232 protein-coding genes, 1 tRNA gene, 1 other RNA gene and 2 pseudogenes (2 of these 236 running past the window's edge) are annotated in these 223,235 nt (G+C 70.3%); 62 read left to right on the top strand and 174 right to left on the bottom strand.

The window, feature by feature from the left end; translation table 11 throughout:
* Both ACFMQL_RS20625 and ACFMQL_RS20620 read left to right on the top strand, forming a co-directional pair.
* Positions 1-256, top strand: a pseudogene (locus ACFMQL_RS20625) (serine hydrolase domain-containing protein) (its annotated part extends 422 nt beyond the left edge of the window); the annotation flags it as partial.
* A 218-nt stretch (positions 257-474) separates the two neighbouring features.
* Positions 475-597, top strand: coding sequence for a hypothetical protein (locus ACFMQL_RS20620; RefSeq protein WP_378790283.1), 123 nt, complete (start codon positions 475-477; stop codon positions 595-597).
* A gap of 77 nt (positions 598-674) precedes the next feature.
* Here the strand turns inward: ACFMQL_RS20620 and ACFMQL_RS20615 are convergent, their stop codons facing one another.
* The 32 genes from ACFMQL_RS20615 to ACFMQL_RS20460 all read right to left on the bottom strand — a co-directional run bounded on the left by ACFMQL_RS20615 (position 675) and on the right by ACFMQL_RS20460 (position 27,644).
* Positions 675-1,304, bottom strand: coding sequence for a hypothetical protein (locus tag ACFMQL_RS20615; protein ID WP_378786623.1), 630 nt, complete (start codon positions 1,302-1,304; stop codon positions 675-677).
* A 37-nt stretch (positions 1,305-1,341) separates the two neighbouring features.
* Positions 1,342-1,602 (bottom strand): hypothetical protein, encoded by a 261-nt coding sequence (locus ACFMQL_RS20610; RefSeq protein ID WP_378786622.1) that lies wholly within the window; start codon positions 1,600-1,602, stop codon positions 1,342-1,344.
* A gap of 68 nt (positions 1,603-1,670) precedes the next feature.
* Positions 1,671-2,408: a CHAP domain-containing protein gene (locus tag ACFMQL_RS20605; RefSeq protein ID WP_378786620.1), complete on the bottom strand. Its 738-nt coding sequence runs from the start codon at positions 2,406-2,408 to the stop codon at positions 1,671-1,673.
* A complete protein-coding gene (locus ACFMQL_RS20600) occupies positions 2,389-2,673 on the bottom strand; it encodes a hypothetical protein (protein ID WP_378786619.1) in 285 nt (94 codons plus the stop codon). The genes ACFMQL_RS20605 and ACFMQL_RS20600 overlap by 20 nt, the downstream gene beginning before the upstream one ends.
* 4 nt (positions 2,674-2,677) lie before the next feature.
* Complete coding sequence (locus tag ACFMQL_RS20595) at positions 2,678-3,016, bottom strand: hypothetical protein (protein ID WP_378786617.1); 339 nt, start codon at positions 3,014-3,016, stop codon at positions 2,678-2,680.
* Positions 3,013-3,693, bottom strand: a complete 681-nt coding sequence (locus ACFMQL_RS20590; protein ID WP_378786615.1) for a hypothetical protein — start codon at positions 3,691-3,693, stop codon at positions 3,013-3,015. Before ACFMQL_RS20590 ends, ACFMQL_RS20595 begins: the two co-directional genes overlap by 4 nt.
* 14 nt (positions 3,694-3,707) lie before the next feature.
* Entirely contained in the window at positions 3,708-6,455 is a 2,748-nt protein-coding gene (locus ACFMQL_RS20585; protein WP_378786613.1) for a hypothetical protein, read from the bottom strand.
* 19 nt (positions 6,456-6,474) lie between these two features.
* Positions 6,475-7,620, bottom strand: coding sequence for a hypothetical protein (locus ACFMQL_RS20580; protein ID WP_378786611.1), 1,146 nt, complete (start codon positions 7,618-7,620; stop codon positions 6,475-6,477).
* A 1,113-nt stretch (positions 7,621-8,733) separates the two neighbouring features.
* Positions 8,734-9,513, bottom strand: a complete 780-nt coding sequence (locus ACFMQL_RS20575) for a hypothetical protein (protein ID WP_378786609.1) — start codon at positions 9,511-9,513, stop codon at positions 8,734-8,736.
* A gap of 103 nt (positions 9,514-9,616) precedes the next feature.
* Positions 9,617-11,983: a hypothetical protein gene (locus ACFMQL_RS20570; RefSeq protein WP_378786607.1), complete on the bottom strand. Its 2,367-nt coding sequence runs from the start codon at positions 11,981-11,983 to the stop codon at positions 9,617-9,619.
* A gap of 267 nt (positions 11,984-12,250) precedes the next feature.
* Positions 12,251-12,751, bottom strand: a complete 501-nt coding sequence (locus tag ACFMQL_RS20565) for a hypothetical protein (protein WP_378786605.1) — start codon at positions 12,749-12,751, stop codon at positions 12,251-12,253.
* Positions 12,751-13,224: a phage tail tube protein gene (locus ACFMQL_RS20560; protein WP_378786604.1), complete on the bottom strand. Its 474-nt coding sequence runs from the start codon at positions 13,222-13,224 to the stop codon at positions 12,751-12,753. Before ACFMQL_RS20560 ends, ACFMQL_RS20565 begins: the two co-directional genes overlap by 1 nt.
* A 77-nt stretch (positions 13,225-13,301) precedes the next feature.
* Entirely contained in the window at positions 13,302-13,751 is a 450-nt protein-coding gene (locus ACFMQL_RS20555; protein ID WP_378786602.1) for a minor capsid protein, read from the bottom strand.
* Positions 13,748-14,149, bottom strand: a complete 402-nt coding sequence (locus ACFMQL_RS20550; RefSeq protein WP_378786601.1) for a hypothetical protein — start codon at positions 14,147-14,149, stop codon at positions 13,748-13,750. Before ACFMQL_RS20550 ends, ACFMQL_RS20555 begins: the two co-directional genes overlap by 4 nt.
* Positions 14,149-14,457, bottom strand: coding sequence for a hypothetical protein (locus ACFMQL_RS20545; protein WP_378786600.1), 309 nt, complete (start codon positions 14,455-14,457; stop codon positions 14,149-14,151). Before ACFMQL_RS20545 ends, ACFMQL_RS20550 begins: the two co-directional genes overlap by 1 nt.
* A gap of 4 nt (positions 14,458-14,461) precedes the next feature.
* On the bottom strand, positions 14,462-14,854 hold the full coding sequence (locus ACFMQL_RS20540) for a hypothetical protein (protein WP_378786598.1): 393 nt from the start codon (positions 14,852-14,854) through the stop codon (positions 14,462-14,464).
* A gap of 19 nt (positions 14,855-14,873) precedes the next feature.
* On the bottom strand, positions 14,874-15,185 hold the full coding sequence (locus ACFMQL_RS20535; RefSeq protein ID WP_378786596.1) for a hypothetical protein: 312 nt from the start codon (positions 15,183-15,185) through the stop codon (positions 14,874-14,876).
* A 22-nt stretch (positions 15,186-15,207) separates the two neighbouring features.
* Entirely contained in the window at positions 15,208-15,546 is a 339-nt protein-coding gene (locus ACFMQL_RS20530; protein WP_378786594.1) for a hypothetical protein, read from the bottom strand.
* A gap of 10 nt (positions 15,547-15,556) precedes the next feature.
* A complete protein-coding gene (locus ACFMQL_RS20525) occupies positions 15,557-16,501 on the bottom strand; it encodes a P22 phage major capsid protein family protein (RefSeq protein WP_378786592.1) in 945 nt (314 codons plus the stop codon).
* The gene (locus tag ACFMQL_RS20520; protein WP_378786591.1) at positions 16,483-17,409 is read right to left on the bottom strand and encodes a hypothetical protein; all 927 of its coding nucleotides are present in this window, start codon (positions 17,407-17,409) and stop codon (positions 16,483-16,485) included. The genes ACFMQL_RS20525 and ACFMQL_RS20520 overlap by 19 nt, the downstream gene beginning before the upstream one ends.
* 68 nt (positions 17,410-17,477) lie before the next feature.
* A complete protein-coding gene (locus tag ACFMQL_RS20515; protein ID WP_378786589.1) occupies positions 17,478-17,651 on the bottom strand; it encodes a hypothetical protein in 174 nt (57 codons plus the stop codon).
* The gene (locus ACFMQL_RS20510) at positions 17,648-19,522 is read right to left on the bottom strand and encodes a phage minor capsid protein (protein WP_378786588.1); all 1,875 of its coding nucleotides are present in this window, start codon (positions 19,520-19,522) and stop codon (positions 17,648-17,650) included. The genes ACFMQL_RS20515 and ACFMQL_RS20510 overlap by 4 nt, the downstream gene beginning before the upstream one ends.
* Before the next feature lies 1 nt (position 19,523).
* Positions 19,524-21,095: a phage portal protein gene (locus ACFMQL_RS20505; RefSeq protein WP_378786586.1), complete on the bottom strand. Its 1,572-nt coding sequence runs from the start codon at positions 21,093-21,095 to the stop codon at positions 19,524-19,526.
* 43 nt (positions 21,096-21,138) lie between these two features.
* A complete protein-coding gene (locus ACFMQL_RS20500) occupies positions 21,139-21,393 on the bottom strand; it encodes a hypothetical protein (RefSeq protein WP_378786585.1) in 255 nt (84 codons plus the stop codon).
* 9 nt (positions 21,394-21,402) lie between these two features.
* The gene (locus ACFMQL_RS20495; protein ID WP_378786584.1) at positions 21,403-21,693 is read right to left on the bottom strand and encodes a hypothetical protein; all 291 of its coding nucleotides are present in this window, start codon (positions 21,691-21,693) and stop codon (positions 21,403-21,405) included.
* A 14-nt stretch (positions 21,694-21,707) separates the two neighbouring features.
* A complete protein-coding gene (locus tag ACFMQL_RS20490) occupies positions 21,708-23,690 on the bottom strand; it encodes a hypothetical protein (RefSeq protein WP_378786582.1) in 1,983 nt (660 codons plus the stop codon).
* 31 nt (positions 23,691-23,721) lie between these two features.
* A complete protein-coding gene (locus ACFMQL_RS20485) occupies positions 23,722-24,264 on the bottom strand; it encodes a hypothetical protein (protein ID WP_378786580.1) in 543 nt (180 codons plus the stop codon).
* A 208-nt stretch (positions 24,265-24,472) separates the two neighbouring features.
* Positions 24,473-25,759 (bottom strand): PBSX family phage terminase large subunit, encoded by a 1,287-nt coding sequence (locus tag ACFMQL_RS20480; RefSeq protein WP_378786578.1) that lies wholly within the window; start codon positions 25,757-25,759, stop codon positions 24,473-24,475.
* Positions 25,756-26,253 (bottom strand): hypothetical protein, encoded by a 498-nt coding sequence (locus ACFMQL_RS20475; RefSeq protein WP_378786576.1) that lies wholly within the window; start codon positions 26,251-26,253, stop codon positions 25,756-25,758. The genes ACFMQL_RS20480 and ACFMQL_RS20475 overlap by 4 nt, the downstream gene beginning before the upstream one ends.
* A gap of 24 nt (positions 26,254-26,277) precedes the next feature.
* Complete coding sequence (locus ACFMQL_RS20470; protein ID WP_378786574.1) at positions 26,278-27,018, bottom strand: ParB N-terminal domain-containing protein; 741 nt, start codon at positions 27,016-27,018, stop codon at positions 26,278-26,280.
* A gap of 18 nt (positions 27,019-27,036) precedes the next feature.
* Positions 27,037-27,276: a hypothetical protein gene (locus ACFMQL_RS20465; RefSeq protein WP_378786573.1), complete on the bottom strand. Its 240-nt coding sequence runs from the start codon at positions 27,274-27,276 to the stop codon at positions 27,037-27,039.
* Complete coding sequence (locus tag ACFMQL_RS20460; protein ID WP_378786571.1) at positions 27,276-27,644, bottom strand: hypothetical protein; 369 nt, start codon at positions 27,642-27,644, stop codon at positions 27,276-27,278. Before ACFMQL_RS20460 ends, ACFMQL_RS20465 begins: the two co-directional genes overlap by 1 nt.
* 54 nt (positions 27,645-27,698) lie before the next feature.
* Between ACFMQL_RS20460 and ACFMQL_RS20455 the strand changes: the two genes are divergently transcribed.
* A complete protein-coding gene (locus ACFMQL_RS20455) occupies positions 27,699-28,064 on the top strand; it encodes a PadR family transcriptional regulator (RefSeq protein WP_378786569.1) in 366 nt (121 codons plus the stop codon).
* Positions 28,061-28,573: a hypothetical protein gene (locus ACFMQL_RS20450; RefSeq protein WP_378786567.1), complete on the top strand. Its 513-nt coding sequence runs from the start codon at positions 28,061-28,063 to the stop codon at positions 28,571-28,573. Before ACFMQL_RS20455 ends, ACFMQL_RS20450 begins: the two co-directional genes overlap by 4 nt.
* A gap of 34 nt (positions 28,574-28,607) precedes the next feature.
* On the opposite strand, the gene ACFMQL_RS20445 is transcribed toward ACFMQL_RS20450, so the two are convergent.
* Complete coding sequence (locus ACFMQL_RS20445) at positions 28,608-29,393, bottom strand: DNA adenine methylase (protein ID WP_378786566.1); 786 nt, start codon at positions 29,391-29,393, stop codon at positions 28,608-28,610.
* Positions 29,394-29,702: 309 nt separating this feature from the next.
* Between ACFMQL_RS20445 and ACFMQL_RS20440 the strand changes: the two genes are divergently transcribed.
* Positions 29,703-30,575 (top strand): DUF6292 family protein, encoded by an 873-nt coding sequence (locus ACFMQL_RS20440; RefSeq protein WP_378786564.1) that lies wholly within the window; start codon positions 29,703-29,705, stop codon positions 30,573-30,575.
* A gap of 200 nt (positions 30,576-30,775) precedes the next feature.
* Here the strand turns inward: ACFMQL_RS20440 and ACFMQL_RS20435 are convergent, their stop codons facing one another.
* From ACFMQL_RS20435 to ACFMQL_RS20420, 4 genes are read right to left on the bottom strand one after another with little or no spacing between them, the layout of a single operon-like run.
* Positions 30,776-30,937 carry a hypothetical protein gene (locus ACFMQL_RS20435; protein ID WP_378786562.1) on the bottom strand — a complete coding sequence of 54 codons (162 nt, stop codon included), beginning with the start codon at positions 30,935-30,937 and terminating at the stop codon, positions 30,776-30,778.
* A 10-nt stretch (positions 30,938-30,947) separates the two neighbouring features.
* Positions 30,948-31,934 (bottom strand): tyrosine-type recombinase/integrase, encoded by a 987-nt coding sequence (locus tag ACFMQL_RS20430; RefSeq protein WP_378786560.1) that lies wholly within the window; start codon positions 31,932-31,934, stop codon positions 30,948-30,950.
* Positions 31,931-32,149: a helix-turn-helix domain-containing protein gene (locus tag ACFMQL_RS20425; protein ID WP_378786558.1), complete on the bottom strand. Its 219-nt coding sequence runs from the start codon at positions 32,147-32,149 to the stop codon at positions 31,931-31,933. Before ACFMQL_RS20425 ends, ACFMQL_RS20430 begins: the two co-directional genes overlap by 4 nt.
* A 37-nt stretch (positions 32,150-32,186) precedes the next feature.
* Positions 32,187-32,423 (bottom strand): hypothetical protein, encoded by a 237-nt coding sequence (locus ACFMQL_RS20420; protein WP_378786556.1) that lies wholly within the window; start codon positions 32,421-32,423, stop codon positions 32,187-32,189.
* A 168-nt stretch (positions 32,424-32,591) separates the two neighbouring features.
* Here ACFMQL_RS20420 and ACFMQL_RS20415 point away from each other — a divergent pair, with 168 nt between their 5' ends.
* Positions 32,592-33,131, top strand: a complete 540-nt coding sequence (locus ACFMQL_RS20415; protein WP_378786554.1) for a hypothetical protein — start codon at positions 32,592-32,594, stop codon at positions 33,129-33,131.
* Between the two features lie 597 nt (positions 33,132-33,728).
* Positions 33,729-33,917: a hypothetical protein gene (locus ACFMQL_RS20410; protein WP_378786552.1), complete on the top strand. Its 189-nt coding sequence runs from the start codon at positions 33,729-33,731 to the stop codon at positions 33,915-33,917.
* Between the two features lie 548 nt (positions 33,918-34,465).
* Here the strand turns inward: ACFMQL_RS20410 and ACFMQL_RS20405 are convergent.
* From ACFMQL_RS20405 to ACFMQL_RS20255, 31 genes are all read right to left on the bottom strand, one after another.
* On the bottom strand, positions 34,466-34,687 hold the full coding sequence (locus ACFMQL_RS20405; RefSeq protein ID WP_378786551.1) for a helix-turn-helix domain-containing protein: 222 nt from the start codon (positions 34,685-34,687) through the stop codon (positions 34,466-34,468).
* 23 nt (positions 34,688-34,710) lie between these two features.
* Positions 34,711-34,950, bottom strand: coding sequence for a hypothetical protein (locus ACFMQL_RS20400; protein ID WP_378786549.1), 240 nt, complete (start codon positions 34,948-34,950; stop codon positions 34,711-34,713).
* A gap of 304 nt (positions 34,951-35,254) precedes the next feature.
* Positions 35,255-35,656 carry a hypothetical protein gene (locus ACFMQL_RS20395; RefSeq protein ID WP_378786548.1) on the bottom strand — a complete coding sequence of 134 codons (402 nt, stop codon included), beginning with the start codon at positions 35,654-35,656 and terminating at the stop codon, positions 35,255-35,257.
* A 64-nt stretch (positions 35,657-35,720) separates the two neighbouring features.
* Positions 35,721-36,014, bottom strand: a complete 294-nt coding sequence (locus ACFMQL_RS20390) for a hypothetical protein (RefSeq protein WP_378786546.1) — start codon at positions 36,012-36,014, stop codon at positions 35,721-35,723.
* A gap of 626 nt (positions 36,015-36,640) precedes the next feature.
* Positions 36,641-37,360 (bottom strand): hypothetical protein, encoded by a 720-nt coding sequence (locus tag ACFMQL_RS20385; RefSeq protein WP_378786545.1) that lies wholly within the window; start codon positions 37,358-37,360, stop codon positions 36,641-36,643.
* Positions 37,361-37,423: 63 nt separating this feature from the next.
* The gene (locus ACFMQL_RS20380) at positions 37,424-38,113 is read right to left on the bottom strand and encodes a hypothetical protein (protein ID WP_378786543.1); all 690 of its coding nucleotides are present in this window, start codon (positions 38,111-38,113) and stop codon (positions 37,424-37,426) included.
* Between the two features lie 59 nt (positions 38,114-38,172).
* On the bottom strand, positions 38,173-38,427 hold the full coding sequence (locus tag ACFMQL_RS20375; RefSeq protein ID WP_378786542.1) for a hypothetical protein: 255 nt from the start codon (positions 38,425-38,427) through the stop codon (positions 38,173-38,175).
* A gap of 872 nt (positions 38,428-39,299) precedes the next feature.
* On the bottom strand, positions 39,300-40,148 hold the full coding sequence (locus tag ACFMQL_RS20370) for a hypothetical protein (protein ID WP_378786540.1): 849 nt from the start codon (positions 40,146-40,148) through the stop codon (positions 39,300-39,302).
* Positions 40,149-40,242: 94 nt separating this feature from the next.
* Positions 40,243-40,734 (bottom strand): J domain-containing protein, encoded by a 492-nt coding sequence (locus ACFMQL_RS20365; protein WP_378786539.1) that lies wholly within the window; start codon positions 40,732-40,734, stop codon positions 40,243-40,245.
* Positions 40,735-40,791: 57 nt separating this feature from the next.
* Entirely contained in the window at positions 40,792-41,190 is a 399-nt protein-coding gene (locus ACFMQL_RS20360; protein WP_378786537.1) for a hypothetical protein, read from the bottom strand.
* Positions 41,190-41,594 (bottom strand): hypothetical protein, encoded by a 405-nt coding sequence (locus ACFMQL_RS20355; protein WP_378786536.1) that lies wholly within the window; start codon positions 41,592-41,594, stop codon positions 41,190-41,192. The genes ACFMQL_RS20360 and ACFMQL_RS20355 overlap by 1 nt, the downstream gene beginning before the upstream one ends.
* Entirely contained in the window at positions 41,587-42,066 is a 480-nt protein-coding gene (locus tag ACFMQL_RS20350) for an XF1762 family protein (RefSeq protein ID WP_378786534.1), read from the bottom strand. Before ACFMQL_RS20350 ends, ACFMQL_RS20355 begins: the two co-directional genes overlap by 8 nt.
* On the bottom strand, positions 42,063-42,521 hold the full coding sequence (locus ACFMQL_RS20345) for a hypothetical protein (protein ID WP_378786533.1): 459 nt from the start codon (positions 42,519-42,521) through the stop codon (positions 42,063-42,065). Before ACFMQL_RS20345 ends, ACFMQL_RS20350 begins: the two co-directional genes overlap by 4 nt.
* Positions 42,518-42,829, bottom strand: coding sequence for a hypothetical protein (locus ACFMQL_RS20340; protein ID WP_378786531.1), 312 nt, complete (start codon positions 42,827-42,829; stop codon positions 42,518-42,520). The genes ACFMQL_RS20345 and ACFMQL_RS20340 overlap by 4 nt, the downstream gene beginning before the upstream one ends.
* A complete protein-coding gene (locus ACFMQL_RS20335; protein WP_378786530.1) occupies positions 42,826-43,218 on the bottom strand; it encodes a hypothetical protein in 393 nt (130 codons plus the stop codon). The genes ACFMQL_RS20340 and ACFMQL_RS20335 overlap by 4 nt, the downstream gene beginning before the upstream one ends.
* Positions 43,202-43,513, bottom strand: a complete 312-nt coding sequence (locus ACFMQL_RS20330; protein WP_378786529.1) for a hypothetical protein — start codon at positions 43,511-43,513, stop codon at positions 43,202-43,204. The genes ACFMQL_RS20335 and ACFMQL_RS20330 overlap by 17 nt, the downstream gene beginning before the upstream one ends.
* Positions 43,510-43,836, bottom strand: coding sequence for a hypothetical protein (locus ACFMQL_RS20325; RefSeq protein ID WP_378786527.1), 327 nt, complete (start codon positions 43,834-43,836; stop codon positions 43,510-43,512). Before ACFMQL_RS20325 ends, ACFMQL_RS20330 begins: the two co-directional genes overlap by 4 nt.
* A gap of 164 nt (positions 43,837-44,000) precedes the next feature.
* On the bottom strand, positions 44,001-44,195 hold the full coding sequence (locus ACFMQL_RS20320; protein WP_378786526.1) for a hypothetical protein: 195 nt from the start codon (positions 44,193-44,195) through the stop codon (positions 44,001-44,003).
* Positions 44,192-44,743: a hypothetical protein gene (locus ACFMQL_RS20315; protein WP_378786524.1), complete on the bottom strand. Its 552-nt coding sequence runs from the start codon at positions 44,741-44,743 to the stop codon at positions 44,192-44,194. The genes ACFMQL_RS20320 and ACFMQL_RS20315 overlap by 4 nt, the downstream gene beginning before the upstream one ends.
* The gene (locus ACFMQL_RS20310) at positions 44,740-44,985 is read right to left on the bottom strand and encodes a hypothetical protein (RefSeq protein WP_378786523.1); all 246 of its coding nucleotides are present in this window, start codon (positions 44,983-44,985) and stop codon (positions 44,740-44,742) included. The genes ACFMQL_RS20315 and ACFMQL_RS20310 overlap by 4 nt, the downstream gene beginning before the upstream one ends.
* Positions 44,982-45,401, bottom strand: a complete 420-nt coding sequence (locus ACFMQL_RS20305) for a hypothetical protein (RefSeq protein ID WP_378786521.1) — start codon at positions 45,399-45,401, stop codon at positions 44,982-44,984. Before ACFMQL_RS20305 ends, ACFMQL_RS20310 begins: the two co-directional genes overlap by 4 nt.
* Positions 45,401-45,775 (bottom strand): hypothetical protein, encoded by a 375-nt coding sequence (locus tag ACFMQL_RS20300; protein WP_378786520.1) that lies wholly within the window; start codon positions 45,773-45,775, stop codon positions 45,401-45,403. The genes ACFMQL_RS20305 and ACFMQL_RS20300 overlap by 1 nt, the downstream gene beginning before the upstream one ends.
* Entirely contained in the window at positions 45,772-45,894 is a 123-nt protein-coding gene (locus tag ACFMQL_RS20295) for a hypothetical protein (protein ID WP_378786518.1), read from the bottom strand. Before ACFMQL_RS20295 ends, ACFMQL_RS20300 begins: the two co-directional genes overlap by 4 nt.
* Complete coding sequence (locus tag ACFMQL_RS20290) at positions 45,891-46,103, bottom strand: hypothetical protein (protein ID WP_378786517.1); 213 nt, start codon at positions 46,101-46,103, stop codon at positions 45,891-45,893. Before ACFMQL_RS20290 ends, ACFMQL_RS20295 begins: the two co-directional genes overlap by 4 nt.
* On the bottom strand, positions 46,100-46,501 hold the full coding sequence (locus ACFMQL_RS20285) for a hypothetical protein (RefSeq protein WP_378786516.1): 402 nt from the start codon (positions 46,499-46,501) through the stop codon (positions 46,100-46,102). Before ACFMQL_RS20285 ends, ACFMQL_RS20290 begins: the two co-directional genes overlap by 4 nt.
* Positions 46,502-46,574: 73 nt before the next feature.
* Entirely contained in the window at positions 46,575-46,976 is a 402-nt protein-coding gene (locus ACFMQL_RS20280) for a hypothetical protein (RefSeq protein WP_378786514.1), read from the bottom strand.
* Entirely contained in the window at positions 46,976-48,427 is a 1,452-nt protein-coding gene (locus tag ACFMQL_RS20275; RefSeq protein ID WP_378786513.1) for a hypothetical protein, read from the bottom strand. The genes ACFMQL_RS20280 and ACFMQL_RS20275 overlap by 1 nt, the downstream gene beginning before the upstream one ends.
* On the bottom strand, positions 48,424-49,368 hold the full coding sequence (locus ACFMQL_RS20270; protein ID WP_378786511.1) for a YqaJ viral recombinase family protein: 945 nt from the start codon (positions 49,366-49,368) through the stop codon (positions 48,424-48,426). The genes ACFMQL_RS20275 and ACFMQL_RS20270 overlap by 4 nt, the downstream gene beginning before the upstream one ends.
* A complete protein-coding gene (locus ACFMQL_RS20265) occupies positions 49,368-49,772 on the bottom strand; it encodes a hypothetical protein (RefSeq protein WP_378786509.1) in 405 nt (134 codons plus the stop codon). Before ACFMQL_RS20265 ends, ACFMQL_RS20270 begins: the two co-directional genes overlap by 1 nt.
* Positions 49,769-49,954, bottom strand: coding sequence for a hypothetical protein (locus ACFMQL_RS20260; RefSeq protein ID WP_378786507.1), 186 nt, complete (start codon positions 49,952-49,954; stop codon positions 49,769-49,771). The genes ACFMQL_RS20265 and ACFMQL_RS20260 overlap by 4 nt, the downstream gene beginning before the upstream one ends.
* Positions 49,951-50,913: a hypothetical protein gene (locus ACFMQL_RS20255; RefSeq protein ID WP_378786505.1), complete on the bottom strand. Its 963-nt coding sequence runs from the start codon at positions 50,911-50,913 to the stop codon at positions 49,951-49,953. Before ACFMQL_RS20255 ends, ACFMQL_RS20260 begins: the two co-directional genes overlap by 4 nt.
* Positions 50,914-51,223: 310 nt before the next feature.
* On the opposite strand from ACFMQL_RS20255, the gene ACFMQL_RS20250 reads away from it, so the two are divergent.
* Positions 51,224-51,742: a hypothetical protein gene (locus tag ACFMQL_RS20250; RefSeq protein ID WP_378786504.1), complete on the top strand. Its 519-nt coding sequence runs from the start codon at positions 51,224-51,226 to the stop codon at positions 51,740-51,742.
* Between the two features lie 6 nt (positions 51,743-51,748).
* Here the strand turns inward: ACFMQL_RS20250 and ACFMQL_RS20245 are convergent, their stop codons facing one another.
* Genes ACFMQL_RS20245 through ACFMQL_RS20235 form a run of 3 tightly spaced genes read right to left on the bottom strand, consistent with a single transcriptional unit; the run spans position 51,749 to position 53,391 of the window.
* A complete protein-coding gene (locus ACFMQL_RS20245) occupies positions 51,749-52,708 on the bottom strand; it encodes a hypothetical protein (protein ID WP_378786503.1) in 960 nt (319 codons plus the stop codon).
* Between the two features lie 30 nt (positions 52,709-52,738).
* Entirely contained in the window at positions 52,739-53,002 is a 264-nt protein-coding gene (locus tag ACFMQL_RS20240; protein ID WP_378786502.1) for a hypothetical protein, read from the bottom strand.
* Between the two features lie 2 nt (positions 53,003-53,004).
* Positions 53,005-53,391, bottom strand: a complete 387-nt coding sequence (locus ACFMQL_RS20235; RefSeq protein WP_378786501.1) for a hypothetical protein — start codon at positions 53,389-53,391, stop codon at positions 53,005-53,007.
* A 322-nt stretch (positions 53,392-53,713) separates the two neighbouring features.
* Here ACFMQL_RS20235 and ACFMQL_RS20230 point away from each other — a divergent pair, with 322 nt between their 5' ends.
* A complete protein-coding gene (locus ACFMQL_RS20230; protein WP_378786500.1) occupies positions 53,714-53,920 on the top strand; it encodes a hypothetical protein in 207 nt (68 codons plus the stop codon).
* Here ACFMQL_RS20230 and ACFMQL_RS20225 read toward each other — a convergent pair.
* The 5 genes from ACFMQL_RS20225 to ACFMQL_RS20205 all read right to left on the bottom strand — a co-directional run bounded on the left by ACFMQL_RS20225 (position 53,917) and on the right by ACFMQL_RS20205 (position 57,371).
* Positions 53,917-54,603, bottom strand: coding sequence for a GntR family transcriptional regulator (locus ACFMQL_RS20225; RefSeq protein WP_378786499.1), 687 nt, complete (start codon positions 54,601-54,603; stop codon positions 53,917-53,919). The two genes, ACFMQL_RS20230 and ACFMQL_RS20225, sit on opposite strands and share 4 nt — an antisense overlap.
* Positions 54,604-54,706: 103 nt before the next feature.
* On the bottom strand, positions 54,707-55,366 hold the full coding sequence (locus ACFMQL_RS20220) for a hypothetical protein (protein WP_378786497.1): 660 nt from the start codon (positions 55,364-55,366) through the stop codon (positions 54,707-54,709).
* Positions 55,367-55,781: 415 nt separating this feature from the next.
* A complete protein-coding gene (locus tag ACFMQL_RS20215; protein WP_378786496.1) occupies positions 55,782-56,645 on the bottom strand; it encodes a helix-turn-helix domain-containing protein in 864 nt (287 codons plus the stop codon).
* The gene (locus tag ACFMQL_RS20210) at positions 56,620-57,177 is read right to left on the bottom strand and encodes a DUF6879 family protein (protein WP_378786495.1); all 558 of its coding nucleotides are present in this window, start codon (positions 57,175-57,177) and stop codon (positions 56,620-56,622) included. Before ACFMQL_RS20210 ends, ACFMQL_RS20215 begins: the two co-directional genes overlap by 26 nt.
* Positions 57,174-57,371, bottom strand: a complete 198-nt coding sequence (locus tag ACFMQL_RS20205) for a hypothetical protein (protein ID WP_378786493.1) — start codon at positions 57,369-57,371, stop codon at positions 57,174-57,176. Before ACFMQL_RS20205 ends, ACFMQL_RS20210 begins: the two co-directional genes overlap by 4 nt.
* 215 nt (positions 57,372-57,586) lie before the next feature.
* Between ACFMQL_RS20205 and ACFMQL_RS20200 the strand changes: the two genes are divergently transcribed.
* The 4 genes from ACFMQL_RS20200 (at position 57,587) to ACFMQL_RS20185 (ending at position 60,457) form a co-directional block, all read left to right on the top strand.
* On the top strand, positions 57,587-58,027 hold the full coding sequence (locus ACFMQL_RS20200) for a lamin tail domain-containing protein (RefSeq protein ID WP_378786492.1): 441 nt from the start codon (positions 57,587-57,589) through the stop codon (positions 58,025-58,027).
* Positions 58,027-58,581: a hypothetical protein gene (locus ACFMQL_RS20195; protein WP_378786491.1), complete on the top strand. Its 555-nt coding sequence runs from the start codon at positions 58,027-58,029 to the stop codon at positions 58,579-58,581. Before ACFMQL_RS20200 ends, ACFMQL_RS20195 begins: the two co-directional genes overlap by 1 nt.
* 207 nt (positions 58,582-58,788) lie before the next feature.
* Positions 58,789-59,418 carry a DUF1524 domain-containing protein gene (locus ACFMQL_RS20190; RefSeq protein WP_378786490.1) on the top strand — a complete coding sequence of 210 codons (630 nt, stop codon included), beginning with the start codon at positions 58,789-58,791 and terminating at the stop codon, positions 59,416-59,418.
* A 193-nt stretch (positions 59,419-59,611) separates the two neighbouring features.
* On the top strand, positions 59,612-60,457 hold the full coding sequence (locus ACFMQL_RS20185) for a hypothetical protein (protein WP_378786488.1): 846 nt from the start codon (positions 59,612-59,614) through the stop codon (positions 60,455-60,457).
* Between the two features lie 553 nt (positions 60,458-61,010).
* On the opposite strand, the gene ACFMQL_RS20180 is transcribed toward ACFMQL_RS20185, so the two are convergent.
* From ACFMQL_RS20180 to ACFMQL_RS20120, 13 genes are all read right to left on the bottom strand, one after another.
* Complete coding sequence (locus ACFMQL_RS20180) at positions 61,011-61,259, bottom strand: HU family DNA-binding protein (protein ID WP_378786487.1); 249 nt, start codon at positions 61,257-61,259, stop codon at positions 61,011-61,013.
* 97 nt (positions 61,260-61,356) lie between these two features.
* Positions 61,357-61,887, bottom strand: coding sequence for a DUF6349 family protein (locus ACFMQL_RS20175; RefSeq protein ID WP_378786485.1), 531 nt, complete (start codon positions 61,885-61,887; stop codon positions 61,357-61,359).
* Entirely contained in the window at positions 61,884-62,147 is a 264-nt protein-coding gene (locus ACFMQL_RS20170) for a hypothetical protein (RefSeq protein WP_378786484.1), read from the bottom strand. The genes ACFMQL_RS20175 and ACFMQL_RS20170 overlap by 4 nt, the downstream gene beginning before the upstream one ends.
* 7 nt (positions 62,148-62,154) lie before the next feature.
* Positions 62,155-62,592 carry a helix-turn-helix domain-containing protein gene (locus tag ACFMQL_RS20165; RefSeq protein ID WP_378786482.1) on the bottom strand — a complete coding sequence of 146 codons (438 nt, stop codon included), beginning with the start codon at positions 62,590-62,592 and terminating at the stop codon, positions 62,155-62,157.
* Entirely contained in the window at positions 62,589-62,867 is a 279-nt protein-coding gene (locus tag ACFMQL_RS20160; protein WP_378786481.1) for a hypothetical protein, read from the bottom strand. The genes ACFMQL_RS20165 and ACFMQL_RS20160 overlap by 4 nt, the downstream gene beginning before the upstream one ends.
* A gap of 134 nt (positions 62,868-63,001) precedes the next feature.
* The gene (locus tag ACFMQL_RS20155; protein WP_378786479.1) at positions 63,002-63,961 is read right to left on the bottom strand and encodes a DNA cytosine methyltransferase; all 960 of its coding nucleotides are present in this window, start codon (positions 63,959-63,961) and stop codon (positions 63,002-63,004) included.
* Positions 63,962-64,309: 348 nt separating this feature from the next.
* A complete protein-coding gene (locus tag ACFMQL_RS20150) occupies positions 64,310-65,347 on the bottom strand; it encodes an N-6 DNA methylase (RefSeq protein WP_378786478.1) in 1,038 nt (345 codons plus the stop codon).
* The gene (locus tag ACFMQL_RS20145) at positions 65,340-65,969 is read right to left on the bottom strand and encodes a hypothetical protein (protein ID WP_378786476.1); all 630 of its coding nucleotides are present in this window, start codon (positions 65,967-65,969) and stop codon (positions 65,340-65,342) included. The genes ACFMQL_RS20150 and ACFMQL_RS20145 overlap by 8 nt, the downstream gene beginning before the upstream one ends.
* A 97-nt stretch (positions 65,970-66,066) precedes the next feature.
* Entirely contained in the window at positions 66,067-66,444 is a 378-nt protein-coding gene (locus tag ACFMQL_RS20140; RefSeq protein WP_378786474.1) for a hypothetical protein, read from the bottom strand.
* On the bottom strand, positions 66,441-66,866 hold the full coding sequence (locus ACFMQL_RS20135; RefSeq protein WP_378786473.1) for a hypothetical protein: 426 nt from the start codon (positions 66,864-66,866) through the stop codon (positions 66,441-66,443). The genes ACFMQL_RS20140 and ACFMQL_RS20135 overlap by 4 nt, the downstream gene beginning before the upstream one ends.
* On the bottom strand, positions 66,863-67,498 hold the full coding sequence (locus ACFMQL_RS20130; RefSeq protein WP_378786471.1) for a hypothetical protein: 636 nt from the start codon (positions 67,496-67,498) through the stop codon (positions 66,863-66,865). Before ACFMQL_RS20130 ends, ACFMQL_RS20135 begins: the two co-directional genes overlap by 4 nt.
* A 59-nt stretch (positions 67,499-67,557) precedes the next feature.
* Positions 67,558-67,704 (bottom strand): hypothetical protein, encoded by a 147-nt coding sequence (locus tag ACFMQL_RS20125; RefSeq protein ID WP_378786470.1) that lies wholly within the window; start codon positions 67,702-67,704, stop codon positions 67,558-67,560.
* A 221-nt stretch (positions 67,705-67,925) separates the two neighbouring features.
* Positions 67,926-68,564 carry a hypothetical protein gene (locus tag ACFMQL_RS20120; RefSeq protein WP_378786468.1) on the bottom strand — a complete coding sequence of 213 codons (639 nt, stop codon included), beginning with the start codon at positions 68,562-68,564 and terminating at the stop codon, positions 67,926-67,928.
* Positions 68,565-69,010: 446 nt separating this feature from the next.
* Here ACFMQL_RS20120 and ACFMQL_RS20115 point away from each other — a divergent pair, with 446 nt between their 5' ends.
* Positions 69,011-70,261, top strand: a complete 1,251-nt coding sequence (locus tag ACFMQL_RS20115; RefSeq protein ID WP_378786466.1) for a helix-turn-helix domain-containing protein — start codon at positions 69,011-69,013, stop codon at positions 70,259-70,261.
* On the opposite strand, the gene ACFMQL_RS20110 is transcribed toward ACFMQL_RS20115, so the two are convergent.
* From ACFMQL_RS20110 to ACFMQL_RS20100, 3 genes are all read right to left on the bottom strand, one after another.
* The gene (locus ACFMQL_RS20110) at positions 70,219-70,713 is read right to left on the bottom strand and encodes a hypothetical protein (protein ID WP_378786464.1); all 495 of its coding nucleotides are present in this window, start codon (positions 70,711-70,713) and stop codon (positions 70,219-70,221) included. The two genes, ACFMQL_RS20115 and ACFMQL_RS20110, sit on opposite strands and share 43 nt — an antisense overlap.
* A gap of 163 nt (positions 70,714-70,876) precedes the next feature.
* The gene (locus tag ACFMQL_RS20105; protein ID WP_378786462.1) at positions 70,877-71,419 is read right to left on the bottom strand and encodes a hypothetical protein; all 543 of its coding nucleotides are present in this window, start codon (positions 71,417-71,419) and stop codon (positions 70,877-70,879) included.
* Positions 71,420-71,588: 169 nt separating this feature from the next.
* Positions 71,589-71,660: transfer RNA gene (locus ACFMQL_RS20100), tRNA-Arg, on the bottom strand.
* A gap of 83 nt (positions 71,661-71,743) precedes the next feature.
* On the opposite strand from ACFMQL_RS20100, the gene ACFMQL_RS20095 reads away from it, so the two are divergent.
* Complete coding sequence (locus ACFMQL_RS20095) at positions 71,744-72,166, top strand: response regulator (protein WP_364060531.1); 423 nt, start codon at positions 71,744-71,746, stop codon at positions 72,164-72,166.
* A gap of 149 nt (positions 72,167-72,315) precedes the next feature.
* On the opposite strand, the gene sigJ is transcribed toward ACFMQL_RS20095, so the two are convergent.
* On the bottom strand, positions 72,316-73,221 hold the full coding sequence (sigJ, locus tag ACFMQL_RS20090) for an RNA polymerase sigma factor SigJ (protein WP_364060528.1): 906 nt from the start codon (positions 73,219-73,221) through the stop codon (positions 72,316-72,318).
* Between the two features lie 129 nt (positions 73,222-73,350).
* Here sigJ and ACFMQL_RS20085 point away from each other — a divergent pair, with 129 nt between their 5' ends.
* The 3 genes from ACFMQL_RS20085 to dnaE all read left to right on the top strand — a co-directional run bounded on the left by ACFMQL_RS20085 (position 73,351) and on the right by dnaE (position 78,586).
* The gene (locus tag ACFMQL_RS20085) at positions 73,351-73,842 is read left to right on the top strand and encodes a carboxymuconolactone decarboxylase family protein (protein WP_378786460.1); all 492 of its coding nucleotides are present in this window, start codon (positions 73,351-73,353) and stop codon (positions 73,840-73,842) included.
* Between the two features lie 28 nt (positions 73,843-73,870).
* Positions 73,871-74,800, top strand: a complete 930-nt coding sequence (locus ACFMQL_RS20080; RefSeq protein ID WP_378786458.1) for an aminoglycoside phosphotransferase family protein — start codon at positions 73,871-73,873, stop codon at positions 74,798-74,800.
* A gap of 231 nt (positions 74,801-75,031) precedes the next feature.
* On the top strand, positions 75,032-78,586 hold the full coding sequence (gene dnaE / locus ACFMQL_RS20075; RefSeq protein ID WP_378786456.1) for a DNA polymerase III subunit alpha: 3,555 nt from the start codon (positions 75,032-75,034) through the stop codon (positions 78,584-78,586).
* A 134-nt stretch (positions 78,587-78,720) separates the two neighbouring features.
* Here dnaE and ACFMQL_RS20070 read toward each other — a convergent pair whose 3' ends face one another.
* The 6 genes from ACFMQL_RS20070 to ACFMQL_RS20045 all read right to left on the bottom strand — a co-directional run bounded on the left by ACFMQL_RS20070 (position 78,721) and on the right by ACFMQL_RS20045 (position 86,052).
* Positions 78,721-79,125 (bottom strand): hypothetical protein, encoded by a 405-nt coding sequence (locus ACFMQL_RS20070; protein WP_378786454.1) that lies wholly within the window; start codon positions 79,123-79,125, stop codon positions 78,721-78,723.
* Positions 79,126-79,130: 5 nt separating this feature from the next.
* Positions 79,131-80,558, bottom strand: coding sequence for a hypothetical protein (locus tag ACFMQL_RS20065; protein WP_378786453.1), 1,428 nt, complete (start codon positions 80,556-80,558; stop codon positions 79,131-79,133).
* The gene (locus tag ACFMQL_RS20060; RefSeq protein ID WP_378786451.1) at positions 80,558-81,157 is read right to left on the bottom strand and encodes a hypothetical protein; all 600 of its coding nucleotides are present in this window, start codon (positions 81,155-81,157) and stop codon (positions 80,558-80,560) included. The genes ACFMQL_RS20065 and ACFMQL_RS20060 overlap by 1 nt, the downstream gene beginning before the upstream one ends.
* Positions 81,158-81,431: 274 nt before the next feature.
* Positions 81,432-82,547 carry a hypothetical protein gene (locus ACFMQL_RS20055; protein ID WP_378786449.1) on the bottom strand — a complete coding sequence of 372 codons (1,116 nt, stop codon included), beginning with the start codon at positions 82,545-82,547 and terminating at the stop codon, positions 81,432-81,434.
* A 125-nt stretch (positions 82,548-82,672) separates the two neighbouring features.
* On the bottom strand, positions 82,673-84,982 hold the full coding sequence (locus ACFMQL_RS20050; RefSeq protein WP_378786447.1) for a hypothetical protein: 2,310 nt from the start codon (positions 84,980-84,982) through the stop codon (positions 82,673-82,675).
* Positions 84,979-86,052: a BTAD domain-containing putative transcriptional regulator gene (locus ACFMQL_RS20045; RefSeq protein WP_378786445.1), complete on the bottom strand. Its 1,074-nt coding sequence runs from the start codon at positions 86,050-86,052 to the stop codon at positions 84,979-84,981. Before ACFMQL_RS20045 ends, ACFMQL_RS20050 begins: the two co-directional genes overlap by 4 nt.
* A gap of 163 nt (positions 86,053-86,215) precedes the next feature.
* Here ACFMQL_RS20045 and ACFMQL_RS20040 point away from each other — a divergent pair, with 163 nt between their 5' ends.
* On the top strand, positions 86,216-86,428 hold the full coding sequence (locus ACFMQL_RS20040; protein ID WP_378786443.1) for a DUF397 domain-containing protein: 213 nt from the start codon (positions 86,216-86,218) through the stop codon (positions 86,426-86,428).
* A 70-nt stretch (positions 86,429-86,498) separates the two neighbouring features.
* Here the strand turns inward: ACFMQL_RS20040 and ACFMQL_RS20035 are convergent, their stop codons facing one another.
* Entirely contained in the window at positions 86,499-87,434 is a 936-nt protein-coding gene (locus ACFMQL_RS20035) for a helix-turn-helix domain-containing protein (protein ID WP_378786441.1), read from the bottom strand.
* Between the two features lie 447 nt (positions 87,435-87,881).
* Positions 87,882-88,748: an alpha/beta hydrolase gene (locus ACFMQL_RS20030; protein WP_364060510.1), complete on the bottom strand. Its 867-nt coding sequence runs from the start codon at positions 88,746-88,748 to the stop codon at positions 87,882-87,884.
* Positions 88,749-88,836: 88 nt separating this feature from the next.
* On the opposite strand from ACFMQL_RS20030, the gene ACFMQL_RS20025 reads away from it, so the two are divergent.
* Positions 88,837-89,694, top strand: coding sequence for an SAM-dependent methyltransferase (locus ACFMQL_RS20025; RefSeq protein ID WP_378786439.1), 858 nt, complete (start codon positions 88,837-88,839; stop codon positions 89,692-89,694).
* Positions 89,695-89,975: 281 nt separating this feature from the next.
* Here ACFMQL_RS20025 and ACFMQL_RS20020 read toward each other — a convergent pair whose 3' ends face one another.
* Positions 89,976-90,533, bottom strand: coding sequence for an NAD(P)H-dependent oxidoreductase (locus tag ACFMQL_RS20020; protein ID WP_364060504.1), 558 nt, complete (start codon positions 90,531-90,533; stop codon positions 89,976-89,978).
* A 121-nt stretch (positions 90,534-90,654) separates the two neighbouring features.
* On the opposite strand from ACFMQL_RS20020, the gene ACFMQL_RS20015 reads away from it, so the two are divergent.
* From ACFMQL_RS20015 to otnC, 4 genes are all read left to right on the top strand, one after another.
* Positions 90,655-91,617 (top strand): AraC family transcriptional regulator, encoded by a 963-nt coding sequence (locus ACFMQL_RS20015; protein ID WP_378786437.1) that lies wholly within the window; start codon positions 90,655-90,657, stop codon positions 91,615-91,617.
* Positions 91,618-91,670: 53 nt separating this feature from the next.
* Positions 91,671-92,561, top strand: a complete 891-nt coding sequence (locus ACFMQL_RS20010) for a hypothetical protein (RefSeq protein ID WP_364060498.1) — start codon at positions 91,671-91,673, stop codon at positions 92,559-92,561.
* Between the two features lie 113 nt (positions 92,562-92,674).
* Entirely contained in the window at positions 92,675-93,907 is a 1,233-nt protein-coding gene (gene otnK / locus ACFMQL_RS20005) for a 3-oxo-tetronate kinase (protein ID WP_378786434.1), read from the top strand.
* Positions 93,904-94,542 (top strand): 3-oxo-tetronate 4-phosphate decarboxylase, encoded by a 639-nt coding sequence (gene otnC / locus ACFMQL_RS20000; protein WP_364060492.1) that lies wholly within the window; start codon positions 93,904-93,906, stop codon positions 94,540-94,542. The genes otnK and otnC overlap by 4 nt, the downstream gene beginning before the upstream one ends.
* An 88-nt stretch (positions 94,543-94,630) precedes the next feature.
* On the opposite strand, the gene ACFMQL_RS19995 is transcribed toward otnC, so the two are convergent.
* A complete protein-coding gene (locus tag ACFMQL_RS19995; protein ID WP_364060489.1) occupies positions 94,631-97,420 on the bottom strand; it encodes an AAA family ATPase in 2,790 nt (929 codons plus the stop codon).
* 102 nt (positions 97,421-97,522) lie between these two features.
* Between ACFMQL_RS19995 and ACFMQL_RS19990 the strand changes: the two genes are divergently transcribed.
* Both ACFMQL_RS19990 and ACFMQL_RS19985 read left to right on the top strand, forming a co-directional pair.
* Complete coding sequence (locus ACFMQL_RS19990; protein ID WP_364060486.1) at positions 97,523-98,137, top strand: LysE family translocator; 615 nt, start codon at positions 97,523-97,525, stop codon at positions 98,135-98,137.
* Positions 98,138-98,142: 5 nt separating this feature from the next.
* On the top strand, positions 98,143-98,703 hold the full coding sequence (locus ACFMQL_RS19985) for a TetR/AcrR family transcriptional regulator (protein WP_364060483.1): 561 nt from the start codon (positions 98,143-98,145) through the stop codon (positions 98,701-98,703).
* 97 nt (positions 98,704-98,800) lie between these two features.
* On the opposite strand, the gene ACFMQL_RS19980 is transcribed toward ACFMQL_RS19985, so the two are convergent.
* The 7 genes from ACFMQL_RS19980 to ACFMQL_RS19950 all read right to left on the bottom strand — a co-directional run bounded on the left by ACFMQL_RS19980 (position 98,801) and on the right by ACFMQL_RS19950 (position 107,281).
* Complete coding sequence (locus ACFMQL_RS19980) at positions 98,801-99,997, bottom strand: hypothetical protein (RefSeq protein WP_378786431.1); 1,197 nt, start codon at positions 99,995-99,997, stop codon at positions 98,801-98,803.
* Between the two features lie 9 nt (positions 99,998-100,006).
* Entirely contained in the window at positions 100,007-100,387 is a 381-nt protein-coding gene (locus tag ACFMQL_RS19975; RefSeq protein ID WP_364060477.1) for a Rid family detoxifying hydrolase, read from the bottom strand.
* A 9-nt stretch (positions 100,388-100,396) separates the two neighbouring features.
* Positions 100,397-101,473 (bottom strand): alanine racemase, encoded by a 1,077-nt coding sequence (locus ACFMQL_RS19970; protein ID WP_364060474.1) that lies wholly within the window; start codon positions 101,471-101,473, stop codon positions 100,397-100,399.
* Between the two features lie 95 nt (positions 101,474-101,568).
* Complete coding sequence (locus ACFMQL_RS19965) at positions 101,569-103,095, bottom strand: D-aminoacylase (RefSeq protein WP_364060471.1); 1,527 nt, start codon at positions 103,093-103,095, stop codon at positions 101,569-101,571.
* 12 nt (positions 103,096-103,107) lie between these two features.
* Positions 103,108-104,475, bottom strand: a complete 1,368-nt coding sequence (locus ACFMQL_RS19960) for a DUF4153 domain-containing protein (RefSeq protein ID WP_378786428.1) — start codon at positions 104,473-104,475, stop codon at positions 103,108-103,110.
* Positions 104,382-106,601 carry an ATP-binding protein gene (locus ACFMQL_RS19955; protein WP_378786426.1) on the bottom strand — a complete coding sequence of 740 codons (2,220 nt, stop codon included), beginning with the start codon at positions 106,599-106,601 and terminating at the stop codon, positions 104,382-104,384. Before ACFMQL_RS19955 ends, ACFMQL_RS19960 begins: the two co-directional genes overlap by 94 nt.
* A complete protein-coding gene (locus tag ACFMQL_RS19950) occupies positions 106,598-107,281 on the bottom strand; it encodes a response regulator transcription factor (protein WP_378786425.1) in 684 nt (227 codons plus the stop codon). Before ACFMQL_RS19950 ends, ACFMQL_RS19955 begins: the two co-directional genes overlap by 4 nt.
* Before the next feature lie 72 nt (positions 107,282-107,353).
* On the opposite strand from ACFMQL_RS19950, the gene ACFMQL_RS19945 reads away from it, so the two are divergent.
* From ACFMQL_RS19945 to ACFMQL_RS19935, 3 genes are all read left to right on the top strand, one after another.
* Positions 107,354-108,208 carry an arylamine N-acetyltransferase gene (locus ACFMQL_RS19945; RefSeq protein WP_364060462.1) on the top strand — a complete coding sequence of 285 codons (855 nt, stop codon included), beginning with the start codon at positions 107,354-107,356 and terminating at the stop codon, positions 108,206-108,208.
* A 39-nt stretch (positions 108,209-108,247) separates the two neighbouring features.
* Positions 108,248-109,315, top strand: a complete 1,068-nt coding sequence (locus tag ACFMQL_RS19940) for a protein kinase (RefSeq protein ID WP_364060459.1) — start codon at positions 108,248-108,250, stop codon at positions 109,313-109,315.
* Positions 109,316-109,442: 127 nt separating this feature from the next.
* Positions 109,443-109,634 carry a hypothetical protein gene (locus ACFMQL_RS19935; RefSeq protein WP_364060456.1) on the top strand — a complete coding sequence of 64 codons (192 nt, stop codon included), beginning with the start codon at positions 109,443-109,445 and terminating at the stop codon, positions 109,632-109,634.
* Between the two features lie 42 nt (positions 109,635-109,676).
* On the opposite strand, the gene ACFMQL_RS19930 is transcribed toward ACFMQL_RS19935, so the two are convergent.
* A complete protein-coding gene (locus ACFMQL_RS19930) occupies positions 109,677-109,991 on the bottom strand; it encodes a DUF3817 domain-containing protein (RefSeq protein ID WP_364060453.1) in 315 nt (104 codons plus the stop codon).
* Between the two features lie 2 nt (positions 109,992-109,993).
* Complete coding sequence (locus tag ACFMQL_RS19925) at positions 109,994-110,779, bottom strand: SURF1 family protein (protein ID WP_364060451.1); 786 nt, start codon at positions 110,777-110,779, stop codon at positions 109,994-109,996.
* 105 nt (positions 110,780-110,884) lie between these two features.
* On the opposite strand from ACFMQL_RS19925, the gene ACFMQL_RS19920 reads away from it, so the two are divergent.
* Both ACFMQL_RS19920 and ACFMQL_RS19915 read left to right on the top strand, forming a co-directional pair.
* Complete coding sequence (locus ACFMQL_RS19920) at positions 110,885-111,058, top strand: hypothetical protein (RefSeq protein WP_364060449.1); 174 nt, start codon at positions 110,885-110,887, stop codon at positions 111,056-111,058.
* Positions 111,059-111,150: 92 nt separating this feature from the next.
* Positions 111,151-111,348, top strand: a pseudogene (locus ACFMQL_RS19915) (NAD(P)-binding protein); the annotation flags it as partial.
* On the opposite strand, the gene ACFMQL_RS19910 reads toward ACFMQL_RS19915, so the two are convergent.
* The gene (locus ACFMQL_RS19910; RefSeq protein ID WP_378790282.1) at positions 111,327-111,581 is read right to left on the bottom strand and encodes a hypothetical protein; all 255 of its coding nucleotides are present in this window, start codon (positions 111,579-111,581) and stop codon (positions 111,327-111,329) included. The pseudogene ACFMQL_RS19915 and the gene ACFMQL_RS19910 overlap by 22 nt on opposite strands.
* A 219-nt stretch (positions 111,582-111,800) precedes the next feature.
* Positions 111,801-113,573: a gamma-glutamyltransferase gene (gene ggt, locus ACFMQL_RS19905; protein WP_378786422.1), complete on the bottom strand. Its 1,773-nt coding sequence runs from the start codon at positions 113,571-113,573 to the stop codon at positions 111,801-111,803.
* Positions 113,574-113,667: 94 nt separating this feature from the next.
* Here ggt and ACFMQL_RS19900 point away from each other — a divergent pair, with 94 nt between their 5' ends.
* The 3 genes from ACFMQL_RS19900 to ACFMQL_RS19890 are packed head-to-tail and all read left to right on the top strand — an operon-like array spanning position 113,668 to position 115,417.
* The gene (locus ACFMQL_RS19900; protein WP_378786421.1) at positions 113,668-113,817 is read left to right on the top strand and encodes a hypothetical protein; all 150 of its coding nucleotides are present in this window, start codon (positions 113,668-113,670) and stop codon (positions 113,815-113,817) included.
* Entirely contained in the window at positions 113,817-114,773 is a 957-nt protein-coding gene (locus ACFMQL_RS19895; protein WP_378790184.1) for a sensor histidine kinase, read from the top strand. The genes ACFMQL_RS19900 and ACFMQL_RS19895 overlap by 1 nt, the downstream gene beginning before the upstream one ends.
* Positions 114,770-115,417 (top strand): response regulator transcription factor, encoded by a 648-nt coding sequence (locus ACFMQL_RS19890; RefSeq protein ID WP_364060440.1) that lies wholly within the window; start codon positions 114,770-114,772, stop codon positions 115,415-115,417. Before ACFMQL_RS19895 ends, ACFMQL_RS19890 begins: the two co-directional genes overlap by 4 nt.
* Positions 115,418-115,435: 18 nt before the next feature.
* Here ACFMQL_RS19890 and ACFMQL_RS19885 read toward each other — a convergent pair whose 3' ends face one another.
* Positions 115,436-115,546, bottom strand: coding sequence for a hypothetical protein (locus ACFMQL_RS19885; protein WP_364060437.1), 111 nt, complete (start codon positions 115,544-115,546; stop codon positions 115,436-115,438).
* Positions 115,534-115,884, bottom strand: a complete 351-nt coding sequence (locus ACFMQL_RS19880; RefSeq protein ID WP_364060434.1) for an FAD-dependent monooxygenase — start codon at positions 115,882-115,884, stop codon at positions 115,534-115,536. Before ACFMQL_RS19880 ends, ACFMQL_RS19885 begins: the two co-directional genes overlap by 13 nt.
* Positions 115,885-116,066: 182 nt before the next feature.
* On the opposite strand from ACFMQL_RS19880, the gene ACFMQL_RS19875 reads away from it, so the two are divergent.
* The 4 genes from ACFMQL_RS19875 to ACFMQL_RS19860 all read left to right on the top strand — a co-directional run bounded on the left by ACFMQL_RS19875 (position 116,067) and on the right by ACFMQL_RS19860 (position 119,085).
* Complete coding sequence (locus ACFMQL_RS19875) at positions 116,067-116,357, top strand: SHOCT domain-containing protein (protein WP_364060431.1); 291 nt, start codon at positions 116,067-116,069, stop codon at positions 116,355-116,357.
* 90 nt (positions 116,358-116,447) lie between these two features.
* Positions 116,448-116,648 carry a hypothetical protein gene (locus ACFMQL_RS19870; RefSeq protein WP_364060428.1) on the top strand — a complete coding sequence of 67 codons (201 nt, stop codon included), beginning with the start codon at positions 116,448-116,450 and terminating at the stop codon, positions 116,646-116,648.
* Positions 116,645-117,655 carry a sulfite exporter TauE/SafE family protein gene (locus tag ACFMQL_RS19865; protein WP_364061367.1) on the top strand — a complete coding sequence of 337 codons (1,011 nt, stop codon included), beginning with the start codon at positions 116,645-116,647 and terminating at the stop codon, positions 117,653-117,655. Before ACFMQL_RS19870 ends, ACFMQL_RS19865 begins: the two co-directional genes overlap by 4 nt.
* Before the next feature lie 77 nt (positions 117,656-117,732).
* Positions 117,733-119,085: a tetratricopeptide repeat protein gene (locus ACFMQL_RS19860; protein WP_364060425.1), complete on the top strand. Its 1,353-nt coding sequence runs from the start codon at positions 117,733-117,735 to the stop codon at positions 119,083-119,085.
* Between the two features lie 4 nt (positions 119,086-119,089).
* Here the strand turns inward: ACFMQL_RS19860 and ald are convergent, their stop codons facing one another.
* Both ald and ACFMQL_RS19850 read right to left on the bottom strand, forming a co-directional pair.
* A complete protein-coding gene (gene ald / locus ACFMQL_RS19855; protein WP_364060422.1) occupies positions 119,090-120,199 on the bottom strand; it encodes an alanine dehydrogenase in 1,110 nt (369 codons plus the stop codon).
* Positions 120,200-120,251: 52 nt separating this feature from the next.
* Complete coding sequence (locus tag ACFMQL_RS19850) at positions 120,252-121,634, bottom strand: aspartate aminotransferase family protein (RefSeq protein WP_378786417.1); 1,383 nt, start codon at positions 121,632-121,634, stop codon at positions 120,252-120,254.
* A gap of 274 nt (positions 121,635-121,908) precedes the next feature.
* Between ACFMQL_RS19850 and ACFMQL_RS19845 the strand changes: the two genes are divergently transcribed.
* Positions 121,909-123,264, top strand: a complete 1,356-nt coding sequence (locus tag ACFMQL_RS19845; RefSeq protein ID WP_378786416.1) for a dipeptidase — start codon at positions 121,909-121,911, stop codon at positions 123,262-123,264.
* Positions 123,265-123,267: 3 nt separating this feature from the next.
* Here ACFMQL_RS19845 and ACFMQL_RS19840 read toward each other — a convergent pair whose 3' ends face one another.
* Complete coding sequence (locus ACFMQL_RS19840) at positions 123,268-123,795, bottom strand: cysteine dioxygenase (protein ID WP_378786414.1); 528 nt, start codon at positions 123,793-123,795, stop codon at positions 123,268-123,270.
* 109 nt (positions 123,796-123,904) lie between these two features.
* Here ACFMQL_RS19840 and ACFMQL_RS19835 point away from each other — a divergent pair, with 109 nt between their 5' ends.
* The 4 genes from ACFMQL_RS19835 (at position 123,905) to ACFMQL_RS19820 (ending at position 132,236) form a co-directional block, all read left to right on the top strand.
* Entirely contained in the window at positions 123,905-124,786 is an 882-nt protein-coding gene (locus ACFMQL_RS19835) for a LysR family transcriptional regulator (protein WP_364060410.1), read from the top strand.
* A 21-nt stretch (positions 124,787-124,807) separates the two neighbouring features.
* Positions 124,808-125,434 carry a LysE family translocator gene (locus ACFMQL_RS19830; RefSeq protein WP_378786412.1) on the top strand — a complete coding sequence of 209 codons (627 nt, stop codon included), beginning with the start codon at positions 124,808-124,810 and terminating at the stop codon, positions 125,432-125,434.
* A gap of 95 nt (positions 125,435-125,529) precedes the next feature.
* On the top strand, positions 125,530-131,385 hold the full coding sequence (locus ACFMQL_RS19825) for a hypothetical protein (RefSeq protein ID WP_378786411.1): 5,856 nt from the start codon (positions 125,530-125,532) through the stop codon (positions 131,383-131,385).
* Positions 131,283-132,236, top strand: a complete 954-nt coding sequence (locus ACFMQL_RS19820; RefSeq protein ID WP_378790183.1) for a hypothetical protein — start codon at positions 131,283-131,285, stop codon at positions 132,234-132,236. Before ACFMQL_RS19825 ends, ACFMQL_RS19820 begins: the two co-directional genes overlap by 103 nt.
* 105 nt (positions 132,237-132,341) lie before the next feature.
* Here ACFMQL_RS19820 and ACFMQL_RS19815 read toward each other — a convergent pair whose 3' ends face one another.
* Genes ACFMQL_RS19815 through ACFMQL_RS19795 form a run of 5 tightly spaced genes read right to left on the bottom strand, consistent with a single transcriptional unit; the run spans position 132,342 to position 138,570 of the window.
* Positions 132,342-133,922 carry an acyl-CoA synthetase gene (locus tag ACFMQL_RS19815; protein WP_378786409.1) on the bottom strand — a complete coding sequence of 527 codons (1,581 nt, stop codon included), beginning with the start codon at positions 133,920-133,922 and terminating at the stop codon, positions 132,342-132,344.
* The gene (locus ACFMQL_RS19810) at positions 133,922-135,067 is read right to left on the bottom strand and encodes a thiolase domain-containing protein (protein WP_364060395.1); all 1,146 of its coding nucleotides are present in this window, start codon (positions 135,065-135,067) and stop codon (positions 133,922-133,924) included. Before ACFMQL_RS19810 ends, ACFMQL_RS19815 begins: the two co-directional genes overlap by 1 nt.
* Complete coding sequence (locus ACFMQL_RS19805; protein WP_378786408.1) at positions 135,064-136,113, bottom strand: lipid-transfer protein; 1,050 nt, start codon at positions 136,111-136,113, stop codon at positions 135,064-135,066. Before ACFMQL_RS19805 ends, ACFMQL_RS19810 begins: the two co-directional genes overlap by 4 nt.
* The gene (locus tag ACFMQL_RS19800) at positions 136,110-137,033 is read right to left on the bottom strand and encodes a Zn-ribbon domain-containing OB-fold protein (RefSeq protein ID WP_378786406.1); all 924 of its coding nucleotides are present in this window, start codon (positions 137,031-137,033) and stop codon (positions 136,110-136,112) included. The genes ACFMQL_RS19805 and ACFMQL_RS19800 overlap by 4 nt, the downstream gene beginning before the upstream one ends.
* Complete coding sequence (locus ACFMQL_RS19795; RefSeq protein WP_378786405.1) at positions 137,023-138,570, bottom strand: acyl-CoA synthetase; 1,548 nt, start codon at positions 138,568-138,570, stop codon at positions 137,023-137,025. The genes ACFMQL_RS19800 and ACFMQL_RS19795 overlap by 11 nt, the downstream gene beginning before the upstream one ends.
* Before the next feature lie 115 nt (positions 138,571-138,685).
* On the opposite strand from ACFMQL_RS19795, the gene ACFMQL_RS19790 reads away from it, so the two are divergent.
* Positions 138,686-139,495, top strand: coding sequence for a crotonase/enoyl-CoA hydratase family protein (locus ACFMQL_RS19790; RefSeq protein WP_378786403.1), 810 nt, complete (start codon positions 138,686-138,688; stop codon positions 139,493-139,495).
* A 155-nt stretch (positions 139,496-139,650) separates the two neighbouring features.
* Here ACFMQL_RS19790 and ACFMQL_RS19785 read toward each other — a convergent pair whose 3' ends face one another.
* Together ACFMQL_RS19785 and ACFMQL_RS19780 are read right to left on the bottom strand one after the other, a co-directional pair.
* Entirely contained in the window at positions 139,651-140,757 is a 1,107-nt protein-coding gene (locus ACFMQL_RS19785; protein WP_378786402.1) for an NAD(P)H-dependent flavin oxidoreductase, read from the bottom strand.
* A 162-nt stretch (positions 140,758-140,919) separates the two neighbouring features.
* Positions 140,920-141,843 carry a DUF3068 domain-containing protein gene (locus ACFMQL_RS19780; RefSeq protein WP_378786400.1) on the bottom strand — a complete coding sequence of 308 codons (924 nt, stop codon included), beginning with the start codon at positions 141,841-141,843 and terminating at the stop codon, positions 140,920-140,922.
* Positions 141,844-142,009: 166 nt separating this feature from the next.
* Between ACFMQL_RS19780 and ACFMQL_RS19775 the strand changes: the two genes are divergently transcribed.
* On the top strand, positions 142,010-143,155 hold the full coding sequence (locus tag ACFMQL_RS19775) for an acyltransferase (protein ID WP_364060374.1): 1,146 nt from the start codon (positions 142,010-142,012) through the stop codon (positions 143,153-143,155).
* Here the strand turns inward: ACFMQL_RS19775 and ACFMQL_RS19770 are convergent.
* The 5 genes from ACFMQL_RS19770 to ACFMQL_RS19750 all read right to left on the bottom strand — a co-directional run bounded on the left by ACFMQL_RS19770 (position 143,082) and on the right by ACFMQL_RS19750 (position 151,134).
* Positions 143,082-147,245, bottom strand: a complete 4,164-nt coding sequence (locus ACFMQL_RS19770) for an alpha-(1->3)-arabinofuranosyltransferase family protein (protein WP_378786398.1) — start codon at positions 147,243-147,245, stop codon at positions 143,082-143,084. The two genes, ACFMQL_RS19775 and ACFMQL_RS19770, sit on opposite strands and share 74 nt — an antisense overlap.
* Complete coding sequence (locus ACFMQL_RS19765) at positions 147,242-148,492, bottom strand: glycosyltransferase family 4 protein (RefSeq protein WP_378786396.1); 1,251 nt, start codon at positions 148,490-148,492, stop codon at positions 147,242-147,244. Before ACFMQL_RS19765 ends, ACFMQL_RS19770 begins: the two co-directional genes overlap by 4 nt.
* Positions 148,489-149,292, bottom strand: coding sequence for a glycosyltransferase (locus ACFMQL_RS19760; RefSeq protein WP_364060365.1), 804 nt, complete (start codon positions 149,290-149,292; stop codon positions 148,489-148,491). Before ACFMQL_RS19760 ends, ACFMQL_RS19765 begins: the two co-directional genes overlap by 4 nt.
* 11 nt (positions 149,293-149,303) lie before the next feature.
* Entirely contained in the window at positions 149,304-149,438 is a 135-nt protein-coding gene (locus ACFMQL_RS19755; RefSeq protein ID WP_329584535.1) for a hypothetical protein, read from the bottom strand.
* A 121-nt stretch (positions 149,439-149,559) separates the two neighbouring features.
* Positions 149,560-151,134, bottom strand: a complete 1,575-nt coding sequence (locus ACFMQL_RS19750; RefSeq protein WP_378786394.1) for a hypothetical protein — start codon at positions 151,132-151,134, stop codon at positions 149,560-149,562.
* An 80-nt stretch (positions 151,135-151,214) separates the two neighbouring features.
* Here ACFMQL_RS19750 and ACFMQL_RS19745 point away from each other — a divergent pair, with 80 nt between their 5' ends.
* Positions 151,215-153,041, top strand: a complete 1,827-nt coding sequence (locus ACFMQL_RS19745; protein WP_364060359.1) for a hypothetical protein — start codon at positions 151,215-151,217, stop codon at positions 153,039-153,041.
* A 105-nt stretch (positions 153,042-153,146) separates the two neighbouring features.
* Here the strand turns inward: ACFMQL_RS19745 and ACFMQL_RS19740 are convergent, their stop codons facing one another.
* Complete coding sequence (locus ACFMQL_RS19740) at positions 153,147-155,324, bottom strand: acyl-CoA dehydrogenase (protein WP_378786391.1); 2,178 nt, start codon at positions 155,322-155,324, stop codon at positions 153,147-153,149.
* Between the two features lie 74 nt (positions 155,325-155,398).
* Positions 155,399-156,181 (bottom strand): hypothetical protein, encoded by a 783-nt coding sequence (locus ACFMQL_RS19735; RefSeq protein ID WP_378786390.1) that lies wholly within the window; start codon positions 156,179-156,181, stop codon positions 155,399-155,401.
* Between the two features lie 2,534 nt (positions 156,182-158,715).
* Here ACFMQL_RS19735 and ACFMQL_RS19730 point away from each other — a divergent pair.
* Positions 158,716-160,170: an AMP-binding protein gene (locus ACFMQL_RS19730; RefSeq protein WP_364060350.1), complete on the top strand. Its 1,455-nt coding sequence runs from the start codon at positions 158,716-158,718 to the stop codon at positions 160,168-160,170.
* Positions 160,171-160,175: 5 nt separating this feature from the next.
* On the top strand, positions 160,176-161,270 hold the full coding sequence (locus tag ACFMQL_RS19725) for a trypsin-like peptidase domain-containing protein (RefSeq protein WP_364060347.1): 1,095 nt from the start codon (positions 160,176-160,178) through the stop codon (positions 161,268-161,270).
* A gap of 187 nt (positions 161,271-161,457) precedes the next feature.
* Here ACFMQL_RS19725 and ACFMQL_RS19720 read toward each other — a convergent pair whose 3' ends face one another.
* The 14 genes from ACFMQL_RS19720 to ftsE all read right to left on the bottom strand — a co-directional run bounded on the left by ACFMQL_RS19720 (position 161,458) and on the right by ftsE (position 173,446).
* Entirely contained in the window at positions 161,458-162,159 is a 702-nt protein-coding gene (locus ACFMQL_RS19720) for an OmpA family protein (RefSeq protein ID WP_364060344.1), read from the bottom strand.
* Positions 162,143-162,724 carry a hypothetical protein gene (locus ACFMQL_RS19715; protein ID WP_364060341.1) on the bottom strand — a complete coding sequence of 194 codons (582 nt, stop codon included), beginning with the start codon at positions 162,722-162,724 and terminating at the stop codon, positions 162,143-162,145. The genes ACFMQL_RS19720 and ACFMQL_RS19715 overlap by 17 nt, the downstream gene beginning before the upstream one ends.
* A gap of 222 nt (positions 162,725-162,946) precedes the next feature.
* Positions 162,947-163,738, bottom strand: coding sequence for a GlxA family transcriptional regulator (locus tag ACFMQL_RS19710; protein WP_378790182.1), 792 nt, complete (start codon positions 163,736-163,738; stop codon positions 162,947-162,949).
* Positions 163,684-163,908 carry a hypothetical protein gene (locus ACFMQL_RS19705; RefSeq protein WP_378790281.1) on the bottom strand — a complete coding sequence of 75 codons (225 nt, stop codon included), beginning with the start codon at positions 163,906-163,908 and terminating at the stop codon, positions 163,684-163,686. The genes ACFMQL_RS19710 and ACFMQL_RS19705 overlap by 55 nt, the downstream gene beginning before the upstream one ends.
* Positions 163,842-165,326: a hypothetical protein gene (locus ACFMQL_RS19700; RefSeq protein WP_378786386.1), complete on the bottom strand. Its 1,485-nt coding sequence runs from the start codon at positions 165,324-165,326 to the stop codon at positions 163,842-163,844. The genes ACFMQL_RS19705 and ACFMQL_RS19700 overlap by 67 nt, the downstream gene beginning before the upstream one ends.
* A complete protein-coding gene (locus tag ACFMQL_RS19695) occupies positions 165,323-166,138 on the bottom strand; it encodes a hypothetical protein (protein ID WP_378786384.1) in 816 nt (271 codons plus the stop codon). Before ACFMQL_RS19695 ends, ACFMQL_RS19700 begins: the two co-directional genes overlap by 4 nt.
* Positions 166,139-166,192: 54 nt before the next feature.
* Entirely contained in the window at positions 166,193-166,726 is a 534-nt protein-coding gene (locus ACFMQL_RS19690) for a hypothetical protein (RefSeq protein ID WP_378786383.1), read from the bottom strand.
* Positions 166,727-166,847: 121 nt separating this feature from the next.
* Positions 166,848-167,444: a hypothetical protein gene (locus tag ACFMQL_RS19685; protein WP_364060323.1), complete on the bottom strand. Its 597-nt coding sequence runs from the start codon at positions 167,442-167,444 to the stop codon at positions 166,848-166,850.
* A 130-nt stretch (positions 167,445-167,574) separates the two neighbouring features.
* Complete coding sequence (locus ACFMQL_RS19680) at positions 167,575-168,324, bottom strand: hypothetical protein (RefSeq protein WP_378786381.1); 750 nt, start codon at positions 168,322-168,324, stop codon at positions 167,575-167,577.
* Positions 168,325-168,689: 365 nt separating this feature from the next.
* Positions 168,690-169,073, bottom strand: a transfer-messenger RNA (tmRNA) gene (ssrA, locus tag ACFMQL_RS19675).
* 339 nt (positions 169,074-169,412) lie between these two features.
* Positions 169,413-171,290 (bottom strand): penicillin-binding transpeptidase domain-containing protein, encoded by a 1,878-nt coding sequence (locus ACFMQL_RS19670; protein ID WP_364060318.1) that lies wholly within the window; start codon positions 171,288-171,290, stop codon positions 169,413-169,415.
* A gap of 19 nt (positions 171,291-171,309) precedes the next feature.
* Entirely contained in the window at positions 171,310-171,777 is a 468-nt protein-coding gene (gene smpB, locus ACFMQL_RS19665; protein WP_364060315.1) for an SsrA-binding protein SmpB, read from the bottom strand.
* 47 nt (positions 171,778-171,824) lie between these two features.
* Positions 171,825-172,736, bottom strand: coding sequence for a permease-like cell division protein FtsX (gene ftsX, locus ACFMQL_RS19660; protein WP_364060313.1), 912 nt, complete (start codon positions 172,734-172,736; stop codon positions 171,825-171,827).
* 20 nt (positions 172,737-172,756) lie between these two features.
* Positions 172,757-173,446 (bottom strand): cell division ATP-binding protein FtsE, encoded by a 690-nt coding sequence (gene ftsE / locus ACFMQL_RS19655; RefSeq protein WP_127939948.1) that lies wholly within the window; start codon positions 173,444-173,446, stop codon positions 172,757-172,759.
* Between the two features lie 202 nt (positions 173,447-173,648).
* Here ftsE and ACFMQL_RS19650 point away from each other — a divergent pair, with 202 nt between their 5' ends.
* Complete coding sequence (locus ACFMQL_RS19650; protein ID WP_364060310.1) at positions 173,649-173,843, top strand: hypothetical protein; 195 nt, start codon at positions 173,649-173,651, stop codon at positions 173,841-173,843.
* On the opposite strand, the gene prfB is transcribed toward ACFMQL_RS19650, so the two are convergent.
* Positions 173,826-174,944, bottom strand: coding sequence for a peptide chain release factor 2 (gene prfB, locus ACFMQL_RS19645; RefSeq protein WP_364060307.1), 1,119 nt, complete (start codon positions 174,942-174,944; stop codon positions 173,826-173,828). The two genes, ACFMQL_RS19650 and prfB, sit on opposite strands and share 18 nt — an antisense overlap.
* Before the next feature lie 47 nt (positions 174,945-174,991).
* Here prfB and ACFMQL_RS19640 point away from each other — a divergent pair, with 47 nt between their 5' ends.
* The gene (locus ACFMQL_RS19640) at positions 174,992-176,008 is read left to right on the top strand and encodes a hypothetical protein (RefSeq protein ID WP_364060304.1); all 1,017 of its coding nucleotides are present in this window, start codon (positions 174,992-174,994) and stop codon (positions 176,006-176,008) included.
* A 179-nt stretch (positions 176,009-176,187) separates the two neighbouring features.
* Here the strand turns inward: ACFMQL_RS19640 and ACFMQL_RS19635 are convergent, their stop codons facing one another.
* The 4 genes from ACFMQL_RS19635 to ACFMQL_RS19620 all read right to left on the bottom strand — a co-directional run bounded on the left by ACFMQL_RS19635 (position 176,188) and on the right by ACFMQL_RS19620 (position 182,747).
* Entirely contained in the window at positions 176,188-181,062 is a 4,875-nt protein-coding gene (locus ACFMQL_RS19635; RefSeq protein WP_364060301.1) for an NAD-glutamate dehydrogenase, read from the bottom strand.
* A gap of 38 nt (positions 181,063-181,100) precedes the next feature.
* On the bottom strand, positions 181,101-181,904 hold the full coding sequence (locus ACFMQL_RS19630) for a tryptophan 2,3-dioxygenase family protein (RefSeq protein WP_364060298.1): 804 nt from the start codon (positions 181,902-181,904) through the stop codon (positions 181,101-181,103).
* Between the two features lie 85 nt (positions 181,905-181,989).
* Positions 181,990-182,193 (bottom strand): zf-HC2 domain-containing protein, encoded by a 204-nt coding sequence (locus ACFMQL_RS19625; RefSeq protein ID WP_364060295.1) that lies wholly within the window; start codon positions 182,191-182,193, stop codon positions 181,990-181,992.
* A complete protein-coding gene (locus ACFMQL_RS19620; protein ID WP_345396666.1) occupies positions 182,193-182,747 on the bottom strand; it encodes a sigma-70 family RNA polymerase sigma factor in 555 nt (184 codons plus the stop codon). The genes ACFMQL_RS19625 and ACFMQL_RS19620 overlap by 1 nt, the downstream gene beginning before the upstream one ends.
* 108 nt (positions 182,748-182,855) lie before the next feature.
* On the opposite strand from ACFMQL_RS19620, the gene ACFMQL_RS19615 reads away from it, so the two are divergent.
* The 4 genes from ACFMQL_RS19615 (at position 182,856) to ACFMQL_RS19600 (ending at position 187,721) form a co-directional block, all read left to right on the top strand.
* On the top strand, positions 182,856-183,482 hold the full coding sequence (locus tag ACFMQL_RS19615) for a DUF4142 domain-containing protein (RefSeq protein WP_378786376.1): 627 nt from the start codon (positions 182,856-182,858) through the stop codon (positions 183,480-183,482).
* A 15-nt stretch (positions 183,483-183,497) separates the two neighbouring features.
* Positions 183,498-185,153: a DUF1996 domain-containing protein gene (locus tag ACFMQL_RS19610; protein ID WP_378786374.1), complete on the top strand. Its 1,656-nt coding sequence runs from the start codon at positions 183,498-183,500 to the stop codon at positions 185,151-185,153.
* Between the two features lie 71 nt (positions 185,154-185,224).
* Entirely contained in the window at positions 185,225-186,076 is an 852-nt protein-coding gene (locus ACFMQL_RS19605) for a ferric reductase-like transmembrane domain-containing protein (RefSeq protein WP_364060285.1), read from the top strand.
* 28 nt (positions 186,077-186,104) lie between these two features.
* Positions 186,105-187,721: an NADH-ubiquinone oxidoreductase-F iron-sulfur binding region domain-containing protein gene (locus ACFMQL_RS19600; RefSeq protein ID WP_378786373.1), complete on the top strand. Its 1,617-nt coding sequence runs from the start codon at positions 186,105-186,107 to the stop codon at positions 187,719-187,721.
* 868 nt (positions 187,722-188,589) lie between these two features.
* Here the strand turns inward: ACFMQL_RS19600 and ACFMQL_RS19595 are convergent.
* On the bottom strand, positions 188,590-189,384 hold the full coding sequence (locus ACFMQL_RS19595) for a L,D-transpeptidase family protein (protein ID WP_364060282.1): 795 nt from the start codon (positions 189,382-189,384) through the stop codon (positions 188,590-188,592).
* A gap of 168 nt (positions 189,385-189,552) precedes the next feature.
* On the opposite strand from ACFMQL_RS19595, the gene ACFMQL_RS19590 reads away from it, so the two are divergent.
* On the top strand, positions 189,553-190,188 hold the full coding sequence (locus ACFMQL_RS19590; RefSeq protein ID WP_364060279.1) for a GNAT family protein: 636 nt from the start codon (positions 189,553-189,555) through the stop codon (positions 190,186-190,188).
* A gap of 89 nt (positions 190,189-190,277) precedes the next feature.
* Here ACFMQL_RS19590 and ACFMQL_RS19585 read toward each other — a convergent pair whose 3' ends face one another.
* Genes ACFMQL_RS19585 through ACFMQL_RS19575 form a run of 3 tightly spaced genes read right to left on the bottom strand, consistent with a single transcriptional unit; the run spans position 190,278 to position 194,069 of the window.
* Positions 190,278-192,239: an acetoacetate--CoA ligase gene (locus tag ACFMQL_RS19585; protein WP_378786370.1), complete on the bottom strand. Its 1,962-nt coding sequence runs from the start codon at positions 192,237-192,239 to the stop codon at positions 190,278-190,280.
* 58 nt (positions 192,240-192,297) lie between these two features.
* Positions 192,298-193,155: a serine hydrolase gene (locus ACFMQL_RS19580; RefSeq protein WP_364060273.1), complete on the bottom strand. Its 858-nt coding sequence runs from the start codon at positions 193,153-193,155 to the stop codon at positions 192,298-192,300.
* Complete coding sequence (locus ACFMQL_RS19575; RefSeq protein WP_364060270.1) at positions 193,152-194,069, bottom strand: LysR substrate-binding domain-containing protein; 918 nt, start codon at positions 194,067-194,069, stop codon at positions 193,152-193,154. The genes ACFMQL_RS19580 and ACFMQL_RS19575 overlap by 4 nt, the downstream gene beginning before the upstream one ends.
* Before the next feature lie 87 nt (positions 194,070-194,156).
* Here ACFMQL_RS19575 and ACFMQL_RS19570 point away from each other — a divergent pair, with 87 nt between their 5' ends.
* Positions 194,157-195,728, top strand: coding sequence for a penicillin-binding transpeptidase domain-containing protein (locus ACFMQL_RS19570; RefSeq protein ID WP_364060267.1), 1,572 nt, complete (start codon positions 194,157-194,159; stop codon positions 195,726-195,728).
* 67 nt (positions 195,729-195,795) lie between these two features.
* Here ACFMQL_RS19570 and ACFMQL_RS19565 read toward each other — a convergent pair whose 3' ends face one another.
* From ACFMQL_RS19565 to ACFMQL_RS19515, 11 genes are all read right to left on the bottom strand, one after another.
* Positions 195,796-196,536, bottom strand: a complete 741-nt coding sequence (locus tag ACFMQL_RS19565) for a haloacid dehalogenase-like hydrolase (RefSeq protein WP_364060265.1) — start codon at positions 196,534-196,536, stop codon at positions 195,796-195,798.
* 97 nt (positions 196,537-196,633) lie between these two features.
* Positions 196,634-197,260: an HAD family hydrolase gene (locus tag ACFMQL_RS19560; RefSeq protein WP_364060262.1), complete on the bottom strand. Its 627-nt coding sequence runs from the start codon at positions 197,258-197,260 to the stop codon at positions 196,634-196,636.
* 555 nt (positions 197,261-197,815) lie between these two features.
* Positions 197,816-198,259, bottom strand: coding sequence for a DUF2690 domain-containing protein (locus tag ACFMQL_RS19555; protein WP_364060259.1), 444 nt, complete (start codon positions 198,257-198,259; stop codon positions 197,816-197,818).
* A gap of 104 nt (positions 198,260-198,363) precedes the next feature.
* Positions 198,364-198,870: a DUF6912 family protein gene (locus ACFMQL_RS19550; RefSeq protein ID WP_364060256.1), complete on the bottom strand. Its 507-nt coding sequence runs from the start codon at positions 198,868-198,870 to the stop codon at positions 198,364-198,366.
* A 90-nt stretch (positions 198,871-198,960) separates the two neighbouring features.
* Complete coding sequence (locus tag ACFMQL_RS19545; protein ID WP_364060253.1) at positions 198,961-199,605, bottom strand: HAD family phosphatase; 645 nt, start codon at positions 199,603-199,605, stop codon at positions 198,961-198,963.
* A 63-nt stretch (positions 199,606-199,668) separates the two neighbouring features.
* A complete protein-coding gene (gene nagZ / locus ACFMQL_RS19540; protein ID WP_378786367.1) occupies positions 199,669-200,964 on the bottom strand; it encodes a beta-N-acetylhexosaminidase in 1,296 nt (431 codons plus the stop codon).
* Positions 200,965-201,183: 219 nt separating this feature from the next.
* Positions 201,184-202,851: a phosphoenolpyruvate--protein phosphotransferase gene (gene ptsP / locus ACFMQL_RS19535; protein WP_364060247.1), complete on the bottom strand. Its 1,668-nt coding sequence runs from the start codon at positions 202,849-202,851 to the stop codon at positions 201,184-201,186.
* Positions 202,848-203,108 (bottom strand): HPr family phosphocarrier protein, encoded by a 261-nt coding sequence (locus ACFMQL_RS19530; protein ID WP_364060243.1) that lies wholly within the window; start codon positions 203,106-203,108, stop codon positions 202,848-202,850. Before ACFMQL_RS19530 ends, ptsP begins: the two co-directional genes overlap by 4 nt.
* A gap of 182 nt (positions 203,109-203,290) precedes the next feature.
* Positions 203,291-203,737, bottom strand: coding sequence for a PTS glucose transporter subunit IIA (locus ACFMQL_RS19525; RefSeq protein WP_364060240.1), 447 nt, complete (start codon positions 203,735-203,737; stop codon positions 203,291-203,293).
* Positions 203,738-203,747: 10 nt separating this feature from the next.
* The gene (locus ACFMQL_RS19520; RefSeq protein ID WP_364060237.1) at positions 203,748-203,984 is read right to left on the bottom strand and encodes a PTS glucose/sucrose transporter subunit IIB; all 237 of its coding nucleotides are present in this window, start codon (positions 203,982-203,984) and stop codon (positions 203,748-203,750) included.
* Positions 203,985-204,022: 38 nt separating this feature from the next.
* Entirely contained in the window at positions 204,023-205,057 is a 1,035-nt protein-coding gene (locus tag ACFMQL_RS19515) for an SIS domain-containing protein (protein WP_364060234.1), read from the bottom strand.
* Positions 205,058-205,184: 127 nt separating this feature from the next.
* Between ACFMQL_RS19515 and ACFMQL_RS19510 the strand changes: the two genes are divergently transcribed.
* The 4 genes from ACFMQL_RS19510 to ACFMQL_RS19495 all read left to right on the top strand — a co-directional run bounded on the left by ACFMQL_RS19510 (position 205,185) and on the right by ACFMQL_RS19495 (position 209,488).
* On the top strand, positions 205,185-205,925 hold the full coding sequence (locus ACFMQL_RS19510; RefSeq protein ID WP_364060231.1) for a GntR family transcriptional regulator: 741 nt from the start codon (positions 205,185-205,187) through the stop codon (positions 205,923-205,925).
* A 93-nt stretch (positions 205,926-206,018) separates the two neighbouring features.
* Positions 206,019-207,332, top strand: a complete 1,314-nt coding sequence (locus ACFMQL_RS19505; RefSeq protein WP_364060228.1) for a PTS transporter subunit EIIC — start codon at positions 206,019-206,021, stop codon at positions 207,330-207,332.
* Positions 207,333-207,632: 300 nt separating this feature from the next.
* Positions 207,633-208,868: a PTS transporter subunit EIIC gene (locus tag ACFMQL_RS19500; RefSeq protein WP_378790181.1), complete on the top strand. Its 1,236-nt coding sequence runs from the start codon at positions 207,633-207,635 to the stop codon at positions 208,866-208,868.
* Between the two features lie 191 nt (positions 208,869-209,059).
* On the top strand, positions 209,060-209,488 hold the full coding sequence (locus ACFMQL_RS19495) for an Rv3235 family protein (protein WP_378786364.1): 429 nt from the start codon (positions 209,060-209,062) through the stop codon (positions 209,486-209,488).
* A 287-nt stretch (positions 209,489-209,775) separates the two neighbouring features.
* On the opposite strand, the gene secA is transcribed toward ACFMQL_RS19495, so the two are convergent.
* Complete coding sequence (secA, locus tag ACFMQL_RS19490; RefSeq protein WP_378786362.1) at positions 209,776-212,556, bottom strand: preprotein translocase subunit SecA; 2,781 nt, start codon at positions 212,554-212,556, stop codon at positions 209,776-209,778.
* A 224-nt stretch (positions 212,557-212,780) separates the two neighbouring features.
* Between secA and ACFMQL_RS19485 the strand changes: the two genes are divergently transcribed.
* Complete coding sequence (locus ACFMQL_RS19485) at positions 212,781-213,041, top strand: HGxxPAAW family protein (RefSeq protein WP_364060218.1); 261 nt, start codon at positions 212,781-212,783, stop codon at positions 213,039-213,041.
* 747 nt (positions 213,042-213,788) lie between these two features.
* On the top strand, positions 213,789-214,988 hold the full coding sequence (locus ACFMQL_RS19480) for a winged helix-turn-helix domain-containing protein (RefSeq protein WP_378786360.1): 1,200 nt from the start codon (positions 213,789-213,791) through the stop codon (positions 214,986-214,988).
* A gap of 963 nt (positions 214,989-215,951) precedes the next feature.
* Here the strand turns inward: ACFMQL_RS19480 and ACFMQL_RS19475 are convergent.
* The 6 genes from ACFMQL_RS19475 to mtrA all read right to left on the bottom strand — a co-directional run.
* Entirely contained in the window at positions 215,952-216,650 is a 699-nt protein-coding gene (locus ACFMQL_RS19475; RefSeq protein ID WP_364060212.1) for a response regulator transcription factor, read from the bottom strand.
* 172 nt (positions 216,651-216,822) lie between these two features.
* Entirely contained in the window at positions 216,823-217,491 is a 669-nt protein-coding gene (gene hpf, locus ACFMQL_RS19470) for a ribosome hibernation-promoting factor, HPF/YfiA family (RefSeq protein WP_364060209.1), read from the bottom strand.
* Between the two features lie 626 nt (positions 217,492-218,117).
* The gene (locus tag ACFMQL_RS19465; protein ID WP_364060206.1) at positions 218,118-218,918 is read right to left on the bottom strand and encodes a ComF family protein; all 801 of its coding nucleotides are present in this window, start codon (positions 218,916-218,918) and stop codon (positions 218,118-218,120) included.
* Between the two features lie 477 nt (positions 218,919-219,395).
* Entirely contained in the window at positions 219,396-221,111 is a 1,716-nt protein-coding gene (locus tag ACFMQL_RS19460) for an LpqB family beta-propeller domain-containing protein (protein WP_378786358.1), read from the bottom strand.
* 10 nt (positions 221,112-221,121) lie between these two features.
* On the bottom strand, positions 221,122-222,867 hold the full coding sequence (gene mtrB, locus ACFMQL_RS19455) for an MtrAB system histidine kinase MtrB (RefSeq protein WP_378786356.1): 1,746 nt from the start codon (positions 222,865-222,867) through the stop codon (positions 221,122-221,124).
* Positions 222,868-222,885: 18 nt separating this feature from the next.
* On the bottom strand, positions 222,886-223,235 hold the 3' portion of the coding sequence (gene mtrA, locus ACFMQL_RS19450) for an MtrAB system response regulator MtrA (protein WP_090763607.1). Its footprint extends 328 nt past the window's final position; only the last 350 of its 678 coding nucleotides appear in the window; the start codon falls outside the window, past its right edge; it ends in the stop codon at positions 222,886-222,888.

Genomic DNA, 223,235 nt, shown 5'->3' with positions numbered 1-223,235 from the left:
CCACCGGCCGCCCGGCGAGGCCGTCGAGTACACCGACCGCGCCGCCCTCATCCTCGGCTACCTCGCCGAATACCTCGCCGGCGCCCCGCTCGACCGGCTCGCCGCGAGCCTGATCTGGCGGCCGCTGGGCATGACCGGCACGAGGTTCGGGCCGCTGCCGGAGACCGAGCGGGCGCGGTGCGCTCCGACTGAGCTCGACCCCGATACCGACACCCACCTGCGGGGTGTGGCGCACGATTTCTCGGCCCGCCTGCTCGGCGGCGTCTGCGGTATCGCCGGTGTCTTCTCCACCCTGAACGACCTGGCGCGATTCCAGCAGCATCTCCTGCATCCCGTCCCTGGGCCGGCTTCGGGGACGCCTGGGTCACGGAGTCGCTGCAGATCCAGACCGGTGACCTCGCGCCCAGGCGCGGCCTGTTCTGGCACCCCGCCAGCGACGACGTCTACGTCCACTACGGCTTCACCGGCACCGCGTTGTGGATCTCCCCCAAGCAGGCCCGGTGGGCCGTCCTGCTCACGAACAAGCTCTTCTTCAGCCGCGCCCGCGAGCCCATCGCGACCGTCCGCAACGCCTTCTGCACGCTCGCCTTCACCTGAACACGGCGAGAGCCCCCGCCCGCCTCAGAAGAGGCGGGCGGGGCTCTCTCTTATATCCAGCGGCAGGCCCGCTCGGATCAAGTGCCGTCTTCCGACCGATCGACACCAACGATGGGCACCAGCACGGTCATGTTCAGCTGCTCACCAGCGATGCTGGCGGGCAGCTGCAGAGCGTCGGGCTGGGTGATAGCGCGAGCGCCGTTCGGGTTGTAGATGTCCGGTTCGTCATAGATGGGGTTCTCCACCATGATGAAGCCGGGCTGCGAGGTGGCGAACGACGGCACGAGAACGGCCAGCCAGATCATCCGGTCCTCCGCCGCAGCCGCCACCGGAGAATCCAGAGGCGCGTACACCCACCCTTCCGCCGTAGTGAACAGGGTGGGGTCGTTGGCCGTCGCGGCGACGAGGTCACCCGCGTCGCTGTAGACCGCCAGCCGCGACTCACCACCCTCCCGGTTGCCTCGCGCCGGGCTGGACAGCAGCACCCCCAGGTGGGTGATCGCCCTGCCCGCAGGCAGAACAGCCTTCGCGCACGCCAGCTGCCGATACAGCGGATCCGCACCGTTGCCGTGCTCCGGCAGCACGGTCGCGCACGACAGCCCGTACATGTCCTCCGGCCGCAGCACGGCAGCGGCCGGAGGCGGCGGACTGGAACAACAGCAGTTCACGGTCGCGTCGTCGCTCGTGATGGTGATTGTCGTCGTCATTGCCCCTCCAGGCAGGTCGAAGCGAGTCCGGGCGGGGCTACCGCTGATCCATCGGCAGGTCCGGCCGCGCAGTGTGCTTCGCCTTGTAGCCGGACACCCACGTGATCAAGCCCGGCAGCAGCGGCACCGCCAGCGACTCCAGCCAGTCCGGCAAGAAGCTGATCAGGTCGAGGTCGGCGTTGACCGCCTGAAGGACGGCCAGCACCGCGACCAGGCCCAGGTACGAGCCGGCCGTCGCGGCCTTCACCTTCGCCTCCACGGGCGCTCTGCCGTAGGTCACGGGCTCGGCGTGCATCATGATCCTCCTCAGGGCATGAAAAAGGGCCGACCCGGACGGGCCAGCCTTCACGATCCGGTCGGGGGCGGTCAGCCCACGCGCAGCAGCTTCGGCCAGGTCTTCGGGCCGCACTGGCCATCCGCCGTCAGCCCGGCCGCCTTTTGGAACGCCTTCAGCGCGTCCTCCAGGGGCGCGTCGAACACCGTGTCGTCGATGATCGCGCTGTTGACGCCGTAGCCCCTCGCGTGGAGCAGGTAGAACAGCGTCTTGACGTCATAGCCCTTGCTGCCGCGCTTGAGCAGCGGGAGCGTCTTCACCATCTCCTCCGTCCAGGACGTCGCCGCGGTGGGTGTTGTGCTCTTGCCTCCGTAGGCGGGGTAGCCGAAGCCGGCGATCACGTTCATCGACCGGACACGGCGCTTGACCTGGTTGCCGGTGTTGCCCTCGATCGTCACCACCGTGCCGTCCTTGCGGACGGACTCCACCACGCCGACGTGGTCGATCGCGGGGATGTCCCGCGAGCCCGCCCAGTCGAAGAAGACCACGGCCCCCTTGCGGGGCTTGTGCCCCCACTGGCCTCGGTCCTTGAACCACTGCGCGTGCCCCGGCGTCCACGCCGAGTCCCCCACCACCGCCAGCAGGCCCGCCTTATTCGCCGCCCACGACACGAACATGTCGCACCACGGCTCGCTCGCCCACCAGTCCGGCTTCTTGTGGCGCTTCGCCCACCACGACCCGAACACCGTCCACCCAGACGGGCCCTCCGTGTAGCCGAGCTGGCTCCGCATCACGTCCAGCAGACGATCCTCAGGCGACTTCGCCACCATCCACCTCCGGATCTTCGTCCTCGACGACCGACCCCGGCGTCTGCGGCAGCCACGACTGATCCGGGTCGTCCTCGGTCACATCCGCGTCCATCCACGGCGCCACCGGCCGCGGCTCGTCGTCCTCAGGCACGGTCACGATCTCCTCCTTGCGGTTGAGTGCCAGCCAGTCGGCCACGGTCAACTTCAGGTCCGCCTCGGTCAGGCGGAAAGGCAGGACAGCGGGCACGACGAGCGCCCCGCCATCTGCGACGGGGAACACGTTCACGCGATCAGCCGTCGTTCCGCCGCTGGTCGGCGCGGTGCTGCTCCAGGTGCGCGGCCAGGCCGTCCTCCACGCGCATCAGGCCGCGCTCCAGTCGGTCGGCCACATCCCGAAGGCTGCTGCCGTGGTTGGGCCTGAGCTCGGCCTCGATCAGGGCGATCCGCTCGAAGATCCCCGGCCGCGCAGGCACGCCCGGCCGGGCAGGCTCACCCAGGCAGTCATCCACCAGATGCGTCAGGCGGCGCAGCTTGCGCAGCAGCAGCGAGATCCCCTTCCAGATCAGCGCGACACCGCCGCCGACGATCGTCACGATCGCGAACACATCCACCCAGACGATCCCGGTCACGCGACAGCCCCCTCCTCGTGCTGGGCGGCGGACAGGAAGGTGGACGGCGGCTTACGCGCGAAGGTCGGCATCACCGACCGGTGGGAGGTCTCGCGCCCCCAGTCCAGAGCCATCCGCTTGGCCTCCACCCGCACCGGATCGAGCCGCATGGTCGATCGGATCGGCTCCAACGGATCGGGCGGAGCCACACGCGAAGACCCCACGAACTCGAGGGCGCCCTGCCGGTCGGCCCTGGGCGCAGGCCCCATGCGGAACAGGTGCTCCTTGACCAGCCGAATACGCTCCAGGTGCGCGGCCAGCCGATCACGATCCGGCACACCGGGCGTCCAGCAAGTCGGTAGGTCCCGAGTCGCCTCCATGATCGCCGTGTGGGCCGGGTCGGGTTCCAGCGGCGGGTTGGCCGGATCGGGGATGCCGATTTCGTGCAGCACCACGTCGAGCAGGGTTTCGTGGTCCTCGGGGTCGATACCGTACGCGGCGCTGCGCCACTCGAAGATCGAGTGCGGCATGATCATCACGCCGGTGCCGCCAGCCGGGTTGGTCATCCAGACGCCCCACATCGGCTCCCCGCCCGGCGTGGCCGGATCGATCGTGATCGGGCCGCCGTCCGGTCGGCGCTCGATCGCGGCGCGGGAGTAGCCGAGCTCGGCGTCCCACACCTGCATCACGGACGACATGCACGTCCTCCTCGTTAGTGACGGTGAGCCCAGAAGTAGACGGCGAAGCTGGTGCCGTTGGCCAAGTTGACCTGGAAGCCCTCAGTACTGGAGGCGGTGATGGCCCACGCCTTCGGCACGTAGTTGTTGTTCCAGGCGGTGGGGCCACCGGAGCCGCCGTCCCGCAACGTGACGACCGGCCCCATGTTGGTGGCCATCGGGGTGGTCGAGCCCGGCGGCCCGTACCGGTAGATCACCCAGTTCGGCGACGACGCACCCCCGATGCTGAACGAGCCCGCCGCGAACGCGTCGTACGGGCTGACCTCTCCGCTGTCCCACACCCGGCCTCGGATGTAGAAGCGGCCGGTGGCGTTGAGATAGATGTACGACTGGAAGTTGACCGAGCCGTCGTCATACCCGAACAGGGCGTAGTCCTCGGCCACGTCCAGGCCGCCGCCGATCCGCGTATGGTTGTTCGGGTTACGGATACCGAGCCGGATCAGCCCGGCCGCGACCTGAAGCTCAGCGCGGGCCGAGCCGAACTGGTTCTGTCCCGACGTGATGAAAGTCGTCGTCTCGCCCGGATACCAGCCGTCCTCGGCGTAGAGCCTGGTGTAGTTGCTGTTGTTGGCCGGGTAAAACCGCAGGTCAAGGGTGGAGCTGTCGAGGACGAACCTGCGGCCGGTCGCCGAGCTTCGCACGACGGAACCGGTGATCGTCTTACCGTTGACCGCATCGGCGGTGAGCGCCGCGGCGGTCACCGATCCGGCCGCGATCTGGTCCGCTGTCACGCTGTTGGCGCGCAGGTGCCCCGTGTCGATCGCGCCTGCCTGGATCAGGGCACCGGTGATCGTGTTCGCGATCACCGCATCAGCGGCGTTCAGCGTGCCGGGCTGGATGTTGGCACCGGAGATCACCTGGCCGATGATGTCGGTGTCCACCAGCGGCACCGTGGAGATCGACGCGGACGCGGATGGCTCGGACTCGTTCCCGCGCCGGTCCACGGCGGTGAACCTGATCCAGCGCGGCGTGTTGTACGGCTGGCCCGTGATGAGCACGTGCCCGGCAGCTCTCAGGTGATCCACGACCTCGTACGGGCCGTCCTCGGCGGCCGCCATGTAGACGCGCAGCAGATCGAAGTCCGAAGGCATCTCGGCTCCGGTGTGCGCGAGCCCGTCCCAGGCCGCCTCGATCACGCCGAGCCGCGTGGACAGCGTCGGCGCGGACGGCGCCGGCGGCGGCGGCACGTCGTCGGGGATCAGCGCGACGACCGCGTCCGAGAACTCGCCGGGGGTGCCCTGGCAGATCGCGCGCACCTTGAACCCGTACGTCTGGTTGATCACGAGCGGGCTGTAGGTGGCAGTGGTGGTGTCGGAGGTGGCGATCAGCCGCCACTCCTCCTCGACCTCGTTGACGCGGGCGTGCAGCTCGTACCGGTCCGGCTCGATGGCCACACCGTTCACGTCGGCGGTGACCGGCGACCACGTCGCGGTGATCTGACCACGCGCCCACCCGTACTCGTCGACGTACGCGGCCGGCTCCACGATGAGTCCTTGCGGCGGCGCTGCGACCCGGCCGCCAGGCAGCTCCGGCGCGGGCTCACCACCGGTACCACCGGAAGAGACGCCGCCAGCGAGGATGCCCGCAGCCTGCCGGGCCAACCGGATCTCCCACTCCAGGAAACGATCATTCAACACCAAGTTGCCGGACAGCTCGCCCTCACCCGACACGGTGAGCGTGATCTGCCGCAACCGCAACGGCTCCATCTCGCCCTGGTCGCCCGGCGCGAGCACGACGTCGCCCGGCCGGTAGTGCTCGAACGGCAACCACCGCGCCGCCTCGAACCGGATACCGCGCGTCAGCTGCGCCCGCTCCCGGCCGGCCCGCTCCAGCGCGTTGGTCCCGAGCAGGATCGCCGTGCCCTCATCCGACACGCCTCCCTGAGACTGCGATGTCTCCCAGCGGCCCCACGGCGCGACCGCCGAAGGGTTGGTGACCACCACGCTCAGGCCCGCCTCGCCCCGGACCAGGATCGCGGTGGCCAAGTCCTCCAGCGTCGCAGAGTCCGGGGCCTCGTCGATGTCGCGCGTCAACCGCAGGTCCACCGGCGCTACACCACCGGCCAGATCCCGGCCCAGCTCGGTGCCCTCGTTGAACACGCGCAGCGTGCGGCCGCGCATCGTCCAGTCGAGCACGCCCTGCTCGGACAGGTTGATCAGCAGCGTCAGCAGATCAACGCCGGGCTCCAGCTCCAAGGTCAGTGTCTTGTCCCAGGGCTGGCCTGCGCTGTCGCGCGTCGTCGAGAAGTCGGTGTCCAGGCCGGGGCAGGTGCCACGCGCCTGCGCCTCATCAATGAGGGTCCGCAGGATCGCCCCCGCCGACACGGCCGAGAACGGGCGCTTGCCGTCGGCCATGACCGGCCCCGCGTACATGATCAGCTTGCGGAGCTGCCACGACCAGCCGGGGCACTCGAACGTCATCGTGCGCGACAGATCCATGTTGTCGCTGCCGCGCTTGATCCGTAGGAACCGCCCTCCATCCGGCTCCACCCACTGGCCGCCGTCCACCGCGTACTCGACCGCGATCTCGCACGGCTGCGCCAGCAGGCCGGCGCCGACGCCTGCGGCTGGGTAGGTGAGCTTCAGCGATGAGGTGTCGTTGAGCGGCATACCGACCTCGAACCCGAGGTGATGAGGCAGGGAGCCGAGGCGATCGCCGTTCGGCTCGTATACCGCCAGCCGCAGCGCGAACCGCTCCGCCCGGCCTGGCCGGATGACCTGCACGAGTCCTCCTCGATGTCCCCTAAGGGCGCGCGGCGAGCGCGGCGAGCTGCCGCGCTACCCGCACCTGGTAGTCCTCGCGCCGATCGGCCAGCACGAGGTTCCCGGCGACGACACCGCCCTGTGACCGGGTGAGCGTGATCTGCCGGACCCGCATCCGTTCCAGCGCCCCGCCAGCGCCCGGCGCGAGGATCACGTCACCGGGCACGTAGTCGCGCAGGGGCAGCCACCGCGCCTGGTACATGGTGATCTCGCGGGTCCGCTGCGTGCTCGGCTGAGCACCGCGCAGCACGAGGGCCGTGCCGATGGTGTTGGCCGACGCCGTGGCGGTGATTCCGACCTCCCGTGCGCTGGTTTCCCACCGCCCCCACGGCAGGCTGGCGTTGACGTTGACGACCTCCTGGCGGATGTTGTTGTCGCCGACGACGTACGCCGCGTTGGCGAGGTCTTCCAGGGTGGCCACGTCCGGAGCGGCGGTCACGTCGCGGCCGGCCCGCAGTTCGACCGGCGCTGTGCCCGACGCCAGGTCCCGCATCAGCGTCGTGTCGGGCACGTACGCCGACAGTTGTCTGGGCCCGGTCATGCGGAAGTCGCACATCCCGTACGAGACGAGCCGCAGCAGCACCGCGAGCAGGTCCGTGCCGAGCGGGATACCGAGCGCCATCGGGTTCTGCCACGCCGCCGCCGACGAGTCGGCCGAGGCGGTGAACGTCCACCCGAGCCCGGTCAGCGCTCCCCTCGCCTGAGCTTCGGTCAGGAGCGTGTGCAAGATCACGCCCGCCTGGCTGGTGAAGTTGAACATACGGTTGCCGTTGGTCGGCTCCACACCCGACGCCGCGTACGTGACCGCCTTCTGCAGCGTCCACAGGTAGGACGGGCAGTCGAACGTCCACACCTCCGACTGATCGAGCTGCTCTCCCTCGCGCCGGATGAGCAGGAACTGCCCCTCCGGGTAGTCCGTCCACACCTCGCAGTCCGCCGACCACTGCAGCCCGATCTCGCACGGAGTCGCGATCAGATCGGCGCCGGGCGCACGCATGCTGTACGAGAACCGCAGCGACGGCAGGTCGTTCAGCGGGAACGCGGCCTGGATCTGGAGCGGGTGGGCGAGCATGCCGCGCCGACCCCCATTGGGGTTGTAGACCATGAGCCGCAGGTCGAAAGGCATTGCGCCACCTCGACAAGTGAATAAGTCCACACGTCGCTGCGACGTAATTACGCAGTGATTACCGTGCGTGACGGTGATGTATTTCGCAATGAAAATTACGCATGCCGAGAATGGCTTGCGATCGCACAGGAAGCGCTAGACTGACTCACCGGAACTCGCGGCAACGCAAGCCCCTGCCGCACGACAGTTTCTTGCGAAGCGTCCAAATCGGGACAAAAAGTCCCATTTGGACGCTTTGACGAAACTATCTAGCGGATCTCCCAATGGGAACGATCCGGGGAAGGGGAACCATGCATGCCATGGGCTCCATGGGTCCGGACAACGAGCTGCTCTTGCAGCTCCTGCAGCTAGCGATCCTCTCGCTGGAGCTGGTCCTGACCCTGAGGGGGCTCAGCTAAGCGCCAGACGCCTAGCTGAGCCCGATCACGAGGACCCCGCTCACGGTTCGGAGCCAGCGGCGGGGTCTTTCGTTGCCCGCCGGAGTGTCCGATTAATACCGACATGTCCCGGCTGAGGCTTCGTCGAAGAGTCTAGCAAGTCTGCAAGTTCGTTGTAGCAATCATCGCGGAAACCCCGTCAATATTTACGACGACGTTTCTTGTGAACCGCACCACTAGGCTTCAGCCATATCTGGCAGGAGAAAATTGCGAGCTCCGTCCAGCACCCGTACTATGTGCACCCCGCTGCGACATCAAAAATCGTCGTGATCAGCTTCCCTCTAGACTAGTTAGCCGGAGCATCAGGGGATCGAAATCCCGGTCTAGCGGGGACACCAGAGTTCAGCGTAACCGCTGGTCAGAAAAAGGTAGCGGGCTTTCCTGGGCGACCTACGACGCCCCTGCACGACCGATGTTAGGCCGTAGCAACCTGCATCAGGCTCGCGAGTCGTTGGTCCCTCCTGAAGCCCTTGCCCCTGGGTTCATAGACCTCAACTAACCAACGTGTTCGACAGTCTGGATCGCCGTGCTGGAACGTCACAGCACGAGGATTGACGACGAGGCTAAACACGATCCAAATCCGTCAGAACCAGATCAGTAGTGAGATGCCGCGTGACCTGCAAGCTTTCAAGCTCAGCAGTAACGGCTGCTCCGTATCCCTACAGGTAGGCGATCCCTATAGGTAGGCACGGCGAGCCCGGATCTCCACGGCGGACTCCGAGGTTGTGGCGGTCGCCGAGCACGACACGATCACCGCCCGCGAGAAGGGGTCACCGAGCGCGATCGCGGGCGTTAGGTGGATCCACCGGGTGGCCGAACCCGGCCCGGACACCACCATCGCGCCCGTCCGGTCCGTGCCTCCGTCCAGATCCCACGTGTCGGTGCCAACGAGCGCGGCCCGCTGCGCTGCGGCGTCGATGAGAAGCCGCTGCCCCTCGGGGATGACGTTCGCCAAGAACACGGTCATCCCGATCGAGCCGCCGGAGGCCATGTCGGTCAGGGTGAAGTTGGTGGCCGGCCCGGTAACGCGGATCAGCGCGTCGGTGATAGGCGCGGTGCTTCCGGCGAGCGTGGTCACCACCTGGTCGGGGGCGGTCACCGACCCCTGCCAGGTGGCTTCCGCCTCGTCTCTCCAGTACACTCCGGGCACCTCGACGACAACGCTGAAGCGGGCGCGGGCCGCGCCGACCCAAATTTCCGGCTCCGACGCGGCTGTGATCGTCACGTCCGCGATCCGGACGATGCTCCCGGCCTGGTAGCGCAGGCTCATCAGTCGGTTGCGGGTGCCGAGCAGCGCCGACAGGGCCTCCAGGTTGGCCTCCATCTGCTGGAACCCGCCGTCCGTCCCTGCCGGGGTCGCGCCGGTCACCACGAACGTCAGCGAGAACGATGTCGCTTCGTGGTCGAGGCCGACGATCGGAAGCTCGCCTGGCCGGCCCGTGACCGACACGCGCACCGCGCGGGCTCCAGGAAGGGGCCTGCGCTGAGTGCCCTTCTTCAGCCGCCAGCAGCCCGCAGGATGATCCAGCGGAACACCGTCCAGCGTGTACGACGGCACGTCAGATCACCCCCAGGGCACCCGCCAGCTGCAACCCACGGTTGACGCTCACGCTCGTGGGTTCGGCCTGCGGGTAGTAGTTGGTCTGGTTGATCACCGTCCGCCCGACCGCGCCGCTTCCGACTCCGGACGGCACGTCGATCCCCGGCGACAGCGTCGGCATCGTCGTGGAGGCCGCCATCGCGGCGACCTTCCGCAGCGACGACACCACCATGCCCGAGCCCGCCATGATGCCCTTGGCCATGCCTGCGGGCACCATGCGGCCGATCCACGCGAAGACCTTGGACGGCGAGTGGATGCCGAGGGCGCTCTTGGCCGAGTTGACGATGTTGGCGAAGAAGTTCCGGATGTTGTTGTAGAGGTAGTTCCTCAGCGACTGGATCTTGTTCCAGAACGAGTTGATCAGGTTCGCCCCGATGCTCTCCATGACCGGGCCAAGGTTCGCCACGGCCCGCTGGATGTTGCTCGGCATCTCGCGGAAGAAGCCGATCAGCTTGGTGCCGATCCACGTGCCGATTCCCTGCACCAGGTCAGGGATGATGCTGTGGCCGATCAGCACGTTGTAGAGCCACTGGAAGACCGCGACACCCTTCTCGATCGCGGGACGCAGCTGGGCGACGATCTCCGCCACCTTGGCTCCGAACTGCGCGAACCCGACACCCAGCTTCGTCAGCATGGGCAGCAGGGGCAGCAGGGCAGGCAGCACCTGCTGAACGGTCATCACCGCCAAATCGGTCATGATCGGAATGACCGGCTGAGTGGCCCGGAGCAGCTCGGCGAAGGCAGGCACCAGCCCGTTGAGCAGGGACGGGATGAGCTGAAGCACCGGCGGAAGCAGCTGCTGCACGATCGCGCCCAAGATCTGCCCGAACGCGGCGTAGACGGGCTGCATGGCCGGTCCTAGCTGGGCGAACGCGGCCGAGATGGACTGAAGGGCGGGGTCCAGGGCGCTGGCCAGGGTGCTGATCAGCGGCCCTAGGGCGGCTGAGAGGTTCGTCAGCGCGACGCCGAGGACCTGACCCAAGATCCCCGCCAGCTGCGCCACAACCGGCAGCAGAGGCGCCACAGCCGCGAGCGCCGCCGACAGCCCCTGACCGAGCGCGAGCAGCCCGGCCTGCAGCTCGGGGTTGGAGAAGGCCCGCGTCAGCATCTGCGCGACCGTGGTCAGCCCAGGCCCGAGCGCCGCCAGAGCCGGGCCGAGCGCCGAGACCGCAGCGGCGAGCCCCGGCCCCAAGGCGGTCGCGATGTTGGCGATATGCGGCGCGACCTGCGCCAACGCGCCACCCAACGCCTGGAAAATCGGCTGGAGCGCCGAGCCGACCTGCGACAGACTCTGGAAGATCGTGACCAAGATCCGCTGGCCCTCGGCCGACGCGAGGAACGCGTTCAGCTGGGCGGCAAGCTGCCCGATCACGCCGAGCGCGGACGACCCGCCGGTCTTCATCGCCTGGAAGACCGACCGGAAGATCCCGACCACGCTCCCGGCGATCGTGCCGAGCTGCCGGAAGACCTCCAGCGCGCCCTCCATCCAGCTGAGCGCCCGGCCGCTGGAGGCCGCCTGCGACAGGAACTCGCCGAAGCGGGCGGCCGCGGCCGCGATCCCCGGCGCCAACCCAGACGCGAACCGGGCGCCCACGGCCGACAGGTCACGGAACCCGGCCAGCAGCGGCTCAACGGCCGGCCGCAGCGCTGCGATCGTCTGCCGCAACGACCCGAAGATCGACGAGACGGCCGACGCGGTGGCCGACGACGCCGCGAACCGCGCCACGGCCGCACCGGCCAGACCGAACTCGCGCGCGACGCCGGACATACCAGCCGTCAGCGGCCCGGACAGCGCCGACGCCGCGGCGGTGATGTGGCCGGCGAGCGGCTGGAAGAAGGCGTCCTGAACCGACGACTTCAGCGAGTCGATGGCGGGCTTGGCCGCCCGGAGTTCCATCGCGGCCGACCGCGCCGCAGGCGACAGCTCTGCGATCGCCTCAGCGAACTTCTTCGGGTCGTCATCCAGCGCGGCCGAGAACGCCTCGGACACCCCGAGCAGCGCGACTCGGAGCGTGGCCGTGGCCGTCCTGGCCATCACCATCGCGCCCGGCAGCGCTGCGAGGATGCCCGCCGCGGGCGCGAGCGCGGCCACCAGCGCGACACCGCCCTGTGCGGCGGTCGCGAGCCCGCCGGCGGCGATCGACCCGGCCGCCGCCATGGTGGTCAGGCGCGTGGCCATCGACGCCGCGTTCGAGGCGATCGATCCCAGGCTGATCCGGGACTGCTTGGACGCCTCTTCGAGGTCGTTGTTGAACTGCCGGATCGGTCCCCGCGACTGGTTGCGCACGCGGATGGTGGCGAACAGATCACCGACATTGAGCGCCATGGGGTCGCCACCTCTCGAAAATCAACAAGGGGGGCGAGGGGAGGAGTGGCTAAAAAAGACAGCGGTAGCGCTGTCGCTAGTGCCGCTTGCGGCGGCTCACGGTATCGTCGCCCGGGTCGAGCGCCCGCGCGATCCTGGTGTCAGCGGTCAGCAGGCCCACGACGCGGGCCTGCAACCACCGCCACGACCTGGCGCGCAGCAGGCCGGGCTCGTCCAGGTCGATCCCGTACTCGCTGTGCAGATCAGCCTCGACGAGCCCCCACCTGGTCAGGAGGTCTTGCCAGGTGACGCGGCGGCCTGTCGTCGAGAGGCCGTCGTCCGGGTCGTACCACTCGCGGAGCCCCGTGCTCGGGTCGATTTCGCCGCCGCGGCTGCCGTCCGAGTCGGGGCCGCCGCTTCCCCCACCGGGCCGGCCTCCCAGTGCTGAGCTGCGGCCTCCATACCTGCCGCGACCCAGACCAGCGCGGTCTGCCCGATGTGCTGGATCTTCGGCCACACCACACCATCGGCGAGCAGCTCGTCCCAGACCGGGCCGAGGATCGTGCGGTACAGGTCCTTCTCCTGCTCGTCGTCGAACACGAGCTCGGCGAGCTGGTTCAGGCCCTCCTCGTCTACCTGCTGCCCGGACTGGGCGGTCAGGCTGGCGTGCATGAGCCGCTGGCACAGCAGACCCACCTCGGCCGAGGGCGGCGGAATGACATACGTCTTTCCGCCGACCGGCAGCTTCAGGGTGGGGTCGAAGAACTCGTCGAGATCCTTGAACGGCATCAGGGACCCGCCACCGGGTTAGTGATCGCAGTCGGGGCGCCCTGGCCGATCAGCGTGAACGAGAACGGCTCCAGGTCCGTGGTCTCGCCACCCTCGGTGTAGTCGATCACGTTGCAGACGCCCTCGTAGGCGTCGGGCGCGCCGTCACGCCGGTACCAGCGCACCCTGATGGTGGCGGCGAACCCGACGATCTGCGCGGCCCGCCGGATCGCCTCCTGGCCAGGGTCCGGCGTGAACACCGGGTCGTCGGTCCGCTTGCGGCGGCCCTCCACCTCGATCTGCCAGGTCCGGCCGGTGACGACCGAGGAGCCGTAGCCCACCTCGTCGTCGAAGTCGCCGTCCTCTTCCGTGTTGTCGTCCGAGCTGCGCTCGAACTTCGTCAGTCCCTTGACAGGGGTCCAGATCGGCTCGGTGGCCCCCGGCGTGGACGTGTCCACGTCCAGCTTCCAGTCACGCGCCAGCAGGCTTCGCATGATCGTTACTCCTTCAGTGCATGCGAAAGCGCCGCCCCGCTGCTGCGGGACGGCGCGAAGGAAACCAGGTGTGGGAGCTAGTCGCGGTACGGCGTCGGCCAGACCACCATCAGCTCATAGCTGTCCGGCCGCTCCCATCGGCCGGATGAGTCACGCGACAGCGCGGCCACGATGGTCCGCTGGATTAGCAGCACCACCACGCCCGTGGACAAGGTGAGGTTCGACCGGCCGTGCAAGGCCGCGAATACCTGATCGGCGTAGTCGCCGACGACTCGGGGGTCTGATGCAGTGCGCATCCGGGCCTGCACCAGCACCGTCGAGTCCGACTGCTCCGGGTCGTCGCCGCCGGCACCGGTGCCGTAGATCGACAACGAGATCGCTTCATCGGGTTTGGTGGGCAGGCCTCCGAGCGTGATGGCCCGCTGGGTAGGCCCGTACGCTCCGACAGGGTCCCAATCGCCGACGCCGGCGTCGGCGAGCAGCACCGCCAGGCCGGTGAGCAGGTCACGGGAGAACGTGTCGCTCATCCGCGTAGCGCCCTTTCGATCTGCGTGCCGATGATCTTGTGGATCGTGTCGGCCTCGGCGTGCAGCGTCTTCTCCAGCCACTTGGGCTCGCCTCGGATGCGGTGCTGCCACTCCAGCTCTTCGTGCTGCCTCGCGGCGTACACGATGTCGTAGCCGAGAGCGGCGCGGAGCTTCCCGCTGTCCACGGCAACCGCGCCCGGCCGCTCAGCCGGGTCGCCCGACCGTTCCAGGTCGCCCGTACGCCACGGCGTACGCGGCCCCGCCTCGGTCAGGACATGCTCGGCGGCCAGGTACAGGCCGCGCGAGGCGGCCTCGTTCAGCTCGGTCTCGATGATGTCCGGCCCGAGCTTCAGGTCGAGCCGCACGTCCACGTCGAACGTCACGCTGGCCTTAGCCATCAGCGGCACACCACCTCTACATGGTCGGGCGTCGGCAGTCCGCCGCCGTTGCGCGAGAACGACGCGATCACCGTGGTGACGCGGCCGTTGACCGTGACGCGGCTGCCCTCCGGGCAGTGCACGCCAGGCCGGAAGAAGATCGTCGTATCGGACACTGTTTCGGCGCCCTGAGCGTCGCGGACGAGTCGCCGCTCATCATCGACGAGACACCGCTCCGTCACGGGAGGACCGTAGATGACGCCGTAGGCGCCCTCACCCTGGAACGGCTCGATCACCGCGACATGCCTGAGCAGCCAGTCAGGAAGCATGCGATCACCACGCCGCCGTGTCGAACGCGTACCCTGGCAGCAGACCGGCGACGTGCAGAATCCGGGCAGCGTCCGGCGCGTGCCTCGGCGACCCGCCCTCGGTGTTCCGTCCGCCCAGCCGCACCGACCCGATCGAGATGTCCTTGAACGCCGCGGCCACCCCGTACGGATCGCCCAGCGCCAGCGACCACGCGGCCTGAGCGCACGTCGCGCGCGTGATCGCCTCCCGCTTGACCGGGTCGGTCGGCATCTCCTGCTCATCGACGTCGTACACCGCGCCGATCAGCAGCTCGTCGATCCGCTCCGACGCACGAGCGAGCGCCGCGTCGATGCCCTCGGGGGCCGGTTGGCCCGTGAAGGCCGCGTAGTCGTCCGAGGTCGCGTACACCACAGCCATCGCGGGCCTCCTCTCCGCCCTAGGCGGGCAGTTCGTACACCGCCACCGACACACCGTCCGGGTTGTCGTAGTTGATCCACACCATGCCGTCGCTCTGCCGGTAGATCGGCGGGCACGGAGGGACCAGCAGATCAGCGCCAGGCGCCAGCACGTACGGTCGGTCGGGCAACTCCTGGTCGTCCACCCTGCCGGGCATGACCACCGTCACCGTCCGCGCCTCGGATGCGGCGTTGACCAGCCGTACCTGACGCCGCGACGAGTAGCCGTAGGCGTGCCCGTCCGCCACGGCGGCCGTGAGCGTGGCCGTCAGATCGACGCCGGCGCGGCTCATGTCGGTGACGGTAAGGTTCTCCCTAGCCATCGTCGTCGTCCTCTCGGCCGAACTCCTCGATCAAGGCCGCCTTGCGCAGGGCGTTGGCGTCCCTCTCCGCCATGCCGCGCGAGACCGCGTACGCGACCCACACCGCCTTGCTCGCGCTCTCGGGCGGAGGACCGGAAGGAACATCGGGCGTCGGGCCGACCGGAGCCTGCGCTGCGGCGGGCTCCGGCGCGGGTGTGGCCGCCGCAGCGTCCGGTTCATCGGGCCGCGAGACGATCGTCCACTGCGGCCAGCACTCGATGATTTGGTTACGCTTCGGCAGCTCCACCGTCTCCCCGGTGTTCCGGTTGTGATACACCCACATGCCGGGCATCCGGACCCCTTTACGCCTTGGTCTTGGTGTTGCCGGTCGTGATCAGCACGGCGCGCTGCGGGTCCAGCGTCTTGACGCCGTACAGGGTGTCGATGGAGACGATGTCCTGCTTGTGGGTGATGTCGTAGTCCATCACCACCCTGATCCCGAAGCCGCGGTAGCTCTCCACGTGCGCGTTGGCCGCGCCCTGCGGCAACACCAACGGGCGCGTGACCAGGGCAAACGCGGTCCGGTGGAACGCGACGCCGATCTCGTGGTCCGGCAGCTGCGTCCCGGCCGGGTCCGACGCCTGGAACTCCGGCTCCTTGATGTTCTGGGTCTGATAGCTATCGAACCCGAACACCCGCCTGCCCAGGTTCGCCTCACGCAGACCCTCAGTGTCGCCACGCGCATCGGCGCGGTTGAACAGGTCGTCCGACAGCCACAGCGCCTCCTGCTCGGGACCGACCACGATGTAGCGGTCCGTCGCGGGCACGTTGCGCTGGTTCAGGACCCTCCGCGCCGCGATCGCCACGCGCGGGTTGGCGTACCTGAACGCCTCGTTCGTCTCCTCGTCGAGGCCGACCTGCTGGGTGATGTCGGAACGCAGGCTCAGCAGGTCCCGGTCGATCTTCTGGGCGATCGCCTCGCACGCGGGCGCGAGAAGCTGCGCATTGAAGTCGACGATGTCCAGCGTGAGCTCTTCGGCGGTGACAGCGAAGCTCACGTCCGCAAACCGATCAAGGGTGATCGGGATGCTGCCCTCGACCGCGTTCTGGATCTCGATGCCCGCGCTCCTGTCGAAGTCCTTCGCGTCGAAGACGGCGGGCTTGCGGATGGTGATTGTGTCACCGATCCTGGACACGAATTCTTCCTCGTAGTCGCGGTAGACGAGCTGGGACATCACAGTCGTCTCGTACAGGTTCGCGAGCGCCTGCCGAGCGATCACGGACGGCGTCAGGAAGTTGTTAGCCATATCGGGCCTTCGCCTTTCTCACATCGCCAGCGGTACCGCTGGCGGTCACTGCGGCCTCCGTGCAGCACGCTGCTTGCGGAAGTCGTCGATGGACGGCTCGGACGAAGGGCTGCGCCCGCCAGGCCCGCCGGCGAACTCCCCTCCCGAGCGAGGCGGCGGCCCCGCCAGGAGCCGGCCTTGAACTTGGGGTTCTCGTTGACGGCGAGTTCGATGGCCTCGCGCAGCTGCTGCACGAAGTCGTCGGCGTCAACGTCCAGGTCCCGCACCTTCTTCAGGAAGCTGCGGCTGTCGAGCAGGGCGTCCGGGTCCGCGCCGAGCGCCAGGCCGGTGCGATGCACCACCAGCTCCAGCAGCGCACGGCGATGGCGCGCCCGCTCCTCGTCCCGCTCCTTGGCGGTCATGTCCCGCTCGGCGGTGAGCTGCTCGATGATCTGCTCCGGCGTCAGCTCGACCTGCTCCTCGCCGATCAGGCCGAGAGCCTTGCCGAGCCGCTGCGCGAAGTCAGCCTGCACCTGCTGAGTGATCTCCTCAGCGGACGGGCCCTTCGCCTGCTCGGCGGCCTTCTGTGCCTCCCGGAGTTGGGAGCGGAACTCCGCCGCTTCGGCGCGGGTTTCGCGGATCAGCTTCTGCGCCCACTGGGGGAGCTGGTCCACCCTGAGCGCATCCGGATTCACCTGCTCCTCCTGCTGACGCAGCGCGTGCAGCGGGTCAGGCATGGTCCCCGACTGCTGAGGCGGCGTGACCTCGGCCTCAGGAGCGTCGCCACCGCTCTGCGGCTCGCCCTGCGGCTGGCCTTCGCCTCCTCCCGCATCTCCCTCGGAGCCCCCGGCGATCAGCCTGATCGGGCGTCCGTCGCGGCGGTAGCCGATGATCGCGCCAGGCGTCGTCGGCAGCGAGTGATCGAACATTGGCCCTCCCGGAGCCGGACATGGAAACGGCCCGCGCCAGGCGGGCCTTCGGAACGATCAGGAACCGGTCAGCTCCCGGCTGGCCGGTTCCTGCGGTACACACGCACCCACAGCAGGGCCAGCGCGCGCTGGCGCGCGTCCCCCGCGGGGTCGTACGGGCAGTCCGTGATCGGGCGGCGGTTGGTCGCCGCCCACCGCGCCGTCGTCACGGCCGCCCGGCGGTCCAGTTGCGAGAGCGTCACCTGCGGTCCTCCCTGATCCGGCGCGCCGCCTTCTGGTCGGAGGCGCGGCCAAGCACCTGCGCCCGGAACTCCGTCAAGGTCATGCGCGGGTGCTGCTCCCACCAGGTCTTCAACTCGTCGCTGGCCCACTTCATCGCGCGCGCGGCCGGCCCGGACAGCAGCGACCGGCCGTCGATGCCCTGGCGGCGGCCCTCGGCGTTGACCATGACGCCGCGGGTGTACCGGTCGGCCGCCACGTACTGGGCCTCGATCCACTCGTCGTACAGGCGCCGCACCACCTGATCCAGCGTCTCGCCGGGCAGACGCTGCGCCTCGACCTGGGCGCGGGCGTCCTCGCGGCGCATCACGTCCGGGTCCAGCCCGTACACAGCGGCGTACGCCTGCAGCTCGTCCATGCCGGAGTCGATCAGCTCGGACAGCGCGCGGTCCTGGTCCGTCTCCTCCAGGTCCCAGCGCCAGTTCGGGTCCTGCTCGCGGCGGTCCAGCTCGGCCAGCAGCCGCTCCAGCGCCACGTCGTCCCCGGATGCCGAGAACCGCTGCACCAGGTCGAGCACCTGCTCGTCGCTGGCCTGCGTGATGTCCTCGGGAAGCTCCCGGATGGCGGCCGCCACCTGCTCGTCACGCTGCCGCTCCCGCTCATCGTCGCGTTCCTGCAACGCCTGCATGATCCGCTCGACGGCCCGCCCGTCGTCAGCGTGCTGCCCGAGCAGCCCGGCCAGCTCCTCGTCCGACAGCTTCTCCAGGTTGGGCGGCAGCGTCTTGGCGCGCTGCCGTTCGGTGCGGACCGGGAGGCGCTTCTCCTCCGCCAGATCGTGAATCTTGTTCTTCAGCGCCGCGGCGCGGTTCTCAGCCCGCTCTCGGTCCCTCTTGTCCAGCGCCACCGACGCCTCACGCCGCGCAGCCCGCAGGTCCCGCTCCAGGCGGCGCATCTGCTGGCTGTCGCGGTAGCTGGCCGGGTGACGCTGCACTCGAGGTCGTTTCGTCGCTCCGGGCAGGTAGGCCCGCAGGTTGTGGCCACACCCCGGATGAAGCAGTCCAGCGGTACGGGCCTGCTCAACAGTGCCCTCCACCAGCACATCCACCATCTCGTCGGAGACGACCGACTGCTCCTGCCGCCACCCGATCCGGCCCGACTGGGTGAGGATCTTCCCCTCCCAAAACGCGCACCGAGAGCAGGTGAACGGCAACCGGGACACGACGACCAGGTCCACGCCGTTCTCCCGCAGCGTGGACAGGTGCCCGTCCACGGCGGCGCGGGCCATCGCGGTACGCACCGCCATCTCCGCGTACGCGCTCATCGACCACGACCGGCCCTTGGAGTCAGTGAACCCCGTGATGCCCTTGCGGGCGAACATCTCCAGCGCTCGCTGCGTCGCCTGCTCACGCGTCTCCGCGCCCGTGAGCGCCCGTCCGGCCACCTGCGCCACGACCTGCGCGTACACGTCCTCCGTGGTGCGCAGCGCCCCGGTGTGGACGCTATGCACGCGCTGCACCGTCTGCCTGGCCAGCTCGATCACACCCTGGCCCTGGCCGATCCGCTTGGCGTTGCCCAGATGCGTCAGGTCGGCCATCGCCTTCCGCACCCCGCGCCGCCACGCCGCGTTCACGCCCGTAGTGACGAGCTTGTCCGACAGCCTCTCCAGGCGCCGCACCACCCGGTCGGCCTCGCGGCGCAACTCGCGCAGCTCCGCGAACCGAACCCCTTCCCATTCGGGCTCGCCGAGCCGCGCCGCCAGAGACTCCGACACCACCCGCAGCAGCTCCCGCTCGGCGTCGTAATAGATCGCCGCCACGGCACGGGCGAAGTCGAGGCTGGTCTCGAACTCCTGCAACTCCCGCTGAGCGGCGTCTTCGGCCGCCGCGATGCTCACGTCAGTCCTCGTCGCCCAGCTCGGGGACCAGGACCTCGTCCAGCCTGTCCGGGTCCGGGACGGTCAGCCCGAGCTCGTCGCGCAGCCGCTTGACCTCGGCGACAACCTGGTGATCGTCCCACTCGGGGTGCACCATGCGCACCTTGGACTCCAGGCTGATGGCCTGCGCCCGGTTCAGCAGCTCCACCGTACGGCCCAGAGACTCCGGGTCCGGCAGGACGCCGTCCTGCCAGTGCACCTCGGCACGCTCCGGCGTCACCTTCGTGCCGAACACGCCCAGATCCACCGACAGCAGCGCCTCCGCGAGCCACTGCAGCGGCGGCGTCCAGTAGCCGATCTTCCGGCCCCGGGTCGAGAACGACTTCCTCTCGCGCGAGTGGATCTCCGTCGCGGTCAAGCTCCGGCCCGACCCGTCCGCCTCACCGAAGGACTGCGCGCTGTAGCCGGCGCCGCGCAGGATCTGCGCGACCAGGGCCTTGGCGCTGTCCACGTGCTCCTGCACGCGGATGGCGAACTGCGAGACGGTGAGCATCGCGTTCGGTACCGTACCGGGCGGCGGCAGCATCCCGAGCCCTGCGAAGATCTCCCGGTCCGGGTCGAACGTCGCGCCCTTCCCTCGGCCGAGGTTGTCGAGGAAGATGTCCGGCACGACGATCCGGCCCTTGCCGAGCCGGATGTCGCGCATCAGGCTCGTCCATACCTCGTCGAGGGCGTCCATCAGGTGCTCAACGCCCTGATAGTCGCTACGGCCGAGCGCCGTCCCCCGGATCAATCTGTGGGGGCGCATGTTCGGCACGTAGCTGACGAGCAGGCCCCGCTTGAAGTAGTTGTCGAACCCGCCCGACTCGTCCACCCGGTCGGCGTAGATCTCCGTCTCAGGGTGCTCAGTCAGCGGGATCTGCTTGCCCAGCTTGTCCTTGGTGCCCTGGTAGAGGCCGTGGTAGACCCGGCCGCGCTCATGCCGCTCCAGGTGCCGCCGCACGCACTTATCGTCCTCGTCGTCGAGCACCCGCCAGAAGGTCACCGCCGCAAGCGCCCCGTACCGGAACTCCGGAACCGCGCTGTCGGGCGGGAACACCGACAGCACCGGGTGGTCGTACATCTCCTGGTCCCACCCGACCCGCAAGAACACCCCGCCGTACGCCGACGCGACCTCCGCGGCCTCCAGCAGCGACCCGTAGATCCCCGCCTCGTGCATCAGCGAGTCGAGACGCTCCTGCCCGTTTTTGCCCTTCACCCGGAGAGTCGGAGGCTCCGAAAACAGCAGGTCAGCGCTCGTGCTGCTGATGTCGCCGGCGATCGGGACGTGCAGCTTCGTGGATTTGACCTGCCCGGCTGGCGTGGGCGTCCCCCAGAACCAGCGGCTGACGCGGTTCATGATCCCGGTGACGCCAGGCTGGGGCCGGTCCCAGCCCTTCGGGTCAAGCCCGATGGCGTGGGTCTGGTTCCCGCCGTACACGCTCGCCAGATGATCTGGATCTCCGGCGTACCACGCCTCCCACACCTCATAGAGCCGCAGTTCACGCTTCATGTGCGGCGGCGGCCACACCTGATCCTGCACCGGCAGCGGCATCGCTCTACGCCTCTCTTCTGTTGTCCATCGCCACGCACGCCGATCAGGAGAGCGGCCAATGCCAGGTGCCCGGCTCGTCTCCAGGGGGGACGTTGTACTCGTGCCTGCCACCGGCCGCGCCTGGGGTGAACACCCACAGGTGCACGTGGAAGGGGCTGTCGAGCGGCGGAATCGCGCCCACCCGCACCCCCGCGGGGTCGAGGGTGTCCACATCAGCGGTCACGATCGCCGCACGCACCGCGTGCAGGCCCTGCTTGCCGCGGTAGCGGACGATCCGTCCCGTGGTCGGACGCTCCATGACGGCTCCTTAGGTGATGACGACCAGCCCGGACGGCAGCACCGGCCCCTCAGGCGGCGCGTTGACCGACACCCACATCTGGTAGGTGCCTTCGGCCAGGACCACATCGCTGCCAGGGCCGACGAGGATGCGCGCGTCCGCGCCCGCCGGCGTCACGCCCGCCCAGCCGGCTGGGCGCCAGTCCTGTTCCGTGGGCTCGACGCCGGGCTGCGTGAACGCGATCTTCACGGCTTCCGTGCCGGTCGCGCCTTCGACCCAGGCGTACAGGTACTCCCTGCTGAGGGAGGACATCGGTTCCATCGCGCACCTCCCAGCTACGTACGGGGTGAGTGAGCCCGCCAGGCTCGGCGTGGCTTCCCGGCCGCCCAACGGCGGAGCGGAGACCGCACCGACCAGGCGCGACGTACCAGCCCGGCCCCGCCGATCTCGCGCGTCTCGACCACCACGGCCTGCTCGGACAGCACCACGGCATCGGCACCGGTCTTGGGCGCCTCCAGCCGCGCCGCCTCGGCCAGGAGCACGCCGTCAACGGCGGAGGCGACAGCATCCACGGCGATCTGCTCGGACAACGCGGCCGCGTCGGCCCCGGTCATGCCGACCAACGCCATGTCGGAGACCTGACCAGCGTCGCTGGCGTGCTTGGCCAGCATCGTGAAGGCCGTCTCGGCCAGCGCGGCCACGTCGGCCGCCACCGGCGCGGCTGCCACGGCCGAGGCTTCGGTCAGCGTCCCGGTGTCGGCGGCGACCGGCCCGATCGTCTCCGCGATGCTCACCAGCTCGGCCAGCGCGCCCGCGTCGGCGGCCGCAGCCTGCGCATGCAGCTGGCCGACGTCGGCCAGGACCGCCTGCTCCCGGCCCTCCAGCACGAGACGCAGGTCGGCTGCCTCCGCCAGCGCCGCCTGGTCGGCCCCGGCCAGCCCGGCCTCCACCGTCAGGACCTCGACCAGCGTGGCCGCATCCGACGTTGCGAGGTCGCCCGCGGCCGCCGCCGTCTCGCCCAGGGCAGCGGCGTCGTCCGCCGCGACAGGCTCACCGGCAGGAACGACAAAGACAGACGCCGCCTCGCCGACCGTGACCGTGTCGGCGGCGGCCAGCTCCTCCTGCGGAGGACCGACGACGGTTGGGGCGATGGCCACCGTGTACCCGGCCCGCCAGGTGATCTGGGACACCGACGCGGTCCAGTCGGCGGGGCTGGTGTCCTCAGGCGACACCAGCAGCCGGACGGCAGCCGCCACCGCCGTGTACTGCCGCGACTGGATGCTGGTCAGTGGGGAGAGACCCGGCGGCGGCGCCAAGGTCATCGCGACGCTGGTCGGCCGTACTGCGGCCAGCCGCAGCTCTAGGTCGCTGACGGATGTGGGAGTGATGCCGGGTGTCGTCACGACCGCGCCGCCACCGGCCGTTGACCGTGCCAGCACTGGGTCCACGGTGAGTGACGCGTCCCGGATCGCGATGATCAGGCACACACCATCCGAAGCCGAGAACTGCTTGAAGGTGTAGGTGCTCGGCTCGGCGCTGCCGGCGCGCTTCCACCAGACGCTGACCACCCGGGCGACACCGCTGACCGTGTCCCCCAGGGTGTCGAGCGGCAGCCACTCGCTGCCGCCGGTCGGGGTGGTCATCTCCGCCGTGGTGCCCCGGTCAGCGGCCTGAATCGCGATGATCGTGTCACCGCTGGCGATACCGGACGGCGCGTTGACCGTGTAGGTGGAGGTGCCGTTAAACCCCGTGGATGTGGACCGTACAGATGGCGGCACGAGCGTGCTCTGCGGCTCAGCCACCCAGCGCGCCTCGGCCAGGGTCGCGCTGTCGCTGCCGGACAGGGCCACCTCGGGTGCCTGGACGACGCTGACGACGTTCTCGGCCAGCGTGCCGCCATCCGAGCCGTCCACCTCGACGCCGGGGATGTCGAACGCAAGGTCATCGATCCACGCAGCGTCCTGTCCTTCCGGGAAGGACCCGTCCTTGGCGTACCGGAAGACCACCTGGGACTTGCCGGTGACGTCGGCCGACGCCTCAGTCCAGTCGACTTCGCCTGACGCCTCAAGCACGGCTGTGCCGTCGATCAGGACGGTGAGCTTGTCATAGCCTTCCTCCGACGACACCTTGTAGCGGAACGACACCAGGGTCGCCTGGTCGGGGATGGTGACCGTGGCGTCCGTCGTACCGTTGTCGCTGATGACGGCGCTCCGCAGCGACCAGCTGCCGGAAGCAGCGGTTTCCTGCACACGCGTCCAGGTCCCCGTGATCGTGAAGGCGAGGGTCTCGTCCTCGAAGTCCTCCAGGATGATCGCCACGGGCTTCCCCCCTCAGGCGGTCGCGTGGTCGTCAGGCGAGGGATAGCTGCACCGTGAACACCCAGCTCGCGGCGGAAGTCTTCTCACCCAGCGACTCCACCTTGCGGTTGAGCATCCGCCCGCCGGTCGCGGCGTTGAAGATGCCCCACTCGTTCCACACGAAGTTGGCTTCGGCGGTGGAGAACGTGCTGCGGAACGTAGCCGTCACGGCGCCTGCGTCCACGCCGTCCGTGTGCTGGGGATACGTCGCGTCCATGCCCTTGCGGAGGGTGTTGCTGCCCTGGAGGTCGGTCTGCAGCGGGTCTGCCGCGGTGTCGCCGTCGCCGACGCCGATCCGGGCGTTGGACGAGTCGTATGCGGTCACCGAGCTTCCGCCGATCAGGCGGTGCCACAAGGCGGCAGCGCCGCCGTACATGAGGAGGTTGCCCTCGCGCTCGATCACCTCGTACGGCGCGGCGCTCAGGTCGTCGCCGTAGTACTTCTCCACCTTCCAACGGCAGCGCCACTGGACAGGATCGTGACGGGCCACGCCCGCCCCCACGTGGCCGCCCTCGGTCAGTCGCGCGATCTCCATGGTGCCCTCCCGGACATGCAGAAGGGCCACCCGAGCGGGTGGCCCTGACGTAGCTGGTAGTGGGGCGTGCCCCGGCCCCACACCGCCCCTCAACAGCAGGGGCCGGGGACACGCCGGCGTGCTCAACGCGCGTACGGGGAAGCCGCGCGGAGCACGCGACACACCTCCGGGCGGCAGGCCGCCACAACCCTCCCCCGGAGGTGCGCGTCTAGAGAGCTGGGACTGGTTCGAGGAGCCGCAGCCACGCTGCCTGCGTGCTGTGGATGGCGTACCGCAGGGCGTCCACGCTGTGGTCGTCGGCCTTGACCGGCATATCCTCGCCCTTCTCGGCCTTGCGCTCGTCCCAGGCGTAGCCGGCCATCTCGTCGAGGAGGTGGCGGCAGCTCGCGTGCACCCGAAGGTGGTCGGCCGAGATCACGTTGCTGACGGTGCGGATGCCGTCCAGGACCGAGTTGTCGGCCTGCATGGGCCGGTAGCCGTCCCGGTAGAGCTGCTGGATGAAAGATGCAGCGCTCGGGTCCACCACCAGCCACTCCGGCCTGACACCGTGGGTGCCCGGCCCGTACGTGTCCGGGATGCGGTCGAGCCAGTCGGTCAGCCGCGCGCTGTACTCCGCGTCGGTCAGCTGACGCCGCTCGGCGCGCGAGTCGTACCGGAACTCGGAGGTGACGTAGATGCGGCGCTGCCCTTCCTGGTCGGGGACGGACACGCCGATCAGGAGCGCGGCGAACGGGTTCGTGGTGCCGTAGTCCACTCCGCAGGCCAGCCACTTCTCCATCGGCGGCAGCTCGGCGACGACGTGCTTGTCCTCGTCGAACATGTCGTAGATGGCGCCCTCAGCCATGACCCAGCGGCCCTCGATGAACCGCTTGTACCAGAGGCCCGAGTATTCCGCCTTGAGGGCCTTGACGTAGGCCGGGTCCAAGGAGTGGTTGTCGTCCAGCCGGAAGTGCCACGACCGGAGATCGAGCTCGCCCGCCCGGTCGAGGAAGTCCTTCTTCAGCCAGTGGCTGGGCGCGTCCGGGTTCGTCGAGCCGAACAGCTTGGCGCCCTTCACCGACAAGCGGCTGAGCAGCATGTCCCAGAACGGCCGCTCGATCAGAGTGATCTCGTCCACGTACGCGCCGGCCGCCGTCATGCCTCGCAATCGGTTCTCAGCGCGGGCGTCGTTGGAGCTGATGATCTCGACGCGGCGGCCGAGGATCGTCGCGGTAGGGGAGCCTCGCGTGTAGGCGATGCGCTTGGCGATCGGGCCGGTGATCGCGGGGTCTGTCAACGGCTCGAACACGTTTCTGGCGATGGTGTCGGCGGTCTTGCCGACGATCACCAGCGAGCCGCCGCGGGGGGCGTTCGCTACGAAGATCAACCAGCGGATGAGCGAAGCGATCGTCTTGCCGCTGCGGATCGCGCCCTGCCAGATGTTCAGCCGCGCCGTCGACTCGGCGATGGACTTCTCCTGCTTAGGCGACAGCTTGACCGCCATCGCGAGGCTCATGCCTCACCTCCGGCGTCGTCGTACTCGATCTCGCCGATCACGTCGGCCTGGATGATCGCTTCCGTGTCCGGGTCGTCGGGCACGTTGTGACGCCGCTGGAGCTGGAGCAGCATGTTGCCCAGCAGAGACGCCATGTCGGTGTCGGCCGCGCCGTTGCGATTGATCAAGTCCAGGCCGAGCAGGTTCGCCCGCTTGTTCACGATCTTCAGCGCGGCCTCGACGGCGTTGACCTCGCCCTTGAGGACCTTCGGCCAGATCGAGGCCATCATGCGGTCCAACCTGTTGATCTCCAGGTGCAGCAGCTCCTCGGCGGCCATCGCCTCCGCCTTGGCCGCCTTCTTCAGCGCTGCGGTGATGTCCTTGCCGACGACCGCCGGCGACGAGTAGCCGAGCCGCTGAGCGATCACCGCATGGCTGACCCCAGCGATGCGCATCTGCAGCGCCTGGTAGCGGCGCTCATGCCGTTCGAGCTTGACCTGCGGGCTTTCCGCCACGAGAGCCGCCTCCCTTCAGCAGCGCTACCGCTGGCGCTCCGCGTAGGCGCGAAGCGCCGTCATCACCACCTCTGCGAGCGGCATGTCGCCGTCCCGCGCGCGGATGTCCGCGATCAGTCCCGTCACCTCGTCGTGCTGCGCCGCCGTCAGCGGCACGATCAGCTCGACCGTGGCACCGGCCTTCGGCCGAGGAGGAGGCGGCGAGGCGGGGCCGAACTCGTCCTCGTCGTCGCCCTGCTCGACCTGGTCGTCCTCGACCTCGTCGTCGGGGTCGTCGTCGGCGCTCTCGACCGGAGCTGGCGCCGCCGGCCTCGCTGCGGGCGCGGCGGCCGCGGCGGGCTGGTCGTGTACGATCTCGATTTCGCCGCTGAGGTCGTCGAGCAGGTCCTCGAGGTCTTCGTCCCGCCATCCGGTGCCGTCCAGGCTGGGGAGCGACTGGAGCAGCTCGGCGAGTTTGGCGTCGTCGTACTCGCCGTACTCGGCGAGCCGGTTGTCGGCGAGCATGATCCGCTTCGCGGTGTCGTCGTCCACGTCGATGATGACCGTGGGCACGTGCTTCAGACCGGCCTTGACCGCGCCGCGCCAGCGGTGCTCACCGGCGATGATCCTCATCCGGGACTTCTGCGCGACGACGGACCCGTAGAAGCCGTGCTTGCGGATCGACTCGACGATCACGTCCACGTCGCCGCGGTGCGGGTTGTCCGGGTGCGGCTTCAGGTCGCCGACGGCGACCATCAGGTACTCCTGCGGCGCGATTCTCGCCATCAGCCCTCCCGCAGCGGGTCAGTAATCGGGGTGGTCGTCATCGGTGGCCACGGCCTCCACCCACTGTGATGTGGCGGGCTCGACGACCTCGACGGTCTGCTCGGTGACCCACATCGCGCGGGCGCCGATCTTCTCGGAGAACTCGGTGAGCGTCGCCAGGTCCTCGCCAGGCTGGGCCTGGTCCACGATCAGCGCGAACGGCTCTTCGTGGATGCCGCCCATCTCGATGAGCGGCAACCGGAGCACCTGGATGCGCACTACTCGCCTCCGCCAGCCTCGTCATCCCCGCCCGGCTCGTCGCCCCCACCAGGCTCGTCATCCCCGCCGGGCTCCTCATCATCTGGAGTCGGCTCTGCGAACCGACGTTCGAAGATCGACTTCGGGACGGGCCAAAACTCGCCCGCGCCGTTGTGAACGACGTAGTCGCCCAGGCCCGCGCGCCGTACCCCCTCCGGCGTCTTGATGTCCACGTACTCTCCGGATCGGCCGCGAAGCGCGGTCCGGCCGACGATCCCCCGTAGGTTCGAGCGCTCGTTGATCCAGGCCACGACCTCGGGGACCTGGCCGCCCACGACCTGCACGGCCTCGACGATCTCCGGCGCGTGCTGGTACAGCCTTACGTCCATAATCGGCATCTCCTTCGACGCGCAGCGCTTAATTTGAGTAGGTAAGATAAGGGCATGACAGGTCTGCAACGCATCACCCAGCCAACGCTGGACGTGCTGGAGGTGCTGCTACGCGCCTACGAGCAGGACGAGAAGGTCCACGGGTGGGCGATCATGAAACAGGTCAAACGCTCAGGCCCGACCGTCTACAACGTCCTCGACCGACTCGAAGACGCCGGCTGGATCACTGGTGAATGGGAGCAACCCGAGCCTGACGCCAACCGCCCCCGCCGCCGCCTCTACAAGCTGCACGGCACGGCCGTCCCAGCAGTTCGCGCTCTGCTCGCAGAGCGACGTCCCGCCGCACTCCGGGCGAGGCCAGCCTTCGGCTTCCTCCGCCTGAACTGGCTACGCGTCGCGCTTGCCGGGGGTAGCTGGTGAGCGCTCAGGAGATCATCCTTGCCATCGGCGGGGGCTTGCTGGTGAACGAGTTCTGCGACATCTCCCCCTGGGCAGCCCGCAGGATTGTCGCCTGGTCAGCCCGCGTCAAGTATGGGAAGACGACACGAGCCGAAATCCGCGCCGAGGAATGGGAAGCAGTCATCGCCCACCGGCCCGGAAAGCTGTTCAAGCTCGCCACAGCTCTAGGATTCAGTCTGCAAGCTGGAGCAATGTGGACATCCCGCCTACTGATCTTGCTGTGGGCGAACATGCAGGCCAAGCTGAACTTCGGCCATCAGTTCACTCTTGTGGAGAGCACCCTCAGGAAAATAGTCAAGCGCTTGCCCACAAGAAACAAACAGGTCTTCTCCGGCAGTCAGCAGAGATCGATGGCGGCCCTCAACGATGCATCGCTTACCCCAATTGTAGATGGGGGGTTCACCGTCCTGGTGGATTATCGCAATGCTGTGGCAGCCCACGTCCCAGGATGTTCATGCGTGACAGACTGATGCTGACGACGCAGTTCCGCTGAATAGACGTGGCCTAGCAGTTCATCCACACGGACTCGACCGCGTGACGTCGCTCGTCCGATGAGCTAGCGCGTACGCGGTAGTCGATGCGGCGCCAGTTGGACAGCAGCTCGTCGTACAGCGGCGAGCGGTAGCCGGACAGCACGATCGCGGACTTGCACTCGACGAGCACTTCCAGGAGGCGGCGGTGCTCGGGCTCGCGGTCCATCTCCGCGACGTAGTGGCCTGAGCCGAACTCGTTGCGCGTGGAGCGCAAGTACGGCGGGTCCACATATATCGCGGTCTGCGGCGAGTCCATCCGCTCGATCAGCTCGAACGCGTCGCAGTTCTCGATGAACGCCTCCCGCAGCCGCGCCGCGTGCCAGCGCAGCGCCGCGGCGGCTCGCTTGGAGCCGGCCGGGTTGTTGACCCGGGTCCTCGAGGTCGGCCGACGCCAGGAGGCTCCGGCTTCTCCGCTGCGGGACTGGGTGCATTGGATCCACCAGCGGCGGGCGCGCTCCAGGTCGCTGGCGGTGGTGTCGCCGAGCTTGGCGGCCTGGTGCTCGGCGCGGGCGTACGGTGTGAGTTCGATGGCGCGGATCAGGGCGCGGGGCCGGTCGCGCAGCGTCCGCATGAAGGCGACGAGGTCGCCGTTGATGTCGTTGATCGTCTCGATCTGGGCGGGCTGCTTGGCGAAGAACACCGCGGCCGACCCGGCGAAGGGTTCGACGTACACCTCATGCGGGGGAAGGAGACTGGCCAGGAAAGGGCCGAGCCTGCCCTTGGCGCCGTAGTACTGGAACGGAGGGCGCAGCGCCACGGGTCCTCCCTTGGGGTGCGAGGCATGGATGATCTGGTGGCGGTCCTGGGGAAGGAGATCGCCGAGGACGAGCGGCGTGCGCGTTGCGCAGCGGGGCTGCACTGCCAGCCGGCGTCGTGACAGAATGGGCCTCGGGCCGGTCACGGCAGGCCCCACTCCGACGCCATCGAGGGCGCCCACGTCGCCGCAGGATGGCATCCGAGGACAAGAGGCTGTCGCCTCACGTGACGCATCACCGCACGCCAGAACCACCTGATCCGATGGCTGGCCGGTGACGTGGGCGCCAGGCCAGAAACAGAGCCTTTCGTGGTGGATGTGCGTAAGCGGCTCGTCCGCGATCTCAAGACCATCGGTCTCAAGACAGCCGCTGCTGTGCGGCTGCTCGACCAGGCTGCCCAGCACCGTGCCGACCCGCCCCAAGGGTGGGCGCGGTTCGTGCCCTCTACCCACGAGCGCACTGACGACCTGTGGTGGACGATGCAGGTGCGGCCGGTCGGCGGCGACACCTGGGGATCCAGTCTCGCCCCTAGGTGGGTGTCGGCATCCTCGTCCAGGTGGGCGGACACGCTGATCAACGACCTCGACATGGATGGATGGGTCCACGAGGGCCCGTGGCCGGACCAGCCCGACACGGCGACCGTCCTGCCTCTGTGGCGCAACACGCGCGGCCAGATCGAGGACCAGGTCGTGGACCTGCACAAGGCGGTCGCCAGCTCTTACCACACTGTGCACGAGTTGTACGCGGCCGCGGTCGCCGACGCCCTCGACCGCGCCGGCGTCAGCATCGCCGACTATTGGGCCAACCCGGACGAGCCGCGGGACCTCAGCATCCAGCTCGCGCACCCACTCGAGGGGTACGAGGCTGCGTACGTGTGCTGGCGCGATGACCGTGGCTGGTACTGGGTGCCCTACAGCAGCACCGACCAGACGCTGAGCGACTTCGCCAAAGACCTGCCGTGCGCCTACCTCGCCCTGCCCGAAGACGTGGCGGCCGCCGTGCTCGCTCACGTCACCAGCGCGGACAAGCCCGCCCGCGAACCCGCCTCGTGGACGCCTCCTGACGCGTACAACCCCTACCCGGACCCGCCGGACGACGCGGTTGATTTCAGCCTGGACTTGGAGCGCGGGCTGGCCGCCTATCACTCCCACCCGGCCAACCAGCGGCCAGACGGTGTGAGCTGACTGCGGAAACGCACCACAGCACAACATGCGATCATGGTTTGCGCGACACTCTGACCAGCACAAACGCGCTCTAGTCGATTCTGAGACGTCCCCTCTCGGACTTATGTCATAGCATTCGGACACGCGAGATAGGCGCGCAGCGTTGACTACAGCGCGTCTGTTTCGCGTGATCCGGTCCGATCAGCGCACCGCGTACAGCGTCACCAGGTACGGACCAGCCGATACTGCTCGACATCCGCCGAGCTCTCCACCGGCACCCGGCACCCGCCGCACGCCACCATCTTGGCCCACGTGCCCAGGTTGATCGCGCCGCAGTGGTGGACCCACGCCGACTTGTCCAGCACGCTCGATGACCTGGGCACGCAGCCTCCCCTACTCCAGCGCCGACGCCACCAGCTGCGACGGATCCCGCTCCAAGTCGCGGCCGGAGTGGACATAGATCATGGTCGTGTCCAACGACTCATGATCGAACGCGGCCTTGATCTCGTGCACGCCCACGCCGAGCTCCGCCGCGATCGACGCCCACGTATGCCGAAGGACGTGCGGAGTCACCTTCGCGGCGATCCCCGCCTGACGGCCGAGCCGCGCCAGCAGCTCCGACGCCGACGACCGGTAGTACCGGCCACCCGTGTCCGTCACGAAGATCCGTCCCGTCAGCTGCGACACCTCGACGTCGGCACGGCGAGCCCGATCCTCCAGGTACCGGTCAATCGCGTACGCGGCCTCCACCGGCAGGCGCCGGACCTTCGTCTTGGACCCCTTGGCGAAGATCTTCAGCGTCCGCAGACCCCGCTCGTACCCGAGCGCGCTCAGCTCCGCCGACACCGCCTCCTCGACCCGGATGCCCGTCCCGAGCAGCAGCCGGACGAACGCCGACGTCCGCAGACGGGCCGGCCCGTGGTCGGCGTCGGCCGCGGCCATCAGGGCGCGGGCCTCATCACGCGTCAGCGCCGTCGTCTCGGAGTGGCTACGCGACACCTTCGGCCGCCGCGTCCGCTTGAACCGGTTCGCGTCGATGACCTCCTCGTCGACGAGGTAGTCGTACCAGGCCGACACCGCCGACAGGCGCCGCTTCATGGTGGCCGGGGGCACCGTCTTGCCGGTCGCCGCCGTGGCGCGAAGGTCAAGCCACCGCTTGTAGACGTCGCCGTGCGACTTGCGCGCCTGCAAGGGGTCGAGGCCCGTCTCCCGGCAGAAGTCGAACCACATCGCCAGGTCGCGCCGGTAGGCGTCGCGGGTGTTCGGCGAGTCGTAGCTGAGTAGCCACGCCATCGTCGCGTCCTGGGCGAAGCCCAGCAGGGACGGTGGGTAGATGATCCCGCCGGCCCCGATCGGCTCACGAGCAAGCTCAGCGGTCACGCCTGCTGCTCCACGTCGGCGAACCGGGTGTGGTGCGGGCTGTGGGCAGGCAGCCACCGCATCTCACCGGGCGGGATGTTGTACTCCTTGCGGAGGCGCCGCACCGTGGTGACGCTGACGCCAAGCACTCCGGCGATCGTCGGGTCGTTCCGCCCGCGCGCGGCGAACCGCGCGATGATGTCGGCCTGGTTGTCCGTCGAGATCGTGCGCTTCATCAGACGCCACCACCGACCGATGCGAAGGGTGTCGCGTTCACAGCTCCACCTGCCGGAACACGACGGCGGCCTTGTAGCGGCCGTCGTACTCGGCGTCGGGCTCGGACTCGGCCGATACGACGTGCAGCTGCGCGTCGGGGCCGAAGAAGCGCGCGGCTTCGTGGAGTGCGCGGCGTCGGAGTTCGTCCGGGTTGAAGCCGATGACGTGGACGGTGTGCTGGAAGGTGAACTCGGGTACGAGCGGCTGCGGCGGGCCGCCTTCCGTGTGGTCCATGATCACTTGCTCTCTGTCGCGAGGAGAGGTTACGTGATCAGTCTACCTAAACGATCTATGGACATAACTGCGATTATGACCAGCTCTTAGAGATCTTGAGTGGGCCGAACGAAGGTGAGTGACCTAGGCCACAATGACGTCATGCCAACCCCTCTACCACCACCCCGAGTGTTCCGAACCGCACTGAAGGTGTTGCTCATCACCGGTGTGTCGACCACGTCGGCGTTTCTCGCCGCCGCGGCGCTCACGCTCGCAATGGGCTTACCCTCTCAGACCGCAACACTTCTCACGGCCGGGGCCGTCGCGGCGACGTCAGCGGTGTCCCTCTACAAGCAGATATCCAAGGAACTCGACCGCCACGAGGCCGCCCTGAAGGAAGCAGAGCGGCCTCCAGCTGAGCGGCTACGAGAGCTCAATGACGAGGTCGCGGCCTCCATGGCGAACACCGCCGACGCGATGGACCGGCTCGTACGCGAACTCGAATCACAGAAAGCCGTCGCCGAAGCCACCATCGCCGAGGGCGAGGAGCGGGCGCGATGGCTGGAGATCAACAAGGATGAAGCCGAGAAGATGAGACAGCTCCTCGTCGGCGAGACTAAGGCCGCTCTTCGCGCCGAGGGGCGCAAGCAGTGGTGGTTCTTCGCCCTCGGCCTGCTCGGGTCCATCCCCATCGGCATTATGATCAATTTGTTTGTGCCTGGAAACTAGACCTCACGGCCGGCGGCGACACTCTCGTTTGGGGGCGGTGCCCCCTGCCGGCTCGGCTGCCAGTGCGCCGGGCACTGGTGCATTTGGGGCTCTTTCGGACGTTACTTGGTGGCTACATTTTTTGGCTTGGGGTCGGGCCGAAAGCATATTTCTGCAGTTCAGGCGGTGGGCGCCGCGTGGCCTAATTCGGACATTCGATTTTGGCACCAGGGAAAGCGCTTAACTGCTTGCGGTCGAGTCGCGTTCATCGGGGCGCCCAGCTAGGCTTATGTCCCAAGCGATGGTCAAGTTGGTACCGATCCGGTCACGAGCGCGGCGGGCCTCCTTGGCTGGGTTGCCTGAGACCACGGGATGCCCATGCTTCACCGCCAGGTACGAATATGGGCCGTCGTTGCCGCGACGGCCCATACCTGTTGCACGTCGCTGGAACTCAGGAGAAGAACCAGCGCTAAGTACGTACAGCTTCTACTGCCAACCTACTGAGTGCGTGTGTGCACATGCAATACGGCTGACGTGATCCGTCGAAGTTTGCACGTGCCCGGTCTTCTCCCGAGCCAGCTTCCACATCGGAGACTGGACTCAAAGGAGAGTTCTCTCGTGCCGCAAGACACGCCGTCCGGGCAGCCGGAGAAGAAGAACGACAGCACGCAGATTGTGCTCCCCAACGAGGCCCTGCGAACGCTCGTCAAGCTCATCGCGTTCCTGGCGCTCCTGGGCGCGGCGGTGTTCCTCGCCGTGAACGGGCTCGATCCCACGGTGCTCGCACCGTTCGCGCCGCGTCTTTGACGCACTGTTCCACGTCACCTAGCGGTGCGGGGCCGGTCCGCCAGACCGGTCCCCACCAGGCGTTTCACCATCCGTGACGGGCTCGGCGGTGAAGATCTCCGGCTTGCACGGGTATCGCTCACCTGCGACGCCGGTGATGATCCAGTTGCCGGGGCACACGATGTGGCCGCCTTCTGGAGCGTCGATCCAGCCGTGCTTGCGCATGGCGCGGGCCACCGTGCACATCGGCGGGTACCCGGCACGTCCGGGCGGCGGAAGTAGCGCACCACCTGGCCTTCACGATCGGGCGGCCCGTCGTCGGGGTGGTCGCCGTTTCGCCACCACTGGTGCGCCTCCACGACGCGTTCCGTCACGAACCTCATCAGCGGTCCTCATCGAACCAGGCCTGGGCGGTGCGGGCGGCCTCCGCCGAGGCGAGCGAGTCGTGCAGGCGCCGCCAGGCGTCGGCGACGGCGACGGCGACGCACGCTTTCACGTACTCGGGGTGCAGAAGGTGGTCCTTGGCGTCGTCGAGGAGTTCGGCCGCCTTCGCCGCGGCCTGCAGGGCGTCACTTCGCGGTCTCCGTCGTCTTGGCGGGCCGGTTGTCGCCGCCGCGGGCGCGCAGCTCGACGCCGAACTCTTCGAGGAGCTGGTGGACGAATCCGTAGGAGCGGCCGATGGCCGCGGCGATGGCGCGGATGGGTTCGCCCGCCTGGTAGCGGGCGGCGACGTGCTGGGCGAGCTGGACGCGTTCCTCGCCGACGATGCGGGCGTTGGGCCGGATCTGCATGAGGGGCCTCCGAGATGAGGTGGTCATGCCGCGCGGGCTGCGGCCAGGTGGTGGCGGAGCTCGTCGCGGTCTTCTGGGGTGTCGGGCACGGGGTCGCCGCGCCAGATGCAGCCTTCGATGGTGGTGAGGTCGTCGAGGTCGTAGACGACTTCGCGGCCGGCGCGGCCGAGGGTGCGGGCGTGGTAGCGGCGCGCCCATTGGCGGATGGTGGCTGGGGAGCGGTCGAGGCGCTCGGCGGCCTGGTTAGCTGTTGCTGGGCGCACGCCGTCCTCCTGGGGTTCGGGGGGCGAAGGGTGCGTTCGTGACGTGTGGTGCGTTTCCGGACGCAGATCACGCGAGAAAGACGCGCTGTAGTCAACGGAGACGCGCAAACAGAAGGTCACGCATAGGAAGGGATAGGAACGCTAGCGATCTTGTTTGAGGCGACCTCAGCGCTTCTAGATGCGTTTCCGCAGGTCAAAACCTCAACGCTGCGCGGCAGGCACACCACGCCCGTCGGCGCAAAGTGTTACACACCCGCCCACCAGTCGCAACACCGACACACCCCGCCCCTGGCAACCGGGCCCGTCAGAGCCTCGACGCGCTTCGTATCCGAGCGAGCGGCACGTAAGCAGTGGCGACGGTCAAGACCACCATGCACGTCAGGATGATCGCTCCGGTCGCCACGTTGGACCAGCCAAACGCGAGGGACAAGACCGCCAGCACTTCGCCCACCAGGAACACGATGCTGGTCGCGTAGGCCACGCGGTGCCAGGTCTCCGCATACTTACCCACCCGGACGAAAGCTCTCTCCATCCCCGCCACGGCCTCCTCCACACCCTTGGCCGACTCCAACTCACGGCGCTTGCGCCTCTCCCATTCACGCTCCTGCGCGTCGCGCTGAAGCAAGAACCCGTACTCGACCGCCAGGGCAATCATGATCGTCGGCAAGACCTGCGCGGCCGTCGCGTAGAAGTCACTCGAATTCACGACAGGTAATCGCGATCAAGCTGCGAAACGTTCCACCCCACAGCAGACGTAACGGCGACCCCGCTCACACCCCCACCTCATCGACGACCAAGCCCCGCTCCTCCACCTCCGACACCTGCACACCGCACGTCCCGCACACAAACACCCCGACCTTGCCATCCCACCGCAGCGACCGCTCACCACACCCCGAACACCGCGCAAACGACTCCACCGGCGCCTCCCCCACCGCCGCGCGCAACCGGCCCTCCCAACCCAGCGCCCACTCCACCAGGTTCATCGGGCCAGCGCCAGCCGGCCGCAACTCCGACACCACCCCCAAACCTTCCAACGCCAGCACCTGCGGCAACTGCTCCACCAACCACGCCACCGCACGCGACCGAGCAACCCCCGACCGGACACCCCTCACCCGCGCCGCACACCCCAACCGCTCCCGCGCAGCATCCTCGAACCCCAGCAACTCCCCCACCAACACATCCAACAACTCAGCATCAGGCGACACCACCGGCCGCGGCCGCGACCCCGACACCCTCGACCACCTCGACGCCGGCCTCAACCCATCACCACGAGCAGCCACCACCGCCGCCAACCCATCCACCTCCAACAACGCCCGCCGGCACGTCGCCCGACACCGCCCACACACCAACGGCTCCCCCACACGCCACCGCACCTCAGGCACCACCGGCTCCTCAGGCGGCACCCCACAACCCCCCTCCGCAACCCACCGATCCACCGCATCCGCATGCTCATCCCGAGCACGCAAAAACCCCGACCACACCCGCCGCGCAGCCCCATTACACGGCCCAACACACACCTGACCAGCCACCACACACCCCCAAACCAGACGACCCACCACAGTACAAGATCAAAAACTTTCGCCACACACCAAACCAACTTCGGTCCGCCGGCTCCGCCGACCGGCCCCCTGGGGGCATGCGAAAGCCCCCGCGCGATGGGGCCGCGCGGGGGCTGGCTGGCGTCAGCGCGTCAGGCGGTCGGTCGGCGCGTCGGCCGCGCCTCGCGTAGGCGCTGTGTGACCGCTGCCGTCCGCTCTACGGCGCGGATCTCGTCCAACATGCCGGTGCGAGCGAGGGCGCTCATGTTGCGGAGCGAGTCCAGCGCGCGCACGACATAGGCGGCATCCTCAGCCGCCTGTCCGGTGGCGTGCTGGCGTGCGTAGTGCGCCTGGCGCTCGTACCGGCTGAACTGCGGCCCGTCGTACTGCACCATCACGCGCCCGTCCACTTCGGCCACGCGGACGTGCAGCAGGAACCCGCACGACGACAGCAGGCGCGTGAGCTGTGAGGTAGCGGTGCGGACGGCTGCCAGGGTGCCGGTCGGCTCCGGCTCGATCGGCCGCCGGATGTCCGACAGGGGGACATCGTCGATGATCGCCCCGTCGGCCCGGCTAAGCAGGAGCCGGGTGTAGAGGCTTGAGCGCGTGGCCTCCTGCACGGTCCATACACCGTGCTGGTGTACGGCCGGGCCGTGGTACTCCACGGTGCTGCCCGTCGGGGCGTACGCGAGCAGCGCGCGGTGGCTCGCCTGGCTCGCGTTGTAGACGGCGCGCTGCAGGTCGGTGCGGCGGCTGCACGGCTTCCGCGCTATGCACGTGGGGCATTCGGCGTGGTGGTTGTCCATCGCCTTGCGCGCCTTCTCGGTGGCCTCTGCCGCTGTGCGCGCGGCGGCCTTCCTGTCCTGGTCCATGTTGATCTCCCTGTGGTGGTCGGGGGTGCCGCGCCCCACACGGCGTGGGGCGCGGCATGGGGGCTACTTCTTGGCGGGCTTGGCGGCGGGCTTGGCCTCGGGCGCGGTCTCCGCCTCGGCGGCCTTACGGCGCTCGGCCTTTTCGCGCTTGACCTTGGTCCGGCGCTCCACCTCGGCCTTACCAGCGTCTGTGAGTCCGGTCATGAGGTGTGCGCGGGCCGGGTTGTCCTCGCTCAACGCCATGACGGCGTTGACCAGCTCGCGCTGTTCCTCGGGCAGCTTGGTGGACTTCTCCGACTCGGCCGGGGTGAGGACATCCGCGATCACGTCGAACGGTGCGGCGTCTCCGGCGCGCACCGCGAGGAACAGAGCGGCGATCAGGGCGCGGTCCGACTGGTCCGAGACGGCATCCCACGATGCGGCGGGGTGGTCGCTGTCGAGTCCGTAGAGCGTGCTGCCCTCGTCAACCAGGGCGGCGGGGGTCACGTCGCGCAGTACCGGCCACGTCTTCGGCTCGGCGGTCCAACCGTGCCGCAGTGCGGCGAGCATGCCCGCGAGCGGGAGACGCGCGCCGTTGCAGCGCCACGCCAGACGGGCGGGGCTGTTGGCGCTGTCCTCGCTGTCCACGCGCCCGGTGGGGGTGGTCACCACGGGCCGGGCGGTGCCGTCCGCCATGACGGTGAACCACGCCAGAACGGTGGACAGAGCGGCCTTGGTGTCGTCGGTGGTCGGGGTGGTCGGCTTGGTAGCCATCTGCGATCCCTTTCGTGTGATGGTTGCCTGCCCCGGTGTGGGGCAGGCGCGGGGGTTAGTTACTGCGTCGGGAAGCGGTTCCGCTGTCTTTTTCGGTAAGCGGTGTAGACCACAATGGCGGTGCCGATCATGGCCACGCCCGTGGTCAGCAGCCACAGGTCCATCGACTGGCTACCGCTTGCCGTGGGGGCGGGAGCGGGGGCCAGTGTCGGCCGTGTGGTGCTGGACGCGCGCCCGGTGCCCGTGGGCGTCGCCGTCGCCGTGGTGGTGGCGGTGGGGCCGGGCTTGCCGTCCGTGCCGTCCCTGCCGGGCATGCCAGGGCTGCCCTTCTCTCCCTGCGGGCCGGGGCTACCGGGCGGCCCGGTCAGGCCGGGGTCGCCCTTCTCCCCCTTGGGTCCGGGGTCGCCCTGGTCACCCTTCGGCCCCTGCGGGCCGGGCGGACCTTGCTCACCTTTGGGGCCCTGCGGGCCGGTCGGACCGGGGTCGCCTTGATCGCCCTTCTCGCCGCGTTCGCCCTGTGGCCCTTGCGGACCTGCCGGACCCTGCGGGCCTTGCGGTCCCTGCGGCCCGGTTGGTCCCTGGATGGACACGACGGGCACGCCGCACAGGTCGAAGGTGATCGACCCGCCCCCTATGTCGGGGGTCGCCGTGACCGGGAGGCACGTGGGTGAGTGCGTGATGACGATCGGCGGTTCGGCCGTCGCTGTGGTGCTTGCCGCACCACTTGAGGTTAAGACCAGCGCGGCAGCGATGGCGGCGACGCATGCGAGCGCCGCCGTCGCTGCCCTGGCCGTTCGTGTGTTTCGCATGCCTCAGAGTCCACAGTTGCACCACCTACACGATCAAGAGGATGTCAAGACATCGTTATCAATCCGTTATGACTTCTAGGTGGCCCCACACCAAGATCCACAACGGTTCAGCCCAGCCGCCGGCAACGTCCACCCGATCTCGGTTTGGGGTGGTGTGGGTGGACGTGCTGTTGTCGCTTGTGAGCGTCTTTTTGGTGTGTGTGGTCTCGTTGTACTGGTGTGCGTGTGTTCGCGCGCCTGTGTGGACGTTGTCAGGTGTTTCGATGGTGTTCTGCCTGTGGTGTTGCTTGCTCTTTGTGTCAGTTCTGTGAGGGGCGGCGACGAGGTGGTGTGGCTGGGGTTGTGGGGCTGACCAGCCTTGGGGGTGCTGGGGCTGGTCAGTTGATGGCTTTGCGGTCGGCGGCGCAGGCCCTGCAGGGCTGGTCCATGTACGTGTGGATGGGGCAGGTGGGTCTGTTGCGGCGGTGTGCTGTGGGTGGGGGTGTGGGGAGGTGTTCGTGGGGGTTGGCGCGGAGTGCACGCTGCACGTAGCGGGCGGGGTTTTTCACGCGGCTGCGTGCGCGGGCGAGGATGGCTTGCCTGATGTGTGCGGCTTGCTGGTCGGTGATGGGTTGCGCGGCGAGCGGAGCGAGCTCGCGCTTGACCATCTCGTCTACTGCTGAAAAGTCCTGTCCGTCGTCGGTCTGGTCGTCGTGCGCGGGGTACGGCGGGGTGACTGACTGACTAGAGATGTAGTCATGGGTCGGGATGGGACGGGACGGGACGGGGTTACGAACTTCTTTAGAACTTCTCGCGAACGTTCGCGTGGTGTTCGCGCGAACATATTCGTGTCGGTCAGGGGTTGCTGTGGTCGTGCCTGCCTCTATTTCCCCAGCTAGACCAGCCTGTCGCCTGCGTGCGGCGCGCAGGTTCCGCATGCGTTCACGCGCTCGTTCGCGTTCGCTGCGCACCTCATCAGCGGTGGGGTTGTAATGACCCCAATCGTGAAAAGTAAAGCCCTTGTCAGGCTCGTCAACGCGTTCCCACAGCCCCACCTCGACGAGTTCACGAGCGAGCTTCTTCGCGCCCGGCATGAGGCGCCCAAGCACCCGGTCTGGGATGAATCCCTCGGTCAAGTTGGCCGACGACCAGGACCCGGCCACCACCCACAGCCCGAGCGCGGCCGGCCGCGACATGAGGGTCTTGCGGTGGGAGTGGAACCCGTCATCGACTTTGAACCACGGCATCCGTGCGCCGCCTTCCTTCCCTATATATGCGAAGCGGGGGCCGCCACCGAGGGAAGTGGACGGCCCCCACCGTAAGTGGTTCCGCTGGTGATCGTCACCGGGGCCGTGGCGGGCGCCCGGTCAGGTCGTACGTGGCGCGCCTGTCTGGGGCGGACAGCACGTGGTACGCCTCGGTCACCTGCTTGAACTTCTCGCCCGCCGCGGTGTCGCCCGGGTGCAGGTCGGGGTGGAGCTGCCGGGCCAGCCGCCGGTATGCCTTCTTGATGTCCTGCGCGGTGGCGGTCTTGGTCACACCGAGCCGTGCGTACAGCTCCCCACCGCCCGGGCCGGGCCTAGGCGGACGCGGCGGCGGTGGCTGGTCGCCTCCTCCGGGGGTCCGCCGGCGGCGGCTCCGCGACAGCCCAGGGCAGGTCGCCGCGTGCGGCATCATCAGCCGCTCGAACGGGGCGACCGGCCGGGCCTTCGTGACGCGACGCGACCTGAGCACGCCGTGCACGTCGCGCCAGACGGCGGTGTTCCCTGCGGGGTCGGGGGCGAGGTTGACGGCCAGCTTCTTGCCCGCCTCGGTCCGGGTCCACCGGATCATCTGCCCGCACCCCAGCATCGGACAGCGGGCGACGTCGGCTCGGCTGAACACGTTGGGCTACACCTCCGCTTGGCCAGCAGCCAGCGCGTCGTGGCAGGCCTGGCACAAGCACACCACGATCATGAGTGCGCCCACGGTGATGGCGTTCGCTGACGGATCGCACTCTCGGCCGCACCGGTCGCACCGCGACCACGCCTTGGCCTCGAACCAGTCGGTGAAGCACCTCACGCACCGCAGCACGCCGGGCTGCGCCACGGTGCCGAACACCGGCTGCGGGGACCCCAGGTGGTCGCACTGGTCGTGATTCTTCCGGAACGCGGCCATGAACTCGTCGGCCACCTGCTGCACCCAGCCGCCCGGTTCTTCTACCTTGCCGCCGGCGAACAGGTTGGCGGCGATGCGCTCCATGTGTGCGGCCGCGGCCTCGATCTGGTCATGCAGCGGATTCGCGGACATCAGCCGCCACCTCCTTTCCCTCCTCTGCTGCTGCCGAACCCGCCGCGCTGGATGACCTTGCCGCTGCGGGTTGTGATCTGCGCGTGGGCTGCGGGTTTTTTGGTGGTGCCGCCGCGTACGTAGCCGGGCCGGTCGGTGGTGGACGAGCCGTACAGCCAGTAGTAGTAGGCGGCGTGGGAGCCGCCGTCGGCGCAGAACCTGTCGTCCACCACCTGGTAGGTGCCGTCCGGTTCCTGGCGTGCGATCACGCAGTCGGCCACGACTTGCGGCGCCTCGTCGTCCTCGTCGCCGCCGAACAGGGCGGCCGCGACGAGGACGGACAGCACCGCGACCGCGCCGAGCACGAAAGCGCCGCCCCCTTCGGCGTCTCCCCCGCTGCGCCTGCTGCGGCTGCGGCTATGCATCGGCGGTCACCTCCCACAGGGTGCGGGCAACCCTTTCCGTGCCCCGGTCCGCGCGGGGACGCGACGGCCGGTCCCAGCCCGGCTGCGCCGGACGCTCCCCGACGACGCGCCACTGCGCACCGCGCAGGCTCGCCCCGCTTTCCCCGGCCTGCGTGTACGTGATCACGCGGGTGTAGCCCAGCTCGCGCGCCGCCCGCCATGCCGCGCGGGCCAGCATGGACGCGGCGTTGAACGTGCCGTCCGTGGCCAGCCTGGTCACCTCGAGGGTGAACCCGTTCTGCAGATGGCGGGCGACCGGCCTGCCGATGATCGCGACTCCGCGCAGCACGCTGGCGGCGTCGGCCACTCCGATGGAGAACTTGTAATCCTGCGGGGGCTCGTGGTGGCGGTGCCACATCCGTACGAAGTCACACGCCTGACGGAAGGTGACCGGGACGATCCGCAGGCCGGATGACGGCCGGGGCGCGGTCATCGCGGGCCTCCCGTGTCGCCGTCGAGGATTCCGGCCAGCATGCTCATCGCCTTGCCGCTCGCGGCCGCGCGGCGCCGCCGCGTCTCCTCGTCGAGGTAGCGCTTGAACTCCTCCGGGTGGGCCCGGACGAGCCGGTCGTGCGCGGCCTCGTACGCGGCCTTGGCGATCGCCGCCACGCCGCCGCCGTGCGGCAGGTGCAGCGGGCACAGCGCGCGCCGCCGGCCGGTGACGTCCCAACCGAAGCGGCGCGAGCTGCGGTAGGTGTAGCGGACGAGGACGACCGCGACGGGCGGGTCACACCGCATGCCGCCGCGCGTCTCTCGGTTGAAAGCGCACGTGGTGTCGTCGCCGTCGCGCCAGGCGCGCGCCCAGACGCTGCGGTGCCGGTACGGGGTGCTCGCGTCCTCCACGAGCATGAACCCGTCGCCTGGGGGCTCGGGCTGCGCGCCGTTCATCGGGCCGCCTCGTCGTCTCGCGCCTTCCGGCCGTGCTTGGCGCGGCGGGCCTCCACCTGGGTCAGGTAGTCGCGGCCGGCCTGCGTGATCCTGACCCGCCAGACGCCGAGGCGGGGGTGCTCGACCGTGATGAAGCCCAGCATCGACGGGACGCGGAACGTCTCGTCGCGCGTGGCGAACGCGCCGCCGTCGAGCCGGCGGCATCCCCGAGGGGCGGGCTGGAACAGCACGCCGTCGCCTCGGTCGTGGGCGGCGATCTGCTCGAGCAGAGCGACTGCGGCGCGCTTGAGCGGCTGGAGGGACATCATCGGTTCTCCTCAGTGGTGGTGGGGGTGGTGTCGTCGCCTTCCTGTTCGAGGAAGCGGCGGCGGACGAGCTTGATCCCGTACGCTTCGCCGCCGCGGGCGGGCGACTTGGTAAAGGTCCACAGCGGCGGCTGGTCCGCGACGATCACGCCGTGGTCGATCAGGAGATGCTTGATGGCGGCGAACGCGGGTTCGGTGTCCATCGGCCAGCGGCGGACGCCGTGCAGCTCGCGCCAGGTGACGTACTTGCCGTAGCCCTGGGCGGTGGTGGTGTCCTGGAGGACCAGGAACGCCCGGAAGGGCTTGGCCTCCTCCCACACGATCTCGTCCGGGTTGGGGTAGCGGTGGGGGTGGCGGATGAGGCTGCCGTCGTGGTCAAGCGGGACCAGCATCTTGATCTTCCTTGTCGGGGTCGGTGGTGCGGTTGAGCCAGCGGCGGGCCAGCGCGGCGCCTCGCCGGGTGGTGTCGGTGTTGTCGATGCGCGGCCAGGGCGACCAGGTGTTCTTCTTCGCCTTGGTCGGCCGCCAGCCGTGACCGACCTGCGCGGTCACGTACGACAGGGCGAAGGCGTAGGGGTCGGGCCGCTCGTCCTCCGGGAGCTGGTCACGCTTGCGCACACGGTGCGCGAGCGCCCGGGCGGCCGCCTCGATGTCGCGCTGCAGGGCCTTGGTCGATGGCGAGGTCATGACCGTGCCTTGCGTTGCGGCCGGCGCGTGGCCCACCCGTAGTGGAAGGCGGCGGCCACGTACCGGTCGATCATGCGGCGGCACTTGCCCGTCTCGGCCATGATTTCGTCGATGGTCAGGCCCTGGTTGACCAGGTCGGCGACCTGTCTCACGGCCTGCCAGGCGAGCTGGCTCTTGGGCAGCCAGGCCGGTGCGTCACCGCTGTCCGGCCCGGTGATGACGTATCCGGCGTCGTGCAGCTCCCGGATGATCGTCTCGGCGGTTGGCTTGGCCTTCCGCCGCAGTGCTCGGGTGATGGCCTGCTCAGCGGTTGTGCTCGACATGGGGTTCTCCTACTTGCGTTATGGCTTTTTCGGCAGCGGTTCCGCTGTCGCTCTGCGTTGCCTGTGGGTGCGTTGGGGCTTCTCGGTGTCGGGCAGCGGGAGCTGGTAGCCGACAACCTTGCCCTCCACGACGACAGGCTCGCCCTGCTCCTTGGGTCTCGGCATCAGCTGCTCGTCTCGTCGTCATCGTCGGCTTTGGTCAGGCCCATGAGCCAGAAGTACGGGGCGACGACGAACGCCGCCATGCAGACGAGGAACACGGCCATCCCGGCTGGCTTGTTGTCCTGGTAGATGAGCCAGGACGCGCCGCAGGTGACGCCGAGCATGGTGAGGAACGCGATCAGGCGGACGACGATCATGCGGCCACCGCCTGCGGCCACCGCACCGAGTCGAGTGCGCGGCGGTGCGTCTTCGGCATTACCGCGAGCGGATGGCCGAGGTGGTCGGCACCCATCGCGGCGAGCACGGCGGCGTCGCACATGTCGTCGTTGCCCTTGGTCTCGTACATGGGCAGCCGCTTGGCGACTGCGTCTTTGACCTCGTCCTTGGGGGCGTTGCCGCGCCCGGTGGCGTAGATCTTCAAGCTGGCCTGCGGCACTTCGGCCACCGGGACGCCGATCTGGTGGATGAGGGCGTCCACCACCAGGTAGTACAGGTAGGCCCGCTCCCCTGCACCGCCCGCGCCGGCCCTGCCGCGGGCGAGCACGAACTTCTCGATGAGCACGAGGTCGGCGGTGGCCAGGTGGGTGAGCAGGGTGTCGGCCTGCTCACGGATCGCCTTGGTGCGGGTCTCGATGGGGAGCGAAGTGATGCCCGCTCGGCCGGCCGTGCCGCACCAGCCGCTGCTGAACGCCAGGCCGGTGCTGGTCAGGGAGATGTCGCATCCGGCGACCTTCGGCAGTGTCATTTCCATTCCTTTGGGATGTCGATCGTGTGCAGGTCGTGGTCCACCACGTAGTCCAGCCAGGCGGCTAAGCCCGCCTGGCCGACCACGTCCTCCGGCTTCAGCGCGAGGGCGCGCTGGTCGCGCCGCTTGCGGCTGGCCCGCTGGTGCTGCCGGTGCAGGTGCCACCCGTACAAGACCAGCGCGACCGCGGCCGACACCGTGATGGCGCCGACCGCGGCCAGGAGGTAGAGGAGGGGGATCACGCGCTTGGGCTGGCCTCCGCGACGGAGGCGATCTCTTCGGTGTCGTCGCCCGTGCTGAGCCCGGCCTTGGCGAGGCGAGCCGCGAGGTCGAGCTGCCGCCTGGTGGCGGCGCTCAGGTCCTCCCGCGCCTGCGCCAGTTCGCGGGTGAGGTCGGCGTGCGCCTGGATGGCTCGCGTGGCGGCCTCGACGGTGTTGGCGTACTGCTGGTTGGTCAGCTCGATGCGGCGCTCCAGCTCACGCCGCGCCGCCTGCTCGCCGAAGGCCCAGCTGAGGGGACAGCACACGACGACGACCAGCAAGACGGTGACGAAAGCCCAGACGCCCGCGCTGATGAAGCTCAGCACGAAGTACGCCGCCACGGCCGCGGCGATCACCCACCGCTGACGGCGGGTGAGCCGGTACCACCACTCCTCCATCAGGCGGCCTTCCCCTCAAGCGCGGCGAGCACCTCGCCGAACGTGGTGGCCGGGCGGTCGTTCCAGAACGACAGCCACCGCGTCGCCGCCATCTCGTGCGCAGGACGGCCGAGCTTCTCGGCGATCTCGGCGCAGACCTGCTGAGCTACGTTCCAGCGGGCGAGGTAGTCGGCGTCCTGGGTGCCGGGCTTGAGGCTCGCGAGCGCCGTGGCGGGCAGGCCCGCGGCCAGGCCGATCGCGGCGACGAGGCAGACGCCGGTGTCCTTGCCGGTGTTGGAGTAGTAGTCGCCCTTGATCCAGCCGCCCCGCTTGAGCATGGCGGCGGCTCCGGCGCGGATCTGGGTCACGCTGGGCACGGTGAGGGTGGTGGTCATTGGATCTCCAGGAACGTCGGCGATACGGACATGAGGACGATGGCGGCTGTGAGCAGGACGAGCAGCAGCAGCGTCCCGAGCGCCCACAGGTCCGGCCGGTCACGACGGCGGCGGCTCATCGGCCACCACCTGCGTCGGGGGGCACCAGGTCGAGTTCGTCGAGGGTGACCTGGACGAGTTCGACGCGCTCGCCGGTTTGGAGTGCGCGGCGGGCGGCCCGCTCCCATTCGGCGGCGGCTTTCTCCCAGGTCAGAGGGTGGTCCGGATCGACCGCAGTGTTGTTGACGAAGACCAGCCAGTACGGGCCGGTCGCGGTTGCGGTGGTCATGGGCGGCTCGGCTCGGGGAGCCGGGCCGGCTCGGCCTGGGAGGGCAGGGGCTCGCTTTTGCACTGGTCGCCCGCTGGCTCCGACTTGCCGTTAACGTCGTGGTACCAGCCGTAGCCGGTCGCCCAGCGGGCGATGCGGCCGCACCTGCACTCGATGCTGTCGGGCAGAGGGCCGCCGCTGGTGCCCCGGTTGCTCCGCGCGTACTGGATCAGCGCGTCGAGCTGGCGGGCACGGGCCCTAAGCGCGGAGATCTCCTTGTCGGCCTGCTGCCTGACCTGATCGGCCTGCCCGAGCAGGGAGTTGCGCTGGCCGACCAGCATTTGGATCACATCGTCGGTGAACTGCATCCCGAGCGGGTCGTTCGGGTCGATGCCGAACTGCTCCTCGGTCGTGGTCATGGTGGTCCTTTCAAAAGGGGGAGGTTGGTGCCGTCCGGGCGCCCTGGCCTGTGCGCGGGCGCCCGGACGGTGCTCATCGGGAGGGGCCGCGCTCGCTCCACTGGGTGCCGATCGACCCGCCGATGGAGTAGAGGTCCAGGCGGCGGGCGATCACGCAGCCGGTGCATTTGCACTCGGCAACCGGGTCACGCTCGTTGCCGGTGGTGTAGGCCCAGGTCGCGTGCTCGGCGAGCTCTTCGCGCAGCACGCGGATCAGTAGGTCTCGCTCCGAGCGGAGTTCCGCTATCTCCTCGGCCAGCTCGGCCTCACGGCAGTCACATGCCGTGTGGTGGTTGCGGCAGGCCCGCCAGCGAGGGTCGAGGGTGTTCTTCGGCAGCGGCACGATCAGCGCGATCTCGGCGCGCGGGCTGCGCATAGTCGGACGGTTGAACCGGACCACGTGCCGGAGCGCGACTTCCTTGGACGTGGACGTCATCAGGCGCCGCCGTTCTGTTGCTCCGCCGCGGCGGCCTGGTTGGCCTGCTTGGCGGCCTGGAGCATGGTGTCCCAGGTGGCGACGGGCTGCTCGGTTTCGAGGGCCTGCTCCAGCAGCTCGGCCGTCTGCTCCACTTCGTCGTAGGTGAGGTCGCCGGGGTTCATGATCGGTCGACCGATCAGGTCGCTCAGGTCACGGAGCCTGTCCTCCGCGGCGGTGATGCCGAGCCGGGTGAACGACTCGTCGATGCTCCGGTAGAGAGCGGCGCGCCGCTTGGCCCGCTCGACCTTGACCCGCTTCAGCTCCTCGATGGCGGCCTGGGCCTGGCCGCGGTTGAGGTTCTTCGTCGATCCCCCGACCGGGACTCCGAGGAAGTTGCTCAGCCACGCGAACCGGGCCTGATCGTTCGCTTTGGTAGATCCGCGCCCGGTGTGCGGGGTGATGCCCGTCTCCGTCATGAGGATGCCGAGCTCGCGGAGCTGGTCCTTGGTGGCGGGCTCGTCCTCGACGACGTCGCCCTCGACGGGCTGGTTGTCGCCGTCTGCGGGCTGGGTGGGCGCGTCGTCTGCTTCGGGCTCGGCGGGTGCCGCCGCCGGCGCGGTCTGGGCGTGTGCCTCGTCCGCGTCCTGGTCCTGCCGGGGCAGGTTGACGCGCCGGTTGATCGCGTTGGCCACCTGGTCGGCCTGCGCGGCGGTGAGGTCGGCCGCCGAGTTGAACTCGTGGTCCGGGAACAGGTCCCGGATGTATCCGAGCTTGTCCGTGATGCCGTTGGCGTCCATCAGCGCGGCCAGGTCCTTCAGCTTCTTGTTGCTGGCCATGACGACGCCGGTCGCTTCCTTGGCGGCGGCCGCGGCCGCACGCACCGAGGTGCCGGCCTCCACCGTGGCATCGGTGACCACCACCGACCCGTCCTCGTTCACCACGGCGCCCAGCTCCTCGGGCAGATATCCCATGCCGAGCAGTGCCTCCTTGCAGGCGTCACGCGCGACCTCTCCGATGGCGCGGGCCTTGAGCATCTGCTCGGTGAACTTGCCGTAGTTTTCGTTCTGCCTGAGCAGCCCGGAGCGCTGGGCGCGGGCCACCGTCCACTCGGAGCGGAACTCGAATTCGGGGTCGTCGTGCCGCACGATCGTGGCGACGGCCTTGATGGGGTTTCCGGTCTCGTCCCGCTCGACCCACACCCGTAGGCGGTGACCAGCCTTGCGGACGAGTGCGGACATCAGTGCCGACGACGGGGCGACCTTCCCTTTGATGACGTGGACTTCGGTGGCGGCCACGATCGGGTCGATACCGACCGAGATGCCGAACTCGACGGCCCAGAACATGTTGGCGGGTTGCTTGCGGAACGAGTCGGGCAGCAGGCCCGAGTTGGCCAGTTCCTCGGCGTACCGGAGCCGGTCAGGGACCGACCAGGACGCGATGGCGGGCAGGTTGGCGGTAGCTGCGGTCATGCTGCGGCTCCTTGCAGGTCAGGGGTAGGAAGATCGGATTCGACGACCAGGTAGGGGATGCCGCCGCCCTTGGCCTGGCGGCGGGCGACGATGGCCGCGCCATAGCGGGCGCGGCCGGCCAGGCCCATCGCGTCGAGGAGTTCGGCGCGGGCCTGCGCGGCGCGCTCCTTGGCCTCCTTCAGCTGGGCGGCCGCCGCCTTCTCCTCGGCCAGGAGGGGAAGCCAGGCGGCGGCCAGGTCGTCGGGGATGTCGTAGACGAGGTCGTCGTCGATGGCGGGGTGCCGCTTGCGGAGCGCACGGACGGTCGCCTTATGGCCGTCCACCGGCGGCATCTCGTCCCAGGCGATGCTGAGCAGGAACGCCTCGGCCTGCTCGCGCATCCACTCGGCGTCGTCCGGGTCGAAGGTGATGTGGTACTCCCGGAACTCGAGGCCGCGGCCGACGAGGACGGCGACCTTCCACCAGTCCAGGCCGAGCGTGGCCATGTACCACTGGACCTGGGCGGTGTAGTGGACGGGGATCTCGGCTGTGCCGGGCTCGCCCCACTCGCGGCCGCTCTCATCGGTTTTGATCTCCAGCCCGCCGACCACGCGGCCGTCCTGCAGCAGCAGCCGGTCGGGGTTGGCGAGCATCCAGTCCTCGTCGGCGTGCACCCACGTTCCGGCCTCGACGAGCTTGTACTCGGGGTGCTCGTGCGAGAACCATTCGGCGACGCCGCTTTCAAGGAAGTGGCCGCGTGACTGCTCGGCAGTCTGCTGGTCGGGTTCGATCAGCCCGGCCTTCTCGCACCACAGGGAGTAGCGCGATTGCCACTTCGACAGGCCGATGATCGCGGCGACGTCGGAACCGCCGATGCGGTGCCGACGCGCCTCATGCCACTCGGGGCTTCCGGAGGGCCACCGGCCGAGGAAGCGGCCGGTGGGCGTGACGAGGGTGGTCATCAGAACGGCGGCTCCCCCTCCTGGTCCCGCCATTTCCGCTCGGCGCCGGGGCTGGACAGACGCCACGGGCCCCGGATGGTGAGCATGTCGTCGGGGGATTCGGGGGCGAAGTGACCGTCAGTGCTGACGAAGGCGATCTCTCTGCTGCTCCCGTAGCGGCGCACGGCGAACCACTCGACGTTCTTGCCGTCGATCCAGACGTCGCCCAACAGCGGCGGCCACTGCTGGGGCGTCAGCACCTCGACATCCACGCCTTGGGCGTCCACGGGAATGTCGCCGATGTACCTGGTGATGCCGTTGGGCTGTGGGAGGAGGATGTAGAGACGGTTGCCGTGCTTGAGCTCGTCGGCTTCGCAGGTGAGGGTGATGCGCAGCCGGTCACCCGGCCGGATGTTGTTGCTCACTGCTCTTTCTCCCAGCGGTAGGCCCACTCGTCGTAGGTGGTCATGGCCTTCTCGGCCGGGTTGTCGGGGTCGCGCCACACCGGCCGGCGTGCGGGCCGAATTACCGGGTCGCTGGGGGGCGGGGCGGCGATGGCGCGGAGCATGTCCGTGATCTCCTGCTCGGACGGCTTCGTGAGGCTCATTCGGTCACCTCGCCGGTGGCGATCTGGTACAGGGCGAGGCGGTCCCCCGCTCCGGACTGTTCGGCGATGCGGACCAGGCGGGCGACCGCCTCCTCAGGAGTGGTCATGGGGAGGCCGAGCGCGGCGCAGTTGATCCGGTGGATGGCCGTCGCCAGTGGGATGCTCGCCAGGGCGGCGTCTGGCGTGGTCTGCACCTCCACCAGGTACGGGCTCTGCCGGTAGTGGAAGATGCCGAGCCCATCAGCGAAGCCGCCCTCCCAGAGGTGGGGGTAGCGCTGGGTCAGCCGCTCCAGGTGCGCGGCGACCCGAACCGGGGTGGCGTCGAGCGGCACGTACGCCTGCGCGAAGGGGACTGCGCCGTCGCTGTCGATGTCGAGGACTTCGGTGGTCACGTCGCGGCCGGTCTTGTCCCGGACGGTGATGTCCCATACCCGGCTGAGGTGGGAGGGCGGGAGCTTGGCGCGGCACGTGAGGACCTTGCCGAGCCGGGCCTTGAGCGTCTTGCTGGTGATGCGGAGCATCTGACGCTCGCCCTGCGGGGTCTGCCAGGTCACGTCGTACAGGGGCTCCATCGGGGTGATGAAGACGGGGCTGGTGGCGCCCTCGTCCGGGATGACCTGGCCGTCGCCCTGGATCAGGTTGATGACGACCCGGCAGGGCAGGTCCGCGTACAGGGCGAGGTACTGGGCGAGCTGGTTGGCCAGGTGCATGGCGTTGGTCGCCGCGAGCACGATCGGGTTCGCCAGGCGGTCGCACTCGACCTTGTAGACCGGGTCGTTTTCGACCTCGCGCACGTGCCGGTTGATGCGACGGTCGGCGTCGCGCTCGTCGCCGAGGAGGTCGACGAGCCGCTGGCGGGCGGCCACGCCGATGTCGGTGAGGCGGTTGTGGGCGGCGGCGGCGATGAGCGTGTCGATGCGCTTGGAGGTGACCCGGCGTTCGGGGCTTGTGATGGTCATCGGGTTCCTATCTTCGGAAGCGGTTCCGCTGTCGGTACATGCAAGGTGTTTTATGTGGTGGTGGCCCTGCTTTCTTCGTACCGTTTCGGCTGGTCAGTGTCCTTTTGATCACCTTGTTGATCTTGATTCGGACAAGGTGATCCGGACCTCTTGACCTTATCGCTTCGTGTCGCGCGTGTCTAGTTTGTACGTACAGATGAGACAGACAGGACGCACGGAGGCGTGACAAAGCGGTCACGATTAGTGATTCAAATTTGTCCAACCCTGGGCGGCATGGCGCGCCCGTTGGTACTGTTGCGACAATTACGCCATGACCCTCAAGGACGCCACCATGCCCACGTCACAGAGACCCGCCGACGCGGAGCTGCTATACCGGCTCCGCACCCGGCAGGACGAACTCCTGCCGGAGATACCGCTCAAGGCCATCGCCGACAAGATCGCACGAACGGCGGGCTACAACTTCTACCCCAACAAGCTCCGCCGCATCGAAAGCGGCGCCACTCGGGCCAGCGACCTCGACTACGCCTGGGCTGCCTGGGCTGTCGGAGCTTCCGTCAGTCAGGTCGAAGAGGTCGGCCTGCCCGAGGCCGCTCGGCTGCTGCGAGACATCATCGATAAGCACTCGGCCAAGGACGTCACGTCCGTGCTATCCTCAGACGTCACCCCTGATGCGGTGATGTCGCACTTCCGGCAGCGCATCGAGGAGATCCGGACCACACCCGGCTTCACTGCGGAGGAGCGGGCCAGTATGGAGGAGTTCCTGACCGCCCAGATGGAACTGCTCCTGCAGTCGGTCGGCAGACAGATCGAGATGCTGCGCGCACGCTGACCCGGCTCAGTTCACCCAGTTGTGCCGCGCAGCATGGAAGATCAGCGCAGGCCGCGAATCCACCGCCGCCAGTTCGCGCATCCTCTTGATGCGCCGCAGGATGGTGGACTTCGACACGTCCAGTAGCCGGGCCATTTGATCATCGGTTTGCCCGGCGACGATGTACCGCAAGATCGACAGGTCGATCGGTTCCAGCTCAGGCGGCTGGCCCGCGCCCTCGACATGCCGGTCCGACAGCGGCACCGACTCAGCCCAGTAGTGCTCGAACACTGCCAGCATGCTCTCCAGCAGCGTGCCGCTACGGATGAGCAGCGTGGACCTCTGATCTGCATAGCCGCGAGGCCACCGCGGCACCATCGCCACCTCACGGTCCGAGATCACCAGCTTGAACGGCAGCGACTTCGCCACCCGCACGTCGGCGCCGAGCGCGATCACGTTGCGCAGGCCCACCATCGCCTGTTCGTCCTTGAGCACCGCCTGCTCATAGACGAGGCGGCGCTGTGGCCGTCGCACTGTCCCGTCAGGGTTGCGGCGCGCTGGGTCTCCAGGCGCGTGGACCTTGTTCAACGGGATGAACGGGTAGGTGACGAACTGCAACACCTCGCGGTACGCGCCGAGCGCGAGATCGTCGAGGGCGGCCGCGATGTGCTGGCGCGAGGTCAGCACTTCGACGGGTGCGTGCGGGCCACGCCAGTTGCGCGACTCGAACAGGTCGCGCAACTCGTCGGCCTGCGCACGGAGCCGCGTTACCGTCGCCTCAGCCTGGGCCAGCATGGGCTGCAGAGCGTAGTCAGGATGGCGAGCGGTGGCCGGCTCGCCGACGATCAGACCGGCGTCGCGTAGCCGCTCGATGGCTGTCTCAGCGGCTTCTCCCCCGAAATGCTCCACTAACTCCGCTGTCGGAGTGGAGCCCGCCTCGATCAGGTGCACGTAGATCGAGGCCCCTAAGGTGCCGAGCCTGAGCACGACGACCGAACTCCTTCCCCGTGATGTTCTCTATCTCGCGCGTACCATCTCCATGCGGCGGGAGAGGATGCGCTGGCTGCGCCCGTGGTAGAAGCCGAGCCAATAGCCGCGCCGCCAGGCCCTCGCTGCGCGGTAGACCGAAGCGGCGAGCGTAGCGGTGAGCATCGCCACACTGGCCCACAGGAGAACTACCGTCCCCGTTAACCCGGAAATGGCGGTGACCGAGGCCGCGAAGGTCACCGCGGCGGTGACCGAGATGACCGCTGCCGCGATGTATGCAGACAGACTGGACACTGTCACCACCCGCCGGTGTCACTGTTGCCTGAGGCTGGGATCTTGGTCGTGGTCACCGTGGTGGTGGACTCCACGACGGTGCGGGTGATCGTCTTGCTGCCGTCCGGATTGAAGACGGTGTGGATGGTCTCGGTGCGGGTGCGGGTGGTGCCCGGCTGCGGCGTGCTGGTCGGAGTCGCCGAGGGGGGCTCAGCGTCGCACACCTCGCCCGCATCGCACGGTTCGGTCGGGCTCGACGTGGGGGTGGAGGTGCTGCTCGGCGTGGGAGTCGCGGTGGAGCTCGGCGTCACTTCGGGGTCGGGGGACGCCGATGCGGCGGCGGCGGAGCTGACCGTGACGACCAGAACGGCGGCGGCAGCGGCGAGGGCGGCGCGAATGCGCGTGTGCATTGTCAAGACGCTTTCCGTGAAGTACCAGTTGTGTGGAATGACACGATGCGCCCTTCCGGAGAGCGGTTTCCCGCTTTCGGGTGTTACACATCGTGTGTATCGGAGCGTCCCATGTAAATGCGGGTCTAACACGTTTGTCCAGATGGAAGCCCTGACACTTTCCTGTCATGTGCCAAAAGTGTCAGGGTCGGTAACGCGCCAGCAACACTCTCTGTAACGATGTGGCATCGGGCGTAAACCAGGAGCGTCCAGACGTTTCGCTCCTGGCCATGACTGGCTAGGTTGACGCTCGGCCTTATCGAGGTTGACCTAAAGGACATACATGACCCGCATCGCAGCGCTTGCCTTAGCCATTACCTGCGCCATCACCCTCATCGCCCTCGGCATCCAGGACATCTCGCCCCTCGTCCTCATAGCGCTGGCCATCATCGCCGTCATCAGCGTCACCGCCAGCGTGGCACTCTCTCGCAGCCGCAACCTGGCCGACCGTGCCTACCAGCGGGGATACCGAGACGGCAGCAACACCTAACGCTGACGGACGAAAGTCCCCTTCGGCGCCACCGTCTCGACCAGCCCCCGTTCACGCAGCAGCGCCAACGCGGCCCGCACCACCTTGCGGGTCACGCAGAACTCGCTCGACAGCGCCACCTCACCGGGCAGGCACTCCCCCGGCTCGTAGTGACCCACGCTGATCCGTGAGGCGATCTCCTCGGCGATCTGCTCACCCTTCGTCGGCTCCCGCCGCACCGGCGTGCCCTCCGGCCCGACGAACCGCCCGTGACGTCCGCGCGAGTGGATCAGCCCCTCCTCGCGCAGCTGGCGCAACGCCACACGGACCGCAGGCGACGACAGCCCATAGGTCTCCATCAGCTCAGGCTCCTTGGGGAGCTGGTCTCCGGGCTTGAGCCGACCCGAGGTAATGCCGTCCCGGATGTCCTGCACGAGGCGGGCACTCAGGGACAGGGACTGCCGCGTGGGGCCGCTCACGTACGACCCGGAGCCTTGCACGGTGACGACCTTGCCCTGCTCGCGAAGGCGCTCGATGCCCGCGCGCACTGCGGCCCGTCCGACGCCGAAGGCGGCCTGGAGAGCGGGTTCGGACGGCAGTCGATCGCCCGGCTTCAGGTGCCCCGCCTCGATGTCGGCCAGCACACCAGCGGCGACTCGCTGGCTGGGCGTGAGATCCGCCTGATCGTCGAGGGAGCTGTTCACCCGACTACCGTACATGACGACCATACACCTATGGGGCCAAGACGGGGTCCGGCTCCCGCTGGGCGCGGCTGGGCCAACGGGAGCCGGAGGTCTCAAACAGACGCTAGGACCGCTGAGCTCCAGGCCGCTGCACTGGATCGAGGTCCGGGATTTCCTCCTGCCGCACATCGTGCAGGGTGACGATCAGCTGCGTGGCCAGCGCCCATTCCAGGTCCAGGAACGCGTCCAGCGGGACTTCGACGGATTCTTGCTTGAGCACCGGCCCGAGCGGGCCGGGCCGGTAAAGGTTGGCGAGCACGGCGGACGGCTCGTAGTCCCCCACCGTATAGACGGCGGCGGACCGGCGTAGACGAGGGCAGGAGACGAGCGCATCCGGAATACACGCCCGACAGGTCGGAGGCGCGTTCGTGCCGAACTCGGACAGTTCCTCGGCCAGCACCCACCAGATGCGATCAGTCTCCTCGTCAACGGCGGTCTGGTTGCACACCTGGCAGAGCTTGCGCAGCATCACCCGCCGCTGACGCAAGGCGTGCACCGCATTCCACTCCGGCCGGCCCAGCTGGGGTGCCAAGGCCTGCCTCACCCACAGCACGCCGAACATCCAGTCGGTGGAGACCGGGTCGGGGTAGGTGAGCCGCAGGCCGGCGACTTCGGCGTGCGGCTTGAACAGCACATCGCCGCTGATGCGTTCGACGGACCAGGACGTGATGTAGGGGACTCGGAGGTTCGGGATCTGGATGGCCGGGGCCGCTGGCGATGTCATGGTCCTGTCTCCTCCACGACCTCGGTCATGGATCGGCGGTACCGCGCCAGCACGCGGCCATACACATACGACGGCTGAGGCGCGACTGCATCCAAACGCACCATGCGAAACGTGCCGGTTCCGCCAGGAGCAAGACGGAGCATCGCGTCGGCCAGTAACTCGCCAGCGCGGTTGGGATCGCTGGTGATGCCGCACGACCCGCGGCGGCCATCGCTGGCCTGCCACGAGTAGAGGAGTGGTTGGGCGGCCTGTTGGCGCAGTGGCACGACGACGCCAGCGGGCCTGTGCGTTGCGCCCTGGCCGGGCGCTACTGGGGAGTGGGACCCGTGACTGTCCATGTCGCTGACGCTAAGAGGTGGCTCTTGCGTACAGCAATGAAATAGCGAGCGATAGCGCGACAGGAGCTAGAAATAGCTCACGATGGCTCGGCATCGCTCGGGAAGTGCTCGGCCGCGAGGTCTTCGAGCACGCGCGTCATGAGGGCGCGTGCCTGCCTGCCGTACACGGCGGCCTCCTGCATGAGGCCGAAGATCTTGCCGTACAGCTCGATCTCCTCCGGCTGCGTCAACGACAGCTCGGCGGCGAATGTCTCGACCGTCACCAGCCTCCGGTACATCCAGAACCCGTGCACGGGGCTCTTAGGCAGGCGGGCTGCGAACGGGATGACACCGAGCGCGACATTCGGCAACGTAGACACCGCGATCAGCCGATCGATTTGCCCCATCAGCACCTCGGGCGGGCACAGTAGGTTCCGCAGGACCGCTTCCGTGATCAAAAAGTGGAAGCGATGACCCGGCTTGTAGAGAATTTCCTGCCGGTCCATTCGGGCCTGAAGCCCGTCCTCGAGGTCGTCCGGGGTGTTGTGAACGGCGATCGACATGGCCATGATGTGGCGGGCGTACTCGCGGGTTTGCAGCAGGCCCGGAACGGTGGCCGGCTCGAACACGTGGATCAGGTCGGTCTCTGCCTCTATCTCAGCGATCTGGCGCTGCCGATGCTGGGTCCCGGAGCGGAGTTGCCGCTGCCAGGCCGCGTAGGCGAGTTCGAGCCCGCGAAGCTGGCTGATGATCGACGCCAGCTGATCGTCGGCTGCGCACGCTCTCGTCCACGCGCGCACGTCGTCTTCGGTGGGGGTTTGCTTGCCTAGCTCGATCCGGGAGATCTTCGTAGGTTGCCAACCGAGTTCCTGCGCGAGCTGTTTGCCGTTGTACCCGGCGTCCTTGCGCAGCTCGCGCAGGCGTGCTCCTAGAGCCTCACGCGCTTGGCGGGGATTCGGCAAGGTGCGCCCACTTCTTGGCGTACTCGGGATAGGGCACGGCGTGGGACCACGCGGTGTCCCGGCCGGCGCACAGCTCAGCGACGGTGGCCGGTTCGTCGACCAGCTCCATGCCGGTGAGCATATCGTCATCGTCGAACCGCAGCACCACCGCGGCCGAGCCGTCGAACAGCCAGTAGTCAACATCCGGGAGGTCCAGCCCTGCGGCCTGGCCGCGAGGCAGGTAACGGATGTCCTCGCCCGCCGCGGCGTTACCGGCGTTCTGGTAGAGCTCGAACTGGATGTAGTCGGATGGCGGTTCGGTGATCACGCGGACACGTTCGACCCGCCTGCCTGCGCTGGTGACTTCCCTCATGAGGTCCAGCCAGGCGGCCCGCTCGACCTCGTTGAGCTTGTCCAGACGCGGCCAGTCGCGGGCCCGGAAGGCATCCCACCTGTCCTTCTCGCCGGGCACGTTGTAGCGGTCGCGCAGCTCCAGCCGGAACGCGCCCTGCCTCATCTGGCGGAACTGAGCGAGGAAATCGTCTCCGGTCACCGGTGCAGCTCCAGCACGTCGGCCGGGATCTCGACGACGGTCTCGTCCGGGCCGAGGTCACGCACGTCAGCGAGGGCCTGCGGGTCAGTCACCCGCTTGCCCTGAACGACGTACGTGCCGCGGTCGGTCCGGTAGAGGGCTGGGCAGGAGCCCTCGTTGCTGCCGCCGGTCTTGCCGAGATACGTGAGCCGCATGGTCAACTCCTCGACGATCGATTGCGCGCTATTGCGCCTACGGCATCCGATCGTTCAGGTGATGGCCGGGCACGTCAATGGCCTTCGGGCGACAACAGGGAGGCTTCTTCTCGGCGGTCGGCACCTGGCACTCCAACAGAACGCCACTCTGTGCGAACTTTCCCTCACGGAACGTTGTCGTACGTTCGGTTCGCTTCCCTGAGAAAGGATCGACGATGCGACGCTTCCTGGCCACCTTCGCTGCGGCCGCCACCGCGATGACGGTTGCTCCGCCGGCGCAGGCCGCCGCTGCCCGGGTCGAAATCCGGAAGATCTACTACGACAGCCCCGGAAGCGACCGGCGGTCGAACAAGTCACTGAACGCGGAGTACGTGCAGATTCACAACCGCGCTGGCCGAACGATCAACTTGGCCGGTTGGACGCTTCACGACCGGACCGGCTACCGGTACACCTTCGACCGGGTGAGGATCAAACCGCGCCAGACGATCACCATCCACACCGGCCGCGGCCATGACACGGCAGCTCACCTGTACTGGGGGCGCCGCCAGTACGTGTGGAACAACGACGAGGACAAGGCTCACCTGCGCAGTCCCTCAGGCAAGCTGGTCGACTTCTGCTCGTACGACTCAACGCGCTATGACTACAGGATCTGCTGATGACGCCCGCCATCAACTGGGATGTCGTCGTCACCGGCGCCATGTCCGGCATCATCTTCAACCTGGCGCTGGACTACTTCGCCAAGCCCAGGCTGGAAGCCCGCAAGGAAGAGATCCTTGAGGCGCATCGCTCGCGCCGTGAACTGCTCGCCACGACCATCCGCATCACCTATGCAGCGGCCTTCGTATGCGGCGACATGCCGGACGGCGTTGATCCGACCGTACGCGGCAACGTGTATGTCGAGCAGGACCGTCAGTATGAGCGGCTACAGGAGGAAGTACAACGTCTGGCAGACGATGTCGGCCGTTACGCCAGCACCTTTCCAAGCCCTCTGCTTGCGCTCGTCAACGGCTACGTGACAACGCTGCAGGGAGTGCTGTTGTCAGCGCGGTCGCGCACCGAGCAGGCAGCGGTGATCCAGCAGCTTGCGGGGGCCATGGCGATCACGCTGTCTTCGCCCCGTCGCTGGCAGTTCTGGAAAGTCGTCGCGAGGGGACGCGCCTTGATGGAAGCCCGGAGACTGATCGCAGAGCACACCGCCGCCGCCGCATGAGGCCAATCCCATACGGGGGCTTCTGTCACGTTTCTCGGAGCCCTTCGGCCAGCGTTACAACCGACACGCTCAAATTCTCAGGCCACAGCCTGTGGGTGGACCGCATGGCGCAACCGTTATCTGGTTGAGATCTTGACTTCTGCCCACCTGCCTCGCCCCCGACCTGGGCAAACGCCTGGCCGAGGCAGTGGGCAGAAGGGTCCGCCCATGCGCCGAACCGTGCTGCCCATCCTCAGCTCTATCACCGCCACCGCGCTTCTTCTCCTCACCTCCAGCGCCGCCCACGCCGGCCCACCCGGCATCCCCACCGTCCAGGTCGCGCTCGACGAGCTGGCCGCCATCCCAATCGCCGAGGAGTCATACGCGGACACCTATGACCGGAGAGCGTTCATCCACTGGGCGCGGGTGGCCGGCGAGTGCGACGCCCGCGAGATGGTGCTTATTCGGGACGGCCAGAACGTCGAAACCGATTCTCTTTGCAGAGCGGTTTCGGGTACGTGGGTGAGCCCCTACGACGGTGGCGTATGGACCGATCCGCAGGACCTGGACATCGATCACATGGTGCCCTTGAAGCAAGCATGGGTGAGCGGCGCCTGGGCGTGGGACTCCGCCAAGCGGAAGGCGTTCGCCAACAGCCTCGACGACTCACAGCTCTGGGCGGTCACCGACAACGTCAATCAAAGCAAGGGCGATAAGGACCCGGCTGCGTGGAAGCCACCGCTGGAAAGCTTCTACTGCGAGTACGCCAAGAGCTGGATAGACGTCAAGTACGACTGGGGTCTCAGCATGCAGTTGTCTGAGCGTGACGCGCTCGCTGAGATGCTCGCTACCTGCTAGGTGCAGGCAGGGAGGCTTCTAGTACCTCTCCGACGCATAAGGGCTTAGAGCTGTCTCTCCATGTCTAGAGGCAGCTCAGAGCATCTGCCTGATAGAACGAAACGGACATTGGAGACACGACAAACCCGAGCCCGGCCAATACTGTGAGACACAGCAGTTAACCCGCCCCGCCACCACCCGGAGCAGTAATCAGATGCCCGTCAAGAGGCCGGACCCGCGCCAGCCAGCGTCCGTCGCACCGGCAGCGGAAACGCAGCCGGAACCAGTACGTCGCCGCCTCCGCGAGGCACAGTGGGTCAACCTCCACGTCACGACGGCGCGCCTGGACCCCGGTACCAATAACCGACTCACCGCAGCGAACGAAGCCACGGGCCAGAACCCGCAGCAGATCTGGGAAGAGGCCATCAACTTCCTGGCGACCCAGAACGGCATCCAAGAGGAGATGCCGCCCAACGCCGAGCTGCGCATGCCAATCCCGTCTGAGTACCGCCCGGCCGGCCAGGACTGGGTGAAGAGCGCGGTCCGGCTCACGACCAACACGCGCGCCCGGCTCGTCGCCACCGCTTCCCGCCTCAACCTGAGCGGCAGCGAGACCGTCGAGCTGGCTCTCAACACCTACTTCGACGAGATCGGCATCCCCGGCAGTTACGACCCGCAGCGTATGTACGCCAGGCCTAAGGTCTACATGACCAGCGCCCGCCTCGACGAGGCGACGCGCGCACGCGTCAAGGCCGCGGCCAAGAAGACCGGTACCTCGGCGCGGGGCGTGTGGGAGGCGGCGATCAACGCCTACGCGGACCGTCATCGTGTGCCGGCGAAGATGCCGGAGGGGGCGGAGCTGACGCTGCCCACCCCGAGCAACCACCCCAGTAAGGGCGATCTGAAGCCGGTTCAGACACGGCTGGAGGAGAACACCAGAGCCCGGTTGGTCGCGCTGTGCCTCCGGCAGTCCCGCACGGGCAGCGAGGTCATCGCGGATGCGCTGAACGCCTACTTCGATCAGCTTGGCATCTCGCGTCCGGATGATCAAACCGTGTGATCTTTGGAACCCCTCCGGTGTTTATCGGGCCGATCAGACGCGCGGAGTACAGCGAGTTGCGCGCCCGATGTCCGAGGTTCGGGAGTTCGGATGTCGGGACGTGCGCCCAATGTGCCCGATGCGGACGCGGCGGGCGCCACTCCGGCAGGGTGAGGGAACCTCTACCCACGATATGCAGCAGGGCCAATGTCGTCCTCCGCCTATAGCGGTCAAAGACCGAGAGGCAGGTAGGGCATGGCGTAGTTGGCACGTACCTGGACGCGGGCACTGGGTACTAGCGCTGTAGGTATCGGCGCTCCGGTGCTCGCAAGCATCGCGTTTCCGGCGGTTCGGGTTCTACCAGGGTGTCGAGTGGCTACGCTCCCGCTGGGCCTTGACAGTGAAGCGGTGGAAGATGCCGAAAGAAGAGGACGAGTACCGCTGAGCCTGCCACAGCTGTGCAGGTGGCAGTCGTCCACGAGCGGACGGTCGGCTCCACTGGCTGGTTCCGACCAACCGAAGGGGCGCGAGCGCCCCCGCGCACCCACGCCCCTTCGCCTGCTGTGCCCGGCTGTTACGGCTTCCGAGCCGCCGCCACCTGGGTCTTGAAGCCAGCCCCGGCTGTGAACTTCGGACGGAACCGAGCCTCCGTCGTCGTCACCTGGCCGGTCGAAGGCACGCGCACCTCGCGCTCAGCCGACACGACAGACCTAAAGGTTCCGAAGCTCGTCAGCTGCACCTCGTGGCCAGCGGCGACCTCGGCCTGGATGTAGTCGAGCAGCGTGTTCAGCGTCTTCATCGGCACGCCCGTGGCCTGGGCCACGTCGGCTTTTGTCCTTGTCGCCATGGCTCTCCCGTCGTTTCCATGCGTTCTGGGGGCGAAAGCTTATCTCAGTGTGACAGCGGAAGCGCTGTCGGAGTTAGATAGTGGCGTCGAGGAGCGGCGGCTGAAACGTCCCCTGCTGGCGCCTCCATCTCCCGATCTTCCAGTCGTACGGGAATGCCAGGTCGTAGCCGCCGCCTGGCGCCTGGCACGGCCAGTGCAGCCGGTCCATCCCGCGTACCGTGATGATCGGTCCGCCCGAGGAGAACCAGCCGGGCGGGTAGGCGCGGGTAACCTGCTCCAGCCAGTCTGCGCTGGGCTTGCGCACCACAGCGGGCAGGGTCCGCCAGCCAGGGAACGCGTGATCGTGGCCGTCCTCGATCGCCTGGTTGAGCGAGGCCCGGTCCGGGCCTTCCCAGTCGCAGCCGAGGCACGCGCCTCGCTTCACCGATCGGCCTCCCGAGCTGCCGAACAGCACGGTTACCTGGCAGGTCTCGGTCGCCTCGACGGGGGCGTGCGCCCCGTTGCGGTGGCCGGGCTGGTTGAGCATGATGCACCACCCGCCTGCGGGCCGACCCTGTTGCTGCCACAGCCGGTGCCGGGCCACGGCGCCGCGGACTTCGCTCATGGTTCCTCCCGGTCCCGGTAGTACATGACGGTCTGGTGCGTCACGCCGAACCGTTCGGCCAGCTCTTTCAGCGTTGCCCCGGCGGCCAGCGCCTGCTTGGTCTCGGCCGCGCGCTCATCGGTGGCGCGGTCTCGAGGTCGGCCGCCCTTGCTGGGCGGCGGCGGCCCGGTGTCGGGCAGGCCCGCGCGCGCTTCCATCGCAGATCGCAGGCGCGGCACCAGCCGCGCTTGTGGACGTGGATGGGTTTCTGTCTGCAGCACGTGCACATCACGGCTGGCGTCCCGGGGCGAGCCGGTACCAGGTCACGAGCCTGGTCACGTGGTAGCCGCGCGAGTTGTAGGGCCGTTTCTCGGACACGATCAGCCCTTCCTTTTCCATCCTGCGCAGCGTCGGCTTCAAGCTGCTGCCGTCACCCCGCTCGTAGTAGTCGAGGTTGAGAACGCGCACCAGTTCGACGCAGGTGAACCACGACTGCGGGTAGCACATCAGGTGCCTCATGATGCGGGGCTTAAGGCGCGGGTAGCGGTCCTTGCGGCGCGGGCGGCCTTCCAGGTCACGCAGGTACCGCCAGATCGTCCGGTCGCTGACGTGCAGGCGGTCAGCGATCTGGTACGGGTCCATGCCCTGCTGGTACAGGGCATGGAACTCCTCGAACCGGGCCCGCTTGTGCGACCGCATCGCGGGCAAGCCGCGGGTCTGCGTCACGGCGCGACCTCCCGGATCATCTCTGCGGCTTTGGCGTACGCCTCCTTCCACATCAGGCCCTCGGCCTCGACCAGCGCGCCGATGAGCCGATGCCACGCGGTCGCTGCCAGCTCGGCGGCGCGGATGGTGATCTCGTGCACGCCGAGCGGCTCGGCGAGCGAGTGGAAGCAGGTTTCGCGCTCTGCTTCGGCCGCGAGGTGGCCGAGGTAGCTGTGACGGCACACGGTGGCCGAGCGCCCGCACGGCGGGCAGATCGTAGTGTCGAGGTGGCTCATGATCATCTCCTGGAACGGTGAGGGAGATGTGCGGCCGAGCGGCCTCACACCTGAAACCCGTCGGCGCTAGTTGCGGTGGCTGTCCCGGCCCTCCGGCCGGGATGCTCAGACAGCGGTACCGCTGTCGCTCCGAGCTATGCGAAGGCCGCTTGGTCGTAGGCGAACCGGTCGAACTCGGTTCCGAGGATCGCCTCGATCACGGCACACGCCAAGATCTCCGCCATGGGCGGAGGCACAGCGTTGCCGATCAGCTTGACCTTGTGCCGCTGGGAGTTAGCCACGAACCGGTAGCCGTCGGGGAACGACTGGGCTCGGCGCAGTTCTTCCAGCTTGAGCATCCGAAACAGGATCGGCGACACGTCGATCATGTCGGGCGTGATGTCCCCGCCCTTGGAGGCGAGCAGCGCCCACCGGTCCCGCGTAGTCAGGGTGCCGATCGGCTCGCTGGTGTCGGCGGTGTTGCCGGTGCCGTAGTAGGCCATGAGGAGCGAACGCAGGCCCTCGGGGGCGCTGACGAGCGACTGGTGCCCGGTCGTGGTGATCGACCGCACCGGCTCGTCGATGCTGGTGCAGTGCTCGCGCCCTTCACCCATGGACCCGTTGTTCCGCATGACGAACGAGGGCGGCCGCCAGTCGGGGTGCACGCCGAGCCCGTGGTAGAAACCACTAGCCGTGACGCAGTGCGCGGGCTTTTCGAACGCCGGCCGGGCCTTCAGGCTGTCGCCGCCCCGCATCGGGAAGACCAGCGGCGGCGCCGCGTCCGGCTTCGACACGAGCGCGTGGTTGGAGCCGTCCGCGACGAGCGTCGCCGTGGGGTCCTTGGACGGGTCGAACGTGCGCACCCTATTGGACCGGAACAGGGCCAGGAAGGAGTCCGGGGGGAACGCCACGGCGTCTTCCAGCCGGGTCGTGCTGGTGCGCTTCGGCTCGGCGGCCGTGCGCGGCATCTTGCCGTCGCGGCCCTCGCACGGGACGACGAGCGCCGTCGACTCCCGCGTGGTCACCGTCCGGGCCGGGTCGGCGACGCTGGTCGGGGCGTCGTTCCACGTGCCGCCGGCGGGCGACAGGAACGGCATGATCCAGTGCTTGAGCACGCCAGCGCGGACACGTTCGATCCATGTACGTCCACGCCGCAGGCTCGAAATGGTTCGCGCCAAAGATCAGCTCTGTGCCGGGGACTCGTGCGATGCCCTCGCCGGAGCCGCCGCCCCCGGCGAACATCTCGGCGACGGTGATGGTGTCGATGCCCTTATGCCGGATCAGAGTCGCTGCCACAAGTCCTCCTTCATCAGCTGCGCGGCCGTGGTCTTGATCGGCCCTGCGTGGTGGTCCGCCACCTCTTCGGGCAGCGGCGTATCGGGGTGCTTCACGTGTTCTCCGAGTGAGGGAAATGGCCCCGCCTCACGCCCTGAGGCGGGGCCGTACGAATCAGGAAGGGTGTGCTACGCCACGCCGGACATCAGCCGGTCCACCAGACGATCGGCCTCGATGAACGCCTGAATCCCTGCGACGCCGTACATGAGGCGCTCGTAGTTGTCGAGGATCTGGCGGCGCTGTTCGGCCGCCTGGGCCGCCCCGTCGCCGGTGGCGATGGTGTCGCCGCAGTAGATCAGCACGTTGGGGCCGAGCGACCACACCATGGCGTTGACCGCGCAGCAGGCCGCCGCGATGGGGTCGATGTCCGCCATCGACCACACGTACTGGTGTGGGTCAGCGCCCTGCAGGCGGAGGGTGAGCGCCAGCGCACGCATGAGCCCGCCCGTCCCGGCGGCGGGGTCGTCGAACGCCCCGCCCGGCTCGGGGATCTCCAGCATGGTCATGCGAGCGATGAGGTTGGCCAGCTCAGGCGGGGTGTGGAACTCCGCCAGCGCGTTCCTGGCGCCGCGTGACCGCAGCTGGGTCAGCAGAGCGCCGAGCACGTCGTGTTCGCACCGCCAGGCCGGGTCGGGGTCGCCGGTGAGGCTCAGCAGGCCGCTGGTGATGGCCGTGCGGGCGACGGCATGCACGGCGGTCACGACCTTGGAGGGCGGGTCCTCGTCCAGCCACCGCGCCAGCTCGGCGGCGCAGTGGACGAGGTATGGGTCGTGCAGCCAGGCGTACGCCCATATCTCGCGCAGGCATTTGATCAGCCCTGCGGGGTCCAGGCCCAGGACGTGCGTGGCCGTGTCGCGGCGGTCTTTGACGTGCTCGTGGCCGAGCAGGGCCAGCGCGGCCGTCACGCCGAGCGGGATCGCGATGCTGCCGCTGGCGGTGTGGGCGTACCAGGTGGAGGCGATCTTCTCGGCCAGTTCGGTGGGCGTGGTGCGCACGAGGTGTGGCCGCCGAGCCGGCGGCGCGGCCGGGTCAGGCGCGGGGCCGGCGGGAGGGGGCGGCGTGGCGACTGCGGCCTTCATGGGCGACGGCGGCGCAGGTTCGACGGGCTGGGCGAACAGGTCGAGCTGGACGTGCGTGTACCCGGTCTTCGGGCGGCGCTTAGGCATCGGCGTCGTCCTCGTCGGCGTCGTCCATCAGCTGGTCGGCCATGAGCGCATTGACCAGCGCCAGAGGAGGCTTGAGGCCGGGACGGAGCGCGAACACCGCGCACGTGTCCGGGCATCGGGTGGTGGTGTCGTCGCAGCCGGTCGGCGCGGTGCCGCAGTGCGGGCACTTCTCGCGCGGGGCGGTCTGGGTGACGTCGAACGTGCCGCGTTTGACGAAGTAGCGCGGCCTCCGCTTGCCGGGGGCCTGCTCGTCGTCGGCGATCTCCTCGACATCCCCGGCGCGCTTGAGGGCGCGGAACGTGGCCAGGGCCTTCTCTCCCCTGGCGACGACGCTGCCTTGCGTCAGCCAATACTCGTAGCCGCCGCAGTGGACAATGGGGCGGCGCTGGGCGGCCAGCAGCATGACGTTCAGCAGGGAATAGCCGGGGCCGGGCTCGGCGGGGTCTGCTTTCCAACCGACGCTGGCCGCCATCTCGCGGAAGTACTCCATCTCGGCCGGGTCGGACAGACACGTCACGGCGTAGGCGTGCAGGGCCTCGTTCGCGACCGCCTTGCTGGCGGCCGAGCGCGCCTTCTGCGCTTCGGTGGGGCGCCGCCGGCGGCGGGTCTTCGTTGTGGGCATTAGGAGTGGGTGCCTCTCGTTGCGTGGTGGTGGAGCTGGCCGTGCCTGCGAGCGGCCAGCGAAGGGGCAGCGGCAGCGGTAGCGCTGTCGCTATGAGTCAGATGTGCGTCACGGTGGCGCCGTTGGGGAGGGACACGGGACGGCTGCATCTGCCGCACTGGTAGCCGTCGCTCTCCCACTGGGAGTCGCCTGTGTAGGCGACGATCTGCCCGTTCTCGCCGAGCGAAAGCTGGTTGGCGCGGGTGGCGACATCCAGCTCGATGAGCTGGTCGGGCGCGCCGCAGTCCGGGTAGGGGCAAACGAGCCTGCCTCTTTCGACGAGCACGACCGGCACGTCCTCGGTGCCCGGCGACTCGGGGAGTTCGGCCTCACAGCACGCCGACACGACCGTTCCTCGCGCGTCGCCGCGGGTGATGATGCGCGACCTGGTGCCGCACGAGGGGCAATCGCGCAGCTCGACGTCCTGCTCAGTCATGCCAGCGCCTCCCGGAGGGGTAGTGCGGATGTGACGTACGGAGCGCCCTGACCGCCGTCGTCGTAGGTGACGACGAGCCGGACCGGGCAGGCCCGGCTTGTGGTGGCGGTCGGCGTTTCGACGTACATGTCAGTGACGGTTCCGGCGCGGGTACCGACCTGCACGGTGTCACCGATCCGGTGCGCGGACATCTGCTCGCGGTGGCCGCGTACGTGTGTGGTGATGCTGCGGCGGTCGAGGTGCCGCCAGCCCTGCTGGCCGGGCTTGCGGATGGCAGCTTGTACGGGGGCGGAGCCGACGAACGCGACCTTGATTCCCCAGTCGTCGCGGGCCAGCACCACGGCGCGGCCGCCGTCGTACGGCTCGATGCTGATCTCCCAGCCCGCCAGCTCGGCGCGGGCCTGTAACGTGTGCGGGTTCATACCTGCTGCTCCTTTCGGATGATCTTCATGTGGGGGGACCGGGCGTGCGTGCCGACCCGGTCGTTCGGGTGGACGGCGAGTTCGACCAGGCCCCCGTGGGGGCGCAGCGGGCTGTGCTCGATGCAGCGCGCGATGCGCAGGTCGGGGTTTTCGGGGTGGGGTTCGCCGAGCCCGGCAAACTTCCACACCAGCGTGCTGTCTTTCGTCTCGTAGCGAATGTGCACCTCAGCGCCCGTCTCCAACTCGTCCCACGTCGTGGGGTCGTCCGGCATGGGCTCCTCACGCCAGTCCCGCGTGTCGCGGGGACCGTAGAAGTCGCTCCACAGCGCCTCGACCTCGGCCGTCACCCGCTGAGCCAGGTGCGGCGCGGCGGCCAGGGCGGCGGCCTCGGCCAGGTCCTCGTCGCGGCAGGCGAGGTCGAGCATCTGCTTGGCGTCGCGGTATGCCTCCTCGGCGCCCAGGCGGGCCGCCGAAGTGCCGCGCAGGCCGTTGTGGCGCAACTCCCGCTGCTTCGCCTCGACGAGCGCCTGCTCGGCGTCCTCCAGCACGCGCTGGAAGTGGCGCATGTCCCGCGCCATCGCCAGGTAGGCGTCCACCGTGCCGTCGCCAGTGGCGACGAGCTGGTCACGCATGCGGTGTTCTCCGTTCGGGTGAGGCGATTCGGTCAGGGGATGTCGGCGGCCCGGTCTGGTCACAGGCCCGGGTCTGCGTCGGAGATGCCGTCGTCCTCGTACTGCTCGTACGGGTCGTGCATAAGTTCGCAGTCGGGCAGGCAGTCCTCATAGGCGGCGGCGCCGCATCGGGGACACGGCTCGGTGATCTGGTACACGTACGCCACAGGAACTCCAGTTGCTCTCTTCGGTGGTGGGTGGATGGTGGGTTAGGGTGATCAGCAGTCACGGCTCGGAAGCGGTGGCGATCTTCCGCGTGTGGTGGCGCGGGGGTTAGTGAGATGGCCGGACCTGGGAACGGGTCCGGCCATCGGCGGTTCAGGCCGAAGACAGCAACGCCTCGCCCAGTTCCGGGCGAGGCGAAGCGGCTGCGGTTCCGCTGTCGCAATTAGTCATGCGAATCGCTGACGGGGGGAAACACCGCGCCGAGGTGGGCCATCAGGCGCGCTGATTCGGCGTTGGTGAGCCGGTCGAGCATGTTGATGTCCCAGGCGGCAGGGTTGTGGCCGGTGTTCTCTCTGACCCAGGCGAGAGCCTCCGGCACGATCACCTCCAGCTCGGCGCGCAGCGCCTCGACGCGGGTCAGCACGTTCGGGTCGCGACGGTCGGCCGGCTCGGCGTGCGGCCAGATGCGGCGCGCTGCGCGCTCAGTGATGAGCGCGCCGACCTGCACCCGCGCGCCTGCCACACCGTGAAGCCGGGCGCGCTCGGCCAGAACGCCTTGGAACAGACGATCGTCAGCGGCGTAGAGCGCCTGGTAGGCAGGGGTTTCCCAGTCCCATTCCTCGTCGCCGACGAGGGAGCTGGCACGGGCCAGCCGGAGGTGGGTCGCGATGTCGTCGACGACCTGCTCGAAGGGGATGAGCGGGTGGTGGCCGGCGAGGAGGTCCGTAGTGGTCATCCAGGCGACGGCGGTGATGACGTCCTGCTTTTCGGCGTTGGCTCCAGCGGCGTGTGCGGCGACTTCGTCGGGGGTGAAGTAGTAGTCGATGGGCGGCCGGGGGTCGTCGATTCTTACGGCGATCATGTGCGGGCTCTCCTTGTGATAGCAGGTGCGACAGCGATGCCGCTGTCTATTTTTGATGCACCTTTTGGCTGCTTGTGCTGGTCAGGACGTGGTTTTGATCTTCCGGTCCGCTCCGATCATAGCAAGTCGTCGCACGTATGTATACCTATAGGGGACATACTCACCGGTGCTCGACGGAGCAGCACGTCAGACACCTGCTCTCGTCGTCCCTGAGCGCTCCAAGAGGCGTCTGAGACAATAACCACCTGACCGACTCCGATAGCGCGCCTGCGTGGACTACGACAGGCCTAGCGCACACATCTACGTTCCAACCGCCCGCACGATCCGTCGTTCTTCGTCTACCGTGCACAGCCATGACAGTGTTCCGCTCCCCTCAGCTGGAAGCCCTTCTCGGAGGTACCGTCCCGACTGCGGGGTCCCTCGAGTATCACCACCTCCAACGTCTCGTGGACGCCCAGGTCGGCGAGGCCGAGGACCTGGACTACAAGCGCGAGCTGTACGGCAATGGCGATAGCAAGCGGCGTGACTTGTGCACCGACGTGGCCGCATTAGCCAGCGCCCGTGGAGGGCTTCTCATCCTTGGCATCGAGGAAGACCACCAGGGGCGAGCCATCAGGATGTCTGACGTAGAGCTCTCCGACACCGAGGCAACTCGGATGCACCAGGTAATTGGCTCCGGGGTCCATCCACTACCAAGTTTCGAAATCATCCCTGTCGAGAATCCAGCCAATCCAGGCAAGGGCTGCTACGTCATTGCTGTCGCCGCCGGCCCGCGTCAGCCGTACGCCGTAGCAGTGAACGACGGTTACCGCTATCCGCGCCGTGTGGGGATGACCATCGGATACTTGACCGAGCCCGAAATAGAGACTGCTTATCGCCGTCGCGATGCTGCACGCCGTCACCAAAGCACAAGGGCCCGCGAGATTGAGGAGGCCACTACCCGACGTCTGCCCGTAGACAGGCCGTGGGTCATCGTGTCGCTAGTGCCTGACCGACCTGGCGATGCGCGCCTAGATGCTGCTTCGTATAGCAAAGCGCGGGCATCCTACCTGTCTTCATGCCCAACGGTTCTGGGTCGGAGCTGGACTTGGAAACGGGTACGGCTCGGGCAGCGCCGTCTCATCTTGGATGACCAATACGACAACAGCGCACGGACTGCTAACTATATGCTCTCCGAGCTTTATGAGGACGGCAGCGGCACCTTCGCGAGCCCCAGCGCGTACCCGTACGACGAGAACGCCAAAGTCCACCTGTTCAATGACGAGGCACTCGTCAACGTAATCATGTCAGGTCTGCGATTCCTCGGAGAACACGCGCGCGAGCGGGCTCATGCCGCTGGCGTAGCCCTGCTTCGTCTTACGATCGTTCCCGGTCAAGTTCGCAAACGCTGGCAGCTGTACTACACCAGGGGTCGGCGAGAAACCTTGGGAAACGAGGCGGACCAGGCTGACTTCGAAACTGCAGAAGCTGCAACCCCACTCGACGAGTTGGTGGACGGGCCTGGCCTCGTAGCCGCATCCGCTGTCCTGGGCGGTGAGATTTTCCAGGGCTTCGGACTCCCCGAAGTTCCACACATCACCCAAGGCGGCCAAATCCGGCAGTGCTATTGGCAAGGTTCTGAATGGTGGTCTGCTCTCGAAGAATGGGCGCATCGTCACAGAATCGAGCTCATCGACGAGACCATAGCGATGCGGTGACCACTGCTGGTCTCTAGCTCGCAGAGTCGTCGTTCGAGCTCCAGGCGGGCTCTGCGGAACGCTTCGTTCGGACCAGACCGTTCGCCAACAACAAGCGGAGGCGGCGGTGCCAACGCCTCTGCACGGCTCACGCGCGGCGTAAGTTCGATCCCGGACGCGACCGCCCACGCCTCCCACTGGTCTCTGCGTGCCCTCTGCTCCGCGCGCTGGCGGGCGACAGCCGCCAACGCGCGCTGCGACCGTGACGGCAACACCCGACCGTCCTCGTCCAGCCAGGCAGCGAGGCGATGCCGCACCCAGCCGGGGATGTGCCGCAGTTCGTTCACGCTTTTCCACGTGTATGTCCACGGGCTGCCGTCCGGGCGCACGTCGAGTGCGTGCAGCACGTCGGCCGCTGTCCAGCCGGCAAGCAGGTACGGCTTGAGCAGCCACCGCAGGTACCACGGCGTCATGTGCCGGAGCACAAGCGACTCGTGGCGGAGCCGTTCGCACATGGCCAATCTGTCGCGTTTGGTCCTCGGCGATTCGTGCAATGCCCACTTCGGCGAGATGCGGGTCTTACGGCGGGCGCGGTGAGGTGCCTCGCGCGTGCGCGTGGGATCTTTCTTGTCTCTCTCAGGGAGAGAGACAGAGGGGGGGTTCACTTACACGTTCAGACTGGTCAGAGGTGCTGTGATCGGTTCGAGCAGGGGTGGTGTCGCGTCGGATGCACAGCACCCAGACGGCGGCGCGGTTGCCCAGGCCGTCGTCGATCAGTCCCGCCGCGGTGCCCTTGCGGTACTGGACGGTGCTGCCCTGTTCGACGACGCCGAGCCAGCCGTGCTCCCTGAGCCATCTGACCCAGCGCTTCACGGTCGCCTTGGACAGGCCGGTCTCCTGGACGATCTTCGCGATCGTCGGCCGGGAGCACATGGTGGTCCAGTCGGCCGCCCAGGCGATCACCTGGGCGACGCGCAGCAGGTTGCCGTATCCGTCGTAGCGGAGCTCCAGTACGTCGGGGTCTTCGCGCAGGGTGCGCAGGAACGTCTGCTGGTCGGGGGCTTGGCGCATGCCGCGTGGCACGGAGGCGAGGATGAGCGCCTTCGACGTCGCCACCGCAGGGGTGAACGCCCGGCCGCCACCCTCTGTGATCTTGCGGGCGGTCACCACAGCGCTCACGCCGGCTCCCGGCGTGGGGCCGTGAGCTGAGGAGCAAGATCTTTGCCCGCCATGTGCCCGTGGAACCCGTCATTTGGGGTCGCATCGTGGCGCAGGCTGGCGGAACCGCATACCGCGGCCCCCATAGAAAAAGCCAGGTCAGAGGATGTCTGGCCTGGCTGTCGAGCGGTGCCCCCTGCAGGATTCGAACCTGCGCACCCGGCTCCGGAGGCCGGTGCTCTATCCCCTGAGCTAAGGGGGCTCAACAGGTGATAAGGCTACCAGCATCCGAGGACCACTACGCACCAGATAACACTCCATGAACGCATCACGCGAAAACCACGCGTGACCGGCCAGCTACCGGTTAGCTTTGCGGCCGTGGGCGAGGCTCTTGGAAAAGTACTGGTCGTAGACGATGACGAGGTCATCCGTCAGCTCATCGCGGTGAACCTCAACCTGGAGGGGTTCGAGGTCGTCACCGCCACCGACGGGCAGGATTGCCTGGATCGGGTGCTGGACGTGATGCCCGACGTCATCACGCTCGATGTGATGATGCCGCACCTGGACGGGTGGACGACGGCGCAGAGGCTGCGGACGGACGAGGCCACCCGGCATATCAAGGTGGTGCTCATCACGGCCCGGGCGCAGGACGATGACAAGCTGCGCGGCAAGGGCATCGGGGTGGACGCGTATCTGACGAAGCCGTTCGATCCGGCCGAACTGATCCAGGTGGTACGGGATCTGGCGGCCGGGGCGGTCAAGAAGTGATCTCCAGCCGGTCCGGCACACCATCGAAACCAGCCGGTCCGGCACATCACCGAAATCCCGCCGGACCGGCACGCCAGCGATCTTCGGCCCGGCGGTGTGCTCCGCCCTGCCGGGCCGTCGCACCGCCGGGATGACACCACGACGCAGGGCTACGCGGTCCACGCCCTCAGCTTGTCGGGGTTGCGTACGGCCCAGATGTCCGTGATGCGGTCCCCCGCCACCTCGAAGGCCAGCACCGCCAGCATCTTGCCGTCCTGCTCGGCCACCAGCCCCGGCCGGCCGTTGACCATCCGCTCGCTGAACGCCAGCCCCGGCGTCATCTCCATGATCTCCAGCGCGTGGCGGGCGATCGCGTTGGCGCCCCTGATCGGCTCCAGCCTGGCCGGGACGCGGCCGCCGCTGTCGGCGGTGAGGGTGGCGGCGGGGTCGAGGAGGCCGATCAGGGCGGCGATGTCCTGGGTTTCCCACGCCTGTTTGAAGTTCCTGACCACGCCGGCGCGCTGCGCGTTGGAGGTGGCGGGGCGCTGGGCGGCGTTGATGCGGCGCCGGGCGGAGGTGGCGAGCTGGCGGCAGGCGGCGGGCGTGCGGCCGACGATCTCCGCGACCTCGGTGAAGGGGTAGCGGAAGACGTCGTGCAGGATGAACGCCACCCGCTCGGCGGGGGTCATCGACTCGAAGACGACGAGGAAGGCCATGCTGAGCGACTCGTCGAGGGTGACGCGGTCGGCGGGGTCGGCGGTGCCGTCGCCGACGGTGATCCAGTCGGTACGTTCGGGCACCGGCTCGGGGATCCACTCCCCCACGTAGCGCTCGCGGCGGACCCTGGCCGAGCCGAGCAGGTCGAGGCAGATGCGTCCGGCGACCTTGGTCAGCCACGCGGCCGGCACCTCGATGGCCTCCTGTTCCTCGCGCGACATGGCGTACCAGCGGGCGTAGGTCTCCTGGACGACGTCCTCGGCGTCGGACAGGGAGCCGAGCAGGCGGTAGGCGAGGCTGATGAGGTGGCGCCGCTCGCTGACGACGGCGGCGAGGCTCGGGTCGGACGGGCTGGTCATCGCATGGTCCCTCGGTACGGCGGTCCTTCACCAGGATGACGACACAGGGGCCGGGGATGTGAGGCTCACATCTCCCTCGGCTGCGTCGTCGGAGTCCCGTACGTTCACATATCCGAGGAAGGAAGCCTGATGTCTGCAGTCGAGCAGGGGCGGTCGCGGCTGCCCGATCCCGCCACGTTCATCCCCGAGGTGGGGGAGATCGCCGGGGCGATGGCGAGGGCCCTCATGAACGGCACGATCCCCAAGACGACCGTGCACCTGGTGCAGTTGCGTGCCGGGCAGCTCGTCGGCAACACGTACCACACGGTGCGGCAGACAGAGGAGTTGCGCGCGGCCGGTGAGACGGAGGAGCGGATCACGGCGGTGGCGTCGTGGCGGGACGCCCCCTATTTCACCGACGCGGAGAAGGTGGCGCTCGAGCTGGTGGAGGCGGTGCTGACCCCGAACCCGTCGGGGGAACGCGTCCCCGACGAGTTGTTCGCCAGGGCGGCCGCGCACTACGACGGGAAGGCGCTGTGGACGCTCATCGTGGCGATCGGCCAGATGTGCTTCTTCATCCCCGTGGCGCTCATCGCCAAGCCGGTGCCGGGGCGACCTATCGGGCAGAACTACACCGGCTGACCCGCCCTCAGGGCGGTACTGTGCCGGGATGATCCGAATCCCGGAGGCGTTCGCGCGGGGCACCATCGCGCGTGAGGGAGAGCCGGGCGCGGCGTGGATCGCCGAGCTGCCCGCGATCGTGGCCGAGCTGCTGGAGCGGTGGCGGTGCGCGCCGGACGGCGACGTGCTGCACGGGGAGGTGGGCGTCATCGTCCCCGTACGCCGCTCCAGCAGCAGGCCCGCGGTGATGAAGGTGTCGTTCCCGCACCCCGGCAACGTGCACGAGCCGGACGCGTTCGCGGCGTGGGGCGGGCGCGGCGCGGTGCTGCTGTACGAGCGGGCCGACGACCGCTACGCCATGCTGCTCGAACGGGCCCGGCCCCAGGCCCTCGCCGAGCTCGACGACGTGGACGAGATCGTGACGGTGGCGGGCGAGCTGAGCCGCCGCCTGGCCGTCCCCGCGCCGCCCGGCCTGCCCCACCTGCGGGAGCGGGCCGGGACCTGGGAGGCGGAGCTGCTCAAGGACGCGGCGGAGCTGCCGCACACCATGCCGCCGCGGGTGATCGACGCCGCCGTGGCGACCGTACGCGAGATGGCGGCCGACCAGCCCGACGTCCTCGTCCACGGCGACCTGCACGCGGGCAACATCCTGCGCGGCGAGCGGGAGCCGTGGCTGGCCGTCGATCCCAAGGGCGTCGCCGGTGACCCCGCCTATGACGTGGGTTCGCTGGTCAAGGCGCTGGTGCTGCAGCTCATGGCGGCCGGCGACCTGGCCAAGGCGCTACAGCGCGCGCTGGATGTGTTCGCCGAGTCGGCCGGGCTGGACCGCGCGCGGGTGGGGCGGTGGGCGCAGCTGCACGCGGTGCAGGGGGCGCTCCACGGGCGCCGGTGCGGCTTCGCGGCGTCGAGGGCGGGCGAGGTCGAGCTCGCCCCGCTGCTCGACCTGGCCGACGACCTGGCGGGGCTGCTGACGGAGTGACCGAGACGGCCGGCTTCGTACGGCCGGTGATGGCCCCGGCGAAGCGCACCTCGGGATGCTCCCCGGCCGCTGCCATCCTGGCCGCGAGATTTTCCGCGCCGGCACACCGCGGCTGACCTCCGCAGACCGCCGGAGAGCACCCCGTGAGGCCCCATCCGGGGGCTTCGAGTGGCGCCTGAGACGGCATAGGGTCGTGGGGTAGATCTGGCGGGGCGAGGTTTAGGGGACCGGGTGAGCAAGTCCTTCGTGCACCTCCACGTGCACACCGAATACAGCATGCTCGACGGCGCGGCGAAGCTGAAACCGCTGTTCAAAGAGGCCGAGCGGCTGGAGATGCCGGCCATCGCGATGAGCGACCACGGCAACATGTTCGGCGCGTACGAGTTCCAGAAGGTCGCCTCGGGCTCCCCGGTCAAGCCGATCATCGGCATCGAGGCGTACGTCGCGCCGGAGAACCGCTTCGTCAAGAAGCCGGTCTTCTGGGGCCAGCGCGCGGAGACCGGCGTGGCCGACGCCGAGGGCGGCAAGGACGTCTCGGGCGGCGGCCGGTTCACCCACATGACCATGTGGGCGAAGGACGCGGGCGGCCTGCGTAATCTGTTCCGGCTGTCGTCGCTGGCCAGCTTCGAGGGCTACTACTCCAAGCCCCGCATGGACAAGGACCTCATCTCCCAGTACGCCTCCGGCATCATCGCCACCACCGGCTGCCCGTCCGGCGCGGTGCAGACCAGGATCCGCCTCGGCCAGTACGACGAGGCCGTCAAGGTGGCCGCCGAATACCAGGAGATCTTCGGCAAGGAGAACTACTTCCTGGAGCTGATGGACCACGGCATCGACATCGAGCGCGAGGTCCGCCAGGACCTGCTGAAGCTGGCCAAGCAGCTCGACATCCCGCTGCTGGTCACCAACGACTCCCACTACGTCACCGAGGACCAGGCCGACGCGCACGACAGCCTCCTGTGCGTGGGCGTCGGCAAGAACAAGGACGACCCCAACCGCTTCCGCTTCAACGGCTCCGGCTACTACCTCAAGTCGGCCGAGGAGATGTACCGCCTCTTCCCCGAGCTGCCGGAGGCGTGCGAGAACACGCTGCTGGTCGCGGAGATGATCGGCGACTACGGCGAGGTGTTCGCGCACGTCGACCGGATGCCCGACTACCCCGACGTGCCCGAGGGCGAGACGCAGGAGTCGTGGCTGCGCAAGGAGGTCGAGCGCGGCCTGGAGATGCGCTACGGCTCCCCCATCCCGGCCGAGGTGATGGAGCGCTACGAGACGGAGATGAAGGTCATCGGCCCGATGGGCTTCTCCTCGTACTTCCTCGTGGTGGCCGACATCTGCAGGTACGCGCGCGACAACGGCATCCCGGTCGGCCCCGGCCGAGGCAGCGCCACCGGCTCGATCGTCGCGTACGCCACCCGCATCACCGAGCTGGACCCGCTGGAGCACGGCCTGCTGTTCGAGCGCTTCCTCAACCCCGAGCGCATCAACCCGCCCGACATCGACCTCGACTTCGACGACCGCCAGCGCGACCGCATGGTGGCCTACGTCACCCAGAAGTACGGCAGCGAGTACACCGCCCAGGTCAACACGTTCGGCACCATCAAGGCGAAGGCCGCCGTGAAGGACGCGAGCCGCATCCTCGGCTACCCGTTCGCCATGGGCGACAAGATCACCAAGGCGATGCCGCCCGACGTCATGGGCAAGGGCGTGCCGCTCGCCGACCTGTTCAACGAAGACCACCCCCGCTACGTCGAGGGCACCGAGATCCGCGCCCTGTACGAGTCCGACCCCGACGTGCGCAAGGTCATCGACACCGGGCGCGGCATCGAGGGCCTGATCCGCGGCACCGGCGTGCACGCGGCGGCGGTCATCCTGTCGTCGACGCCGCTGCTCGACCTGATCCCGATGCACATGCGGGACAAGGACGGCGTGGTCATCACCGGGTTCGACTACCCGTCCTGCGAGGACATGGGCCTGGTCAAGATGGACTTCCTGGGCCTGCGGAACCTGGGCATCATCGACCACGCCATCCAGATCATCAAGCAGAACCGCGGCATCGAGCTCGACACGCTCACCATCCCGCTCGACGACGCCAAGACGTACCAGCTCATGGCGAGGGGCGACACGCTGGGCGTGTTCCAGCTGGACGGCGGGCCCATGCGCTCGCTGCTGAAGCTGATGGAGCCGACCCGGTTCGAGGACATCGCGGCCGTGCTCGCCCTCTACCGGCCCGGCCCGATGGCGGCCAACGCCCACACCAACTACGCCCACCGCAAGAACGGCCGCCAGGACATCGAGCCGATCCACCCCGAGCTGAAGGAGGCGCTCGACCCGATCCTCGGCCCCACCTTCCACCTGCTCGTCTACCAGGAGCAGATCATGGCGGTGGCGCGGGAGCTGGCCGGCTACTCCCTCGGCGGCGCCGACCTGCTGCGCCGCGCCATGGGCAAGAAGAAGCCGGAGATCCTGGCCAAGGAGTTCGAGAACTTTCAGGCGGGCATGCGCGGCAACGGCTACTCCGACGAGGCCATCCAGGCGCTGTGGGACGTCATGCTGCCGTTCTCCGGCTACGCGTTCAACAAGTCCCACACCGCCGGCTACGGCCTCGTCGCGTACTGGACCGCCTACCTCAAGGCCAACTACCCCGCCGAGTACATGGCGGCCCTGCTCACCTCCGTCGGCGACGACAAGGACAAGGCGGCCGTCTACCTCGCCGAGTGCCGCAAGATGGGCATCCAGGTGCTGCCGCCCGACGTCAACGACTCCCAGCTCGACTTCGTCGCCGTCGGTGACACCCAGGTCCGCTTCGGCATGGGCGCCGTGCGCAACGTCGGCGAGAACGTCGTGGACGGCATCATCAAGGCCCGCACCGACAAGGGCCGCTTCACCGACTTCAACGACTTCCTCGCCAAGGTGCCGCTGACCGCCTGCAACAAGAGGGTCATCGAATCGCTCATCAAGGCGGGCGGGTTCGACTCGCTCGGCCACCCGCGCAAGGGCCTGATGATGATCCACGAGCAGGCCGTGGAGTCCGTCATCGACATCAAGAAGAACGAGGCCCACGGCCAGGACTCGCTCTTCGGCGGCCTCGCCGACGACGGCGACGACGAGATCTTCACCATCGCCGTCCCCGACGGCGAGTGGGACAAGAAGACCAAGCTCGACTTCGAACGCGAGATGCTCGGCCTGTACGTGTCCGACCACCCCCTGGCCGGCACCGAACGCCTGCTCGCCCGCAACCGCGACACCACCATCGCCGACCTGCTCGACAGCGGCCGCGAGGACCGCGGCGACGTGCAGGTCGCCGGCCTCGTCACCAAGGTCGACCGGCGGGTCAACAAGGCGGGCAACACCTGGGCGATCATCACCGTCGAGGACATGGACGCCGCCATCGAGTGCCTGTTCTTCCCGCGCAACTACGAGCTGTACGGACCCGAGCTGCGGCCCGACATCGTGGTGTCCGTACGCGGGCAGATCAACAACCGCGACGGCGCCATCAGCGTCTTCGCCCAGGACATGACGCTCATCGACGTCTCCGGCGTCAACAGCGAGAACGGCGCGCCGATCACGCTGCAGATGCGGGAGGAGCGCATCACGCCCGGCCTGCTCGACGAGCTGCGCCAGGTGCTCAAGACCCACCAAGGGCAGGTGCCGCTGCAGATCAACCTGCAGCAGCAGGCGGGCAAGACGATGGTGCTGGCGCTGCCGGATTGGCCGGTCAACGCGGCCCCCAGCTTCGCCGCCGACATCAAGGCCCTCCTGGGCCCCGAGTCCATCTCGCTCTGACCGCGCGACCGCCCGCGCCGTCCTCCACGGGGACGGCGCGGGCGGTCCTCGTACACCTACGGTGGAAAAATAATCTCGGCCAGAGCTTGCGCCAGGTAGGCGAGGACAGCGTGGCCGGCGTCGAGGTAGCGAGGTCATGGTGAACGGTCGCGGAGGTCGGAGCGGACGGCCTGGCGGACCCGCCGCGCCACCCCGTTTTCCTCCGGGTACCGCGCCCTCCACCAGGTCGCCTCGCGCAGCCGCCCCAGGTCTTCGGCCCGCTCGACCACCCGCCGCACCAGTTGTAGCCGCTCCTCCGGGTCGGCCTCGGAGCCGGCCAGCCGCTCGGCCAGTTCCTCCACCTGCTTTTCCTGTTCGGAGACGGCGAGGTCGATCTGCCCTCCTGGATACGACACTGCGGTGACCCGATCGAGCAGCCGCTCGAACGCCGCCCGATGCCGGCTGGCCAGGAAGCGCACTGCCACGACGGCCGCCACCGGCCAGGCGACGGCCGTCACAAGCCCGGCCAGAGAATCGATGAATCGTGCCCACTCGGCCATGCCGCTCACCCCGAGAGCCGGGTCACGTCGGCGTTGAGCCGCTCGTCGAGTTCCCGCCACCGCTGGTGCAGGGGGCCAGGGTCGGAGGTGGCCAGCACACGGCAGATCTCCGGAAGCGGTCCAAGCGAAGGCCGAGGCTGCCGGATGTCCTCGAACTCGGGAAGAAGCGGCCCTGCCCCGTCGACCAGGGAGTCGTCCAGAAGTCTGGCGTACTCGCGGGCTGCGGCCCCCTTCGCCGGAGCCGACCCGTTGACGGCCCCGTCCTCCTGTACACCCTCGCGATGGATCTCCCGCACACCGTTCTGCAGGCTGGGCGGCAGGGTGAGCGCAGGTGGCACCTCGGTGCCGGGCCTGTACTGCGCTCGTGGCTCAAGAATCCCCCGCCGGTACGCCTCCAGCATCGCGTCCCTGAATCTGCTCAGGCCTTCATCCCGAACGGCCCGCAGATCCGAGTACGCCTGGCCGAGTCGCGCCAGCGCCGCCCTGACCTGGCCCTGAATCCTGGCGCACGCCCGATCACTGCGCCGGCGCCGCAGCCGGGCCACGAACACCGCGTCAGCCTCCGGGTCGTCCCCCTTCACCTTCATCAGGATGGAGGTCAGCGTGAGCAGCCCGATCAGCCCGGCGACCAGCAGGACCTGCTGCTCGGGCGCAATCGAGCGGCGAAGCTCGGCGAACGACTCGTACGCCCTGAGATAGGCGAAGTACCCCACCATGCTCATGACGAGAGCCAGGTACCCCACAGCGACGACGGCCCGTACCGCCTTAAGCGCACGGCCGCCGCCATCAGCCCGGCGTGACCATCTGCGCACCAGCCCGCCGACCAGAGTGGCGCCCAAGAGAATCATGAACACCACCGCGATGCCGGGTACCAGCGCGATCGCATAGTGCACCCAGCTCGGGTCCTCGTCGGTGCCGGTGTAGCCGATGTCGAGGAAGTACTGCTGGAAGAACCATACGTCGAACGCGCCGATCATGATGATCGCCGGCCAGCGCAGAACCCGCAGCCACAGGGGCGGGGCGGCTGAGGCCTGTTCGGTGCGGGCCCGTTCGGCGCGGCAGGCTCGGCCCACGAGATGGGCGTGCCTGCCCTCCGTCACGAACATCTCGTAAGAGTCCAGCGCAGCGACGGCGTCGTGGTGGGCTGCGATGAGGTTGTTCCTGCCCTCTCGCATCGCATCGGCCACCTCCAGCAAGCGGCGCAGGCCGGTCTGGGTGCCGCCGAGGAGGGCACACGTCTCGGCGTAGCTGAGCACGGCCGGATCGGGGTGATACTCGCGCGGCTCGGCGGGTGTCTCGGTGCCCGAGAACGGCTCCTCACGAGGCAGTTCCCACAAGGCGCAGCGGCAGCTCTCGGCGCAGTAGACGGGAGCCGCGCGGCTTGGCCGCCTCCACAGGGAGCCATTCCGCGGCTGCTCATCGGTCATGACCATCAGGTGTCCCCCTCCCGTTCCGGCCGGGTGGCCTGAGGCGATGGGTCGGCCGCGTCACCGCTCGGCGCGCCGGTCCTTACGGAGCAGGTCTCCGTTATCTGGCGGCACAGGGCCTCCCAGAGCCGTCCGACCGAGGCGATCGCGACCGGCGAGGCCTCGCGCATCTTGCTGGAGGACGTGCCGATGCCGACGATGTGCACGGGAACACCGCTCAGGTTTCGCGGCAGCTCTGCGTGGCAGCCCTCCACTATGCGGGCGATGTCGTCGTCGCTCAGCACCTTGCCGATCTTCAGGCGGGCGCAGCCCTTGCTCGCGTATCCGTCCGTGGCGACGTAGATGTCCTTGGCCCCGCCTCGCTCGACGGCGAGCTGCTCACCCGCCGCGTGCAGCGCCCCCAGCACGTCGGTACGCCGCGAGACACCTTTCTTGAGCGCCGTCTGCCGCACGCTGTGCTCGATGCAGTCGATCACGGCCCGTCGCAGCTCGCCCTGCTTCTTGGCGGTCCCCCTGATGGGCGGCGCCACCAACGGCTGGTCCGGCCAGGACAGGAAGCGCTCACCGGCGAAGGGGACGATGAGGTACCGGTCACCGCCGTTCACCGGCACGTCCTTACCCAAGCGTTTTGCCCAGTCCGGGACGAATTCAGCGCTATCCTCGGCCACGGTCGAACCGGAGCGGTCGATCAGGATGGCGTGCGTGGTTCCCGTAGATTCTCCGGCTGCTGCAGAGGACGGCTGGGCCATTGCCCAGCACGGGTCGCCACCGGCAGTGGGGTCTACAGTGCTCAGGCAGCCGCTGAGGGAGAGCGCCGCGGTCACGGCGGCCACAGCCGCCAGGACGGCCGGGCCTCGCTTCTGTACGATCATCGTTCCCTCACAGACTCTCGTCGTCCGGCCGGGGCTGCGGCCCGCTTCCGTTGCCCGCATGCCCGTTGGGGGAGGTATGTGGCGGGCCGGTGGAGGAACCGCCGTCGGCGGCGTCCTGCCCCCGCTGATCGCTGGCAGGCTCGTCATGGCCGTCCGGTTCCGGCCCGCCACGCTCGTCGGCGTCCTGCTCGTGCGGATCCTCCTCCGGCCAGAAGTCCTCCGGCTCCTCGGCGAACCGTCCCACCCCGTCATAGACGCCGTCGTATCCGCCGCCGTCGCTGAGGCGAGCGCCGAACATCTCCGGCTGGGGGTCCGACATTGCGGGCTCCTGGTCGGGCCGCAGGCCGAAGACGTGGGCCATGGGGTCGCTCTCGGTGTACGGCATGAGCTCCTTCTGGAGCATCTCCCCCACGAGGTCGTACCGGGGCAGGTTGTACGCCTTGACCAGCTTGTTCAGCATGTCCTCGACCGCGCTGGCGAAGTCGTACTGTCCGGCATCGCGGTACTGCTTGATCACGTCGTTGTAGAACCCGGCGGCGAACGTCACGTCACGCCTGCGCCGCCAGTGCATGCTGGCCACCGTCTCGGTCACCTGCTGACCGCGCTCCGCCAGCCTGATGGCGAACGGTACCCGCCAGTCGTTCTTGAGATCATTCGGATCGGCGCCGAGGAACACCAGCCAGTGGTCTCGCAGTTCGGCGAGGGTCTGGATGGTGCGCCGGGATGCCGAACGGTGCGCTTCCAGGCGTAGTCTGGCCCGCCACTCGCGTTGCTGGTATGTCCGCACGGGGTCGACCAGATCGACCTCCGCCCATGCGGAACAGGTCGCTGTCCGGCCGTCCCTGGAGACGCTGCCGAGTGCCCGGTCGCTCTCCTCCTGAAGCGCTTTGTTCGCGGCTTCCTCGGCTCCCTTGGCGTCGTACGGCTCGTACAGGCGGGTGGCGCTGCGGATGACACGGCGGATGACACGTTCGTCCAGCGCACGGCGCTCATCGATGAGCTGCCTGAGAGACGTGCTGTCGTATCCGCCGCTCGCACACCAGCAGCAGCTCACGGTCACGGTGAAGGGGAAGGCGTCGTCGCGGGCGGGGGTGAGGAATCTGAAGCCGTCGATGACGTTCACCGGCGGCACCTCCGGATAGTGCCTGCGCCGGAACAACCGGAGCAGACGCGACCCGATACCCGGACGCGCGGGACCGGCCACGGTCGCTGTTGCGCTCATGGGTGCTCGATCTCCAATCGAGAAGGTCAGATGAGGGGGAAAGCGCGGAAGGGGGCGCCTCCACGGCGTCGCTTCCACTGCTGGATCTGGTGGTAGAAACGGCGCAGCTCCAGGCCGCCGTGGGCGGTGGCCATGGGATGCACGATGCTGCGTACGGGCTCGATCAGCGTCTCGTTGCCGTCGGCCGCCTCCAGCCAGAGGCGCAGAACGTTCCAGGCCCGCTTGCCCGCTTCGCGGTCGGCGAGCGCAACCCGCCAGATGGGGTGCAGGCGTTCCGCGCTCACCTCGCCTTGAGCGAGCATGAGCAGGAGCGTCGGCGGGTGCGGACCGCCGGGATCGAGAGCCGTCAGCCTCGCCACGCGGGCCATGGTCATAGCCGCCACCGTGCGTTTGACCCGGGCCTCGGCCGATTCCCTATTGCGCGGCGGACCACTGGCCCAGTCGTGCAGCTTGTTGAGGACTTGACGGCTGGCACCCTCGGCGAAGATCTCCGTGACGATGGCGGCTATGCGGTGGAGCATGTCCGAGAAACGGAGGCCGCCGATCCGTACTTTCGCGGTGTCCACGCTCAGTGCGGAGCCGTCCCCGACGTCGACCTGCCGAGCGGCTTCGCGCAGCAGCTTGTCGATGGCGCGTAGGGCGTCGCCAGGGAACAAGGCGCCGATGCGAGTGCCGTATGCGTCGACCAGGGTCGCGAGCGGTCCACCGGTCCTGAGCAGGCGGCGGACTCGCTCGGCGGTGCGTTCGTCGGCGCCCGCCGCGGCCTCCAGCGCCCACCGGAACGCCTGCTTGTGCAGACGCTTGCCGGACTTCTGCCAGCGATCCAGCGTCGTGTGGGCGATGTGGTCGAAGTCGAGCACCGCGAACATGCCGACTGCCTGCGCGGCCTGGACGCGGAGCGCCGGGTCTTTGTCCTCGACCATGTCCTCCAGCCACGCGAGCAGCGCCCGCCGCAGGCCTGGCATGTCACGCCAGGCCACGGTCAGGACGTCACGCCCCAGTGACTCGGGCTGGAGGATCACCGGTGGATCGACGCCCTGCTGCGCCTCCGGCTCGTCCAGACCTTTGAAACCTTTGACGAAACCGTGCAGTTCCTTCGGCAACACGTCCGCGAACGGGTCGAGGCGAACCCGCTTGGGCGGCGCCAGCCACAACAGCCGTTCGCTGGCGCGCACCACCTTGCCGACCGGCTGCCCCTGGAACACCGCAGCGGCGACCAGCGGCAGCACCCGGTGCGGGGGATCGACTTTCCGGATCTCCTCACGCAGGTCCTCCCTGCGCCTGCCCGGCAACCAGGAAAGGAGCTGTGATGCGGTCACACCGTCGAGGAGCTGCAGCGCGAGATCTCCTGCCAGCCGGACAGCCTGCGCCGGGTGCCGAACCCTGACCAGTTCGTCCTCCAGAGCGGTCGCACTGAGCAGCCTCTCTGCCTCGCGCACGACGGCCGACGGTGCGCGTCGAAGGCGTGTCCACAAGTGCCGCTCGAAGACGTCGAGCACGGGCGGCGCCACATGCGAGATCACATCCGGCTCGCTGCGCAGATCGTCCGCCAGCGCGAAGTCCGCCGCCAGAACGACCGCCCATGCGTCAGCGCTCACGGCCCGGCGCAGCTTGTCCAGCTGTGAGCGGGTGATCCTGCCCCGCAGCCCGGAGGCGTCCAGCACGTAGCCGCGCCCCTGCTCCGCCTGCCAGCCCTCAGCCCGGGGAAAGAGCGCGTCGATGGTGTCCACCTCGGCGATCTCCACCGGGAACTCGTGCGCCGCACCTTCCTTGTTAGTGATCGGAACGAACTCCGCCAGAGCCCAGAGCGCGCTATCACGCCTGCCGGTGCCGTCGTCGCCGCAGAGAATCACGGCTCGCTCCGCCCGCAGACGGCTCCGCAGCGTCTGGTCGGATCCGGTCCACACGTGCAGTTCCTGCCGCTGCTCGAGCCGCTCTCTCGTCAGGCCACCGAAGTGAGGCGGAGTGCCGAAGCTGGAGTCGATGTAGTAGTTGTACGTCTGGTTGATGCGTATGTCGTCGCCGTGGTAGCTGTGTGCATCCCGCCCCGCCCACGATGTCGTGCTGTCGCGGGCTCCTCCAGAGCCCGCGTAGTAGGCGGGGCCGAGGAAATACCGTAACCCGCGTGCCCGCCGGTCGCGGTCGGCGTCCGCTCGGCTCTGCTCTTCCTCGCTGCCGGGCTCTTCCTCCAGCCGATGAGCGGACGGGACCGGACCTTCTTTCTGCTCCGATTCGAAAGCCTTCGCATCCGCCGCGGGATCAGACCACAGTTCGACTTCACTGCCGCCGTCGCGCTCCGGGTCGCCCCGAACAGGCTGCATCTCGTGGACAGTCACGGCCGCTCTCCGAAGTTCATGGTGATGGTTTCGGCGTGGATGCTCTGGATGTGCTGGCCGAAGTTCGTGACCTTGTCACGCATCGTGCCGGCGCGGGTCGCGCCTCGTTCCTTCCCCGCGTGCTCCTCATTCGAGTCCGGTCGGTCCTGCGCTTCCTGCTTCCGCGAACCCACCGCCTCCTCTTCGGCAACCGTCTCCTTGGCACCGGCCTGGCCGACAGATTCGTCCACCCGCTCCGCGCGGATGACCGTGGTCTTCGCTCTTCTCGGGACGCCCGGCAGCTCGACCGCCTCCGGTCTCATCAGATCAGCGTCTCCCTCGAACATCCGCAGCCCGAGCTCCCGCAGTCGCGGGCTAGTCGTCCCGGAGACATCGTTCAGGTAGGCCTGGACCCTTTGCTGCACCTCCTGCACCAGCTCGAGTCGGCCATCGCGGTAGAGGGCGTGCATCAGCAGCTCCGCCACCGCAGCGTTACCCCGATCTTCCTCGTGCAGCGTTGTGAGGGGGCCGATCTGCCGGACGTGTCGACCCGCCCGGATATCGATGGCCGACAGCAGCAGCCGCGCGCGGCGTACCTCTTGGGTCAGCGCCCTGCGATAGGTCTCGATTCGCGTGCCGGGAAGGCCGGTCAGCGGCGTACCCCGGCAGAAATCCAGAACGGGGTCCAGCAGTATGCCCGCCTGTCTTTCGCAACCATCGGCCGCCAGTTCCTCCGCCTGCGCGACGGTCTTGCTGAGCAGCCAGGCGTCGACGCGATCGTCATCCAAATCGAGCCGATACGCCTTTCCCTCGCATGGCAACTGCACGGGCATCCCAGCCTCGCGCAAACTGCGCCGGACATCGCTAATGAGCTTTTGTACCTGCTCGGTGTGGTCGTCATCACCGCCGTCGTCCCAGATCCAGTCGATGAGCTCGGCCAGATCGACCGCATTGCCTTTCGCATATGCCAACGCAGCGATCAGGCGCTTCGCCTGTGGCCGCCCAAGCGACCTGGGTCGTTCACCCTCCCAGACCTCCACGGAGCCGAACAGCCGCAAAAGGCTGTCCGGGCCCGCTGCCTCCACCGTCATCTCTCTCCTTCCGCGTTTTCTCCGTGAAATCTCCACGCGACTTGGAAAGGCCCCCAGAGAACGTCCAGCATTCACACTGCAAACGTCCGGGTTTCTGTCCATGAGCATGCGCGAAGGTAGTTGCAGTCCCAACAAGTCTTCGGGCAAGAAAGGAACGAAAACAATGGCCCAGATCAAGCTGAACGGACAGGTCGACTTCATCAGCGCGTGCGACGGCGGCTCCTGCGTCGAGGTCGCCAGGGTGCGTCTCATCCGCGACTCGAAGGACCCGAACGGGCCGGTGCTGGTCTTCACCGAAGCCGAGTGGCGTGCGCACGTCGAGGCCGTGAAGGCCGGCAGGTACGACGAGGAGGCCGACTGGTTCGTGACCAGCTGATCCAGACGGGGTGCCGGGGCAATGCCGCCCCGGCACCCCCCACACGTTCACGAGAGCGTGCGGACATGGCTCAGCCTCCCGCCCTGACGGTGGCGGCGACCTCGGACAGGAATGCCCGGGCCGCGTCATCGAAGACGGCCATGCGGCGTAGCAGCGACCAGCGCGTGTTGTATAGGCCGACGCTCTCCGCACCTTTGACGACGAGGTTGGCGTGCACCGTCTCGACTGTGACGACAGTGTCCTCATGGGAACCGCCGTCACCGCCGTCGGTGCCGCCGCCCTCGTCGCCCCCCTCCTCCTCGGCGGCCTGGTCCGCATCCGGCTCGTACATCACGAACGAGTGCGCCATGCTGGTCACGGCCTCGACGCCCTGTGGGATGAGGCCGATCGAGACGTTCTCCAACGTGCTCAGCGAGGCAATGCGGTCAAGCTGGGCCAGCAGCAGCCGAGGAGGTCCCGGCCGCCAGCGCAGCGCCGCCTCCGTGATCAGGAACTCGAACCGCTTGCTCTCGTCGTACAGGACGAGTTGGCGGTCGAGGCGAGCGGCCAGCACCTCCGCCAGGGCGCTTTCCGCATATCCAGGCTGGAACAGACTCAACACTCGCTTGGCGTATTCGGCCGTCTGCAGCAATCCTGGGACGAGCGAGTGCTGGAACACGCGCACTCGACCAGCCTGCTGCTCCAGGAGTTGGATCTCGCCCTGTATGTGGGGCCGGGTACGCGTGGCCATCCGCCACGTACGCACCTCAGTAAACGCGGTCTGCACCAGCGAGTCGAGCACCTGACGCGCATCGGGCGGCGCGTTGACCGCTTCTGCCCAATCAGCCACCTGGACGGCTGACGGCATGGTCGCGCCGGACTCGATGCGCGACACCTTCGACTGGCTGATCCCGATCCGATCCGCAAGCTCACGCCCGGAGATGCCGGCCATGTCGCGCAACCGTCTCAACTCTGCTCCAAGCACCTGACGCTTGACCTGGGGATCCGCGCCGTCGTCCAGCACCACAGGGAACATGCCTCCACATCCGGTTCGGCTGATTCACTGTGATTCAGTCTAAGTCATAGTGATGCAGCTATGAGTGCATCGGCGCGGTAGTCACTCACGGTACATGCATCAACCACCAGGAGGATGCAAGTAAGTCAGGAAAGTTTGAGTTATAACGACTCAGCATGATTCGCCGTGTTTGCTGTCACAGGTGAGGACAGTTGTGGCATATGTGGCTTACGAAGCCCTGCGGGGCTCCGGACACCTGTCGACGGTGACCTCACCGAGGCTGCGCGCAGTGTGTGGGCGGACCCCGGCGGTCAGGTGCCGACGCGGGTCAGGGAGCGGTCGGCGAGGGTCAGGGACAGCAACAGGACGGCGACCACCGCCAGCAGGACGCTGAGGCCGTGCAGGCCGAGAAAGGGCTCGTCCACGGAGCTCGGACCAGAAGGTCCTCGCCCAGAGGGCTCAGGCGGGAAGGTCCTCGCGCAGGAAGGACGTGACGGCGGCCAGCCAGCGTTCCGGCTGGTCCACGTGGGCCATGTGGCCGGCCTCCTCCAGGATCACCGCGCGGGCCGACGGGATGAGCACGCTCGCCTCCTCGGCCAGCGCGACGGGGAACGTCATGTCCTGCCGGCCGTGCAGCAGCAGGATGGGCACGCCCAGCTCGGCCAGCCGCCGGGCGGCGTCGTCGATCCGCGCGGACGGCAAAGACCCCGCCTGCCAGGCGCGCAGCCACTCGCCCGAGAAGCGTACGGCGGCCAGGCGCTCGCGATAGCCGTCCAGCATCTCCGCCCGCCACACGTCGGCCTCGGCCCCGGCGTACGCCGCCGCCCTGGTCAGCTCGGGCCCGGTCAGCGTGGACTCCGACCACACGCGGCGCTCGGCGGCCGTCCGGCGCTCGCGCTCCGCCCAGCCGTCGTAGGCGTCCTTCGGCACCGGCGGCACGCTGCTCGACGCGATCACCAGGCGGCGTACGCGGCCGGGAGCGAGCACGGCGAGCCGCTGCGCGAGCAGGCCGCCGTACGAGAACCCGAGCACGTCGGCCTGCGCCAGGCCGAGGGCGTCGAGCAGCGCGACGAGGTCGCCGGTGGCCGCGGCGGGCGTGTAGTGGTGAACGGCCAGGCCCTGGGTGGAGCGCCCGCAGCCCCGTAGATCCGGAAATATCACGTCGTGGTGGTCGGCGAGCCGCACCAGCGGCTCCCGCAGATAGCTGTGATCCCAATCAGGCCCGCCATGGATCACCAGCAGCGGCGAACGCCCCGGCCCGGGACCGGTCCTGGTCACGAAGAGCCGTACGTCCGGGTTCTGGCCGACGTCAAGGTGATCTTCCACAATCATCCACTTCTGCCGTTCGACGCCCCGCGTTACGATGCCGTTGATCTCCGAGTCAACCACCATGAGTCGGCCGACGTGAGGTGCCATGGGTGAGAACGGAAAGATCACGGAGCCGAGCGACGCCGGCGACCCGCCGGTGCCACCCGGGATCGACCCGACCGTCCCCAGCATCGCCCGCGTCTATGACTACTTCCTCGGCGGCAAGGACAACTACGCGGTGGACCGCAAGGTGGCCGAGGAGGCGCTGAAGATCGCGCCGGACGCGCGCGAGGCGGGCCGGGCCAACCGTACGTTCCTGCGCCGCGCCGTCGAGTACATGACGGCCGAGGCCGGCATCTGCCAGTTCCTCGACCTCGGCTCCGGGCTGCCGACGCAGGGCAACGTCCACGAGATCGCGCAGGCCATCGCCCCCGAGGCGCGCGTGGTGTACGTCGACAACGACCCGGTCGTGCTGGCCCACGGCCGGGCGCTGCTGACCACGAACGACGTCACCACCGTCGTCGACGGCGACATCCGCAGGCCCGCCGAGATCCTGGAGAACCCCGAGGTGCTGGAGTTCATCGACTTCAGCAAGCCGGTCGGGATGCTGCTGGTGTCGGTGCTGCACCACGTCAACGACGACGAGGACCCCGAGGGGATCATGAAGCGGTTCCGCTCGGTGCTCGCGCCGGGCAGCCACCTGGCCATCGTGCACTTCCACAACCCGGGCGACGAGCACCCCGAGGCGTCCGAGATCGCCATCGAGGCCGAGCGGGACTTCAACCGCAACCTCGGCACCGGCCGCTGGCGCACCCGCACGGAGATCGCCGGGTACTTCGGCGACATGGAGCTGATCGAGCCCGGCCTGGTGCCGCTGGCGGACTGGCGTTCCGAACCTGAAGACCTCATCCGCCAGGACGTGACCCGCTACAACGTGCTGGCCGGCGTGGGTCGCCGCCGCTGACCGGCCCAGCCGTACCACGGCGCCCCGCGTCCCCGCGCACGCCGGCCCTGAGCCGGTGCGCCCTGCCCCCTCCTCCCTGCGGCAGGGCGCACCTCCCCCTGCCCGCCGGGCCGGACACCGTCCCGCAGCCCGACCGCGCCCGGCCCGGCGGGGGCCACGGTGATCCTGGTCACCGGCACGGGCACGGTCTGCCCCGGCTCTTCCGGGCCCGGTCCTGTCATCAGGATCGTTTCCGTATAGGGGGCAACTGTCCGGATAGATACATAGATACGTCTTTGCGGTCATCCTCTCAGCGACTGCAGCGCGGACCCCCATGCCAGCAGCTGGTCGAGCATGAGGTTCAGCCGCTCCTCGTGCTGCGGGGCGGGCCGGAAGTCGGTGAAGTTCTCGAAGTCGGTGGCGACGGAGAGCGCGACGTACGCCTGCACGGTCGCCACCTGCACCGTGGACAGGATGTCGCGCAGGTGCCCGACGGAGCGCACGCCTCCATCGACCCCGTAGCTGACGAAGCCGGCCGCCTTGTCGGCCCACTCGTTGTACAGGAAGTCGATCGCGTCCTTGAGCGCGCCCGGGATCGAGTGGTTGTACTCGGGCGTCACGAACACGTACGCGTCGAGCGGCGCGATGGCCGCCGACCAGCGCTTGGTGTGCTCGTGCTGGTAGACGCCGGCGGCCGCCGGAGTCTGCTCGTCCAGGTGGCGCAGGTCGAAGTCCCGCAAGTCGAGCAGCCGGTACTCGGCGTCGCCACGCTTGGTCGCAAGCTCGTGCACCCAGCGCGCCACCGCCTCGCCGTTGCGGCCTGGACGGGTGCTGCCCACGATGATGCCCACCTTCGGCATGTCAACGTTCCTCTCAGCAAGGTGTCGGTACGCCGACCACCGTAGGCGGGCGATGGTGAGATGGTGAATGCGCTGTCGTCCAGGATTTATACGTCATCGTCCACAGACTTAGACTGCTCGCATGGATGTCCTGAGCGACGTGGTCGCCCTGATGCGGACCGGACGGCCGGTCTCCGCGCGCGTCTCCTGGCGCGCCCCCTGGGGACAGACGTTCCCCTCCGCGCCCGGCTCGGCGAGCTTCCAGATCGTGCTGCGCGGTTCCTGCTGGTTCGTCCCCAGCGAAGGGGAGCCCATCCCGCTCAGCGTCGGCGACGTGGTGTTCCTCCCGCACGGCGACTCGTACGGGCTCACCGACGACCCCGAACGGCCGCTGCCGCCGCCCACCGGCTGCCGCCACGACGACCCCGAGCTGTTCACCTCGGCCGGAGTCGGCGGCAGCGGGGCCGAGACCGTCACCCTCGTCTGCGGCTACCGGCTCGACCCCCGCCTGGCGCACCCGATCCTGCGCTCGCTGCCCCCGGTGATCCATCTGACCGCGACGCTCGGCTGCCACCCCGAGCTGCGGGCGGCCGTCGAGCTGCTGGCCGGGGAGATCGACAACCCGCGCCTCGGCGCGGACACCATCGTGACGTCCCTGCTCGACGCGGTGCAGCTCTACGTGCTGCGCGCCTGGTTCACCTCCGGCGAGGTCTGCACGCACGGGGGCTGGGCCGCCGCGCTCGCCGACCCGGCCGTCGGGCGGGCGCTCGACGCCATGCACCGCGCCCCCGAGCGCCGCTGGACCGTCGAGTCGCTCGCCTCCCAGGCGGGCCTGTCGCGGGCCGGGTTCGCCCGCCGCTTCAGCGAGCTGGTGGGACAGCCGCCGCTGGCGTACCTGACGTGGTGGCGGCTCGCCACGGCGGCGCGGCTGCTGGTCGAGTCGGACGCGCCGGTGTCGGAGATCGCCGCGCGCGTGGGTTACGGCTCGGAGTTCGCCTTCGGCAACGCGTTCAAGCGCGAGTACGGCCTCGCGCCCGGCCGGTTCCGCCGCCGCCACGCCCTGGCCCCCGCCGCCGGCACCGGCCGAAGCATCGCCGCACGATGACGATTGGTGGGGTCTTTGGGGCGGATGGTAATGGCCTGCACCAGAATGGGGGAATGGCATACCCTCCACAGCCGCAGCCCCAGCAGCCCGGCCCATGGGGCGGCGCACCAGGCCAGGGTGCGCCGCAAGGGTACGGCCCGCAGCAGTCACCCTCCGGCCCTCAGCAGCCGACCCAGCAGCTCCACTCCCCGTACGGGCCCGCCACCCAGCCGGCCTACGAAGGCTCACCGTACGGCCAGGGCGGCCCTGCCTACGGGCCCCCGCCCGCGTATCCGAGCGGCTCCGGCACCGGCAACAAGATCGCGGCGGTGGTGTTCACCCTGATGGGGCTCACCGTGGCGGGCATCATCGGCATCCTCGTCTACCTCTTCACGTCCATGGACGACAAGATCGACGAGATCGCCCTGCCCGTCTCCACGCCCAGCGCGCGGACGCCGCAGCCGTCGCAGACGCCGTCCCCGTCGACGACCGTGCCGGAGCCCGGCTCCCCCATCACGGCCGACGAGTTCGGCGACTGGAACTTCATGATGGGGACGGCCAAGTTCCGGGCGGACAAGGTGGCCGGCTGGACCTACGACTCCTGCACCCCGGTGGACGGCAAGGAGCGCGTGCTGCGCGCGAACAGGTGCGAGCGCGCGGTGCAGCTCGCGTACTCGGCCTACAAAGGCCACCTCAAGGCGGTCACGCTCCTCATGCAGTTCCCCACCGACCAGGCCGCCAAGACCACGGCCGACCGCCTGGCCAAGCTCTCGTCGAACGCGATCAGGTGGCGCCATGACAAGGCGCACTCCGAGTACGTCTACGGCAAGATCCTCTCGGGTGCCTCGAAGAAGTACGTGGTCGTGACCATCGTGACCGCCGACAGGACGGCCGAGAAGAAGGCCCGGAGCTTCCACGGGTACCTGCAGGCCGATCACGAGGCCGCCTTCCTGTTCCGCGACTAGACCATCACGAGCTGACATATCCGAAGGAGTTCCGCCCCATCGTCACTGATCCACTTTTGCGCCGATAACGTCGGCTTTATGTTCGACCACCTCCCCCGCACCGAGAGGCGTCCATGATCGGTGCCATCGCCGACGACTTCACCGGCGCCACCGACGTGGCCGTGGCCATGCGCCGCCGCGGCCTGCGTACCGTCCTGTACTTCGGGCTGCCGCCACAGGGCACCGAGCCGCCCGAGCACGACGTCGTCGTGATCGCGCTCAAGACCCGTACGATCCCCAAAGCCGACGCGGTGGCGCGGACGCTGCGCGCGCTGCGCTGGCTGCGGGCGCACGGCGCGGCGCGGCAGGTCTACTTCAAGTACTGCTCGACGTTCGACTCCACCCGCGACGGCAACATCGGCCCGGTGCTCGACGCGCTGGCCGACGCCATGGAGGTGCCGCTGGTCGCGATGACGCCGAGCTCTCCCGAGCACGGCCGCACGCAGTACAACGGCTACCTGTTCGTCGGCGACGTGCTGCTCGGCGAGTCGCACATGCGGCACCATCCGCTCACGCCGATGACCGACTCGTACCTGCCGCGGCTGCTCGAGGCGCAGAGCGCCTACCGGGCGGGTGTCGTGACGCTCGACCAGGTCCGCGGGCACGTGGTCGAACAGCGGCTGGCCGAGCTGCGCGAGCACGGCGTGCGGTACGCGTTCGTGGACGCGCTGGACGACTCCGACCTGGAGGTGTCGGGGCGGGCGCTGGCGGGAGCGCGGCTGGTGGCGGGCGCGGCGGGGCTGGCCGGCGGGCTGGCGGCGGCGCACGCGCGCACCGGTGGCGGCGAGCCGCCCGCGCCCGCGCCCTCCGGGGTGGCCGCGGTGCTCGCAGGGAGCTGCTCGGCCCGTACGTTGGAGCAGGTCGCGGCCATGATCGAGGCGGGCAGGCCGGCGTACCGGCTGGACGCGCTGACCGACCGCGACCCGGTCTCGCTGGCCCGCGGCGCCCTGGCCTGGTACGACCACCTGCCGCCCGGCTCGGGGGCGCCCCTCATCTACTCCTCGCTCGAACCGGCGGCGCTGCGCCGCGTCCAGCAGATCCTCGGCACCGAACGCTCGGCCACGATCCTGGAGCACGCGCTCGGCGACATCGCGCGCGGCCTGGTGGAGCGGGGCGTCACGCGGGTGATCTCGGCGGGCGGCGAGACTTCGGGCGCGATCGTGAGCGCGCTCGGCGTGCCGGGCGGCATGATCGGCGCGGAGGCGGCGCGCGGCGTGCCGTGGATCCACACCCCGGACGGCCTGTCGCTGCTGCTCAAGTCCGGCAACTTCGGCGAACCCGACCTGCTGGTGGAGGCGTCCCGATGACATCACCGGAATTCGACGGGCAGCGCCGGGAGATCATCGCCGCCGCCCGCTCCCTGTTCGCGCGCGGCCTCACCCACGGCAGTACCGGCAATCTGTCCGTACGGGTCGGCGACCGCGTGCTCGTCACCCCGACCGGCTCCAGCCTGGGCACGGTCGAGGCCGCCGACCTGTCGCTGATCGACCTGACCGGCGCGCACGTGGCCGGGCCCAAACCGTCGAAGGAGGCGTTCCTGCACGCCGCGCTCCTGCGGGCCAGGCCGGACGCGGGCGCGGTGGTGCACACGCACTCCACGTACGCCGCCGCCGTGTCGTGCATGGACGGGCTGGACCCCGACGACGCGCTGCCGCCGCTGACCGCGTACTTCGCGATGCGGGTCGGGCGGCTGCCGCTGCTGCCCTACTACGCGCCGGGCGATCCGGCGCTGGGCCCGGCAGCCGAGGAGAAGGCGCGCACGCACCGGGCGCTGCTGCTGAGCAACCACGGCCCGATCGTCGCGGGCAAGACGCTCGGCGCGGCCATGGACGCCGTGGAGGAGCTGGAGGAGACGGCCAAGCTCTTCCTCCTCCTGCGCGGCCTGCCCACCCGCCCGCTCACCCCGGAGCAGCGTGAAGCTCTCGCCGATCCGCGCACGTGATCGTCGCTCTGGCTCCATGGTCCCGGCTCCGCGGAACAGGAGATGCTCCTGACCGCGGAGCCGGCCGGCTGACCGGGCGTGCGCCGTGTCAGGGCAGCAGGCCCAGACGGCGGGCGGTGGCGGCGGCCTGGGTGCGGGTTGAGACGCCGAGCTTGCCGAGGATGTTGGACACGTGGACGCTCACCGTCTTCTGTGCGATGAACAGCCGCTCGGCGATCTCCCTGTTGGTCAGCCCCTCGGCCACCAGCCGCAGCACCTCGATCTCCCGCGCGGTCAGCCGCCCCTCGGCCGGCTCAACGGCCGCCCCCGCCCGGGGCTCGCCCGCACGGGAGCCGCCGCCGGCGGCGATGCCGAAGCGGGCGCGACGCCCGAAGTCGAGCAGCGCGTTCTCCAGCGGCACGGCCCGCAGCTTGCCCGCGACCTCCCTGGCCGCCTCCCACTCCGCCTGGGCCGCCTCGCGGTCGCCCGCCGCGAGCAGCGCCTCGGCGAGCCGCCAGCGGGCGCGCGCGGCCTCGTACACGAAGCCGTAGTCGAACGCCTCGACGACCTTGCGGCACAGCTCGACGTCGAGCCGCCCGTGCACGCGGTGCCACTCGGCCTCGACGCGCAGCGTCCACGCCCGCCCCTCGGGGCCGAGGTGCCCGCCACCGCCGGTGGGGCCGTGCTCGGCGGAGAGCCTGGCCTGGGCGCGCAGCTCGTCGGCGCCCTCGGTGGTGCCCAGCTCGGCCAGCGCCCACAGCCCGATGGCGGCGATGCGGACGTTGCCGGCGTCGCCGGGCTGCTGCGCCGCGAGCACCGCGCGTACGTGGTCGAGCGCGGTGGCGGGGTCGCCGTGCCACAGCGCGTGCTCGGCGGCCAGCCCGCGCGACATGTAGGAGGCGAGCGCGTCGGACCAGAACGGCCGCAGCCAGCTCAGCCGCGACTCGACCGCGGGCAGGCCGCGCGCCACCTCGATGAACAGCGCGAACGACGACAGGATGGCCTCGGGGACCGTGCCGACCCTGGCCCCGAACCCGGCCGCCATGGTCTCGGCCGCGTCCCACTCGCCGGCGACGTAGTGGATGAGGAAGCGCAGGAAGCGCAGGTCAGTGCCGTACGTGCTCCACATGAGCCCGGTCTCGGACGCCAGGCGGATGCCGTCGTCGGCCACCTCGGCGGCGTGTTCGAGCACCCCCTGCTCGTAGTGGATGCGGGCGTGGTGGAAGCGGGCCCGCAGGTCCATGGCGAGATCGCCGGTGGGCCCCGCCATGGCCCGGTCGACCAGGTCGTGAGCCCGGTGCATGTCGCCGGCCACCTCGGCGTAGACGGCCAGCGTGAGCAGAGCGCCGACCTCGGCGTCTCTGGCCCCGGCCGCGCGGGCGAGCTCCAGCGCCCGGGTGGCCAGCTCCTCGGCCTCGTGATGGCGCGGGCTCCACAGCAGGGTGCGGGCGTAGGTGGCCATGGCGCGGGCGAGCGTCGCGGGCTCGCCCGCGCTCTCGACGGCGCGCTCGGCCACCTCAACCGCCGCGTCCTCGTCGTTCATCTCGTAGAGGTAATAGGCGAGCCGCTCGCACACCTCGGACGTCTGCGGCAGCACGCGGAGCTGCGTCACCGCGCGGTGCTTGTCGCCGCTGTCGGCCGCCATGACCGCGCTGCGGAACGCCAGCTTCACGCGGCTCTCCCCGGCCAGCCGCTCGGCGTCGTCGACCCGCTCCCACAGCGACAGCGCGCGGTCGTAGTGGCGGTGGGCCTCGGCGGGCGCGCCGACCCGCTCGGCCTCCCTGCCCGCCTCGACGGAGGCCGCGAGCGCGCCCGGCAGGTCATGGCCGGCCAGATGGTGGTGCGCCAGCTCGGCGGGCGAGGTGAGCAGGCGGGCGAAGGCGGCGTGGAGGCGGGTGCGCTCGCCCGGCAGCAGGTCGTTGTAGACGGCCTCCTGGAGCAGCGCGTGGCGGAAGGCGTAGCCGTGGCCGCGCACCTTGAGCAGGCCGCGCGAGACGATCTCCCTGACCGCCTCCTCGAACTCGGCGAGCGGCAGCCCCGACACCTCGCGCAGCAGCTCGTCCTCCACCCTGCGCCCGGCCACGGCGGCGGCGCGCAGCACCCGCTGACCGGCCTCCGACAGCACCTCGACCCTGGACAGCAGCAGACCGGCCAGCTCGTCGGGCAGGTCGTCGCCCTCGGCCATGGCGGCATAAAGCTCTTCGGCATAGAACGGGTTGCCGTCGGCGCGGGAGACGATGAGCCCGAGGCTCTGGGCGTCGATGTCGCCCAGCGTGGCGACGTAGTCGGCCATCTCGCCGTCGCCCAGCGGCCCGAGCTCCACGCTCGTCACCGTGGGCAGGCGCTTGAGCTCGGCCAGAACGGGCCTGAGCGGGTGGCGGCGGTGCAGGTCGTCGGTGCGGTAGGTGCCGACCACGCACACCCGCTCGCTCTGCAGCATGCGGCTGAGGAAGACCAGCAGGTCGCGGGTGGACCGGTCGGCCCAGTGCAGGTCTTCGATGACGAACAGCACCGGCTGCACGTCGGCGAGCAGCCCGAGCAGTGAGCCGAACAGCCGCTGCTGGGTGAGCCCGGTGGCGGGCGCGCTCTCCGTGCCGGGCAGTAGCTGGCCCAGCATGGGGTGGGCGGCGGCGGCCTCGCGCACGGCCGGCTCGGCGCTGCGCAGCGCGTCGGCCAGCGGCAGGTAGGGCAGCGCGTCGCCCAGCTCGGCGCACTGGCCGACCAGGACGTGGAAGCCGCGCGAGCGGGCCTCGGCGACCAGCTCGGCGGCCAGCCGGGTCTTGCCGATGCCGGCGTCGCCGCCGACGAGCGCCACACCCGCCACGCCGTCGGCGGCCGAGCTGAGCGCTCGCAGCAGTCCGGCCAGCTCAGCGGCTCGCCCGACGAAAAGACCTGTCACGCCTGCAAACTATGCCATTTTCCACCGACAGCCGATTGGTCCACGGGACCGCCCGGCGATTGGCCCTCCTGGCCGGACCAAACCGGGCCTAGATTGCTCCCCGTGATTGATCCGACGACGTTCGCCGTCTTCCTGACGGTCAGCATCACCGTGGTCCTGATCCCCGGGCCCAACCACCTCTACATCACCGCACGCGGGCTCTCCCAGGGCCGGGCGGCCGGTCTGGCCAGCGCGTTCGGCGTGGAGACTGGCACGCTCCTGCACATCGCGGCCGCCGCCGCGGGCCTGTCGTACGCGATCGCGCAGTCCGCCACGCTGTTCTCGATCATCAAGTGGGCGGGCGTCGCCTACCTCGTCTACCTGGGCGTGCGCGCGTTCACCGGCAAGGAGCAGCAGGCCGGCGCGCCCGAGCCGCAGCCGCTGCGCAAGGTGTTCCTCGAAGGACTGCTGGTCAACGTGCTGAATCCCAAGGTGGCGCTGTTCTTCCTGGCGTTCCTTCCGCAGTTCGTGGACCCCCGCGCGGGCTCGCCCGCGCTGCAGGTGGTGGTGCTCGGCCTCACGCTGCTGCTGGTCGGCCTGATCTCTGATGTCGCGTACGCCGTCACCGCCGGTGCGATCGGCCGCCGCCTCACCCGAGCGGCCAAGCCCATGCGGTACGCCAGCGGCGGCGTCTACCTCGCCTTGGGCGTGCTCACGGCGTTCGCCGCGCGAGAATAGCCTCCATGGCGCCCAGGAAGCAGCGGGAGATCTTCGACGCGACCCTGCGGCTGGTGGCCGAGCGGGGCTATGACGGGCTGACCGTCGAGGGGGTCGCCGAGCGCTCCGGCGTCAACAAGACCACGATCTACCGCTGGTGGCCGTCGAAGGCGGCGCTGCTGGGTGCGGCGCTGGTGGAGTCCGACGTGCTCGGCTTCGCCGTGCCCGACACGGGGAGCCTGCGCGGTGACCTGATCGCCCTGGTGGAGGGCGTACGGCGGCTGCTGACCGAGCCGCCGGGCAGCGACATCGCGGTGGCCGCGCTCGCCGCCGCCGTCCGGCACCCCGAGCTGGACGGGCGGCGGTTCTTCGCCGACCGGTTCGCCAAGGAGCGGGAGATCTTCGAGCGCGCCGCCCGCAGGGGCGAGCCCGCCGCGTCCGCCGACCCGCTGCTGATCATGGACCTGCTCGCCGGGGCGGTGTGGATGCGGGCGGTGCTGCGCGGCATGAAGGTCGGCGACGACTTCGCCGCCGAGGCCGTCGCCCTGGTCCTCGACGGCGCGTCACAGGTCGCGGAGCGCCCGTAGCTCGCTGACCACCTCGGCGCCGGGAGGCGGCGGCCATGTTCGGCGGCCATGTTCGGCGGCCATGTTCGGCGCCCAGGCCGCCCCGGCGAGCCGAGCGTCAGGGGGTCTCGGACAGCGCGGCCGGGATGCGGTCGAGCACCGGGTACGGCACCAGCCCGTACGCGTAGAAGTCGATCGCCATCGCGCCGGCCGCCTTCGCGCCCCGCGCCTTGGCCACCAGCCGGTCGGTGGAGTCGCTGTCGGGATGGCCCGGCCGCAGCACCGCGCGCACCTCGCGGTCCTTGCCCACCGAACGCAGGTAGGCGGCGACGTCGTCGGCCACCCGCGCCGCGTCGCGCGCGTACGCGAGCACGCCGAACGCGGGCACGAGGTCGCCGAGCGCCACCAGGTCGACGCCGAACTGCCAGGCGTCGTGGGCGGCCAGGCCGGGGGTGGGCAGGCCGTCGGCGTACCCCTTGACCGCACCCGTGGAGTCGATGAACACCAGCTTCGAGCCCTCATCGGCCACCGCCGATGCCACCTCGGACACCAGCGTGGTGACGGTCTCGGAGCGGGCGCGGGCGTAGGCCACCACGTCGGGCCCCGCGTACGCGGTCAGCGCCGCCCTCGTCACCTCGCCCTGCGCGGGCGGGTCGCCGTCGAAGACGCCGCCCACGATGCGCGCGCACTCCTCGCGCGCCACCTCGGCGTCGACGCCGAGGTCGGTGGCCCGGCGCATGCAGTAGTCGCAGAAGCAGAGCCCGAACAGGTAGGCGTCCATGGGCCCGAGCGGCACGAAGGAGCGCTGCGGCTTCAGCGGCCTGAAGTGCAGCGACTCGGCCACCACGCTGTCGGCGCCGAGCCTGGCCACCGCCCTGGCCAGCGCGACCGCGTACGCGCGCACGTCGGGGTGGGCCGGGCACAGGTCGGTGAGCGAGCCGCGGTCGCCGAAGCAGTCGCGCACGGTCACGTCGGGGTGTTCGGTGCCGAGCGTGGCGTTGCGCAGGAAGACCGTCCAGGCGTGCAGCTTCAGCGACCGTTTCGCGCACGCCTCGGCGAGCCCGTCGAGCGCGTCGGTGTAGCCGGGGACGGGCCGCAGCCGCAGCCCGTCGAACAGCTCGGGCGGCGGCGTGAAGTGGGCGCCGTCGTGGCGCAGGGTCAGCCGGGACAGCCCGTGGGGGGTGACGTCGCGGGAGGCGTGGTGGACGGCGCCGACGGTGACGCCGGACACGCCGTAGCCGCTGATCCTGTCGAGCACCCGCTCGACGCCCTCGCCGCGCAGGTCCTCGACGAAGACGTACACCGAACTGTCCACAGCCGCACCTCAGGCGCTCTTGTGCGCGACGAAGTCGATCTCGACGAGGATGTCCATCAGCTCGGAGCCCACGGTGGTGCGCACCGGGTAGGGCGGGGTGAAGTAGGACTTGTAGACCTCGTTGTAGGCGGCGAAGTCGCGCTTGACGTGCTGGAGGTGCACGGTGGCCTTGATGACGTCGTCGTAGCCGAGGCCGTGGGCGGCGAGGATGGCGCCGAGGTTGCGCATCACCTGGTGGGTCTGGGTGGCGACGTCGTCGCCGACGATTTCGCCGGTGTGGGGGTCGAGCGGGCCCATGCCGGAGGTGAAGACGAAGTCCCCGACCACGAGCCCTTGGGAGTAGGCGCCGACCGGGGCTGCGCCCTCCGTGGTCCTGAGCTCCTTTTTCACGAGATCTCCCTAGAAGTTGGTGCGTATCGTGCCAACGACACGGTAATCCCGGTCCACCAGCGGCAGCACGCGCCACTTGTCGAAGGCCGTGCAGGGATGGGAGATGCCGAAGGCCAGCAGGTCGCCGGGCTTGAGCCCGGCGGCGCGTACCACGGTGTGCTGGTCCTGCATCTTCAGGATCGTCACGCCGCCCCTGCGCGGGATCGGCAGGCCCTCGTCGTAGGGGGCGTCGCGCTTGCCCATGCCGACGATCGCGAGGTCCGGCTCGGGCGTGGACAGCACGTGCGCCCACACCTCCAGCGCCGGGCGCAGCTCGCCGTCGATGCGGTTGAACGGCGTGCGCTCGCGGTAGAAGCCGTCGTCGTGGGTGACGTACGCGCCGCTGCGCAGCAGGATGCGGGCCTGGGTGGCGACCAGCTCGCGGCCGATCACGTCGAACCACTGGCTGCCGCCGACGGTCAGGATGGGACGTTTGAGCCGGACGTACTCGACGGCCTCCTGCAGCGCGGCCAGATATTTCCGGACTTCTTCGGCGCTCTTCAGGCCGCCCTCGTAGCCCGCCACCCCGGCCAGCTCGACGCCGGGCGTGCGCTGCGCGTACGCGGCCACCTCCAGCAGCCGCTCCAGCGAGCGGCAGCCGGCCCGCCCGCCCTCGTGGCCCAGCTCCACCAGCACCGGGAACGGCCGCGCGCCCGCATGGCGGGCGAGGATGTCGATGGCGGCCTCGGAGTCGGCGAAGCTCAGCAGCTCGAACGCGGGGTCGCGGTCCAGCTCGGCCGCCGCCCAGGCCAGCCCCGCCGGATCGACCACCTGGTTGGCCACCATGACGCGGCCGACGCCGAAACCCCTGACGGTCCTGGCCTGCTTCAGCGTCGCCACCGTGAGCCCCCACGCCCCCGCGGCGAGCTGCATCGCGGCGATCTCCGCCGACATGTGCGTCTTGGCGTGCGGCGCCAGCTCCATGCCGTGATCGCGGACGAACGCGGCCATCGTGGCGACGTTGTGCTCCAGCGCGTCGCGGTGCACCAGCATCGCGGGAAACTCCAGGCCGCCGTCGAAGACCGACTGACCGAGGATCGCCGGCACCACACCCCCTTCGTCCGCGTCCGACCCTATCCCAACCGGGCGCTCCGGCCGCGCGCTCACCTGCCGTCCGGTCGCCGTACGCTCCGGCCGCGCGCTCACGGGCGCAGCGCCCGGCCCGGGGTGGCGCCGGTCAGCTCGCCGCGCGCCAGCACGGGCACGCCCGACACCAGCACGTCGTCCACGCCCTCGGCGAGCGTGCGCGGCGCCGGGTAGGTCGCGAGGTCGGTCACCGTGTCCGGGTCGAAGATCACCACGTCGGCGGCGCAGCCCTGCCGCAGCAGCCCGCGGTCGAGCAGGCCGAAGCGGCGCGCCGGGTGGGCCGACAGGTGCGTCACCGCCTGCTCCCACGTCCAGTCGCCCAGCTCCCTGACGTGCCGGCCGAGGAACCTCGCGAACGCGCCGTAGCCGCGCGGATGGGGGTGGCCGCCCACGTAGATGCCGTCGGAGCCGCCGGTCTGCGAGGGGTGGCGCAGCATCCTGCGTACGGACTCCTCCCCCTTCGGGCCCTCGTCGGGACGGGCCGAGACCACGCCCGCCTCCAGCCGCGTCTCCACCAGCAGCCGGCGGCAGAACTCAGCAGGCGTCACCTCGGCACGCTCGGCCGCCGCGACCATGGTCAGGCCCTCGGCCCACTCCAGGCCGGGCGCGTGCGAGACGGTCAGGCGCGGCCAGACGGCGTCCAGCGTCGGCCACCAGTCGTCGAGCACGCCCGAGCCGATCATCTCGATCGCCGCGTCCGGCTCGGCGCCCGGCACCTGGGGCGGCAGCACGACCATCGCGAGTATCGTGTTGCCGCGCAGGTAGGGGTAGGTGTCGAAGGTCAGGTCCACGCCCTCGGCGAGCGCCCGCTCGACCAGCGGCAGCAGCACGTCGGCAGGGCCGTGCAGGTGGGAGACGTGCACGGCGGCCCCCGACCGCTCGGCGATCTCCATCACCTCCGTCATCCCGATCTCGGCGCGCTCGCCGTAGGCGCGCATGTGGGTGACGTACGGCAGCCCGCCCAGCGGGGCGCACAGCGCGGCCAGCTCCGCCGCGTCGGCGTAGCGTCCTGGCAGGTATTCGAGGCCGCTCGACAGACCCACCGCGCCCTCCGACAGGCCGCGCTCGACGCGGCGCACCATCTCGTCGAGGTCGCCGGGCGCGGCGCGGTCGGGCGACGGGCCCATGACGTCGTAGCGGATCGTGCCGTGCGGCAGCAGGTACGCGGTGTTCAGCGCCACCGCCCGGTCGTAGCCGTCGAGCAGCTCGCGCACGCTCAGCGGACCGTCGGTCAGCGCGCCGTTGACGGCGGCGAAGTAGCGCGCGGCGTAGGCCACCGTCGCCGCCGAGCCGGGCGCGAACGACAGCCCGTCCTGGCCCAGCACGAACGTCGTCACACCCTGCCGCAGCGCCGCCCGCTGCACCGCCTTGTCGAACACGGCGGCGTCGCCGTGGGCGTGGCAGTCGACGAACCCCGGCGCGACGAACCGCCCGGTCGCGTCGATCACCGTGCCCGCCCCTGCCGGGTCGATCCTGCCGATCGCCGCGATGCGATCACCCGTGATCGCCACGTCCGCGCGGAACGGCGGGGCGCCCGTGCCGTCGAGCACCCGGCCGCCGCTGATCACTACGTCGAAGGTCACTCCAGGATTCAATCAGAGCCGCCGCGCCGGACATGAGGTCTGGGGCAGCAACGGGCGCTCGGCGAGCAGGGCGCGGGCCTGGGCCCGGGCCAGGTTCCAGCCGTTCCACGGGTCGGGCTCGGCCAGGCCGTTGGCGCGTACGACGTCGCGCAGCACGCAACTGCGCTGCGGCTCCGGCAGCCGGTCGAGCGCCGGCACCGCCTCCGCGCCCAGGTCGCCCAGGTAGCCGGAGTCGAGGTTGGTGACGCCGCGGATCTCCACCTGCGTCCGCGCGACCTGCAGATCGGGGTTGGCGAGCGCGAACGCGCCCAGGCTCAGGCCCGTGACCAGCACGATCGTACGGGGGAGCCAGCCGATGCCGCGGCCCGCCAGCCGTACCGCGCCGGCCACCAGCACCAGCGCGAACAGCGCACCCAGCCACCACACCGTCGCCTGCACCGACAGCCGCAGCCGCGACAGGCCGTAGGCGTCGGTGTAGAGGTTCATGCGGTGCAGCGCCGAGGCCAGCACCACCATGGTCAGCCCGCACAGCACGCCCAGCAGCGCCGCCAGCACCCAGCGCTCCCGGCGCCCCACCTTCAGCAGGCCCGCCGCCACCGCCACGATGCCCAGCACGAACACGCTGACCACCACGAGCTGGAAGAACCCCTGCCTGGCGTACTCGGCGTAGGTCAGCCCCGCCGTCTCCAGCACCAGCGCGTCACCGCCGAACAGCGCCGTGATCTGCACCGCCACGAACGCCGCGAAGAGCAGGTTCACCGCCGTCAGCGGCACCAGCCAGACGCTCCTGCTGACCTCGAACCTGGTCGCCGGCCCCGCGGGATCCACCACCGGCCGCAGCGCCACCAGCACCACCGCCGCCGGCAGCACCCCGAACACCCCGAACAGGAAGATCCGCACCGGCACCTGCTCCACCCAGGCGGGTGCCGCCGTCAGGCGCTCCACGTACGTGGCGAACACCGCGTCCGCCGACGCGAACAGCACCCCGAACACCAGCAGCAGCACCGCCGTGATGCCCAGCGCGGCCAGCGTCGGCAGCACCCGCCGCCGCGCCGTCAGCCGCTTCATCGGCCCGGCCAGGAACCACGGCACCGGGCCCAGCGCCAGCAGCACCGACAGGCCGCCCCTGATCACGCCCATCCAGCCCTTGCCCGCGCCCGACACGGCCAGCGCGCCCAGCCCCGCCCCCGCCGGCAGCAGGATCGCGACCAGCCAGTCCGCGTCGCGCACCGCCGCCATCGCGACCAGCCAGTACGCTGTCGCGCCGAACGCCACCGTCCACGGCGTCACCCGCCGCAGCACCGCCGACAGCGCCGCCCCTCCCAGCACCACCGCGACCAGCACCAGGCCCAGCCCTGCCTGCGCCTCCGGCAGCGCCACCGCCGCGAACGCCCCGGCCCCGGCCGCCGCAGGCAACACCCACTTCGGCGCCTCAGGCACCTCCGGCCTGGGGAAGAGCGGCGGCGGCACATAAGCCGCCCCCCGATATCCCCCACCGCCCATGCCGGCGCCCCGGCCGGCGCCGTCTGGCCTGCGCTCCCTACGGCTCCCGCGCCGCTTCCGGCCCCCGCACCGCCTACGACCCCTGCGCCGCCTGCGGCCACCTCACCCAGCCGGCTCGCCGGGACCAGGTGATGCGCGGAGCCCTGCTGGTAGGCGATCTGGCGCCGGTGGTACTCGGCCGCGGCCGCACGCCGAGCCGACCTGACCCCCAGGGCGGCACCGGCGGCCCCGCACGCCCCGACGCAGCCGGCCAGCGTGAGGAACGCCCCCGCATCGCTCACGACCGCGGCGGCCGGCACAGCGGCGAAGAGCCCCACCGGGAACCCGGCCACGACTCCGATCAGCCCGCCCACGATCAGCCGCACCAACCCGCTGGGCCCACCCGCATACGCCACCGCCGCCAGAGCACCCGCCGCGCCACCGCCGCCGGCCTCCGCGCTGCCCGCGCGAACGTCCTCGCCGGCGGCGCCAGAGTCCTCGCCGCCGGTCTCAGCGGCCGGTCCGCCGGCGCGCACGTCCAGGTCGCAGGCGTGCGCGTCCAGGTTGCAGGCGCCCGCGCTCGTGCCGCTGGCCGCATCCTCCGAACCGCTGCTCCACGTGCCCAGGCCCCTGGCGGGCGCGTCCACACCCCCGGTGCGCGCGTCCGCGTTGCGGGTGTGGGCGGCCAGGTCAGTGGCGGGCGCGTCTGGCAGTCCGGCTGCGCTGTCCGGAGCGGCGGCGTACGGCGGGCTGCCCACGCCCTCAGCGCCGGAGCCGCCGGCCGTGGCGACCGGCGACCCGATCACGGCCGGAGCACCGGACGCGGCGCTCCCGGGCTGTGCGGCCGCGCCGTCCGCGCCCACCGCCCCAGAGGGCGCGCACTCACCGTACGAAAGCCTGGGCGTGCCCTCCGCACCACCCGACGGCCCGGACGCAGCCCTCGCGCCATCCGGTCCGGATGCGGTGCCGATGGGCGGCGTGGTCGGGTCCGGGGCGCGCACGGCGGAAGACGCGGGCAGCGGGGTGCCGGGGAGCGTGATGCGGTTGGGGAGGTCGACGACCATGCGGCAGCCGGGGCCGTCGTCGATCCGGACGGAGCCGCCGTGCAGTTCGACGATCTCCTTCACGATGGCCAGCCCCAGCCCGGCGCCTCCGGCGTCGGCGGCGCGGCCGGCGTCGAGGCGGGAGAAGCGTTCGAAGACGCGGGCCCGGGCGGAGGCGGGGATGCCGGGGCCCTGGTCGGCGACGGTGAGCCGGACGCCGGGCTCGGAGGCGGCCGCGTTCACGGTGACGGTCCCGCCGGGCGGGCTGTGCCGTACGGCGTTGTCGAGGAGGTTGGCGAGAACCTGGGCGAGCAGGTCGGGGTCGGCCCGCAGGACGAGGTCGTCCGGCATGGACGGCCGGATGGAGACGTCCTCGCGGGCCAGCGCGGCCTCGCGGACGGCCTGCTCGGCGAGCGGGGCGAGCGCGACGGCCTCGGCCTCGATGAGGCGGACGCCGGAGTCGAGCCGCGACAGGTCGAGGAGCTGGGCGACGAGCCGGCCGAGCCGTTCGGTCTGGGCGAGCGCGGTGCGCATGGTGACGGGGTCGGCGGCGGAGACGCCGTCGACGACGTTCTCGAGCACGGCGCGCAGCCCGGTGATGGGGGTGCGCAGCTCGTGGCTGACGTTGGCGACGAGCTCACGCCGCTGCCGATCGACCTCGCCGAGGTCGGCGGCCATCGCGTTGAACGCCCTGGCCAGCTCGCCGACCTCGTCCCGCGATGTGGCGGCGACGCGCAGGTTGTAGTTGCCCTTGGCGATGGTCTGGGCGGCGCGGGCCATCTGGCGCAGCGGCTTGGTCATGCCCATGGCGAGGACCTGCACCATGATCAGGGCGAGGACGACGGCGACGGCGATGCGCACTTCGCGGGAGAGCCCGGAGTTGATGCCGACCTCGTTGACGACGAACGCGGTGCCGACGGCCAGCACGATCACGATGCCGAGCTTGACCTTGATGCGGCCGAGGAAGTCGAGGGGGTTCATCGGGTGACCAGGGCGTAGCCGACGCCGTGCACGGTGCGTACGACGTCGGAGCCGAGCTTGCGGCGCAGCGCGCGCACGTGGCTGTCGACGGTCCTGGTGGCGGCCGCCTCGGAGAAGCCCCACACGTCCGACAGCAGCCGGTCGCGCTCGAAGACGTGACCGGGGCGTTCGGCGAGGCGGCGCAGCAGGTCGAACTCGGTCCTGGTGAGCTGGGCCTCGACGCCGCGCACGAAGACGCGGCGGGCGGCGGTGTCGATCTCGACCTCGCCGGCCCTGATCACGGTGTCCTCGGCGGCGAGCTGGGCGGCGCGCTCGACGCGGCGCAGCAGGGCGTGGATCCTGGCGACGAGCTCGCGCATGCTGAACGGCTTGGCAAGGTAGTCGTCGGCGCCGACGCCGAGGCCGACGAGCACGTCGGTCTCCTCGCCGAGCGCGGTGAGCATGAGCACGGGGACGGGCCTGGCGGCCTGCATGCGGCGGCACACCTCCAGACCGTCGAGGCCGGGCAGCAGCCGGTCGAGGATCACCAGATCGGGTTCGGCCTTGGCGAACTGGACGAGGGCGTCCTGCCCGTCGGCGGCCACCCTGACGTCGAATCCCTCGGCGGCCAGCCGGTTGCGCACGGCCAGCGCGATCGTCACGTCGTCCTCGACCACGAGGATGCGTCGCTGCTCTGCCACGTACGAAAGCCTAGAAGCGGGCTGTGCAGACGACACTGCCGAAGTCGTGCACATTCCGTGCAGAATTGCCGAATGGACACCACTGCGTATCTCACTCGTCTTGGCCTGCCCTCCTTGCTCGGCGCTCCTCCGAGCGCCGAGAATCTGCGGGCGCTGCACACCGCGCACGTCGAGCGGGTGCCGTACGAGGCGCTGGAGATCTGGCTCGGACGGCGCACGACCGTCGATCCCGAGGAGTCGGCCGCGCGGATACTCAAGGGGCGCGGCGGCTACTGCTACCACCTCAACGGCGCGTTCTCCGCGCTGCTGCGATCGCTGGGCTACGACGTGACCCGGCACGTCGGCGGGGTGCAGATGCGTCACAGCGAGCCGGGGATCACCGGGAACCACCTGGTGCTGACCGCGCGCGGCCTGCCGTCGGACGACAATCCCGGCGGCGAGTGGATGGTGGACGTGGGGCTGGGCGACGCGTTGCACGAGCCGCTGCCGCTGGTCGAGGGCACCTATCGGCAGGGGCCTTTCACGTACGGGCTGCGCCGCTCGGAGGTGGCGCCCGGCGGCTGGCGGCTGGACCACGACCCGAGCGGTTCGTTCCTGGGCATGGACTTCGCCCTTGACCCTGCGGAGATGTCGGCTTTCGCGGATATGCACGAGCATTTGACGACGTCTCCGGAGTCGGGGTTCGTCCGGGTCGCGGTGGTGCAGCGGCGCGACGCGTACGGGGTGGACTGCCTGCGCGGGCTGAGCCTGACCCGCTACGGCAACACGTCGCTGTCGGTGACGCTCGACTCGGCGCGCGACTACTTCGCGGCGCTCAACGACGTCTTCGGGCTGCCGCTCGACGACGTGAGCGCGCAGGAGAAGGACGCGCTGTGGAGCAAGGTGCACGCGGCGCAGGAAGCCTGGCTGGCGGCCAGGGCCTCGTGATGGCCGAGCCCTGTCGATGGCGCTATGGTGCACGTAGACATGGGTGAGACCAGGAAACTCAACGGTCGCTACCGCCTGCTCAATCCGCTTGGCTCGGGCTCCCTGCGCCTTGCCTTCGACGAGGCGGAGCACCGCGACGTCGCCGTCAGGCAGTTGCGGGTGCCGCCGGAGTTGCGGGAGGCCGCCCTGTTCGAGGCGCGCAGGGCGAGCGGGCTGCACCACCCTTTCGTGGTGCGGGTGCTCGACGTGCTGATCGAGGACGGCGTGCCGTGGCTGGTCATGGAGTTCGTCTCGGGTACGTCGCTCGAACAGGTCGTGCGCTCGCACCGTCCGCTGCCCATCGCCCAGGCGGCCAGGGTGGGCGTGTGCCTGCTGTCGGCGCTGAGCGCCGCCCACGCGGCCGGCATCGTGCACGGCCGCGTGGATCCCGGCAACGTGCTGCTCACCGCGACGGGCCGGGCGGTGCTGAGCGGGTTCGGCTATCCCAGCCTGAGCATGCTGCCGTCGGCCGACCTGTGGTCGCTGGCGGCCACGCTGCACTTCGCGGTGGAGGGCCGCCCGCCCGGCCAGGTGCCCGCGGAGGGCGCCGACCCGTTCAGGTCGCTGCTGCGGGCCATGCTGCACCCGTCGGGGCCACCGCCGATGGAGGTGGTGCGCGAGACCCTGGAACGGCTGGCGGTCGATCGACCGCTGGACGTCGTGATCGAGGCGGCGGGGCCGCTGCCGCCCGCCCAGGTGGCGGCGATCGGGCTCGACGTGCTGGAGCGGCTGGCGTCGTTGGACGAGTTCCACGGCGGGGTGCAGCCGGGCAACGTGCTCATCGACGACTCCGGCAGGGCACGGCTGATGCCGTTGCCGCGGGCGGGAACGCTCCCGGCGTACTCGGCGCCCGAGGGCGCGGCGACGCAGGCGGCGGATCTGTGGTCGCTCGGCGCCACGCTCTTCGCCGCCGTCGAGGGCACGCCGCCCTCGCCCGGTGCGCCGCTGAAACACGCGGGGCCCCTGGCTCCGGTGCTGTACCGGCTGCTCAAGGGCAACCCGTTGGAACGTCCCACTGTGGACGAGCTCCGCCACGACCTGCAGAAGATCGCCGGTGCCCGCCCGTGATGCCCGTTGCGCAACGATTGAGATACATCGCGAGACGGAACCAAGCCGCCTGGTTCACACGTTGGACAGGCGACGCAGAATGTGGAAAGAGGCGGAGCGCGCGCTCCGCGTTCGGAGGGTTTCGAGGATGTCGCCAATCCAGAAGTATCTGATCGGCGCGGGCGCCGCGGTCCTGCTCTCGTGGTGGCTCCTGCCGGGATGGGTCACCCTGCTGGTCCTCCTCGGCGTGGTCGCCGCCCCGGTGGTGGGCTACTTGATGCTCGACCCGTCGCAGCGCGAGCGCCTCAAGAGGGCCCGCAGGCGGGGCATCGGCCGCTAGAGCCGGCGAGCATCGCCGTACGGCGGAGGCTCGCTTAAGGGCTCAGCTCGCCTCCGCCGCGGCCAGCTCGTTCTCCACGCGCCTGGTCACCCTGCGCTCGACGTAGAACGACAGGAACGGCACCGTGCCGCCGAGCATGACGCCCAGCAGGTACGGCCACGACCAGCGCGCCTTCATGCCCAGGTTCATGGCCGCGACGAGATAGATCATGTAGAGGCCGCCGTGGATCGGGGCGACGATCTTCGACATCGCCTCCTGGCCGAAGCCGTACCGCAGGACCATGCCGACGCAGAGCACGAGCAGCATGACGCCCACGACGTAGGCGAGCGCCCGGAAGGGCTTGAGAGCCGATTCCACCGTTAACCTTCCAGAACCATTTCAGGGGACGACGTGCGGCGGTCCCGATCGCTTCGCACCGCGTCGCGGACGAAGTGGAACCACATGAAGACGGCGAATACCGCGAAGATCCACCAGTTGGCGGCATACGCCAGGTTACGCCAGGTCAGCTCTCCTCCGACCACGGGCGGACTCACCTTGACCTGGGTGAGCGAGCCCGAAGGCGGCTGCGCGACGACGAAGCCGGTGCGGATCTTCTGCCCCTGCCACAGGTTGATCAGCTCTCCGGTGGAGACGGTCTGCACCTGACCGGGCGGCAGCCCTTCGGCGCGCCGCTGCACGCTGTCGGTGCCCTGCTGGGGACGCAGCCGCCCCGTCACCGTGACCTTGCCCTCGGGTACGGACTTGATCGCCGGGTCGTCGGCCTTGGCCGTCCAGCCGCGTACGACGGGCATCAGCGTGCCGTCGTCGAGCCTGAGCGGCGTGAGCACCCAGTAGCCGTGGTCGCGCGAGACGTTGCCGCCGGGCGCGTCGACGTCGGCCCGCCGGTCGGCGACCAGGAGCTGTCTGGCCGCCTCGTAGACGCCTTCCGCGGTGACCCTGCGGCCGACGTACTCGCCGTTCATCTGCCCGCCCACCTGGGCGAGCGTGGCGACCGGCACGGCCGCGGGGTCGGCGGTGGCGCGCGGCTTGCCGGAGTCCTGGAACACGCCGAGCTGCCAGCGCCCGAGCAGGATGAACGCGACGAGGACCCCGATGGTGAGCAGGTGCAGCCCCAGGAGACGGGGCGACAGCAGGGTCCGCAGCATGCTTCCAAGCTATCTGCCGGGCAGGGAGGTCTCGTAATCAGGATGGCCCAATCGATCCCACCAAAAGCCGCAAACGACGCAGGGGATCACGCTAGGCTGCTGCCCATGTCTGACCAGCACATCGATCCTGCGGGCAACACCCAGGCCTTCCGCGCGTTCGCGAACGCGCGCGAGCAGGAGGCCGCCGCCGAGCCGAAGAAGTCGCCGCTCGTCCCCATCATCGCAGTCGTCGCCGCCATCGTCGTCATCGGCGTCGTCGCGTTCCTGCTGCTGCAGTAGGCAGCCGACTGCATCACCCGCCGCGGAGGCCGTGGCGGGGATTCGTCGTTCCCGTACGCTGGACCCGCCGAGGGCATCCGGACCTATGTTGGATGCGCAGTCCAATAACGGACCTCCGAGAAGGGCCAGTGAGCGGACCGGGCATCGTCATCGCCGGATCCGGCTTCGCCGGGATCTGCATGGCCATCAAGCTCAAGCAAGCCGGCTACCACGACGTCGTCATCCTGGAGAAGGCCGGCGAGCTGGGCGGCACCTGGCGGGACAACACCTACCCCGGCCGCGCGTGCGGCGTGCCGTCGCACGTGTACTCGTACTCGTTCGCGCTCAACCCCTCCTGGACGCGGTTGTTCTCGCCGCAGGAGGAGATCCACCGCCATCTGCGCGAATGCGCCGCGAAGAACGGCGTCACCCCGGTCGCGTTCCCGCCCGCCGTACGCCGCCTCCTGCGCCTGCCGGCCAGGGCGCCCGGCTTCGCCGTGCATCCGCGCCTGATGAAGGCGCACAGGAGCCGGCGCTGCGCCACCCGCGCCAGGAGGCGTGGAAGGACGGCGTGCAGACCTACCTCGGCATCGTCACCGCCGGGTTCCCCAACCTGTTCTTCCTGCTCGGCCTCAACACCGGGCTCGGGCACGACTCGGTCGCCTTCACGGCGTGAACCGGACGATCTGGCCGGGCTTCACCTTCGCGTACTGGGCGCGTACGAGGAGGGTGAAACCCGGCGCCTTCCAGCTCATCCGCTGAGTCAGCGGCGCGCGGAGACCACCATCGCGCTGCCGCCGCCGCGCCTGGCCGGCTCGGCCACCGCCTGGATGCGGTCCCGCCCCAGGAACTCCAGCGCCGTGGCGGCCCCGATCTCCGGGTTCGGCTCGAACGCGTGCCCCATCGACTCCAGCTCGGCCTGATGTTCGGCCAGGAACGCGGGCTCCGCCTGGGTCTTCTCGGTGTTGCGCTGCGTGGCGCGCGGCGCGGCCAGCGCCTCGGGCAGCGTCATGCCCCAGTCGTAGCGGTTGAGCAGGATCTGCAGCACGGTCGTGATGATCGTGGAGCCGCCCGGCGAGCCGACCGCGAGCACCGGCCTGCCGTCGTCGAACACCAGCGTCGGCGCCATCGACGAGCGCGGCCGCTTGCCGGGGCCCGGCAGGTTCGGATCACCCGGCGCGGGGCCGAAGGTGAAGTCGGTCAGCTCGTTGTTGAGCAGCACGCCGCGGCCGGGCACCACGATGCCGTTGCCGCCGGTGGACTCGATGGTCAGGTTGTAGGCGACCACGTTGCCCCAGCGGTCGGCCACCACCAGGTGGGTCGTCTCCGGGCCCTCCTTGGCGACCGGGGTCGCGGTGCCGGTCGGCCGGTCGCAGCCGCCGTAGCGGCCGTCGGGGTCGCCGGGCGCGGCCGGGTGCGGCATCGCGGTCTGCCCGATCAGGCAGGCGCGCTCCTTGGCGAAGCCGTCCGACAGCAGCTCCTTGAGCGGGACGCGCGGGATGTCGCCGACGTACGCGCCGCGGTCGGCGAAGGCCAGCCGGGACGCCTCCAGGTATTCGTGCAGGCCGACCTGCGGCAGCGCCTCCAGGATGTTGAGCGCCTCGCCGACCGTGGAGCCGCCCGACGACGGCGGCGCCATGCCGTACACCTCCAGGCCCTTGTACGAGACCTTGGTCGGCTCGCGCAGCAGGGCGCGGTAGGCGCGCAGGTCGGACAGCTCCATCAGGCCCGGCCTGACGTTGCGCGTGCTGCCCGGCGTGACCGGGGGCCGCTTGACCGTGGCCACGATCTCCTTGCCGAGTCCGCCGCCGTAGAGCCAGCCGGGGCCGCGCTTGCCCAGCTCCCGGTAGGTGTTGGCCAGCTCGGGGTTTCTGAACACCGAGCCGACCGGCGGCGGGGCGCCGTTCGGCAGGTAGAGGCGGGCGGTGGAGGTGAAGTCCTTGAAGCGGTCGGCGTTGGCCGCCGTCTGGTCGTGGAAGGTCTGATCGACCACGAAGCCCTTGGTGGCCACCTCGATGGCCGGCTGGAGCGCCTGCTTGAGCGAGAGCGTGCCGAACTTGCGCAGCGCCAGATCCCAGTTCGCCACCGTGCCCGGCACGCCCGCCGACAGGCCGCTGGTGACGGCCTCGTCGAACGGGATGCCCTCCAGCGACGTGCTGGTCATCTTGCGCGGCGCGGTCTCCCGGCCATCGATGGTGAAGACCTTACGCTTCCTGGCGTCGTAGTAGACCATGAAGCCGCCGCCGGCCAGGCCGGCCGAGTACGGCTCGGTGACGCCCAGCACGGCGCCCGCCACCACGGCCGCGTCCATCGCGTTGCCGCCCTTTTTGAGCACGGAGATCGCGGCCTTGGTGGCGTCGTGGTCGACGGTCGCCACGGCGCCGCCGTATCCCTCGGCCACGGGCATCTTGCGCTGGTCGTGCCGCTGCTGGGCGGCCTGTGGCCGGGGTTCTTGGGGGGTGGATTGTGCCGCCGCCGCGGGCGCGGACGCGAGCGACACGAGGACTGCTGCTGCGGAAATGATCGCACGGCGCATGTTTCCCACGATGACCCAGCTACGCCCGTTGTGGTAGAGGCCGGTCACACATCAGGGTGATGCGCTGGTCAGAAGCTTGACTTAGCGTGGTTCCGTGCGTAGCAAGTCCGGCTTCGACCCCTATCTCGCGCTGATCGTGGCCGTGGCCCAGACGGTGATCGCCCGGGGCGCCTCCTGGGGCAGGCCGGCTGGCGGGAGCCGCTCGACGTCCGCGCCTTCGCGCTACTCGCGGTCGGGCCGGTGATGGTGCTGCTGCACCGCCGCTTCCCGCTGCTCACCACCGTCGGCGCGCTGGCCGCGAGCAACCTGTTCCTCCACTTCGGCTACGCCTACGGGCCCGCCTTCATCAGCCCGGCCGTGCTGCTGTTCCTCCTGGTCGTACGGGGGCGGCGGGCGCTCGGCTGGGCGATGGCCGGGGTGGCGGTGCTGTCGTACCTCGGCTACGCCTGGTCGATCGGCAACGTCGACTTCTTCCACAGCGTGTGGGTGCTCACCTCGAACACGCTGCTGATGGTCGTGGCCGAGCTGGTCAGGATCGCAAGCGAGCGCCGGCGCGAACGCGAGCGCACCGCCGAGGAGGAGGCCAGGCGGCAGGCCAGCGAGGAACGCCTGACGATGGCGCAGGAGCTGCACGACGTGCTCGCGCACAACATCTCGCTCATCCACGTCCAGGCCAGCACCGCGCTCCACCTCATCGACGACAACCCCGAGCAGGCCCGCACCGCGCTCGCCACCATCAAGACCGCCTCCAAGGAGGTGCTGGGCGAGATGCGCTCGGTGCTGAACGTGCTGCGCGAAGGCGCGCCCCGCTCCCCCACCGCCCACCTCGACCGGCTGGACGAGCTGATCGAGCGCTCCGGGCAGCGGGTGACGCTCGAACGCAACGGCTCCCGGCCGCTGCCGCCGCAGGTGGAGCGGGCGGCGTACCGGATCGTGCAGGAGTCGCTCACCAACGCCGGCAGATATGCGCCCGGCGGCGACGTGCGCGTCCTCCTCGACTTCGGCGAGGACGAACTGCTCATCCGGGTCACCGACACCGGCGCGACCGGGCCCGCCCCGCTGGCCGACGAGGGCAGCGGCAACGGCATCCCCGGCATGCGCGAACGCGCCTCCGCGCTCGGCGGCACCCTCGTCGCAGGCCCGCACGGCGACGGATTCCAGGTCGAGGCCAGGCTGCCCCTACCCAAGGAGAGTTCATGATCAAGGTGCTGCTCGCGGACGACCAGGCACTGGTCCGCGCGGGTTTCAAGGCGCTGCTCGACGCGCAGCCGGACATGACCGTGGTGGCCGAGGCGTCCGACGGCGCGGAGGCCGTCCGGCTGGCGGCACAGCACCGGCCGGACGTCGTGCTCATGGACATCCGCATGCCCGGCATGGACGGGCTCACCGCCACCCGGCAGATGCCCGAGGGCCCGCGCATCATCATCCTCACCACGTTCGAGCTGGACGAGTACGTCTTCGAGGCGCTGCGCGGCGGCGCCAGCGGCTTCCTGGTCAAGGACACCGAGCCCGCCGAGCTGATCCAGGCCGTCAGGGTGGTGGCGGCCGGAGACGCGCTGCTGTCGCCGAGCGTGACGCGCAGGCTCATCGCCGAGTACGCATCGCGCGCCAAGGAACCCGTCGCCGCCGCCGGTCTCGACCAGCTCACCGAGCGCGAACGCGAGGTGCTCGCCCTCGTCGGCACCGGGATGACGAACGACGAGATCGCGGCCAAGCTGTTCATGTCGCCCGCGACGGCCAAGACCCACGTGAGCCGGGCCATGATGAAGCTGCACGCCCGCGACAGGGCCCAGCTCGTGGTGATCGCATACGAGTCGGGCCTGGTCAAGCCGGGCTGGCTGTGACGATTCAGGCGTGACGATTCAGGCGTGACGATTCAGGCGGGCTGGACAGCGGAGGTGCGGCCGAACCAGTGCTCCGCCGCCGCCCAGGTCGAGCAGCACGGGCCGGGCCTCGTGCATCAGCTCGGCCACCCGCCGCCCGCCGTGCAGCGCCAGGTCGGGCACGAACCGCCCCGCCAGCGGATGCGCGTCCGCGCCTGGGACGGCCGGATAGCGGACGCCCGCGTCGTGCAGCAGGGCGGCCAGGTGGCGTGCTGCCGCTCGCTCTCGTAGGTGTCCAGCACCTCCTCGCTCACCCGCCCGCGCAGCCTGCCCGCGAGCTTCCAGGCGAGGTTGGCGGCGTCGGTCATGCCGACGTTGAGCGCCGACCCGCCGGCAGGGAACAGGTGAGCCGCGTCGCCCGCCAGGAACACCCGGCCGCTGCGGTGCCGCTCGGCGCCGTTCGTGGCGCATTCGACGCGGTTCCTCATCGAGGCTCGCAAGCCCATCTCGCCGGCCGAATAGCCGATATCGGCCCGCGGCCTACCCCTCTCGTCGTACGCGGGCCGCGCCCGCGCACTCCCCCGGGCGCAGCCCGGACAGAGCCCGGCGTCCGATTCGCCGGAGCCTCCTTCGCAGGACGCTTGAGTCACGACGTTCGAAGGAGGAGAACATGCACACCATCGCCATGTGGGCACCGCACTGGGGCCCCGCCGCGGGTTTCTGGCCGATCTTCCCCATCGCCTGGGGCCTGCTCTGGGTGGCGCTCATCGCGCTGGCCGTCGTCGGGTTCCGCAAGGGCTGGTGGGGGCCGCGACGCGCGGGAGGCAGGCCACCGTTCGCGCCGGCCGAGCCGCCGACGGCGGCCGCGGAGCGGATCCTCGCCGAGAGGTACGCTCGCGGTGAGATGACGGACGACGAGTACTTCGAAAAGATGTCCGTTCTCCGCGGCGGCGCCTCATAAACATCACTTTGGGTGCAACAACTGTCACTGGCCGCATTCATGGAGTCGCGTTACGTTTCGTATACGGCTACATCGAAAGTGGGGACAAGAATGCAGTCCATCGCCAAGTTCTGCGGCCAGTGCAGCTGCGGTTGCCCCGAGCTGTTCGTCGATCACACGGCGCCCGAGGAACGCCAGGTGATCATCGTCGACGACTTCGGGCAGCGCGTGGAGATGAGCCTCGACCAGTTCAGTTCGATCGTCGAGGCCGCCAAGAGCGGGTCTCTGGACAGCCTGGCGCTCGTACCCTGAGCGCGCAGGCCCTCACCCTGCTGGCCGGCGGGGCCGCCGCCGGTCTGCTCGCGGGTACCGCCACCTGTACGGCGGCGCAGGGCGGGCTGCTCATCGGGCTCGCCGACGGCCGCCGCGGGCGTGATCCCGCGCTGGTGGGCTGGTTCCTCGCCGGACGGCTGGCCTCACACACCGCGGCGGGGGCACTGCTCGGGCTGCTCGGTTCGGCCGTCAGCCTGCCGCCTCAGGCGAGAGCGGTGCTGCTCGTCGCGGCGGGCGTCACCGTCGTGGTCTTCGCCGTACGGCTGATCAGGCGGGGGCGCGCGACCTGTGAGGACCACGCGGCGGGAACGGATTCCGCGGGCCGCTCCGAGGCGAGGGCGGAGCACACGGCCTGCGCGGATCCGGCGGCATGCGCGGCCCACGCCGAGAGCCGGCAGCCCGGCGAAGGTCAAAGGCAGGCCATCTCCCGGTGGCGAGCCCCGTTGCTGGGCGCGGCCACCATTCTCGTGCCCTGCGGGGTCACGCTCGGCATGGAGATGGTCGCGATCTCCAGCGGCTCGCCGCTGGCGGGGGCCGCGGTGATGGCGGGGTTCGTGGCGGGCACCGCGCCGGCGTTCGCGCTGCTCGGGTACGTGCTGCGGCGCATCTCCAGGACCCGCCTGGCGAGGGCGGCCGGGGTGGTGGCGCTCGCCGCCGGGCTGTGGACGGCCGGGTCGGGCATCAGCCTCGGCGGCTGGCTGGCCGCCCCGGCGCCCGCCGAGGCCAGGCCGCACGGCCCCGCGCCGACGTCGGTGACCGTGTGGGCCACCCGCGACGGTTACCGGCCCGCCATGGTCGACCTCCGTGCGAACACCGAGGTCGAGGTGGTCTTCGAGGTGCTGGATCGCGGCTGCACGGACACGGTCGTGATCGACGGGCGTGACGTGGCGCTGCCCGCCACCGTACGCCTGCCGCCCCGCCCTGCCGGCACGCTGCGCTACGTCTGCGGGATGGGCATGTACGCGGGCTTCATCAACTTCTCGTGAAGCATGTGGCGATTACGGTTCGCGATCGGGTGATCACGTGCCACTCTGTCGCCATGGCCTGGCGAGGAGAGGTTGCGGTGCCGGCGCCGCGTGCAGGAGACGAACCCGAGCTGCTGGCCGCCGCGCAGGCGGGTGACGCGCGCGCCGCGCACCGGCTGGGCAAGCTCTACGCCCAGCACGGCGAGCGGGCGGCGGCCAAGCACTGGTGGGAGCGCGCCGCCGCGGGCGGCAACGTCGACAGCGCGTACAACCTGGGTATCTGGCACGAGAAGCACGGCAGCCTGGAGGAGGCCGTCACCTGGTACGAGGCGGCGGCGAGCACCGGCGACGCCGAGGCGGCGACCAACCTGGCGACGCTGCTGCTGGAGCAGCGGGGCGACCCCGAGGCGGCCAGGAAGTGGTTCGAGATCGCGGCGGCGGCCGGGTCGCGGGCGGCGGCCAGGCGGCTGGCGCTGATGTGCGAGGAGTCGGGCGAGCTGGGCACGGCCCGCGAGTGGCATCGCAGGGCGGCGGCGGACGGCGACGTGGCCTCGGCCCATGACCTGGGGTTCCTGGCCTACTGCGCGGGCGACGACGCCGAGACCCTGCACTGGTGGGAGTGCGCGGCCAGGGGCGGCCACGCCGAGTCGGCGTACTGCCTGGGCCTCTTCCTCGACGCGACCCGCGACCCCGAGGGCGCCGAGGCGTACTACCGGCTGGCCGCCAAGAGCGAGCATCCGGGCGCGGCGTCGCGGCTGGGCGGGGTGGCGCTGTCGCGGGGCGACCTGCGTACGGCGCGTGGCTGGTTCGAGCAGGCGGCGGCCGCCGGGCGGGCCTGCGACCAGCGGATGGCCGGGTTCGTCTGCGTGGAGCTCGGCGACACGGCGGCGGCCAGCCACTGGTTCGGCCGGGCGGCGGCGAGCGGCGACCCGGAGGCCGCCTACAACTACGGGCTGCTGCTGATCGCCGAGTTCGGCGACTTCGCGGGCGGCCGCCACTTCTTCCGCCAGGCCGCGCAGGCGGGACATCACGAGGCCGCCGTCGAGCTGGGCGGCCTGCTGTCGGCGGCGGGCGAGCACGGCGAGGCGCAGATCTGGCTGTCCGACCCGCCGCCGCCCGCGTGGGCGCGCCCGGCCGAGCCGGAGCTGACGGCCAGGGCGGAGCTGGCCGCCGCGGCGATCGCGCGCGGGGGCGGTGTGCCGCCGTCGGTGGCCGACATGGTCGAGGTGCTGAGCACGTGGGACGTCGTCACCCGGCCGCTGCACGACCACTCCGACGTGGTGGCCTGGCTGGTGGCGCGCAGCGGCGTGCATCTCAGCGCGGTCGAGCACCTGGCGTCGGTGCGCGGCACGCTGCTGCGTCCGGGCAGCGCGCCGTGGCCGGGTCAGGGCGAGCTGCAGCACGTCCTGACCACGGCCCGCGACCTGCGCCGCCGCCTCGGCGTCCGGTGACGCTCTAGAGGACTTCGGAGACCGGCGTGTACGGCAGGCCGAGCGCCTGCGCCACGGGCTCGTTCGTGAGCAGCCCGCCGTAGGTGTTGAGGCCGCCGGCCAGCGCGGGGTCGCTCTTGAGCGCGTCGCGCCAGCCCAGGTTGGCCAGCTTGACCGCGTACGGCAGCGTCGCGTTGGTCAGCGCGTACGTCGAGGTGTTGGCCACGGAACCGGGCATGTTGGCCACGCAGTAGAAGATCGACTCGTGCACCTTGTACGTCGGGTCGGCGTGCGTGGTGGGCCGGGAGTCCTCGAAGCAGCCGCCCTGGTCGATGGCGATGTCCACCAGCACGGAGCCGGGCTTCATGCGGGAGACCAGGTCGTTGGAGACCAGCGTCGGGGCCTTGGCGCCGGGGATGAGCACCGCCCCGATGACGAGGTCGGCCTGCAGGACCTCCTGCTCGATCGCGTACGAGGTGGACACCAGCGTCTTGAGCCTGCCCTGGTAGATCGCGTCGATCTGGCGCAGCCGGTCGATGTTGGTGTCGAGCACGGTGACGTCGGCGCCCATGCCGACGGCGACCTGCGCGGCGTTCAGGCCGGAGACACCGCCGCCGATGATGACGACCTTCGCGGGGGCCACGCCGGGCACGCCGCCGGGCAGGATGCCCCTGCCGCCGTTGAAGCGCATCAGGTTGTACGCGCCCACCTGCGGCGCGAGCCGCCCGGCGACCTCGGACATGGGCGCGAGCAGCGGCAGCGAGTTGCCCACCTGCACGGTCTCGTACGCGATGCCGGTCGTGCGCGCGGCGAGCAGCGCGTCGGTGCACGGCTTGGAGGCGGCCAGGTGCAGGTAGGTGAACAGGACCAGGCCCTCGCGCAGCCGGTGGTACTCCTCCTCGATGGGCTCCTTCACCTTGAGCACCATGTCCGCCTCGGCCCACACGGCGTCCGCGGAGTCGACGATCTTGGCGCCCGCGGCCAGGTACTCCTCGTCGGTGATCTGCGAGCCCAGGCCGGCGCCTCGCTGTACGGTGACGTCGTGCCCGTTGCGCACCAGCTCGTGTACGCCTGACGGGGTGGCGGCGACACGGTATTCGTGGTTTTTGACCTCGGCTGGGACGCCGATCTTCATTGCGGTGGGTCCTTTCGGGAACCGGCACGCCGTCGTGCCGGGTTGGAGGGTGTCAAAGCCGTGCCCACGCCTCGGTGAGCACGCCGCGCAGGATCTCGCCGATCTCGGCGAACTCCTTCGGCCCGGCGATCAGGGGCGGCGCGAGCTGGATGACGGGGTCGCCGCGGTCGTCGGCCCGGCAGTAAAGGCCGGCGTCGAACAACGCCTTGGACAGAAAGCCGCGCAGCAGCCGCTCGGATTCGGCGGCGTCGAACGTCTGCTTCGTGGCCTTGTCCTTGACCAGCTCGATGCCCCAGAAGTAGCCGGAGCCGCGCACGTCTCCGACGATCGGCAGGTCGCGCAGGTCGTCGAGGGTCTGGCGGAAGAGCGGCTCGTTGGCGCTGACGTGGCCGAGCAGGTCTTCGCGTTCGAAGATGTCGAGGTTGGCCAGCGCGACGGCGGCGGAGACGGGGTGCCCGCCGAAGGTGTAGCCGTGGGGGAACATGGTGTCGCCGTTCTTGAACGGCTCGAACAGCCGCTCGTGCGCGATCATGGCCCCGATCGGGGAGTAGCCGCTGGTCAAGCCCTTGGCGCAGGTGATGATGTCGGGCACGTAGTCGAACTTCTGGCCGCCGAACATGGTCCCGAGCCGGCCGAAGGCGCAGATGACCTCGTCGGAGACGAGCAGCACGTCGTACTCGTCGCAGATCTCGCGCAGCCGCTGGAAGTAGCCGGGCGGGGGCGGGAAGCAGCCGCCGGCGTTCTGCACGGGCTCGGCGAAGACGGCGGCCACCGTGTCGGGGCCCTCCATCTCGATGGCGCGGGCCACCCGGTCGGCGGCCCACTGTCCGTACTGTTCGGGGGTCATGCCGGGGACGCCGGTGATCTCGTCGGCGCGGTAGTGGTTGGTGTTGGGCACCCGGATCGAGCCCGGCACCAGCGGCTCGAACATCTGCTTGAACGCCGGGATGCCGGTGATGGACAGCGCGCCCTGCGGGGTGCCGTGGTAGGCGATCTGCCGGCTGATGACTTTGTGCTTGAGCGGCTTGCCGATGAGTTTGAAGTACTGTTTGGCGAGCTTCCAGGCGGTCTCGACCGCCTCGCCGCCGCCGGTGGTGAAGAAGACCCGGTTCAGCTCGCCGGGGGTGAGGGCGGCCAGGCGCTGGGCCAGCTCGGCGGCCTTGGGGTGCGCGTAGGACCACAGCGGGAAGAACGCGAGCTCCTGAGCCTGCTTGGCGGCGGCCTCGGCCAGCTCCTGCCGGCCGTGACCCACCTGGACCACGAACAGCCCCGCCAGGCCGTCGAGGTAACGCTTGCCGTGGATGTCGTAGACGTAGGACCCCTCGCCACGCACGATGGTCGGGATCTCGGACTGCTCGTAGGCGCTGTGTCGGGTGAAGTGCAACCACAGGTGGTCCTGAGCGGCTTTCAGGACGTCGAGTTCCGGCTGCGTCATGGTTATCGTCCCTCGTGTCTCAACTCCCCACAGTCTGCACGTTCACCTGCGGAGTTGCCAAGCGAATCGGTCGCAGCAATATGCAAGAAAATCGGGATCCGCAGAACCCATATGTAACGGCGACGAAATCCGCAGGTACATTAGCCCGCGGGCCCGCAGCCGCGCCCGTGCCGTTTCCGCAGCACAGGAGCGGTTGTGGTCCAATGAGACCCGAACTGCCGTGAGCGCCCGTAGACGGGCGCGACTGACGAGAACGACCCCGGGGGACCGTCCCGTGACTCCTGAACAGATCGAGAACGCTGTCTCCGCCGCGATGCCGCAGGCCATCGAGGAGCTCAAGAGACTGGCCGCCATCCCCTCCGTGGCCTTCCCCGGGCACCCGGAAGAGCCCGTGTTCGCCGCCGCCGGGATGGTGGAGGAGCTGCTGCGCTCCACCGGCCTGCCGCGCGTGCAGCAGGTGCCCGTCGAGGGCAGCTTCCCGGCCGTCTTCGGTGAGGCCCCCGCGCCGCCCGGCATGCCGACCGTGCTGCTGTACGCCCACTACGACGTGCAGCCCGCCGGCGACCCGGCCGCCTGGCGCACCCCGCCGTTCGAGCCGACGCTGATCGACGGCCGCCTCTACGGGCGCGGCTGCGCCGACGACAAGTCGGGCGTCATCTCCCACGTGACGGCTCTGCGGGCGTTCCAGGGGAACTTCCCCGTCGGCATCAAGGTCATCATCGAGGGCCAGGAGGAGTACGCGGGCGACCGTCTGGAGGCGTTCGTCGAGCGCAACCCCGACCTGCTGCGCGCCGACGCCATCGTGGTGGCCGACACCGGAAACCCGCGCGTCGGCGACCCCTCCGTCACCACGTCGCTGCGCGGCATGGCCGCCTTCACCATCGAGGTGCGCACGCTGCGCGAGCCCGTGCACAGCGGCTCCTTCGGCGGCGCGGCCCCCGACGCGCTGGCCGCGCTCATGCGCATGCTGACCGCGCTGCACGACGAGAACGGCGACATCCGCGTGCCCGGCCTGCCCCGCGGGACGTTCCTCGGCCAGGGGCCGTCGGAGGAGGAGTTCAGGAAGACCGCGGGGGTGCTCGACGGCGTCTCGCTCGTCGGCTCCGGCTCGCTGGCCGACCGGCTCTGGGCGTCGTACGCGATCACCGTCACCGGCCTCGACGTGCCCAGCGTCTCCGGCGCCATCAACGCCGTCCAGCCCGTGGCGCGCGCCAGGGTGACGGTCCGCGTGCCTCCGGCGGGCGACCCGAAGACCACGGTCGACGCCGTGGCCGACTTCCTGCGCCAGGTGGCGCCGTGGGGTGTGCAGGTGTCGTTCGGCGACTTCACGATCGGCGCCGGCTTCCAGGCCGACTCCGGCGGCACGGCCCGCGCCGCGCTCAACCGCGCCATGGAGCGCGCGTTCGGCCGCCCGCCCAGGGACGTCGGCGCCGGCGGCTCGATCCCGCTGGTCAGCGCCCTGCTCAAGCAGTTCCCCGCGGCCGAGATCCTGCTGTTCGGCGCGGAGGACGAGGAGGCGTCCATCCACGCGCCCAACGAGCGGGTGGACCTGGAGGAGCTGCGCCGCATCGCCACGACCGAGGCGCTCTTCCTGCACGAGCTGAGCGGGCCCTCCGCGCACGGCGTCTAGCGGTCAGCGTACGGGGAGGTCGTAGACGCGGCGGACGCTGCCGCCGAGCCTGGCCACGTCCGCCCCGTACACGTGCAGCGACACCCCCAGCTCCGAGCTGGTGTTGCGCACCCGGTGGATGTCCCCGGGCGGGGCGAACCCGCTGACCTCGCCCGGATGGTTGGCGGCCCGCCCGATCTCCACCAGGTGGTCGCCCATGTCGCGGTAGAGGATCTCGTACTCGATGCCGCTGATGATGCCGAACGTGCACCACGACACGTGATCGTGCACCGCGGTCTCCTGGCCGGGACGCCAGACGACGCCGCAGATCGAGAAGGCGTCCTCGGCGTGCAGGATGTGGGAGACGTACCCGTCGGGCGAGCCCTCGCGCTCGCGCGGCGTGAGCACGTCGATGCCGGGCAGATGGTCGCGCAGCAGGTCGGCGACGGCGAACGCGGTACGCCGGGCGCCGAGCCCGCGGGCCACGATGCGCGACACGCCCGCCACGAGGACGTCGAGCCCTGGCCTTGCAACGGTGGTGGCCGTGTTCATGGTGAACTCCCTGCCGAGGTCCGTCGGCTGCCTTCATCTCCACGGTCCCTCACCACGACTGATAGGTCCAACAGATGTCTTGTGGCTGATCGATAGATATGCTTGATGAATGCTGGATGTGGCCCGCCTGCGCGTCCTCCTCGCGGTCGCCCGCAAGGGGTCGCTGACCGAGGCCGCCAAGGAGCTGCACTACTCCCAGCCGTCGGTCAGCCACCACCTGGCCAGGCTGGAGGCCGAGACCGGCGCCAAGCTCATCCAGCGGGCCGGGCGCGGCATCCGGCTCACCGAGGCGGGCCGGCTGCTCGCCGAACGCGCCGCCGAGATCATCGAACGCCTCGACGCCACCGCCGAGGAGCTGGCCGCCCACGTGGGGCTGCGCTCCGGGCGGGTGCGGCTGGCGGCCTTCCCCTCGGCGCTCGGCACGTTCATTCCCGAGGCCGCCACGCTGCTCGCCGACGCGCATCCCGGGCTGCGGCTCCAGCTCACCGAGGTCGAGCCGCCGGAGGCGCTGCGACTGCTGCGCGCCGGGCGCGCCGACGTCGCGGTCATCTTCCGCTACGACGACACCGCCCCCGAGGACACCGGGCTCCAGCTCATCCACCTCCTCGACGACCCCAGCTACCTACTGGCCCCCGACGAGCCTGGCGAGGTCGCCGACCACGCCGACTCGCCGTGGATCGGCGGCTGCGACCGGTGCCGCAGCCATCTGCTCGACGTGTGCGCGAAGGCCGGGTTCGAGCCGCGCGTCGGGTTCACCAGCGACGACATCGTGGCCGTGCAGGCGCTCGTCGCGGCCGGGCTCGGGGTGACGCTGCTGCCGGGCCTCGCGCTCTCCGCCCACCGCCACCCCGGCGTGCGGGTGCGGGAGGTGCCGGGGTCTTTCCGGCACGTGTACGCCGCCGTGTACGGCGAGCCGCCCCACCCACCCGCCACGGAGGCCCTGCTGAAGGCGATCGGGGACGTGGTCGGGCGGCGGCGGAAAAGTCTTTGACGCCGTTCCTACGATGGCCACATGCCGGACGTCACGACGCTCGCCCTCTTCTGCGCCGCCACACTCGGACTGCTGATCGTCCCTGGGCCCGCGGTGTTCTACATCGTCACGAGGAGCGTCGCCCAAGGCCGCGGCGCGGGGCTGGTGTCGGTGCTGGGCGTGCACACCGGCTCGCTCGTCCACATCGCCGCCGCGGCGCTCGGCGTCAGCGCCCTGCTCGCCGCATCGGCGACCGCGTTCACCATCGTCAAGTACGTCGGCGTGGCGTACCTGCTCTATCTCGGCCTGAGCAAGCTGCTGCGCAGGGGCGGTGACGAGCAGCCGATCGAGCTGCCGGTGCAGACCAGGCGGCGGCTGTTCTGGGAGGGGTTCGTGGTGAACGTGCTCAACCCCAAGACAGCCGTGTTCTTCCTGGCGTTCCTGCCGCAGTTCGTGCACCCGGAGGTAGGGCCCGTCTGGGCGCAGATCCTGCTGTTCGGGCTGCTGTGGGTGGTGCTCGGGGTGGCGTCGGACGGCGCGTACGCGCTGCTGTCCTCCGCGCTGGCCGGCCGCCTGCGCGGGTCGGCCCGCGCCCGGCGGCGGCTGGACGTGGGCAGCGGGCTCGTGTACCTGGGGCTGGCCGCCTGGCTCACGACCGAGAAGGCATGACAAGCCAGGAAATTTCCCGGCTGTAGTGCGATAGTGAGTTAGATCAGCCGCAGATCAGGGGACGGCACGGCGGGACGTAGCTGATAGGCGGACCCATGCACACGCCACCGCACAGCCTCGGGCTCGAAAGGGTCGCAGAGGTCTTCTCCGGTCATGACGACGTCGTCGGCGTGACCGGCTCCGCGTACGCGATCGGTCCCGATCTCGTCCTGACCTCGGGGCAGGTCGTGGACTCCGGCGGGCCCTGCCATGTTCGGCCCGCGTGGTCGGACCGGTGGCTGCCGGCCGTGCAGGTGTGGCGGGGCCGGGGCGGCGCGGACGCGGTGCTGCTGCGGGTCTCCGAGCCGGCCTGGGCGTCCGTGGCGGGCATCGAGCACACCCGGTGGGGCCGGGTCGCGGGCACGACGGCGCGGTGCGTGGCGTCGGGGTTCGGGCAGGCCGGGGAACGGGGCCCGGCGCGCCCGCCCGAGACGGTGACCGGGCTGGTGGATCCGCCCACCGGCTTGGTGTCGCGGGCGTTGACGGCCCGCGTGGTGAGCCCCGACTTCGAGACACGGCCCGTCGCGCTGTGGCACGGGCTCCCTGGTGCCGCGCTGCTCGCCGAACCGGCCGGGCAGATCGTCGGCGTCGTCGCCGCGTACGCGCCGCGCCGGTTCGACGTCGTGCCCGTGAGCGCGCTGGTCTCGGACGAGCGGTTCCGTGAGCTGACGGGCGTCGCGCCGTGGCGCGTCGAAGCCGTCTCCGCCGCCCCCGCCATCGCCCTGCGCCACCTCCTCGTCCCCGCCCGCACCCCCACCGGCCCGTTATCGGTCGCTCAGCCCCACGCTCCGGCCACGCCCACAGGGGCACCGCTCCTGGCCGCCCCGGCCTACCCCGGCTCGGCCACCCCGCCAGGCGCGCCGGACACGCAGGAGGTTCATCCGCCCTCGCCGGACCCACTGGCCGCCCCGGCCTACCCCGGCTCGGCCGCTCCGCCGGGCCCGCCGGACGCGCAGGTTCACCCGCCCTCGCCGGACCCGCTGGTCTTCCCGCGCCCGGAGGGCTCGCCGGGCGTGCCAGGCGCGGCGGGGTGGGCCGAGCTGGCGGCGGGGCGTGCTGTGGTGCCGTTCCTGGGGCGGGAACGGCCGCTCGGCGAGTTGCGGGCGTGGGCCGGTGAGGCGTCATCGCTGTCGATCGCCGTACTGACCGGACGAGGCGGGACAGGAAAGACGCGGCTGGCCGGTGAGCTGTGCGCGGAGCTGGAGGCGCTGGGCTGGGACGCGGGTTTCCTGCCGCTGGACACGCTCGCCGCCGTACTGTCCGCGCCGCACACCGGCGACCTCAGGGAGAACGGCACGGCGGGGCAAGGCGTCAGGTTGGAGGCCGTACGCCCGACGCTGATCGTGCTCGACGGGCCCGAGGCGTCGCCGCCGCTGGTGGGCGAGCTGGTACGGCGGCTGGCCCGGCACGGCCGCAACCCCCGCGTACGGCTGCTGCTGGTCGCCCGCGAACCCGGCGACGGCGACTGGTGGCGCCGCCTGGACACGGCGGCCGGCGGCAGGCTCAGGCGTCTCAACACCACGACGGTCCAGCTCAACGCCCACCCGCTGACGCTCCCCGAACGCCGGCAGCACGCGCTGGCGGCGATGCGAGCCTTCACCTCCCTCAGTGCCACGGCCTCCGGCCCGTCTGAGCCCGGTCTCACGCTGCCTGATCTCACAGGACCTGATCCCACAGGGCCTGATCCCACCGGGCCTAATCCCACCGGGCCTGATCCCACAGGGCCCGGGGCCGAGGCCGCGCTGCTCGGACCGCCTCGGCTCGACGACCCGGAGTACGGCCTCCCCCTCCACGTCCATCTGGCCGCGCTGCTGCGGCTGGACGGCGCGCCTCACGTGAGTGGCGAGGAGCTGATCGGCCGGTTCCTCACCCGGGAGTGGGCCCGCTGGCTCCGGCTCTGGCCGGACGATCCGAACCGGCCCGACGACGCGACCGCTCATCAGCCCGGGGCTCACGAACGCTCCAGCGACGCAATCGCTCATCAGCCCGGCGCACACGAACGGCCCGGCGAGGCGGCCGTTCACCTGCCCGAGGAGCACGAGCGGCCCGGCGTCGCGCCCGGCCACGGCCCTCAGCGAGACGACCGTTCCGGTGATGTGCTCGCTCCAGAACCCGGCGCGTTCGAGTGGTTCGAGAGCCGGGCCGAGCGCCGGCCGGAGGGGCTGAGGCGGCTAGGGGAGCTGGCGGCGTGGCAGGCGGTGGCCGTGCTGGTGCTCACCGAGCCCCGCGCCGACGAGCTGCCCGCGCTGCTCACGGCCGTCCCTGGCATCCGCACCGGCACGGGGGGTGTCGCCGGGGAGGTGGCCCGGTGGCTGGGGCGGCTCGGGGTGCCGGCCCAAGGGTTCGATGTGGTGGCCGAGCTCCTGCTGGACGAGACCGAGGACCTGGACGCGCTCGTTCTCGCCGTACACGACCACGAGGCACGGACGACGGCGCACCTCGTACGGATGCTGGACGTCCTGCGCCTCGCGGCCGGTCGCGAGCGGGTGCGGGCGGCGCTGTGGTCGCTGATCGCCAGCCGCATCGGCCGGCTGGTCGCGGCGGCCGTCGCCGATCCCGCGAGCAGGCTCGGCGACGTGCTCAACGCCGCGCTGGCCCTGTTCGCCGATGATCGGCAGCTCGCCGAGGCGGTGGCCGCGCTGCCCGTGGCGCAGCCGGGCAACGCCGGTCCCGGCCTCCGCAACGGCGGGCTCGGCCTGCGGGCGCTGGACGTGACGCTCGCCGAGCTGACCGTGCGGCATCGGCGCACCACCGGCGAGCGGGCCGCGCTGGCCGGGGCGCTGGCGTGGTGGTCGCGCGGGCTGGCGGCCGTCGGCAGGGTGGGCGAGGCGGTCGCGGCGGCGGGTGAGGCCGTGGAGGTGTACGCGGGCGCTCCCCCGTACGAGGACGCGGCGGGGCATGCGGAGGCGCTGTTCGGGCTCGGGGCGTACCTGCTGCTCGGTGGCGAGGCCGCCGGGGCGCTCAAGCCCGCCCGAGAAGCGGCGGCCCGGTTCAGCGTGCTCGCCGAGGACGACCCCCGCTACGCCTGGCCGGCGGCGCGTGCCCAGTACAACGTGGCGTGTGCGCTGCTGGAGAGCGGGCGGCTTGATGAGGCGGTGGCGGCGTTCGAGGCGGCGGGCGGGCACCCCGGCTTCGCGTCCTACCTGACGGCTCTCCTCGCCGTCCTGCCCTCCTCCGGCCCCGGCCCCGACGCAACCGGCCTCGCAGCAGGAAACCTCGCGGCAGGAAGCGGGGACCGCACAAGCGCGCCCGCACCCGGCCCCGGCGGCCACGCCACGGATGGCCTCGCCGCGTGGGGCACGACCGGGCTCACCGGCACGGGCAGGCCTACCAGCGCGAGCGGGCTCACCGGCACGGGCAGGCCCACCAGCGCGAGCGGGCTCACCGGCGCGGGCGGGGCTGCGGCGGCGGTGGCGAGTGAAGGCGCGGCGGTGACCCCCAGCGGGCTGCTGCTCGCCGGGGCGCAGGAGGTGGTGGCGGGGCCGGAGCCGTTGGCGCCGTTCGACCAGGTCGGTACGGCGGAGGTGCTGCCCGAACTGGCGGGGTGCCTGGCGGTCGCGGTCACGTCCGCGCTCAGGGGCGTCGCGCCGGCGAACCGCGATGTCGCGCACGGGCTGCACCTCGTCGCCGCCTGGCTGGAGACGAACGGCAGGCGGTCCGAGGCGCTGGCCCCGGCCGGGGAGGCGGTGGCGCGGCTGCGGGGGCTGGCGGCCGAGGAGCCGGAGCTGCGGGCGATGCTGGCGTCGGCGGCGAGCGTGGTGTCGAGGCTGCACGCGGGGCTCGACGACCTGGACGCGGCGATCAGGGCGGCGGCGGAGGCCGTACGGAACCTGCGATCCCTCGTGACGCTCGACCCCGCCGAGCACCGGAACGCCCTGGCCGGCCGGCTGCTCGACCTGGGCGAGCTGCTGCTGGCCGACGACCGCCCTGATGAGGCGCTTGAGCCGTTGCAGGAGGCGATGGCCGTGCCGGTGGAGGCGGTCGAGGGGCACCGGGCGACGCAGGCCAGGGGCCGCCGGCTGCTCGGCCTGTGCCTGGACGGCCTGGGCCGCACGTCCGACGGCCTCGCGCAGCTGGAGATGGCGGCCGAGCTGTACGACGTGCTGAGCGTCGAGGATCCCTCCTACCGCCGGTACGGCCCCGAGGTGCGGGCGCGGCTGCGCAGGGGCGGTGAGCAGGACCGGCCCGCCGACGAGCCGTGGCTGCTGCGGATGGTGCTCGACCGGCCGGAGGAGGCGGTGGCCAGGGCGGAACGGCGGCTCGCCGAGCGCAGGGAGGCGGTGGAAAGCGCCGGTACGCCGGAGATCGAGCGTATTCATGCGTACCTGTCGGCTCAGGCGGACCTCGCCCGGGTGTGGGCGGACACGGGACGGGCCGGTGAGGGGTTCGCGCTCGCCATGCAGGCGGCCGAGCTGCTCGAACGGCATGCCGCGCCCGACCGGCCGCACGCCATCGCCGTGGGCATGGTGGCGGCGGCGCTCGGCCGTTCGCTGGTCGGGCTCGGACGGTACAAGGAGGCGATCCCGCACCTGCTGACCGCGATCGAGGCGAGCCGGCCGCAGGCGGGCGCCCGCGCTGAGCTGGCCGAGCTGCTGATCCTGGAGACTTTCGCGCTGTCGCGCGCCGACTGCCCGTCGGACGCGGATGCTGCGGCCGGGCGGCTGGTCGAGCTGTACACGTCGCTGGTGAACGAGGGCGCGGCCCGTCCGATCGCGCTGGCCGGCGCGCTGCGGCTGCAGGCCGGGATCCGCTTCGCCCGGCAGGACATCACGGGCGCGCTGGCCTCCGCCGACCGGGCGCTCGCCCTGCTCCCGCTGCCCGCGGACGACGACGAGCTGCTGCTCGCCGCCGGATGCCACGAGCTGGCCGGGCTGTGCCTGGCGGAGCTGCACGAGCCGGAGGCGGCCGAGGCGCGACTGGCCGACGGCACGGCGAAGCTGGCGGCGCGGGCCGGGCGGGTACCTGACGACTTCATGAGCGTTCACGTGCTGGCGCTGGTCCGGCTCGCGCGGCTGCGGGTGGAGCAGGAGGGGCCGTCCGCCGGGATCGAGCTGTACGCGCGGATCCTCAGCATCCGTCCGCTGCCGGAGGCGGACGCGCTCGACGCCCTCATCACGGCGATAGAGGAGTACGCCCGTGATGTGCGGGCGGCCCAGCCCGGCGACCCTGACGGGTGTGAACCCGACGCCGGTGCCCTCGTGGACATCGGCGGGCTCGTCGAGCCGCTGGCCGCGTTCACCGAGGCACTGGAGCGCGAGGTGCCGCTCAGCGGCGAGGGCGGCAAGGACGTGCATGACCGCTACGGCCGCTGCCTGATGATCCTCGTGGCCACCGCGGACCGGAGCGCCGCCCAGGTGGCGGAGCTGGCCGTGCGCGTGTACCGGGGCTCGCCGCCGTCTCCCCCGCCTGCCGCGCATCTCTCGGCCGGGCGCTCGCCGCACTCGCCGCCGCCCGTCCCGCGCTGCCCGTACTGGAACAGGCCGTCGCGCTGCTGGACGACCGCGACCCGCGCCTGCTGGCGGAGATCCTGCACGACTACGCCGGGGCGCTGCTCGACCAGGGCCGGGCGGTGGAGGCGCTGGCGCACTGCGAGCGGGCCGCGGACCTGTGCGACGAGCTGGACGATCCGGCCGTGGCGGCGGCGGTGTTCGCGCGGCTCGGTTCCGCGCTGGCCGCGCTCGACCGGCCGCAAGCGGCGCTTGAGGCGATCGCGTGGTCGCTGGCCGAGGTGGACAGGGCCGCCGAGGAGGACGTGGAGCTGCCGCTCGTGCGGGCGCGGGCGATCCAGGTGCGCGGCAGGGTGCTGCGGATGTCCGGGCGCGGGCAGGAGGCGCTGGCGCACCTGGTGGAGGCGTTGCGGCTGTTCAGGAGGCTGCCCGAGCCGCAGGCCGCCGCCGAGACGGCCGCGCTGATCGCCGACGACCTGCTGGCGGAGGGCCGCCCAGAGCAGGCCATCAAGTACGCCGAGATCGCCGCGAACACCCACGAACAGGGCACCGTCCAGCGGGTCCTCGCCACCCAGCGGCTGATCAGGTGCCACATGATGCTGGGCCGCCTGGCCGAGGCCAACACGCTGGTGGAGGCCCTGATCCCGGTGGCCAGGCGGACGCCGGGCGACCTGACGTTCCGGGCGATCCTGGCGGACTCGCTGGCGCAGAGCTCCGAGCTACTGCCCCTGCTCGGGCTGGACGACGGCGGCGAGGCGGAGGCGAGGGCGCGCGAGGCGATCACCGTCTACGACCAGTTGCTGGCCGCGGGCACGAACGCGCAGGCCCTGCACATCAGCCGGGCGGGCGCGTGCCTGACGCTGGCCGGGGCGCTCAGAATGCGGGGGCGGCCGGCGGAGGCGGTGCAGCCGCTGCGGGAGGCGGTGGCGGCGCTCGAACGTTTCTCGCCCGGCAACCCGATGCAGGCAGGGCTGCTGTCCAGGGCGATGCTCATGCTGGGCGACGCGCTGATGGAGGCGGGCCGGGCGCTGGAGGCGGGGCTGGTGTTCCATCGCGGTACGCAGGTCACGCGCGACCCGCTGGCGAGAGCGGTGGCGCACGCCCGGTTCGGCGCGTGCCAGCAGGACCTGTGGCGCGACGACGCCGCCGACGCCGCGCTGCGCGTCTCCGCCGACCTGCTGCGCGGCCTGCCCCGCGAGGCCACCTCGGATCTGCTCCAGGACGTGCTGCGGCGCAGGCTCGCGCTGCTGGAGAAGGCGGGACGGTCGGCCGAGGCGCAGGCGATCCAGGACGAGCTGGCCCGCCTGGCCCCCTGACCGGTCGAAGCCGGAAGCGGCCCCTGACCTTGACCGATCCAAGCCGGAAGCACCCCTGGCCCCTTGACCGATCGAAGCCGGAACCGGCACGGAAGGGGAGCCCTGCTAGGCGTTCTGGGCGGTCTCCCTGGCCCACCGGTAGTCGGCCTTCCCGGCCGGCGAGCGCACCATCTCGTCCACGAACGCGTACGTCCGAGGCACCTTGTACCCGGACAGCCGCGTCCTGCAGTGCGCGTCCAGCTCCTCCCGCGTCACCTCCACGCCGGGCCGCAGCTCGATGACGGCGGCGACCCGGCTCCCCCACCGCTCGTCCGGCACCCCGGTCACCACCGCGTCGGACACGGCCGGATGCCCTTTGAGCACCGCCTCGACCTCCTCGGGGAACACCTTCTCGCCGCCGGTGTTGATGCACTGGGAGCCGCGCCCGAACACGTTCACCGTGCCGTCCTTCTCGACGGTGGCGAGGTCGCCGGTGAGCAGCCAGCGGGTGCCGTCCTCGTCGGTGACGAACGTGCGTGCGGTCTTCTCGGGGTCGTTGTAGTAGCCGAACGCCACCCGCCCCGACCGCGCCACGGTGCCGATCCGCCCGGAGCCCGGCTCGACGGGCCGGCCACGCTCGTCGAGCACGGCCAGCCGGACGACGGCGTTGGGCTGGTAGCGCAGGCCCTTCTCAGGCGATGACCCGGCCACGGCGGAGGCGGTGTAGCCGGACTCGGTGGAGCCGAAGTTGTCGAGGATCATCACATTCGGCAGCAGCTCCTGAAGCCGGTCGCGGACGGCGCCCGACAGGATCGCGCCGGTCGAGCTGATCACGAAGAGCGAGGACACGTCGTACGAGCCGGACTCCAGCTCGTCGGCGATCGGCCTGGCCATGGCGTCGCCGGTGATGTTGATCGTGGTCACGCGCTCGCGCCCGATGGTGCGTAACACCTCGGCGGCGTCGAACTTGCGCACGTACACCATGGCCGAGCCCATCCAGAACGCGATCCACGTGGCCATCTGCGCGGCGCCGTGCATGAGCGGCGGCGCGGCCATCATCACCATCGGGCTGGCCTTGACCGCCTCGTCGATGACCTCCTGCGGGGTGGCGCGCGGCTCGCCGTACGGATTGCCGCCGCCGAAGCCCATGAACAGGTCCTCGACGTGCCACATAGCGCCCTTGGGCAAGCCGGTGGTGCCGCCGGTGTAGATGATGTAGATGTCCTGGCCGGAGCGGGCGGGGAAGCCGCGCTCTGCCCTGCCGCGTTCCAGGGCGTCCGCGTACGGCACGGCTCCGCCGATCGCCGGTGGCCCGCCCACGGCGATGAGGTGGTCGAGCAGCGGCGCCTGCCCGGCGACGGCGGCCACGCGCGGCTCGAACTCCACGTCGTAGACCAGCGCCCGCAGGTCGGCGTCGCGGTAGAGGTAGAGCAGCTCGGCCTCGACGTAGCGGTAGTTGACGTTGATCGGCACGGCGCGGATCTTCAGCGCGGCGAGCAGCCCGGCGACGTACTCGACGCCGTTGCACAGGTGCAGCCCGACGTGCTGGTTCGGCTGGACGCCGAGGTCCATGAGGTAGTGGGCGAGCCGGTTGGATTCGGCGTCGAGCTCGGCGTACGTGCGCCGCTGGTCGCCGCAGACGATGGCCGTGCGTTCCCCGATCGCGTCCGCGAGCCCCTCGAACAGGTCGGCGTGGTTGAACTCCATCAGGGCATCTCCCGTCCGACGATCCACATCGCGAAGAACTGGGCTCCCCCGCCGTAGGCGTGGCCGAGCGCCAGGCGGGCGCCGTCCACCTGGTGTTCACCGGCCATGCCGCGCACCTGGAGCGCGGCCTCGGCGAACCTGATCAGTCCGGACGCCCCGATCGGGTTGCTGGAGAGCACGCCGCCGGAGGCGTTCCACGGGATGTCGCCGCCGAGCGCGGTGGCGCCCGACTCGGTGAGCTTCCAGCCCTCGCCCTCGGCGGCGAAGCCGAGGTTCTCCAGCCACATCGGCTCGTACCAGGAGAACGGCACGTACACCTCGGCCACGTCGATCTGGCGGCGCGGGTCGGTGATGCCGGCCTGGCGGTAGACGTCGGCGGCGCAGTCCTTGCCGGCCTGCGGGTTCACGGTGTCGCGTCCGGCGCGGAAGATCGGCTCGGAGCGCATGGCGGTGGCGTGCACCCACGCGGGCGTGCCGGTGACGGCCCGTTCCGAGGCGAGGACGAGCGCGCAGGCGCCGTCGCTGGAGGGGCAGGTCTCCAGGTAGCGGATGGGCTCCCAGAGCATGGGCGTGGATTCGACCATCTTCTGGTCGATGCCGGGGATCTTGAGGTGCGCGTACGGGTTCTTCAGCGCGTTCAGCCGGTCCTTGACCGCGACGAGCGTGCCGATGTGGCCGGGCGCGCCGGTTCTGCGCATGTATTCGCGGATGTGCGGGGCGAAGTAGCCGCCCGCGCCGACGACGAGCGAGGAGCTGAACGGCAAGTGGGTGGACAGGGCCCAGGTGGCGTTCGACTCCGACTGCTTTTCGAAGGCGACGACGAGGACCCGGTCGTGCACGCCGCCCTGCACGAGCGAGGCGCCGACGATGGCGGTGGAGCCGCCGACGCTGCCCGCGGTGTGCACGCGCATCAGCGGCTTGCCCGCCGCGCCGAGCGCGTCGGCGAGGTACAGCTCGGGCGTCATCACGCCTTCGAACAGGTCGGGCGCCTTGCCGACGACCACCGCGTCGATGTCCGTGAACGTCAGCCCGGCGTCGTCGAGTGCCCGCAGCGCCGCCTCGCGGACGAGCCCGGCGATGGAGACGTCGCGCCGCTTGGTGGTGTAGCGGGTCTGGCCGACGCCGATGACCGCGCACCTGTTCATCGGGCCTCCAGGACGGTGACGAGGTTCTGTTGCAGGCAGGGTCCAGCGGCGGCGTGCGCGACGGTGCGGCGCGCGGTGCCGTCGTGGATGCGGCGGGCGGCCTCACCGATGCGGATGAGGCCGGTGGCCATGACGGGGTTGGCGGCGAGCGGGCCGCCCGAGGGGTTGATGACGGTGTCGCCGCCGAGTTCCAGGGCCTCGCGCAGGATGAGCTCCTCGTGCGGGAACTGGGCGTGCAGCTCGGCCACCTCGACGGGGCCCTTGGCGACGCCCGCGGCGCGGGCAGCGTCGGCGGCCGAGCCGGATCTGGCGAGGTCGCGCAGGCCGAGGTAGTGGGGTTCGACGCGGTGTGCGATGCCGGTGATGTAGGCGGGGCTGTCGCACAGCTCTCCGGCGCGCTCTCCGGCGGCGAGCACGACGGCGGCGGCGCCGTCGGTGACGGGCGGCACGTCGATCCTCCTGAGCGGCCGTACCGCGTAGTCCTCGTAGTCCTCGTAATCCTCCTCTCCGTGGGCCTCGGGCTCCGGCAGGTCCAGCGCGTACGGGTTGGCGCGCCCGTCGGCCCGGCTGCGGCGGACGATCTCGTCGAGCTCCTTGGGCTCCGCGCCGACGGCGGCGGCTTGGAGCGCCGCGTAGGAGAGCAGGTCGAGGCCGAGCGGGGCCAGGTAGTAGGGGTCGAGCTGGAGCGTCATGATCGTGCGCAGGTCGCCGAGCGACGACTTGCCGAAGCCGTAGACGAGGGCGGTGTCGACGTCGCCGTGCTGGAGGCGGACCCACGCCTCGTACAGGGCCCAGGCGCCGTCCATCTCGACGTGGCTTTCGGAGATGGGCGGCCAGGCGGCCAGCGCGTCGAGCGCGGAGACGAACGAGAACGGCGCCCCCGCCAGGTAGTCGCAGCTTCCCGAGCAGGTGAAACCGAACCGGGTGAGCCCGGTGCGTTCTCTGACCTCGTTGATGACCGGGGTGATCATCTCGGGTTCGCTGAGGCCGGTGTCGTGATCGGTGTGCCGCGTCTGGGCGAACGCGACGATCGCCACTTCTCTCATGACAGCTCCACGTCGGGCTCGCCGGTGGGGGCGAACCAGCGGATGTTCGCCATGGACGCCGTGCGCTCGCTCTCGGGGACCCAGACGGCCTTGACGCGCATGCCCTGCCGTACCTCGTGGGCGGGCACGTCGCCGACGAGCGCGATCATGGGGATGTCGGTGCCGTCGAGCAGGATGTACGCCGACACGAACGGCACCTGCGGCGCCCTCGGGTCGGGCAGGTTGTTGATGGCGAACGTGGTGACGGTCCCGGTGTCGGGCACCTCGACGGTGTCCGGGATGGCGGTGCCGCATTCGGGGCAGGCCGACCGGTACGGCACGTACACCTTTGCGCAGCGCTCGCAGCGCCCGCCGAGGAGGACGCCGCGTGCGATGCCTTCGAGGAAGACGCGCAGCGCGCCGCCCGCCTTGATGCGGTATTCGGTGCGGACGTCGGCGCGGATCTGGGAGACCTCGGGGACGAAGTGCGAGATGTCGGTGATGTGGCCGGTGGGCTTCTCGCGCCAGACCGGCCAGACGCGCAGGCCCTGCCGCAGCGCCTTGGGGTGGCCGGGGTCCACGGCGTGCACGAGGTCGGTGTCGGCGCCGTCGAGGCGGATGAACGCCCAGGCGAAGGGGCGGTCGAGGGGGTGGCCGGGCAGCGGCTCGGCCACCCAGGCCCAGGTGGTGACCGTGCCGGCGGGGCCGACCTCGACGTACTCGCCGGTGACCGGATCGCCGGTGGCGGGGTCGTACTCCAGGGGCGGCACCAGCACGCGGCCCTCCGTCGTGCGCACGCCGACGAGGCGGCGGGCGCGTAACTCGCTGAGGAACCGGCCGATCACCGGCCCCGTGGTACGGGTGTAGCCGCCGGGGAACTCCAGGACGTGCTGCGCGACCAGCGGATCGGCCGGGGGATCAGCCAGGGGCTCAGATGGCACGGTCGTGTCCCTCCCAGTACGGGGCGCGGAGCTTGCGTTTGAGCAGCTTGCCGTTGGGCTCGCGGGGCATCTCGGCGATGAAGTCGATGCTCTTGGGCCACTTCATCCTGGACAGGCGGCCCTCCAGCGAGGCCAGCAGCTCGGCGGCCAGCTCCGGGCCGGGCACGGCGTCGGGGGCGGGTTCGACGACGGCCTTGATCTGCTCGCCCCACTCCTCGTCGGGAATGCCGAACACGGCGACGTCCGCCACCTTGGGGTGGACCATGAGCTCGTTCTCGATCTCGGCCGGGTAGATGTTCGCGCCGCCGGAGATGATCATGTCGGCTTTGCGGTCGCAGAGGTAAAGGAAGCCGTCCTCGTCGAGGTAGCCGATGTCGCCGACGGTGAAGAAGTCCTTGAGGCGGTTCGCGGCGGTCTTGCCGGGGTCGCCTTTGTACTCGAACGTGGCGCCCATCATCTTCATGTAGATCGTGCCGGGCGTGCCGTTGGGCACCGGTTCGCCCTGCTCGTCGACGATCAGCAGCTCGCTGATGGGCCAGGGCTTGCCGACCGTGCCGGGGTGCGCCTTCCAGTCCCCGGGCGTTGCGAGGGTGCCGCCGCCCTCGGTTGCGGCGTAGTACTCGTACACGCAGTCGCCCCACCAGTCGAGCATCGCCCGCTTGACGGGGACGGGGCAGGGCGCGGCGGCGTGGATCATCCAGCGCAGCGAGGACAGGTCGTAGGCGGTGCGGGTCTTCTCCGGCAGCGCGAGCAGCCGCTTGAAGTGCGTCGGCACCAGGTGGGAGCTGGTGACGCGGTGCCGCTCGCACAGGCGCAGCATCTCCTCGGCGTCGAAGCGGTCCATGTAGACGAGCGTGTGGCCCATGTGCAGGGCGGTGCCGCCGAACTGGGTGACCGCCGTGTGGTAGCTCGGCGAGGTGACGAGGTGGACGTTGGGGCGGCCGGGCGTGATGCCGAACAGCGTGAGCAGGAACGCCATCAGCTCGGCCCCGTCGTCCGGGTCGAGGCCGCTGAGCGGCCGCTTGACGCCTTTGGGCTTGCCGGTGGTGCCGGAGGTGTAGTGCATGGTGGCGCCGGCGGTGCGGTCGCCTGGCGCGGTGTCCGGCCGGCCGCCGGTCAGGTCGCTCTCCGGGCGGAACCCGGGAGCGTCGCCGCCGATCGAGAAGCGCCGGTCGGGCGCGATGGCCTCGGCGCCGCGCGTGCCCTCGGTGAGGAAGCGCGGGTGCACGAAGAACGCCTCGGCCTCGCTGTCGGCGACGATGTACGCGATCTCCGGGCCGGTGAGATGCCAGTTGACCGGCGTGTAGTACCAGCCCGCCTGCAGGGCCGCCAGGTAGAGGACGAGGCCGTCGGCGCCGTTGGGCACCAGGCCGCAGATGCCGTCGCCGGGCCGGAGGCCGAGTGCGCGCAGCCCGTGCACGAGCCGGTTGGAGCGGGCCAGGAGATCGCCCGCGCGGTGCTGCCTGCCATCGGGGTCCACGGCCGCGATCCACTCGGGATCCGCCTGCGCGAGCCTCCAGAAACCGAGCGTGCCCATCTGATCTCCTCAGCGTTGGGCGGGCAAAACAGGAACCTGTTCTCGTTTCTGGTGGGAGCGTATCCTGGGCCAAAGTCCGTAGCAAGCGCTTGATCTAGCGACTTACGGAGGCATCGTGGAGCTCTTGCCGATCAGCACGCCGCACTGCCGGATCGAACGCGACGGCCACGTTCTCATCGTCACCATGAACCGGCCCGAGGCCCGCAACGCGCTCTCCGCGGACATGCTGATCGGCCTGGCCTCGGCGTGGGCGTACGCCTCGGAGGAGCCCTGCGTACGGGTGGCGATCCTGACCGGCGCAGAGGGCACGTTCTGCGCCGGGGCCGACCTCAAGGCGATGGGGCAGCCATCGAGCGACCCCGAGGTGCAGGCCCGCGCCGCCGAGATCCCGGACTTCCACTGGAAGGGCCTGCTGCGCGAGGACCTGCCGACGAAGCCGGTCATCAGCGCGGTCGAGGGCTACGCGGTGGCCGGCGGCACCGAGCTGCTGGTGGGCACCGACCTGCGGGTGGCGGCCGAGTCGGCGACGCTCGGGCTCTTCGAGGCCAAGCGGGCGCTGTTCCCGATGGGCGGCAGCGCCGTACGGCTGCCGCGCCAGATCCCGTACTGCCACGCCATGGACCTCCTGCTGACCGGGCGCGCGATCACGGCGGCGGAGGCGCTGTCGATGGGGCTGGTCAACCGCGTCGTCCCCGACGGCCAGGCGCTGGCGGTGGCCCGCGAGCTGGCCGACGACGTCGCCGCCTCCGGCCCGCTCGCCGTTCAGGCGATCCTGCGCACCTACCGCGACACGCTCGGCCTGCCCGAGCCTGAGGCTTTGAAGGTGTCGGACGAGCTGGGCTGGCCGGTGATCGGCTCGGAGGACGCCAAGGAGGGCACCCGCGCCTGGCGCGAAAACCGCCCCGCCCGCTACGAGGGCCGGTGACACCGGGAGCCGACGTCCGGCGAGCGCGCCGGCTTCCACCGGACGACACCGTCGCTGATCGCGGCACGGCGAGTCGCGCCGGGGCCCTGCCGTGGCGCGACGCTGTCGTACAGGTGCGGCCGCGGCGGGTGACGGTGTCGTGCCAAGCGTGCGGGTCAGTCGGTGGTGAGGCGCTGGAGGCGGGCGCAGGCTTCGGCGTACTCCTCGACCAGGGAGTAGACGACGTCCTTGGCGGGTTTGACCTGGTTCATGATGCCGATGATCTGGCCGGCGGGGAACGTGGCGAGCTCGGCGGCACCGGAGCGGCCGATGCGGCGCAGGGCGTCGGAGACCAGCATGAACTGCAGCGGCATCGGCAGCGTGCCCGGCGACTCCTCCGACTCCCACGCCTCGGTCCACGCGTTCTTCAGCAGCCGGGCGGGCTTGCCGGTCCAGCTCCGCGAGCGGACGGTGTCGCGGGATGTGGCGTCGAGGATGCGGCGCCTGGCCATCTCGGGGGTGTCGGCCTCCTCGACGGTGAGCCAGATCGAGCCCGTCCACACGCCCTCGGCGCCGAGGGCCATCGCGGCGGCCATCTGGCGACCGTTGCCGATGCCGCCCGCCGCCAGCACCGGTACGTCCACCGCGTCCACGACCTGCGGGATGAGCACCATGGTGGAGATCTCGCCGGTGTGCCCGCCGGCCTCGGTGCCCTGGGCGACCACGACGTCCACCCCGACCTCGACCTGCTTGAGCGCGTGGCGCGGGGTGGAGGCGAGCGCGGCCACCTTGACGCCGTGGGCGTGGGCGAGCGTGACCACGTCGGCGGGCGGCGGGCCGAGCGCGTTGGCGAGCAGCGCGATGGGGTGGCGCAGGGCGACCTCGACCTGCGGGCGCGCGGTGGCGTCCGTCCAGCCGAGCAGCACCTTGCCGGGGTCGGCGCCCGCGGACAGCGGCGGCACGCCATGCCTGGCCAGCAGGTTCTCGACGAACGCCCGGTGACCGTCGGGGATCATCGCCTGGAGGCGGCCGACCAGCTCGTCGGGCGCGAAGTCGGCGCCCTCGTACGAGGCCGGCATGACGACGTCCACCCCGTACGGCCGGCCGTCCACGTGGTCGTCGATCCACGTGAGCTCGACTTCGAGCTCTTCCGGGGTGAAGTAGAGCGCGCCGAGCACGCCCATGCCGCCGGCCTTGCTGACGGCGGCGACCACATCCCGGCAGTGGCTGAACGCGAAGATCGGTAGCTCGATTCCGAACATGTCCGTGACGCGTGTCCGCATGGCCTGACGATACGTCCGCGATACAGCGAACTGCAACGTGTTCTAGCCTAGAATCTTTGAACTACTACTGGCGGGTAACAAGCTTTTGTAACCCGTTCTAGTCAAGCTTCGCGTCAATGAAAAAGGGCCCGTTCGAAACGGGCCCTCAAAGCGTTGCGGTACTCAGGCGGCCGCGGCCGGGCGGCGCAACCCCAGGATGACGCCGGCCACGACGAGCACGACGCCGACGATCAGCAGCACCAGCGGGATGACGTTCTTCAGCAGGTTGATGGCGTTCTTGGACTGCTCGGCGTTCTTGACCAGCTCGTCCACGGTCTTGTCGGTCATCTTCGCGGTCGCGACGAAGGCCTCCGAGCGCTCGACGCCGTCCTGCGTCTTCAGCACCTCGTGACGCTGCACCTCCTGCCGCACCGGAGACCCGGTGACCGGCTCGACCCAGTAGGTGGTCTTGCCGTCGTACCAGCGGTCGACCTGCACGTCGCCGGTGGCGTCCTTGATGCCGAGCACGTTGGCGGGCGCGGTGCGGGTCTCGGTCTTGGTCGGCGGCACCTGCTGCTCGAAGACGTAGACCGGCAGGCCGTTGACCGTGTCCTCGCGGACGAACGTGGCGTCGAACGCCTTCTGCGCGGTGGCGTTGAACACCTTGTACGTCTTCTTCTCCACGTTGAACGGGAACTTGTAGACCTGCCCCTCCATCTGCACCGGCGTCTTCTCGACGCTCGCGCCGCAGCAATTCAGGGCCTCGCCGGTGTAGCGGTCGAAGGCGCTGCGCCGCTCGGACAGCTCGATCAGGGGCCGCTTGTTGGTCACGTCGTTGACGACCATGGCCTCGTCCCAGACCACCCGCTCGCTGGTGGCCTCCTTCACGTCGCCGCGGGTGGTGACGATGATGTCGAGATCACCGGTCAGCACCTTGAGGTCCTGCAGCGAGAAGTACCGGGCGTTCTTGGCCTCGAGCCGCGAGATGCCGAACTGGTCGGCGGGCGCGGAGATGATCTTGTCGGCCGCCCAGAATCTCAGCAGCGGCGCCAACGCGATGAAGAAAGCCCCGAACCCGATGAGGACGAGCGTGGAGATGCGACCCATCGAGGCCTCCGCATTGTAGAACATGTTGTCGTTCGGTGCGTTCGTCGAGCATCAAAGTATGACAGGGGGTGCAGCCGGTCAGCGGCGGCGGAACCACCGCAACCAAATTGATAGAAACAAGTTCTATCGTAGTTTCGGAGACCGGCAGCGGACATCTGGAGCGTGGATGAAGGGCAGGGACGCCGCACTCGACGGCATCCGCGCGGTGGCCGCGCTCGGCGTCTGGCTGCTGCACGTCGGGAGCAACACCGGCGTCATGTACCGCGACGGCATGCTCAACTGGCTGATGAGCCGCCTGGGCATCGCCGTCCCCATCTTCTTCCTCCTGTCGGGCCTGCTGCTCTACCGCCCGTGGGCGCGCGCGGTGATCGAGGATACGCCACGGCCGCGGCCGCTCGGCTACCTGTGGCGCCGGGTGCTGCGCGTCATGCCCGTCTACTGGCTGGTGAGCGCGCTCGCCCTGTGGGCGTGGACCTCGTACGACTGGACCGGCTGGCTGAAGTGGATGCTGCTCGCACAGAACTTCTTCCCCGACGACCCGACGCCCGACGGTCTCTACCAAATGTGGACGCTGCCCATCGAGATGTCCTTCTACGTGCTGCTGCCGGTGCTGGCCTGGGCGCTGCACCGGTGGGCGCGCGGCGGCAACCGCCCGGTGCGGCTGCTCGCGGGCATCTCGGTGCTGCCGCTGATCTCGGTGGTCACCGTGGTCGTCGCCCGGCTGGCGGAGCTGCCGGACCTCGCCCTGCTGCTGCCGTACCACCTGGTGTTCTTCGGCTGCGGCATGGCGATGGCGGTGCTGTCGGTGTGGATCGGGCACAGCCGGGTCATCGAGTCGCTGGCCCCGCAGCTCCTGGTGCTCGCTGGCCTGCTGTACGTGCTGCTGAGCACCGAGCTGGCCGGCCCGCGCACGCTCGTGCTGCCCACGCTGTCGCAGTCGCTGTGGCGGCTGGCTTTGGAGACCGCGGTGTCGGTGCTGCTGGTGGCGCCGTTCGCGCTGGCGTCCAGGCCGGAGTCGCTGCGCAACCGGGTGCTCGGCAACCCCGTCGCGGCCTACCTGGGCCGCATCTCCTACAGCTTCTTCCTCTGGCACGCGCCGGTGATCACGCTGCAGCTCAAGCTGACCGGCGCGCAGCCGTTCCAGGCCGACTTCACCAGCGTCGCGGTGGTCTCGTTCGTGGTGACCATGCTGCTGAGCGTCGGCAGCTACCACCTGATCGAGGTGAGCGCGCTCAAGCTCAGCCGACACCGGTCAGCACCTGCCTCGCCGCCGGCAGCTCGCGCCGCTCTTCCCGCCGCGCCGGCTCGCTGACGAGCTGGCCGAACAGCACGCCGACCGCCGCGCAGGAGGCGAGCTGCGGCACCTGATCCATGAGCAGCTCGACGTCGATGCCGTAGTTCCGCAGCGTCATCGCGGCGGCCAGGGACAGCGCGGCCGCGCAGAACGCGCCCGCCGCCGCCCAGTGCGCGGGCCACCGCCTGGCCCGCAGCAGCAGGGTCACCAGCAGCGCGCCGAGCACCGCCAGCATGCCGGGCCAGCTCGCCGTCCAGCCGCCGAACGCCAGCGCCGCCACCACCACGTACGGCGCCCGCGGCCGCGACAGCCGGGCGGCGGATGCGGCGGCGGTCTCGCGCACGTGCTCGGGACGCGGCCCCCGCAGCACCACGGCGACCAGCGCGAGCAGCGCGATCCCGGCGAGGCCAAGCACGAGCGCGAGCCGGTAGAGCCGGTCGGGCAGGTACTCCATCGTCACGGTGCCCGTGGTCCCGGCGGGCAGCTCCCACGCCTGCTTCCAGCCGTCGATCCTGACCGGTTTGAGCGTCTCGCCGCCGATGCTCGCCCGCCAGCCGGCGTTGAAGTTCTCGTTGACGACGAGGAAGGAGTCCTTCGGCGCGCTGACGGCGACCTCGCGCTTGGAGGGCGTCCAGGTGCGCTGCACCACGCCGCCCTCCACGCCGGGCGTCCGCTCGGGCAGCGCCCCGACCACCAGCGCGTCGATCGCGTACGGATCCCAGCCCGCCACCCGCACCCGGTTGTCGCCGGCGGCGAGTGCCGCCTTCGCGCAGCCCGTGATCCGCACCGGCCGCTGTTCGAGCAGGTCGGCGTGGGTGCCGGTGACGCTGGTCGGGATCGTGCGGCCGTTCACCTCGATGGTCGGGCCGAAGCCGCACGCCAGCCGCAGCGGCACGTCGGCGGGCCGCCCCACCGGATCGACGCCGGGGATGACCAGCTCGGTCACCTGCAACCGCTGCGAGAACGGCGTGAAGCGGAGCTTGAGCGTGCGGGTCTTCATCGGCGTGAACGTCACGATGCCGTGCTCGTCCACGCGTCCGCCGCGCACCTGGCCGCCGTCCCCGCTGACGATCACGTCCAGCGTGGCCTGGTCGCCGCCAGGGCGGCCGATCTGGACGCGGGAGACCGTGATCGGCTTCTTCCACGCGACGGTGAGCACGGGCTCCTTGTCGTCGGCGTCGGGGATCCAGGTGGTGCTGTCGTCGCCGTCGAAGGCCGACCTGGGCGAGACCACGGCGTCCTCGCTGAGCTGGGACGAGCCGGTCACGCTGGTCAGGTCCGCACGGATGCGGGTGTAGCGGTCGATCAGCTCGGGGTCGCGCAGCACGGCCGTCCCCCGTACGGTCACGCTCGCCGCGTCGCCGGCGCGGAAGGTGCGGTCGAAACCGGTCTCCTCGCTCTGCTCGGCCAGCGCGACCTCGTTGCACACCCAGCGCTGCGGGTTACGCATGCAGGCGGGCCGGCCGTCGAGGCCGCGGTCCATGACGTACACGTCGCCGCCCTCGCCGGGCAGCCGGATCGTACGCCCGGCCGTGACGCCGGGGATCGACAGCTCGACCACGCCGACGCGCTGGCCGTAGCTCCAGGTGCCGGACGCCGTGGCGGCCACCTTGATCCGCACCCAGCTCGTCGGCCCGTCGGGCACGCGCAGCCGCTGCGGGTCCGTCGTACGGGCGACGTCCTGCACCAGGCTGCCCGCCTCGGTCTCCACCGCCACGCGGGAGACGGACTGGCCGAGCAGCAGGTCGGGCGCGAACATGACGTTCACGTACGGGATTCGCATCCGGCCGCGCAGGTCCACCCGCAGCCACTCGCCGCGCGGGTCCTTCGTGCCGTCGCTCTCCCAGCCGGTCTTCGCGTTGCCGTCCATGGCGGCGTACGGGCCGCGCCCGGTGCTGCTGATCCCGGCCGGCGCGTACGGGTCGGCGACCGACGAGGAGGCGCTGATGCGGGCGATGCCGTCGTACTCGGCCACCGCGGCCTCGTCGAGCCAGCCCTTCTCCAGCAGGTCCAGCGCCCTGACCCCGTCGAAGTCGCTCTTGTGGTCGGCGGTGAGGGTCGGCGACCGGTTCGTGCGCAGCTCGCCGAACGAGCGCTCCTTCAGCCGCAGCGCGTCGCTCACCACGGTGGGCGCCTCGCGGGTGCCCGCGTCGCCGTTGACCAGCACCGGCTCGTCGTCGAGCAGGCCGAGGTCGCCCATCGCGAGCAGCGACTCCGGCGCGCCGCGCACGGCCAGCGCGTCGGCCGCGGGGCGCACGGAGACCAGGTCGGAGGCGCCCGTCACCTCGTACAGCTCCAGCGCGGGGAAGGCCGGGTCCAGCGCGTTCACCGCGTCGTCGGCCTCCCGGTCGCCGACCGGCTCGCCGAACGAGCGCACCTTGGTGATACCGGGCGACTCGCGCAGCGCCTCGTAGACGCGCGACGGCCAGGCGCCCTGGAGGTTCGGCCGGATGAGGTCGTTCCTGACGAGCAGGTAGCGCACGCCCAGCCTGCGCAGCACCTCGGTCACCCCCGCCGAGCCGCGCCCAGATGCCAGGCGCAGGTCGATGGCGTCGAGCAGCCGGGTCAGGCCGACCGAGCCGGGCGGCTCGATCTTCCTGGTGGTCCAGCGGGCGGTGGTCAGCGCCTGGAGCGGCTCGTCCACGGGACGGCCCCAGACGTACTCGGCGAACTTCGCGCCCGGCACGACCAGCACGCCGTCGTCGCCCGCGTTGCGGTCGAGCCAGGCGGCGGCCTCGCGCCAGTGGGCGGGCACCTCCTTGAAGTCGCCGGGCGCGGCCAGGCCCTGGTTGAAGACCGGCAGCACGAGCGCGGTGCAGGCGGCGACGGCGATCGTACGGACCGGCAGCCTGGCGTGACGCGCCAGCAGGTGCGCGAAGCCGAAGGCGAGCGCGAGCCGGACGAGCGGGTCGAACTTGCGCAGGTTGCGCAGCGGCGCGAGCGGCCCGTCGAGCAGCCAGCGCACCGCCTCCGCGGTGACCGGCTCCAGCGCGCTCGCGTGCCCGGCGACCAGCGCGACCACGCCGACCAGGAAGAGCGTCACCAGGAAGCCCCTGGCGGGCAGGTCGCGGCGGGCGAGACCGGCCAGGCCGAGCGCCGCGATCACGCCCGTGACCACGACCATCGAGGCCGCGGTCGCGATCCTGAACCCCGGCGGCTGCTCCAGGACGCCGTTCAGCGGCAGGTAGCGCACCCAGTCGGAGGCGCCGCGCAGCACGTTCGTGAGCGAGGTGACGGCCGTGGTGGTCTCGGCGGTCTCGGTGTACGGCAGGAACGAGAACGCGTACCGGCCGATCAGCAGCAGCGGCAGCGACCAGAACAGGGTGGCCACCGCGACCGCGCCCGACCACCAGCCGAGCAGCCGCCAGCGCGGCACCGGGCGCGGCCTGGTGAGGATGTAGAGCACGGGCGCGACCAGCACGGCCAGCACGGCGACCGCGTTCACGCCGCCGCACAGCGCCACCGCCAGCGCCGACCTGATCGCGCCGCGCGCCCGCTGGCCGGTCTCCGACGCGGTGAGCAGCGGCAGCAGGATCCACGGCAGCATCGCGGCGGGCAGCCATTCGACGGAGATCTCGCCGATGATCGACAGCGTGCGCGGGGCCAGCGCGTACGCCAGTGCCCCCGCGATCCTGGTGCCCGGCGAGCCGATGCCGAGCCGTCCCGCCAGGCGTTCGACGCCGAGGAAGGCCACGCACATCAGCAGCGTCAGCCAGAGCCGCTGCGTCACCCACGGCGGGATCCCCGCCAGGTCGCCCAGCGCGAAGAACGGGCCCATCGGGAAGATGTAGCCGGCCACCTGGTTCTGGAGCTGGCCGAAGTGCTGCAGGTCCCACAGGTGGGCGGCGCGCTCGAGCCAGCCGACCGGGTTGAGCGCGAGGTCCATCTTGGTGTCGGAGATGAGGTGGCCCGGCCGGGTGGTGAAGGCGAGCAGCGCGAAGCCGAAGCAGCACAGCAGCAGCCAGAACCGCCGCCTGGTCGCCTCGCCGACCGGGCGGCCCGCGCCGATGCGCCGCCCGGCCACCAGCTTGTCGGTGGGCAGCAGCGTGGGCGCGGGCAGCAGGGTCCTGACCCGCCCGGTCGCGGGCGGCCTCTCGGGCGGTGTCATGGGCGCTCCCACCCGAGGGCCGGGTCGCCGGCGCAACCGCCGCTGCGGACCTCGCCCGGGTCGCCGGCGCAACCGCCGCTGCGGACCTCGCCCGGGTCGCCGGCGCGCGCCTCGCTCAGGCCGTCGGCGAGGCCCTCGGAGAGCCCGAAGGCCGGGTCGGCGCCTGGGTCGTCGCCGCGCAGGAGTGCGAGGAGGCGTTCGGCGCTGTGGTCCCAGGAGAAGCGGTCAGCCCATGCCCGACATTTCACGCTATAAGTTTCGTCCAGCTCGTCGAGTGCGGCGGCGATCCCCTTGGCCAGCCCCTGAACAGGCTCGCCGTCTTCCAGCAGCAGCCAGCCGGTCTCCCCCGGCCGTACGGCGTCGCGCAGCCCGTCCACGTCGAAGGCCACCGTCGGCACGCCCAGCGCGGCGGCCTCCAGCACGCTCAGCCCCCAGCCCTCGCCCTGGGAGGCGCTGATGTGCAGCCAGGCCCGCGCGACCACCCGCGCCTTCTCCTCCTCAGGCAGGTAGCCGTGGAGCGTGACGCCCTCGGGCAGCCGGGCCCGCAGCGCCGCCTCCTCAGGGCCGCGGCCGATGATGTCCACCGTCAGATCCGGGTGGTGCTCGCGCAGCTCGGCGACGGCGTCCAGCAGCAGGTGCAACCGCTTGTGCGCGACCAGCCGCCCGAGGCAGACCAGGCGCGGCTCGCGGCTCTTTTCGACGGGGCCCGGCTGAACGACGCTGACCCCGTTCGGGATGACGTGGACGGGACCGCGCCACCCGAGCCGCTCGCGCATGGCGAGCTCGGTGGACGGCGAGACGGCCACGCTCGCGTGCCGCCGGTAGCTCCACCGCGAGACCGGCCCTTCGAGGAAGCGCCCGAAGGCCGCGAGCCACCCCGGCATGTGCACGCCGAACTGCCGGTCGTGCACGTGGTGCACCACACAGACCACCCGCGTGCGCCGCCGCACCACCCACGGCGTGAAGAACGGGATGCCGTTCTGGCAGTCGAGCACCGCGTCGAAGCGGCCCCTGCGCAGCAGCAGCCAGGCCAGCACCAGCGGATAGACGGTGAAGACACCACCCATCCGCACGAAGCGCACCCCTTCCACGAGCTCGCTCCTGCGCTGCCCGGGAGCGCGCGCGGTGACGTACGTGACCTGGTGGCCGGCCCGCGCGAAACGGCGGGCCGACTCCCAGGCGAAGGTCTCGGCGCCGCCCGCCTGGGGGTGCCAGGGGTCGCGCCAGTTGACGACAGCGATCTTCACGGAAATCCGACGGGGTCGAGCGGCGGCTCCCACGCCGGCCGCGCGGCGGACGCCGGCCTCGTGCGCAGCCGCAGCCAGATCCTGCCCAGCTCCAGCACGATGCCGGCGGTGTGCCGGGCCGGGGAGAAGCGCGAGCCCGGCATGTCGCGCCATCGCACGGGGATCTCCGTGATCCGGCCGCCCCGCTCGGCGCAGCGGGCGAGCAGCTCGATGTCGAAGGCGAAGCCGGGCGTGCGCAGCAGCTCGGCGCACTCGCGGGCGAGCGGGCCGTCGAAGAACTTGAAGCCGCACTGGGTGTCGCCGACACCGCGGACGAGCGCGCCGGCCAGCGCGCGGAACCCGTACGCGCCCAGCTCGCGGATCCGGCTGTGCCGGTTCTCCACGTGGGAGTCCCGGTGTGCCCGCGACCCGATCACCACGCGCTCACCGGACAGCAGCAGCCCGAGCGCCAGGTCGATGGCGTCGAGGTCGGTGGCCATGTCGGCGTCGCAGAAGCCGACGAAGGGCGCGCTGGTGCCGAGCAGGCCGGCACGTACGGCGGCTCCCTTGCCGGGCTTCGCGCACCGGATGAGCCGGACGGGGACGTCGCCGCGCGGCCAGTTCTCGACGATCTCGGCCGTACGGTCCGTGCTGGCGTTGTCCACGACGATGACGGAAGCGGGGAACGGCATGCGGGCGAGCTTCGCGCACAGCTGCAGGAGCCCCCCGGGTAGTCGTCCTTCCTCGTTGTAGGCGGGAATGACGATCTCAAGCAGTGGTCGCCGGCTCGTGCCCTCGTCCCCTTGCGGAGAGGGTGGCATGGCGCTTCTGGTTACCGGTCGCCGTAGTTGTAGAGCGGCTGGTTGACCGGCGTGGCCGTGGCGCCGGTGAAGGACACGGTCGTGACCGTGGCCACGAGTGCCGCCACGGCTACGCCGATGATCGCTGCTAAGAGGACTTTGATCAACGGGGTTCCTCCTGAAGCGGGCGGGTAGTGCGGGCGTCCCTCAACTTAGAACCAATTCTTGCTACTGGGAAGTAGCTAGGCCAAACTCTAACAAAACCGCTGACGAGCGTACCGATCGGCGTCAGGGGGCCGCCACCCGGCCGCCGAACCGGTACAACCGCAGGTCACCGGCATCGACCAGGACCCTTGCGCTGCGTAGCCACTGCGCGAAGCGCTCACGTTCCGCAACTGTCCCGGCGTCCACTATCACGTAGCGGAATCCGGCGGCGCGGAGATCCGGCGCGGGCCCGACTAGTACGCGTTCTACCTCCTGGGCGCGCGGGTCCTCGCTGCGCACGACCATGTCGCCGACGCGTACGGCGTCGTTGGTCACCACCCGCCGCCCCCGCACCGCGAAGAAGCGCTGGGCCGGATCGAGCACCGCCCGGTGCCCGTTCCAGGGGAAGCGCCGGTACGACTCGAACGGCAGCACCAGCACCTCCCCCGGCTCGGGGTCCCGCTCGATGATCTCGCGCGCCGCCGTCCAGCCCTCCGGGTAGCGCACCGCCTCCAGCCGCCCCAGCGCGCCCCACGCCAGGGTGGGCAGCACCGCGACCGGCACCAGCACCAGCGCGGCCACCCACGCCTTCCTCGCCGCCACGTGCTCGGCCAGCAGGCCGAGACCGAGCGCCGCCATCAGCGCGAGCGGCGCCACGTACTGCTGGGCGTCCCTGAAGACCCCGAAGCCGCCCCACAGCTCCACCGCCCACGCGAACGCCGCCCTGCCGGGCCCGGTCACCCCCACCGACGCCACCGCGAGCCCGATGGCGGCGGCCCCGGCGAGTCCCCACCTGCCCGGCATGCCGCCGCGCAGGAACGCGACCGCGCCCGCCAGTGTCAGCACCAGCCTGGCCGCCGCGCCGACCGGGTTGCCGTAGCCGGGCGGCACCGCGTACGCGTTCCAGATCCCGCCCAGCGTCAGCAGGCTGCCCACCGCGCCGAACGGCGTGTCGGCCCTGGAGGCGAAGGCGGCCACGCCCACCGGGTCGCCCTCGATCCCGTACGGCCGCAGCGCCGCCGGCACCAGCCACGGCAGGCTGAACAGCGCGAGCAGCGCCGCCACCCGCGCCACCGTCCTCCAGCGCGGCCCAGCGGCGGACCTCTCGGTAGAAGACAGGGCAGTGGACAGGGCGGCCGGCAGCGCGGTGATCGCGGTCACCGTCATCGCCGCGAACCCGCCCACGGCGGCCGGCAGCATCGCCAGGGCGATCCGCTGCCGCGACCAGACCGCGCGCACCACCCAGGGCAGCCCGGCGTAGCCGAGCAGCAGCGCCCACTGGCCGATGAGCAGCCGCTCGGCGACGTACGGGTTCCACACGTAGAAGGCGCCCGCGACCAGGCGCGGCCCGAGCGACGCCGACGGCACCAGCAGCGCCGTGCCCGAGCAGCCGAGCACGAAGATGCCGAGCAGGATCGCCTTCTGCACCAGCTCGGCGGGCAGCACCTGGGCGAGCGCGGTCACCACGGCGTCGCTCGGCACCACCCTCGGCGCCCCGCCCGCCAGCCCGAACGTGAACCGGGAGAACTCCGGCTCGGGCACGAACACCATGTCCTGGATCAGCACGAATCCCCAGCCCAGGGCCGGGCCGAGCGCCAGGCAGCCGAGCACGAGCCCGAGCAGGGCGGCGGCGAGCCCGGCGCGGGCGGACTGGGACATCCCGCTATGACATCACAACCGGGACACGGCCGTTCCCCTGAGGACCATCCCTGGTTACGCTGCGCGCGGGGGAGAACGGGGTGATCATGGACGAAGGCGTCTTACAGCGCCTGCGCGGGCGCGACGCCGTGCTGGCGGCGGGTCTCGTGATGGTCGTCGTGCAGCTCGTGTGGAAGTACGAGCTGGTCAGGCGGACGTACTTCCGCCAGGACGACTTCCACTACATCATCCGCGGCCAGGAGAGCGGCCTCACCTGGGACTACCTCATGTGGGTGGACGTCGGGCACCTGCTGCCCGGCGGCTTCGGCATCTCCTGGGCGATGGCCAGGCTCGGCGGCTACAACGAGCCGCTCGCCCACGCCACCACGATGACGCTGCAGGCCGGGGCGAGCCTGGCCATGCTGCGGCTGCTGTGGGTGCTGTTCGGCCCCAGGCCCGCGATCCTCGTGCCGCTCGGGCTCTACCTGGTGACGCCCATGACCGTGCCGTCGCTGTCGTGGTGGGCGGCGGTGCTGGAGACGCTGCCGCTGCAGCTCGCGCTGCCGATGGCGCTCGCCTCGCACACCCTGTACGTGCGTCGCGGGCGGGCGCGGCACCTGGTGGCGGCGTGCGCGTGGACGGTGTTCGGGCTGCTGTTCTTCGTCAAGGCCGCGTTCATCCCCGTGCTCCTGCTGGTGGTGACCGCCGTCTGGCTGCGGCCGCGCGGGTGGTGGCGGCTCTGGCGGGCCTGGGTGCCGTACGCGGTGATCCTGGCGGCGTACGCGGCGGTGTTCTTCACCGGCCTCTACGGGTCCGTGCAGCTCAACGACAGAACGCAGACGCCCGAGCTGCCCGGCGCGGGCACGGCGGCCGAGTTCGCGTGGGTGCTCGGCTTCCGCGCGCTGGTGCCGTCGGCGCTCGGCGGGCCCTGGCAGTGGCGGCCGATCGGCGACGACTACGCGATGTCGGCCACGCCCGCGCCGCTCGCCTGGGCCGCGCTGGCCGTGGCGGCGGTCGCGGTGGCGGTGTCGCTGCGGCACCGGCGGCGCGCCTGGGCGGCCTGGCTGACGCTGCTCGGCTACTTCCTGCTCGCGGACGTGGTGCCGGTGCTGCTCGGCCGCATCGAGCTGCTCGGGCCCGGCGTGCTCGGCCACGAGCTGCGCTACCTCGCCGCGACCGCCACCGTCGTGTCGCTGGCGGCCGCTCTCGCCTTCATCCCGCTCGACGGCGAGGAGCACCCGTGGCGGCGGCCGCTCCCCCGGTGGCGGTGGGCGTGGGCGCCTTTGGCCGCCGCCGTCGCCGCGGGCTCGGTGTGGTCCGTGGCCGCGTACGCCGACCGGCCGCTCGGCGGTCCCGTGCGCGACTACGTCAGGACGGCTTCGCGGGCGCTGGCGCAGGTTCCGGCGGGTGCGGTGGTGCTGGACACGTACGTGCCGCCCGAGGTCGCCTCCCCGGCCTTCTTCCACGAGTACGCCCGGCACTCCAGGCTCCTCGGCGTGCCGCGCCCGTGGCCGGTGACGTGGACGCGGGAGCTGTCCGGGCCGGTGCGCGACCCGCTGACGTTCGATGCGCGCGGCCGGCTGCGGCCGGTGACCGTGCGCGGGCTGCGGGTGCCGCAGCGCGCGTGCGTGCCCGTCGGGCCGGGCGAGGTGCGCTTCCGTCTGCCCGCGCCGCTGCCCGGCGGGGCCTACACCGCGCAGATCTCCTACCTGAACGCCGCCCCCACCACCCTCGCCGTCCGGCTGGGCGGCCCCGGCGAGGCCCGCGTGCCCGCCGGGAAGGACCTGGGCAGGACGTTCGTGCAGGTCCACGGCCAGGGCACGGACCTGTTCCTGCGCGTGCCGGAAGGTCCCGCCGCCTGCGTCGGCGAGATCAGGATCGGCCACCCGGTCCCCGACGAGGACGGCCCGGCCATCCCCCTGGAATGACCGAGCCCTCTGGAACGACCGGCCCCCTGGAACGACCGGGCCTCCTGGAACGACCGGGCCTCCTGGAACGACCGGGCCTCCTGGAACGACCGGGCCGCCTCCGGACTACTTGCCCGGCTCGGGGTCCCTCGGCAGGCCGAGCATGCGCTCACCGATGATGTTGAGCTGCACTTCGGTGGTGCCGCCGTAGATCGTCATGGCGCGGGTCGCGAGCACCGCCCTGTTCCAGTAGCCGGCGTCGCCCAGCTTCATGTCGGCGGCGATCACGGCGGAGGCGCCGAGCAGCTCGACCGCCGTCTCCGACACGTGCTGGGCGTGCGAGGTGGACAGCAGCTTGCGTACGGAGGCGTCCGCGCCGGGCTCGCTGCCCGCGAGCTGCTTGAGCGTCACCCGCAGCGACAGCGCGTTGATCGAGTGGCCCTCGCAGACCACCTCGGCCAGCCGCTGCTTCTCGACCGGCGTCAGCTCCCTGCCGAGGCGACCGGCGAGGCCCAGCAGGTCGGGCACCGACGCGCCCGTGCCGCCCGAGCCGGACGACAGCGACACGCGCTCGTTGGACAGCGTGTTGCGCGCCACCTTCCAGCCCTGGCCCACCTCGCCCACGACCAGGTCGTCCGGCACGAACACGTCGTCCAGGAACACCTCGTTGAACAGGTTCTCGCCGGTCATCTCCGTCAGCGGCCTGACCGTCACGCCCGGGGCCTTCATGTCCACGAGGAAGTACGTGATGCCCTCGTGCTTGGAGCCCTCGTTGGAGTTACGGGCGATGCAGATGCCCCACTCGGCCACGTGAGCGACCGACGTCCAGATCTTCTGGCCGTTGAGCTTCCAGCCGCCCTCGACCTTCTCCGCCTTCATCTGCAGCGAGGCCAGGTCGGAGCCGGCGCCGGGCTCGGAGAAGAGCTGGCACCAGATCATCTCGCCGCTGAGCGTCTTGGGCAGGAAGCGCTGCTGCTGCTCCGGCGTTCCGTACGCGACGATCGACGGCACCACCCAGGCGCCGATGATCATGTTGGGCACGCGTACCTTCGCGGCCTTGAGCTCCTGCGCGATCAGCACCTGCTCGAGCGGCTTGGCGCCGCGGCCCCACGGCTTGGGCAGGTGCGGCATGACGAAGCCGCGATCGGCCAGCGCCCGCTTCTGCTCCTTGCCCTCAAGCCGCGCGATCTCCGCGATCTCGGCGCGGATCGACTCGCGCAGCTCCTCGGCGCCCTCCGGCAGGTCGATCTCCATCTCCCGCGACACGCCCGAGAGGGCCAGCTCGGCCACCTCGGCCGCCCAGTCGGCCGACGAGCCGAGCAGCGCGCGCAGGGTGAGCGCGCGGCGGTAGTAGAGGTGAACGTCGTGCTCGAACGTGTAGCCGATGCCGCCGAACGTCTGGATGGCGTCCTTCGCGCACCGCACGGCCGCGTCGGGGGCCATCACCCCGGCCACGGCGGCGGCGAACTCCAGCTCCTTGCCCTCGGCGCGGGTGGCGTCCCAGACCGTGGCGCGGGCCTGCTCCAGCGCCACCAGCATGCGCGACAGCTTGTGCTTGATGCCCTGGAACTGGCCGATCGGGCGGCCGAACTGCACGCGCACCTTGGCGTACTCGGCGGCGGCCGTCACGCACCACGACGCCAGGCCCGTGGCCTCCGCGCCGAGCAGGATCGCCGCGATCGCGCGCACGTCGGAGCGCTGCACGCCGCCCAGGATGCCGGAGGCGGGCACGGTCACGCCGTCCAGCTCGACCTTGGCGACCGGCCTGGTGATGTCGAGCGACTTCAGCTCGGTGACCGTGGCCGAGGCCGCCTCGATCAGCACCCACTCCTCGCCGTCGTCCGTGGTGACCGGCAGCACCAGCGAGTCGGCGAGCGAACCGCCCAGCACGGGCTCGGCGGTGCCGGAGACGACCAGCGAGCCGTCCTCCGTACGCGTGCCGGTCAGGTTCCCCGTCAGCGCGAGCGCGGCGGTCAGCGTGCCGTCGGCGTACCGCTCCAGGTGCTCCGGGCGCTTCGAGGCGTTGATGACCGCGCTGGCCAGCACCGTCGGCACGTACGGGCCGGGCGCCATGCGCTCGGCCAGCGCCTCGATGGCCACGGCCGCCTCCAGCAGGCCGTAGCCGGAGCCGCCGTGCTCCTCGGGCACGTGCAGGCCGAGCAGCCCCTGCTCGGCCAGGCCCGTCCAGAACGGCGGGCGCCCCTGCGAGCCCGCGCGCACCAGCTCCGAGGGGATGTTCCGCTCGGCCCAGCCGCTCACCGACTCGTGGAGCGCCTCGTGCTCCTCGCTCAACCCGATCGCCATTACTCATCCTCCAGCCAGGTCCGAGTCATGCGCAGAACCATATTCTAGAGGATGCTTCTGGCCTAGGCTGCCCGTCAGATCGGGCGAACCTGCTGCGCGAGCGTGTTCAGATCTCGCCAGCGTGCCTTATTCGCCTCGGGGATCGAGGCCATGAGCATCGCCGGCTTCGTCTTGCCCACCTCGACCACCGAGACCATCGCCTGCGCCGTCTGCTTCTTGCCGCCCGAGGTGTACGTCACCTTGAAGCCCAGCGTCCAGCCCTTGCCCACCGGGTTCTTCATCGATGCCGTCCACTCCTCCAGCGTCGCGCCCTCCGGGAACTGGGTGCGGATCGTCCACCGGGCCGCCTGCGTGGCGATCTCCCGGTAGTCGGCGTTCGACGACGGCTTCTTCTCCGGCGCCTCGCCCGGCAGCATCGCCGAGGCGATCACCGTGTACGGCGCCTCCACCTTGCCGATGCGCTGCGCCACCGAGAACGGCGAATACGACCTCGCCTTCCACGGCGAAGCCAGCCGCGGATACGTGATACCGGCCTTCCTGTCGGTGATCGTGCCCGTGACCGCGGACGCCTTGCCGGAGAACGTCGCGAACTTCTTGCTCGCCGGGGCCGGTGGCAGCACGATAGGACTCTGCGTCGGCGACGGGCTCGCCGTCGCAGACGCCGTCGGCGTCGGCGTCGGCGTCGTCGGCACCGGAGCCACCTGCACCACCTCCTCCGGCTCGTTCTTCGGCACGTCACCGGAGAAGACGACGAACACCAGCAGAACGGCCAGCACGGTCGCCACAATGGCACCGAACAGGTAGACGACCCTGATCGGGATGTCGCCGATACCGCGCCGCTTCGGCGGCGGCACCAACGGCCGCACCCCCGGCTGCCCGAACCGCTGCTCTTCAGGTTGCTGCTGCCCCGGCCCGGCGTTGAGCCCATTGGCCGCCGGGGTGTCAGACCCGCCGGAGGCTCCGGCGCTTGACCCCCCGGCCGCTCCGGCATCAGGCCCACCCGCAGCCCCGGCGTCAGGCCCACCGGCCGCTCCGGCGTCAGGCACACCAGCGACCCCGGCATCCGCCCCCTGGACGGGCCCCTGCCCCGGACCAGCATCCGCCCCCTGGACGGCCCCCTGCCCCGGACCGACATTCGCCCCCTGGACGGCCCCCTGCCCCGGACCGACATTCGCCCCCTGGACGGCCCCCTGCCCCGGACCGACATTCGCCCCTTGGGCGGGCCCCTGCCCTGGCCCTTGAGTGGGTCCTTGCCCCGGAGCCTGAGCCACCCCGGCCGCCGGCTCTGCGGCCTGTCCCGGTGCGGCCGGGCCGATGCCAGGCGTTGCGTGCGAGCCGGCGCCGGGCGCTGCCTGCGAGCCGGTGCCAGGCGTTGCGTGCGAGCCGGTGCCAGGCACTGCTTGCGCGCCGGTGCCGGGCACTGCCTGCGGACCGGCGCCAGGCACCGCCTGCGGACCGGTGCCAGGCACCGCCTGCGGACCGGTGCCAGGCACTGCCTGCGGACCGGTGCCCGGGACTGGGTTGGGGCCGGATTGCGGGCCCGGTCCCATGGGGTGCCCGGCCGGGGGCATGCCCGGCCCATGGGGCGGCACCGGATTGGGCCCCGAACCCGACATCGGGTTGGGCCCGGAGCCCGGCATCGGGTTGAGTCCGGAGCCCGGCATCGGCCCCTGAGACCCCGGCCCGTAAGCACCCGGCCCCGTCTGAGGCCCAAGCCCGTGACCACCTGACCCCGCCTGAGCCCCCGGCCCGTGACCGGTCAGCCCTGCCTGAGGCCCTGGGATGGGGTGCCCGCCCGAGTTCGGCCAAGCACCGGCAATCGGCCCCGCACCCGGCGGCGGCACAGGCCCACCCGGATACGGCCCAGGCCCCGCGTTAGGGGCGGCATCCGGCCCCGCATTGGGTGCGACGTTGGGACCGCTGCCCGGCGGCATCGGCTGGCCGGTCTGCGGCCCAGGCCCGTGGGGGCCGACACCTGGCAGCACAGGGTTCGCCCCGGAGTTCGGGCCAGGCCCGAAATACGGCCCCGGACCCATGCCCGGCCCCTGAGGCCCTGACCCCTGAGCGCCCAGCCCTGCCTGAGCCCCAGGCCCGTGACCGCCCGGCCCCGCATGAGGCCCTGAACCCTGCGGGCCCGGCCCCGCCTGAGGCCCAGACCCGTGACCGCCCGGCCCCGCATGAGGCCCCGGGACGGCGTGCCCGCCCGAGTTCGGCCAAGCACCGGCAATCGGCCCCGCACCCGGCGGCGGCACAGGCCCACCCGGATACGGCCCAGGCCCCGCGTTACGGGCGGCATTCGGCCCCGCGTTGGGCGCGGCGTTCGGCCCGGTGTTAGGACCGGCACCGACATTGGGAGCGGTGCCCGGCGGCACCGGATGCGGTCCCGAGACCGGCCCCGGCGCGCCATAAGGCGGTGCGCCCTGAGCCGCGTTGCCACCGGTAGCCGGTCCAGGCGCGCCCTTCCGCCCGGTGTCCTGCCCGGCCGGCGGGAGCGGCGCAACCAGCCGCCCCAGCTCCGTCTCGGTGCCCACGGGCGGGACATGCCCCTGCCTGGCTTTCGCCCTAGCACCGGCACCCTTCCCGGCAGCCGCACCACCAGCACCCGCTCCTGAGGCAGCGCCCGCTCCCGAACCGGCGCCCTTCCCGGCACCGGTGCCCTGCCCAGCAGCACCCTGCTCCGCCGCACCACCCGGCCCCGAAGCAGCACCTTGCTGGGCAGCGCTACCCGGCCCGGCACCGGCGCCCTGCTGAGCGGCACCGCCTACCCCGACCCCAGCACCCTGCTTCGCCGCACCGTCTTGCCCGGCCGCAACGCCCCGCTGGGCGGCACCACCCGATCCAGCGCCGGCGCTCTCTCTGGCCGCACCACCCGGCCCAGAAGCAGCGCCCTGCTGGGCTGTACCGCCTGCTCCGGAAGCGGCTCCCGGCTTCGCCGCAGTGCTCTTATCCGGATCGGCGTCCGGAGCAGCGCTCTTGTCCGGAGCGGCGCTCTTGGTGGGAGCGGCGCTCGGCTTGGAGCCGGTCGCCTGGCCGCCGCCGGCGCCTGCCGCCTTGCCTGACGAAGCGACACCGGCCGCAGCCGCGCCCGCGGCCGCGGCCGAGCCCTTGCCCGGCCCGGCGCCCTTTCCTGCAGCGGTGCTCTTGCCCGACCCCTCGGCGGCGTGGTCAGACGTGCCGGGCTTCACTGGGGCGGACGGGTCGGACGCCGACGGAAGGGAGATCTTGACCGTCTCCTCCGCGGGCAGGACGATCTTGCGGAACGGAGTGGTGGGTGGGTCATTCGTAGGTGTCTGGTCGCCGTCGTCCGCCATGGCCATGAGGTTACGGCACCCAGGAGCACGATATTTCCGCTATTCCCCCACCAGAAGATGATTCTGTAATCTCACGGAGCATGAGGGGTTTCTACGAGATCGCGGCCCACGACCCAGAACGCCCCGCCCTCCTCGGCGACGAGGGCACGACCTACGGAGAGCTGCTCGATCGCGTCAACCGCGCATCGAACGGCCTGACCTCGCTCGGAGCCGGCCAAGGCGACTGCGTGGTGACCGTGCTGAAGAACGGGCTCGACGCCCTGACGATGATGCTGGCGACGTACCAGATCGGCGTCTACCTCGTCCCCGTAAACTGGCACTTCACCACCGAGGAGATCGACTACATCGTGGCCGACTGTCAGGCCAAGGCGGTGATCTCGCCGGACGCCCTCACGGTGGCGGAGCTGATCGACGGCCGGCCCGCCACCCCGCCGGCTCTGCGCAAGGCCGGCTCGATGATGCTCTACACCTCGGGTACGACCGGCCGCCCCAAGGGCGTGCGCCGCCGCCTGCTGGACCTGACGCCGGAGGAGCTGTACCCGATCCTCATGCGCAAGAGCTGGCGGCACTTCGGGCTGCCGATGGACGGCGTGCACCTGGTGTGCTCGCAGCTCTACCACTCGGCCCCGTACGGCCAGGCGATGATGGCGCTGCAGTTCGGGCACTCGATCGTGGCGCCCGAGCGGTTCGACGCGGTGGCCACGCTGGAGCTGATCGAGCGGTACCGGGTGACGAACGCGTTCATGGTGCCCACGATGTTCCACCGCCTGCTGGACGTACCGGACAAGGAGAAGTACGACCTGTCCTCGCTGACGCACCTCTACCACGGGGCCGCCCCCTGCCCGCCGGCCACGAAGAAGGCGATGATCGACTGGCTGGGCCCGGTGCTGTGGGAGTACTACGGCTCCACGGAGGCGGCGGTGGCCACCATGGTGTCGTCGGAGGAGTGGCTGGCCAAGCCGGGCACGGTGGGCAAGGCGCTGGACGGCATGTCGTTCACGATCGTCGACGAGGACGGCAAGGAGGTGCCGCCGGGCACGCCCGGCCTGGTCTACATCGGCGGCATCAACCGGTTCGAGTACCACGGCGACCCCGACAAGACGGCCGCGTCGATGCGCGGGCGCGACTACACGCCGGGCGACATCGGCTACCTCGACGAGGACGGCTACCTGTTCCTGCTGGACCGGCGTACCGACCTGATCATCTCCGGCGGCGTCAACATCTACCCGGCGGAGGTCGAGGCGGCGCTGCTCGAACACCCCTCCGTGGCCGACGTCGCGGTGATCGGCGTGCCCGACCCGGAGTGGGGGCAGAAGGTGGTGGCGCTGATCCAGCCGGCCGACGGGGTGAGGGGCGATGACGAGCTGACCGCCGAGCTGCTGCGCCACTGCGCGCCGCGCCTGGCCAGGCTCAAGCACCCCCGGGTGATCGAGTACCGGAAGTCGCTGCCCCGCACGCCGACCGGCAAGCTGAGCAGGAGAAACGTCCGGGAAGCGTATCTTTCTGAGTCGGCTGGGCAGTTCACATCCCCATGAGGGGAATGGCCGCAGGACTCGCCGCCGCCGGAGTGCTGCTCGCAGGCTGCGGTCCTCCCCCTACGACCACGGGTACGGACACTCCCGCCGCCACGACGCCCACCACCTCGGCTCCCGCCTCCACGGCGACGCCCCCGTCCACCGCCACGCCCTCTCCCGCGTCCACGCCTCAGGCGCTGGAGGCGGCGTACGAGAAGGTGATCACGGACGTGCTGCCGTCCATCGTGCAGATCAACACGAAGGTCGGGCTGGGCTCTGGCGTGGTGTTCGACCGCAGCGGGCACATCATCACGAACGCCCACGTGGTCGGGCAGGCCACGCGGATGAGCGTCACCATCGCCACGGGCGGCGCGCCCAGGACGGCCCGGCTGGTCAAGGCGTTCCCGGCCGGAGACCTCGCGGTCATCAAGGTGGACAAGGCGGACGGGCTGCGCCCGGCCAGGTTCGGCGACTCGTCCAAGGTGCGGGTGGGGCAGATCGTGCTGGCCATGGGCAACCCGCTCGGATTGTCCGGCAGCGTGACGGACGGCATCGTCTCCGCGCTCGGCCGTACGGTCACCGAACCCCAGGACCCCGGCTCGCCCGGCGCGACCATCGCGGGCGCCATCCAGACCTCCGCAGCCATCAACCCCGGCAACAGCGGCGGCGCGCTCGTGGACCTGTCGGGGAACGTGATCGGCATCCCGACGCTCGCCGCGACCGACCCGCAGCTCGGCGGCGGGGCCGCGCCCGGCATCGGCTTCGCCATCCCGAGCAACACGGCCACCGACATCGCCCGCCAGATCGTGAGGGACGGCAAGGTCACCAACAGCCACCGCGCCGCCCTGGGCATCAGGGGCAGCACGGTCATCGACGCGGACGGCCAGCCGAGCGGCGTCGGGGTCGCCGGTGTCGAGAGCGGCGGCGGCGCCGAGAAGGCCGGCATCCGGCCCGGCGACGTCATCACCTCGATCAACGGCAAGGAGACGCCCACCATGGCGGCCCTGGCCGAGACCATCACCACGCTCAAGCCCGGCGCTCGTGTCAAGGTCGGCCTGATCCGCGCCGACGGCACAGAGGAGACCGTCACCGTCACCCTTGGAGAACTCCAAGCCGACTGAGCGACCAGAGCCAGGCCGCTGCTTCAGCCGGTTACTCCTCCTGGGGTGACCGGGCGGAGCCTCCTCTGCCGGACGACTCCCGCGGCCGCCGCGCCAGCCCCACTCCCCCAGTCACCGCTCCTGGACGGCCGCGAAGCCGCCGCTCCGGGGCGGCTCCCCGAGGTCCGCTCCCGGGCGACCGCGCGTCCTACTGCTTGGCGGTGAAGATGATCTCGACGCGGCGGTTCTTGGCGCGGTTCTCCTCCACCGGCTTGCCCTTGACCACGTTCGGCAACTTGGGACGGCTCTCGCCGAAGCCCCGGGCCTGGAGGGTGACGCCGGAGCCGGCGAGCAGGCCGCGCATGACCTTTTCGACCGCCTGGGCGCGGCGGATCGACAGCGTGCGGTTGTAGGCGTCGGTGCCCTGGTCGTCGGTGTGGCCCTCGATCTTGACGACTCCGCCGTCAACCTCGTCCTGGACCTTGCGCGCCACCTTGGCGAGGCGGTCGCGGGCCTTGGCGGTGAGCTGCCACTTGTCGAGCGCGAACAGCACGTCGCTGGTCACCGCGACCGTCACCTGCTTGCCCTGGGTGATCTCGCTCTCGGTGCCGTCCATCGACTCGACCTCGCCGATGATGTCCTCGACGGGCAGTACCAGGTCCTCGACGGGGCCGGCGGCGCCGTCCGGCACGGTGGGGGCGGGCGTCGGCGACGCCCCCGACGAGGCGAGCGGCGGCAACCCGGCCCCGGCGACCGGCGACGCCCCCCACGAGGCGACCAGCGGTGACGCGGCCCCGGCGACCGGCGGCGACCCCACCGCAGCGGCCGACGACAACCCCGCCGCGGCGGACACGGGCATCAGGCCGGACGCGGCGGCCAGGACGAGCGCGACGCTAAGAGATCGGAACATCGTCGAGCACGCCGAACATCGGCATCTCAATGTCGACCTTGGTGACCTCCGGCGGCGGCGCGGCGAAGACCGCGTACAGCGTGGAGGACTCGCCCGGCTCCAGGAACTGCCCCTGGGTGCCGGAGCACACGCACTCGGCGTCCTCGGTCGTGCCGTTGCGGGCCACCCGGTAGCGCTTGGCGTTGACGGGGTCGATGAGGGAGACCTTCGAGACGGTCAGGTCGAGCGGCCCCTTGCCCAGGCCGTTGTGCACGTTGACCTTGCCCTCTGTGGCGGTGATGGTCCAGGTGAGGCTGGCGGTCTTGCCCTGGCGGCGCAGGGAGGTGATGTCCACCCTGGCGGCGCCGGTCATGTCGCCGGCGCTGACCTTGGCGGTGCGGGTGGCGATCACGGTGGCTTCTTGGGCGGGCGGCTGCTGCGCCGGAGTGGAGGTCTCCTGGGTGGGCTGAGCGGCGGCGGCGCCGGTCGTGGGCGACTCGCCGTCACCGGTGCCCGGCGGGCCGGGGATCACGCCGCAACCCGCCAGCGCGAGAGCCGCGACGGCCGGTGCGAACAACTTTCGCATGTGTGGTCCACCTTCGTCGTCGGGGATGTTCGGCCTCACCACAGGCGGGCGGCGTTCGATGTCCGGATGATCGGGTCACACGCGCTGGTCACGCCGCGTTCGCGTCTTGTGCGCGAGCCCTTCGGCCTCGCCCTGCCCTGGCGCCATCGCCAAGTGGGGTCAAACTCTGCCAGAGTTCGCACAACGGTCTCAACCGCGCCATCAAGGTCTCCGGTATCGGGCTCAGCCTGCGGCCTGGGTCATCCGGTAGCGGGAGGGCGGGATGCCGTACCGGTCGATGAACGCCTGCCGCAACGTCTCCGCCGTCTTGAACCCGCAGCGCGCGGCGACCGCGGCCAACGGCAGCGACGTCGTGGCGAGCAGCTGGGCGGCGGCCTCGGTGCGGACCCTGCGGACGTAGCGGCCGGGGGTCAGACCGAGATGCTTGATGAAGAGGCGGGTGAGGTGGCGTTCGCTGACGCCCGCCTCGGCGGCGAGCGCGGCGGTGCCGAGGTCGTCGCGCAGGTGGGTGGCGATGTGCTCGACGATCCGCCTGACCAGGCCGTCGGCGGGCGACGGCGGCTCGACGAACATGCTCATCTGGCCCTGGTTCCCGGGCCGCTGCAGGTAGGTGACCATGTTCCTGGCGACGGTCCTGGCCAGCTCGGTGCCGTTGTCCTCCTCGACGAAGGCGAGTGTGAGGTCGAGCGCGGCGGTGATGCCGGCGGAGGTCGAGACGTTGCCGTCGCGGATGAAGATCGGGTCGGGGTCGACGGTCACGCCGGGGAAGCGCCCGGCCAGTTCGTGCGCCTGCTTCCAGTGGGTGGTGGCGCGACGGCCGTCGAGCAGCCCGGTGGCGGCCAGCACGTACGCGCCGGTGCAGACCGACGCCACCCTGCGGCTCTCGCGGGCCAGCCGCCTGATGTGGCCGACGACGAGCGGGTCGGCCGCGGCGTCCGCGTAGCCGATGCCGCCGGAGATCAGCAGCGTGTCGAGCGGACCCTTGACGCGTTCGAGCGCGAGCTGCGCGTCGATGCGCAGCGCGGTGCCGGTGGTGACGGGGCGTCCCCGGGGGTGGCGACGCGGTACTCGTAGTACGGCAACGCGCCGTGCCAGTTGGCGCTCTCCAGCGTCGAGGTCACGCAGGCGATGTCGAGCAGCTCGGCCGCCTCGTACGCCACCACGACGAACCGTCGTCGGTCCATGGCTCGACTGTAGGTCCGGCGGACCGAGAACCCAAGTTTCCGGACATGTCCGGCCGCCTTCCTTGGCCCCGGCGGACCCCGGCGGCGACAGTCGGGACATGACGACGACCACCACCGCCGCCCGTACCGGCCGCAACTGGGGCAGGTTCGCCCTCCACTACGTCGAAATGATCATCGCGATGTTCGCCGGGATGCTCCTCATCGGCATGCTCCGCTCCGCCGCCGGCCTCGGCCTCTCGCACGCCGAGCAGCCCGAGCTGTGGTATCTGGCGATGGCGCTCGACATGTCCATCGGCATGGCCGCGTGGATGCGAGTGCGCGGGCACCGCTGGGCGCCGACCCTGGAGATGTGCGCGATCATGTTCGCCCCGGCCGTGCCGTTGTTCCCGCTGCTGTGGGCGGGCGCCATCGACGGCGGCGTGCTCATGCTCGTCGCGCACGTCGGGATGTTCCCGCTCATGCTGGCGGCGATGCTGCGCCGCCTCGACGAGTACGCCGGCTGCCGTCACTGACCGCCTTGCGGTAGCCGTCCAGGACGTCCTGCCGCAGCAGGTGCCCGAACCCGGCCCGCGCGAGCCGCATCCCCAGCTCGGCCTCGGTGACGCCGAGCGCGGCGGCGGTGTCACCCGGTCGGGTGCGCCGAGCGGCCCGGCCGCCATCACCGAGTCGTGGAACTCCGCCCACTCCCGCTCGACGCGGGCGGCCGCCTCCCGCAGGTCGGCGAGCGAGCCGATGGCGTCGGCGTCGAGCTCGGCGGTGAAATCCCGCGCCGGGTAGTACAGCGCGTACTCGTGGATCAGGTCGCCGTACATGTCGCGGACGAGCGTCGGGTGCAGCGCGCGGTAGTCCTCGGGGTGCGGCACCACGAAGGCCGTGGCCAGCGTGTCACCCGCGTAGAGCAGCAGCCCGCACTGGCCGGGGTGGATCTCGAAGACCTTCAGCGCGTCCTCCAGGCCGCGTACCTCGGCCCCGCTGTACGCCTCCTCGATGCGCGGTGACAGGCCGTGCGCGAGCGCCTGCCGCGACCACTCGTCCCAGGCCGTCTCAGGGCCGCCGAAGTGGAGCGCGAGGAAGCCTTCGACGGCCAGGTGCAGGGGCAGGAAGCGCAGGCGGTGCTTGTCGGCCCTGCGGGCCATCCTGCGGCGGATCCTGATCGGCACGTGGCGCAGCGGCTGCCCGAGCTGGGTGCCGTACGCCGCCGCCGGGGTGCCGTCGGCGGTCCACGACGCGACGCACGCGTGCGGCACGTACGCGGTGTAGAGCGACCTGTCGGGCAGCGTCACCACGGAGAGCTCGTCGCCGTACACCTTGGCGTGCAGCCGCAGGTCCTCGATGGGGGCGCGGCGGACGAGCGGCACCAGCCGCAGCGCGCCCCAGGTCTGGGCGGGCCGCGTCTCCAGCCCGGTGAGGTCGATCATCGTGCCTCCAGCGCCCGCGCCGCCCGCTCGGCGAGGTACGCCCGCAGCTCGGCCGCCCCGCTGCGGCCCTCGGCGAACCTGGCCAGCTCGACCAGCGCGGGCAGGTCCTCGGCGTCCCTGATGCCAGCCGCCGGCACGACAGGGGACAGCCGCCGCACCTCGAACCGCTCGGCGTCGTAGACGGGGTTGAGGTGCACGATGCCCACCTCGCGCGCCGGGTCGAGCCTGCGCCGCCACACCCGCAGCACTTCGCAGGCCAGGCCGGGGGGCGCGTTGTCCCAGCCGTCGGAGACGATGACGAGCAGGCCGGGCCGCCGTTCCAGGGCGTCGATGACGCGCCGCCCGAGCGGGGTCGGGCCGGTCGGGCGGGCCTGGAGCGGGTCGTCGCGCCGCGACAGCCACAGGCCGTGGTAGTCACCTGCCAGCGCCTCCAGCAGGTAGTGGCAGGCCAGCGCGACCGCGAGCGGCCGGCGGCGCTTCTGCGGGGAGGCGAAGGAGGAGAAGCTGTCGTCGAGCACCGCCACCACGTGCCCCCAGGTGCCGACCCGGGTGCCCGCCGCCCGCGACGCGGCCGCGCGCAGCGCGGACACCAGCTCGTCGCGCCGCCGCTCGCGTACGTCCGCCGCCAGCGAGAGCACGTACGAGGCCACCCTGACCAGCGGCAGCGCGGCCAGATCCGCGTCGGTGCCGAGGCCGTCGCGCTCGGCGGCACCGCTCAGGCGCAGCCGTTCGAGCCGGGTCAGCCGGGGCGCGATGTGCTCGAGGAAGTGGTCCCTGGGGATGCCGTGGCGGGCGGCGAAGCCCTCGGCCACCGTGTACGGCAGCTCGTACAGGGCGTTCTTGTCGTAGTGCGCCCGCCGCCACGCCTACAGCAGCGGCGTGTCGTAATGGGATCGGCGAAACGGCGCGAACAGGAAGTCGCCCAGCTCGCCCGGCGGCCTCAGGTGGGCGTGCCGGACCGCGGCCTTGACCCCCGCCCGGTACTTCACCGCGTCGAAGGCCAGGTCGGGCCGCGCGGCCAGCCAGTCGCGGACGATCGCGCGGGTGCGCCGGTTGTTGACGCCGGCCCGCCGCAGCTCGCCGAAGAGCCGGTACGCGCGGGGCGGGCTCATCCTGCCCAGCCGCCAGGAGATCAGCCGCGCCTCGCCCGCGTCCACGCCGCCCTTGCGTCCCAGCAGCCCGGCGATGATGAGGGCCGCGTTGTGGTCGTTGATGTCGAGGGCGAGCGTGGCGGCGTACAGGCCGGGATAGTTGGTGTGGATGTAGTCGTGCAAGAAGCGCAGGGAGAGGCGCTGCCGCCCGGCGTCGCTGTGGAACTCGCGCTGGCCGGTCGAGGTGATCGCGGCGTTGGCGAAGAGCAGCACGTCCTCGCACTCGATCAGATCGGCGTAGGTCTCCATGGCTCCCCGGACGTGGTCTCGGACTGGCCGGGGAATGGGGGCGCGAACTGCGAAAGGTCGCGGCAAAGGCGGTTTCCGGAAGCCGCACCGGAGTCCCGCGGCCAGTCCGTCCGGAACCCTACTACCGATCAGGTACGTACTTCGCCGTGATATCGCGCAGCTCGCGCTGCCTGTCGCGAATGTCGGTGATCAGCACGTACGCCACCAGCAGCAGCCCCAGGCAGAGCACGTCTGCCGCCCACCACGGGATCTCGGCGAGCAGCAGGTAGCCCTGCCCGTCGCTCAGCTCTCTGATCACCACGGTGACGACCGCGACCACGACGGTGACCAGCGCCCATGTCCACCAGCGCGGCAGGCTGCCCTTGTTCCACAGCCGCACCCGCCAGTTCATGAACACGGCCAGGACGCCCAGCAGCGCGCAGAACCCGATCAGCCACCACGGCAGCGCGAACGCGGTCTGCTCGGAGATCTGCTCCTTGGTCGCGCGCAGCTCCGCCTCCGCCGCCTGCCGCGCCTGCTCGGCCTCCTGGAGCTTCCGCTCCAGCTGCGCCACCGTCTGCCTGCGCGGCGGCTGCGTGGTCTCTTCGGTGGGCAGCATCCGCGCCACGACCGTGAGCATGATCGCCACGAACGACAGGGCGAGCACGATCGCCATGAACAGGTCGATGAACCGCAGGTCGAGCGGTGGCGCGAACGACCGCGTGGCCTGCTTTCTCACTGCTCCCTCACCAGCGTGTACTTCTGCGGCTTGCTCTCGACGGCGCTCAGCCGCTCGACCGCCGTGCGCAGCGCGTCGATGCCCTTGATCAGCTCCTCGGTCCTGTCCCTGGACTGCGCCAGCTCCTGCGTCAGCCCGCGCAGCTCGGGCCGGCGGGCGCGGATGAGCCGCCCTTCGAGGCGCCGGGCAGCCGGGCCAGGTAGACGAGGAACACTTCGTCGGCCGCCGCCACGCTGGCCCGCTCGGCCCGCTCGATCAGCGCCATCGCGCCGAACGCGAGCACGCTCAGGAACAGCGCGATCATGGTGACGCCGAACGCGGAGGCCAGCTCGGGCAGTACGTGCTGCTTGAGCGCCGTGATGAGCACGCCGGGGTCGCCCCGGTTGTCGAGCGCGTTGCCGAACGAGCCGACCATCGTGGCCATGGTGAGCGCCGTACCGATGAAGCCGAAGACCGGCAGCGCCCAGATCAGGGCGTGATCGATGTGGTGCTTGTTGACCATCTCGGTGTCGTCGAGCGCGGAGCGCGCGCTCAGCACCGCCTCGGCGTCGCCGCCGGCCTCGGCCGCCTCCTTGAACAGCCGCAGCCGCCGCCCGACCAGCGTGTCATCGCTGGGCCGCACGGCCTGCACGCTGGCCGAGGCCCGGGCCGTCGCGACGCTCTCCTTCCTGATGTCGGGCACCGCCCGTACGATCCGCAACACCGTGGTGAGGAACACCGCGATGATCAACGTGACCACCAGCTCAGCCGCCCCCGGCGCCGTGGTCGCCCCCACGAATTGCAGTAACTGGCGCACCATCCCGGTCATCAGCAGCACCGCGGACACCAGAAGCCCCACCAGCGGCGCGAACCCCGAATGGCGCCAGTCGAACCTTGACACGCTTGAACCCCACTCCAGCACAGGAATTGTCAGAGCAACACCTAAGCACACCGGCAGCAGTGGGTAGTGACGGAGTGGCAGATCTGTGACCAGACCGGTCCTGAAACGCACGAAACCCCGGATCACCTTACAGCGCGGGCGAGCAGTACGGAATCTCCACGCAGGCGCTCGCTCACGGCGCGGCCGCAGAGAGGCAGAGGGCACCGCGGCCCGGCGCCGCGGACACGCGTGGCGCGCGTGAGCATGGGTGAGCGAGGGCAGGCGCACCTCGGCCTGGGAGCGGGGGCACGCAGGCAAGGACCGCAGACACGCGAAACCGCCCCTCGCCTGCGGAAGCCCGCGGCGAAGAGGCGGTCGCGAAAAGCTGGTGGAGGTGGCGGGAATCGAACCCGCGTCCTTCAACCCCAAGTCAGGGCTTCTCCGGGCGCAGCCTGCTGTGCTTTTCTCGGCCCCGGCGATCACGCAGGCAAGTCGCCGACGGGCTCAGCCACTGTTAGATTTCCCGATCTCCCCCGTGGCCGGGTTGATCGGTTGAGCCTTCTAGCGATGCCAGACACCGGGCCGAAGGCGCTCCCGGGCTGACAGTGGCTTCGCTGATCAGGCAGCGAGGGCCAGGGAGTCCCTGGCGGCCACAGTGCTCTTAGAATTGGCACTTATTGTTTGCGGTCACAGGATTAACGAGGTTATGTCCGCAGTCCTCGGCCCGCTTCACCTGGCTTGCAAGGTCAAAGTCGAAGCCAGTCACCCCCTGTGCAGTTGTCAACCGTCACCGCCGGCCCGCGCGAGGGTCGGCGCAACAGGAATGTACATCGGACAACGCCCCCGATGCCAACTTAATTCCGCGCCGGCGCGGGACCTCGCGGCAACGCCGAAACCCCCGGGAGCCCGGCGCTGAGGCACGTGCTCCCGGGGGCCGACCGGCAGGGTCGAGCCGGTCCGGACGGCAGGACTTCCCCGAGATGAAGTCCTGATCTCATCACGGCGACTGGGACCGCAACCCCCCGAGCGGGCCCAGTCACTCAGTAAGACGCCGGGGGAAGTCCGGATGGTTGCTCAGCGTCACGACTTTTTCACCTTCGGCCGCGATGTCAGTCCGCGAGCCCCGCGAAGAAGTCTCCCGCCACGGCTCCGGCGTCGTGGTTCTTCGCCAGGACGGCGACGGCGACGTCGCCCTGCCAGCCGACCCACCAGGTGAGGCCGCCCTCCGCGGTGGCGGTGATGCCGTAGACCTTGGCCTTACCGGCCTGCGCGGGCGAGCCGACCGCACCGGCGCGCATCATCGTCGTCAGCGTCGCGCGCACCTTCGGGTCCATCTGCTGGGGCGCGGGCTGGGTCGCGGGCGGCGCCGTGGCGGTCGCGCTGGGCGTCTTGGGCTCGGTCACGAGTACGGGAGGCCGCCACGTCCCGGACGCCACCGCAGCGGCCACCAGAGCCATGCTGAGCGGGCTCACCTGGACGCTCTGGCCCGCGATGGCCTTGGCCTTGTCGGCGTCGCTGGACAGCCTCGGCAGCTTGCCGCTGAACGACTTCAGCGGCAGCCGCCACGGCTGCTCCAAGCCCAGCGCCTGCGCGCTCCTGAGCAGATCGTCACCCGAGACGCGGCGGGCCAGCGAGGCCAGCGCGGTCACGCACCCCTTGGCGAAGTTGTCCTGGAACGAGGCCGACGCCGGCAGTGGGGCGTTGTGGGCCGCCTGGACGAACTTGGCGCCGCCGACCGTGCGCTCCTGCGGGCAGGCCAGCCGCTGCTTGGGGCTCACCCCGGCCTTCAGCAGCGCGTCGGCGGCGATGATCGAGAACGCGGTGCCGGCGGGGAACTTCCCGGCCAGCCCATGCCGCTCCTGGTGGAGCCCCTTGCTGCCGACCGCGAGGATCTCGCCGGTGTCGGGCTGCACCGCCACCAGGGCGCTGGTCTGGGTCTCGGCCACCGCCTGCTCGGCCGCGGCCTGCACCTTCCTGTCGATGGTGGTCTTGACCGAGACGTTCTGCCGTCCTGGCCACTCCTCCAGCAGCGCGACCTGCCGGCCGGTCTTGAGATCGAGGGTGATCACCTTCGTCTCGGTGGAGCCGGTCAGATAGTCCTGGTACGCCTGCTGCAGCCCGCTCTTGCCCACCGAGTCGCCGGCCCGCTGCGGACCGCCGAGCTTCTGCTCGGTCTCGGGTGTGAGCGCGCTGACGGTGCCGACGATCTGGCGCGGCGCGTCGGGGTTGACCGGCTGCTTCTGCGACACGATCTTGATGCCGTCGATCGCCAGCTTGGTCTGCATCGACTGGTAGCGCGAGCGTCCGAACGTCACCAGCGGCACGAACTTGTCGGGCGGCGACGACCTGACCCGGCTGAGCAGGCGGTCTTGGGCGTAGCCGGTGACGTCGGACAGCTTGGCGACCACTTCCTCGGCCCGGTCGCCCAGCTCGTCGGGGACGACGCCGGCGACGTAGAGGATGGTGTCGCTCTGCAGCGGGTCGTTGTCGCGGTCGAGCACGGGCTGGCGCGGCTTGGGCTCGGTGTCGACCGCGAAGCGCTGGCCCTCCTTGAGCTGCGGGTGCAGCACGGAGGGCGACCAGCGGACCTTCCACGCGCCGTCGACGAGGTGGAGCGGCAGCTTGCTGTCGTACTGCCACAGCGGGTTGTTCTCCCCGAGGTCGACCTCGGCGTGGAAGTCGGCCTCCGACTCGTCGCCGTCGACGCTGATGGCCGTGATCTTGAAGCGGAAGGAGGCGGCGTCGAGCTCCAGCTTGGCGTCCTCCAGCGCCTTGCGCACCTTCGCCGGGTCGCCGTCGGTGCGGCGGGCGGCCAGCTCGTAGTCCTCCGACTGCCAGCCCACGAGGAAGTCGCGCACCGCGTCGTGGGGTGACGACTCCTCGAAGCAGCCGGTCAGCGTCGTGCTGGCGACCGCCAGCGTGGCGGTCGCCGCCAGCAGGCGGCGGGCGCGGTGCATCGCCGTACGCCTGAAAGGTCCGCGTCTCATCGGTCGCAGTGCCGCCGTCTCATCTGTTGCGGTAGCGCAGCGCCCGGGCCATCTCCCGCTTGGCCTGCTGCTCCGCCAGCGCCTGCCGCTTGTCCCAGTCCTTCTTGCCCCGGGCGACGGCGATCTCGACCTTCGCCCTGCCGTCCTTGAAGTAGAGGGACAGCGGCACGATCGTCAGCCCGCCCTCCTTGATCTTGGCGGCGAGCTTGTCGATCTCTTTGCGGTGCAGCAGCAGCTTGCGCTTGCGCCGGGCCGCGTGGTTGGTCCAGGTGCCCTGCGCGTATTCGGGGATGTGCACGTTGAGCAGCCACGCTTCGTTGCCGTCGATCGTGGCGTAGCCGTCGACGAGCGAGGCGCGGCCCTCGCGTAGCGACTTCACCTCGGTGCCCTGCAGCACGAGACCCGCCTCGAAAGTGTCCTCGATGTGGTAGTCGTGCCGAGCGCGCTTGTTCTGGGCGATGACCTTCCGCCCGGTCTCACGTGGCATGCTTCGACTTTACCGGCGACAGGGACGCTCGCAGCCCATGCGCACCGCTACACCCGCAGATAGCGACGTAGCGTCACGAACGAGGCCAGGATACAGATCACGACACCGATAATCATGGTGATGGTGATCGTCTGGGCCAGGTCGTTCCAGCTGAGCTGAGCCGTGGCACCGCCGAAGAAGCCGACGATCTCCTCGAAGAGGAACACCTTCGCGCAGATCAGAATGATCGCCGCGAAGACGCCGCCGACGAGACCGGCGATGACGCCCTCCATGACGAAGGGGAGCTGGATGTAGAGGTTGGAGGCGCCGACCAGCCGCATGATGCCCGTCTCGCGGCGCCGGTTGAACGCCGACAACCGCACCGTGTTGCCGATCAGCAGCGCCGCCGCGAGCACCAGGATGATGGCCACGGTCAGCGCGGCGAGCGCGAGCTTGTCGAGCATGTCGAAGAACGGGGCGATGAGCTGTTTCTGGTCCATCACCTGGGCCACGCCCGGCTGCCCGGTCACGGCCTGGATCACCGGCTGGTAGTTGTCGGGATCCTCGAGCTTGATGCGGAACGACTGCGGCAGGTCCTCGACCTTGGTCGCGTCGACCAGGGCCGGGTTCGAGGACGAGAACGACTGCTTGAAGTTCCGGTACGCGTCGGCCTCGGTCTCGAAGAACACCTCCTTGACGCCCTTGGTGCCCTTGATGTGCTGCTCGAGCGCCTTGATCTGCGCGGGCGTGATCGCCTTGCCTTTGCAGTCCGGTATGGCCGTCCCCTTCTTGCACAGGAAGACGGAGATCTCGACCTTGTCGTCCCAGTAGCCCTTCATCAGCCCGACCTGGGTGTTGATCATCAGGCCGACGCCGAGCATCGCCATACCGACCGCCACCGTGATGATCACGGCGATCGTCATCGTCAGGTTACGACGGAGGCCGATCCAGACCTCGGAGAAGATGAAATTCGCCCGCATGTCTTGTCTGCAGCTCCCTGTCAGTACGCCTGGCCGTACACGCCACGCGACTGGTCACGGACGATCTTGCCGTCCTCCAGCTCCACGACACGCTTACGCATGGAGTCGACGATGGCCGCGTCGTGCGTGGCCATGACGACCGTGGTGCCAGTCCTGTTGATGCGGTCGAGCACCTTCATGATGCCGATGCTCGTCGCAGGGTCGATGTTGCCCGTGGGCTCGTCGGCCAGCAGGATCATGGGCCGGTTGACGAAGGCGCGGGCCATGGCGACGCGCTGCTGCTCGCCGCCGGACAGCTCGTCGGGCATGCGGTGCGCCTTGCCTTCGAGGCCGACCAGCTCGATGACCTCGGGCACCACCTTGCGGATGAAGCGCCGCGGCTTTCCGATGACCTCGAGCGCGAACGCCACGTTCTCGTAGACGTTCTTGTTCGGGAGCAGCCTGAAGTCCTGGAAGACGCAGCCGATGCGGCGGCGCAGGTGCGGCACCTTGAAGTTGGAGAGGCGGCTCAGGTCTTTGCCGGCGACGTGGATCGCGCCGGAGTTGGGCCGCTCCTCCTTCAGGATCAGACGCAGGAACGTGGACTTGCCTGATCCCGAGGGACCGACGAGGAACACGAACTCACCCTTGTCCACGTCAACGGATACGTGGTCGAGGGCGGGCCGGTTCTGGTTCGCGTAGACCTTGGTGACATTATCGAAATGGATCACGAGAGCATCACGGCATGCCAGTCTAGGGGTCAGGACGGAAGCGAGGGTGGCATATGCCCACTTCCCGCCGGGCGACCATCGGTTACGTCTTCTTTACTGATGATCGACGTTCCGATTGGCCAGACGACAGTCTAGGGGGAAGACTGGCATGGAACGTCCATAACGGAAACAAAACGATTGTGCGGCTAGACTTGGGGCTGTCATGAGTTGCGAACACCTCGTATGCGCGCAGTGCGCCCACCCCGTGATCGAGGGACGCTGCCCCATGTGCCGGGCGAGCCGAGAGCGGATGCACAACCACGGCTTCGCCGGGCTGTCACCCGCGCTCGTCGCGCTGCTGCTCGTCGCCCTGCTCCTGCTGACGCTGGCCGCCGAGCACCTAGTCGGCGGCGCCTGACTCCTGCCGCCGCATCCATCGGATCTCCGACTCGATGAACTCGTCGAGGTCGCCGTCGAGCACCGCTGACGGGTTGCCGGCCTCGGTGCCGGTGCGCAGGTCCTTGACGATCTGATAAGGGTGCAGCACGTAGTTACGGATCTGCGTGCCCCACGAGGTGGTCGTCGCGCCCCGCAGCTCCGACATCTTCTCGGCCTCTTCCTGCCGCTTGAGCTCCAGCAGCTTGGCCTGCAGGACGGCCATCGCCGTGGCGCGGTTCTGCAGCTGCGAACGCTCGTTCTGGCAGGAGACCACGATGCCGGTCGGCAGGTGGGTGATGCGCACCGCGGAGTCGGTGGTGTTGACGCCCTGGCCGCCGGGGCCGCTCGACCGGTAGACGTCGACGCGGATCTCGTCCTCGTTGATGTCGATGTGGTCGGTCTGCTCGACGACGGGCACGACGTCGACGCCCGCGAACGAGGTCTGCCGCCGCCCCTGGTTGTCGAACGGGCTGATGCGCACCAGACGGTGGGTGCCGTGCTCGCCGCGCAGCGTGCCGTAGGCGTAGGGCGCCTTGATGGCGAAGGTGGCCGACTTGATGCCGGCCTCTTCGGCGTAGGAGGTCTCGTAGACCTCGGTCGGGTAGCCCTTGCGCTCGGCCCAGCGGAGGTACATGCGCAGCAGCATCTCCGCCCAGTCGGCCGCGTCGACGCCGCCGGCCTGGGAGTTGATCGTGATGAGCGCCTCGCGGGCGTCGTATTCGCCCGACAGCAGCGTGCGGACCTCCAGCGCGCCGATGTCGGAGCGCAGCGACTGCAGCTCCTTGTCGGCCTCGGCCCGCGTGTCGTCGTCGCCCTCCTCGGCCGCCAGCTCGTAGAGGACCGTCAGGTCGTCGAGCCGCCTGGCGATGCCCTCGACCCGGTTGAGCTCGCCCTGGAGGTGGGAGAGCCTGCTGGTCACCTTCTGGGCCTGCTCGGGGTCGTCCCACAGGTCGGGCGCGGCAACCTGCTGCTCCAGCTCCTCGATCTGCTTGCGCATCGCGTCGAGGTCGAGCACGTCCTGGATGCTGCGGAGCGTGCCCCGAAGCTCGTTGATCTCTTCTGCCGGATCGATGCCTGCCACGTCTCCCAAGGGTACGCGACCCGCGCGGGCCCGAATAACATGGCGAGGTGCGTGCATACGGTCGGCGGAGGACGCTGGCGCTCGCCGCCGGTCTTCTCGCCGCGGTGACCGCCTGCTCCGGCGATGCCCGCCCGGCCCCTTCGACACCGGCGGCGGCCACCTCGACACCCTCGCCATCTCCTGAGCCGCCGGTCGTCACCAAGCAGGAGGCGGCCGAGGAGTTCGCCGCCTACACCCGTACCGACGACCTGCTGCGCCGCGTGCCGAGCGACTTCCAGGGCCGGCTGCTGCAGGTGCAGGACATCACGACCGGCGGGCAGTGGCAGCTCACCCAGGCCGCCTACCTGTCCACCGGCTACGACCCGCCGCGCCACCGGTGGGGCACGCCGACGTTCTACGTGCCGAGGTTCGCCAAGGGCGACGGCGCGCCCTGGTTCAGCGTGCTGGTGACGCGTGACGACCGGCCCACGCTGCTGACGTTCGTGAAGTTCGACCGCTGGCGGCTCAGCTCGGCCGCCGAGCTGCTGCCCGGCCAGAAGCTGCCGCCGATCAAGCTCGACGCCGAGGGCTACGCCACGGCCGTGCCCGCCGACGACAAGACCATCACGATCAGCCCGCAGTTCATCGGCCCCGTCCACGCGAGCGTGGCCGAGACGGGCAAGGCGGGCGTCACCGACGGCCTGCTCGCCGCCGGGCCCTACACCACCGAGGTGGCCGAGCAGATCGCCGAGCGCCGCGAGAGCGCCAAGAGCGACGGCTTCAGCTACGACTCGATCTTCAGCGCCGACAACTTCCCCGTGTACGCACTGCGCACCGAGGACGGCGGCGCGCTCATCCAGTACTCGCTGTCGCGCACCACGTCCACGCAGACCAAGACGGCCGAGGACGACTACATCCCGGTGCCCGACTCGGCGCGCTGGGCGATCAGCTCGCCGGTGCTGCGCCGCTCGCTCAAGCTCACCGAGACGCACCAGTACGCGACCGCCGTGCCGCCGCTGTCCGCCCCGGCGCCCGCGCCCGTGATCGCCCACGACGGCGCGCTCACCCGCGCCTCCGGCCAGTAGCCGGTAGGGCGCCCGGAGGACGCCGAGAGCCCGCTGAGCAGCGGTGAAGGCGGCGCGAGAGCCCTTTGAGCGGCGGCCCAGGCGGGCTCAGACGCGCGCGAGAGCCCTGTGAGCGGCCGCCCGTGCCCGATGCCTGCCCAGAGTGCCGGGGCGGGCGGGAAAGCCCGCCCCGGCCGCTCTCACGCCTCCGTGTGAGGCAGGTTGCTCGAGGCCACCAGCGTGCGGATGGCGCGCAGCGCGACCGACAGCGTGGCCAGGTCGAAGTTGTCGCTCTCCCAGATCTCCGACAGCGTCTGCCTGGCCCTGGCGACGGCCGCCGAGTTGGCCTCGGTCCAGCTCGCCAGCCGCTCCTCGGGCGACAGGCCCGGCTTGCTGTGCGCCAGCACGTCGCGGGTCAGCGAGGCGTGCGCGGCGTACAGGTCGTCGCGCAGCGCCGAGCGCGCCATCGAGTTCCACCGGTTGTCGCGGGGCAGCGCGATGATGCGCTCGCGCAGCCGGGCGAGCTGCAGCCGGTCGGCCAGGTCGAAGTAGACCTCGCCGACCTCGTTGACCGGACGTCCGGTCAGCGACGCGATCTCCACCAGGTCCAGCGTCGAGTACGCGGGCACCATCGCGGCCACCCGCTCGGCCATCTCCTCGGGCACCCCGCGGGCCACGAACGAGTCGCGGCGCTCCTCGTACGCGGCGAGGTCGGGCCCGGTGAGCAGCTTCGGCAGGTGCGCGATGAGCCCGTTGACGCCCTTGTCGAAGAACGCGATCGAGGCGGCGAGGTCGAGCGGCGGCCGCCGGTTGACCAGCAGCCAGCGCGCGCCGCGCTCGGCCAGCTTGCGGGCTTCGAGCAGCATCTTGATCTGCGTGGCGGTGTCGACCTGGTTGTCCAGCGACTCGACCGCGCGGTAGAAGCCGGGCAGGTCGAAGACCTCACGCGCCACCAGGTACGCCCGCACGATGTCGGGCGTGGACGCGCCGGTCTCCTCGCCGAAGCGGTACAGGAACGTGGTGCCCGCGGAGTTGACCAGCTCGTTCACCACGCGGGTGGTGATGATCTCGCGGCGCAGCGGGTGCGCGTCCATGTACGTCCTGAACCGCTCGCGCAGCGCGGACGGGAAGTACTCGACCAGCCACGACGCCAGGTAGGGGTCGTCCGGCAGGTCGGAGCCGAGCAGCTCGGCGTCGGCCACCAGCTTGGTGTAGGCGAGCAGCACGGAGAACTCGGGCGCGGTGAGCCCGAGCCTGGCCTGGCGCCGCTCGGCGAGCGTCTTGTCCGACGGCAGGAACTCCAGCTCCCGGTTGACCAGCCCGTCGCGTTCGAGCTTGCGCAGGTAGCGAGAGTGGATGTGCAGCATCGAGACCGCCTGCGCGCGGGCCGCGGCGAGCACGACGTTCTGCGCGTAGTTGTCGCGCAGCACCAGCTCGGCGACCTCGTCGGTCATCGAGGTGAAGAGCTGGTTGCGCTGCTTGTCGGTCAGCTCGCCGTCGCGGACGACCTGGTCGAGCAGGATCTTGATGTTCACCTCGTGGTCGGAGGTGTCGACGCCGGCCGAGTTGTCGATGAAGTCGGTGTTGATCAGCCCGCCGTTGAGCGCGAACTCGATGCGGGCGAGCTGGGTGAAGCCGAGGTTGCCGCCCTCGCCGACGACCTTGCAGCGCAGCTCGGAGGCGTTGACGCGAAGCCCGTCGTTGGCCTTGTCGCCCACGTCGGTGTGGGACTCGGAGGTGGCCTTGACGTACGTGCCGATGCCGCCGTTCCACAGCAGGTCTACCGGGGCCTTCAGGATGGCGCTGATCAGCTCGTGGGGCGCCATGGACGCGACTCCGGCCGGGATGCCGAGCGCCTCGCGCATCTGCGGGGTGATCTGGATCGACTTGGCGGTGCGCGGGAAGACGCCGCCGCCCGGGGAGATCAGCTCGGGGTTGTAGTCCTCCCACGAGCTGCGCGGCAGCTCGAACAGGCGGCGCCGCTCGGCGTACGAGCGGGCGGCGTCGGGCGAGGGGTCGACGAAGATGTGCCGGTGGTCGAAGGCGGCGACCAGCCTGATGTGCTGCGAGAGCAGCATGCCGTTGCCGAACACGTCGCCCGACATGTCGCCGATGCCGACCACGGTGAAGTCGGTCGTCTGGACGTCCACGCCCATCGTGCGGAAGTGGTACTTGACCGACTCCCACGCGCCGCGGGCGGTGATGCCCATGCCCTTGTGGTCGTAGCCGATGGAGCCGCCGGAGGCGAAGGCGTCGCCCAGCCAGAAGCCGTACTCCTTGGCGACCTCGTTGGCGATGTCGGAGAACGTCGCGGTGCCCTTGTCGGCGGCGACGACGAGGTAGGTGTCGTCGCCGTCGTGCCTGACGACGTCGGGCGGCGGCACGACCTTGCCGGCCACGAGGTTGTCGGTGACGTCGAGCAGGCCGGAGATGAACATCCGGTAGCAGGCCACGCCCTCGGCGAGCAGATCCTCCCGCTTGCCGGATTTCGGCGGCTTCTTGACGACGAATCCGCCCTTAGAGCCGGTCGGCACGATCACGGTGTTCTTCACCATCTGCGCCTTGACCAGGCCGAGGATCTCCGTACGGAAGTCCTCCATCCGGTCCGACCACCGCAAACCGCCCCGCGCGACCTTGCCGAAGCGCAGGTGCACACCTTCGACGCGCGGCGAGTACACGAAGATCTCGTACTTCGGCCGGGGCAGCGGCAGCACGCTGATGGCCTGCGGGTCGAACTTCAGCGAGATGTACGGCTTGCGCGCCCCGTTCACCGTCTGGAAGTAGTTGGTCCGCAGCGTCGCGTGGATCATCTCCAGGTAGGCCCGCAGGATGCGGTCCTCGTCCAGCGAGGCCACCTCGTCAAGCGCCCCGAGTATCTCCTCGTTGAGCGCCTCGACGAGGTCGGTCCGCACGTCCTCGCCGCGCTTCGGGTCGAGCTTGGCCTCGAACAGATGCACCAGCAGCCGCGCGATCCTGACGTTGCCGTTGAGCACGGCCTCCATGTACGGCTGGGAGAACGTGCTGCCCGCCTGGCGCAGGTACTTGGCGTAGGCCCGCAGGATCTCGACCTGCTCCCAGGTGAGCCCGGCGCTGAGGATGAGCGCGTTGAAGTCGTCCGCCTCCACCCGGCCCGTCCACAGGGCGTTCAGACCGTCCTGGAAGAGCTTCTTGAAGTCCTTCCTGTCGACGCCCTCGGCCGGGGTGTAGCGCAGGCCGAAGTCGTAGATCCAGGCGTTCTTGGTGCGCGGGTCGTTGTCGCGGTCGATCTCGTACGGCCGCTCGTCCACGACCTCGACCCCGAGCCGCTGGATCAGCGGCAGCGCCTGCGACAGCGAGATGGGCGAGCCGATCTTGTAGATCTTCAGCCGCCGCTCCCCCTCGGCCGCGTCGTACGGCTCGTACAGGTTGATGCCGACCTTGTCGCCGTCGCCGGCCGCGACGAGCTGTTCGAGCCGCTGGAGGTCGGCCACGGCCACCTTGGGCGGGAAGTCCGCCTTGTAGCCCTCGGGGAAGGCGGAGGCGTAGCGCTTGATGAGCTGGGGCGCCTCCTCCTCGGAGGTCAGCTCGGTCAGCGCGGCGGCCAGGTCGTCCTCCCAGGAGCGGGTGAGGGCCGCAAGCCGGGACTCCAGCTCTTCGACGTCCACGCTGGGCGGCGGGAGTTGCTTGCCGCGCTCGCCGCGTACGACGACGTGCAGCCGGGCCAGCGTCGACTCGCCGATCATGGCGCTGTAGTCGATGGACGTGCCGCCGAGCGCCTTGAGCAGCACCTCCTGCATCTTCAGCCGGACCTTGGTGGTGTAGCGGTCACGCGGCAGGTAGATCAGGCAGGAGATGTAGCGGCCGTAGTCGTCGCGGCGCAGGAAGAGCTTGACCTGCTTGCGCTCGCGCAGCCGCAGCACGCCGAGCGCGATCGGCAGGAGCTGGTCGAGCGAGGTCTGGAACAGCTCGTCGCGGGGGAAGGTCTCCAGGATCTCGATGAGGTCCTTGCCGTCGTGGCTGTCGGGGGCGAGCCCGGCCTTATCGAGCACGTCGGCCAGCTTGCGGCGCAGCACGGGGATCCGCGAGATCGACTCGTTGTAGGCCACGTGGGTGAACAGGCCGAGGAAGCGCCGCTCGCCGATCACCTCGCCCTCGGGTGAGAACAGCTTCACCCCGATGTAGTCGAGGTAGGAGGCCCGGTGCACGGTGGCCTTGGAGTTGGCCTTCGTGATGATCATGAGCTGCTTCTCGCGCGCCTTGGCCCGCACCTCGGGCGGCAGCGCGGCGAAGCTCTCCGAGCCGGCCTTGTCGTCGCGGAGGATGCCGAGCGCCGCTCCGGGCACCGCGCGCAGCGCCTCGCCGTCGTCGGTGTGCTCAAGGCGGTACTCGCGGTAGCCGAGGAAGGTGAAGTGCCCGTCGGCGAGCCAGCGCAGCAGGTCGATGCTGTCCTCGACCTCGGCGGGCTCAAGCGGCGGCGGGTTCATGCCCAGGTCTTCTGCCGTCTGTACGGCGAGGGCGCGCATCTTCGCGTAGTCCTCGACCGTGTGGCGCACGTCGGCGAGCACCTTCAGCAGGTCGGCCTCGAGCCTCTTGAGCACCAGGGGGTCGGACTGCCGGTCGATCTCGATGTGGATCCACGACTCGGCCAGCATCTGGCCGGTGATGTCCTCCTGGCCGCGGCCGAGCATCCTGCCGGTCATGTCGCGGCGTACCCGCATCTGCGGGTGGACCACCAGGTGGGTGCCGAGGCCGTGGCGGTCGAGCTCCATCGTGACGGAGTCGACCAGGAACGGCATGTCGTCGGTCACCACCTCGACCACGGAGTGGCCGGGGTCCCAGCCGTTCTCCTCGATCGTGGGGGTGTAGGCACGGACCACCGCCCTGCCCTGAGGGCGGACCTCCGCGAGCTGCCTCTGGGACATCGCGGGGCCGTACACGTCAACGGGGTTGCGGTCGAGCAGGTCCTCCGGCGCGACATGTCGGTAATAGAGCCGCAGGAAGGACAGCGCCTCCTCGGCGCTCATATGCTCACTGCCGGCCGCGCAGCTTTCCGCGGCTCGCTGGAGCAGCTCATCCTTGGCCTCGTCGAGCGGCATCTCGCTCTCACTCCTTTGTGAGGGTTCGCCATGGCTGTTCATAGCCAGGCCCTTAGTTCCCACAGCAGCGGGAAGTAGTGCAGGCGCGTCCTGCCGCGCAGATAGGGAGCACCGGTCGAGCCGCCTGTGCCCGACTTGGTGCCGATCTGGCGTTCGACCATCTGGACGTGGCGCATCCGCCACAGCGCGGCGGTCTCGTCGTGCGTCAGCAGGTCTTCGGCCAGTTGCCACAGGTCGTCGTGAGACCCGCGGTCCCTCGCCACGGCCAGCAGCGAGTCCATGATCTCGCTGTCGGAGACCGGCAGGCCACGCTGGGAAAGGGCGGTCAGGTAAGCATCCCACAGGGTGGGCTCCGCGAGCCTGCGGCGCAGCCGGGCGAGCTCGTCCTCGCCCGCGTGCCTGAAGGAGCCGAGATAGCGCTCGTCCTTCAGCCCCGGCAGGAACTCCAGCTCCCTGAACTGCACCGACTGGAACCCGCTCGCGGGCGCCAGACCGGCGCGGAAGGCCAGGAAGTCCTGCGGGGTCATCGTCTCCAGGACCTCGACCTGCTGGATCATCACCCGCTCGACCGCGTGCACCCGCCGGAACAGGTGCCTGGCCCGCCACAGCTCGCCCGCGAACATCGCGGCGCGCGCCGACTCCAGCTCGTGGAGCAGCAGCTTGAACCACAGCTCGTAGACCTGGTGCGTGGTGATGAACAGCAGCTCGTCAGGGGCCGCGGACTGCGGCCGCTGCTGGTCGAGGAGCTCGGGCAGGCGGAGGTAGTCGCCGTAGGAGAGCAGACCGCCTTCCTCACCGAACCGCCGGCGTGGGGGATCGGGCGCATCACCATCGATGCCCACCGAACACCTCCCCCTGACCACCCGGCCAGGTCAGACCGGGCGTGACGCCTTGCCCTACCGATACCACCCGAAAAGGGGACGAACGTCAACGTGACATGGAGGACATCGGCGGGTCGTCGCCCGTGGTCGAGGAGGGGTCGTGTTTGAGCTCGTCGAGCTGCAGGGGCACCTCGGCGAGCTCGACCAGCTCAGCCTGGCATCGCTCACACGTTTCGAGGTGGCGTTCGAACGCCTCGTGCTCTTCCTCATCGAGGACGCCGAGGACGTAGGCGGCCACCCCGTCGTGCATCAGCCGGCTACCCCCTTGTCCCGCAGCAGCTCGCGGAGAGCCCGGATCCCGTAGTAGAGCCGGGACTTCACCGTGCCCGGCGGGATCCCCAGAATCTCCGCCGCTTCACTTATCGTACGGTCTCGGAGGTAGGTCTGCTCAATGACTTCGCGGTGTTCCGGAGACAGGGACCGCAGCGCGTCAGCGACGACCATCGCCGATAACGCGCGTTCCGATCCGTCCGGGACCGACATCATGTCGACTTCAGGCGGCTCGACCTCCTGCGGCCGGACGCTCTTCCGCCGACGACCATCAATGACTATGCGGCGGGCCACGGTGAGCAGCCACGCCCATATCAGGCTCGGTTCCCATTGCAGTCTTGCCGAGTTTCGCCAGGCTCTGACGATCGTCTCCTGCACGACGTCTTCAGCCCACTGAAGGTCGTTACCTGTTGATTTGCGTACGTGGCGCAGCAGAGGGCCGCCGAACTCCTGGTAGAGCACCGCGATGCGGTGCTCCGCCTCGGCATCCGCACTCTCGAACCTGCCGTCGAGGTGACCTAGCACGGGGCACATCTTTACACCTTCGTTATCCAAGCGGTAGCCACTCCGATAACTCCAGTCATTTCTAACTATCTCCGGCCATACGTGAACCTCGCCTGCTACGGCCGCGTACCTCCGACCATGCACAGGCTTTTGCGCGGCGAGTTGTTCATGCTCGGCGGCTTCGTGGTAGCCGCCGCCGCGACGATCGCGCTGGTCATGCCCTCGGCGATCGGCCCCGCGTCCGCTCAGTGGGCGCCGCGGTCGTCGGGGCCGCTGACGGCCGCCGACGTCGATCTGCTCATCAAGGTACGCCAGGCGGGCCTTTGGGAGATGCCCGTCGGTGAGTACGCCCAGACCCGCGCCGAGTCCCAACGCGTGAAGGAAGTCGGGAAGCTTCTGCGGGACGAGCACAAGGAGCTCGACCTGCTCACCCGCCAGACGGCCAAGAAGCTCGGCGTGGCCCTGCCCGACGAGCCGAACCCCGACCAGCAGCGCTGGATGGCCCAGCTGGCGTCGGAGAGCGGCCCGGCCTTCGACAAGGACTTCGCCAACCTGTTGCGTGCCGCGCACGGGAAGGTCTTCCCCGTCGTGGCGGGCGTGCGGTCCGGGACCAGGAACTCCGAGATCCGGAAGTTCGCCCAGGAAGGCATCAATTACGTGATGCGCCACATGGCGTACCTGGAGTCCACGGGCCTGGTCGACCATCGCCGGCTCCCGGAAGCGCCGACGCCCTCACCCGCTCCACCCGTCGTCAACGGCGGTTGAAAAGAGGAGACACACATGACGAGATCCAGACGCATGGCCGCGGCCGTGTCCGCGCTGGCCGTGACGGCGACCGGCCTGGTGTCCGCGGCCGTCATCGGCGTAGGCCCGGCGATGGCCGCCCCCTGCATCCCCGGACAGACCGGCCAGTCACCTCAGGGGCGGCAGACACAGCAGCCCGGCAGGAACCAGCAGGGCAGAAACCAGCAGGGCAGGAACGACCGCGACTTCGGCCGTGACTTCGACCGTGACTTCGACCGAGACTTCGACCGGGACTTCGACCGGGACTTCGACCGGCGCGGCCGGGGACAGCAGGACCAGGACCAGGACCAGCAGAGCCGCAACCGTCAGGGCGGCCGGCAGCAGGATCAGGACGGGCAGGGTTTCGACCGGCAGGCGCCGCAGGGCGGCAGCGTGGCCGTGGACCCGCGCTCCCCCGGCGACGAGCCCGATGACAGCCCCTCGCTTTTCTCGCGCCGCCGCGGCGGCAACCCGATCAATTCCCCCAGCCCGACCCCCAGCCCGACCGATAATCAGGGCAATCCGGACAACGGAAATAACAACGACAATAACGGGAACGGAACCAACGACGGGAGCAACAACGGCGACAACGGGAACGTAGGCGACAACAACGGGAACAACGGGAACGACGGGAATACAGGCGACAACGGCGGCAACAACGGAAACAACGGGGATAACGGCAACAACAACGGCGACAATGGCAATGGCGGCGACAACGGCGGGGACAACGGCAACGCCGACCCCTCGCAGAGCCCCTCGCCCTCTCCGACCGCCGGTGACCCCTGCGCCGACCTCGGCCCGTTCCTCCAGGACTTCGTGGACATCCGCCGGGTCCAGCCGACCCGCCTCGACGCGCGGTTCAGCAGGAACGGCTCGCGCGGCTCGTTCGTCTCGCGCTGCGGCACCAACCGCGAGGGCCACAACAACCCGGACAACTTCATCGTCGCCCCCGGCGTGCAGAACGGCGCGCACCACCTGCACGACTACGTGGGCAACCTCTCGACCGACGCGTTCTCGACCGACGAGAGCCTGGCGGCGGCGGACACGACCTGCCGGCTCGGCGACCAGTCCACGTACTTCTGGCCGGTGATCAGGGATCGCAGGTCCGACACGAACGCCGGCGACCCGGACGGCAACGTCGGCCAGGTGCTGCGGCCCCGCTCGGTGCAGCTGCAGTTCCGCGGCAACCCGACCTCCAGGGTCGTCGCCATGCCGAGGTTCATGAGGATCATCACCGGCGACGCCAAGGCGGCCACCAACGGCACCGCTAACGCACGCGCCGCCTGGACGTGCACGGGATTCCAAAATCGCATAACAACCGACAAATATCCGCTTTGCCCGCGCGGGAGCCTGGTGGTTCGTATCCTGGACTTCCCCAGCTGCTGGGACGGCCAGAACACCGACAGCGCCAATCACCGCACGCACGTGGTCTTCCCCGACCAGAACGGTGCCTGCCCCCAGGGGACCAGGGCGATCCCCCAGCTCCGCATGACCCTCACGTACGCAGTACCGCAAGGACCCTCGTACGCCCTGGACGCCTTCCCCGAGCAGAAGCACAACCCGGTCACCGACCACGGCGACTTCGTCAACGTGATGCCCGACAGGCTGATGCAGAACGTCGTCAACTGCATCAACCGGGGCCGCCGTTGCTGATCTGATCGGCCGCCCGACCAGGGCACCCAGCCTTCCGAGTCGCACCCTCACTCGACCTTGGAGGGAAATACATGCTCCACAGACGACACCCCAGGCACGCCCCCACCCTGCTGGACACCAGGAACGTCCGGCTGGGGGCGAGCGCGCTGATCGCGGCCGTCCTGCTCTCGGCGTTCGCGCTGACCAGGACGGAGCAAGGCATCGCGCTGCTGGGCCGAGGGGTCGGCTTCCTCGAGTTCTACGCGGGCGTGTTCGCCCTGGTACTGCTGACCGCGACCGTCGCGCTCGGCCTGATCACCACAGAACGCGTCTTCCTGTCCCCGGCCAACCGGGTCAGGGCCCAGCTCGCGCACCGGGCGACCGCGCTCATCGGGCTGGCGTTCCTGCTGACGCACATCACGCTCATGATCAGCCTGGGGCACGTGCCGCCGGGGGCCGCGGTCGTGCCGATCGCCGGGATCTGGGTGGGATTCGGCACCCTGGCCTTCGACCTCATGGTCGTGGCCGTGGTGACGGGCATGATCCGAGGACGCTTCGCCGTACGGAACAGGCCGTGGATGTGGCGGATCCTCCACTCCGCCGCGTACCTCGCCTGGCCCATCGGCATCATGCACGGATTGACGGCCGGCCGCCCGCCGGCCGGTTGGGTGGCCTGGTCGTACGTGGCCAGCATGGCGGCGGTCGGCAGCGCGCTGATCGTCCGCGTGCTGGCCACGGTCCGGCGGCCGCCGGTCGTACCCGAGAGGGTGCCGGGGCCCGCGGTCACGTCCGCCGCTCCGGTGGGCGTGCCCGCCGAGCGCCCCGCCGCCGCCCGGAACAGGGCGCAGGACAGCAGCAGGCAGGCCGCCGCCGCGGCGACGGCACGGGCCGACGCGCCCGTCAGCCTCGCCGAGGCGCGCCGCAGGTACAGGGAGGCGGGATGACCCCGCCCGCACGCGAACAGGAGGCTTCGTGATACCCGCCCGCGTCCCACGGGTGCTGCGCATGGGTCCGGCCCGGCTCACCGCCGGACTGGACCACTGCCGCCGTCTCGACCTGCCCGCCCACCGCACCCTGCACGGCCTCGTGGAGCCGCGCGAGCTGACCGAGCTCATCTCGTACGCCAACGAGGTGGACATGCGGGGCCGCGGCGGCGCGGCGTTCCCCTTCGCCAGGAAGCTGCGCGCGGTGGCGGACGCCGCGGGCACCGGCGAGAGCGTCGTGCTGGTCAACGGCGCCGAAGGCGAGCCGGCCAGCTCGAAGGACGCCATGCTGCTCACCCGCAACCCGCACCTCGTACTCGACGGCGCGGTGCTGGCCGCCGAGGCGCTCGGCGCCCGCGAGGTCGTCGTCGCCACGGCGGGCGGCGAGGTCGCCGAGGCGTCCGTCGCCGCCGCCGTGGCCGAGCGCCGCGCGGCCAACGTCTCCGGCGGTGCCGAGAGCCGCGTCCCGATCAGGGTGGTCGGGATCAAGGAACGGTTCATCTCCGGTGAGGGCGGCGCCCTCGTCCGGGCGGTCAACGGGGAGGAGGGCATCCCGCCGGGCAGGAAGAAGCGCGCCGCGCACAGCGGCGTGGACGGGCTGCCGACCCTGCTGTCCAACACCGAGACGTACGCGCAGCTCGCGCTGCTGGCCGAGTACGGCCCCGATAAGTACGCGGAAGTGGGCACCGCCAAGGAGCCCGGCACGATCCTGCTCACCGTCAGCGGCGGCGCCGCCAACGGCGCGGTGATCGAGACGCCCACCGGCACCCTGCTGGCCGACGTGCTCGCGCTGTGCGAGGCGGACGCCGGCGACGGGGTGCTGGTCGGCGGCTACCACGGCGCGTGGCTGTCGGCCGAGGCCGTCGAGACGGCGGTCATCTCGCGCGAGGGCATGAAGGCGGCAGGGGCCACCCTCGGCGCGGGCATCATCGTGCCGCTCGGCGAGTACACGTGCCCGCTCGGCGAGGCGGCCAGGGTCGCCTCCTACCTGGCGTCGGAGTCCGCCGGGCAGTGCGGGCCGTGCCGGCTCGGGCTGCCCGACGTCGCCAGGGCCCTCTGCGCGCTCGCCGAGGGCACCGGCTCCGTGGACGCGGTGCGCCGCGCCGTACGCGTCGTCGAGCGCCGCGGTGCCTGCTTCCACCCGGACGGCACGGCCAAGTTCGTACTGTCGGCTCTGGACGCGTTCGAGGACGAGATCGCCATCCACCTGGAGCACGGCTCGTGCGGCCGTCCGGTACGCGGCGTACTGCCCATGCCGGAGCGCGAGCCTGAACCCGAGTACCGGCTGGAGGTCGACTGGTCCCGCTGCGCCGGGCACGGCCTGTGCGCGCACCTGCTGCCCGAGTTCGTGGACCTCGACGACTACGGGTTCCCGTCGTTCAGGACGATTCCCGGGTTCATGCTCAAGGAGGCGCGCCGGGCCGTCGACATGTGCCCCGCGCTCGCCCTGCGCCTGGCCCAGACCACCGGCGACAGCCCCAAACCGGCCGGCTCCCCGCTACGGCTGGTCAAGGGCGGCGTGCTGAAGAAGGCCGGGGACGGCGTGCCCCGCCTGGCCCGCGTGGGCGGCCTCCCCCGCTTCTCCCGGGTAGGCGGCCCCGCCTGACCCGAGGGGCCCGGCGCCGTGAACGCCCGTCCTCGCAACACCCGCCGAGCAGACGCGCACCACCCGCCGGGCCCCCACCCGCCGAACAGACGCCCACCGGCCCTCCCGCCCACCGAACAGACACCCACCAGCCTTCCCACCCGCCCAGACGCCCCACCACCCACCGCACCCTCCCGCGCGAAGAGCTCCGCCTATCGCCGCACCACGCCACCCACCACTCACGCACCCGCCACTTACCGCCCGGGCCACGCCACCCGCCCCTCACGCCACGCCACCCGCGCCACGCCACTTACCGCCCGCGCCACGCTGCCCGCCGCCGAAGTGCTGCACCCACCGCTTCTTCCCGACGCCCAGCGCCGAACAGCGCCGCCCAGCACCGCGGCTCTCGCGCCCGAACCGTTACGCTCGCCACCCTTCGCGACACCCGCCACTCATCCCCGACCCCGGCCCGGAGCGCTGCGCCACCGCCCGGAGCGCTGCGCCGCCGTCCGGCACGCTCACGCACCGCTACCCCATCGCCCCGAAAGGCCCACGCCACCCACGCCACAGCGCGCCCGCCGCAGGAGCGTTACGCCCGCCGTTCTTTCCCCGGCGCCCGTCCCCCCAGAGCGGTCAGGGTGGGACCGTCCCCGGCCGGACCAACCGCCCCCGCGCAGCCGGACCGGCCGACCGCCCCCGCGCAGCCGGAGCGGGCCCGGAGTACCCGTGGTCGGGACTGCGGCCGAGCCGGAGTGGGCGAATTCGGGCGTATTGCCGGAATGGCCGAGCCGGGCCCCTCGGCGGAACGGCGCAGGCAAGAATGGCGTCCCGCAGCCGCGCCAGCAGCGCGCGCCAGAAATGTCACTATGGTCCGAAATTTCGAGAAATCTCATCGGAAGGCGCGCACCGAAAACTTCCCGCGCACATGCACCGGCTCCCCGATCTTCACCATCTGGTAGAGCCGCTTGGACGTCTCGAGCGGCAGCCGCACGCACCCGTGCGACGCCGGGCGCAGCGGGACCTTCGTCGAGCCGTGCATGGCGATGGCCCCGGTGAAGTAGAGCGAGTTGTACATCGACCCGAGCGGCCCGGTCGTCCAGCCGGGAGCGCGGCGCAGCACGCGGAAGTCGCCGACCGGCGTGATGGCGTTGCCGCAGCGCCCGTTCTCGCAGTAGCGCACTTCGGCGCCGGTGGAGATGTGCGAGATCAGCACGGGCCTGCGGCTGCGGTAGACGACGAGCAGCTGCTTGGTGAGGTTGATCTCCACCCGGTTGGCCGCGCCTTGCGGCACCAGCACCTTGTGCCTGACGGGCTTGTCCAGCGCTGACAGCATCTTCGGCCCGACCTGGTTGCTCAGCATCATCCGCTTGTGCTTCTGGAACGCCCAGACGGCGAACTTGGTCTGCTCGTCGTACTTGCCGTTGATGGGTCCGAAGTAGTAGCGGCCCCGGTGGAGCTTGCGCTGGAGGGTACGGACGGCCGCGCCCTTGTCACCCGGGCGGAGCAGCACCGGCTTGCTCTCCGCCTCCTCCTCGGTCGTCGTGCTCTCGGCGGGGGGAGGCGGGCTGAGGAGGCGGACCGCCCCTGCGGCGGACGTGGTGGCCGGCGTTGCGGCAGACGCGGCGGAGGCGGGCAGCGGGGTCTCGGTGAACGGAACGACGGCGGCGGCGGACAGAGCGAACACGGTGAATGTCTGAAGCTTTATCGTCATAAATCGACGCCTACCCAGACACCAGAGAATTCATGGTTTTGTCGAGGAAAAGACGCGGCTAATATCGAGATTCAGGAAAATGCGCTTTTGTCGGAAAAATGACTCGCGCGGCCGCCACCGCGTCTGGCAGCATCCCGTGCCATGCGTAACTGGCCGCTCTTCGAGCTACAGATCACCACACCCAACCTCAGCCTGCGCGTCCCCTCCCTGGAGGAGCTCGACGAGCTGGCCGACCGCGCCGCCGAGGGCGTCCACGAGGAGGGGCAGATGCCGTTCGTCGTCCCGTGGACCGAGGGCACGCCGGCCGAGCGCGCGCAGCGCACGATCCAGTACCACTTCACCACTTGGGGCCGCTTCAACGCGGACGAGTGGGCGATCGAGTTCGTCGTCGTACGCGACGGCCAGGTCGTCGGCACCCAGGGCGTGACGGCGAGCGGCTTCCCCGTCCTGAAGGAGGTCCAGACGGGCTCCTGGCTGGGCAGGCGCTTCCAGGGGCAGGGCGTGGGCACCGAGATGCGCCAGGCGGTGCTGCACTTCGCGTTCGCCGGCCTCGGTGCCCGGTACGCGCTGACCGAGGCGTTCGACGACAACCCCGCCTCCCTGGGCGTCACGCGGAAGCTCGGCTACCACGACGACGGCTTCAACCTGTTCAAGCGCGGCGGCGAGCCGGTGGTCAGCCGCCGCTTCCGCCTGCCCAGGGAGGACTGGAAGGAGCAGCCCGGGTTCGAGATCCACGGCCTGGAGGCGTGCCTGCCCCTGTTCGGCCTGAAGGACTGACCCGCGCCGCCCCGGGTGAACCCGCGCGGATCCCCCGGCGGACCCGCGCCCACCCAGGCGAGCCCGCGCCGACCTCAGGCGACCCCGCGTCAGTCCCGGGTGAAGTGGCGCAGCACTTCCGGGTTGGCCATGGCGTCGGGGTTGGCGGCCTGCTCGACGGGCGTGCCGAGCAGGATCTTGCGTACGGGGACCTCGAGCTTCTTGCCCGACAGGGTCCGGGGGATGCCCGGCACCACCCGGATCTCGTCGGGCACGTGGCGCGGCGACAGCTCCGTGCGCAGGGCGGCGCGCAGCCTGCGTTCGAGGTCCTCGGTCAGCTCGGCCTGCTCGGCGAGCGTGACGAAGAGCAGCAGCCTGCCCTCCTGCCCGAGCTGGCCGGTGTCGATGACGAGGCTGTCGGCGATCTCGTCGAAGCGCTCGACCACCCGGTAGAACTCGCTGGTGCCCATGCGGACGCCGCCCCGGTTGAGCGTGGAGTCGGAGCGCCCGTAGATGACGCAGCCGCCGTCCTCGTTGATCTTGATCCAGTCGCCGTGCCGCCAGACGCCGGGGTAGACGTCGAAGTAGCTCTCGGCGTAGCGGCGGCCGTCGGGGTCGTTCCAGAAGCAGACCGGCATCGACGGCATCGGCTGGGTCACCACCAGCTCGCCCACCTCGCCGATCACCGGCTTGCCCGCCGGGTCGTACGACTCCACCTTCGCCCCCAGCGACCGGCACGGGATGATCCCGGCCCTGATGGGATGGAGCGGGGTGGCGCCGACGAACCCGGTGCACACGTCGGTGCCGCCGGAGAACGACCCCAGCGGCGTGTCGGGAAGCTGACCCGCGAGCCAGGCGAAGCCCTCGGGCGGCAGCGGCGAGCCGGTCGAGCCGACCCCGCGCAGCTTCTCCAGCCCTTCAAGGTGCAGCCCGGCCTTGAGCGAGGCCATGATGTACGGCGCCCCCACCCCGAAGTACGTCACCTCCTCGGAGGCGGCGATGCGCCACAGCGCGGCCGGCGACGGATGCGTGGCCGAGCCGTCGTAGAGGACGGGCGTGGCCCCCACCAGCAAGGCGCCGATGAGGTAATTCCACATCATCCAGCCCGTGGTGGTGTACCAGAAGAACACATCGCCGCGGCCGAGGTCCTGGTGGAAGGTGAGCGCCTTGAGGTGTTCGAGCACCACGCCGCCGTGGCCGTGCACGATCGGCTTGGGCAGTCCGGTCGTGCCACTGGAGTAGAGGATCCACAGCGGGTGGTCGAACGGTACCCGCTCGAACTCCAGCGGCCCCTCCTCGGCCCGCAGCCCCTCCCAGCCGATGACCTCGCCGTGCGGCACGTCGGCGGTGTGGGCGGCGACCGGCTCGGCCTGCTGCGGCGCGCGGCCCTCGTCGGCGGCGGCCAGGTAGGGGATCCACACGGTGGCGCGCAGCGAGGGCAGCGACGCGGCGATCTCGTGGACGGCGGCCGAGCGGTCGAAGCTCTTGCCGTTGTAGTGGTAGCCGTCGACGGCGATGAGCACCTTCGGCTCGATCTGCTTGAACCGGTCGACGATGGACGGCACGCCGAAGTCGGGCGAACCGGCCGACCAGATCGCGCCCAGCGACGCGGTGGCCAGGAACGCGATCAGCGCCTGCGGGATGTTGGGCAGGTAGGCCGCCACCCGGTCGCCGCGGCCGACGCCGAGCCTGATGAGCCCGGCCCGTACCCGCGCGACCTCCTCGCGCAGCTCGGCCCTGCTCATCTCCTGCCGCCCGCCGTCCTCGCTCAGGAAGATCAGCCCTGGGCCCTCGTCGTGGCGCAAGGCGTTCTCGGCGTAGTTGAGCGTGGCGCCGGCGAACCACTTGGCGCCGGGCATCGTGCCCGACAGCACGGGCCCGTCGCCGCGCTCGCCGATCACCTCGAAGTAGTCCCAGATCGACGTCCAGAACGCGGCGGGATCGTCGACGGACCACCGCCACACGTCCTCATAGTCCTCCGACCGGCCCAGCCACTTCAGGTAGTGGGTCAGCCTGGCCGATGCGACCACCTCGTCGTCCGGCTCCCAGAGAAGCTCGCCCTCAGCAACCATGTCACTCATCCTGTCGCCCGTACGGAGGAATGTCATACCCGGCGCTCCCCATAACTTGCTACCTCCGTAGGTGGTCCACCGCCATACGCGCGGCCGTGCCGATCACCGCGTCGGCGCGCGGCTGGTTGAGCGCGGTGCTGAACGACCGGGTGAAGACCGACACCGCGTACCTGCGGCCGTCGGGATACTCCACGACGCCCGACTCGCAGCGCAGCGTCGGGAAGGTGCCGGTCTTGCCGCTGACGGCCACGTCGTCGTACGGGAAGCCGGAGGCCAGCCGGTGCGGCCAGACCTGCATGTTGAGCACACTGCGCATCCACGCGCACGACTCGGCGGAGGCGGCCTCGTCGCGCCAGATCAGCTCGAACAGCCGGACCATCTCGCGCGGCGTGCTGCGGTTGGTGCGCTGCGGGTCGAGCACGCTGAGCCGGGCGATGTCCTCGGGGTCGAGGTACGGCCAGCCGTGCCCGGCGTCCTCCCGCATGCGCGCGTTGGCCTCCCCCGCGCCCTGCACGACCCGCGTACGCGTCAGCCCGAACCCGTCCAGCATGGCGTTGACCGCCTCGCAGCCGATCAGCTCCAGCAGCGTGTCGGCCGAGGTGTTGTCGCTGACCGCGATCATCAGATACGCGAGGTCGCGCAGCGACATCGTCACGTCGTCGAGCATCGCGGCGATCCCGGTGGGCCCCGGCACGCGGCCCTCGGCGGGCACCGTGACCCGGTCGGTCATGCCGAGCCGCCCGGCGTCGGCCTGCCGGCAGAGCTCCACCAGCAGCGGCACCTTGAACATCGAGGCCGTCGGCAGCGGCTCGTCCGGCCCGTGGCCGACGTCGTGGCCGGTGTCGATGTCGGCCGCGTACAGCCAGCCGGTCACGCCGGCGCGGGTGAACAGGGCGTCGAAGTCGGGCGGGTTCATGCCAGCATCCCGGGCCTTCGGCTGACCCGCCGCTGAGGCGCGAGGCCCTGCTCGGTCATCCCGGCGCTCTCCTTCAACGTCCGTACGGCCACGGCCGAGAAGTCGGCGGTCGCGGCCGTCTCCGTACGCCAGGCCGTGGAGACCCGGCTCGCGATCGGCGAGCCTAGCAGCGGCCGCCAGGCCAGTCCCGGCAGCTCCACCCTCGGACCGAACGCCACCGCCGCCCCCGCGAGCACCAGGCCGAGCCCGGCGCCGTCGTGCACCTGCGCGGGGACGAACCCGTGGCGGCGGCACTCGGACAGCACCTCCGCCCGCCAGCCCGGCTCGCCCTCCTGGGGCGGCAACAGCAGCTCACGGCCCGCCAGGTCGGCCAGGTGCACCTCGCCGACCGCGGTCAGCGGATCGCTCTCGGCCAGCAGCACGCCCTGCGTCTGCACCAGCATCCGACCGAAGCGCAGGCCGGGCGCGGTGACGGGATGCCGGACGAGCCCGACGTCGATCGCGCCCTCCGCCAGGGCCGTCACCTGGTCGGCGGTCCAGATCTCGGCGGGCGCGACGCGTACGTCCGGGTTGGCCGCGCGGAAGTTCGCCACCAGGGCCGCCAGCACGGAGGCGGCCAGGTCGGGCGGCACGCCGACCTTGAGCACCGCGCCGCCGCCCTGCCTGGCCAGCTCATGCAGCCGGTCGACGCGGGAGACGATCTCGCGGGCCTCGCCCAGCAGCAGCCGGCCCTGCTCGGTGAGGCGCACCTGGCGGGCGGAACGGTCGAACAGCCGTACGCCCAGCTCCTCCTCCAGCCGTTTGATGCGCTGGCTGAGCGGCGGCTGGGCCATGCCGAGCCGGATGGCCGCGTTGCCGAAGTGCAGTTCCTCCGCCACCACAATGAAGTAGCGGAGGTGCCGGACGAGGTCCATGACCAGCAAATATATCCAGATTTATATCTAGATGTCCCTCATATCAATATTGGACACTATTGCTCCCACTCTGGTGTCCTCTGCGGCATGGCACAGCGAACGGGGAGAATCTACGGGCGGCGTCGTCGCAGGCGATGGCCCTTCATCGTGGCGGGGCTGCTGGTCCCGGCCGTCGCGGCGGGCGGCGTCGTCTGGGTGATGCGTACGCAGGGCTCTCCCGAGGAGACCGCCGACCGCTACCTGGCGGCGTGGAGCGCCCAGGACTACGCCACCATGCGGTCCCTGGTCGCCGACCCGCCCGCCGGCTTCGAGCGCGCCCATCGCGACTTCCGTACCGGGCTCAAGCTGACCGGCGCGACCTTCCGGCGCCGCGACTCCGCCGCGCGTGACGGCGTCATCGCCTTCCGCGCCGCCCTGCAGGGCCCGCGCGACTTCACCTACACCGGGCGGCTGCGCCTGGTCGAGCGCGACCGTTCATGGAAGGTGGCCTGGACGCCCGCCACCATCCACCCGGAGCTGAAGCAAGGACTGTCGCTGCGGGCCGTGACGCGCGAGGCCGAGCCGGTACGCGTGCTCGCCGCCGACGGCACCCAGGTCAACGACCCCTCGGCGCCCGGCTCCGTGCAGCAGCTCATCGAGGGCATGAAGACGACGCTCCCCGAACGGTTCTCGGCGCGCCGCCGTACCGTCATCGGCCTCTACCGGGGGAACGAGCCGGTGAAGATCCTGACCGAGGAGAAGGGCGGCGAGCGGCCCATCCAGACCACGCTCGACCTCAAGGTGCACCGGGCGGGCGCGAAGGCGCTGAAGGGCGTGGACAAACCGGTCTCGCTGGTGGCCCTGCGGGCCTCGACCGGGGAGATCCTGGCCGTGGTCAACGCGCCGGGCGGGTTCAACCGGGCGCTCATGGGCAAGTACCCGCCCGGCTCGACGTTCAAGGTCGTCACCGCCTCCGCGCTCGTCGCCGACGGCATCCAGCCCGGGCAGCAGGTCGCCTGCCCGGCCGAGCAGAACATCGGCGGCTTCCCCTTCCACAACGCCGGCTACGAGGACTTCGGCACGCTGTCGTTCCGGGACGCGTTCGCGCACTCGTGCAACACCACGTTCGGGCAGATGAGCGTCGACCGGCTGAACGGCGGCCGGCTCGGTGAGGTGGCCAAGAGCTTCGGCTTCGGCACGCCGATCACGCCGGGCGTGCCCGCCGTACGGGCCGAGTTCCCCGACCCCAAGGACGACACCGACCTCGCCTCCGCCGCCATCGGGCAGGGCCGGGTGCTGGCCAGCCCGCTCAACATGGCCTCCGTGGCCGCCGCCATCGCCTCGGGCGCGTGGACCCCGCCCCGGCTGGTCGTCGGCGAGCGCATCCCCGATCAGCAGCCCGGCACGCCGCGTCCGCTGGAGAAGGGCGTCGTGAACGCGCTGCGCGCCCTCATGCCCGCCGTGGTGACGGACGGCACCGCGCACGGCGTCAGCTTCCCGCCGGGCACCGCCGGCAAGACCGGGACCGCCGAGTACGGCTCGGGCAAGGAGCCGCCCGCACACTCGTGGTTCATCGGCTACCGGGGCGACCTGGCGTTCTCCGTCATCGTGGAGGGCGGCGGCGCGGGCTCCGCGGTGGCCGCGCCGATCGCCGCCCGCTTTCTCAACGCCCTCTCCTGACGCCCCGGCGCGGTCAGACCGCCCTGCTGTCCACCGGCGCAGACCACCTTCTTGCCCACCGGCGCGGTCAGACGGCCTTGCTGTCCACCGGCGCGGTCAGGGCCGCGACCGCCTTCACCACCTCGGAGGCGTCGGACAGGTCGGGCAGCACGATGTCGGCCCCGGCCTCGCGCAGCTCGGAGGCCATCGACCGCCCCGAGGCGACCCCGATCATCCCGGCCCCGCCGATCTTGGCGGCCTGCACGTCACGGGTGGAGTCGCCGATGACCACGGTGTTGGCCTTGGTGAACGGCGTGCCGAGCCGCTGCCTGGCCCGCGACTGGGCGACCTGCAGCAGTGTCGCCTTGGGGTAGACCTCCTCACCGTAGCCGCCGAGCTCGAAGTCGATGTACTTGTCGAGCCCGAACGCCTTGAGCTTGAGCACGGCGTTGCTCTTGATCGTGCCCGTCAGCACCGTCTGGACGACGCCGTCGAGCCTGGAGACGGCCTTGAGCGCGTCTTTCGCCCCGGCCATCATGCGGCCCTCCTTGGACAGCCGCCCGCGCCGGTCGGCGAAGGCCGAGGCCAGCGCCGAGAGGAAGGCGGGCAGGTGGTCGTCCTCGGCCACGATGCCGTTCACGGCGAGCGTCTCGAAGACGACCTCGGAGTCGGGGCGGCCCAGCGGAGGGACGAGCTTGACGAGCGGGCGCCCGGTCACGACGCGGAACGCCTCTGCGTAGGCGTCTCTGGTCACGATGGAGACGTCGACCAGCGTCAGGTCGACGTTCCACAGCACAAGGCGGTTGATGGCGGCCTCCTGAAGGATCACTGCAAAGGTTAGGCCATCACGAGCCGCCGGGACCCTCACCACGGGAAATCCGGCATGACCGGACGGCCGCGCAGGAGGGCCGGCGGTGACCAGCAGATCAGATGTGGTTCAGCGCGTCGGCGAGGTGATCGACCACGGGGAAGCCGGTGCTCTCCAGCTCCTGCCTGGTCGTCATGCCGCCGGTGTAGAGCACGGCCCTCGCGCCCACGTGGCGTGCGGCCAGCCCGTCGTCCACGCTGTCGCCGATCACCAGGATCTGGGCGGGGTCGATGCCGAGCGCCTTGATGTGCTCGGCCATGTGCGCGGCCTTCTCGCCGCCGGTGGCGCCGTTGATGCCGTCGATCCTGGTGAAGTGCCGGGTGATGCCGAACGACTCCACCTTGGGCACCAGGTGGGCGTGCGGGGCCATCGAGCAGAGCGACTGCGTGCCCGTCCAGCTCGCCAGCACCATCTCGGCACCGGTGGCCAGCTCGCACACCTCGGCCAGCCGGAAGTAGTGCTCGTGGAAGCCGTCGTCGAGGCGCTTCCACTCGCCTTCGACGAGCGGGCGGCCGAGCAGGCGCTCGTACGCCACCCAGATGGGGCGCGTGTAGACCGCCCGGAAGCCGTCGGCGGTCAGTGGGGGAAGCTCGTACGGCTTGAAGACCTCGTTGGTGGCCCCTACGACGGCCTCGATGTCATGGAAGAGGGTGCCGTTCCAGTCCCAGATGATGTGCTGTGTCATGTCGGGCACAAGACTAAATGCCCGACATGACATTTCGATGACGGCCCCTCCGCCGCCCCAGGACCAGCCTCCGTGGCCCGGGCGACTGATAGCCGTCCCAGCCACCACGCCTCGAACTCCAGCACCCCGACCTGAGAACCCTGGGGGGCGACCGGCCCACCCCCACCCCCCGCCACCGCCTCTCGGAGCGGGGCAACGACGGCCAGACTTCCGCCACCGCCCCTCGGCACTGGGCAACGACCGCCGGACTCCCGCTGCGACGCCCCGGGCCGGGCGGCGGCGAGCCGGCCCCCAGCGCGAATCCACCGGCTTCGCGACCGAAGCCGCCCGCCGGGCGGGCCTCACTGCTGAGAGGCGACGCGGGCCCGGCCGGGCGGAGCTGCAGGCCGACGGCGGATTCCCTGCCGTCGGGCGGCACGCAAGCGGTCAGGCGCACTGACCCCGTCACACGGGCCCCAACCCGTCAGGCGAGGGCCCCTAACCCCGTCAGGCGAGGGGCCCTATTCCCGTCGGACGAGGGCCTTACCCTCGTCCAAGCTGAGGTCCTGAGCGGCGTCAGCCGCAGGCCTTGCTGGTCGTGCCCTGGGCGTTCTGGCCGCCGCGCCCGCCGCCCCACTGGACGAACGCGCTGCCCCAGGCGCACATGTCCTTGCCCCAGAGCATGTCGCCCCAGTGCCGTCCGCCGTTGCCGGCCTTGAAGCGGAAGGAGTTGTGGCGGCCGTCGGCGGTGTAGACGTGGATGGTGCCGACCATGGAGGAGCCGACCTTGATCTCGGTCCAGTTGGTCTGGCACTTGCCCGACCACATGAGCTTGATCGTCCCCACCGTCCCGTGAACCCGGCTGGAGATGTTCGCCGTACGCACGGCGCGGGCCGAGTTGCCGCAGCCCGACTTGTACGGATCCTTGTGGTCCCCCGGCTTGAGGGCGGCCTGAGCGTTGGCGGGCGAGCTGGCCAGAATGGCCGCCGCCCCGATGGCGACCGCCAGGACTCGACGCATCACGTAGAACCGACTCCTTAAGTTGATTACTCTGCCGTGTCGGGACATTAGCGGGATGTGACGATCATTGAACGTGACCCGCCCGCCCCGTGACCTCACCGTTATCAACTGAGGAGGTCGGGAATCTCCTGCGTCGCGTACCACATCAGCTCGTGGGCCTCGGCTCCGTCCACGGTGAAGCGGGCGTCGTCGTCGCCCGCGTCGGCGGCGGGCAGCGCGGCGATGGCGGCCTCGATGTCGGTCACCGCGTCGTGGTCGTCGATGTGCACGGCGGCGACCTTGGTCATCGGCACCGCCCGCGACAGGCGGACCCGGCCGCGCTCCTCCAGGGCCGCGCCTACGGTGACGCCCTTCTCGGGCACCTCGGCGGCGATCACGACGCGCCGAGCCGGGGCGTCGACGCCGTCGGCGCGGTCGGCGGCCAGCATCCGCAGCGAGGCGCGGGCGGCCTCGGTGAGCGCGACGTATTCGAGCTCCTCGGTGTCGCCCGAGGCGTACCACTCGATCAGCGCGGGGGTCACCGCGTAGCCGGTCAGCGGGGCCGGGCCCACCTCTCCGGCCTTCACCGCAGCAGCAAGAGCCGGGAGAGTACACGGCAGATAGACGCGCATGACGAACCTTTCCAAACGTGCGGGGCTCGACCAGGCGGGAGCCCGATCGCAACCTTACTGCCGGTCCCTGGTCACGACCGTGGTGATGGACTACTTCCGCAAGGTGAGGCGCAGCAGGCCCTCCAGCCGCGTGATCGTGGTGACGGGGTCGCGGTGGTGTATGCCGTTGATACCGAGGGCTCGGGCGGCGACGATGTTGGCCTCGATGTCGTCGATGAACACGCAGTCCTCGCCGGACAGGCCGATGAGATCGAGCGCGTGGCGGAAGATGCGCTCCTCGGGCTTGCGCATGCCGACCTCGCCGGAGATGACGACCGCGTCGAACAGCTCGTCCCAGTCGTCGCGGGGGTAGGTGTTGGACCACGAGTTGGACAGCAGGCAGGTCTTCACGCCGTTGCCGCGGACGTCGCGCAGCATGTCGTACATGGCCTCGACGCGTTCGAAGCCCGCGAACATGCGCTCGAGGAGCCCTTCGGCGACCGGCGGCACGCCGTCGACGGTGAGCAGCCGGGCGGCCAGGTCGCGTTCGAAGGCGGCGCCGTCGATCTCGCCCCTTTCGAGCGCGTGGACGACGTTGTCGCCGTCGCCGCCGCGGTAGGCGTGGTCGATGAGCTCGCGCATCACCTTGTAGTAGTGGTCGGCGTCGATCCTGTCGGCGGCGATCCAGCGCGCGATGGAGTCGGACAGGCTGGTCGTCAGCACCCCGCCCCAGTCGATGAGCACACCCGTAACCATCGTTCTAGGGTAGAGCGTCACGAAACGCCGGTTTACTCCCCGATCCAGGTGGATCGAGGGGTATCAGCGTCCGGCGCGGGCGGCGAGCTTGCGGTGCGCGGACGAGCGCAGCACCCCGGCCGCCTTCGCCGCCGAGGCCACGGGCGCCTCGGTCAGGAAGCCGCGCTTCTGCTTGAGCGTCAGCAGCCGGGTGACCGACTGGTCGAGCCGCTGCTCGGAGATGCGGCCCGACTTCACCGCCTTCAGCACCGCCTTGTACGCCTTGGGCAGGTCGTTGGGCATGAGCAGCAGGTCGGCGCCGGCCAGCACGGCCCGTACCGCGACCTCGCCGTCGTCGTACTTCTTGCGCGCCCCCGCCATGTTGAGCGCGTCGGTGGAGATGACGCCCTTGAAGCCGAGCTTCTCGCGCAGCAGGCCGGTCAGGATCGGCTTGGACAGCGTGGCGGGGTCGCCCGACGGGTCGAGCTTGGGGAAGACGATGTGGGCGCTCATCACCGCGTCGACGCCCGCGTCGATGGCGGCCTTGAACGGCGGCGCGTCGATGCGCTCCCACTGCGCCTTGGTGTGCTTGATGACCGGCAGCCCGGTGTGGCTGTCGACGCTGGTGTCGCCGTGGCCGGGGAAGTGTTTGGCGGTCGCCGCGATCTTCGCGTCACCGAAGCCCTTGACCGCCGCCGCCACCATCTTCGCCACCCGCTTGGGGTCGTCGCCGTACGCGCGCCGGCCGATGACGGGGTTGCGCGGGTTGACGTTGACGTCGGCGACGGGCGCGAAGTCGAGGTTGACCCCGAGCGCGCGCAGCTCCTCGCCGGTCGCCTTGGCCACCTCGCGGGCCAGGGCGGTGTCCTTGGTGTCGCCGATGGTGCCCTGGCCAGGGAACTTCGTCATCAGCGCCGACATGCGCGAGACCAGGCCGTTCTCCTGGTCGGTGCCGATGATCAGCGGCACCTTCCCCGAGGCGCGCTGCAGGCCGTTGGTGAGCCCGACGACCTGCGTGGTGCTCTTGACGTTGTGGGGGAAGAGGATGACGCCGCCCAGGTGGTATTTCGCGATCACCTTGGCCGGGGTCTGCGCGCCGTAACGCGCTTGGTTCTCACCCGAGGCGGAGCCGGCCGTGGTGCCGTAGAGGACGGGCATGAAGAGCTGGCCGACCTTCTCCTCGGTGGTCAGGCGCGACAGGACCCGCTGGACCTCGCTCTGCGCGAGCGTGGTCGCGGCCGAAGGCGTCGCGGGCGCGCTGCTGCGCGCGGGCGGCGCGGCCTTGCCTCCGGTCGGCTCGGCCCCCGCGGGTCCGCCGCCACCGCCGCACGCGACGAGCGCGATCACCAGGAGTCCTGTCGTACCGATCCGTCGAAGCATGACTCCAAAGGTATCCACACGACGACGCGCCCGGGCCCGCGCTCGCCCTCAGCGCAAGAACCCGGCCTCACAAGAGCCGAGCCTCGGCCCAAGAGCAGGGCCCCGCAACAGCCGAGCCTCGGCCCAAGAGCAGGCCCCATAACAACCGAGCCTCAGTCCAAGAGCCAAGCCCCCACAAAGCCGGGCCTCAGCTCATAAGTACGGACCTCTGCATGACGGCTACAGGCCGAGCCTGGCGAGGCCGGGCAGGTGCACGCGGGCCGCCGCGCGGGCGTCGGCCGCCGTGGGCTGCGCCCTGGCCGCCTCGGCCGCCGCACGGCACTGCTCCAGCGTGTGCGCGGCCAGCCCGGCGCGTACGCCGGCCAGCGCCGACGGCGCCATCGACAGCGACGACACCCCGAGCCCGGCCAGCACGCAGGCCAGCGCGGCGTCGGCGGCGGCCTCCCCGCACACGCCGCAGGGCTTGTCCGCGCGCCCGGCCGCGCCGGCGACCATGGCGACCAGATCGAGCAGCGCCGGCTGCCAGGGGTCGTGCAGGTCGCTGACGGCGCCGAGCCTGCGGTCGGCGGCGAAGGCGTACTGGCTGAGGTCGTTGGTGCCGATGGAGACGAAGTCGACCTGGGAGAGCACGTCAGCGGCGCGCAGCGCGGCCGACGGGATCTCGATCATCACGCCGACCTCCAGCAGCCCCTTGTCGGCGCACTCCCTGGCGAACCAGGTGGCCTCCTCGGCCGTGGCCACCATCGGGGCCATCACCTGCAGCTCCGGCGCGGCCACCGCGGCCAGGGCGCTGAGCTGGACATCCATCACCTCGGGCGCGCGCTTGAACAGGCGCAGCCCGCGCTCGCCCAGCGCCGGGTTCTGCTCGGGCGGCACGGTCAGGAACGGCAGCGGCTTGTCCGCGCCGCCGTCGAGCATGCGCACCACCACCTTGCCGCCGGGGAAGGCGTCGAGCGCCGCGCGGTAGGCGCGTACCTGCTCGTCAAGCGAAGGGGGCTCGGCGCGGTCGAGGAAGAGGAACTCGGTGCGGTACAGGCCGATGCCCTCGGCGCCCGCGGCGAGCGCGGCGTCGATCTCGGCGGGGCCGCCGATGTTGGCGAGCAGCGGCACGGGATGGCCGTCGGCGGTCGCTCCCGGACCGGTCCACGACGCGAGCGCGGCCTGCCGGGCGGTCGCGGCACCGACCGCGTCGGCCACGTCGGCGTCGGCGGGCGAGACGCGGACCTCGCCGGAGGTGCCGTCCACCATGACCTGGACGCCCGGCTGGATGCGGGTGGCGCCCTGGCAGGCCACGACCGCGGGCACGCCGATCGACCTGGCCATGATGGCGGTGTGGCTGGTGGGGCCGCCCTCCTCGGTGACGAACGCGACCACGTCGTCCCTGGAAAGCAGCGCGGTGTCGGCGGGTGCGAGGTCCTTGGCGACCAGCACGTACGGCTCCTCGGGTGCGACCGGCAGCCCCGGCAGCGCCTGCCCGTAGAGCAGCGCGATCACGCGATCCCTGATGTCGCGCACGTCGGCGGCGCGCTCGCCCAGGTATCCGCCGGATCCGGCGAGCACGTCCTGGTACTTCGAGAACGCCTCGAAGACCGCTCTGGGGGCGGCGAGTCCGCGGTCGATGAGCGAGCGCACCTTGACGACCAACCCGGGGTCCTCGGCCATCAGCGCCTGGGCCTTGAGTATCTCCCCTGCCTCGCCGCCCGCCTGGTTGCCGCGGGCTTCGAGCTCGCCCGCGACCTGCTGGAGCGCGACCATGGCACGCTCCTTCTCCTGCTCCGCCTCACCGGTGTAGGTGGCGCCCTCGGGGGGTTCGGGCACAGAGACGGTCAGCACGAAAGAGGGTCCGTGCCCGATGCCCGGGCTGACCCCCACCCCCCGCAGGTTCATGGCGTGCCGGCGATCGCGGCCAGCTCGTCGAGGACCTCTTCCGAGCCCTCGCCCTCCGCGGAGATCACCACGGTCTCGCCCTGACGGACGTCGAGCGCCATGATGGCGAGGATGCTCTTGCCGTTGACCGGCCCGCCACCGTGCGCCTTCTCGACCGTGATGTCCATCGGGGCCTGCTTGGCCCGCTGCACGAACGTCGCCGCGGGACGGGCGTGCAGCCCTACCTCAGCCGCCACGGTGACCTTGCGTTGCCCCATTTTCGTGCTCCTCCTTCTGTGCCGGTCCAGACCAGCCGGACCTTCGTACGATCGCCACCAAAACGGACGACCGACAATATTGTGACGGCTCACACGAGCCCACCCGACTACCGTTGATGCCACCCTGGACACCTCTTATTCCCCGATAGCCGCGAAACTGCCCACTAGGGCGCAAACCACGCTCAATCCCACTCGAAGAGCTGGTCCCCCGCGTGCACCGCTCCCTGCGTGACCTCCGTGACGGCGCCGGACAGCGCGTCGAGCGCGACGACCGGGCAGACCGGGGAACGGCCGCCCGCCTCGATGACCGAGGGGTCCCAGGCCACCACGGGCTGACCGGCCGCGACCCGGTCGCCCTCCGACGCCAGCAGCTCGAAGCCCTCCCCCTTGAGCTGTACGGTGTCGATGCCCAGGTGCACGAGCACGCCCTTCCCGTCATCGCCGACGATGACGTACGCGTGCGGATGAAGTTTCATGATTTTTCCGGCGATAGGGGCCACGGCCTCGCCCGGCCCCCTGAGCGGGTCGATCGCCGCCCCCGGGCCGACCATGCCCGCCGAGAACACCGGGTCGGGCACGGCTGCCAGCCCCACGGCCTCCCCCTCGACCGGGGCGAGAACAGTCGTCATGATCTCGCCCTTAGCCGATGGCGTCCTCGATGTCGCTGGCTATCGTGTCCGCCTCCGGCCCGACGACGACCTGCACCACGTTGCCCGTGGCCATGACGCCGTGCGCGCCTGCGGCCTTCAGCGCCGCCTGATCGACCTTCGAGGCGTCGTGCACCTCCGTGCGCAGGCGGGTGATGCACGGCTCGATGTCGATGATGTTGCCGGCGCCGCCCAGCGCGGCGATGATCGCGTTCACGTCCGCCGCCATCAGGTCCTCCCTAGGGTCGGCTCTCTGACCAGGCTAGATCAGTCGGTCTGGGTGACCTTGTTCAGGCCGCGCGGCGCGTCGGGGTCGATGCCGAGCCGGCGGGCCAGCGCCTCGGTGAGCAGCTGCCCCGGCACGATCAGGCCCATCGGGGCCACCCACTCGGGCAGGTCGGGGCCGTTCAGGCTGGCCGTGCCCGCCCGCGACAGCGCGTCGCCGCCGCCGATCGTGTACGCGGCCGCCCCCGCCGCGACCACCCGCTCGGCCAGCGCCACCGTGCCCTGAAGCGTCGGGCTGTTCTCGGAGGCCACCAGCAGCGCCGGAGTGTCGGCGTCCACGACCGCGATCGGGCCGTGCAGCAGGTCGGCGTACGACAGGCCCATGGCGTGCAGGTAGCAGGCCTCCTTGAGCTTCAGCGCGGTCTCCAGCGCCGTGGAGAACGCCATCCCGCGCCCCGAGACGACCACGCCCTGCTTGTCCAGCAGCCCCTCGACCACGGCCTCCAGGTCGCCGGGCTCCGCGATGAGCTTCTCCACCGCCTCGGGCACCCGCCGCAGGTCGTCCACGTCCACGTCCGCGCCCAGCCCGATCGCCAGCACGGCCAGCGCGGCGAGCTGCGTCGTGTACGTCTTCGTCGCCGGCACCGCCTTCTCCTCGCCGGCCACCGTGCACAGGGCCACGTCGGCGGCCTGCGCGAGCGGGCTCTGCTCGCCGCCGTTGGTCACGGCCACGGTCTTGGCGCCGCAGTCCTTGGCCCACGCCAGTGTCTCGACGATCTCCTCGGTACGTCCCGACTGCGAGATCGCGACGGCCAGCACGCCATCGAGGTCGAGCTTGCGCTTGTACGTGGTCGCGATCGACGGGGCGGCCAGCGCCGCGAGGCGGCCCGCGTGCGCCTCGATGAGGTAGCGCCCGTACACTGCGGCGTTGTCAGAGGTGCCGCGCGCGATGAAGAGCAACTGGCGGGTCTGCTCGCCGAGTGCGCCGATCTCGCCGGCCTTGGGGAGCAGGGAGTCCAGTGTGTCCCGCAGCGCCGTCGGCTGCTCGGCGATCTCGCTGCGCATTCTCGTGGTCATCTCGCGCTCATCCCTCAACTCATGCGGTGTTCAGACTTGCCGTCATACGCGACTTATGGTGGTCTAGTCCGGACTAGACCAGTACGAACCATAGCCCATGGCCTTGGCGGAGACGAGGGGAGGATCCGTGGCGCGCATCGATCCGGACAGCCCGGTGCCCAAATACTTCCAGCTTCGCGAGATCCTGCTGGACCTCATCGACAGCGATGAGCTCAGCATCGGTGCGGCCATCCCGTCCGAGCGCGAGCTCTGCCAGCGGTTCGGGCTGTCCAGGATGACCGTACGCCAGGCCGTCGACCACCTCGTCTCCGAGGGCAGGCTGCACCGGGTGCCCGGCAAGGGCACGTTCGTGGCCCGGCCGAAGATCGAGCTGGCCCTGCAGCTCACCTCGTTCACCGAGGACATGCGGGCGCGCGGCATGGTCCCAGGCTCGCGCGACCTCGACCGCCGCGTGGTGCGCGCCAGCGCCCACCTGGCCAAGGAGCTGGGCATCCAGCCGGGCGAAGAGGTGCACTTCATCGAGCGGCTGCGGACGGCCGACGGGGAGCCGCTGTCCATCGAACGCGCCCACATCCCGGTCAAGCTCGCACCGGACCTGGCAGACTACGACCTGTCAGATAAATCACTCTACGAGCTGCTGGAGCGCCGCTACGGACTCGTCATGGACGCCGGAGAGCTGACCATCGACGGCGGCCTGGCCGATCCCAGCGACGCCGACCTGCTGAAGCTGCCCAGGGGCGGCGCCGTCCTGCTGCTGCAGCGCCGGTCGTTCTCCGGCGGGGTCTGCGCCGAGCTGGGCGTGTCCACCTACCGCGCCGACCGCTACCAGCTGCGCACCTCCCTGGAGATGCCGGCCCGCCGGGGCTGACCCGAGCCCGCCCCGCGCGAGCCTCCGAGACCGGGTTCGCCGCGTTCGTACGACCCCCCAGCCCCGGCAGAGACGCCTCCGGAGGAACGACCGGTGAACGAGACCACCGCCGCCCGGCCCTCGCCGTTCGCCCGCACGATGAGCGTGCTCCAGCGCCTGGGCCGCTCGCTGATGCTGCCCATCGCCGCCCTGCCCGCCTCCGCTCTGCTGCAGCGCTTCGGCCAGCCCGACATGCTCGGCTCCAACGGCCCCGCGCCCGGCGGCCTGGCCGACGTGGCGGGGCTGGCCTGGGTGAGCCGGGTGGCCGAGGTGCTGGAGGCCGCGGGCGCCGCGCTGTTCGAGAACCTGCCGCTGCTGTTCGCCGTGGGCGTCGCCATCGGGTTCGCCCGCAAGTCCGACGGCTCCACCGCGCTCGCCGCCGTCGTCGGCTACCTCGTCTTCGACCGGGTGACGAAGGTGATGTTCGCCGGCTCGGACATCAGGGAGACCGTGCTCATCCGCGAGGTCCAGCCCGACGGCATCAAAGAGATGATCAACTACGGGCTGCAGAACCCCACCAGGGTGCTCGGCGGCATCGTCATCGGCCTGCTCGCGGCCCTGCTGTGGCAGCGCTTCCACCGCGTCAAGCTGCCCGCGTGGCTCGCGTTCTTCGGCGGGCGGCGCTTCGTACCGATCATCACCTCCATCGCGGCGCTGCTCATCGGCGTGCTCTTCGGCTGGCTGTGGCCGGTCATCGGCGAGTGGATCCGGCACGCCGGCGAGGCGCTGGCCTCCGTCGGCCCTCTTGGCACCGGCTTCTACGGCCTGATCAACCGCCTGCTCATCCCCCTCGGCCTGCACCACTTCGCCAACTCCGTCGTCTGGTACGTCGTGCCGCAGTGCGAGGTGAACGGCCGCGTGCTCGGCGGCGACTGGAACTGCTACTTCGGCGGCGACCCGCACTCCGGCGAGTTCATGGCCGGTTTCTTCCCCATCATGATGTTCGCCCTGCCGGCCGCCGCGCTCGCCATGTGGCGGGCCGCGCCCGAGCACCGGCGCGCCCGCGTGGGCGGCATCATGCTGACGGCGGCGCTCGCCTCGTTCGTGACCGGCATCACCGAGCCGATCGAGTTCGCGTTCATCTTCGTCGCGCCGCTGCTGCTGGTCGTGCACGCGGTGCTCACCGGCGTGGCGATGGCGGTGACCACGCTGATCGGCGGGCAGCTCGGCTTCGGCTTCTCCGCCGGGCTGCTCGATCTGCTGCTGAACGCCAGCAAGTCGAACACCGAGAACTTACCGGGCATCCTGGCGATCGGTGCGGTCTACGGCGTGCTGTACTACGTCGTGTTCACGTTCCTCATCCGCCGGCTGAACATCCAGACGCCGGGCCGTGAGCCCGAGCCCGACGTGGACGCGGGCGAAAGCTGACCGGCGCTCCCTCACACCTGACACGGTCACCCGCGCCTGACACGGTCACCGTCGCCTGACACCGTCTCCCACGCCCATCGCCGCCACCCACGCCTTGGGGACGGTTTCCCGCACCCATCACCGTCACCCGTGCCTGGGGACGGTTTCCCGCACCCGCCACCAGGGCAGGAAATCGGCGATCCCCCGTGACACGAGCCGGGCGCGCGGCGGCCGGCTCGGGAAGAGGGGTGATCGACGGCCGTGCCGCCCGCCTGGTCGTCCGCGGCGTTCGCCGTGCTGCAGCGCATCGGCCGCTCGCTCATGATGCCCATCGCGGTCCTGCCGGCCGCGGGGCTGCTGTTCCGCTTCGGCCAGGACGACCTGCTCGGCGTGGACGGGCTCGGCGGCACGCTCCCCTGGCTCCTGCCGGTGGCCGGGGTGCTCGCGGCGGCCGGAGGCGCACTGTTCGAGAACCTGCCGCTGCTGTTCGCCGTCGGCGTGGCCATCGGGTTCGCCCGCAAGTCCGACGGCTCCACCGCGCTGGCGGCGCTGGTCGGCTACCTGGTGTTCGACCGGGTGACCAAGACCCTGTTCTTCGAGGCCGGGCACGGCGCCGTCTACACCAAGGTCGCCGTGACCCTGCGCGACGGCTCCCCCACGCTCGACCTGGGCGCCCAGAACCCGACCGGCGTGCTGGGCGGCATCGTCATCGGCATCACGGCCGCGCTGCTCTGGCAGCGCTTCTACCGCGTCAAGCCGCCGCCCTGGCTGGCCTTCTTCGGCGGGCGGCGGGCCGTTCCGATCATCACCGCCGTCGCCGCGCTGCTCATCGGCGTCGCGTTCGGCCTGCTGTGGCGGCCGATCGGCGACTGGCTTTCGAACGTCGGCGACTGGCTGTCGGCCCACGGAACGGCCGGCACCGGCATCTACGGCGTCGCGAACCGCCTGCTCATCCCCGTCGGCCTGCACCACTTCCTCAACACCATCGTCTGGTTCACCCTCCCCGAGTGCCGGGCGGGCGTGAACGGCGCCACCAGGGACGCCTCCGGCGATCTCAACTGCTACTTCGCCGGTGAGCAGGGCGCCGGGATCTTCATGACGGGCTTCTTCCCCGTCATGATGTTCGGCCTGCTGGGCGCGGCCATCGCGATGTGGCGGGCCGCACCGCCGCCCCGGCGCAAGGCGGTCGGCGGCATCATGCTCTCGGCCGGGCTGACGGCGTTCGTCACCGGCATCACCGAGCCGCTGGAGTTCGCCTTCATCTTCGTCGCGCCCGTGCTGTTCGTCCTGCACGCGCTGCTCACGGGCCTGTCGATGGCGCTGATGGCCGAGCTGGGCGCGCGGCTCGGCTTCACGTTCTCGGGCGGTGCCATCGACATGGCGCTGAACGCCACCAAGTCCAACACCCACGGCCTGCCGCTGATCCTGGCGTTCGGGGCCGCGTACTTCGTGCTCTACTACGTCGTCTTCACCGTCCTGATCCGCCGCCTCAACCTGCCGACCCCGGGCCGAGAACCAGACACTGACTCACAGAAGGACACGAAAGCCCCCTCCTAATCAATTCAAGACACCCGAAATCACCGCTTCGCCCTGCCCAAAACCGCTCATGACGACCCCGGGACCACTCCAACTCGGGACCGACTTCCGCCGCATCAGCGGACATACCGCCACCCCACCCGCCGAAGTTGGTGGCGGTTGTATTGCTCGGCCGGACCGAAAACTCCTAGAAGCGTTTCCTTCTCTCCCCCATGAAACGGAGGTTCGCCATGGCCCTCGACTCCACCGCCGCAGCCTCGTACGACGAGGGCCACCGCACCCACGGATCCCTGGCGCTCGACCGCCCTCCGATGGTGTGGGGCCCCGCCGGAGCTCCGCCCGACGAACGCAGGCTGCGCCACCTCGCCCAGGCCCTGGCCGAGGTGCTGGCCGGCCGCCGCCCGGCCACGACCGTGGCCGACCGGCTCATCGCCCGCGCCTACCGCGACCTGGTGCGCATGGGCCGCATGTACCACGGCAACCGCCCGCCGTTCGCGGGCCGCGTCCACCTGACCGAGCCGTGCGACGGCGCCATCGAGATGTGCACGCTCATCCACTGCTGCGACCGCGACCACGTCCTCGCCCTGCGCCTGGAACGACGCGGCGCCCACTGGCTCTGCACCGCCGTCGAAACCGCCTGAACCGGCACGACAGGACGAACTCCGGCGAGAACAGCACGAACCACAGCGAGACCGCCACGAACGCCAGCAAGGACAGGACGAACTCCGGTGAGACACCACGAACACCGGCAAGGACAAGACGAACTCCGGTGAGACCACCACGAACACCGGTGAGACCACCACGAACACCGGTGGGAACAGCACGAACCCCCGCCCTCACACGAGAGCGGGGGCCCAGCGAGAACGATGCGGCTACGGCCGTGGCGACCAGAAGACCGCCACGGCCGGGACCGCAGTCTCTGCCTGCCTCAGGCGGCGTTCTTCGGGTCGCCGTGGCAGCGCTTGTACTTCTTGCCCGAGCCGCAGGGGCAGGGCGCGTTGCGCTCGACGTTGCCGTACGCCGCGCGCTCGGCCGCAGTGGTGCGCACCTTGACGTGCTCCACGTCGCCCTGCTCGCCGGGCGCGGTGTATTCGAGCTCCGCCGGACGCTGCGGCCCGCGCGCGATGATCGAGCGGGTCTCCGCGATGGCGGCGTCCTCTTCCTCGACGATCGGGTTTTCCTGCACCTCGACCTCGAGGTTGAACAGGAAGCCGACAGAGTCCTCCTTGATGCCCTCGAGCATCGCGGTGAACATCTCGTAGCCCTCGCGGGCGTACTCGATCTTCGGGTCCTTCTGCGCGTAGGCCCGCATGCCGATGCCCTCGCGCAGGTAGTCCATCTCGTAGAGGTGCTCGCGCCACTTGCGGTCGAGGACGGACAGGATGACCCGGCGCTCGAGGTCGCGCATGGTCTCGGCGCCGAACTCCTGCTCACGCCGGTCGTAGGCGGCCAGCGCGTCGGCCTTGACCCGCTCGCTGATCAGCTCGGGGGTCAGCTCCTCGCGGCCGCCGGCCTCCTCGACGAGGTCCTCGATGCGGACCGTGATCGGGTAGAGCTCGCCGAACGCCTTCCACAGCTTGTCGAGGTCCCACTCCTCGGCGAAGCCCTCGGAGGTGGCGCCCTGGACGTAGCCGTCGATGACCTCTTCGATGAAGCCCCGCACCTGCTGCTGCAGGTCGGCGCCCTCAAGCACGCGACGGCGCTCGGCGTAGATCACCTTGCGCTGGCGGTCCATGACCTCGTCGTACTTGAGAACGTCCTTGCGGATCTCGAAGTTCTGCTGCTCGACCTGGTGCTGAGCGGAGGCGATGGCCTTGGAGACGATGCCGGACTCGATCGGCTGGTCGTCGGGGATATTGAGCCGCGTCATGATCATCTCGACCCTGGCCGAGTTGAACAGACGCATGAGGTCGTCGCCCAGCGACAGGTAGAAGCGCGACTCGCCCGGGTCGCCCTGACGGCCGGACCGACCGCGCAGCTGGTTGTCGATGCGGCGCGACTCGTGGCGCTCGGTGCCGAGGACGTAGAGGCCGCCGAGCGCGACCACCTCGTCGTGCTCGGCCTTGACCGCCGCACGCGCCTTCTCCAGCGCCTCGGGGTAGGCCTTCTCGTACTCCTCCGGCGTCTCGACCGGGTCGAGCCCGCGCTGGCGCAGCTCCTGGTCGGCGCGGAACTCGGAGTTGCCGCCGAGCATGATGTCGGTGCCTCGACCGGCCATGTTGGTGGCGACGGTCACGGCGCCCTTGCGGCCCGCCTCGGCGATGATCGCGGCCTCACGCGCGTGGTTCTTCGCGTTGAGCACCTCGTGCGGCACGCCGCGCCGCTTGAGCGCCCGCGACAGCCGCTCGGACTTCTCGACCGAGGTGGTGCCGACCAGCACCGGCTGGCCCTTCTTGTGGCGCTCGGCGATGTCCTCGACCACCGCGGCGAACTTGGCGTCCTCGGTCTTGTAGACGACGTCCGGCTGGTCCTTGCGGATCATCGGCCGGTTGGTCGGGATCGGGACGACGCCCAGCTTGTACGTCTGGTGGAACTCGTTGGCCTCGGTGGTCGCCGTACCGGTCATGCCGGCCAGCTTCTCGTAGAGGCGGAAGTAGTTCTGGAGGGTGACCGTGGCGAGAGTCTGGTTCTCGTCCTTGATCTTCACGCCCTCTTTGGCCTCGATGGCCTGGTGCATGCCCTCGTTGTAGCGGCGGCCGTGCAGGATGCGGCCGGTGAACTCGTCGACGATCAGCACCTCGCCGTCGGCGACGATGTAGTCCTTGTCCTTCTTGAACAGCTCTTTCGCCTTGAGCGCGTTGTTCAGGAAGCCGACCAGGTGGGTGTGCTCCGGCTTGTAGAGGTTGTCGATGCCGAGCCAGTCCTCGACCTTCGCGACGCCCGACTCCAGGATGCCGACCGTGCGCTTCTTCTCGTCGACGATGTAGTCGCCGGTGCTCTCCTCGCCGGGGTTCTTCGCCTCGACGCCCCTGCGCAGGCGGGGCACGATCTTGGCGAACTCCTGGTACCACTTGCCCGACTGCTCGCCCGGACCCGAGATGATCAGCGGGGTGCGGGCCTCGTCGATGAGGATCGAGTCGACCTCGTCGACGATGGCGAAGAAGTGGCCGCGCTGCACGCACTCGTCCAGCGACCAGGCCATGTTGTCGCGCAGGTAGTCGAAGCCGAACTCGTTGTTGGTGCCGTACGTGATGTCGGCCTGGTACTGCTTGCGCCGCTCATCGGGCTGCTGGCCCGCGACGATGCAGCCCACCTCGAGGCCGAGGAAGCGGTGGACACGGCCCATCGTCTCGGCGTCGCGCTTGGCCAGATAGTCGTTGACGGTGACGACGTGGACGCCCTTGCCTGCGATCGCATTGAGGTAAGACGGCAGCGTACAGGTCAGCGTCTTGCCCTCACCGGTCTTCATCTCGGAGATGTTGCCCATGTGAAGGTTGGCGCCGCCCATGATCTGAACGTCATAGGGCCGCTGCCCGAGCACGCGGCGAGCCGCCTCGCGCACGGTAGCGAAAGCCTCAGGCAGGAGGTCATCGAGGCTTTCGCCGTCAGCGTGACGCTGGCGGAACTCGTCCGTCAGCGCACGCAACTCCGCGTCGGACAGGCTCGTGAAGTCGTCCTCGATGGAGTTGACCTGGTCTGCGATCCGCTTGAGCTTGCGCAGGATCTTGCCTTCGCCGGCACGTAGGATCTTGTCGAGAATGGCTGCCACTTTATGTAAAGCTCCTCGCAGGTCTACCCCGGCGGCGCCGCCAGGAGGAGAGGCCGAGACAAACTTCCCCGCCTGCCATCGTAGGCGGTCTCGCAACCAGACACAGCCACCGTGCCGACGAGGGCACCGAACCGGTCTGGGAGAATGAAGGGAAGGCAGAGGGTATGCCGGTGGAGAGCCGGCTCGCACCAATTGCGGGATTTCCGGCAAAGGAAGGATTAGTCATGGTTGAGGGGAAGAAGTCGGAGCAAACCGAGCATCTCGGCAGCCACGCCGGGCGCGCGTCTTCGTGGCTCGCGGTGGTCGTGATGCTGGTGGGAACGGTCGTGGCCGGCTTCGGACTCACGGCCTCGAACTGGACGATCGTGTGGATCGGCGCCGGTGTGTTCGTCGTCGGCGGAATCCTCGCCCTCGTCTTCGACATCTTCACCGACGTCGTGATCGACGCGCCCCGGGTGGGGATGCGCGCCGAGGATCATCGCTGACCCCAGGCTTCGCACGGCGGGCGCCCGAACACCGGGCCGCCCGCCGTTTCATATCCAGATCTTTGCGACTACGCCCGGGCGTGTCCCACCCCCACATTCCCCCTCGAACACCCACATTCCGCCCCGTCTTGTAGCGCTCACCGAACGTCCATCAGAAGATCTTCGACGCGCTCCGCGGGCCAGGCATGAAATCCGTCGCCGGATCACACGCCGGCAGCACTCAACGGACCCGCACCAGGCCGTCGATGGGGACGGCACGCCTTGTGAGCGAACCGGCCACACCGGCCAGGCGACCCACGAAAACGCTCACCAAATGAGCACGCGCAGCCTTCGTGCTCGGAACCACCGGCTGCACAGGACAGGGCGGCACCTGCGCCCTTGAGCCGGGCACACATGCCGCGCGTCGGACGAGTCCGATCGTCACCCGGCCCGCCCCGACGCGGACGTTGCCCGGCAAGCCGATACCACCCACCCTCACCCGGACACTGCCCAGCAACCCGAAACCACCCACCCTCACCCGGACACTGCCCGGTAAGGCGAACCCAGCCGCACCGACGGCCACTCCGCCACACCGAACCGCCCGACGAGCACCTCGCCACACCAAACCGCCCGACGCCGACGACCGGCCATCACGTGATCACCGTCGATGTCCTTCATTCGGTTCGTCTGGCCGGTTTGCTCGGCCGGCGGTTTTGTCGGTGGACGTCGCTAGATTGCTCGCATGCATCGCCGTACGGACTCGCAGATATGAGCGACGTCACCGACCTCACCCCCGACGAGGCCCGCCGCATCATCCTCCGCGCGCAGGGCCTCATCGGCGCCGATGCCCGCAAAGGCGGGGTGCACGCCATGCTCCGCAGGCTCGGCGCCGTGCAGCTCGACACCATCTCGGTCCTCGCCCGCTCCCACGAGCTGGTCGCCTACGCCCGGCTCGGCGCGATCGGCAGGGCCGCGGTCGAGCGCGCCTACTGGCACGACCCGGCGCTCAGCTTCGAATACTGGTGCCACGCCGCCTGCCTGCTGCCCATCGAGCACTGGCCGCTCTACTCGTTCCGGCGCCGGGCCTTCCGCGAGCGACGTTATCGCTGGCACGAGGTCCCCGACGGCGTCGAGAAGCTGCTCGACCAGGCCCGCGAGTCCGGCCCGCTGACCACGTCCGACGTGGGCGGCGCCAAGAACGGCGGCCCCTGGTGGGACTGGTCCGACTCCAAGATCGGCCTGGAGTGGCTGCTCGACATCGGCGAGCTGGTCTGCACCCGCCGCGTCGGCTGGCGCCGCGTCTACGACCTGGCCGAGCGCGCTGTTCCGCCGGAGCTGCTGGCCGAGGAGCCGACCGACGAGGAGTGCATCACCCGCCTGGCCGGCATCGCCGGTCGCAGTCTCGGCGTGGCCAACCGTACCGACCTCACCGACTTCCTGCGCCTCAAGGGCCGCTACGCCGAAATCCTCGACGAGGCCCTGCTCAGCGGCGCGGCCGGCCTGGTGCCGGTGACGGTCACCGGCTGGCCGGGCAAGCGTGGACGCCCCAACGCCTGGGCCGACCCGGCCGCCCTGGCCGCCGAGCCGCGCGGGCGCCACCGCACCACGCTGGTGTCGCCGTTCGACTCCCTCATCTGGCATCGGGGGCGCACCGAGCGGGTGTTCGGCTTCACGTACACGCTCGAGCTGTACGTCCCCAAGCACAAGCGCGTCCACGGCTACTTCACGATGCCCGTGCTGGCGGGCGGCCGCCTGATCGGGCGGGTCGACCCGGCCCGCGAGGGCTCGACCCTGGTGGCCCGGCAGCTCAGCCTGGAGCCCGGCCTCTCGGCCGCCAAGTGGGCCGACGCCATGCGCGAGGCCCTGTGGTCCGCGGCCTCGTGGGTCGGCTGCGACAACGTACGCGTCGAACGCGCCAACCCTCCGGAGCTCCTGCCCATCCTCAACACACGGCCCGACGGGGCGTAACCCGCAGCGAACTCGGCTCCCCTGGGTTCGTCCTCAGCACGCGCGCTGGGGACGAACGCGCTTGAGCCCCATGGCCCCGCCCAGCATGTGAGCGGGGCCGTGGGCCGGCAGTACGAACCGCCGCGCGCAGGGAGCTCACGCACCCGCCAGCTCACAAGACCGACGGCTCACGAGACCGGCCGCGCACCACAGACTGACCGCGAAAACCACACCACACACCACGCATCACACCCGACCGCAAGACCCGAGAACCGCTGGAGCCAACACCACTGCCCACGGCCGCCCACCGGTTCGCCGGGGCGGGGCTGCCCGTCGCGCAGGACGGTGCCGTCGCAAGACCTGCCCACTCACCAAGCCCAGGCATCAGGAGACCAGTCCAACGCGAAGGGCGAATACCTGCGGGTCCATCACGCAGGCAGACCGGTTCGCCGAACCTCACAGCGCCACAGCGCGCAGCAAGACCATAGTCCGCACCAAGCGGGCCAGCCCACACGACTGGCGACTGACAGGGCGGGCAGCAGGGTGAGCCGGGGCGGGGCGGGAGTGCCGGCCCAGCACGAGCAACACCCGCGAACCACCGAAATCACCGACCTACAACCCCAGACAAGGCGGGCGATGCCGGCCCAGCACGAGCAACACCCGCGAACCACCGAAATCACCGACCTACAACCCCAGACAAGGCGGGCGATGCCGGCCCAGCACGGGCAGCACCCGCGAGCCACTGGAATCACCGACCTACAACCCCAGGCAAGGCGGGGGATGCCGGCCGAGCACGGGCAGCACCTGCGAGCCGCTGGGATCACCGACCTGCTGCGCCAGGCGGGGCGGGAGTGTCGGCCCGGGCGGGGCGGGGGGTGTCGGCCCGGGTGGGGGGTGGGGGTGTTGGCTGGGCGGGGTGGGGGTGTTGGCTGGGGGATCCCGGGATCGGCGGCGCGCGCGACCATCCGTGACGCTGTTCGGGGGTCAGGTGATTTCGAGCATGCGCTCCCGTACCGCGTAGACCACGGCCTCCATCCGCGAGTGCAGCTGCAGCTTGTCGAGGATGTTGCGGACGTGGTTCTTCACCGTGTTCTCGGAGATGAACAGTTGCTTGGCGATCTCCCGGTTGTTCATGCCTTTGGCGACGAGCCGCAGCACCTCCATCTCCCGGTCGGTCAGGCGGGGGACGGGCAGCTGGGGCGGACGTTCTGCCTCCTTGCGGCTCATGTTGGCGAACTCGCTGATCAGCTTGGCCGCCATCGCCGGGTTGATTAACGACTGGCCTTCGTGCACGCCCCGCACCGCGGCGGGGACGTCGTTGATCTGCACGTCTTTGAGCAGGTAACCGGTGGCTCCCGCCTTGATGGCCTCGAAGAGATCCTCTTCCTCGTCGCTCACCGTCAGCATGATGATGCGGGTGCTCGGGACGGAGGCCTTGATGCCTTTCGTCGCCTCGATCCCGTCCTGCTTGGGCATGCGCACGTCCATGAGCGCGACGTCGGGCATGAGGCGATCGGCCAGTTCGACCGCCTCCTGCCCGTCGCTCGCCTCGCCGACCACCTCGATGTCGGGCTCCGCGGCCAACGCCAGTGCCAGGCTCCGCCTGATCAGCTCGTGGTCGTCCACGATCAGCACGCGGATGGGTTCGCTCGACTGTGTGCGGGTCTCGCCAGACTCGGTCACGAGGCCTCCCTGATCCGCCTCGTGCCTGACTTTCCCTCGTTTCGCTCGCTCACCTGCGCCTGACTGAGCTCGCTCACGTCTCCTCCTCGTCGGGGGGCCAGAGCCGTTGAACCGCCATGATGGCACGTAACCCGCGGTTCTCGGGTGGTCGAGAAGATCTTTTAGCGTGTGATCAGGGCTCTACGAGCCGCAGCACGCCGTAGTTGTACCCACGTCTGTTGTAGACGACCGACGGCAGCCCGCTCTCCTTGTCACGGAACAGGTAGAAGTCGTGGCCGACCAGCTCCATTTCGAGTAGGGCCTGGTCGATGGTCATGGGTTCGGCTTTGTGGAACTTCTCCCGGACGATGAGCGGCCCCTCGCCGTCCATCTCGATCGGGACGATGTCGTCGTACTGCTGGTCGTTCTCCTGCCGCCGCTCGTCCTCTGCGGCTTCGGCCTGCCGGGGGACGGCGGTCTGGGTGCTCGGCTCCGGCTCAAGGGCGCCGGGCAGCGTTCTGGTGATCTCCGCCACGGAGGGCGGGCAGTGGTTGCCGTGATGGACCTTGCGCCGGTCGGCGAGCCTCCTCAGGCGGCCTTCCAGCTTGTCGAGGGCGAGGTCGAGGGCGGCGAACCGGTCGTCGGCCGAGGCTTCTGCACGGATTGTGGGTCCTCGCGAGTGGATGGTGAGCTCGACGCGCTCTCGCTGGCCGGCGAGACGCGGGTTGCGTTCCTTCGACACCTCCACATCGACCCGGATGAGTTTGTTGTCCAGACGTTCGATCCTGGCCAGCTTGGTCGTCACGTGGTCGCGGAACCGATCACTCACTCCTGTGTGCCGGCCCTTGACGATGATGTCCATGCAACAGCCCCCCTTCGTCTAACGACTGAGCAAGAGCGCCCGACGACAGGTGCGCCGGACCGGGTGCACTGTCTGCCTTTCTCTCACCGTTCCCCTCTTCCGACGGAGCGTCACCGGGATCTCGGAGGGCACCCGCCCGGCCGACCTGGTCTTCGACCCCACATCCGCCTGCTGAGGGTCTCGCAGCGCTGTCGCCACTACTGCCCTTCTCTTCTGACGGGGGACATCTGGACCCCCGGGAAGGCAGGACTTACCCCTAAGCCGCACCGTGATCGGTCGACAAAGAGTCGCCTTACGTGGACCGTTTTGCCTGCGGCTGGCATCGGCTAGCAGAGCCGGGGACCCCGACCCTGCGCAACCACGGACCCGAACGGGTGCCATGTCAGAACGCTATCCGCATCCAGCACGAATGTCAGCCGGAGGGTTGGCCGAAGGATCACTTTCCGTGATTTCCCCTGGGTGGGTAAGCGCTCGCCGATGTCCGCTTCAACCGGTCCGCAACCCTTATGGGGACGTGACTCCCGTACGCCCGACCCGGGGCACAGTGGTGACAGGACAGAGACATGTGGCCTCCTGGGCATATTGATGAAAATGATCTTTCTAACGGACGGTGACCGTAATAAAGGTCAAGATCTTCGGTAAGTCAGGCGTGTCGCGGCCACGGTCACCGCGAGTGGCGCCCTCACGCCGGCCGCCCGCAGCGCCCTCGCGGCCTCCGCGAGCGTCGCGCCGGTCGTGACGATGTCGTCCACGAGCAGCGCACAGGGCCCTGGAGGCGTTTTCACGGCTTGGGGCACCTGGAGTGAGCCTGCGAGATTTTCGGCTCTCTCAGTGCCGCTCAGGCCCGCCTGGTCGGTCACCATGCGTGCCTGCTCGAGCCCCAGCCACAGCTCCGCGCCCAGCCCGAGCCCCCGCAGCCGGTCCGCGACCAGCGCCGCCAGCCGCCCCACGGGGTCGTGCCCCCTCCCCCTGCGCATCCTGCGTGAGCTGGGCACGGGCACCACCGCGAACCTCTCCGGCGGCCGCCACCGCCCGAACGCCGCCGCCGCTGCACGCCTCTCCGGCAGAGGCCACCCGAAGGCCGCCGCGCGCCTCTCCGGAGACCACCGCCCGAACGCCGCCGCGTGCCTCTCCGGAGGCGGCCACCACCCGAACGCCGTCAACGCCGCCAGCGTGACCGCCTCCGTCAGCGCCCCGGCCACCGCCACCGCGCCCCGCTCCTTGTAGGCCAGGATGAGGCGGCGCACCGAGCCGGTGTACGGCGCCGCCGACCAGCAGTCGGGCAGGCCGGGCGGGGCCGGGTCGGGCATGCGCCGCGCAGGCGCGGCGGTGAGCGCTGCGTGGCAGCCGGCGCAACACGACGCCCCCTTCGCCCCGCACCCCACACAGGCGGCGGGCAACACCAGATCGAGTACGGCGGTCAGCACGCGCCCCAGCATGCCGCCCGCCACCGACAATTCCGCCCCACGGCCGAGGGCCCCGGGCAAATGCCCTTTGTGTCCTCTACCTGCCCGCGGTGCCGGGCTCGGTCCTTCACGTCTTCGGCGGTGACGGGCATGGCCCTCACCGTCCCCAGGCGATGGCGGGCATGGTCCTCAACCCCTCAGCGGTGCCGACTCGGCCCTCAGCCTCCTCAGCGGTGCCAGGCGTGGTCCTCAACCTCCTCAGCGGTGCCAGGCGTGGTCCTCAACCTCCTCGGCCGTGACGGGCATGGTCCTCAACGCCCACAGCGGTGACAGGCTCGGCTCTCAACGTCCTCAGCGGTGCCGAACTTGCTCCCCAGTGACCTGGACAGCGACGGGCTCGGCCCTTCGTGCTCTCGCATGGTGCCGGGCCGAGGCTTGGGCGGTGGCGGTCGTGGTCCTTGCCTTGGGCCGCGGCCGGGCCGGGCGCCGGCGGATCGCTCAGCCCAGGGGGAAGAGGGGATCGCCGGCGGCCGACTCCAGTTTGGCGGTCCAGGTCTGGCGGTCCTGGTTGAGCTCCAGGATCTTGCCGTCGCCGCCGCTCCCCACCCCGGCCAGGATGCGGTCGTTCAGGGCGGCAAGCGAGGACACGCGGTCCTTCAAGGGCACGCCGCTGGTCTGCCCGTCCCCCACGTTGATCTCGTTCAGTATCTGCCCGGCCTTGCTCTTCACGAGCACGAGCAGCCGCAGGTCATCTGCCCAGGCCACGTCGATGATCTCGTCGCTGCCCTCCGTGGTGGTCAGCGACTGCAGGTTGCCGAGCCGGACGCCGCGGCCCTCGCCGATCAGCGCCCCGATCTGCACGGTCTCGTTGTCGATGGTGACGACGACGCGCACGCCGTCCCTGGCGATGCGCAGGCCGGTGATGTTCAGGCCGACGAACTGCTTGGGCGTGGCGACGCGCTGGGGGCCGCCGCTGCCGTTGGGGTCGTAGCGCAGCAGGGCCTGGTTGTCGCGGTCGTACGTCCATAGCGTGCCGTCGCGCCGCCAGGTCGGCGGGGTGAGGTGCTTGCCCTGGATGACCTCCTGCCAGCCCCCGTCCTGGCCGATCTTGGCGATGGAGACGCCGGTGGAGGTGCGGGCGGCGACGTAGATGCCGTTGCCGTTGTCCTTGGAGACGGCGAAGTGGTCGTAGCCGTCGCGCTGCTCGCCCGCCGCGCCGGCGACGGCGCCGGCCGCGCCGTCCTGGCCGAGGTAGTGCAGGGCGCCGTTGTCCACGTAGTAGGCGCGTTCGCCGCCGTCGCCGAGCCAGCTGTCCTCGGTGCCCGGCCGGTCGGTGATGTACGGCTCGCCGTCCACCTGGACCTCGATGATGCGGCCCTTGGCGATCTCGTTGTTGTTGAGGCTGTGGCGGATCTGGGCGCGCAGGGCGTCCTCGGCGCTGAGGTCGAGCACGTCGAAGTCGCCCCGGAGGTTGATGACGACGCGTTCCTCGCCGGAGCGGATGGACTCGATGGCGCTGCCGGCCGGGAAGCCCGTGGTGACGGCGCCGCGCAGCGCCTCCGTCGGCGGCTCGAGCAGGCGCTTGAGCACGGTCTCGGCGTACGTCTCGGTGGTCTTGAGCCGCAGCCGCACTCGGTCGACGACGAGCCGCGACTGGCCGTCGAGTGCCAGGTAGTAGAGGTTGGTCGGCCGGTACGAGCGGGCCACGTCGGCGGCGGTCAGCAGCAGCCCCTGCGGCAGGCTGTTGACGCGGTAGCCGCCGCCCGGCTCTCTGACCAGCTCGAAGTCCTGCGACCACGGCCCGGCGGTCGGCTTGTACGAGTCGTCCTCGCTGATCTGCGCGACCCACCGGCCCTTGACCGTGATCTTCATGGAGGGCTCGGTGCCGTCCATGGATGCGGGCGGTATGACCTCGTACAGGTCCTCGATCACGGTCACCGGCCCGGACGCGCTCCACTTCTGCCGCGCCTGGGGCGTCAGGTACTGCTGGAGCACGGCCGGGTCCTCGGGGTAGGCCGCCATGGCGGCCTGCAGCCCCCTGAACGTCTCGATGGGCCCCCAGGACCGCTGCGGCCCGATGGCGATCATGCGCTGGAACGGCTTGGTCAGCGGGTCGCCCGCGCCTTCGTCGTTCACCGTGTACGGCGCGCTCGGCGGGATGACCGTGCACCCGGAGCCCGCGAGCATCGCGAGGATCGCGATCAGGGCCGTCACGACGAGCCGGCTAGTCCTCCTCATGGGCGCCCCCGTCTGCCGTGGCGGGGAGGAGGACGGGCGTCATGGAGGTGCGCCACGTGCGCCGCATCTCGATCTCGGGCGGCACCAGCGACAGCGGCGAGCCCTTGAGGTCGGCGCCCGCGACGCGCGGCAGCGTGAGCCGGAACTGCGAGCCCTCGCCGGGCTGGCCCCACGCCTGGAGCCAGCCGCCGTGCAGGGTGGCGTCCTCGCGGGAGATGGCCAGGCCGAGCCCGGTGCCGCCGATGGTGCGCGCCCGCGAGGGGTCGGCCCGCCAGAACCGGTCGAACACCAGCGTCTCCTCGCCTGGCTTGAGTCCGATGCCGTGGTCGCGTACGGCGACGGCGACGGCGTCGCGGTCGGCGCCGACGGTGACCACGATGTCGCGGCCCTCGCCGTGCTCGATGGCGTTGAACAGCAGGTTGCGCAGGATGCGCTCGACCCGTCGGTTGTCGATCTCGGCCATGCAGGGTTCGTTGGGCAGCCGCAGCTCGAAGCGGGTGGAGTGGCGCTCGGCCAGCGCCTCGGAGTCGCCGATGGCGCGCAGCACGACGTCGCGGATGTCGACGGAGTCGAGGTCGAGTGTGGCGGCGCCGGCGTCGTAGCGGCTGATCTCCAGCAGGTCGGCCAGCATCGACTCGAAGCGTTCGAGCTGGGCCTGCATCAGCTCGGCCGAGCGCGCGACCATGGGGTCGAAGTCCTCGCGGGCGTCGTAGAGCAGGTCGGCCGCCATGCGGACGGTGGTGAGCGGGGTGCGCAGCTCGTGGGAGACGTCGGAGACGAACTGCCGCTGCACCTGGGACAGCTCTTCGAGCTGGTGGATCTTGAGCGCGAGGTTGGCGGCCATCTCGTTGAACGAGTTCGCGAGCCGGGCGAGGTCGTCCTCGCCGCGCACCTTGAGCCGCTCGTCCAGCTTGCCCGCGGCGAGGCGCTCGGCGGCCTGGCGGGCCAGCCGTACGGGGGTGACGACCTGCCTGGCCACCAGGTACGCGATGGCGGCGAGCAGCAGCACCAGCCCGAGCCCCACCACGACGATGGCCAGCCGGACGTTGGAGAGCATCTCTTCTTCCTCGGTCATCGGGAAGAAGTGATAGACCTCGTAGTTGCGCCCGTCGGGCTGGTGCACGGCGCCGACCACGACGAACGTGAGCCGCGGCTGGCTCTCGCCGGAGAACTTGATCGTCTGGATCGACGCGACGGTCTTGTCGAAGCGGCCGTTCTTGATGTTGCGCCGCAGGCTCTGCTTGAGCTGCTCGGGCACGTTCGCGGGCACGACGTTGCCGGACGCCCGCGACTCGCCGGGGGTCGTCAGGTTGAGTATCAGCACGTCGTAGCGCTTGCCCGAGCCGTCTTCGCCGGTGCCTGCGACGGTGTTCATGACCTCGTCGAGCCGGTTGACCACGCCCTGTTTGCCGGAGTCGGCGGTCTGCGTCTCGTCGTCGGTCTCCGGGGCCAGCGCGTCGGCGATCTGCAGGCGGTCGGTGAACGCCTCGTTGGTGGCCGACTGGGTGCTGCTGTTGATGACCGACTGGTAGATCTGGCCGTACAGGAAGGTGCCGAGCACCACCACGACGATCATCGAGATCACCAGCGTGCTGGTGACCACCTGGAGCTGGAGCGAGCGCCGCCAGATGCTCCGCGTCCTGCCCGCCGCACGACGGACCCTCCGGCGGACGCCGCCAAGAATCTGGCGGAGCGTCCGTCGGCGGGTCTTACGTCTCGTCGTCGGGGGCATGGCGGGGTGGAACGAGGATCAGGCCGGGCCGGCCTTGTAGCCGACGCCGCGTACCGTCACGACGATCTCGGGGTGCTCGGGGTCCTTTTCGATCTTGGCCCTGAGCCGCTGCACGTGGACGTTCACCAGCCGCGTGTCGGCGGCGTGGCGGTAGCCCCACACCTGCTCGAGCAGCACCTCACGGGTGAAGACCTGGCGCGGCTTGCGGGCCAGGGCCACCAGCAGGTCGAACTCCAGCGGCGTGAGGTTGATGGTCTCGTCGCCTCGCTTGACCGAGTGGCCGGCGACGTCGATGGTGATGTCGCCGATCTGCAGGATCTCGGGGGTGGGCTCGTCCGTACGGCGCAGCCGCGCCCGCACCCTGGCGA

The sequence above is a fragment of the Nonomuraea fastidiosa genome, assembly GCF_042751225.1.
In the GTDB taxonomy this organism is placed as follows: domain Bacteria; phylum Actinomycetota; class Actinomycetes; order Streptosporangiales; family Streptosporangiaceae; genus Nonomuraea; species Nonomuraea fastidiosa.
This window is presented reverse-complemented; position numbering and strand designations above follow the sequence as displayed.

Bases quoted from the DNA above. Each gene is read 5' to 3' on its own strand.
- ACFMQL_RS19550 (WP_364060256.1), bottom strand. From the start codon at position 198,870: ATGCGCGTCTATCTGCCGTGTACTCTCCCGGCTCTTGCTGCTGCGGTG.
- ACFMQL_RS19935 (WP_364060456.1), top strand. From the start codon at position 109,443: ATGTCGCCAATCCAGAAGTATCTGATCGGCGCGGGCGCCGCGGTCCTG.
- ACFMQL_RS19770 (WP_378786398.1), bottom strand. From the start codon at position 147,245: ATGACACCGCCCGAGAGGCCGCCCGCGACCGGGCGGGTCAGGACCCTG.
- ACFMQL_RS19715 (WP_364060341.1), bottom strand. From the start codon at position 162,724: ATGCGAAAGTTGTTCGCACCGGCCGTCGCGGCTCTCGCGCTGGCGGGT.
- ACFMQL_RS20185 (WP_378786488.1), top strand. From the start codon at position 59,612: ATGCCCGTCAAGAGGCCGGACCCGCGCCAGCCAGCGTCCGTCGCACCG.
- ACFMQL_RS20145 (WP_378786476.1), bottom strand. From the start codon at position 65,969: ATGCCCACAACGAAGACCCGCCGCCGGCGGCGCCCCACCGAAGCGCAG.
- ACFMQL_RS20340 (WP_378786531.1), bottom strand. From the start codon at position 42,829: ATGATGTCCCTCCAGCCGCTCAAGCGCGCCGCAGTCGCTCTGCTCGAG.
- ACFMQL_RS20560 (WP_378786604.1), bottom strand. From the start codon at position 13,224: ATGCGAAGCCTGCTGGCGCGTGACTGGAAGCTGGACGTGGACACGTCC.
- ACFMQL_RS20300 (WP_378786520.1), bottom strand. From the start codon at position 45,775: ATGACCACCACCCTCACCGTGCCCAGCGTGACCCAGATCCGCGCCGGA.
- ACFMQL_RS20295 (WP_378786518.1), bottom strand. From the start codon at position 45,894: ATGAGCCGCCGCCGTCGTGACCGGCCGGACCTGTGGGCGCTCGGGACG.
- ACFMQL_RS19705 (WP_378790281.1), bottom strand. From the start codon at position 163,908: ATGGACCGACGACGGTTCGTCGTGGTGGCGTACGAGGCGGCCGAGCTG.
- ACFMQL_RS20405 (WP_378786551.1), bottom strand. From the start codon at position 34,687: ATGCAGATCCGGCCCAACGCCCGCATCGTCGGCGAGGAACGCGTCCAG.
- mtrB (WP_378786356.1), bottom strand. From the start codon at position 222,867: ATGCCCCCGACGACGAGACGTAAGACCCGCCGACGGACGCTCCGCCAG.
- ACFMQL_RS19875 (WP_364060431.1), top strand. From the start codon at position 116,067: ATGCACACCATCGCCATGTGGGCACCGCACTGGGGCCCCGCCGCGGGT.
- ACFMQL_RS19585 (WP_378786370.1), bottom strand. From the start codon at position 192,239: ATGGTTGCTGAGGGCGAGCTTCTCTGGGAGCCGGACGACGAGGTGGTC.
- ACFMQL_RS20470 (WP_378786574.1), bottom strand. From the start codon at position 27,018: ATGGCGAGAATCGCGCCGCAGGAGTACCTGATGGTCGCCGTCGGCGAC.
- ACFMQL_RS19580 (WP_364060273.1), bottom strand. From the start codon at position 193,155: ATGAACCCGCCCGACTTCGACGCCCTGTTCACCCGCGCCGGCGTGACC.
- smpB (WP_364060315.1), bottom strand. From the start codon at position 171,777: ATGCCACGTGAGACCGGGCGGAAGGTCATCGCCCAGAACAAGCGCGCT.
- ACFMQL_RS20425 (WP_378786558.1), bottom strand. From the start codon at position 32,149: ATGAAGCGCACGATCTCGACGGACAACCAGGCCGACATCATCGCGCGG.
- ACFMQL_RS20605 (WP_378786620.1), bottom strand. From the start codon at position 2,408: ATGGTGGCGAAGTCGCCTGAGGATCGTCTGCTGGACGTGATGCGGAGC.
- ACFMQL_RS19890 (WP_364060440.1), top strand. From the start codon at position 114,770: ATGATCAAGGTGCTGCTCGCGGACGACCAGGCACTGGTCCGCGCGGGT.
- ACFMQL_RS19920 (WP_364060449.1), top strand. From the start codon at position 110,885: ATGTCTGACCAGCACATCGATCCTGCGGGCAACACCCAGGCCTTCCGC.
- ACFMQL_RS20590 (WP_378786615.1), bottom strand. From the start codon at position 3,693: ATGTCGTCCGTGATGCAGGTGTGGGACGCCGAGCTCGGCTACTCCCGC.
- ACFMQL_RS19795 (WP_378786405.1), bottom strand. From the start codon at position 138,570: ATGGGCACGCTCGGTTTCTGGAGGCTCGCGCAGGCGGATCCCGAGTGG.
- ACFMQL_RS19480 (WP_378786360.1), top strand. From the start codon at position 213,789: ATGAGCGACGTCACCGACCTCACCCCCGACGAGGCCCGCCGCATCATC.
- ACFMQL_RS19840 (WP_378786414.1), bottom strand. From the start codon at position 123,795: ATGAACACGGCCACCACCGTTGCAAGGCCAGGGCTCGACGTCCTCGTG.
- ACFMQL_RS20520 (WP_378786591.1), bottom strand. From the start codon at position 17,409: ATGTTCGATCACTCGCTGCCGACGACGCCTGGCGCGATCATCGGCTAC.
- ACFMQL_RS20070 (WP_378786454.1), bottom strand. From the start codon at position 79,125: ATGGCCGAGTGGGCACGATTCATCGATTCTCTGGCCGGGCTTGTGACG.
- ACFMQL_RS20565 (WP_378786605.1), bottom strand. From the start codon at position 12,751: ATGCCGTTCAAGGATCTCGACGAGTTCTTCGACCCCACCCTGAAGCTG.
- ACFMQL_RS19495 (WP_378786364.1), top strand. From the start codon at position 209,060: ATGAAACGGAGGTTCGCCATGGCCCTCGACTCCACCGCCGCAGCCTCG.
- ACFMQL_RS20130 (WP_378786471.1), bottom strand. From the start codon at position 67,498: ATGCGTGACCAGCTCGTCGCCACTGGCGACGGCACGGTGGACGCCTAC.
- ftsX (WP_364060313.1), bottom strand. From the start codon at position 172,736: ATGCGGGCGAATTTCATCTTCTCCGAGGTCTGGATCGGCCTCCGTCGT.
- ACFMQL_RS19880 (WP_364060434.1), bottom strand. From the start codon at position 115,884: ATGAGGAACCGCGTCGAATGCGCCACGAACGGCGCCGAGCGGCACCGC.
- ACFMQL_RS20255 (WP_378786505.1), bottom strand. From the start codon at position 50,913: ATGACCATCACAAGCCCCGAACGCCGGGTCACCTCCAAGCGCATCGAC.
- ACFMQL_RS20540 (WP_378786598.1), bottom strand. From the start codon at position 14,854: ATGGCTGTGGTGTACGCGACCTCGGACGACTACGCGGCCTTCACGGGC.
- ACFMQL_RS20420 (WP_378786556.1), bottom strand. From the start codon at position 32,423: ATGGACCACACGGAAGGCGGCCCGCCGCAGCCGCTCGTACCCGAGTTC.
- ACFMQL_RS19650 (WP_364060310.1), top strand. From the start codon at position 173,649: ATGAGTTGCGAACACCTCGTATGCGCGCAGTGCGCCCACCCCGTGATC.
- ACFMQL_RS19730 (WP_364060350.1), top strand. From the start codon at position 158,716: ATGAGGGGTTTCTACGAGATCGCGGCCCACGACCCAGAACGCCCCGCC.
- ACFMQL_RS19810 (WP_364060395.1), bottom strand. From the start codon at position 135,067: ATGAACAGGTGCGCGGTCATCGGCGTCGGCCAGACCCGCTACACCACC.
- ACFMQL_RS19485 (WP_364060218.1), top strand. From the start codon at position 212,781: ATGGTTGAGGGGAAGAAGTCGGAGCAAACCGAGCATCTCGGCAGCCAC.
- ACFMQL_RS20235 (WP_378786501.1), bottom strand. From the start codon at position 53,391: ATGCACACGCGCATTCGCGCCGCCCTCGCCGCTGCCGCCGCCGTTCTG.
- ACFMQL_RS20380 (WP_378786543.1), bottom strand. From the start codon at position 38,113: ATGGCTACCAAGCCGACCACCCCGACCACCGACGACACCAAGGCCGCT.
- ACFMQL_RS19635 (WP_364060301.1), bottom strand. From the start codon at position 181,062: ATGCCGCTCGACGAGGCCAAGGATGAGCTGCTCCAGCGAGCCGCGGAA.
- ACFMQL_RS20290 (WP_378786517.1), bottom strand. From the start codon at position 46,103: ATGACCACCGCAACCGCGACCGGCCCGTACTGGCTGGTCTTCGTCAAC.
- ACFMQL_RS19720 (WP_364060344.1), bottom strand. From the start codon at position 162,159: ATGTTCCGATCTCTTAGCGTCGCGCTCGTCCTGGCCGCCGCGTCCGGC.
- ptsP (WP_364060247.1), bottom strand. From the start codon at position 202,851: ATGAACCTGCGGGGGGTGGGGGTCAGCCCGGGCATCGGGCACGGACCC.
- ACFMQL_RS20335 (WP_378786530.1), bottom strand. From the start codon at position 43,218: ATGCTGGTCCCGCTTGACCACGACGGCAGCCTCATCCGCCACCCCCAC.
- ACFMQL_RS19805 (WP_378786408.1), bottom strand. From the start codon at position 136,113: ATGAGAGAAGTGGCGATCGTCGCGTTCGCCCAGACGCGGCACACCGAT.
- ACFMQL_RS20140 (WP_378786474.1), bottom strand. From the start codon at position 66,444: ATGACTGAGCAGGACGTCGAGCTGCGCGATTGCCCCTCGTGCGGCACC.
- ACFMQL_RS19940 (WP_364060459.1), top strand. From the start codon at position 108,248: ATGGGTGAGACCAGGAAACTCAACGGTCGCTACCGCCTGCTCAATCCG.
- ACFMQL_RS20610 (WP_378786622.1), bottom strand. From the start codon at position 1,602: ATGATGCACGCCGAGCCCGTGACCTACGGCAGAGCGCCCGTGGAGGCG.
- ACFMQL_RS19620 (WP_345396666.1), bottom strand. From the start codon at position 182,747: ATGTGCCCCGTGCTAGGTCACCTCGACGGCAGGTTCGAGAGTGCGGAT.
- ACFMQL_RS19945 (WP_364060462.1), top strand. From the start codon at position 107,354: ATGGACACCACTGCGTATCTCACTCGTCTTGGCCTGCCCTCCTTGCTC.
- ACFMQL_RS20385 (WP_378786545.1), bottom strand. From the start codon at position 37,360: ATGGACCAGGACAGGAAGGCCGCCGCGCGCACAGCGGCAGAGGCCACC.
- ACFMQL_RS20500 (WP_378786585.1), bottom strand. From the start codon at position 21,393: ATGGAGCGTCCGACCACGGGACGGATCGTCCGCTACCGCGGCAAGCAG.
- ACFMQL_RS20270 (WP_378786511.1), bottom strand. From the start codon at position 49,368: ATGACCACCCTCGTCACGCCCACCGGCCGCTTCCTCGGCCGGTGGCCC.
- ACFMQL_RS20315 (WP_378786524.1), bottom strand. From the start codon at position 44,743: ATGACACTGCCGAAGGTCGCCGGATGCGACATCTCCCTGACCAGCACC.
- otnC (WP_364060492.1), top strand. From the start codon at position 93,904: ATGACATCACCGGAATTCGACGGGCAGCGCCGGGAGATCATCGCCGCC.
- ACFMQL_RS20505 (WP_378786586.1), bottom strand. From the start codon at position 21,095: ATGCCGCTGCCGGTGCAGGATCAGGTGTGGCCGCCGCCGCACATGAAG.
- ACFMQL_RS20110 (WP_378786464.1), bottom strand. From the start codon at position 70,713: ATGACGCCGTGGTACCTGCGGTGGCTGCTCAAGCCGTACCTGCTTGCC.
- ACFMQL_RS19820 (WP_378790183.1), top strand. From the start codon at position 131,283: ATGTCCGGGCGCGGGCAGGAGGCGCTGGCGCACCTGGTGGAGGCGTTG.
- ACFMQL_RS19575 (WP_364060270.1), bottom strand. From the start codon at position 194,069: ATGGACCTCGTCCGGCACCTCCGCTACTTCATTGTGGTGGCGGAGGAA.
- ACFMQL_RS20200 (WP_378786492.1), top strand. From the start codon at position 57,587: ATGCGACGCTTCCTGGCCACCTTCGCTGCGGCCGCCACCGCGATGACG.
- ACFMQL_RS19520 (WP_364060237.1), bottom strand. From the start codon at position 203,984: ATGGCGGCGGACGTGAACGCGATCATCGCCGCGCTGGGCGGCGCCGGC.
- ACFMQL_RS19760 (WP_364060365.1), bottom strand. From the start codon at position 149,292: ATGCCACCCTCTCCGCAAGGGGACGAGGGCACGAGCCGGCGACCACTG.
- sigJ (WP_364060528.1), bottom strand. From the start codon at position 73,221: ATGACCAGCCCGTCCGACCCGAGCCTCGCCGCCGTCGTCAGCGAGCGG.
- ACFMQL_RS20250 (WP_378786504.1), top strand. From the start codon at position 51,224: ATGACCCTCAAGGACGCCACCATGCCCACGTCACAGAGACCCGCCGAC.
- ACFMQL_RS20195 (WP_378786491.1), top strand. From the start codon at position 58,027: ATGACGCCCGCCATCAACTGGGATGTCGTCGTCACCGGCGCCATGTCC.
- ACFMQL_RS19625 (WP_364060295.1), bottom strand. From the start codon at position 182,193: ATGCACGACGGGGTGGCCGCCTACGTCCTCGGCGTCCTCGATGAGGAA.
- ACFMQL_RS19590 (WP_364060279.1), top strand. From the start codon at position 189,553: ATGCGTAACTGGCCGCTCTTCGAGCTACAGATCACCACACCCAACCTC.
- ACFMQL_RS20305 (WP_378786521.1), bottom strand. From the start codon at position 45,401: ATGGAGGAGTGGTGGTACCGGCTCACCCGCCGTCAGCGGTGGGTGATC.
- ACFMQL_RS19725 (WP_364060347.1), top strand. From the start codon at position 160,176: ATGGCCGCAGGACTCGCCGCCGCCGGAGTGCTGCTCGCAGGCTGCGGT.
- ACFMQL_RS20230 (WP_378786500.1), top strand. From the start codon at position 53,714: ATGACCCGCATCGCAGCGCTTGCCTTAGCCATTACCTGCGCCATCACC.
- ACFMQL_RS19895 (WP_378790184.1), top strand. From the start codon at position 113,817: ATGGTGCTGCTGCACCGCCGCTTCCCGCTGCTCACCACCGTCGGCGCG.
- ACFMQL_RS20040 (WP_378786443.1), top strand. From the start codon at position 86,216: ATGGCCCAGATCAAGCTGAACGGACAGGTCGACTTCATCAGCGCGTGC.
- ACFMQL_RS20045 (WP_378786445.1), bottom strand. From the start codon at position 86,052: ATGACGGTGGAGGCAGCGGGCCCGGACAGCCTTTTGCGGCTGTTCGGC.
- ACFMQL_RS19815 (WP_378786409.1), bottom strand. From the start codon at position 133,922: ATGGAGTTCAACCACGCCGACCTGTTCGAGGGGCTCGCGGACGCGATC.
- nagZ (WP_378786367.1), bottom strand. From the start codon at position 200,964: ATGCTTCGACGGATCGGTACGACAGGACTCCTGGTGATCGCGCTCGTC.
- ggt (WP_378786422.1), bottom strand. From the start codon at position 113,573: ATGCGCCGTGCGATCATTTCCGCAGCAGCAGTCCTCGTGTCGCTCGCG.
- ACFMQL_RS20010 (WP_364060498.1), top strand. From the start codon at position 91,671: ATGGCATACCCTCCACAGCCGCAGCCCCAGCAGCCCGGCCCATGGGGC.
- ACFMQL_RS20525 (WP_378786592.1), bottom strand. From the start codon at position 16,501: ATGGCTAACAACTTCCTGACGCCGTCCGTGATCGCTCGGCAGGCGCTC.
- ACFMQL_RS19925 (WP_364060451.1), bottom strand. From the start codon at position 110,779: ATGCTGCGGACCCTGCTGTCGCCCCGTCTCCTGGGGCTGCACCTGCTC.
- ACFMQL_RS20325 (WP_378786527.1), bottom strand. From the start codon at position 43,836: ATGTCGAGCACAACCGCTGAGCAGGCCATCACCCGAGCACTGCGGCGG.
- ACFMQL_RS20085 (WP_378786460.1), top strand. From the start codon at position 73,351: ATGTCTGCAGTCGAGCAGGGGCGGTCGCGGCTGCCCGATCCCGCCACG.
- ACFMQL_RS20530 (WP_378786594.1), bottom strand. From the start codon at position 15,546: ATGCCCGGCATGTGGGTGTATCACAACCGGAACACCGGGGAGACGGTG.
- ACFMQL_RS19785 (WP_378786402.1), bottom strand. From the start codon at position 140,757: ATGCGGACACGCGTCACGGACATGTTCGGAATCGAGCTACCGATCTTC.
- ACFMQL_RS20260 (WP_378786507.1), bottom strand. From the start codon at position 49,954: ATGAGCCTCACGAAGCCGTCCGAGCAGGAGATCACGGACATGCTCCGC.
- ACFMQL_RS19955 (WP_378786426.1), bottom strand. From the start codon at position 106,601: ATGAACCCCCTCGACTTCCTCGGCCGCATCAAGGTCAAGCTCGGCATC.
- ACFMQL_RS19615 (WP_378786376.1), top strand. From the start codon at position 182,856: ATGCACAGGCTTTTGCGCGGCGAGTTGTTCATGCTCGGCGGCTTCGTG.
- ACFMQL_RS20555 (WP_378786602.1), bottom strand. From the start codon at position 13,751: ATGAGCGACACGTTCTCCCGTGACCTGCTCACCGGCCTGGCGGTGCTG.
- ACFMQL_RS20220 (WP_378786497.1), bottom strand. From the start codon at position 55,366: ATGACATCGCCAGCGGCCCCGGCCATCCAGATCCCGAACCTCCGAGTC.
- ACFMQL_RS19500 (WP_378790181.1), top strand. From the start codon at position 207,633: ATGATGCCCATCGCGGTCCTGCCGGCCGCGGGGCTGCTGTTCCGCTTC.
- ACFMQL_RS19780 (WP_378786400.1), bottom strand. From the start codon at position 141,843: ATGGGTCGCATCTCCACGCTCGTCCTCATCGGGTTCGGGGCTTTCTTC.
- hpf (WP_364060209.1), bottom strand. From the start codon at position 217,491: ATGGACATCATCGTCAAGGGCCGGCACACAGGAGTGAGTGATCGGTTC.
- ACFMQL_RS20550 (WP_378786601.1), bottom strand. From the start codon at position 14,149: ATGGCTAAGGCCAGCGTGACGTTCGACGTGGACGTGCGGCTCGACCTG.
- ACFMQL_RS19525 (WP_364060240.1), bottom strand. From the start codon at position 203,737: ATGACGACTGTTCTCGCCCCGGTCGAGGGGGAGGCCGTGGGGCTGGCA.
- ACFMQL_RS19570 (WP_364060267.1), top strand. From the start codon at position 194,157: ATGGCACAGCGAACGGGGAGAATCTACGGGCGGCGTCGTCGCAGGCGA.
- ACFMQL_RS20135 (WP_378786473.1), bottom strand. From the start codon at position 66,866: ATGAACCCGCACACGTTACAGGCCCGCGCCGAGCTGGCGGGCTGGGAG.
- ACFMQL_RS19515 (WP_364060234.1), bottom strand. From the start codon at position 205,057: ATGACCACGAGAATGCGCAGCGAGATCGCCGAGCAGCCGACGGCGCTG.
- ACFMQL_RS20120 (WP_378786468.1), bottom strand. From the start codon at position 68,564: ATGATCGCCGTAAGAATCGACGACCCCCGGCCGCCCATCGACTACTAC.
- ACFMQL_RS19740 (WP_378786391.1), bottom strand. From the start codon at position 155,324: ATGGCGATCGGGTTGAGCGAGGAGCACGAGGCGCTCCACGAGTCGGTG.
- ACFMQL_RS19700 (WP_378786386.1), bottom strand. From the start codon at position 165,326: ATGATCGACCTCACCGGGCTGGAGACGCGGCCCGCCCAGACCTGGGGC.
- ACFMQL_RS20275 (WP_378786513.1), bottom strand. From the start codon at position 48,427: ATGACCGCAGCTACCGCCAACCTGCCCGCCATCGCGTCCTGGTCGGTC.
- otnK (WP_378786434.1), top strand. From the start codon at position 92,675: ATGATCGGTGCCATCGCCGACGACTTCACCGGCGCCACCGACGTGGCC.
- ACFMQL_RS20485 (WP_378786580.1), bottom strand. From the start codon at position 24,264: ATGGAGATCGCGCGACTGACCGAGGGCGGCCACGTGGGGGCGGGCGTG.
- ACFMQL_RS20205 (WP_378786493.1), bottom strand. From the start codon at position 57,371: ATGCGGCTCACGTATCTCGGCAAGACCGGCGGCAGCAACGAGGGCTCC.
- ACFMQL_RS20615 (WP_378786623.1), bottom strand. From the start codon at position 1,304: ATGACGACGACAATCACCATCACGAGCGACGACGCGACCGTGAACTGC.
- ACFMQL_RS20370 (WP_378786540.1), bottom strand. From the start codon at position 40,148: ATGCCGTGGTTCAAAGTCGATGACGGGTTCCACTCCCACCGCAAGACC.
- ACFMQL_RS20545 (WP_378786600.1), bottom strand. From the start codon at position 14,457: ATGCTTCCTGACTGGCTGCTCAGGCATGTCGCGGTGATCGAGCCGTTC.
- ACFMQL_RS19775 (WP_364060374.1), top strand. From the start codon at position 142,010: ATGAAGGGCAGGGACGCCGCACTCGACGGCATCCGCGCGGTGGCCGCG.
- ACFMQL_RS20570 (WP_378786607.1), bottom strand. From the start codon at position 11,983: ATGGCGCTCAATGTCGGTGATCTGTTCGCCACCATCCGCGTGCGCAAC.
- ACFMQL_RS19545 (WP_364060253.1), bottom strand. From the start codon at position 199,605: ATGGTTACGGGTGTGCTCATCGACTGGGGCGGGGTGCTGACGACCAGC.
- ACFMQL_RS19670 (WP_364060318.1), bottom strand. From the start codon at position 171,290: ATGAGACGCGGACCTTTCAGGCGTACGGCGATGCACCGCGCCCGCCGC.
- ACFMQL_RS20160 (WP_378786481.1), bottom strand. From the start codon at position 62,867: ATGAGCCACCTCGACACTACGATCTGCCCGCCGTGCGGGCGCTCGGCC.
- ACFMQL_RS20495 (WP_378786584.1), bottom strand. From the start codon at position 21,693: ATGGAACCGATGTCCTCCCTCAGCAGGGAGTACCTGTACGCCTGGGTC.
- ACFMQL_RS20020 (WP_364060504.1), bottom strand. From the start codon at position 90,533: ATGCCGAAGGTGGGCATCATCGTGGGCAGCACCCGTCCAGGCCGCAAC.
- ACFMQL_RS19690 (WP_378786383.1), bottom strand. From the start codon at position 166,726: ATGGAGACCTACGCCGATCTGATCGAGTGCGAGGACGTGCTGCTCTTC.
- ACFMQL_RS20535 (WP_378786596.1), bottom strand. From the start codon at position 15,185: ATGAGCCGCGCCGGCGTCGATCTGACGGCCACGCTCACGGCCGCCGTG.
- ACFMQL_RS19610 (WP_378786374.1), top strand. From the start codon at position 183,498: ATGACGAGATCCAGACGCATGGCCGCGGCCGTGTCCGCGCTGGCCGTG.
- ACFMQL_RS20480 (WP_378786578.1), bottom strand. From the start codon at position 25,759: ATGAGCCTCGCGATGGCGGTCAAGCTGTCGCCTAAGCAGGAGAAGTCC.
- ACFMQL_RS20080 (WP_378786458.1), top strand. From the start codon at position 73,871: ATGATCCGAATCCCGGAGGCGTTCGCGCGGGGCACCATCGCGCGTGAG.
- ACFMQL_RS19835 (WP_364060410.1), top strand. From the start codon at position 123,905: ATGCTGGATGTGGCCCGCCTGCGCGTCCTCCTCGCGGTCGCCCGCAAG.
- ACFMQL_RS19830 (WP_378786412.1), top strand. From the start codon at position 124,808: ATGCCGGACGTCACGACGCTCGCCCTCTTCTGCGCCGCCACACTCGGA.
- ACFMQL_RS20285 (WP_378786516.1), bottom strand. From the start codon at position 46,501: ATGACCACGACCGAGGAGCAGTTCGGCATCGACCCGAACGACCCGCTC.
- ACFMQL_RS20320 (WP_378786526.1), bottom strand. From the start codon at position 44,195: ATGATCGTCGTCCGCCTGATCGCGTTCCTCACCATGCTCGGCGTCACC.
- ACFMQL_RS19560 (WP_364060262.1), bottom strand. From the start codon at position 197,260: ATGACACAGCACATCATCTGGGACTGGAACGGCACCCTCTTCCATGAC.
- ACFMQL_RS19605 (WP_364060285.1), top strand. From the start codon at position 185,225: ATGCTCCACAGACGACACCCCAGGCACGCCCCCACCCTGCTGGACACC.
- ACFMQL_RS20455 (WP_378786569.1), top strand. From the start codon at position 27,699: ATGACAGGTCTGCAACGCATCACCCAGCCAACGCTGGACGTGCTGGAG.
- ACFMQL_RS20025 (WP_378786439.1), top strand. From the start codon at position 88,837: ATGGGTGAGAACGGAAAGATCACGGAGCCGAGCGACGCCGGCGACCCG.
- ACFMQL_RS19555 (WP_364060259.1), bottom strand. From the start codon at position 198,259: ATGCGTCGAGTCCTGGCGGTCGCCATCGGGGCGGCGGCCATTCTGGCC.
- ACFMQL_RS19750 (WP_378786394.1), bottom strand. From the start codon at position 151,134: ATGTCCCAGTCCGCCCGCGCCGGGCTCGCCGCCGCCCTGCTCGGGCTC.
- ACFMQL_RS20365 (WP_378786539.1), bottom strand. From the start codon at position 40,734: ATGATCCGGTGGACCCGGACCGAGGCGGGCAAGAAGCTGGCCGTCAAC.
- ACFMQL_RS20190 (WP_378786490.1), top strand. From the start codon at position 58,789: ATGCGCCGAACCGTGCTGCCCATCCTCAGCTCTATCACCGCCACCGCG.
- ACFMQL_RS20065 (WP_378786453.1), bottom strand. From the start codon at position 80,558: ATGGTCATGACCGATGAGCAGCCGCGGAATGGCTCCCTGTGGAGGCGG.
- ACFMQL_RS20375 (WP_378786542.1), bottom strand. From the start codon at position 38,427: ATGCCCGGCAGGGACGGCACGGACGGCAAGCCCGGCCCCACCGCCACC.
- ACFMQL_RS19985 (WP_364060483.1), top strand. From the start codon at position 98,143: ATGGCGCCCAGGAAGCAGCGGGAGATCTTCGACGCGACCCTGCGGCTG.
- ACFMQL_RS20175 (WP_378786485.1), bottom strand. From the start codon at position 61,887: ATGAGCGAAGTCCGCGGCGCCGTGGCCCGGCACCGGCTGTGGCAGCAA.
- ACFMQL_RS20350 (WP_378786534.1), bottom strand. From the start codon at position 42,066: ATGACCGCGCCCCGGCCGTCATCCGGCCTGCGGATCGTCCCGGTCACC.
- ACFMQL_RS19870 (WP_364060428.1), top strand. From the start codon at position 116,448: ATGCAGTCCATCGCCAAGTTCTGCGGCCAGTGCAGCTGCGGTTGCCCC.
- ACFMQL_RS20330 (WP_378786529.1), bottom strand. From the start codon at position 43,513: ATGACCTCGCCATCGACCAAGGCCCTGCAGCGCGACATCGAGGCGGCC.
- ACFMQL_RS20580 (WP_378786611.1), bottom strand. From the start codon at position 7,620: ATGCCTTTCGACCTGCGGCTCATGGTCTACAACCCCAATGGGGGTCGG.
- ACFMQL_RS20015 (WP_378786437.1), top strand. From the start codon at position 90,655: ATGGATGTCCTGAGCGACGTGGTCGCCCTGATGCGGACCGGACGGCCG.
- ACFMQL_RS20345 (WP_378786533.1), bottom strand. From the start codon at position 42,521: ATGAACGGCGCGCAGCCCGAGCCCCCAGGCGACGGGTTCATGCTCGTG.
- ACFMQL_RS20460 (WP_378786571.1), bottom strand. From the start codon at position 27,644: ATGGACGTAAGGCTGTACCAGCACGCGCCGGAGATCGTCGAGGCCGTG.
- ACFMQL_RS20360 (WP_378786537.1), bottom strand. From the start codon at position 41,190: ATGTCCGCGAATCCGCTGCATGACCAGATCGAGGCCGCGGCCGCACAC.
- ACFMQL_RS20280 (WP_378786514.1), bottom strand. From the start codon at position 46,976: ATGACGTCCACGTCCAAGGAAGTCGCGCTCCGGCACGTGGTCCGGTTC.
- ACFMQL_RS20150 (WP_378786478.1), bottom strand. From the start codon at position 65,347: ATGCCTAAGCGCCGCCCGAAGACCGGGTACACGCACGTCCAGCTCGAC.
- ACFMQL_RS19530 (WP_364060243.1), bottom strand. From the start codon at position 203,108: ATGGGGCAACGCAAGGTCACCGTGGCGGCTGAGGTAGGGCTGCACGCC.
- ald (WP_364060422.1), bottom strand. From the start codon at position 120,199: ATGAAGATCGGCGTCCCAGCCGAGGTCAAAAACCACGAATACCGTGTC.
- ACFMQL_RS20355 (WP_378786536.1), bottom strand. From the start codon at position 41,594: ATGCATAGCCGCAGCCGCAGCAGGCGCAGCGGGGGAGACGCCGAAGGG.
- ACFMQL_RS19825 (WP_378786411.1), top strand. From the start codon at position 125,530: ATGCACACGCCACCGCACAGCCTCGGGCTCGAAAGGGTCGCAGAGGTC.
- ACFMQL_RS19850 (WP_378786417.1), bottom strand. From the start codon at position 121,634: ATGACGCAGCCGGAACTCGACGTCCTGAAAGCCGCTCAGGACCACCTG.